Here is a 228,520-nt window from a genome sequence, read left to right on the forward strand (position 1 = left end):
GGCCGTGGGCGACCGCGACCTTCATCTCCGGCACGTTCTTGTCGAGGAAATCCTTGACGCCGGCGAGGTCCTCGATCCGCGGCACGACATAGAACGCCTGGCCGCCACGATAGCGCTCGCGCAGCAGCGCCTCGCGGATCATCAGGGGATCGTGCGGCGCGACGAAGGTGCGCACAGCGAGGCGATCGACCGGCGGCGAGGCAATGATCGAGAGCTCGCGGACGCCGGTCAGCGCCAGTTGCAGCGTGCGCGGGATCGGGGTCGCCGACAGCGTCAGGACGTGGACCTGGGCGCGCAGCTGCTTCAGCCGCTCCTTGTGGCTGACGCCGAAATGCTGCTCCTCGTCGACGATCAGAAGGCCGAGGTCCTTGAACTTGATCGCCTTGCCGAGCAGCGCATGGGTGCCGACGACGATGTCGACACTGCCGTCGGCGAGCCCCTTCTTGGTCTGGCTCAGCTCCTTGGTCGAGACCAGCCGCGAAGCCTGCGCGACATTGACCGGGAAGCCTTTGAAGCGCTCGGTGAAGGTGCGCGAATGCTGCCGCGCCAGCAGCGTGGTCGGCACCACGACCGCGACCTGCCGGCCTTCGAGCGCCACGGCGAACGCCGCGCGCAATGCCACCTCGGTCTTGCCGAAGCCGACGTCGCCGCATATCAGCCGGTCCATCGGGCGGCCGATCTCGAGGTCCTTCAGGGTCGAATTGATCGCCCCCAGCTGGTCCTCGGTCTCGTCATAGGGGAAGCGTGCGCAGAACTCGTCATAGACATGCGGCTGCAGCGGGAATTTCGGCGCCTCGTGCAGCTGCCGCTCGGCGGCGATCTTGATCAGCTCGCCCGCGATCTCGCGGATGCGGTTCTTGAGCTTGGCCTTGCGGGCCTGCCAGCCGCCGCCACCCAGACGGTCGAGCTCGACATTGGCGCTGTCGGAGCCATAGCGCGACAGCAGCTCGATGTTCTCGACCGGCAGGAACAGCTTTGTCTCGGCCGCGTAGTGCAGCTCGAGACAGTCATGCGGCGCGCCGGACACTTCCAGCGTTTGCAGGCCGACGAAACGGCCAATGCCGTGCTCGACGTGGACCACGAGATCGCCGGTCGCAAGGCTCGTCACCTCCGAGATGAAATTGTCGAGCTTGCGGCTCGCCTTGCGCGGCCGCACCAGACGGTCGCCGAGGATATCCTGCTCGCTGATGACGGCGAATTCGCTGGTCTCGAAGCCGGACTCCATGCCGAGCACGGCCAGCATGGTCTCGTTGCGCGGCGTCGCCTGCACGATCCGCCAGGTGTTGACGCTGGTGGTGTTCAAGAGCTTGTGGTCGCGCAGCATCGCGCCCATGCGATCGCGCGAGCCTTCGCTCCACAGCGCGACGATGACCTTCTTGCGCTGCGACTGCAGCGCGCCGATATGGCCGACCACGGCCTCGAACACATTGACGTTGCTGTCGGCGCGCTCCGGCGCGAAATTGCGGCCCTGCCGCGCGCCGGCGTCGAACACATCTGCCGTGCCTTCGGGGACCGCGAACGGCGTCAGCCGCGCCAGCGGCAGGTCGCCGAGCAGTTTGGTCCATTCGGACTCGGTCAGATACAGCTTGTCCGGCGGCAGCGGCTTGTAGATCGCGCCGCTGCCCGGATGCTCCAACGCTTCGCGCCGCGCGTCGTAATAGTCCGAAATCTGCGAGAAGCGTTCTCGCGCGGCATCCTCGCCCTGCGGCTCGATCGCAATGGTCGCGCCGTCGAGATAGTCGAACAGCGTGTCCATCCGCTCCTGGAACAGCGGCAGCCAGTGCTCCATGCCGGGATGGCGCCGTCCCTCGGAGACCGCTTCATAGAGCTGGTCGTCGCGTCCCGGCGCGCCGAACGCCGCGACATAGCCCATGCGGAAACGGCGGATGGTCTCAGTTGTGAGCTGGAATTCCGAGACCGGCACCAGATCGAGGCCGCGCATGTCGAGATGCGTGCGCTGGGTCTCGGCATCGAAGGTGCGGATCGATTCCAGGCTGTCGCCGAAGAAGTCGAAGCGCACCGGCTGGTCGAGGCCGGCCGGAAAGAGATCGAGGATGCCGCCGCGCACGGCATATTCGCCGGGCTCTCGCACCGTGGACGAGCGGGTATAGCCATTGTGTTCGAGCCAGGCCACGACCGAGTCCATCGGCACGACGTTGCCGGGCGCGACCGACAGCGCTTGGGCCGCGACCTGGTCGCGCGCCGGCACCCGCTGCACGGCGGCGTTCACCGTGGTCAGCACGATCAGCGGCTTGTCGGAGCCCGCCAGCCGCGACAGTTTGGCCAGCGCGGTCAAGCGCTGCGCCAGGATGCCGGAATGCGGCGAGACGCGGTCATAGGGCTGGCAGTCCCAGGCCGGAACCTGCATCACGGCGATGTCGGGTGCGAAGAATTCCAGCGCGCGGGCGAGCTGCTGCATCCGCGCACCGTCGCGGCACACCACGGCAAGGCTGACCGCGGGCCGCTTCGGCTGCGCGGCGATGGCACGCGCCAGATCGGAGATGACGAGCCCTTCGGCGCCCTCGGCGACGTTGGCGATGGTCAGCACCCGGCCCGGCGCGAGCATCGCGGCCGGAGATTTCATCGGCTGCTTCATGCGCTGGGATCCGCGACCCGGAACGCCTTGATGCGGGCAAACAGCGCGGTCTGATGCTCGGCAGCCAAAACCTTGTCGCCGGTCAGCGCGGCGTAGAGGTCGGGATCCGGCACTTCGATCAAATGCTCGAGCTCGCCGAGCTCCTGATCGGTGAGGTCAGCGATTTCGGCATCGGCAAAGCGGCCGAGGATCAGGTCCATCTCCCGGGTGCCGCGATGCCAGCAGCGAAACAGAAGCCGCTTGCGGCGGTCATCGAGCCCGCTGCTCGATCGTGTCGATCCCGTCATGTCCCAAAATCCATCGAACGCCAAAAGCCCGGACGTGCCGGGCGGGCTTGATATAGCGATGGCGGAAGCCGATGTCAGCCCTCATTCGCTGCCTTTTGGGGTTTCCTTGCGCGCATGACGTGAGTCGTGTGTAAAGGGCACCGATGCGCCCCGCTTTGCTCAATCCGCTGTTTGCCCAGGTCACGACGCTTTCGGGGGTCGGCCCGAAGCAGGACAAGCTGCTGCGCTATCTGCTCGACCGCAGCGAGACGCCGCGGCTGGTTGACCTGCTGCTGCATCTGCCGGCGAGCGTGATCGACCGCCGCGCGCGGCCGAAGATCCGCGACGCCGCGGTCGGAACCATGGTGACGCTGGAGGTCACCGTCGACCGTCATCGCCCGCCGCCGCCGCGCAATTCGCGTGCGCCCTACCTCGTCTATGCCAGCGACGACACCGGCGATGTGGTGCTGACCTTCTTCCGCGCCCAGCCCGGCTATGTCGAGAAGCTGCTGCCGGTCGGCGAGAAGCGCTACGTCTCCGGCACGCTGGCGATGTATGACGGCATTCCGCAGATCGTGCATCCCGATCGCGTCGTCGACGAGGCCGGCTTTGCAAAGCTCTCCGGCATCGATCCGGTCTATCCGCTGACCGAGGGGCTGGCGATCGGCTCGCTCCGCCGCGCCATCGCGCAGGCGCTGACCAAGCTGCCGGATCTGCCGGAATGGATCAGCCCCGAGGTGCTGCGCCGCTGCAACTTCCCGCCGATCCGAGAGGCGCTGACCCGCGTCCACGTTCCGGTCGAGCTGACCGACATTTTGCCCGATGGACCGTTCTGGTCGCGGCTTGCGTTCGACGAATTGCTCGCGGGTCAGCTCGCGCTCGCTTTGATCCGTGCCACGCTGCGCCGCCCGGCCGGCGTGCGCAATGCCGGCGACGGCCATCTGCGCCAGAAGATCATCGACGCGCTACCCTATGCGCTGACCAAGTCGCAGCGCGAGGCGGTCGCGGCAATCACGGAGGATCTGCGCCAGCCGGTGCGGATGCTGCGCCTCGTGCAGGGCGATGTCGGTTCCGGCAAGACCGTGGTGGCGCTGCTGGCGGCCGCTGCCGTCGCCGAGGCCGGCAAGCAGGCCGCGCTGATGGCGCCGACCGAAATCCTGGCGCGCCAGCACATCAAGACCATCGCGCCGCTCGCCGAGAGCGCAGGGATGCGTGTTGCGATCCTGACCGGCCGCGAGAAGGGCAAGGAGCGCCGCGAACTGCTGGCGCAGCTCGAGGCCGGCGAGATCGACCTCTTGGTCGGCACCCACGCGCTGATCCAGGACGACGTGATCTACAAGGCGCTGGCGCTTGCCGTGGTCGACGAGCAGCATCGCTTCGGCGTGCGCGAGCGTCTCGCGCTCACATCCAAGGGCGAGGCCGTCGACGTGCTGGTGCTGAGCGCAACCCCGATCCCGCGCACGCTGGTGCTGACTTATTTCGGCGACATGGACGTCTCCGAGTTGCGTGAAAAACCCGCGGGCCGCCAGCCGATCGACACCCGCGCGGTGCCGATGAGCCGCATCGAGGACGTGATGGACGGCGTCGGCCGCGCGCTCGGTGCCGGCAAGCTGGTGTACTGGATCTGTCCGTTGGTCGATGAATCCGAGGCTGAGGGCACCGAGCACCTCACCAACGCCACCGAGCGTTTCGAGAGCTTGCAGCAGCGGTTCGGCGATCGCGTCGGCCTGGTGCACGGCCAGATGAAGGGCACCGAGAAGGATCGCGTGATGGCGCAATTCGCCGCGCACGAGATCGGGCTCCTGGTCGCAACGACCGTCGTCGAGGTCGGCGTCGACGTGCCGGCGGCGACCATCATGGTGATCGAGAACGCCGAGCGCTTCGGCCTCGCGCAGCTGCATCAGCTGCGCGGCCGCATCGGCCGCGGCTCGGAAGCCTCGACCTGCCTGTTGCTCTACAAGGAGCCGCTCGGCGAGATGTCGAAGGCACGGCTCAAGGTGATCCGCGAGACCACGGATGGATTCCGGATCGCCGAGGAAGATCTGAAGCTGCGCGGCGAAGGCGACGTGCTCGGCATCCGCCAGAGCGGCCTGCCCGGCTATCGCATCGCGCGCTCCGAGGTGCACGGCCAGCTCATCACCCAGGCCCGTGACGAGGCGCTGCGGATCATGAAGGACAATCCGAAGCTGAACGGCGAGCGCGGCGAAGCCCTGCGCGTCCTGCTCTACCTCTACGAACGCGACGAAGCCGTGCCGCTGATCGGCGCGGGGTAGCTGGTTTCGCCCCCTCGATGCAGCGGCGATCTGCTTCCCCATCGTCATTGCGAGCGCAGCGAAGCAATCCATCGCTCCGCATACGCTGAACCATGGATTGCTTCGTCGCTTCGCTCCTCGCAATGACGGGGAGAAAACTCGGCTTTGCTGTTAAAGCCCCGCTGAGGCGCAATGGTGGCGCTATTTGTTGTGAGGCTCGTCAGACCCCGCATAAGGCACCAGCTCATGTCCCGCAGCCTGCCAGCCGCGGCAGCCGCCCTGGATCACGGAGACATTCTCGAAGCCGATCTCGCGCAACGCCTGCGCAGCGCGCGAGGCCTTGCCGCCACCGCCGCAGGTCAGGATCACCGGACGCTCGCGGTCGACGAGCGCCGGATCGATAGCCGCGACGGCCGCGATCTCTGCGTGGCTGATATTTCGCGCACCCGCGATGGTGCCGCGCTCGAGCAGCTGCCAGGGCTCGCCGACATCGATCAGGGTGACGCCGCCCTGCTCCAGCGTGTGCTTGGCCTCGTCGGGCGATAGCATGCGAACGGCCGCGTCGCGCGTCTCGGAACTCATCAGCCCTCGACCTTGGCCGGCGCCGCCGGCTGCAACGAGGCCTGGTTGGCGATCCGCGCGGCATTGGCCATGCCGGCGAGCGCCGCGGCGCGCTTCTGATCGCTGGTGCCGGGCTGCACCACACCGGCCGACATGATCAGCGTCGCGGCATCCTCGGTGCTCATCTCGATCTCGATGATCTTGCTCTTCGGCACGTAGAAGAAGAATCCGGTGGTCGGGTTCGGCGCGCACGGCAGGAACACCGAGATGTGCTCCTCGTCGCCGGGGAAGCTGGCGGCGAGCTCGGCGCTCGGCGCCTGCGAGATCAGCACGATCGACCACATCCCGGGCGAGGGAAACTCGACCAGGCCGACGCGGCGGAAGCTCGAGCCGTTGCCGGAGAACAATGTTTCGAACACCTGCTTCAGGCCGCGATAGATCGCGCGCACCGCAGGGATTCGCCCGAGCAGCCGCTCGCCGAGATCGACCAGCGTACGCCCGATCAGGTTGGCGGTGAGGAAGCCGAGCAGCGTCAGCGCGATGACCGCGACGATCAGGCCGGAACCGGGCAGCCCGAACGGCAGATAGGTCTCCGGCCGGTAGGCGGTGGGCACGAACGGCCGGACCAGATTGTCGACCCAGTTCACGAACCACCAGGTCAGGTACAGGGTGATCGCAACCGGCCCGGCGACCACCAGGCCGGTCAGGAAATAGTTCCGGAATCGCGCCATCAGCCCGCGTGGGGCATCCGGGGGCAAATCACCCGTGACGGGAGGCACTTGGTTGGAAGTCATTGCGGTTCCAAGGTCGTCGAAGCGGCCGTAGTCCACCACCCAGCTAAGCCATTCTGCCGCATTTTTGAAGAGCCGCGTGACGGCCAGCCTTGCGACTATTCGACCGTGACCGATTTGGCCAGATTCCGGGGCTGATCGACGTCGGTGCCCATCACCACGGCGGTATGATAGGCGAGCAGCTGGACCGGAACGGCATAGACCATCGGCGCGAAGGTCGCCCCCATGTCCGGCATCACGATCGTCACCAGCGACTGGATGGTCGCCTCCGCGGCGCCCTTGGCGTCGGTCATCAGGATGATCTTGCCGCCGCGGGCCGCGACCTCCTGCATGTTGGAGACGGTCTTCTCGAACACCTTGTCGAACGGCGCGATCACCACGACCGGCATGTGCTCGTCGATCAGCGCGATCGGGCCGTGCTTGAGCTCGCCGGCGGCGTAGCCCTCGGCATGGATGTAGGAGATTTCCTTCAGCTTCAGCGCGCCTTCCAGCGCCAGCGGATAGCTGGTGCCGCGGCCGAGATAGAGCACGTCGCGCGACTTCGAGATCTCGCGCGCCAGCTTCTCGATCTGCGGTTCGGTGGTCAGCGCTTGCGACATCAGCCGCGGAATCTCGACCAGGCTGTGCACCAGCTTGGCCTCGTCGGCATCGGACAGTTCGCCGCGCGCCTTGCCGGCGGCAACTGCGAGCGAGGCCAGCACCATCAGCTGGCAAGTGAACGCCTTGGTCGAAGCGACGCCGATCTCGGGACCGGCCAGCGTCGGCAACACCGTCTCGCTCTCGCGCGCGATCGTCGAGGTCGGCACGTTGACGACCGACAGCGTGTGCGCGCCCTGCGCCTTGGCGTAGCGCAGCGCCGCCAGCGTGTCGGCGGTCTCGCCCGACTGCGAGATGAAGATCGCAAGGTCGCCCTTGCGCAGCGGGGCCTCGCGGTAACGAAATTCCGAGGCGACATCGAGCTCGACCGGCAGCCGTGCCAGCCGCTCGAGCCAGTATTTGGCGACGAAGCCGGCATAACTCGCGGTGCCGCAGGCGGTGATCGAAACGCGCTGGATGGCGTTGAAGTCGAACGGCAGCTTGACCGGCATGGTGACGCGCTCGGCCGCCAGGTCGACGTAGCGGGCGAGCGTGTGCCCGACCACTTCCGGCTGCTCGTGGATCTCCTTGGCCATGAAGTGGCGATAGTTCGCCTTGTCGACCAGCGCGGTCGCCGTCGTGTGCTTGATCGCCTCGCGATGGACGATGGCGTTGTCCTTGTCGAAGATGGTGGCGCCCTTGCGGTTCAGCACCACCCAGTCGCCGTCCTCGAGATAGCTGATCGTGTCGGTGAACGGCCCGAGCGCGATCGCGTCCGAGCCGAGATACATCTCGCCGTCGCCATGGCCGACCGCAAGCGGGGGGCCATTGCGGGCGCCGATCATCAGATCGTCCTCGCCGGCGAAGATGAAGCCGAGTGCGAAGGCGCCGCGCAGTTCCGACAGCACCGCCCTCACCGCCTCGACCGGCTTGACGCCGCCCTTGAGCAGATTGTCGACCAGATGCACCACGACCTCGGTGTCGGTCTCGGTCGAGAACACCGCACCCTTGGCTTCGAGATGCTCGCGCAGCTCGCGGAAATTCTCGATGATGCCGTTATGCACCACGGCGACGCGTTCGGTTGAGTGCGGATGCGCGTTGTTCTCGGTCGGCCGGCCATGCGTGGCCCAGCGGGTGTGGCCGATGCCGGTATGGCCGCCGAGCGGCTTGGCCCCCAGCCGGGCCTCCAGATTCTTCAGCTTGCCCTCGGCGCGCCGCCGCGCCACGACGCCGTTCTCGAGCGTTGCGACCCCCGCGGAATCATAGCCGCGATATTCGAGCCGCTTGAGCGAATCCACCAGTTGCTCCGCGACCGGAGCGCGTCCAAGAATGCCGACGATGCCGCACATGCGGTTCAATGTCCCCAAAAATCGCCGAAAATTTGCCAAAGCGGCGACACGGTCCCTTAACGGGAATCGCCAGTCGCAAGATACTCAATAATTATTGCCGATTGCGACAGTCTTAAACGGCAAGGTTGATGCGAAAGGCTGGTTAATCGGGGCTAACTAATTTGGCAAGAGTGCGTAGCGGGCACTGCCGTCGGCAGCCCAACTTGGGCTTTACCCATGCATCTTGGCGTGAGCGAATATGCCCACGAGGCCCCAAAACATCATTCCGCTGATCATCGCCACGATGTCGTACGGCCGAAGGCCGACGAGGCCGCAGACCCCGCGACCGGTCTTTGTGAAGAACGTTTCGACCAGAGCTTGGAGCAAATAAAGGTTCCCAGCCCCGACCACGCAGCCAGACGTCGCGGCACGTCACCAGTATGCCCTGCAGTCCGTTCTTGAGCAAAGCAGATAGAGCGCGAAGTACGTCACCAGACTGCAAAAGAGTCCAGTCAGAACCGTCGCGGCATGTTTGCGCATGATGTGCTTTGCACCACCGCCGACTAAGAGCGATGAAACCGCCAACGACAAACGCCGCCAAGTGCGGCGCGTGTTCAAGGCCGGCCAGATCACCTTCAACGCCGGCCATTCCACGATCGACTGCACGGTGCGCGGACTGTCGCGCGACACCGCGACGATCGAGGTGCTGTCCACCTCGGGGATTCCCAATCAGTTCAAGCTCGCGATCGCCGCCGACGCGCTGTCGCGGGCCTGCCGCATCACCGCAAAGGCCGACAACCGGATCGAGGTCGCCTTCACCTGATGCTCCCCTCCGATCGTCATTCCGGGGCTCGCGAAGCGAGAGCCCGGAATCCATTTCACCGCTTGTCCTGAGGCCCGATGGATTTCCGGGCTCGACGCTAACGTGTCGCCCCGGAATGACAAGTGGATGGGTCGCACAGTCCGGACGAGCTAACGGGTCCGACATATCGCTTTGCCCGTACGGGCAAGCGCTGCGGCAGGGCATCGCCGCCGTCGCACGAGCGCCCTAATGCTCGACCCGGTACAGCCGCCAGCGCTCCGGCACGCCCTTGAGCTGATGTGCGCCGCGATCCTTGAAACGGACTTCGGACTCCAGCATCAGGTCCTTGACCGCGCTCGAGACCAGGACCTCGCCGGCACCCGCTTTGGCAGCGACGCGCGCGCCGATGTGAAACGCAAGACCGATGACCTCCGCTCCGCTCACCTTGTACTCGCCCGCGTGCAGCCCAATCCTGATCTCAAGCCCCAGCGTGCGCACGGCTTCGCGGATCGCGGTCGCGCAGCGGATCCCGGCCGCCGGCTTGCCGAACGTCGCCAGCACGCCGTCCCCGGTCGTCACGACTTCCTTGCCGCGCAGAGCCTTCAGCTCCCTGCGGACGGCGGCATAATAGTGGTTCATCACCGTCGCCCAACGCGAATCGCCGAGCCGTGCGGCCTTTTCGGTGGACCGAACGATATCGACGAACAGGATCGTGGCGAGCGCCTGCTTGAGCTCCGAGCCTCGCTCGGCGGTCCGGCGCCGGTTCGCGATATTTCCTGTCAGCGGTTCATAGCGATGGCTGCGCCGCCGCGCGATGGCAGCCTTGGTGTAGTCCTGGGCACGCTGCACCGTACGGCAGCGAATGGTCTTTTCCTGCGGAGGGAACGTCCAGTAGACCTTTCGCCCGCTTCCGGCGCCCTGAACCTCCACGGCGCCCCACTTCAGGAAAACCGTCGAGCCAGTCCGCCGAATGCACCATGCCTTGGATGTGTATCCGGAGACGTTCGATTGATGGACTCCGATGCGAAGGAATTTGGGCATGAGCGTCCGGCCGAGAGCGCTTGGGGTCCTACCTCCGGTAAAGCGTAGTCAGACATTCCCGCATTGGCAACAGGACGCGCGATCGGCACCTGGCTTTCCGCCTCTGCAAGGGAGAGGGCGGAACGAAGAGCAAAGCTCGGTAAATCATGTCGCGAGAACGCGAAGCTGCGTTCCCACCCGGAGCTGTCATCGCCCGGCTCGACCGGGCGATCCAGTACGCCGCGGCCTCTCGGCTCGATAGCAACTGCCTCTGGAATACTGGATCACCCGCTTTCGCTTTTCGCGGGTGATGACATCCCACGTTGGGATACGCAGGAATGGCAACGTCACGCGCAGACAAACTCGCGATCACGCCGGCAGAAGTTCACTTCCCCTTCGCGGCCTTCTCTTTCAGCTTCGCCGCGCGGTAGCGCGTCGCGCCGCCTTCGCGGATCGACTGTTCGCTGCGCTCCAGCGCCATCGCGTCGTCGGGGACGTCCTTGGTGATGACGGAGCCCGAGCCGATATAGGCGCCCTTGCCGATCGTGACCGGCGCGACCAGCGACGAATTGGTGCCAACGAAGGCGCCCTCGCCGATCAGCGTCTTGTGCTTGAGGAAGCCGTCATAGTTGCAGGTGATGGTGCCGGCGCCGAGGTTGGAATTGGCGCCGACATGGGCGTCGCCGACATAGGAGAGATGGTTGACCTTGACGCCGGCCTCGAGCACGGCAGCCTTGGTCTCGACGAAATTGCCGATCCGCGCGCCGTCGCCGAGCGAGGTGCCCGGCCGCAGCCGCGCATAGGGACCGACCGACACCTTCTTGCCGACCTTCGCCTCGACGATGTGCGAGAACGAATGGATCACGGCGCCGTCGTCGATCGAGACGCCCGGTCCGATCACCACGAACGGCTCGATCACGACGTCCTTGCCGAACTTCGTGTCGGCGGCGAGATAGACGGTGTCGGGCGCGATCAGGGTCACGCCGGCCTCGAGCGCCTGCTTGCGTAGCCGCGCCTGCATCACGGCCTCGGCCTCGGCGAGCTGCGCCTTGGTGTTGATGCCGCGCACTTCGTCTTCGCTGGTTTCGATCACGACGGCCTCCAGTCCCAATTCCCTGACGATGCCGACGGCATCGGTCAGATAATATTCGCCCTTGCTGTTGGCATTGCCGATCTTCTCGATGATCGCGAGCGCCTTCCTGCCGTCGAACGCCATCACGCCGGCATTGCACAGCGTGATCTTGCGCTCCTCGGGGCTGGCGTCGGCCTGCTCGCGGATCGCGACAAGCTTGCCGTTCTCGACCACCAGCCGGCCGTAGCCGGTCGGGTCGGCGGCCTGGAAACCGAGCACCGCAAGCGCCGCGCCGTCGCGCAGCGGCGCGCGCAGGCGCGCAAAGGTCTCGGCCGAGATCAGCGGCGTGTCGCCGAACGCGACCAGCAGGTCGGCGGCGCCGCGGGCGATCGCCTCGCGCGCGGCCAGCACCGCATGTGCCGTGCCGAGCCGCTCGCGCTGCACGAAGGTCTGCGCATCGGGCCGCACCCGGCGGGCCTCGGCGGCGACCGCCTCATGGTCGGGACCGATCACGACCGCGAGCTGCGAGCCTTCGCCTGAGGCGGCGGCATTGAGCACGTGCGCCAGCAGCGCCTGCCCGGCCACGGGGTGCAGCACTTTCGGCAGCGACGAGCGCATCCGCGTGCCCTCGCCGGCCGCAAGCACCACTGTCAGGCTCGTTCGCGCAGTCATTCACAATCCTCGATATCTCGCGCAGCTCGCTGCGCCAAGCTTGGTTCGAGGCCGTCTTTAATTGTTTTCCCCGGCAGAAGAAACCGTTTCGCCCTCACGGTCCTCCGGATTCAAGTTCCCGGTCCATTTCCTGTTAATCTTTGCCTCGTGATTCGGCGGGCCTTGAGGAGGGCCAAGCGGGCTTTGGCCAAAGATCGCGACAATCTGGCGGCGGATTTCGACACCGAGAGCACCTCCGGCTTTTTGGCCGAGGAGGATGCTTTCGATCGCCGCATGCTGTGGCGGCTCGGCTCGTGGGGCGTGGCCGCAGTCGGCGCCGTCACCATCGCCGTGATGGCCAACCAGTCGGCGCTGACGATGCGGCGCGACCTCGTCGCTGCGTCAGACATCGCACGCCAGGCCCAGCAGCTGCAGACGCTGGCGAAGGAAAGCCACACCGAAACGCGCCGGCTCGCATCCGCGATCGATACGCTCAACGGCGACCGCGACCGGCTCTATTCGCGCGTAACCACGCTGGAACAGGGGCTCGACTCGGTGACCGGCACGATCGCCAAGCAACCGTCAGCACTTGTGCCGGCGCCAGCAACATCGGCAGCCGCGCCCGGCACGCCGCCGGGCTCCGCCAATTCGGCGCCAACCGTTGCCGCGGTCGCAACCGCACCGCCGGCCGCATCGGACAAACCGGTCGTGGCCGAGAAGGTGCCGGCATCCGCCGACAGTAAGGTCTCGGCACCGATCGAGAAGCCGGTAGCGGCGGCCGAAAAGCCCGCAGTGGCCGACAAGAAGCCGGCACCCGCCACGACCAGGCAACAGGCTGCCGTCGAGAAGCCGTCGGCATCCGACAATCCGCCGCCGGCTTCACCCAACACCCCATCCGTTGCCAGTCCGATGAGCGCCGCGGCCGCCGCAGCCAGTGCCGAGGATGCGAAAACGGCCGCGCCGGCTTCCGCAACGGTTGCCGACAAGCCACCTGCCGAGAAGCCGCTGCTGGCATCGTTCGAGCCCGCGGCGAGCAAGGGAAGCGAAGCGGTCAAGCCGCCGACCGCCAACGACGTCAGCGCCGCGCCGATCCCTCCGCTGGTGATCACGCCGGATCCGGACTCCGATGTTGAAGACGATGCGCCGAAGGCGCAGATCCACCGCACCGAGTTCGGCGTCGATCTCGGCACCGCAAATTCGGTCAATGGACTGCGCGCGCTGTGGCGCGGCTTGTTGAAATCGAAGGCCAACGCGCCGCTGGTCGCGCTGCGGCCGATCATCGTCATCAAGGAAAACAGCAACGGGCTCGGCATGCAGTTGCGTCTGGTCGCTGGACCGCTGAACGACGCCGGGACCGCCGCCAAGATCTGCGCCGGCCTCAGCCTGGTGCAGCGGACCTGCGAGACGGCGATCTATGACGGCCAGCGGCTGGCCCTTAACGAGCCGCCCGCCGCAGCCAGGCCGGCGCAGCCGCACCGGCGGCTGGCGCCGAAGCGCACCACCATCGCTCCGCCGCAGCCGGTCGCCGAGGAAAAGAAGCCTGAGCCTGCGACGATCTCCTCGATGTTCCGGCGGAACAGCCAATAATCATGCCTGGCGAAGCGATTGCGGCCAAATTCTCAACCGATTTCGCTGCTCCAACCGAGCCTTGTCCCAGCCCCCGTTCCCGACCATAGTGCCGCGATGACAAAACCTCCGTTCCGCCTCTCTCCCTATCAGGTCCAGTTCCTGATGGTCGTCGGCTTCGTCACCGTCGGCTACGCGCTGTACGTGCGCTATCTGGCCATCGAGTTCTCGCCCGTCGCGCTGGCCTGCGACGCCGGCACGCAGACCATGCTCTGCAAGGCGCGCGCGCTCTCGACCGTGCTTTTCAAGAACTCGGTGTTCGGCATCACCGCGCTGGTGATTGCGCTGTTGAACCTAATGCGGCCCTCGATCGTGCTGCTCACCGGCGGGCTGATCGCCGCCGGGCTCGGGATCGTGCTCTACAACGTCGTGTTGTCCGGGCTTGCGATCGGGCTGTTCATCCTGGGTTTTGCGCGGCCCGCGCCCGCCACAGCGTAGCTGATAGCAAGAGGTACATCACGCAGGTCCAGTCCGACTGCCAGTTGATCGTGCCCTCGTTGTAGATCGTGTAGAGGGCGGCGATCGCAAGCAAGCCGGCGAACACGGATTCCGCGATCGGCCGGACGCCTTCCTTCGGGCGGTTGAGCATGGTCAGCAGCGCGAACGGCACCACGGCCATGGTCAGTGAGGCATACGGGAAGTCGCGGTAACGCGGATCGAAGGCGAAGCCGAGCGCGGTCTCGGCGGCGATGACGGTAGTGATGGCCAGCACGATCGCCAGCAGCGCACCGATCGCGCCCTTGCCGCGATAGTCGCGCGGCCCGATCAGTTCCAGGAAAGTCGGCAGCGAGCGTCCGGCGATCAGCGCATGCGCGGTCAGCAAGGGTGCGATGATCGCGGCCGCGAGCAGCACGCCCCAATGCAGAAAGCCGCTGGTGCCGTAGCTCTCGTAGTAAATCTTGTCGCCGGCGATCCCGAGCAGCGTCCCCGCCGTGGTCGCCGAAATGCCGACCGCGATCCAGGCCGATGGCCGCGGCGTCCAGGGCCGGCGGCGCAGCGTCAGCCAGGCCACCAGGAAGGTGGCAACCGACAGCGCCATGCCGCCCGCCATCTGCAGCTTCCAGGCCGGATAGTTGGTGATCGCAACGCCGGGCGGGTACTTGACCTGCCGCTTGACCGAATCGAACAGGCCCCAATTGCCGCCGACGGTACCCTCGAGCATGCGCTTCCAGGGCTGGTCATAGGCTTCGATCAGGTTGACGCGAAAACCCTCGCGCTTGGCGAGGTCGAGGATCTCCGACACCACCCGCGCCTGGTTGGTGCGCGACGGCAATGCGCCCTCCCGCATCCGTCCCTGGCTCGGCCAGCCGGTCTCGCCGATCAGGATCTCCTTGCCCGGGAACGTCACCGCCATCCGCTTGCGGATCTCGTCGACATGCGCGGCGGCGTACTTCGCCTTGACCGGGATGTCCTCCCAATACGGCAGGATGTGAATGGTGATGAAATCGACCGCGTCATAGATCTCGCGATTCTTCACCCAGTATTCCCAGACGTCGGCATAGGTGACCGGGAGGTTGCCTGCCGAAGCCTTCACCGCGCGGATGTTGCCGGCAAGATCGGCAGCCGTCATCTCACCGCGCAGCAGCACCTCGTTGCCGACGATCAGCGAGGTCACCACGCCGGGATATTCCTTGGCGAGCCGCACCGCGATCGCGATCTGCTGCAGGTTCTTGAAACGGTTGCTGCTGAGCCAGATACCCTGCATCACCTTCAACCCGACCTTGGCTGCGACGCCCGGGACCTGGTCGAGGCCGTTCTCGATCGAATAGGTGCGCACGCAGTCGGTGACCTTGGCGAGATCGGCAAGGTCCTGTTCGATCTGCTCGACCGGAATCTGCGTGGTGGGGTCCAGCGGCGTCTGGGCGCCGCGGAACGGCGTGTAGGACACGCATTGCAACTTTGCGGCAGGATCGATCGGCGCACGCGCGAGCGTAATCGGCGTGGCGAGCCACCACCACACAGATGCAATCACGGCGAGCGAGATCAGGAGAAGCGCCAGCGGCGTACGAAGCGAAATCGGTTCCATCCTCCGGGGGACCGTCGAATTAGCCGGTCACAGCCCGTCTGCCAAGTGTAGGATTAGGTCAATACCATGGTTGTCCTGCGACAGTTTTGCGCTGGATCGATAAAGTTGTGAGTTTGCTGGACAAAATACCAAATTCCAGTCATCTGACTCCGCCAGAGTCTCCGCCGCACTGGAGACCTATTTGGACGGCATCACGCGAGCCGTTAGGATGATCCCGCGGGGGCAGGAACATATCGGGGAATGCATGCGTCGACGGCTGCTTGAGTTGAAGAACACTGCTTTGCGCCACCTTGCCGTAACGGGCCTTGTCACAGGTCTTGCGCTCCTGACCGGGGCCGGCGGCGCTTTGGCCCAGAGCGGCACACCGAATCCGCCGGACCAGGCCAAACAGCAGCCCGGACAGGCCGACGCCAACGCCAATGCCGCGCGGGAAGCCAACCAGCGCAAGGTCGAGGAATTCGTCGAGGCCCAGCAGGCCATCAACGGCCCGGCGGGCAATCCGGAATGCGTCTGGCTCGGCCGTCGCGTGGTCCGCCTGATGTGGAACGACGACCTCGACACCGCCTTCCGCCATCTCGACCTTTATGACCGGTTCGGCTGCCCCGGCGGCCACGTCCAGGCCGCGTTCCGCTGCCTGACCCGGTTCGGCGCCCAGATCGACGACAAGGTGCGCGGCAGCCTCGACGGCCGCATCCACGCCTGCTGGATCAATCCGGGCGCCCAGCCGCAGGCCGCGGCCGCCGCCGCACCCAGCCCGGCGCCGTCGACGGCCGGCAATGCCGCGCCCGCGCCGGCCGCGTCGCCCTCGCCTGCGCCGACCCCGTCGGCATCACCGGCGCCGGCGTCGAAATAAGCGCCTCGCCCGATCGGGTCCGGCCGCGATTTTTTTCGCGGCTGGAACGGCTTGCGCCCTTAAAACGCCATCGCGGCACACCAGTTGTTAAATCGGATGGCGGAGATATCTTTCGCTCCGCCACGTTGGTCGAACCCAGGGGACGGGTTCGCTTAGTCCTCAATCTCAGGCCCCGTATGGTTTAACCGCGATGCGCGCCGTCGTCGCCGTCCTGTTGCTTGTCACCGCCGCTCACGCCGCCCTGTGGGGTCTCTTCCAGGAGAAACAGGCCGCGCCCGATTTCCGTGGCACGCTGCCGAGCCTGTCCTACGCCCCGTTCGAGTCGGGCCACACCGTTGCTGATGTTGCCGCCGACTCCGAGAAGGTGCGCACCGACCTCAGAAAGCTCTCCACGCTGACAAAGGCGGTCCGTCTCTATTCGTCGACGGAAGGCAATGAGCTGGTGCCGCCGGTCGCCGCCGAGTTCGGCATGAAGGTTACGGTTGGCGCCTGGATCGACAAGGACGCCAACCGCAACAACCGCGAGATCGAAGCCGCGATCAACCTTGCCAAGCGCAACAGCAATGTTATCGGCATCGTGGTCGGCAACGAGACCGTGTTCCGCGGCGAGCAGGTCCCGCTCGAAAACCTCGGCTCGGTTCCGGAGGTCGGGGTGCCGCCTGAGGAATCCGAACGAATCCTTCGCGAGGAAGCGCAGCGCCTGCACGATGCGGAAACGCAGCCCGAGGACAAGCGCGCCGAGGCGATCAAATGGGCGATTGCCGAAAGCAACGTGCACCGGCTGATCAAGGTGATCCAGCGCGTCAAGAAGTCGGTCAACGTTCCCGTCACGACCGGTGAAATCTGGAACATCTGGCGCGACCATCCGCAGCTCGCCAATTCGGCCGACTTCATCGCCGCGCACGTGCTGCCGTACTGGGAAAACTTCACCGACAAGCAGGCGGTGGACCAGGCGGTCGACCGCTACAATTTGTTGCGCGACTCCTTCCCCGGCAAGCGCATCCTGATCGCCGAATTCGGCTGGCCGAGCCAGGGCTACAATCTGCGCAGCGCCGTGCCCGGTCCGTTTCAGCAGGCCACGGTGCTGCGTAACTTCGTCACCCGCGCCGAAGCCATCGGCATGGACTACAACATCGTCGAAGCCATCGATCAGCCGTGGAAGTTCTTCGAAGGCGGCGTCGGTCCCTATTGGGGCATCCTCAATGCCGACCGCGAGGCGAAGTTCGCCTGGACCGGCCCGGTCACCGATCTGAACTACTGGAAGCTTGCCACGGTCGCGGTCCTTGTCGGCCTCTTCATGTCGCTGCCGATTCTGCGGCTGGACCAGCCGACCGTGACGCAGGCGCTGCTGCTGTCGGCTGCGGCCAACGGCGTCGGCGCCTGGGTTGCGACCGTATTCTCATATTGGACCACGCATTATTTCGTCTGGGGCTCGGCCTTCGCGCTCAGCCTCGGCCTCGTGCTGCTGGTTCCGCTGGTCCTGATCGCGATGGCGCGGATCGAGGAGATCGCGGCGGTGGCGTTCGGCCGCGGGCCGCGCCGGCTGATCGGCAAGAGCGCGCCGCTGGCGCCCGCGACGATCGGCGAGAACGTGTCGTTCCCGAAGGTCTCGATCCACATCCCGGCCTATTTCGAGCCGGTCGAGATGCTGAAGCAGACGCTGGATGCCGTGTCGCGGCTCGACTATCCGAATTTCGAGTGCGTCTGCATCATCAACAACACGCCCGATCCCGAGTTCTGGCGGCCGATCCAGGATCACTGCCGGCTGCTCGGCGAGCGCTTCAAGTTCATCAATGCCGAGAAGGTGCAGGGCTTCAAGGCCGGCGCGCTGCGCATCGCGATGGAACGCACCGCAGCGGATGCCGAGATCATCGGCATCATCGACGCCGACTATGTCGTGCACCCGGACTGGCTGAAGGATCTCGTGCCGGCCTTCGCCGATCCCCGCGTCGGCCTGGTGCAGGCGCCGCAGGAGCATCGCGATGGCGACCGCTCGCTGATGCACTACATCATGAACGGCGAATATGCCGGGTTCTTCGACATCGGCATGGTCCAACGCAACGAGTTCAACGCCATCATCGTGCACGGCACGATGTGCCTGATCCGCCGCGCCGCGATGGACAAGGTTGGCGGCTGGTCCTCTGACACGATCTGCGAGGACACCGATCTCGGCCTGTCGATCCAGCAGCAGGGCTGGCTGACGCACTACACCAATGTGCGTTACGGCGAAGGCCTGCTGCCCGACACCTACGAGGCGTTCAAGAAGCAGCGCCACCGCTGGGCCTATGGCGGCTTCCAGATCGTCAAGAAGCACTGGCGGCGCTTCCTGCCCGGCGCCAGCCGCCTGACGCCCGACCAGCGCCGCGAATTCTCGCTCGGCTGGCTCAACTGGCTAGGCGCCGAAAGCCTCGGCGTCGTGGTCGCGATCCTGAATTTGATCTGGGTCCCGATCGTCGCCTTCGCCGATATCGCGATCCCCGACAAGATCCTGACGCTGCCGATCATCGCCTCCTTCGTCGTCTCGCTGGTGCATTTCGTCGCGCTCTACCGGCTGCGCGTGAACATCAAGGCCGGTCAGATGCTTGGCGCCATGATCGCGGCGATGAGCGTGCAGTGGACGGTGTCGCGCGCCGTGGCGCAGGGCCTGATCACCGAGCACCTCGCCTTCGCCCGCACCTCTAAGGGCGGCCTGTCGCGGATGTCGATCGAATTCCAGGCGTTCTGGGAAGCGGTAATCGGCGTGCTGCTGTTGATCGGCGCCATCGTGCTGGTCGTCACCAACGGCTACAAGCAGGTGCGCGAGATCTACATCTTCGCCGGCGTCCTGGTGTTGCAGAGCCTGCCATTCCTCGCGGCGGTCTCGATCGCGATCCTGGAGAATTCGCGGATCAACGAGTTCGCATTCTGGCGCAACAGCGCGATCCGCACTGCGGAACTGATCGGGCTGCGCCCGGTCAGCCTGCCCTCGGTCGCCGCCCCGCAGCAGCCGGTCGGCTCGGAAATCGGCCGCGACAACTGAGCTACTTCAAGAAACGGCCCTAAACACAGGCATCGGAACGGCAAATCCGCCCCAACGGTGCACAATTGACCGCCCCTCGGCTATTGACCCGATGGGCCCCGCCCCCTACACAGCGCGGGCTGGAGCATGATCCGGACGGTTTCACCGCTCGGTCCGGATGAGATGTTCAGGTGAGTGAGCGCGTAGCTCAGGCGGTAGAGCACGTGACTTTTAATCATGGGGTCGAGGGTTCGAGTCCCTCCGCGCTCACCAAACAAATTCCAACAGCTTCCGCCAAGTCATCCGGCCGCTGACCAGATCAACGAACCGGCGGGTTGTAGCGATCCCAGATGACGGTTCTCGAGCCACTCTGCGTCGATCGCGAGATGGCGTCGTCGAACTTGTGATAGTGGTCGAACTGCTGCTGCTCATCGCGCAGCTGCGGCGCTTGGGCAGGCGAGTAAGGACTATTCGTACCGTTCCACTGATCAGATCCCGACACGACACAACCCCATCCTGGTTCAGATACGGGCTGGTTAGCATCGTTGCGCTTGTAGCTCTGTATCGTCGCCGCAACAGCGCCGGCAATCCGCGCAAATATGCGCACACGGATTGTTTCGGTGGTTCTCCGTGCGTGAACGGTGCGCCGACCTTTGATTTCCGTGCCGATCCTGCAAAATGCGGCGCAAGGAGCCAGCACATGAAACTTGCCAGGGCGGTCGCAGCTTGGCTCGCGCCTTGCGTACTTGCCGCAACGGCCAATGCACAAAGCTGCCTCACGGGCCCGATCAAAACGAAGGACGGCACTTTGCAGACGTGGACTGTCGTCAATCGCTGCGGCGCGCCGGTGACACTGCGCTATTCGCTGACAGGTCCCCTGGGCAAGGAGCCAAAGAGCGCAATCGTCTCCGCCTGCAGCAGGCAGCGGATTGTGCAGACCTTCGCGACAGATCAGGTCGATTTTCTGGACACGGCCTATGGTCCCGGCTGGGAGAAGACTTGCCCGTCATTGGACGATGAGGTGCGTCCCAGGAAACGACCGGAAAAATCAACCAACGAAGCCGATCAGATCCCGTTTCCATCCATCAGCCCGCCGCCCTTGGCCGGTCCCAAGCCGATAGGTCCTGCGGGAGGGAAACCGATTCCCACCAAATGACGGTGTTGCGATGATCCGAAATATGCGTGCTTAGAATTTTCGCCCGGCGGATTCCATCTTCTTGCATTCCCCGCTGACGGTGAGGGATTTCCCTTCCGACGAAAGGGTCTTGGTCGCCTTGCCCGACTGTCGGGAAATGGAGATCGAAAGCGAAGCTGTGCGATCCTTTCCACCGATAGTGACATTTGCCGGGCCGTCGAAGGAGAAGGAATCCTCGCTTACTTTCCAACCTCCCGCTGTATCGATGTAGTATTGCAGCGTCGACGCGGCCATGTTCCAGTCATCAGTTGAAGCGGTTGGAAAATCGCACTCCAATGCTGCGACCGTCGTTTGCGCGCGACTTTCCGGAGCCAACGCTCCTAAGACCAGAAGCGATAAAAACCCATTTCGTATGACTCGCACCTATACACTCCTCAAAGCGTCCAATGGGTGACGCCGCAACGTAGCCCCTGAGCTTAGGCGAGGCGAGCGCCCACCAAAGACGGAATAGCTTCTGAGCGTGACGCCCTCCACCGTAAATCTCCGGACCGAAGCACGCAATGCCCCGCTCCCCGGCATGCCTCGGCCTCGGCGCGGCAGCGCGCGACGACCGCGCGAACCTGTCGTCAATCATTCAGGTGACCCCTGGCAAACGCCGGGTCGCGTCGCTGGGTTGTCGCGTCCCTGGATTCCTGGGCAAGGGTTCAGGCGTCAAGCCAGCGGCAGTTCGCCCTGCCCGCCCGTCCAGTCGATGATGTCGACCTGAAGCCCTCGCTTCAGCATCTCGGCCTCGAGACTGCCGGCGTGCCGCTTCCACTCAGGCGTGGCGCGGACGCGGAATTTTGGCTCTTCGCCATGGGCCTCGAATTCATCGTCGGCCTTGAGCGCGCCGCGGACCGCTTCGTACATCATCTTCAGGCTGGCGTCGGTGAAGGCGCCGTAGTCCATCGGTCGTCTCCCTTCAGCACTTGCGAAACGCAAAAGGCCGCCACGGAGCTAGTTGTGGCGGCCTTCTGCACAGCGGCCCATCCAGACGGCCCAACATCAGCGTTGCGTGAGTCGGGTTAATGAAACGTTGTTCGTGCGACGACGGCATTGCATCGCGGGGGCGCCAAACGATCCTGACAAAGAAAGGCCTCGCCGAAGCGAGGCCCCCTTTGATGAGCGAGATGCGTCCGGCACTCGCTAGTCGTCGTCCCAGTCACGACCACGGATGACGACGCCACGGTCGCGGTAGTAATCGCGATGATGGTACCAGCCGTGGTGCCAGCCGCGATCGTACCCCCGGTATACGCGCGGGCCGTCATCTCGATAGCCGTAATAGCCGGGGCTGCTGCCGATATAGACGCCCACGCCCTGCGCGCTGGCAATGGTGGGTGCCGCTATCGAGAGCGCCGCCGCTGCGGCAAGAGCGTAAGTAAGCTTCGTCATGACATCCTCCTTTCCAGTACCCGGTGCTAACGGCTGACGTCCGCGCATGTTGCAGGAACACGTTCGGAACTTTCGTGAACGCCTGTTCAACATCATGGCGAGTTCGATGTGCGGGCCGATTACCAGATAGCGACCGGTAGAACCTTCCGTGGTCGCGTGTTTCCCACTTCAATCGCAACCGCGCTACCAGCCGGGAACCGAGACTGGTTCCATCCAGTTCGCCGTTTTCAGATTTGACGGTCGGGACCGCGACGTGACGCGGCCCCTTTCATTTGGCCGCGTGTCGAGCGCGAGAGTTCTTCTCTTTAAGGCGCTGAGGTTATGTGAGATGTCGCTAACCGGACATGCCTTGAATCTACGTCAGCCGCAGGGGCGGTCGCGGCTCACAGCCGGAGGCATCGAAACAATTGGGCGAGCGCCGTGTTGGCGGATTGCGCGCGCCGTTCGAGCATTTCGGCCGCGGTGGCGTAGTTGCGGGCCAGGATCTGGAGCGCATGTCGAGCATCCGGCAGCGTCGACTGCTTGGCCATCTCCAGGCACTGGTGCTCGAAGTATCGAAGCTCCTCAAGTTCGGTCATTGCGTTTCGTCCGATTCCGTTCAGCATTTTCGAACTCACTGCGCCAACGGCCTAGTGAAAGTTTGGCAAGATTGTTGCGAACGCCGGACTATCTGGTCGGAGTGTTGCTGGACGCATGATTTGATAATCACCGCTCCGTGACCAGCGCGGGCACGGGCCGAGCGCGGCCCCGCGCGCCGGGCTGATCGACAAGCGCACCCGATCGCTTCAGTATGTGTGAGTCTTGGGTCGAACGCAGCAACTCTCGACCGGAGTGCAAGGGGCATCTTCGCGAGGATGGCGGTGGCGCGGCGCTGAGTTGGCTCTGTTGAACCAGATGAAGAAACGCGATTGGGTCTTCGTGGCGGCCTGCATGGCAGGCGCGCTGCTGTTCGGTATCTGGAGCGTCCAGATGGGCTTCGCGTTTCATCGCTCTCGGCAAGTCCCGACCGATCTGTCGAGCTCGCACCGGCGCAGCCAGGGCACCTCTTCCGCGCACAGCCCTGCCCGGCTCGATGCCGACGACGGCGATCAAGCGGACCACCAGTCCCGATAGGCCGCGCAATCGCGTTTCTCATCGCCATGCCGCCTAAGCCCAAGCCAGGCCTGCGACGACGGCGCCGTCATCGTCATCATTCCCGGCACGCGTGAGCCGCCTGCGGCGCGCGCTGTCCGTTGCGCGACGATGGCGCGTGTCAAGCCTGCGCAGCGCCATCGTCACGCGCCCCGCGGTGTCGCGAACGAACGCGATGGCCTGCCTGACGATGGCCATCACGGTCGCAACGCGCGTGAACAAGCCGATCAGGAAGATCATCGAGAAGACGTCGATATAGGCCAGCGCATCGCCGACCAGCATCAATTCGGGAGGAAGCGGAATCCGGTGCAGATAGGCGACGATCAGGATGACGACCGGGATCAGCGCAATCAGCTTGCGCATTGTCAGCCGGTCCAGCAAGGCGGCAAGCTCGACGACCAGGACCTGCCAGAGCCAGTCGCCAAGCGCGGCCGGCTTGTCGATGGTCCAGGTCTGCCACAACCGCTGCCACAACCCCTTCCACATCACGGCATCCGCCTTGTCCCCGCGGCAATAGCGGCTAGGGCTTTGCCGTCGCCTCGCTGCCGTCGCCCTCGACCGCGGCGCCTTGCGGATCAGCCGGATCGGCCGATGGAAAGATGCGGTCGTAATTGGCCCGGGCCTCGCGGATCAGACGCGCGCGCTCCAGTTCGGACTTCGAGATGAACTTGATGATCTCGCCCATGTGCTCTCCAACGAGGGGGAATTATCCAACCATCGGCGATGCAACCATCGTGCCTGATGGCTGCCCGGCCGACATGCGCGGCGCTTACCGGGGCGCCCGCGGCGCTATCCGCTGCTGGCTGAACGCCACGCGCGGATTGATGCCGCAATAGGCATCACGACCTGAGGCCGACGCCTGGCACTGCTCGTAGGTCTGATAGCCGCAATAGCCGGGATATCCCTCGTCCCTGCCCTGGATGCACCAGGGATAATCGTAGGGATCGGCCGCCGCCGGCTGCACCGAGCCGGCAATCCAGCTCATCCCGAGCGCCGTGAACGCGACAAAAGCCCAACTCGTCCTGCCCATGATCCTGCTTCCTTCGTCGATCGGCACCCAGCCGTCGATGTAGGTACGCCGGCGAGATCTGCGAGGTTTCTGCTTACGGCCTCAAGAAGCTGTGACCCGGGCGCGACCGCGCGCATCAGGGGACAAGGGCCCCCGGATGGGATCGGGACCATACAAAAAAACACGAGGCCCGGTGTGCCTAGGAGACCGGGCCTCGTGTCTGATGTCCCCCGCCTCGTGGCGGATCAGGTGTTGTGGTTACGCGAGCTTGCGCGCGCGATCCATCCCGGATGACTACGGGGATCAGCCGCGCACGGACGTCACTTGCTGTAGCTGTAGAACCCCTGCCCGGTCTTGCGGCCGAGATGGCCGGCATCGACCATCTCCTTCAGCAGCGGCGCCGGCCGATATTTGGGATCGTTGAATCCGGTGTAGAACACTTCCATCACCGACAGCATGGTGTCGAGCCCGATCAGATCGGCGAGCGCGAGCGGTCCGATCGGATGGTTGCAGCCGAGCTTCATGCCGGCATCGATCTCCTCCGCGGTCGCAATGCCTTCCTGCAGCGCGAAGATCGCCTCGTTGATCATCGGGCACAGGATGCGGTTGACCGCAAAGCCCGGGCTGTTCTTCGCGGTGATCGCGACCTTGCCGACGCGCTTGGCGAAGGCTTCGGCCTTGGCGACCGTATCGTCCGAGGTCTGCAAGCCCTTGATCAATTCGAGCAGTGCCATCACCGGGACCGGATTGAAGAAGTGCATCCCGATGAAACGGTCGGGACGATCGGTCGAGGCCGCCAGGCGGGTGATCGAGATCGACGAGGTATTGGTCGCGACCAGCGCGCTCGGCTTCAGCCCGGCGCAGAGATCCCTGAGGATCTTGACCTTGAGCTCCTCGTTCTCGGTCGCCGCCTCGATCACGAGATCGCAGGCGGCAAGCTTGGACTTGTCGGTGGTGGCAACGATCCGCGCGAGCGTCGCGTCGCGATCGGCGGCGGTCATCTTCTCCTTGGAGACCAGGCGATCGAGACTGCTCCCGACCGTCTTCAGGCCGCGCTGCACCGCCGCGTCCGAGATGTCCACCATGGTCACGTTCAGTCCTGCGGCCGCGCAGACCTGCGCGATGCCGTTGCCCATGGTTCCGGCGCCGATGATGCCAACCGTCTCGATCATTGCGTTCGTTCCTCGCAGCTAGCGCGGCCGCACGGCCGCATCCTCAGAAAACGGCGGACCGTGGGGTCCGCGGATGGCGCAGGAATAGCAGTCCGGTCGGGTGGCCGATACAGGAGAAGTCGGTACTCTGGTAACGTTTATTCAGGCCGCGGGGGCAGCGGTCGCCGTGGCGGCACGGTGGTGCGCGACGGCAGCTCGGTCCGCGGTGGATCGGCCATTCGCGACGGCTCAAACACGCGATTGAGCCGCACGATCCACCAGGCCAGTCGCCCGTAGTTGCGGCGAAGTGCCGATCCGAATCCGTCGTCGATGTCCTGGTCACGATCCATACCCCTATCGTTAACGTGCATCCTTGAAGGAACGGTGAGTGCCATCACGAGCTGTGCCGGCAATCGTTAGGAACTTGGCAACCATTTCGCGCAAGCCTCGGTGCGTTGACGGCGCCGGCACCGGCAATCTTGCGGATTGCATATTGAAGACCCTGCGCCGCAGCATCGCCATGGCGGTGCGACTCGCTTTTAGTTGATCGAATTATCCGCGGAGCGCCGCGACATAAGGACATTAGACGACGAGGGCTACGCCCATGCTTTCTGAAAAGTTCTTTTTGGTTCTCGAGACATTGCTCAACGGTCAGACCCATTCCGACGGAAGCCCGCGCGTGGTGAGCACTTCGCCCCACGTCCCGGTCAAGCTTCCGCGTGAAGGCAAGCCCGAAGGCAACCAGCCTCGCTAGGCCGCTTGCGGGCGGCAGGTGAATCCACCGCCCATCCGAATTCTCGATCGCCGCGGCCACCACCCGGCCGAAGCGGGATCGTTGCTCTCAGCTTCGCCGGCCGGATCGATCGCCGTGACGTGCGAAGCCGATCGACGGCCTCGCACCCGATCGCGCTGGATTGCTGTGCACCGACGCGTGCGACGCCCGCTGACGCAAGCGGTCGCATGCCTGCCGCACCCGATCTCCCCCGTCGTACACGCGCCTGAAGCAACATAGCGCTAGGTGAAGCGACGCGAATCAGCGTTACTTTGCAACTGATCACTTCGTGGGATTTGGCTGCATGACCCAGCCCGGCGTGGATCAGAAGGTTTTGGATCAGAACATTCGCGAGCTGCAGGAATGGCTCCGCAACGCCTGGCAGCAGCTTGCGGACCCCTCGCTCACCGCGTTCTCCCGCCGTGAACTGCGCAACCAGATGAAGCAGTGCAACGCCGATCTGCGCATGCAGCTGCAGGCCGCTTCCAAGCAAATGCTGAATCAGCCCGCGGCATCGGGCAAGATATTCGCCAAGCCTGAGCTGCGAATCCTCGCCTAGAAGCGCTTCTGCGCGAAGCCGGAGCTTGCCGGCATTTCGCGTCGGCCGCATGCCGCGTCACAAGCGCCTGCGCGCCAAAATGCCGCGATCTCCTGCTGCATGCGCGCCATACGCACCCTCTGCTTGTGCAGATACGCCCGACGGGGCACAGCAAAACCGCGCCGGTATGCCTATATTGGGCGTCGTCGAGCGGCCAACGCCGCCAAAGCTTAGGGACTCCCGTGTTATATCTGGAACTTGCGATCGTGGCGGTCTTGATCGTCGTCAACGGTCTGTTGTCGATGTCGGAGCTTGCGATCGTTTCCTCCCGTCCGGCGCGGCTCGCGGCGCTGGTCGAACGCGGCGTCAGCGGTTCGCGCCGCGCACTGGCGCTGGCCTCCGATCCCGGCAAATTCCTGTCCACGGTGCAGATCGGCATCACGCTGATCGGCGTGCTGTCGGGCGCGTTTTCGGGTGCCACGCTCGGCCAGCGGCTCTCGCAATGGCTGTTCGAGCTCGGGCTGTCGGCAAACGTCGCCGATGCGGCCGGTGTCGGCATCGTGGTCGGCGTGATCACCTATGCCTCGCTGATCGTCGGCGAGCTGGTGCCGAAGCAGATCGCCCTGCGCGACCCGGAGCAGGTCGCCGTGCGGGTCGCCCCTGCGATGACCATGATGGCGCGGATGTCGCTGCCGCTGGTGTGGCTGCTCGACCGGTCCGGCAAGCTCTTGCTGTGGGTCCTCGGTCATCGCGAGGATGCGCTGGACCGTGTCAGCGAGGACGAGATCAAGACGCTGGTGGTGGAGGCCGAGAACGCCGGCGTGCTCGAGCCCGGCGAGAAGGAGATGATCGCCGGCGTGATGCGGCTCGGCGATCTTCCGGTCGGCGCCGTGATGACGCCGCGCCACGAGGTCAGCCTGATCGATCTCGCCGCCCCTGCGCCGGAGATCCTGGCGACGCTGCAAAAGAGCAATCACTCGCGCTGCGTGGTGTTCGACGGCAACCGCGATCATGCGCTCGGCATCGTGCAGGCCAAGGACGTGCTCGACGTCTACCTCGCCGGCCAGACGCCCGACATCCGTGCGCTGACGCGTGACGCGCCGATCATTCCCGAGACCGTCGACGCCCGCGACGTGGTCGCGATCCTGCGCGACTCCGCGGTGCATATCGGCCTCGTGCACGACGAGTACGGCACCTTCCAGGGTGTCGTGACCAGCGCCGACATCCTGGAAGCCATCGTCGGCGCCTTCCATACCGAGGAAGGCCCGGCCGAGCCCGCCTATGTCAGGCGCGACGATGGCTCCTATCTGATCTCGGGCTGGATGCCGGCGCTCGAGTTCAGCGAACTGCTCGGCATCGTGCTGCCCTCGCCGCGGCCCTACCAGACCGCGGCCGGCTTCCTCTTGCATGCGTTCGGCGCTATTCCCGACACCGGCGCGAAGACCACCGCGCAGGGCTGGGAGTTCGAGATCGTCGACCTCGACGGCCGACGGATCGACAAGGTGCTGGCGAGCAAGCGGCCGGCGGTCTGACATTGCCAGCCGGCCGGCCTGTTGATAACGGGCAGGACAGCGAAACAGGCGGCCGCTGTGTGCTATCCGCATAACGGCCGCTGAAATCCCTCCGAGTAAACCCCACGGAATAGATCCCCATGCGCATTACCCTTGTCGGCTCCCGCCATTTCGGCGTGACGACCCTGAACATGCTGCGCGAGCACCACGTCACGCTGGTCAGGGTGGTCGTCCATGACGGCGAGGACCGGCTGGCGGCGGCAGCAAGGGCTGCCGGCATCGACGTCGTCGTCCAGGCCGATCCCAAGCTGGTGACCGCCGACGAGATCGCACCCGGCACCGACCTGATCGTGACCGCCCACAGCCATGCCCGCGTCAGCAAGGAGGCGCTTGCCGTGGCCAAGTTTGGCGGCATCGGCTACCACCCGTCGCTGCTGCCCCGCCATCGCGGCATCGCAGCGGTGGAATGGACCATCAAGGAAGGCGATCCGATCGCCGGCGGCAGCATCTATCACCTCGCCGACCGCATGGACGCCGGTGCCATCGCCGCGCAGGACTGGGTGTTCGTCAAGAAGGGCGAAACCGCACGCGAATTGTGGGAGCGCGCGCTGGCGCCGCTCGGCCTGCGCCTGCTCGGCGAGGTCATCGACTACGGCAAGGTCAACGGCGCGCTGCCGGCCAAGCCGCAGGACGAGCAGTTTGCGACCAAGGCGCCCAATCTGAGCCCGGGCAAGCACTAATCCGGACTTCGGTATCAAATTACCGCAATTCGACAGCCAGGGATCGGATTCTTCGTTCCCTACCCGGAACCGAATTCACCATGATGTGTTTGAGTTCACAGGAACATTCGAGGACTCTCGCGACGCAGCAAATTTTGAACACATTGTGACAGGATAAGCCGCGTCATCACACGAAATGACAGGGATTTGATTCATGCGTTCGATCCGCATTCGCGACCTGATTTTGGTCACTTCGGTCGCTTCGGCTGCCGCGCTCACCGCAGCTCCCGCCTCCGCCCAGCAGCCTTATGACGGCCTTTGGAACGTCACCGTGGTCACCAAGACCGGCAGCTGCGAGCCGTCGCAGAGCTCGACCGTGACCGTCGCAGAAGGAAAGATCTCGGCGCAGGGCGCGGCGATCTCCGGCACCGTCGGCAGCGGGGGTCTTGTGCGAGTCTCAATCAATGGTGCATATGCGAACGGACAACTCAGTGGCAACTCCGGATCGGGGAAGTGGAATGGGGCATCAGCTGGCGTACCGTGCAGCGGCCGATGGGAAGCGTCCCGTCAGTAAGATCACCAGCGTATCGCGTTTCTTCGCCATCGCGCGGCGGCCAGCATTTGCAGCCGCCGCGTTTTTCGTGACTGCACTCGCGAGCACCGCGGGCCATGCCCAGTCCGGCCCGTTCGCCGGCATGGCGGGCACCTGGTCGGGCGCCGGTTCGGTCATTCTTGACGACGGCTCCAGCGAGCGGATTCGCTGCCGTGCGACCTATCACGTCGGCGGGCCCAGGATGACCATGAACCTGACCTGCGCTAGCGACGCCTACAAGTTCAACCTGGCGGCCGACGTGCAGGCCGAAGGCAGCGCGGTCACCGGCAATTGGAGCGAGGCGAGCCGCAATGTCAGCGGCGACCTGCGAGGTCGCGGCGGCGGCGGCAACTTCCAGGTCGTTGCCAGCGCCCCCGGCTTCAACGCCGACATCGCGATGCGCACCGCCGGCAACAAGCAGTCCGTCACGATCAGGGCCGACAGCCAGTTCCGCGGCGCCAACATCACGCTGAGCAAGTAATCCATCGATACGCCGACGAAAAAGCCCTCGGGTCATCCCCGAGGGCTTTTTTGTCGGCTGCGTAGTCGCGATCGCTGACGCCTCAATGGCGCTATGCGGCAGGCACGAACGCCGTGACCTCGATCTCGACCTTGGCGCGCTGATCGACCAGGCCGTCGATATAGAGCAGCGTGGACGGCGGGAAATTACGCCCGAGCGTTTCCTTCCAGGCCGCACCGATACCGGCGCCCGCGGCCTCATACTCGCTGCGGCTGGTCAGGTACCAGGTCAGGCGGACGATATGCTCAGGACCGGCGCCGGCTTCGTTCAGGAGCTTGATGATGCGCTTGAGTGCGGTGCCGACCTGCGCGGCCATGTCGGGCGCATACTCGCCCTTCTCGTCGCCACCGGTCTGCCCCGCGAGCACGACCCATTTTCCCGGGGCGTCGAATGCGACACCGTGCGAGAAGCCGCGGGGTTTCGACCACTCGGCCGGTTGCAAGACACGCATGAGCTGATCCTCCTGATGATGATTGTCATTCCGGGGCGATGCGTCAGCATCGAACCCGGAATCTCGAGCTTCCGGGTTCGCTTCGCGCCCCGGAATGACCGTCGATGCTTAGCATCGATCGCATGTCCGGCGCATCACCGCGTCGGCAGAATTGCGCGTTGCAAATTCGTATCAGCTCGCTGATACCGGGCGTCCCTTCTCACCTTGTTCCCCGTCATGGATCGCACGCCCTCAAAGACTCGCGCAGCGCTATGGATGTCCGGTTGGCTCGCGCTGATGCTGATCGTGGCGGTGGCCGGCCGCGAGGCGACGCGCGAGGTCAACGTCTTCCAGCTGATGGCCGTCCGCGGCGTGCTCGGCTTCGTGATGCTGTATCCGCTGATCCACATCAATGGCGGGCTTGCGATCGTGAAGACCGCGCGCGTCCACGTCCACATCGCGCGCAACCTGATCCATTTCTGCGCGCAGCTCGGCTGGTTCTATGCGCTGACATTGATCCCGATCGGCCAGGTGGTCGCGATCGAATTCACGATGCCGATCTGGACCGCGATCCTTGCGGCGAGCTTCCTCGGCGAACGGATGACATCCTGGAAGATCGTCGCGATCGTGCTCGGCGTGATCGGCGTGGTCGTGATCGTCCGGCCGGCGACCGGCGCGATCAATCCAGGCCAGCTGATCGCGCTCGCCGCAGCCGTCGGCTTCGGCATCTCGGTCGCCGTGGTCAAGTCGCTGACGCGCACCGAGCAGACGCTGACGATCATGTTCTGGATGCTGGTGGTGCAGTCGCTCGCCAGCATCGGGCCGGCGCTCTATGTCTGGACCTGGCCGCCGCTTTCCACCTGGGGCTGGCTCGCCGTGATCGCATTCTGCGGCACGTTCTCGCATTACTGCATGGCGCGCGCTTTGCTCCACGCGGACGCGACCGTCGTGATCCCGATGGATTTCGTCCGGGTGCCGCTCACCGCGATCGCCGGGTGGCTGATTTATGCCGAGCGGCTCGACGCCTATACGGTCCTCGGCGCGGCCATGATCCTGGCCGGCAATCTCCTGAACCTGAAGCCGGGCGCGACAAGGCCGGCGCGCGCAAGATGACCGCCGCGTTACGCCACGTCCAACGCCGCCGCTCCACCACAGCAAGAAGTCCGGGGATCATTCCGGGCTCCTTTGCTTGCGACGCGCGTTACTTGCCGGCGGCCTTGCGCAGCGCCGCGTTGATGCGGTCCTGCCAGCCGGGACCGCCTTCCTGGAAGTACTGCAGCACGTCCTGATCGATCCGCAGCGTGACCTGCTCCCGGACACCGGGGACGGCCACGGTCTTTGGCACCGCGTCAGCGACCTTGGTGGTGGCGCGTTTGAACGCCGCCTCGGCTTCGCTACGGGCATCGTTCAGGGTTCGCGGGCGCCTCGGCTGATCGGCCATATCTTGGATCCTGTGTCTCAGATTCCTTCAAACAACACCGTGGAGAGATAGCGCTCCGAGAATGACGGCACAATCGCCAGGATGGTCTTGCCCGCAGCTTCCGGCCGCTTGCCGATCTGCAAGGCGGCCGCGATCGCGGCGCCCGACGAAATACCGCCGGGGATGCCTTCATTGCGCGCCAGCGCGCGCGCGGTCTCGATCGCCGTCGCGCTGTTGATCTTGACGATCTCGTCGATCACGGAGCGGTCGAGGATGTCGGGAATGAAGCCAGCTCCGATGCCCTGGATCTTGTGCGGTGTGTGCTGACCGCCCGACAGCACCGGGCTCTCCTCCGGCTCCACGGCGACGATCCGCAACGACGGCTTGCGCGGCTTCAGCACCTGCCCGACGCCGGTGATGGTGCCGCCGGTGCCGACGCCGGCGACGAAGTAATCGATGTTGCCGCCGGTGTCGTTCCAGATCTCCTCCGCGGTGGTGCGGCGATGGATTTCCGGATTGGCGAGGTTCTTGAACTGCTGCGGCATGACCGCGTTGGGTGTCGTGCGCACGAGTTCTTCGGCGGTCGCGATCGAGCCCTTCATGCCCTGCGCCGCCGGGGTCAGCACGATCTCCGCGCCGAGGAAGGCCAGCATCCGCCGCCGCTCGATCGACATCGACTCCGGCATCACGAGCTTCAACCGATAGCCGCGCGATGCCGCGACATAGGCCAGCGCAATTCCGGTGTTGCCTGAGGTCGGCTCGATCAGCACGGTGTCGGCGTTGATGATGCCGGCCTTCTCCATTGCCACGATCATCGCCGCCCCGATGCGGTCCTTCACGCTCGCCGCCGGATTGAAGTATTCCAGCTTGGCAAGGATCGTCGCGTTGACACCGTTCGCCTGCGGCAATCTCTGCAGCCGCACGATCGGCGTCGAGCCGATCGCATCGACGATCGAGTCAAAGACGCGGCCGCGTCCGGGTTGCACTGCACTCGTTGTCGACGGCGCGTCCATCAGGCGGCTCCTGTTGCGGGATGTGCTGGGAATAAGCGGTCTTCCCTCATTTGGAGCAGCGCGTCATGACGCGCAAGTGAGAAACCGCTGCGACGCACATTCGTTGCATCTTCGCTGCATCGCAAAAATCAGAACCCGCACAAATAACGTAAAAGCTACGCATTTGTGTTGCGACAAGGTCAAACAAATGGGCTTATATACTTTCGTCAGGTGCAGCTCAGAACGCAAAGGGAGGCGCACATGCCAGCACTTGCTGAAGTTCGGTCGACCGTCGCGTCCAGACCCGATCCGCGCGGCAGCGATTTGCCGACTTGTCCGGTATGTGCTGACTCAATGGTCGCGGCGGAAGCGTCCGCGTACCTGTTCGACAATCTGATCAGCTATCTCTGGACCTGCGACAATTGCGGTTACGGATTCGTGACCAAGCACTCGGTCAAACCAATCCCGATCGTGTGCAACTGATCATACAAGCTCATCTCGGAGCGATGTCACCGCGCGCCCAACCGGCGCGCGTTTTCGTTCTGAAATCCTCGAACGTGCCGTTGGCCACCGCGTCGCGGATGCCCTGCATCAGTTCCTGGTAATAGGCGACGTTGATTTCGGACAGCAGCATTGCCCCAAGGGTTTCGCCTGCCCGCACCAGATGGTGCAGATAGGCGCGCGAATAATCGCGTGCCGCCGGCCACGGGCTCTCCTCGTCGAGCGGACGCGGATCGTCGATGTGACGGGCGTTACGCAGATTGATCTGTCCGAACCGGGTGAACGCCATGCCGTGGCGCCCGTTCCGTGTCGGCATCACACAATCGAACATGTCGACCCCGCGTGCCACCGCCTCCAGAATGTCCTCCGGCGTGCCGACTCCCATCAGATAGCGTGGCCGATCGACCGGGAGCGCCGGTGCGGTCTCCTCGATCATCGCCAGCATCACCGCCTGCGGCTCGCCGACCGCCAGCCCGCCGATCGCGTAGCCGTGAAAGCCGATGTCCGTCAGGGAGCGCGCGCTGGTGTGACGGAGATCGGGGATATCGCCGCCCTGCACGATGCCGAACAGCATGTAGCCGTCGGGCGCGCGCTCGAAGGCGCGCTTGGAGCGTTCGGCCCAGCGCAGCGAGAGCTGCATCGCGCGCTCGACGTCGGTGCGCTCGGCCGGCAGCCGCACGCATTCATCCATCTGCATCGTGATGTCGGAGCCGAGCAGCCGCTGCACCTCGATCGAGCGTTCCGGCGAGAGCTCGACCTTGGCGCCGTCGATATGCGAGCGGAAGGTCACGGCCTTCTCGGTCACCTTGCGCAGCTCCGAGAGCGACATCACCTGGAAGCCGCCGGAATCCGTCAGCATCGGACCGCCCCAGCCGGTGAAGCGCTGCAGCCCGCCAAGCCCCGCGATCCGCTCGGCGCCCGGCCGCAGCATCAGGTGATAGGTGTTGCCGAGCACGATATCGGCGCCGGCATCGCGCACCTCGCGCCAATGCATGCCCTTCATCGCGCCCGCGGTGCCGACCGGCATGAATGCCGGCGTCCGGACGGGACCATGCGGCGTGGTCAGGCGTCCGGTGCGGGCGGCGCCGTCGGTTGCCAGCAGCTCGAAATGATTGGGAAGATTCATGCGGCTGCTTATTGCGTGTCACTGAAGCCCGATCAACCCGTCCGATAACGGCTTCCGCGCGACTTCGTGAACGCGAACCGGCGGACGGACGCTTGCCCCGGAACGGAACCTCCATTAAACAAAACGAAACCGTATCGTTTTATGTCAACAATAAGGCGACGGACCTCCCCGCCGCGACTGCAATCCGCGCGAAACCAGACCGAGATGTTCTCCCTCTTCAGCGCCCGGCCTGACGGCGTCCGCCAACGGACGACAGCCGCCCATGCGATGCGGCAAGCGGCCATGCTGTGCGGGCTCGCGTTGACGCTTACCGCCTGCAGCTCGCTGCCGCGGACGCCCTACACGGCTGCCGACGCCGTCAATTCGCGGGTGCTCGATCTCGACGGCCTGCGCCGTTATGCCGACGAGCCGGCATCGAAGTTCAAGCTCGAGAAGGACAAAATCGCTCCGATCAAGACCTATCTCGCGCTCTCCGGCGGCGGCGCCGACGGCGCCTATGGCGTGGGTGTGCTCAACGGCTGGACCGCAGCCGGCAACCGTCCGAGCTTCTCGGTCGTCTCCGGCGTCAGCACCGGCGGCCTGATTGCGCCGTTTGCGTTCCTCGGCTCGCGCTACGACGACACGCTGAAGGAGGTCTACACGTCAGGCATCGCCGAAAGCCTGCTGCAGGACCCGAGCCTGATGCGGGTGCTGTTCGGCTCCGGCCTGTTCGGCAACAAGCGGCTGCGCGAGCTGGTGGCACGCTACGTCGGCGAGGACCTCCTGAGCGAGGTGGCGCGCGAGAACGCCAAGGGCCGCAAGCTCCTGATCGTCACCACCGATCTCGACACCCAGCGCACGGTGATCTGGGACATGGGACGGATCGCCGCCGTCGGCACGCCCGAGGCGCTGCAGCTGTTTCGCGACGTGATGGCCGCCTCCGCCAGCATCCCGCTGGTGTTTCCGCCGATCATGATCGATGCCGAGGGCCAGGGCCGGCGCTTCCAGGAGATGCATGTCGACGGCGGCGTGACCGCGCCGGTGCTGACGCTGCCGGACGCATTGATGTTCCGCGAGCGTGCCTGGCCCGCCAATGGCCGCATGAACATCTACATCCTCGTCAACAAGAAGCTCGAGGGCAATTTCGAGCTGGTGTCGAACTCGACGATCGACGTCGCCTCGCGCAGCATTTCCGCGATCACGCAGGCGCAGACCCGCTCCGTCATTCTCTCGACCTATGATTTCGCCCGGCGCAACCGCCTCGGCTTCCATCTGTCCTATATCGAGCGCGACTACCCGGCCCCGGAAACCCAGGGCTTCGACACGGCCTATATGCGCGCGCTCTACCAGTACGGCTACGACAAGGCCGCCGCCGGGCAGGCCTGGACCGCGACGCCGCCCTGAGCGGCCTGCCCCCGGTACCGCCGAATGGACGAATCCGCACCGCGCGGGTTATAGACCGGACGAACCCGTCCGACGCACAACGAGATGAATGGGCAAATGGGATTGACGGCTACCAAGGCCAAGGCGGCCAACAAGGCGGCCAAACGCGGCGTGATCAAGTCACGCGGCGGCCGGCCGACCCGGGACGCTGCGATCGAGCGCGACCAGCGGCTGATCGAGGTCGCCACCCGCCTGTTCCTCGAGCGCGGCTTTGATGCGACGTCGATCGACGCGGTGGCCGAGGCCGCCCGCGTCAGCAAACCCACCGTGTACGGCCAGTATGGCGACAAGCGCGGCCTGTTCACGGCGGTGCTCCGGCGCGAAATTGCCCGCTGGCTCGCTCCGCTCGCCGCCGCAGCAGCCGAAGCGCAGGGCGACGGCAACTGCGACGGCTCGGCCGAGGAACGGCTGATCGAGCTCGGCCGCCAGCTCTTGGTGCTGAATTGCAGCGCGGACTCGATTGCCTTCAGCCGGATCCTGACCGCGCAGGCGATCAATTTCCCCGAGGTCGCCAAGCTCGCCGTCGACGAGGGCTGGTCGAAAGCCGTGTCCACGACCGCTGATTTCTTCGACCATCTGGCCGACAAGGGCGTGCTCGATCTCGAGGACACGACGATTGCGGCCGAGACCTTCCTCAACATGGTGGTCGGCCACACCCACCGGATGGCGACATTCGGCATTCCGATCGACATGAAGGCGGCCGAGACGCGGATGGAGGTCTCGATCCGGCTGTTCCTGTCCGGCGCCGTCGGGCCTCGGGACCGCCTGCGCGACACGGCCAAGGACGCCACCAAGGCGCGCCGCCGGCCGGCCCGCTGACGACTTCAGCAGGATCGTCCTATCGCCTCGCACGTTATCGTGAGCAGTCTTTGATGGCGGGTGGCCTTGAATAAACAGAACGAAACCGTATTGTTTAGTTGCAAAGAGACGCGGAACCAAGTTCAGCCCCCAACGGTTTTGTGTCGCCTTGTAAACTTCGACCGTCACGACGGAGCAGCCGCCATCGCTTCGTCTGAACGTTCGGCGGCCGACCTCTGACTAACGGAGGTCGGCCGCATCTTCTCTGCCTGGGCGGCGGTTCGACGCGACGGATGCGACCATGACGACGGGACGACTACAGGCACTGCGGCGTTGGGCATTCGGAACGGGGCTGCTTGCGACCGTGCTGCTGGCCCTGCCCTTGAGCCTGCCCTTGGCGTCGCCGGCCCATGCGGTCACCGGCTCGGCCGCCGCAGCTCTCACTCCGCCCGACAATGACAGCGCGTTCGACATGCACGCGGTACGCCGCGAGCTCGACAGCTTCCAGTCCGCCCAGATCACGCTGCGCAAGGCGATGGCGATCGCGGAGGCGCTGCACGCCGGCGCGATCACCGCCGATGTCAGCTTCGACGGCGCGACGGAGCCCGCGGTCTACCGGGTCAAGACCATGCAGCGGGACCGCATCTGGCAGCATTCGATTGACGCCTCGACCGGCGAAGTGATCGGTGGCGAGGCGCCTTCGTCACTGGCATCCCTTGGTGCCGAAGACCGTGACAACCTCGCCGTGCTCCGCGCGCTCCGCCATCGCCTCGCCGATGCGGTGCGGGTTGCCGAACACACCACCTCGGGCAAGGCGATCAGCGGCGGCCTGATGCGCGAACGCGGCAAGCTCAATTTCGTCATCGTGGTGCTCGCCGGCAGTGATCTGAAAGAGGTCATCCTCGAACCGCCGGGCGCACGGAGGCGCTGAGACCGGCGACGGCGCCAGGTTTTCCCTTGCGAGGTTTTCTCTTGCCAGGTTTTCTCTTGCCAGATTTTCGCCCAAAAGCCGTTGACGGACGCCGTTCCGTCCCGCATAAGTCGGCACCATGATCACCGCGACCAAACGCACCACCAAAACCACCAAGCCCTCCGGGGCCTCGGGAGGCGTGCGCGCGTAGTCGGTCGAACCGCATCATCTTCACCCGAAGCCCCGCCTGATAAAGGTCCGGGGCTTTTTTGTTGTCTGCAGCACATCTCAAACGGAGGACAAAGTGAGTAACGATCCCGTCGTCGCGATTGTCGGCGTCACCGGCGCAGTCGGCGCCGAATTCATCGCCACCATGGACAAGCGCGGCTTCCGCGTCGGCAAGCTGAAGGCGCTGGCGAGCGCCCGCTCGGCCGGCAAGACCGTCAGCTTCCGCGGCCAGCCGGTCGTGATCGAGGAGCTGACCGAGCGCGCCTTCGAGGGCGTCGACATCGCGCTGTTCTCGGCGGGCAGTGGCATCTCGAAGAAGTTCGCGCCGGTGGCGGTGAAGTCCGGTGCCGTCGTGGTCGACAACTCCTCGGCGTTCCGCATGGATCCGAACGTGCCGCTGGTGATCCCCGAGATCAACGCCAACCGCATCCGCGACCACAAGGGCATCATCGCCAACCCGAACTGCGCGGCCATCACCGCGCTGGTGCCGCTGTGGCCGATCCACCAGAAGAACCGCATCAAGCGCGTGATCATCTCCACCTACCAGGCCGCCAGCGGCGCGGGCGCCGCTGCGATGGAGGAGCTGGTCGAATCGACCCGCGCCAATCTCAACGGACAGGTCTACACCCCGAAGGTGATGCCGCACCCCTACGCCTTCAACCTGTTCAACCACAACACCGCGGTCGATCCGGAGACCGGCTACAACGACGAGGAGACCAAGGTCATCAAGGAGACCCGCAAGATCTTCGAGGACGAGAAGATCGCGATCGGCGTCACCTGCGTGCGGGTGCCGGTGCTGCGCGCGCATTGCGAGGCGATCACCTTCGAGTGCGAGAAGCCGATCACCGAGGACCAGGTCCGCGCCATCATGGCGCAAGCGCCGGGCGTCAAGATCGTCGACGATCGCGCCAAGAACTACTTCCCGATGCCGATCGACGCTTCCGGCCAGGACGACGTGCTGGTCGGCCGCATCCGCAAGGATCTCAGCGATCCCTCGGGGCACTCGATCTCGATGTTCGTGGCGGCCGACCAGCTGCTCAAGGGCGCCGCGCTGAACGCGGTGCAGATCGCCGAGTTGCTGCCCGAACGCGCGATGGCGTGAATGCAAAACCCGTCATCCTGAGGAGCGCGAAGCGCGTCTCGAAGGATGCACGGCCCCAGTCGGGCCGTCGCCCTTCGAGACGGCCGCTGCGCGGCCTCCTCAGGGTGACGGTGAAATGTCTGTGCTTGCAGGTCTAACTCTTTGCCCGAAACAACAAACACGCATCGCCATACGAATAGAACCGGTAGCCGTCCCGAATCGCGTGCGCATACGCGCCTTGCATGGTCTCGAGGCCGGAGAAGGCCGAGACCAGCATGAACAGCGTCGAGCGTGGCAGGTGGAAATTGGTCAGCAGGATATCGACCGCGCGGAAGCGGTAGCCCGGCGTGATGAAGATCGAGGTTTCCGCGGCGAACGGCTGGACCTCGCCGTCCGGTGTCGTGGCACTTTCCAGCAGGCGTAGTGACGTGGTGCCGATCGCGACGATCCGGCCGCCATTTGCCCGCGCGGCATTCAAGGCGGACGCAGTCTCGGCGGTGATGCAGCCCCATTCGGCATGCATCTTGTGCTCCGAGGTCTCCTCGGTCTTGACCGGCAGGAACGTCCCGGCCCCGACATGCAGCGTCAGGCGATGCAGCGCGACACCGCGGCTCTTCAGCGCGGCCTCCAGCGCCGGCGTGAAATGCAGTCCCGCGGTGGGTGCTGCGACTGCACCTTCATTGGCGGCGAACATGGTCTGGTAGTCGCTGACGTCCTGGTCGTCGGGCGTGCGCTTGGAGGCGATATAGGGCGGCAGCGGCGTGGCGCCGACATCGGCGATGGCCTGATCGAGCACCGGGCCATGGAACGAGAATGACAGCGTCACCTCGCCCTCCTGCCCCTTGGCCTCGACCTCTGCATCGAGATTGCCGAGCAGGCAGACCTTGCCCTCATTGCCGAAGCGGATGGTGTCGCCGGGGCTAAGCTTCTTCGCCGGCTTCACCAGCGCCTGCCAGCGCGAGCCGTCGAGCCGCTTGATCAAGGTCGCCTCGATCTTCGGCTCGGTCTCGCGCCCGATCCGGCGGCCCTTGAGCTGCGCCGCGATCACCTTGGTGTCGTTGACGACAATCTGATCGCCAGGCTCCAGCCAGTGCGGCAGGTCCGCAATGCTGGCGTCGCGCAGCACGCCGTCCGGATGCACCACCAGCATCCGCGCGGAATCGCGCGGGCTCGCGGGGCGAAGCGCGATGCTTTCGGGCGGCAGTTCGAAGTCGAAGAGTTCGGTGCGCATGGGGCTCGCTGCGCCTCACGGTACGTCATTCCGGGCACGCGAAGCGTGACCCGGAATCTCGAGATTCCGGGTTCGATGCTGCGCATCGCCCCGGAATGACGGAGTGCTCGGCTTACGCCGCGTCGGCGGCCATGCGCGCCTTGACGATCTTGTCCGGGTTCTGCACCGGCTCGCCGCGCTTGATCTTGTCGACGTTCTCCATGCCCTCGGTGACCTTGCCCCAGACCGTGTACTGGCCGTTGAGGAAGGAGGCGTCGTCGAAGCAGATGAAGAACTGGCTGTCGCCGGAATCCGGGTTGGCGGCGCGGGCCATGGAGGCGGTACCGCGGACATGCGGCTCCTTGTTGAACTCGGCCTTCAGCTTCTTGCCGGAGCCGCCCATGCCGGTGCCCTGCGGACAGCCGGTCTGCGCCATGAAGCCGTCGATCACGCGGTGGAACACGATGCCGTCGTAGAAGCCTTCGCGCACCAGCTCCTTGATCCGTGCGACGTGGCCGGGCGCGAGATCCGGACGCATCTCGATCGTGACCGGGCCCTGGGTGGTTTCGAGGATCAGAGTATTTTCGGTAGCAGCCATGCTCGCTTCTCCTGGCTTCGGGGTGGATATTTCTTATTCCTGAACGGGATCGCGAATGGGCGGCCAGCCACTGCGCCGCCCAGGCTCTCGGTAAATGGCATCGGCGTGCAGCGTTGCAACGCCTCCATCACCGCGACCCGGTATGCAATCCGGTCGTTGTCGGTCGCTTCCTGCGATTCATAGCTGATCCTGGGATGCCCGAGGATCGCGCCCTCACGGTTGAAGCTGACAATGACGGTAATGTCGATCGGGCCTGCCTTGTCCGGCGGCGGCGGCCGCCAGCAGCGATGGATGGCAAGAACAACGTCCCTGATCGTGTTGAGTTGCTCCGGCTCGGCTGCCGCCGGTCCGGACAGCGCGAGCCACACCGCCAGCGGCGCGGCGAACCAGGCAAGTGGTTTGCTGCGCGCCGCCATCGCGGATCACTTGATGTCGGATGCGACCTGCACCTTCACCATCTTGTCGGGATCGGTGACGGCGCCGCCGGGAGAGCCGGCCGAGGCCTTCTTCAGCTTGTCGACCACGTCCATGCCCGAAACCACCTCGCCGATCACGGTGTATTGCCCGTTCAGGCTCGAGCCATCGGCGAACATGATGAAGAACTGCGAATTGGCGCTGTCGACGCTGTCGCCGCGCCGGGCCATGCCGACGATGCCGCGCTTGAACGGCACCTGCGAGAATTCCTGCTTCAGGTTCGGATATTTCGAGCCGCCGGTGCCGTTGAAGTTCTGGCCGTCGCCGGTCTGCGCCATGAAGCCGTCCATCACGCGATGGAACGGCACGTTGTTGTAGAAGCCCTCGCGCGCCAGCTGCTTGATGCGCTCGGCGTGCTTCGGCGCGATGTCGGTGCGCAGCTTGATGACGATGCGGCCCTTGGTGGTGTCGATCACGATCGCATTGGCCTTGTCGAGATTGGCGGGCAGCGGCTGCGCGACCGCGGGCACGACGCAGAGCAGCGCGGCAACGAATGCAAGAATGCGGATCATGGAAACTCCGGATCTCTGTAACGTTCGGGGTGTGGCGGGCCGCCGGGATCAGCCGGCGAACTTGGCCTTCAGGCTAGCGGCGACTGATGACGGCACGAATGCAGAGTAGTCGCCGCCCATCTGGGCGATTTGGCGCACCAGTGTGGCGGTGATCGGGCGGACCGCGACCGACGCCGGAACGAACACGGTATGCACCTCGGGCGCCATGGCCTCGTTCATGCCGGCGAGCTGCATCTCGTAGTCGAGATCGGTGCCGTCGCGCAGGCCGCGAATCATGATGGTCGCGCCGAGCTTGCGCGCCGCCGTCACCGTCAGATTGTCGTAGGTGGTGCAATCGAAGGCGCAGCCCGCATTCTGGGCGATCGGGCCGCACACCTCGCGGAGCATGTCGAGCCGCTCTTCGGTCGAAAACAGCGGCTTTTTGCCGGCATGGATGGCGACGGCAACGACCAGGCGGTCGCACAGGCCGACGGCCTGCCGGACCACGTCGAGATGGCCGTTGGTGACGGGATCGAAGGAGCCGGGATAGAGCGCGATACGGGACATGGTCCCTCCTAACCCGCCCGGCTCGCCCCGGCAAGCCGCCCGGGTTCCGTCCATGGCGCGAAATAAATTTCCACTGGCCCACTGAACGAGTTCTGGGATGCCAGCGTCTACGAGGGTGAATGTTTCGTCGGCCGCTGGCGGACGAAACAAAACCGGCCCGCGATGAAACCATTTTCCATCCTGGCGAAGACGCCAGGAAACGTGCGGCCGGTAGACATTGGACAACGAAACGACGGGCCCGGGGGGCTCGTTCATATGGGGACCGTCATGATCAAGGCACTTTCCGCTATCACCGTTGCCGCGTTCATTGCCGCCGCGCTCACCGTTCTGCCGGGCTTTGCGCCGCAGGTCGAAGCCTCCACCCCGCAGCCGCTGGCCAAGAGCGACCGTCTCGACATCCACCCGGTCGGCAAGGACTGCTCGCAGCAGGCCTGGCCGAATTTCGAAGCCTCCTGCCTGCGCAGCGCCGGCAACAAGACGGTGGTCCGCGAGGCCCGGCTCGTCACTGCCGACCGCACCCCGTAGAAGAAACTTCCAGACGAGATGGATACCGGTTCGCGCACGGACAGCGCGCCCAAGCAATCGTTCAGCCTCGCGTAAGGTCAGGCTGTCACGCAAATCCCATGGTAATTTGCGACGTCCCGTCGCAGACTATCGTCTAACGCGCCCGTCCGGATGATCCGGCGGGCGCAAGCCATCGGGGGATTGCCGTGACCAGTACACCCACTATCGTTTCTTCTGGCCATCCTCCATCCAGCCCGATCCCGGTTGCCATCACATTGGGTGCCTTGGGCGTCGTCTACGGCGACATCGGCACCAGCCCCCTCTACGCCTTGAAGGAAGCCGCCAAGGCTGCCGCCCATGGCGGGCCGCTCACCCACAGCGCAGTGCTGGGCACGGTCTCGCTGATCCTGTGGGCGCTGATCCTGATCATATCGGTCAAATACGCGATGCTGATCCTGCGCGCTGACAACCGCGGCGAAGGCGGCATCGTCGCGCTGCTGGCGTTGCTCTCCGCACGCAACGCGGCGCCCGGCACCTGGCGCTCGCATCTGCTGGTCGTCGGCCTCATCGGCGCCGCCCTGCTCTATGGCGACGGCGCGATCACGCCGGCCATTTCGGTGCTGTCGGCGATCGAAGGCCTCAAGGTCGACGCGCCCTCGCTGACGCCGGCGGTGGTGCCGCTCACCGTCATCATCCTGATCGGTCTGTTCTTCATGCAGAAGCAGGGCACGGGCTTCATCGGCAAGATCTTCGGCCCTGTGATGCTGTTCTGGTTCGCCGTGCTCGCGGCGCTCGGCATTCACGGCATCGTCAAGGCGCCCGGCGTGCTGGTCGCGCTGAGCCCGTTCTATGCATTCGATTTCCTGATCCACCAGGATTTTCACGTCAGCTTCGCCATCCTCGGCGCGGCGTTCCTCGCCGTCACCGGCGGTGAAGCGATGTATGCCGACATGGGGCATTTCGGCCGCTTTCCGATCCGGCTCGCCTGGTTCGCGGTCTGCCTGCCCGCGCTGGTGCTGAATTATTTCGGCCAGGCCGGCGAACTGATCAACGACCCGAATTCGATCGACAATCCGTTCTTCCAGCTCGCCCCCGACTGGGCGCATTACCCGCTGGTGTTGCTCGCGACCATCGCCACCGTGATCGCCTCGCAGGCCATCATCTCCGGCGTGTTCTCGCTGACCCAGCAGTCGATCCAGCTCGGCTTCCTGCCGCGCATGCATATCGAGCACACCACGAGCGATGCGATCGGTCAGATCTACGTGCCGCTGGTGAACTGGCTGCTTGCCGCGGCAACGCTCGGCGCGGTGCTGGCCTTTGGCACCTCGGACGCCCTCGCCGGCGCCTACGGCATTGCGGTGTCGTTGCTGATGGCGATCACCACACTGCTCGCGGCGCTGGTCGCGATCCAGTGGGGCTATTCGCCAATCCTCGTGATCGCGGTGAACGGCTTCTTCTTCATCATCGACGCGATCTTCTTTGCGGCAAACACCGAGAAACTGTTCGAAGGCGGCTGGTTCCCGCTGCTGCTCGCAGCTGCCGTGGCGTTCCTGATGATGACCTGGCGCGGCGGCGTGAAGCTGGTCGAGAAGGCACGCGCCAAGCTGCGCCAGCCCGAAGAGGATCTAATCGAGACCGCGGTCAACAAATGCAGCGCCCGCCTGCCCGGCACCGCTGTGTTCCTGGCCTCGGCACCCAATGGCGTGCCGCTCGCGCTGACGCAATTCGTCAAGCACAACCACGTGCTGCACGAGCGCGTGCTGCTGGTCACCGTGCAGATCGAGGAGCGGCCGAGGATTCCCGACGAGGAACGCGCCGACGTGCACGAGATCAGCCCGGGCATCACAAGGATCCTCCTGCACTACGGCTTCATGCAGTACCCGACGATCTATGAGGGACTGCAGCTCGCCTGTCGGCAGGGCAAGCTGCCCGGCATCGACCTCTCCGACGTGACCTATTACATCGGCCGCGAGACCATCATCCCGCGCGAGGATGTTCCGGGCATGTGGGTGTGGCGGGAATCGCTGTTCGCCTTCCTGCAACGCAACGCCGAGCGCTCGGCGGCCTTCTTCGGCGTGCCGACCGGCCAGGTGGTGGAGTTCGGCACCGAGATCGAGATTTGATCTCACGAACGTCGTGGCCGGGATGTTGCTGCGCTACATCCCGGCTACGGCCTGCAAGGCGAGCCGGCGTTGATTGTAGCCGGCTGCCGGCAAGCGGTCATGCAAGATGCGGCGGAGCCGCGAGCACCATTGGGCTGACCGCGGGCTGACTCACCACGAGCGTACCGCCATGGCCGTCGCTGGAAGCGACGAAGGTTGACGCCATGTAGTTGCCCAGCAGCGCGATGTTCGCAGCATGGGTGCCGTCGGTCAGACTGAGCGTCCCGCCCGAGCTGTCGCCCGAATAGCCCGGCACGACCGCCTTCGAAAACGCGATGTCCGCGAAATCGATGGCGTCCTTGCCGGTCATTCCCGCAACCGTCCCGGTGAACGTCCGGGAACTGTCCAGCTTCAGTGTGCCGCTATCCGATGCAAAGGAAAGATCGGCAGAGCTTGCGGAGGGAAGATCGAGTGTCTGTCCGGTCGTGATGATCGGCGGATCCTGAACCGTGAACGCGCTCGACCAGTTTCCCCAGACCGTGCCATCGAACGCTCGAATCCAGAGCGTGTCGCTGCTCGAACCGACCCGGTAGGTCAGCTGCGAGAGCTGGGACGCCGACACATAGTTGTCCTGGTTCGGCGCCAATGCCAGCCCATTGAGGAGGAACGTGCCGCCGCCAGCTCCGGCGTTCCACACATCATACTGCGTAGCCGCGCTGCCGAACGGATCGGAATAGTTGAAGAGCACCGAGCCGGGATAGATCTGCCCCTGGATGGACGTCACCGTCAGGTTGACCGGCGTGACGACCGGTCCGGTATCGATCGGCGCGGTGACCGTGAACGCACTGGACCATGCGCCCCAAACCGTCCCGTCATTGGCGCGCACCCAAAGCGTGTCGGCTCCCGATCCCGATTGGTAGGTCAGGTACGGAAGCTGTGCAGCGGAGAAAATATTGTCGCCGTTGGGCTGGAGTGCCTGCCCATTGAAGACGAAATGCCCGCCACCGCCGCCGGTGTCCCACACGTCATACTGGGTCGCCGCGCTTCCGAACGGATCGCTGTAGGTGAACAGCGACGACGCGGCGTAGCTTTGCCCGTGTGTCGCGGTCTGATTCTGCACGATCTCGACGGGGCCGGGATCGACCGGGGCCGAGATTGTGAAGGCGTTCGACCAGGCGCCCCAGACGGTCCCATCATTTGCCCGGATCCAGAGCGTATCGGTACCCGATCCGGCCTGATAGGAGAGCGACGAGAGTTGGGCGGCCGAGATGTAGTTGTCCCGGCCAGCCTGAAGCGCGACGCCGTTGAGCGAGAAATGGCCGCCGGGAACGCCGCTATCCCAGACGTCGTATTGGACCGCGGCACTGCCGAGGGGATCGCTGTAGGTGAACAGCCACGACGCTGCATAGCTCTGGGCATGAGCAGCCGTATGGTTGGCGACGGTCTCGACCGGACCGCTGTCGAACGGAGCAGTCACCGTGAACGCGGACGACCAGCTCCCCCACACGGTCCCATCATTGGCACGGACCCATAGCGTATCCGCGCCGGAACCCGACTGATAGACCAGCTGCGAGAGCTGTGCGGCCGTGATGATGTTGTCCGTGTTGGCGTTGAGCGTCACGCCGTTCAGAACGAAATGTCCGCCACCGGTGCCGCTGTCCCAGAAGTCATACTGCGTGGCGGCGATCCCGAACGGATCGCTGTAGGTGAACAGCGCGCTGGCTGCGAAGCTCTGGCCGTGCGCGGCCTGTATGGACGCGACTGCCTCCACCGGTCCGGTATCGATCGGGCTGGCCACCGTGAAGGGATTTGACCACGCGCTCCACACATAGCCGTCGAACGCGCGGACCCAGAGCGTGTCGGAGCCGGAGCCGGCCTTGTACGTCAGGCTCGCGAGCTGGCTCGCATTGATGATGATGTCTTGGCCACCTGCATAGGGCGCAAGCGAGCCCAGCTGGAAATAGCCGCCGTTGGATCCGGTATTCCAGACATCATATTCGGTGGCGGCACTGCCCAGCGAGTCGCTATAGTTGAACAACGACTGCACGTTGAAGATTTGGTTGTGAGCAGCGGTCTGGCCGAGACCCACGACACTGGGCGTGTCGATCGGGGCGGTGGTCTGAATGGCCTGCCAGGAGCCCGTGACGCTTCCGTAGACATACTGGACCCAGAACGTATCGCTACCGGATCCCGCAAAGTAAGTGGCCTGCGCCAATTGTGCCGCCGTCAGGCCTACCGTTACGCCGTTCGGCTGGACTGCCCCGTTGACCGTGACTTTCGCTCCGCCGCTCCCGGTCTCCCAGATATTGTAGAGCGTGACCGTGCCGCTCGCGGACGCGGCTCCGCTGGACACCAGGGTCGCCAGCGGCATGCTGCCGGCGTGCGCGAAACCGAACGAGGAAACGCTCAGTGATCCGTAGGTGTCGGCGTCAAGGATGTTGTAGTACCCGTGTCCGCCTGTCGAGGGATCGCCCGACCAGCGGCTGACGGCAGTAAAGCCGCTGACCGTGACGCCCCCGGACGCTCCGTTGACGGCCCAGGTCGTGCTTGCGCCGTTGATGGCGAGTTGCACGATGCCAAAATCGATCGCGCCCGCAGAAACCGGCTGGCCGTTGAGGAAATAGACCGGCGTGTCCCATTCAGTGGCAATCTGCGACAACGCCTGAACTTCGGAGCCAAGCACCGAGAAACCTGCATTCGCCAACTCGGTTGCGTCGTTGGCGAGCTGCGAGCCGATCGCGAGCGGCGACTGCCCGTTGGGTTGTAGCAGCGCATTGACCAACGGCTCGATCGCATCGAAGGTGTTCTGAACGCTGTAGCCGTTCGCGATGTAGGCGTTCAACGTCGATACGAATTGGACGTTCTCGGCGATCAAGTTGTTGTAATAGGCAAATGCGCCGACTTCGAGCGTGACCGTGATAGGGCTGCCCTGGATCGAGCCGAACGGCGTGTATTTGAGGAGCGTAAAGACCCCGTTGGCCCCGGCCTCATTGAGGTGGTCGACATATTCCGGGTCGGGGATCAGAAGCACGCCGGCGATGGCGTTTGTCGAGACCGTGTAACTCTGCACCAGCGTGGGTGAAGCCGAGATCGTCGTCTGCCAGGCAGGGCCGCCATTGGCGGCGATCAGTGTCGGACTTCCCAGAATTGAATAAGTCTGTACCGCGTTAGATAATATTATGAGCGCCATGCACCTGTACCTGCCATCTAGACCGTAGAGGCAATGACAGTCAACTATCAGATGCCGCGGCAAATGGCGAGATGCCTGATCTCGGTTCGCGCCGTCGGGGTTACCGAGCGGCTCTCGGAAGACCGATGTCAGGCGACCCACCTCTTCAGCTAAGGCCGCGGCTGGCGATTTCGATCGACCAGGCGCCGGGGCTCGAAGAGCCGGGAAACACTGATCGGATCGTGCCGGCTTCGGACCAAGGTCAGAGCCTGACTCTTTTCGGTGGCCTCGATCGTCTTGGCTTCACACGGACATGGGAGCCAACAGATGAGCCTCGAGAAAAAAGTCGCCGTCGTCACCGGTGGGAGCCGCGGTCTCGGCCTCGGCCTGGTTGAAGCGCTTGTTGCCGAGGGCGCAAACGTCACGGTCGTTGCACGTGGAACGGACTCGCTCAAGGCCGTCCGCGACCGGCTCGGCGTCACGACGATCCCGGCTGACGTGACCGATCGCGCCGCCGCCAATCGCATCCTCTCCGAAATCAAGCCGGATATTCTCGCGCTCAACGCGGGCGTCACGCCGCGGATGGGCCGGCTGGATCGATTGAGCTGGGAGGATTTTTCCGCCGCCTGGGAAACCGACGTCAAGGCAGGCCTGTTCTGGCTTCAGGCAGCGCTCAATCTCCCCATGAAGCCGGGCAGCACGGTTCTCGTGGGATCAAGCGGTGCCGCGGTGACCGGATCGCAGATGTCGGGCGGTTACGGCGGCTCGAAGCGAATGCTATGGTTCATGGCCAAGTACGCCAACGGTGTTTCGCAGGAGTTGAATCTCGGTATCCGTTTTCGAGCCATTGTGCCGCGGCAGATGATCCTGGGGACCGGGATTGGCGATTCCGCGGCTGGTGCCTATGCGGGTTCGATGGGGATTACGCCCGAGCAGTTCGTCGCGCGCTTCGGCGCACCCATGCCTCCGCGGAAATTTGGTGATCTGGTGATCTCGATTCTGAAGGACCCGCAATACGCCGACGGCATCGTGTTCGGACTCAACGGCGATGCCGGCGTGACCGTCATGGAGGGAGCGGCAGCTTGACCAGCGGCGAAGACCATTCGAGCACCAATCGGTGGGCCGCGCTTCTCGCACTCGCCGAGGAATTGCGGCCCGAGCTTCACCGCTATTGTTCGCGCCTGATGGGCTCGGTGATCGAGGGCGAGGACGTCGTACAGGACACCTTCGCCAAGGCCTTCGTCGCCCTGGAAACAATGGCCGAATTGCCCCAACTTCGCGCGTGGCTGTTCCGTATCGCTCATAACCGGGCATTGGATGTCTTGCGCAGCAAGGCCATCCGCGCGGCCGAGCCGATCGAGGCGGCGTACAACGTTGTCGACGGAGCAAGCCCTGATCCCGTGGAGCAGTTGATGCATCAGGAAGCGGTGCGGACAGCGGTATCGCGCTTTGCGGAGCTGCCGATTCTGCAACGTAGCGTGATCATCCTGAAGGACGTCCTCGATGAGCCACTCGCCGACATCGCCGCACTGCTCGATCTCAGCGTCGATTCCGTGAAGGCGCATCTCGCGCGGGGGCGTGCGCGTCTTCGCGAGATCAACGCGGCCGCATCCCGGCCGCCGGACGTCAGATCGCCCTCCGCAGCGGTCATGCGGTATGTCACCCTGTTCAACCAGAAGGATTGGGACGGGCTGCGCGCGATGCTCGCGGATGATGTGAAGCTCAATCAATCGGCTCACGCCGTCCGGACAGGACGGACGGACGTTGGGATGTTCTTCAGCATCTACGGGAAAATGGACCGGGTACGGCTGGCGCCCGCCTGGTTGGAGGGCCGCGAGGTCATTGCGGTGTTCGAAGACAGCATCGATAGCAAGCCGAGCTACTTCATGTGGCTCGAATGGCGCGACGACGAAATTACGTTCATCCGCGACTACCGGTACGTCCGCTATATCATGGCGGACGCCGAGCTCATCTTCTCAACGAGCAATCGAACGCAATCGTAGAGAACGGCGCGTCCCGGCCGACTATCGTTCGCGGCGTGCCGCTACAGATAAACCGAGACGCAATGTAACCGGACCCAATTGCTCCGGGGCGGAGCCTTGCAGCACGCCCCGAAGCTCTCCCGACCAAATCCGCGTCGGCTAGCCGCCGTTGCCGTTCTCGCCGTTTTCCTCTTCCGGAATGTGCTCGACCGAGACCACGTGCTCGTCCTCGGCGGTGTCGAACACGATGACGCCCTGGGTCGAGCGGCCGGCGACGCGGATGTCGGCCACCGGGCAGCGGATCAGCTGGCCCTTGTCGGTGACCAGCATGATCTGGTCGGCGTCCTCGACCGGGAACGACGCCACCAGATTGCCATTGCGGTTGTTGACGCTCATCGCGACGATGCCCTTACCGCCGCGGCCGGTGGTGCGGTACTCGTAGGACGAGGTCCGCTTGCCGTAGCCGTTGACGGAGACGGTCAGCACCACCTGCTCGGCGGCCGACAGCTCGGCATAGCGCTCCTGCGACAGCTGGATCGCATCGTTCGCCGTCTCTTCGCCTTCGGTCTCGACCGGCTCTTCGGTCGTGGCTTCGCCGGCCACCGCGCGTCGCATCTTCAGATACGCCGAACGCTCGTCGGAGGTGGTCTCGACATGGCGCAGGATCGCCAGCGAGATCAGCCTGTCGGCCTCGGCCAGCGCGATGCCGCGTACGCCCATCGAGGTGCGGCCGGTGAAGACGCGCACATCGGGGACCGGGAAGCGGATGCACTGGCCGCCGGCGGCGGTCAGCAGCACGTCGTCGCGCTCGGTGCAGATCTGCACGTCGACGATCGCCTCGCCCTCGCCGAGCTTCATCGCGATGATGCCGGAACGGCGGACGTCGACGAAGTCGGACAGCTTGTTGCGCCGAACGGTGCCGCTGGTGGTCGCGAACATCACGTCGAGATTGGCCCAGGAGGATTCATCCTCCGGCAACGGCATGATCGTGGTGATGCGCTCGCCCTGCTCCAGCGGCAGGATGTTGATCAGCGCCTTGCCGCGCGCGTTGGGCGCCGCCATCGGCAGCCGCCAGACCTTCTCCTTGTAGACCTGGCCGCGGGACGAGAAGAACAGCACCGGCGTGTGCGTGGAGGCGACGAACAGCCGCGAGACGAAATCCTCGTCGCGGGTCTGCATTCCGGCGCGGCCCTTGCCGCCGCGGCGCTGCGCCCGGTAGGTCGACAGCGGCACGCGCTTGACGTAGCCGGCATGCGAGACGGTGACGACCATGTCCTCGCGTTGGATCAGGTCCTCGTCCTCGACCTCGCCTTCCTGCTCGATGATCTGGGTCTTGCGCGGCGTCGCGAACTGCTGCTTCACCTCGGCCAGTTCAGTCTTGACGATGCCCTGCACGCGCGCACGCGAGCGCAGGATGTCGAGGTAGTCGGCGATCTCAGCCGCGAGCTTGTCGAGCTCTTCGGAAATCTCGTCCCGCCCCAGCGCGGTCAAGCGCTGCAGCCGCAGATCGAGGATGGCCCGCGCCTGCTCGAGCGACAGGCGGATGGTGCCGTCGTCGTTGATCCGGTGCCTGGGATCGTCGATCAGCGTGATCATCGCCTCGACGTCGCGCGCCGGCCAGTCGCGCGACATCAGGGTGTCGCGCGCCGTATTCGGATCGGGCGAGGTCCGGATCACCCGGATCATCTCGTCGATATTGGCAACCGCGATGGCGAGGCCGACCAGGATATGGGCGCGGTCGCGCGCCTTGCGAAGCAGGAACTTGGTCCGGCGGGTCACCACCTGTTCGCGGAACGCGACGAAGATGGTGAGCAGATCCTTCAGCGTCATCGTCTGCGGACGACCGGAATCCAGCGCCAGCATGTTGGCCGGGAAGTTGGTTTGCAGCGGCGTGAACCGATAGAGCTGGTTCAACACGACGTCAGGCACCGCCTCGCGCTTCAGCTCGATGACGACGCGATAGCCGTCGCGGTCGGACTCGTCGCGGAGGTCACCGATGCCCTCGATCTTCTTCTCCTTCACGAGGTCGGCGATGCGCTCGACCATCGTGGCCTTGTTCACCTGATACGGAATCTCGGTGATGATGATCGCTTCGCGGTCCTTGCGGATGGTGTCGATCGTCACCTTGCCGCGCATCACGATCGAGCCGCGGCCGAGATGATAGGCGGAGCGGATGCCCTGGCGGCCGAGGATGATGCCGCCGGTCGGGAAATCCGGGCCCGGGATGATGTCGATCAGTTCGTCGATCGTGAGCGCCGGATTGTCGATCAGCGCCACGCAGGCGTCGACCACCTCGCCGAGATTATGCGGCGGGATGTTGGTCGCCATGCCGACGGCAATGCCGCCGGCGCCATTGACCAGCAGGTTCGGGAACCGGGCCGGCAGGACCGACGGCTCCTGCTCGGAATTGTCGTAGTTCGGCTGGAAATCGACCGTTTCCATGTCGATGTCGGCGAGAACGGCGAGCGCCGCCTTGGTCAGCCGCGCTTCGGTATATCGGTAGGCCGCCGGCGGATCGCCGTCGATCGAGCCGAAATTGCCCTGGCCGTCGATCAGCGGCACGCGCAGCGAGAAGTCCTGCGCCATGCGGACCATCGCGTCGTAAATCGACTGGTCGCCATGCGGATGGTATTTACCGATCACGTCACCGACGACGCGGGCGGATTTGACGTATTTCTTGTCCGGCGTGTGCCCCTGCTCATGCATCGAATACAGGATGCGCCGGTGCACCGGCTTGAGCCCGTCGCGCGCATCGGGCAGCGCTCGCGACACGATCACGCTCATCGCGTAATCGAGGTAGGACTTCTTCATCTCGTCGAGAATGGAAACGGGACGAATATCTGAGGGCGCCGGCGGCTCGCCGGGCTTGTCATCTTCGTTATCGGACAAAGGGGAAATCCGGTCAGTTTTACTGGGGAATCATATAGCCCATCGGGGGCCTGATAACCACCCCTGAGCGGCTCCGGCAAGCCGTTTTTCCCTTCGTTTTTTCATACACTTACCAGCCGCACTGCGGGCTTGCCGCGGGCCTGCTTTGCGCTGCGACCGCAAGCCGGCCGGGGCCCGACGGAACCGGCCCCGCGACGCCTCAATCGCCCAATTACTGGCCGAAAATCTCGGCGTGCATGATCCGCCCGGGCATCAAGGTGAACAGCCCGGCAATGACCAGCGCGCCGAAGAAAATGCCGATCATCGTGAACTTGTGGCTGCGGACATTGTGGCTCCGCGCCGCCATCACGCCGAGCACCAGCATCACCAGCGAGAAGATCGACAGCAGGTGGATCGGGCTCCAGGGGCCGACCAGGCGGATCTGATGGATCCAGAACGAGCTCCCGGCGACGACCAGCATCAGGATCACCCAGATCCAGCCCAGCGTCCGGTGCGGCAGCGTCCCCTTCGGTGCGGCGAGCTGGATGGAGCCGAGCACGAAGGCGGCCATCGCGGCGAAGGCATGGAGCGGGATCGCAGGCGCAGCGTCGAGCAATGGCGCGAGGCTCATGGTGGCGGCCCTCGGGTGAAGCGCGCGGCCAGATCTCACTCGCCGCAGGCCAATGTAAATATCATTCACATCGGCCTGTGTCAAAGTCAGGGGAACCCGCCCTCGCCGCCTGCAGAGATCCGTGATCCAGCAAGCAGCTATGGAGTTATCCTCATAATTCACACGAGGAAATTGCCGTCGTGCATCGCGACGCCGCTCCGGAAAATGATCTTCACGGAGCGACGGCGTGAGCGCCGGAAAGCAGCGTTCGATCAGAACGGGATATCGTCGTCCATGTCGCTGTTGCGGCTGCCGCCACCGGCGGCAACTGCACGGCGCGGTGCAGAACTGACCGGGCCGGACGAGCCGAAATCGCTGCCGCCGTCATCGGAGAAGCTGCTGCCTCCGCCGCCACGCCCGTCGAGCATGGTCAGGTTGGAGTTGAAGCCCTGCAGCACGACTTCGGTCGAGTACTTCTCGACGCCGGACTGGTCGGTCCATTTGCGGGTCTGCAACTGACCCTCGATGTACACCTTGGCGCCCTTCTTCAAATACTGCTCGGCGACCTTGCAGAGGCCCTCGTTGAAGATCACGACGCGGTGCCACTCGGTCTTTTCCTTGCGCTCTCCGGTGCCCTTGTCGCGCCAGGTCTCCGAGGTGGCGATGGAAAGGTTTGCGATCGGACGGCCGTCCTGCGTCCGCCGGATTTCCGGATCCTTGCCGAGGTTTCCAACCAGGATCACCTTGTTCACGCTTCCTGCCATCGCATCATCTCCACTCAAAAACCGGGCGTCCGGACATCGGCCGCCGCTCTCAACCTTCGCCACTTACTTTGCAGGCGTCGTGGATGACCCTATACGCCGGCGCCGGCTCGCCGCCTTCGCCCGCGCACGGTTATCCACGACTATCGAGATATAGCACCGCAGCCGACAATGTTCCAGTTTTGTTCGCAACAACCAGCCGTAGAAGCGGCATATGGCGATGGAACGGCAGCCGATTTCGGTTCCGGCCGCCTATCGGCTTGATGGGATCCGAAAACACAAACCAAATCAATCACTTGCATCAGCCTTACTTCTTCCGCAGGTGTGGCTTTTGGGAGACGGCGTCTCCGGTTGAATCAGCGTATAGCTATCAACCATGGCGCGGGCGCTCGCGTCTGAGATCGTGCTTCGGGACAATATTGGAAGCCGATCGGGGAGCTGGGAGATTGATGATGAAGAAGTTTTTGCTCGGTACGGTTGCCCTGATTGCGTTCGCCGCGCCTGCCGCGGCCGCCGACCTCGCGGCGCGCCCCTACACCAAGGCGCCGCCGATGATCGCTGCGGTCTATGACTGGAGCGGCTTCTACATCGGCGCCAACGGCGGCTGGGGCTCGAGCCACAATTGCTGGGACCAGGTCCCGGGCGGCGTGTTCATCGGATCGGATGGTTGCCATGACGCAACCGGCGGCGTCGCCGGCGGCCAGATCGGCTATCGCTGGCAGGCTGGCGCCTGGGTGTTCGGCCTCGAGGCGCAGGGCGACTGGGCTGACCTGAAGGGCAGCAACAACAGCGCGATCTTCCCGGGTCTCTTCACCAACCAGTCCAAGATCGACGCGTTCGGCCTGTTCACCGGCCAGGTCGGCTACGCCGTCAACAACGTGCTGCTCTACGCCAAGGGCGGTGCGGCGCTGACCGACAATCGGTTCAGGACCTTCTTCACGCCGACCGGCGTGCTCGCCGGCAGCGCCAGCGACACCCGCTGGGGCGGCACCATCGGCGCCGGCATCGAAGTCGGCTTCGCGCCGAACTGGACCGCCGGTATCGAATACGACCACCTGTTCATGCAGGACAAGACCTACAACCTCACCACCCCCACCGGCGCGCTGTTCAGCAGCATCCGCGATCGCCAGGACGTCGACCTCGTCACCGTCCGCGTGAACTACAAGTGGGGCGGCCCGGTGGTTGCGCGCTACTGATCGCGCGATCCGGTTTGATCCAGACCAAAGGCCGGCCTCGCGCCGGCCTTTTTGTTTGTGGGCTCGGCCGTGAGCGGTGGTGCCGCGGTTGGCGACATCCTGCGTCGCTACAATGCCGGGCTCGTACCTTCCCCTGCCTCGGCCAGCGACACGCGCTGGGACTGCACCGTCGGCGTCGAATACATATCCGTAGCGAAGTGCTGAGGCGGCCTCAGCTCACGCATCACTGCCTCGCATCGAAATATCGGAGCCGGCCTCGCGCCGGCTCTTACGCTGCGCAGGCACGCCAGCGCGGGCCATTTTCCGTGCATTGTGGTTTCACGGATACACAACTTCCAGCATTTCTATGTAGAAACACGCGAACGTCACGCGACACCGCGGTGACGCTTCCCTTCAATGTTTGAGGGGACAACAAGAAAATGGGACTGGGACTTTGAAAATCAGGAATGTTCTGCTGGCCTCGGCCGGCATGGTTGCCCTCAGCGCAATTGCACCGGCAATGGCCGCCGATCTCGCCGCACGCGGCCCCTACGTCAAGGCTCCGCCGCCGGCCGAGATCTACAACTGGACCGGCTTCTACATCGGTGGCTTCGGCGGCTACGCCAGCGAGGATTCCGGCAATCCGAAGATGGAAGGCGGCTTCGCCGGCGGCACCATCGGCTACAACTGGCAGGCCGGCAACATCGTGTACGGCATCGAGGCCGACGGCGGCTGGGCTGACGTCAACGCCTCCGCTTCCGCGTTCGGCATCACCGCGACGAGCAAGATCGACGCGCTCGGCACCGCGCGTGGCCGCATCGGCTTCGCGGTCGACAAGGTTTTGTTCTACGGCACCGGCGGCTACGCCTGGGTCGACAACAAGCTGACCCTCAGCGCGGGCGGCGTGAGCGCATCGCAGAGCAACTTCCACTCGGGCTGGACCGTCGGTGCCGGCATCGAAGCGTTCATCGCGCCGCAGTGGTCGATCAAGGGCGAATACCTGTATCGCAGCCTCGGCGGCGAGACCTACTTCGGCGTGCCGTCGGCCGACATCAACCTGCACAGCGTCCAGTTCGGCGTGAACTATCACTTCGGCGGCCCGATCGTCGCCAAGTACTGAGACACGTACTAAGTGTCGATCCACGTTCGGATCGCTCGGGAAGGCCGGCCTCGCGCCGGCCTTTTTTGCGTCCGGGAACCGGGCCCTGCTGACGGCTGCTGCCATCAGGCAAACTATCCGTTGATGGACGCCATTCAGCACTGGAAATTGTCGGCCGTTCTTCCTACGTTCCAGTCCTCACACCCCATCGGCGCAAGCTCCCGGCATCACCGGCGATGCGCGCCCAAAAGGCGCCCAAGCATGCGCCCGGAACTGTCGCAATGGATGAAGTGCTCAAGGCGAAGCGCCAACAGAACGCCGGCTCCTCATCGCGCGCCATCACGATCCGTGGCGCGCGCGAACATAATCTGAAGAACATCGACGTCGAGATTCCGCGCGACAAGCTCGTGGTGTTCACCGGCCTGTCCGGCTCCGGCAAGTCGTCGCTCGCGTTCGACACCATCTATGCCGAGGGCCAGCGCCGCTACGTCGAGTCGCTGTCGGCCTATGCGCGGCAATTTCTGGAGATGATGCAGAAGCCTGATGTCGACCAGATCGACGGCCTGTCGCCGGCGATCTCGATCGAGCAGAAGACCACCTCGAAGAATCCGCGCTCCACCGTCGGCACCGTCACTGAGATCTACGACTACATGCGCCTGCTCTGGGCCCGCGTCGGCGTGCCCTATTCGCCGGCCACGGGACTGCCGATCGAGAGCCAGATCGTCTCGCAGATGGTCGACCGCGTGCTGGCGCTGCCCGAAGGCACCCGCCTCTATCTGCTGGCGCCGGTCGTGCGCGGCCGCAAGGGCGAGTACAAGAAGGAGCTCGCCGAATACCTCAAGAAGGGCTTTCAGCGCGTCAAGATCGACGGCACCTTCTATGAGCTGTCCGAGGCACCCGCGCTCGACAAGAAATTCCCGCATGACATCGACGTCGTGGTCGATCGCATCGTGGTGCGCCCCGACCTCGCCCAGCGCCTCGCGGAAAGTTTCGAGACCGCGCTGAAGCTCGCCGAAGGGCTTGCGGTGATCGAGTATGCGGACGCGCCCGCTGCGGCCGCAAGCGAAGACAAGAAGAAAACGGCAAAAATCCACGACAAGAGCGGGCCCGAGCGCATCCTGTTCTCGGAAAAATTCGCCTGCCCGGTGTCCGGCTTCACCATCCCCGAGATCGAGCCGCGCCTGTTCTCGTTCAACAACCCCTATGGCGCCTGCCCGGCCTGCGGCGGCCTCGGCGTCGAGCAGCATATCGACGAGGACCTGGTCATCCCCGACAAGGAGCTGACCCTGCGCAAGGGCGCGATCGCGCCCTGGGCGAAATCATCCTCGCCCTATTACATCCAGACGCTCACCGCGCTCGGCAAGCACTACAAGTTCACGCTCGACACCAAGTGGAAGGACCTGACCAAGAAGGTCCAGAACGCGCTGCTGCACGGCTCCGGCGACGACGAGATCAAGTTCTCCTATGAGGACGGCGTCCGCTCCTACGACACCAAGAAGCCGTTCGAGGGCGTCATCACCAACATCAACCGCCGCTACCGCGAGACCGAGAGCGAGTGGGCGCGCGAGGAGCTCGGCAAGTATTTCTCCGACGTGCCCTGCGCGGGCTGCCACGGCTATCGGCTGAAGCCCGAGGCGCTGTGCGTCAAGATCGGCGGCAAGCATATCGGCGAGATCTCCGAGCTCTCGGTGAAGCGCGCCGGCGAATGGTTCGAGACGGTGCCGGAGGCGCTCAATGCGCAGCAGAACGAGATCGCGACGCGCATCCTGAAGGAGATCCGCGAGCGCCTGACCTTCCTGCTCGACGTCGGCCTGAATTACCTGACGCTGTCGCGCTCCTCCGGCACGCTGTCCGGCGGCGAGAGCCAGCGCATCCGCCTCGCCTCGCAGATCGGCTCGGGACTGACCGGCGTGCTCTACGTGCTGGACGAGCCGTCGATCGGCCTGCACCAGCGCGACAATGCCCGCCTGCTCGACACGCTGAAGCGGCTGCGCGACCTCGGCAATACCGTTGTCGTGGTCGAGCATGACGAGGACGCCATCCGCCTTGCCGACTACGTGCTCGATATCGGCCCCGGCGCCGGCATGCATGGCGGACACATCGTCGCCGAAGGCACGCCCGACCAGATCATGCGCAACCCGAAATCGCTGACCGGCAAGTACCTCACCGGCGAGCTTTCGGTCCCGATTCCCGACCGGCGGCCGCCGAACCATCGCCGCACCATCAAGGTGATCAATGCGCGCGGCAACAATCTGAAGAACGTCTCGGCCGAGATCCCGCTCGGCCTGTTCACCTGCGTGACCGGCGTCTCCGGCGGCGGCAAGTCGACGCTGCTGATCGACACACTCTACAAGTCGATCGCCCGCAAGCTGAATAATGCCAGCGAAGGCGCGGCGCCGCACGACCGCATCGAGGGTCTCGAGCACATCGACAAGATCATCGACATCGACCAGTCGCCGATCGGCCGCACCCCACGCTCCAACCCCGCGACCTATACCGGCGCCTTCACGCCGATCCGCGAATGGTTCGCCGGCCTGCCCGAGGCGAAGGCGCGCGGCTACGAGCCCGGGCGCTTCTCCTTCAACGTCAAGGGCGGCCGCTGCGAGGCCTGCCAGGGCGACGGCGTCATCAAGATCGAGATGCACTTCCTGCCCGACGTCTACGTCACCTGCGACACCTGCAAGGGCAAGCGCTACAACCGCGAGACGCTGGAGGTGCTGTTCAAGGGCAAGAGCATCGCCGACGTGCTCGACATGACCGTCGAGGAAGCCGCCGAGTTCTTCAAGGCGGTGCCGCGCGTGCGCGAGACCTTCCAGACCCTGCACCGCGTCGGCCTCGACTACATCCATGTCGGCCAGCAGGCCACCACCCTGTCCGGCGGCGAAGCCCAGCGCGTCAAGCTGGCAAAGGAATTGTCGAAGCGCGCCACCGGCCGCACGCTCTACATCCTGGACGAGCCGACCACCGGCCTGCACTTCCACGACGTCGCCAAGCTGCTCGAGGTGCTGCACGAGCTGGTCGCCCAGGGCAACACGGTCGTGGTGATCGAGCACAATCTCGAAGTCATCAAGACCGCCGACTGGGTGATCGACCTCGGCCCCGAAGGCGGCGACGGCGGCGGCGAGATCGTCGCCTGGGGCCCGCCGGAAGACATCGTCAAGGCGCCGCGCAGCTACACCGGCAAGTTCCTGGCGCCGGTGCTGAAGAAGGCGAACAGCAAGCCGAGGAAGAGCAGCAGCGCTAGCGAGGCCGCGGAATAGTCGTGGCAATTGAAATAACTTCGATCTCAACTGCACAGTTCGCTGATCTGTTGGATCGTGGTGAAGGGCATTTCCTTGACTTTAAGGCGAAAGAGGTCTCTCCGGCAAAACTGACGAAATCTCTCTCAGCTTTTGCGAATGCAGACGGTGGCGAACTCTTCATCGGGGTGCTGAATAGCGGGGCATTCGCGGCAAAGCGCTGGTCGGGATTTTCAGATGCAGAGGCCGCCAACGGGCACATCCAAGCCTTCGAACAGTTCTTCCCACTTGGGACTTACTTCAAGTACCAATTTCTGAAATGCGAAGGCCTACCCGGACTAGTACTCCACTGTGAAGTTCTGAAAACGCCCGACATTCGCGCCGCGAGTGACGGCGTCATGTATCTTCGGAGAGGCGCACAAAATCTGCCACAGACTACTGAGGGGCAGATATCGAGGCTCAAATTCAATAAGGGGATAACCTCTTTTGAAGATCACATCGTAAAGGTCGATGTGAGTGAAGTAACGAACTCGACTCCAATCATAGAATTCATGTTGGACAACATTCCCACAGCTGAGCCATTGCCTTGGCTCAGGAAGCAACAGCTCGTTGTGGATCAAGATCGACCGACGGTTGCTGCTGTGCTCCTCTACGCCGACGAGCCTCAAGCTGCACTGCCGAAATCCGGTATAAAGATCTACCGTTACCAGACCTCAGGAGACGGGACTCGCCAAACGCTCGTTGGAAACCCCATTAGTATCGAAGGCCATCTATATGCCCTCATACCGAAAGCTGTCGAATCGACCATAGCTATCGTCGAAAAGCTTTCGGTGATGGGGCCCGCGGGTCTTGAGAAGATTTCGTATCCACGTGAATCGATCCACGAAATTGTCACTAACGCTGTTCTGCATCGCGACTACAGTTTGAATGACGACATACACATCCGGGTTTTCGACAATCGCATCGAAGTACAGAGTCCAGGCGTATTACCGGCTCATATAACCGTAGAAAACATTCTGGAGGAGCGCTTTGCGCGAAATCAACGGATTGTACGGCTAATAAACAAGTACGAAGACCCACCAAATAAGGATGTTGGTGAGGGCCTAAACACTGCATTTGAAGCAATGAGACGATTGAAATTTCGCGATCCGGTTGTTGAGCAACTCGACGGGAGCGTGAGGGTCACCTTGCGTCACGAGAAGCTTGCTTCACCGGAGGAGATTATCTGCGAATTTCTGAGAAATCATCCCGAGATCAACAATTCGAAGGCACGAGAAATAACCTTTATTGGCTCGGAGAACTCAGTGAAGCGAATTTTCAATAAGATGATCAAGAATAAGATGATTGAACGGATACCCGACCGTCCTCAAGCGAAAACAGGCTATCAGAAAGGACCGAACTTTCCGAAAGCGCGATAGATCAATTTGAAGCCCGGATAAGCGAAGCGACATCCAGGACTGTCGGCGGGACACGTTGGCCGCTCCCGCATGGTGGGTGCTCAGCACGCCGCCGGTCTTGATGATGGCGTACGCCACCGTTCCACTTACCTTGTCGAGCATCAGCCGCTCGATCAGGCGAGCTTTGCGCCGTCGCGCCCAAAGACGCAGACGTATTCGATCCGATCCCTGGGTTCCAAGGTATGATGCATGGCATCCTCCCTGTTTCCTTGTGTTTGGCGGATAGTATACGCCGGTCTGGGGAGCAAAATGCGATGGACTGCAATCCTTGATTGCGCTCAATCTAAGGTTACTCTTCCTATAGTTTGGCGCCACCTAGAGCGTCGCTTTGAGACGAGATTTGAAGCAAGTAGCCCGCATGAGCGAAGCGATATGCGGGGTTTGTCGGCAAGACGCACCGCTCCCGCATGTCGCTTCGCTCATGCGGGCTACAACAGCCGCCCCTTACCTCTCACGGTACGTCGCAATCTGCCAGACGTTGGCCCAGGCATCCCGCACCATCGCGCGTCTGTCGCCATAGGGCGTATCCCCGGGGGTCTCAATCGCTTCAGCGCCCGCCGCGACCGCGTGCCGATAGGTCTCGTCGGCGTTCTCGACGTAGACGTAGAGAAAGGCCGGCATCGCATCGCGAACGCCTCCGCCGTCACTGATCAGGATGATCGAGTCTCCGATGCGAATTTCCGTGGGCGCGCCGGACCGAACTTCGCCTTCGGCACCGAATACATCTCGCAGGAATCCGGCGAGCCCGATGAGGTCGCGTGTGACAATTCTCGGGATGACGGAAGGCCAGCCGGCGGGTTTGTATTGGGTCATGTGCCTGCCACTGAATGAGTACGTAGCCCGGATGAGCGAAGCGATATCCGGGGCCGCTGGCCGGACAAGTCAACAGCCCCCGCATGTCGCTTCGCTCATGCGGGCTACGTCACCGCCCCCACCTCCGCGCTACACCGCCCAATAATTCGGGTGCGTGTACGACCGCGAGCGGTCGCCCCAGTCGAATTCGTCGCCGTCGAATTCGGACGGGCCGGCGCGCAGGTCCTCCAGCGTCACCTCGGCCTCGAAGGCCTGCCGTGTGGGATCGAAGTGCAGTGCGGTCCATCTGACGGGATAGTGGTGATGGGTGCTCAGCACGCCGCCGGTCTTGATGATGGCGTAGGCCACCGTGCCGCTCACCTTGTCGAGCATCAGCCGCTCGACCGACCCGAGCTTGGTGCCGTCGCGCCCGAAGACGCAGACATGCTCCACCCGGTCACTGGGCACCAAGGTATGATGCATGGCATCCTCCCTGTGTTTCCTCGTATTTGCCCAATAATATATGCCTGCCGCGCTGGTGAGCCAATGGGTCGCAGCTCGGCGACAAGCCAGAGGGAAGCACCCGACCAATGCTATCGCGCGGCGGCGGGCACCTGCCAAATTTCGGAATAATAGAAACATATCGCTGATTTGCCCGACGTGTCAAGTCGCGTTTCCGAGTGTGGCGGCAGCCTGCTCCTTTGCATGGGGTTGTTTTCGATATTTTGCGACACCCCAGCTTCTCACCTACTCCGTCCGCCTGAGGAACGTCCCGAATGCGCGCGGACCGTCGCCGACCTTGACCTCGCCGGTCACCTTCATCTCCACGGCATCGATCACGCTGAGCGTGTTGCTCTCCCAGTTCGCGACCAGGATGCGCTTGCCGTCAGCGGTGGCCTCGATGCCTTCGGGGTAATCGCCGACACTGATCCGCTTCACGGGTTCCAGCGTCGCGAGATCGAACACACTGACCTTGCCGTCATACTGATCGGTAACGAAGCCGCGGCCGTGCGCCAGCGCCACCGCGTAGGGGCGCAGACCGACATGGACGCGGCCGATCTCGCTGAAGGTTGCGATGTCGATCACGGAGACGTCGTTGGAGCCGACATTCGCGGTATAGGCGCGCTTGCCATCGGCATCGATGGTGACGCCGAACGGACGCGTCCCGACCTTCACGATCCCTCGCCGCTCATGCGCGGCAATGTCCGTGATCGAGACGCTGTCGTCGTCGCGGTCAGCCGAGAGCAGCAGCCGCCCGTCCGGCGTCACCGCAAGCCCTGATGGCGATGCGCCAACCGAAAGACTGGCGATGACCCGCAGCTCTTTCGCGTCGATCACCCGCACCGCGGCGGCGTACCAGTCGGCGACATAGACCGTCGCGCCATCGGGTGCCACCGCGATGCCGAGCGGCCCGCCGCCGACATCGACCCGGCCGACCACCTTGCGCGCCGACGCATCGACCACCGTGACCGCCTTCGCATCCGGGCTCGTCACATAGGCGAAGCGGCCGTCATGGCTGACGGCAACGCCCGCGGGCTTGCCGCCGATCGCGATCGTCGCGACCGGCTTGGCGGTCGCGAGATCGACCACCGTGAGGTCGTCGCTGAGCTGGTTGGTGACAAACGCCTCCTCGGCCCGCGCACCGCCGAGGCCGGCGAGCAGCGCCAGCAGCGCGATCGCGCGCCGCATGTTCAGCTTCCGCTCTCGATCTTCTTCTTCAGCGCTTCCAGGCCGGCCTTGTAGAGCCCGCTCACGGCCTTCATTGCGGCCTCGTCGTTCAGTTCCGGCGGCGGATCGTTGTTCGGGAAGCCGCGATAGAACGCGCCGGACCATTCCAGCTTCGCCTTGCCGCCGGGCGCCGGCGACACCTCCAGCGTCGAGGAATAATTGGTGACCGGCAGCACCTTCACGTCGACCGCGGTGATCCGGTACGAATAGCTCATCATCTCGGGCTCGTATTTGTAGAGCTCCTCGTCGATGGTGACGCCGGGCGCCAAGGTCAGCCGGCGCGTCGCGCCGATCTCGTTGCCCTTCTCGCCCTCGGTCTTGCTGACGCCGGCGAGCCAGCTCATGTCCTGGAAATTGCCGATCACCGCCCACACCTTGGCCTGCGGCGCGTCGATCTCGATGGATTCCCGCACCTTCTGCCGGGTCGGCCCATGCGCCCACGCGGCCCCCAACACAACCAGCGCCGCCACCACGACGCCAGCCCTCGCGATCATCAGCCTCATCCTTGTCTCCCAGTTTTTCGGTCACCACGCCAGGCGCGTGCCGAAGCTTATGTGTCGGTATTCTGGACCAGATGGAAAGCGGCTTCTTGCACCAGAGCGAAGTCAGAACTTCCCCGTGGGACAAGCCTCTCCTGCCGCCCTTACCCCTCGATCACCGCCTCGACGAACCCCTTCGGGTCGTCGCAGAACTCGCGCATGACCTTGAAGTGATCCGTGTCCTTCAAGCTCACCGGTTCGAGGCCGTACTTCGTCAGCCGCAGCAGTGTCGCGTCCGGATAGGCCATCAGGACCGGCGAATGCGTGGCCATGATGACCTGGCAGTGGCCGGTCCCGTTCATCCGGTGCAGCAGCTTGAGGAATTCGATCTGCCGCGAGGGCGACAGCGCGGATTCCGGCTCGTCGAAGATGAAGATGCCCTGCCGCTGGCAGCGCTCCTCGAAGAAGCGCAGGAAGCCCTCGCCGTGCGAATGCGACAGGAAGTCCGGCGGCGCGTCTCCGACGTCCAGCGCTGCCGCGTCGACATAGCGCGCCACCGAGAAGAAGCTCTCGGCGCGGAAGAACCAGCCGTTGGTGATTTTGGGCAGCCAGCTCGCACGAAGCGCCGCCGCGAGCGAGCCGCCCATCTTTTCCACCGCGCCGCCGTGGTCGACCGGTCGATATCCCTTGCCGCCGCCGGCATCGTCATAGCCGGCCATCACGGCGATGCCCTCCAGCAGCGTCGACTTGCCGGTGCCGTTCTCGCCGACGATGATGGTGATCGCCTTCTCGAAGCTCAGCTCAAAGTCGTCGCGCAGCAGCGGCAGCACGAACGGATAGGCTTTGCGGTTTGGAATCCGCGCCGGGTCGAGCCAGACCCGCCGAAGATACGGCGCGGGCATGTTGATCGGGCGGTTTCGTCTGGCCATGTGCGCGGATCCGGGGAAACAACGGCGGGTGGCTCAGTTTATGATAGATGCCCGCGACAATCCTAGATGGATCGATGTCCCAATGCCCAGCAAGGCCTACGCCCTCTTCCGCAAGGCAATCCTCACCGAGCAACAGGTCGCCTGCACCTATGACGGCCGGCCACGCGAGCTGTGCCCGCACATCATCGGCCACAACAAGAGCGGTGAAGAGGTCGTACTGGCCTGGCAGTTCGCCGGCGAGAGCTCCGGCAAGCTGCCGCAATGGCGCTGCCTACGGCTCGCTCATGTCAGCGACATCAGCCTGCGCAGGGGTCCCTGGTACGAGGGCGGCTCGCACAAGTCCGAGCAGCGCTGCGTCAGTGCGATCGACCTCGACATCAACATCCATGTGCGCAAGCGGCGCTGAGTGAGCCGCACCTCTGACTTGCCGACGGTGGTCCCCGCCCGCACCTGTCATCGCCCGGCTCGACCGGGCGATCCAGTACGCCGCGGTCTCTCTGCTCAAGCACTGCTGCCTCTGGAATACTGGATCACCCGCTTTCGCGAGGGCGCGTGATGACACCGGACAGGCTGTTTGCAGTTGAGGCGAGAACGAACCGCATCGTCGTCCCGGCGCAGGCCGGGACCCATAACCACAGGGTCGAGCCGTCGAAAACAGCTGGTGCTCCAGCGTCGCGCAACCACGACCATTTGGGGTAATGGGTCCCGGCCTTCGCCGGGACGACGATGGAGATAGGGCGCGCAGCACCCCTACGGCCGCTCCGCCTCCTCCAGCACCTCGAGCACCAGCTCCATCGTCATCAGGACCGGATTGTCGCCGCGCACCAGCCGTCCCTCGGCGATGCCGCCGAGATAGTCGACCAGCGCGATGTCGAGCTCGGCGTGCATCAGGCCGTCTTCGTCGGCCGCGATCTGCCCTGCGGTCACCGCAAGTTCGGTCGCGAACGGCACCACGCTGTGGCCGTCGGCGAAGACGGCGCCGATGGTCGAGCCGACCCCGCCGTGCAGTCGCGCGCGCAGGATGCCGTGGTGGCGGCAGAAACCTTCCAGCGCGCAGGCGAAATCCTGGTTCGGGCGCAGCCGCAATGCGAAGGCATGGCTGGTGGTCTTCGCACCAATAGGCGCGCGGGCGACCGGACCGAACAGCTTGAAATTGGTCTCGCTGTCGGGCTCGGCCAGGAACGTCGCACCGTCGATCCCGAATGCGCTGACCTCGAACGGCTCGGCGACGATGGTCTCATCGGGCAGCATGTGTCCGCCGTTGAAGCGGCCGTCGGCCTCGGTCCACAAGCCGTGGCAATGGAAGAACGGCGCACCATCGCGTTCACCGAAGGTCAGTGCCGCGAGCTTGAGCCGCGTCACGCCGTCGGGACGAAACGTGTCGCTGTAGAACGCCGCGTTGACGCCGTCCTTCGAGAGCGCCGGCATCACATAGGCGAATGGCCCGAGCGCGCCACCCGTCGCGCTCAGCACGCCGCCGGAAAAGCCTTCCGCCGCAAAGCCGCGGCGCACGGCTTCGAGCAAGGGAATGCCGGCCTCCAGCACGAATGAAAAGGCGCGGCCGCGCGCGGCGACCCACTGGATGCGCTCGGGAAGCGGAGCGCCAGGCTGGGCGATGCTGCGCATCGCCCTACGCGTCCGTCGATTTGGCGACCACCTCGAGCAGCCCGCGCGCCTCGAGTTCGTCGCGGATCAGGCGCTTCGGCACTTTGCCGTAGCCGGACTTCGGCAGCGCCTCCCAGAAGAAGAAGCGCTTCGGCATCTTGTAGCGCGGCACCTTTGGCGCGAGATACGCCGCAAGCTCCGCCTCGGCGACCGCCGCGGTGCCCTCGCGCGCGACGCAGACGGCGACACCCACCTCGCCCCAGAACGGATCGGGCACGCCGAGCACGGCGACCTCGCCGACCGCGGGATGGGTCAGGAGCTTCTCCTCGATCTCGCGCGGATAGATGTTGGAGCCGCCGGAGATGTACATGTCGGAGGCGCGGCCGGTGATGTAGACGAAGCCCTCCTCGTCCATATGGCCGAGATCGCCGGTGCGGAACCAGCCGTCGCGAAACGCCTTCGCATTGGCTTCGGGATTATCGTAGTAGCCGGCGAACACGCCGGGTCCGATCACGCAGATCTCGCCGGTCTCGTGCGCTTTCAGCTCGCTTCCGTCGTCGCTCTGGATCGAGACCTGCATGCCGGTGCGCTCGAAGCCGCAGGTGCCGATCCGCGCATGCGGGCCGTCCTCGGGATCGTGCAGGCCGGGCGGCAGCACGGTAATGTTGCCGGTGACCTCGCCGAGGCCGAAATACTGCACGAGCACACAGCCGAGCTTGTTCAGCGCTGCCTTCTGGTCCTCGCGATACATCGGGGCGCCGGCATAGATGATGTAGCGCAGCGAGGAATGATCGTGCTGGTCGGCCGCGGGATGCTCGACCATCATCTTCAGGATGGTCGGCACCGTGAACATGTTGCTGACGCGGTGCTTGGCGATCAGCCGGAACGCCTCCGCGATGTCGAACTTCTCCGACGGCAGCAGGATGGTCGGCACGCCGCGCGCGGTCTGCACCAATTGATGCACGCCGGCGCCATGCGACAGCGGCGCCACCACCAGCGAGGCGTCGTCCTCGGTCGTGCCGGGCATCAGGTCGGCGAGATGGTTGGTGATCACGAAGGCCATCTGGCCGTGGGTCAGCACCGCGGCCTTGGAGCGGCCTGTGGTGCCGGAGGTGAAGAAGAACCAGCAGGGATCGTCGTAGTCGACCGCAACGTTCTCGACCGCCGCGCCAGCGTGTTTGGCAATGCCATCACCGACCGTCGCCTCGCCGAACGTGCCTTGCTCGCCGAAGCTGTTTTGCTCGCCGATCCGCCAGACGAATTCCAGCGCCGGATTGGCGGCCGCCTTGGCGTGCTCGGGGAAATCGGCATGGCAGAGAAACGCCTTGGCGCCGGAGGCCGCCGCCAGATAGGCCACCTCGTCCGGCATCAGGCGGAAATTGGTCGGCACCCAGACCGCGCCGAGCCGGAAGGCCGCGAACATCGACCAGAACATCTCGTCGCAGTTCTTGGAATGCACCAGGATGCGGTCGCCCTTGCCGATGCCGCGCGCGGCCAGCGCCGCTGCCAGCGCCGAGACGTTCTGGTCGATATGGCGCCAGGACCAGGCCTTCTCGTTCCAGATGAAGCCCGGACGATCGCCGTGGCGGCGGGCGTTCTGGGTCAGGATGTAGGCGAGGTTCATTACCCGGCGCGACACCCGCGCGATCCCGCCGCGCGGCGCGGTCCCAGCCGTCCCGCTCATTGCCGCCCCGCCGATACGCACAACAGACAGGGCATGGTCAGGACGGTCATCGGGTGTTTCCTTGGTCAGAACCGGGCGTCTTCAAGCGCCGCAAGGGGTTGGTACCACCCGGTTTATCGCCAAGCAGCGCGCCTCGGCAAGGCCCGCCGGGGCGCAGCGCGATGATACCGCGCGCCAGCGGTCGCCAGCCCGATCTGCCCGGCTCCGACCGCTACTGCGGATACTTGGCGAGGTCCTGCTCGGTCAGGTTCCAATCCTGCCAGAGCTGCAGTGCCCCGATCAGCGCGACCAGCGCGCCGAGCAGGATGTGCCAGAGCTGCAGCGTCTGGTCTTCCGAATAGCCGAAGATGTTGGGCGACGCGATCAGCCAGAGGCCGAGCAGAATGCTCGCCACCTCCTCCCAGCGATGCAGCGCGACATATTCGAGCTGGGCGAGGCCCAGCACCAGCATGCCGACCACGAAACTGTTGAGCACCAGGTGGCTGCGCTCGACGTCGACGACGTCGCTGACCTGCATCGGAAACCAGGGCGAGACCATGATCAGCACGCCAAGCAGCATGCCGAGCCAGTCCTCCCAGGGGCGGTGTGGGCCGAAGAAACGATTGTCCGACATGACGAACCTCCTCGAAGGGGCATACGTCGGCGGCCGGCCTCACCACTCCGTACCAGACGACCATCGGGCCGCATCACGGGCGTATGTCTCGGCTCAAGCCTAATCGAATTGCGCCGGCCCGCAAGGCCCGATCGGCGTGTGTGCAACGCGGCAGGATCGACTACTGCGGGCGCCGTGCGTCACCGTGTCCCGTCGAGCCGCGCCAGCGCTTCCCTGGCGGTCTTCAGATCGGGCTGCAGCTCGAGCGCCTTGCGGAAATCGGCCGCCGCGCCCTTCTTGTCGCCGAGCCGCAGCTTGGCCTGGCCGCGGTTGTTCCAGGAATAGACGTCGGCGGGATCGTATTGCAGCGCCTTGTCGTAGTCGGCGAGCCCGCCCTTGTTGTCGCCCTGAAACAGCCGGATCATGCCGCGGTTGCGCCACCCGCGCGCGTCGGTCGGCGCGAGCTTCGTCGCCTCGCCGTAGTCGGCCGCGGCGCGGTCAAGCTGCTCGGCCTCGCGGTAGACATTGCCGCGGTTGATATAGGCGAGCACGTTGGGATCGAGCTTGATCTCGGTGGTGAAGTCGGCGATCGCATGCGCCGCGTCGTGCTTGCGGTAGTAGACGAAGCCGCGATTGCCATAGGCCGTGGAGAGCTGCGGACTGTACTTGATTGCGAGGTTGAGATCGTCCAGCGCGCGGTCGAGATCACCCTTGTTGAGCCAGGCATCGCCGCGGTTGTTGTAGGCCATCGCAAAGCCCGGATCGATCCGGATCGCCTCGTCGTAGTCGGCGATGGCATGGTCGAGATCCTGCTTGAAGGCGTAGACGCGGCCACGGTTGGTGTACGCGCAGGCAAATGCGGGATCGAGCTTGATCGCCTCGTTGAGGTCGGCGAGCGCGGCATCGAACTCGCGCTTCTCGGTCAATCCATGGCCGCGGTTGCAATAGGCCCCGGCCAGATGCCTGCCGGTCTGGGTCTTGCCGTCGATGACAGCCGTGCAGGCAGTCACGCGATCGCCCGGGGCCGTCGTGGAGCCGATGCAGGTCTGCCAACTCGGATCATCGGCGGCAGCCGCTTGCGGGGGCTTTGGCAGCGTCAGCGCGGCGCCGAGCAATGCGGCGGTCAGGCAGGCCGAAATGCGCATATCGTCAATCCACAAATGCCAATATGCGGGTTGGTCGCGGCTTTGCACCGGCGGGTTCACGCGCTTAGATCAAGGTCAGTGAATCAAGTCAGGATTTTGCGATGGCTGCCGTCCGCGACAACAGGGACCAAAACCGCTTCGAGCTCGACACCGAGGGCGGTCTCGCTTTTGCGAATTACCGGCGGACGCCGGCGGCCGTGATCATCACCCATACCGAGACACCGCGCGCCCTGCGCGGCCGCGGCATCGCGTCAGAGCTGGTCAAGGGCGCGCTGGAGCTGATCCGCTCCGACGGCCGCAAGGTCATCGCCGGCTGCGGCTTCGTGGTGGACTACCTCAACAAGCATCCGGAATATGCGGATCTTGCCGGCTAACGCCGTTTTGGTCAGACGATTTTGATCGACATGTCGGGCAAGCCCTCGAGCTTGCAGAGCAGCACGTCACCCTTGACGACCGGGCCGACATTCTCCGGCGTGCCGGAATAGATGATGTCGCCGGCCTTCAGCTCGAAGGCCTCGGAGAGCGTTGCGATCTGCTCGGCGACGCTCCAGATCATGTTCTTCAGATCCGAGCTCTGCCGCACCGTGCCGTTGACCGCGAGCGAGATCGCGCCTTGCGTGAAATGGCCGGTCTTGTCAGCCGGATGGATCGGCCCGAGCACCGCCGCGTGGTCGAAGCTCTTGCCGATCTCCCACGGCTTCTTCTCCGCGGCCATACCGTTCTGCAGGTCGCGCCGCGTCATGTCGAGGCCGAGCGCGTAGCCAAAGACGTGGTCGAGCGCCTTGTCGGCGGGAATGTTGCTGCCGCCCGACTTGAGCGCCGCGACCAGTTCGACCTCGTGGTGATAGTTCTTGGTCAGCGACGGATAAGGATGATCGGCGACGGTGCCGACCGCGACATTCTGAATCGCATCGGTCGGCTTCTGGAAGAAGAACGGTGGCTCGCGCGTCGGATCGGAGCCGCGCTCGATCGCGTGCGCAGCATAGTTGCGGCCGATGCAGTAGATGCGGCGGACCTGGAATACCTCGGTGGCGCCGACGATCGGGATCGTCACGGCCGGGACCGGAAATAGCGCCTTCGGCGCGGCCTCGGCATGGGCCGGCGCGGATTGCGCAGCGGCGCCGGCCAGTGCGAGGGCGCCGGTCGCAAGCATCGTCCGGCGATCGAGATCGGTCATGGATGTTCTCCTTCTTGTTGGCCGATCTATAGTGGCTCGCCGCTCCATAAAAAAGGGCCCGCGCTGGCGCGGGCCCTGGCCGTGTGCGGGACGATCGCCCCGTTAATGCTTGATGTCCGGGGGCAGCTTGCCGCCATTGGCCGCGAGCTTGGTCATCACCTGCTTGTGCAGCCAGATGTTCATGCTGGCGGAATCGTTGGTGTCGCCGCTGTAGCCGAGCTCCTTGGCGAGCTCCTTGCGGGCCGACAGGCTGGAGTCGATGTCGAGCGCCTTCATCAGGTCGACGATCGAGGTGCGCCACTCGAGCTTCTCGCCCTTCGCGGCAACCGCCTTGTCGAGGATGGGGGCGACGTCCACGGACTGAGCGGGCGCAGCACCGGCGGGCACTGCGGCAGGAGACGGCGACGCGCTGCCGGATCCACCGGCGGGAGCTGCGCTTGTGGCCGATCCGCCGGCCGGCGACGCGCTGGCGCTGCTGCCGAAGATCGCGCCCATGATTTTTCCAAAAATGCTCATCGTTCGCTCCCAAGAGAGTTGAGATGTGAAGGTCACACGGCGGTGCGCCGGCTGACCGCGGTCGCAGTTCAAGTGTATCGCCCCCTCAATACCTTGCCAATGCGACATTCACTTAAGCGTGAGTGCTTTTGACGCGGTTTGGGAGTACCCTCACTCAACAGTTCGCGACACGGCCAGTTCCCTGCTCTGTCTTTCGCGTCTGGCTTGCTCGTGATCGCTTCGAGAGGCGGTACGTTTGTGCCCGCGCGCCGGGCGCAGAATGCGCCCGCTCAGAGGGAGTCAACGACCATGGCCACACCATACCAAGGCAATGTCACATCGATGACGCAGAGCGGTGAAGGTGCCGCGTCTGCGCCCGTCATCCGCACCATCGGCCTGTCCGATCTGCACCAAGCGCTGCGTCTCGGCTGGGAAGACTTCAAGGCGGTGCCAAGCCACGCCATTATCCTGTGCCTGATCTATCCGGTGCTCGGCATCGTGCTTGCGCGCACCGTGCACGGCTATTCCGTGCTGCCCCTGCTGTTTCCGCTGGCCGCGGGCTTTGCCCTGCTCGGCCCGTTTGCCGCGATCGGCCTCTACGAGATGAGCCGCCGCCGCGAGGACGGCGGTGAAGCATCCGCGTGGGACGCCATTCAGGTATTCCGCTCGCCGTCATTCGGCGCAATGCTCGGGGTCGGAACGATCTTGTTCGCACTGTTCGTGACCTGGATTGCGACCGCGCAGGCGATCTACACGGCGGTGTTCGGCTATGCGATTGCGGCCGACATTCCCGATTTCGCCGGGCGCGTGCTCACCACCCCGCAAGGCTGGTGGCTGATCGTGGTCGGCTGCAGCGTCGGCTTCCTGTTCGCGCTCGTGGCGCTTTGCATCAGCGTCGTCGCTTTCCCCATGATGCTCGACCGCCAGGCCACCGCCGGCGAAGCCATGGTGACGTCGATGCGCGCCGTCGCGCAGAACCCGGTGCCGATGGCGGCCTGGGGCCTGATCGTCGCGGTGCTGCTGGTGCTCGGCACGATCCCGTTCTTCCTCGGGCTTGCCGTCGTGATCCCCCTGCTCGGCCACGCCACCTGGCATCTCTATCGCGAGGTCATCGTCAAGGATCCGAACGCACGGCCGGTGTTCCCCGAACCGCGCGAGCGCAAGCCGGCCGCCGACTTCCCCGCCAACCTGTTCCCGTGGCGGCGCAGCGATCGCGGATAGGCGCCAGGTCAACCTGAACTCGTAAACGTCACAGCAACCGCCGGTCGATATATTCGGCCGGCGGTTTGTCGTCCCGGACCGTCAAATGGATGTGAAGTTGGCGTGGCATTTGCAGCGCGACCTGAGAAAAACGGCCCTATCACGAGCCTTGTTTTGGCCGCTGTTGCCGCGAACATACCCGCCGCGTTGCGCGACCAATCGATGACATCGCAGACTTCGGAGTGAAATTGCCTATGACCTCTCGCTTGTCCCTTCACACGCTCGCCGTTGGGGCGTGGCTCTTGACCTCGACCGCATCTGCGCTCGCCGCCCAATGCGGCACGGGCACATTCGAGTCCTGGCTCGACGATTTCAAGAAAGAGGCCGTGGCAAAAGGTATTTCACAGAACGCGATCCAAGCCGGGCTGAATGGCGTCACGCAGGACAAGGCGATCCTGGCGCGCGATCATTCGCAGCAGGTGTTCAGCCAGACCTTCGAGCAGTTCTCGGGCCGCATGGTGCCGCCGCGGCTCAATCGCGGCTCCGACATGATGAAGCGCTACGGCTCGGTGCTGTCGCGTATCGAGGAAGCCTACGGCGTGCCCGGCGAAATCCTGGTCGCGATCTGGGGCCTGGAAACCGATTTCGGCGTCAACACCGGCAAGTTTCCGACCCTGCGTTCGCTGGCGACGCTGGCCTATGATTGCCGCCGCTCCGACATGTTCAAGGCCGAGTTGATGGATGCGTTGCGCATCGTCGAGCGCGGCGATCTCGCACCGCAGGAGATGCGAGGTGCCTGGGCCGGCGAGATCGGCCAGACCCAGTTCATGCCGTCGTCCTACATCAAGTTCGCGGTCGACTTTGACGGCAACGGCAAGCGCGACCTCTTGCACAACGTGCCGGACGTGCTGGCGTCGACGGCGAACTTCCTGAAGAGCTACGGCTGGAAGAAGGGCAAGGGATGGGAGCCCGGCAGCGAGAATTTCGCGGTCATCCAGCAGTGGAATAAGAGCGAGGTGTACGCCAAGACGATCGGCTACTTCGCCACCCAGCTGGCCAAAGCGCCATAAGGTCATTCGCCATAAGGTAGGTCAAAGGCCGACTGCCCCGGGCAATCGGCCTTTATCGCCTTGATCAAGATTCACTTCGCCATGCCAGGGCGCGCGGCCCCGGCAGGCGCCGATCTTGCCGTTCAGCATCGCCGACCAGCGACAATCGCGACGGTATGCCGTTGAAGCGTTTGCCGTCAGTGGCGTAGCGATGCGGCGCGGATGTCCGACGGCGTTGCGCCGTAATACCGGCGAAACGTCCGATTGAAGTAGGACAGGTCGCCAAATCCCGATTCAAACGCGATCGTGCCGATGGTGCTGTCGCTCCGGACCGGGTCCGTCAAGAGCCTATGCGCGTGCGCCAGGCGCTGAGCCAGCACGAATTCCGAGAACGTCGTGTCCACGCTTTCGAACAGTCTTTGGATATAACGCGGCGTGAGCCGCAGGCGCGCCGCCACGGCGAGCAAGGTCAGATCGCCGTAGCTGAGATTCTCGGAGATGTCGGCCTTGACCGCGGCGAACCGCGCGGCCGCGAGCCCTCGATCTTGCGCGACGGCCGTCCCGTCCGAATTCGCGCCGACGACCAGCGACCCGAGGTCGATCAAATGGGTGACCACGGCATCGAGCAGTCCGGGCGTCGAAAGACGATATCCGTCGTCCAGTTTCCGAAGGTAAAGCGTGAGCAACCGCAGCGCTTCCGTGTTCGATGGCAAACCACGCATCAGCACGTCGTCGAGATTGGAGACCAGCGGCGCCAACGCCTTGCGGGGCAGCCTGAGGCCGATGAAGCGGGTTGGCGATTGTGGGAGGACGGCCATGCGGCCGACTTCCGCGCTCGACATCAGCACAGCTTCGCCCGGGCCGAGCGTGACCTCCCGACCGCGTTGTGATGCGTTCATGCTGCCGCTTGTTGCGATCGTCAGGACGAGGTCATCAGTACCGTCGAGCAGTTCGCGCGGTCTTACGACCCGCAGGTTGGTGCACGCCCAGGATCCGGTGCCAAGGCTAGTGCCAAGGCCGGGCAACTCACACAACCTCGCTTCGGCATGGAATGCACCTTCGATCAGTGGCTCCGGGTCGAGCTTCATGACCAGCCGTCCGACCTGTTCCCGGAAAATCGCCAATCGGTCTCGTTCACCCCAATCAGCAGTCGAGAACCGAAACTCGATGATACTTTGCGGCTTCATTGTCATCGGCGCATCCTCATGGGTGGGGACCCAAGATTCTTGCCATCCGGCCAGCGGCTAACGTCGCGCGCGGCGGGGATGCCGGTTGCAGCAAGTGGTCAGAACGATGCGCAAGTGGTCGAGAGCGTGAGGCCAACCGACTGTTGATGAAAGCGCTGCCTGTACGCGGTGCCGATCTGCGTCAAGCGCGCCAAGGTCTCCGGGGTCTCGGCAGCGATGATGCGCACGACAAAGGACTGCTCGCGTGTGATCCGGCCCGTGTCCGGGTCGCGCCACTGGCCGGAAGCCCTGAGCAGGGTCAATCCATCGGGAAAGCGCGGCGTCACCTCCTTCAGAAGGAAGTCCGACCACTGGGCGTCCGATACGCGGCCGTGTCCGGCGATACGACGTCCAAACAACAGTTCGGCCTGCATCATCGACTTGCCGTTGATCAGCTGGCAGGAAGTTGCTGCGCCTTCGGCGGCGGATGCGTTGCTTCCCGCAACGAGGACAAGCCACGCCGCGGCGTGGATCAGTGCGCGCATGAAGTTCGAACTGTGAGCTTTGCCACTCCGGCCGCCGACGTCTTGGGTGTTGCGGTCCGGTACACGATCCGGGCAAACAGGAACATTCCGAGGAGCAGGCCCAGTACACCGATGATGCCCATGGCAAGCCTGACGTCGCCGGGCGCGCTATGGACACGCAAAAATAGTGCTAAAATCACCCGTTATCCTTCTGCGAGCAGGCCAATTTTGCGCTATGGGTTTTAATGACTTGTCCGCCCACCGGCTTGGACAGGCGCGACAACGCCTTGGATCAAAACGACTTGGCGGGTCGGTATTTCAATCTGGATACGTTCCGGCCAATGGGACGTGCGTTTCACCCCGGACTGCACCTGCCCCCCTGAGGGAACCGTGGATGGAGCATACGTAGGGCACTTTGACAGCGCCGGGTCATTGGCTAGAAGCCCTGCGTTGCGTTCGTTTGTTGCCGCCGAACCGGGTCGCCTTGGTGAACCAGACGCGGCAGTCCGGCGACATCTGTTGCGACAGCCTGAGTTTCCCGATGACCTCGACGGCCAACGACGTTGCACTTTCCCGGTTTTCCCTGGAAGATTTTGCCGAGAAGGACCGTATGGCCGCATGGCGCGATCTGTACGGCCGGCTGGTGCTGAAGGCCGACCTCGCGCCACTGCCGGATCATTCCTTGCATGCGGATGTAACCGTGCGGATGCTACCCGGGCTGTCCATCACGTCGGCCAGCATGTCGGCGTTTCGCTACGAGCGGGGTGCCGAACAGTTGGCGGATGGCAACGACGGGCTTGCCCTGGTGTTGGGTTCGCACGATGCCACGATGGTGCAGCGTGGACGCGAGGTCACGTGGAGCGCCGGTGACGGGCTGCTGGTCAGCTCGGCGGATCCGGTCGCGATGCTCTGCCCCGCCCCGGCGAAGATTCTGTGCCTTCACGTTCCGCGGCCGGCACTGGCGCCGCTGGTGAGCAGCGTCGATTCCTCCGTGATGCAGCCGATTGCACGCTCCACCGAAGCGCTGAAATTGTTGGTGAGCTATGTCGGAGCGCTGCAGGAGGATGATGCGCTTGCCACGCCTCAGCTACAGCACCACGTGGCCTCGCACGTACACGATCTGATCGCAGTAGCGCTCGGCGCAACGAGAGATGCCGCGGCTCTTGCCCATGGGCGGGGCGTCCACGCAGCGCGGCTGCGTGCCATCAAGGCCGATATCATCGACCATCTCAATCACGGCAATCTCACGGTTGCGGCTGTCGCGCGGCGGCACGGCGTCACCCCGCGCCAAGTGCAACGGATGTTTGAAGGCGACGGGACCACATTTTCGCAATTCGTGCTCGGGCGCCGTCTCGCGCGAGCGCATCGATTGCTGGTCAATCCGCGCTACGCCGATCGGCCTGTGAGCGCGGTCGCCTTTGAGGTTGGTTTCGGCGACGTGTCCTATTTCAACCGCACCTTCCGCCGGCAATACGGAGCGCCTCCCTCGGACGTGCGTGAAGCGGTGCGCAGAGGGCTGATCGCGAACAATGGCTCCTGATTCAGTCCAGGCCGATCGCGCTCCAGCCAAATAAAAAGGGCCGATTGCCCCAGGCAATCGGCCCTTATCGTCATGATCAAAGCTTACTTCGCCATGCTGGCTTCAGCAGCCTTGCCGAGGTGCGCGCCGCATTCGCCCCACTTGTTGTTCAGCATCGCGTCCTGGGCGAGCGAGACTTCCTTCTCCGCCGCGAATTTGACCTCATTGTCAGCCATAGCTTCGACCGCCGCTTCAGTCTTGCCGAAATTGGCGCCGCTGCAGCCGACGCCCATGTGATGGCGATGAGCGGCCTGAGCCGGGGCAACAGCGTAGACGACGACAGCCATGGTGGTCGCTGCGATCAATGTCTTGATCATGGGATGTTCCATCTTTTGTTCTTGAACAGAAACCTGCGTGATTGCGGAATCTGCGGGATGATTATTCGCTGTTCCCGGCGCCGCTCAGAATGAACTTCGCGCGATACGAATGTGATGAGCGCTGCACGCGGATCGCGCATGCGTTGCATAGTGTTTTGATTACAAGCCGGTAAGGAAGCGGCGCCGCATTAGCGCGGTTGGAGGCGTTCACTTCAATCAACCCATTTCCGATAAGCAGCAGGCGATCCCCCGCGACTTCCTGCACCCGGCCCAAATCCGCGCGGCGCGCAGTGCCGTATTACCTCAAGAGTCAATGCGGCTGATTGACGCTACGTCCGCTGAGCGTCGGCGCGACCATACAATGAACTAAAACTCATTTCTAATAGCAGGATGTTGCATGCGAATCACGCATGGAACACATCGACGTGATCATTCACTCACGACGCCATTTCAGCTTGATCACGCGGTCTGTAATTACCACATACTTAATGCGGTAAAGGCCAGCGGGATCCCTAGCAACTCACTGATCTATAGAAGATTTTATCGAGAGCGGCGATGCCGGCGGAACTTCCGCCCTCTGCCTCGTTCCTGATGCCGCAAACGGTTAACCGGAACTTACCTCCGCCATGCATTTTGAGCTTAGCTGCATCGCAACATTGGAACTACCGCACTGCACTATATCATCTATATTCACTTCAACGATGAGGCTTTGGAAAAGCTGAATCCGAACTACTAGGAGACTACCATGTTGCTCTCGCTCATCCGCATGATCCAGGCTTTCCGGGATTATCAGCGCAATGTCAGCGAACTGTCCCAGCTCAGCGATCGCGAACTGGCCGATATCGGCCTCGACCGCTCGGACATTCCGCGCGTTGCCGCCGGTACCTACAACGGCTAATCGGCCGCAAGCCATCTGATGAACGGATAACGCCCGCTTCCACAGCGGGCGTTGTCGTTTTCAGGGCCTATCCGTTCCGATGACATCGGAACGGATAGGCCCCGATCCCCTTGGTTTGACGCGTTTTCCTCACGCGAACCGGTATCCACTTCGCTTGAAACTGCGGCGCGGTTTCAGATGCATATGGTCACGAAACGCGCTAACGCTGCGCGATGACACCGCATCAATCCTCTTCCCAACCCGTGCACATCGTGGGCGCGGGGCTCGCCGGCTCGGAAGCCGCCTGGCAGGTCGCCAATTCCGGCGTCCGCGCCGTCCTGCACGAAATGCGCCCGCAACGGATGACCGAGGCGCACCGGACCGACGGCTGCGCCGAACTGGTCTGCTCGAACTCGTTCCGCTCCGACGACGCGGCCAACAACGCAGTCGGGCTGCTGCACGCCGAGATGCGGCGGCTGGGCTCCCTCATCATGCGCTCGGCCGATGCCAATCAGGTGCCGGCCGGCGGCGCGCTCGCCGTCGACCGCGACGGCTTTTCCGCCGCCGTCACCAAGGCGCTGAACGAACACCCGCTGATCGAGATCAGCCGCGAGGAGGTCGCGGGCCTGCCGCCGGCCGACTGGAGCAACGTCATCGTCGCGACCGGTCCCCTCACCTCGGCACCGCTCGCCGACGCGATCAGGCAGCTGACCGACGAGAACGCGCTGGCGTTCTTCGATGCGATCGCGCCGATCGTGCACAAGGACTCCATCGACATGTCGGTGGCCTGGTTTCAGTCGCGCTACGACAAGGTCGGTCCCGGCGGCACCGGCGCCGACTACATCAACTGCCCGATGACCAAAGAGCAATATGACGCCTTCGTCACGGCGCTGCTCGACGGCGAGAAGGTCGACTTCAAGGATTGGGAGACCAACACGCCATATTTCGACGGCTGCCTGCCGGTCGAGGTGATGGCCGAACGCGGTCACGAGACGCTGCGCCACGGGCCGATGAAGCCGGTCGGATTGACCAATCCGCACGATCCGACGGTGAAGCCATATGCGATCGTCCAGTTGCGGCAGGACAACAAGCTCGGCACGCTCTACAACATCGTCGGCTTCCAGACCAAGCTGAAGCACGGCGCGCAGCAGCGCGTGTTCCGCACCATCCCGGGCCTCGAGAACGCGGAGTTCGCCCGCCTCGGCGGCCTGCATCGCAATACCTTCCTGAATTCGCCGAAGCTGCTCGACGCGCAGTTGCGCCTGCGCGCACAGCCGCGGCTGCGCTTCGCCGGCCAGATGACCGGCTGCGAGGGCTACGTCGAGTCGGCCAGCGTCGGCCTGATTGCCGGCCTGTGCGCCGCCGCCGACATGCGCGGCGCCGCGCTGACGCCACCGCCTGCGACCACCGCGCTCGGCGCGCTGCTCGGCCACATTACCGGTGGCCATATCGAAACCATCGATGCCGGGTCGCGCTCGTTCCAGCCGATGAACATCAATTTCGGCCTATTCCCACCGCTGGCCAGTGCGCCGACCAAGAAGCCGGACGGCTCGCGGCTGCGCGGCAATGAGAAGACCGTCGCCAAGAAGCAGGCGATCAGCGCGCGGGCGCTCGCCGACCTCGATCACTGGATTGCAGAGCACCTGCGCGTTGCGGCAGCGGCCTGACAGACATGAGCTTGCCGAAAGACGACGACGCCACCCTGTCGGCGCGATGGAGCCAGGGCGTGCTGCTCAAGCGCGACGTGTTCTCGACCGTCGAGCGCGGCCGTTTCCGCGCCGATGACGGCGAGGTCGAGGGCGTGCTGCGCCGGCTCGATCAGGTGCCGTTCTGGTCGTTCGCCGTGGCGCTGCATCTGTTCTCGCGCGAACGCCGCGCGCTGACCCTGGCGCGCGACCTCGACGTCGGGCCCAAGCTGTTGTGGGCCGGCCGGCGCGCGCTGGTGCGCGGCTTCATCGACGGTGCGGCGCTGCATCTGGCGAAGCCGCATGGCGACGTCGCGTATTTCCGTTCCGCCAAGGCCGCATTGCGCAAGCTGCATCGCGCCGGCATCTGCCACAACGACCTCGCCAAGGAGCAGAACTGGCTGGTCGGCCGCGACGGCCGCGCCTATCTCACCGACTTCCAGCTCGCCGCCTGCTTCAAGAGTCGCAGCCGGCTGTTCCGCATCGCCGCCTATGAGGATCTGCGGCATCTCTTGAAGCACAAGCGCAGCTACGCGCCGGAGGCGCTGACGCCGATGGAGCGCAAGGTGCTTGCGAAGAAGTCCGCGGCCGCCAGCATCTGGCTGAAAACCGGCAAGAAGGTCTACCAGGCGATCACCCGCGGCATCTTCAATTTCACCGACCGCGAAGGCGGCGGCCGGCGGCTGGTCAACGACGCCCCGGTGCTGGTCGATTTGATCCGCAGGAATCCTGACGTGCGCGATGCCGCGATCGTCGCCTTTGCCGACCGGCGCGTCGGCGTCGGGCTCTACGCCTTCGTCGAGGCGGATCAGTCGGCGCTGGAAAAGACGCTGCGCAGCGAGCTCACCGCAGCCAAGGGCGTCAAGCCGCCCGAACACATCCAGATCGTGCACGCGCTGCCGCGCGATGCGGCCGGCAAGCCGCGCACCGAAATCCTGCAGCTTGTCGCGATGAATCAGATCGACCTGATCGAGCCGATGATGCGCAGCGACGCCGATCGCGAGTTCCTCAAGGACATCCTCGAGCAACGCAAGAATCTGCGCGACCGATTCAATTTCGAAGTCGCCGAGATGGATCGGCCCGTCGGCTAATTTGCGCGCATCTTGGTGTGCGCGTGGCCCTCGACAAACGCGGCGCGAAGCCCCACTCTTTGCGTGGGCTAGCGCGCTCAAGGGACAAGTTTAATGCCACTCACCCGTGGCCGTATCGGGGGATATGATTCCGAACGCTTGGCGTTCGGTTTCACCATGATGCACGGCGATCAGGAAGTTGAATGCCAGATCAGCGACGCCGCAATGGACGAGCTGGCCGGTACGCGTGGAACAGCCAGCATGGCGCGGCAGGCGCAATTCGTCGCGTTGCGCGACGCGGTCGAACAGATTGCATCCGACATTTATGACAGCGGCCCGATGGTCAAGGGCGTCACGGTCCGGATCTTCACCAAGCACATCGCCAAGGAACCGAGCTAGCGGCCGAACTCTTCGGTGCGCGCGGCTCGCCACAAGGTCCATAGCGTGCGAAGGCGCGAGACCGGTTTCGGTAGAAACGGATCGTTGTCGGCTGCCCTCGCCCGGCTCAGCTCGCGCCTGACGTGGGCGAGCGGCAGGAAGATCGGCCGCACGCCGGATGGTACGTCCGCAAGCAGCCCGAACGCGGTCTTGAGATGGCCTTGCGCTTCGTCCGCAAGCTGATCGATCGCAGCGCGGATGTTCGGCGTCGGCTTGCCGGCAAACACCTCCTCCTTGCTGCCGCCGTGCTGCTGCAGCAGCTGCAACGGCAGAAACAGCTGCTGCCGCGATGCGTCACGGCCCAGCGATGCAATGACCTGCGCCATGCCCTGGGCAAGGCCGGCATGGCGGGCCAGGTGATCGATCGCCTCCGATGGCCGCGCCACCACGCGCGTGGCCTGCGAGAACAGCGCCGACGCCGTGGCGTCGAGATAGCCCTCGAGCGCGGCCAGCGTCGGCATCGGGTCGTTGTAGAGATCGAACTGGTGCTCCTCGACCAGCTGTGAGAACGGCGAGACCGGCAGGCGGTGATTGCGGATCGCGTAGAGCAGCTCGGCCGCGACCGGATTGCCCTCGACGCCGCCGTGCCCGGCGCCTGCCAACATGTCGGTCCACCATTGCAGCCGCATCTCGCCGGGCAGCGGCTGGCTGACCTGCTCGTGCACGCGCGAGACCTCGATGTTGAAGGCATAGATCGCGAGCAGCGCCCGGCGCTCCGGACCCGGCAGGAACAAGGTCGACGCGTAGCGCACGAAGTCATGGGTCCGCACCAGATCGGCGCAGAAGGCTGCGCCGTCCCTCGGCGCCTCCACCGCGCTCATGGCACCGCAATCAGCGCAGCCGCGACCCGGCGCCGCTCACCCAGCATGATGTTGTAGGTGCGAATCGCAGGGCCCGTCTGCATCGGGTCGAGCACCACGCGGACCGCACGCAGGGCCTCGCGTAGGCCCTTTGGCGGCACCCAGACCTCGGTGCCGGTGCCGACGATCAGCGTGTCGATCGCATTCGCTGCCGCAAACACCTTTTGCAGCGAATATTCGTCGATGTCCTGCGGCCTCGTGACCGGCCAGGCCCAGATCGAGTCCGGCAGGCACAACAGCGAGCCGCGATGCGACATATCGGCAAACGCGAAGCCGCCCTTGCCGTAGGCCTCGATCGGCGCCGACCTCGGAAGATGGGGAGCGTCCGAGGGGTTGCTCATGACCGGCTACTTCTTGGCTGCCGCCGTGTCCGGCTTCTTGGCCGGCGCATCCTGCGCCTCACCCCGCGTGGTGTGAACGCCGAGATAGATCAGGATCGGCGCCGCGATGAAGATCGAGGTGTAGGTGCCGACCAGCACCACGCCGAACATCATCACGGCGGTGAAGCTGTGGATTGCCTGGCCGCCGAACAGCAGCAGTGCGAGCAGCGCCAGCGTCACCGTGACGTGGGTGATGATCGAACGCGACAGCGTCGAGTTGATCGATTCGTTCAGCAGCTGCGGCATCGGCATCTTCTTGTAGCGCCGCAGCATCTCGCGGATACGGTCGTAGATGACGACGGTGTCGTTGAGCGAGTAGCCGAGAATCGTCAGCAGCGCCGCGATACTGGTGAGGTCGAAGTCGACCTGGGTGATCGACATGAAGCCGATCGTGAGCACGATGTCGTGGACGTTGGCGATCATTGCGCCGAGCGCGAACTGCCATTCGAACCGGAACCAGAGATAGATCAGGATACCGACGATCGCGAGCATCAGGCCGAGCATGCCGTAGGCGAGCAACTCGCCGGAGACGCGCGGTCCCACCACTTCGACGCGGCGGTAGTCGACGTTATCGCCGAGCGCGCCGCGGATCTTGCCCACCGCGTCCTGCTGGGCCTTGTCGCCACCCGGTTGTTCGGCGACGCGAATCTGCACGTCTGCCTCGCCCGAACCGCCGAGTTGCTGCAACTGCACCTCGCCGAGACCAAGGCCGTTCAGGGTCGTGCGCATTGCGGCAATGTCGGCGGTGCCTGACTTGGCCCGTACTTCCAGCAGCGTGCCGCCCTTGAAGTCGATGCCGAAATTCAGGCCATGGGTGAAGAACAGCGTGATGGCGAGGATCGAGAGCAGCGCCGAGATCGGGAAGCTGATGCGGCGGAAGCGCGTGAAGTCGAAATGCGTATCGTCGGGCACGATGCGCAGCGACGGCAGCAGACCGAGCACTGCGACCACGGTCAGCACGGCAATCAGGATGCCAAGGCCAATGAGAACGGTATGGGTCACAATAGGCCTCTCAGATCGGCACGGTTTGCGGCCGCTTCCACCGCACCCATGCGGCGACGATCAAGCGCGTCAGGGTAAAGGCAGTGAACACCGTGGTGATGATGCCGATGCCGAGCGTCACGGCAAAGCCGCGAACCGGCCCGGTGCCGATATAGAACAGCACGGCGGCGGCGATGAAGGTGGTGATGTTGGAGTCGAGGATGGTCGCCAGCGCCCGCTTGAAGCCGGCGTCGATCGCCGAGATCGCGTTGCGGCCGCCGCGCAATTCCTCACGGATGCGCTCGTAGATCAGCACGTTGGAGTCGACCGCGATGCCGACAGTCAGCACGATGCCGGCGATGCCGGGCAAGGTCAGCGTGGCGTTGAGCAGCGACAGCAGCCCGAAGATCATGGCAACGTTGATGGCCACCGCGATGTTGGCGAACACGCCGAACAGCCGATAGGTCAGCAGCATGAACACGACGACCAGGATCGAGCCGACATAGGCCGCAAGCTCGCCCTTCTCGATCGAGTCCTGCCCGAGGCCGGGACCGACGGTGCGCTCCTCGACCACGGTCAGCGGCGCCGGCAGCGCGCCGGCGCGCATCAGGATCGCCAGATCGTTGGCCGACTGCACGGTGAAGCTGCCGGAGATCTGGCCCTGCCCGCCGGTGATCGGCTCGCGGATCACCGGCGCCGAGATCACCTTGTTGTCGAGCACGATCGCAAACGGCTGGCCGACATTGTCGGCGGTGGCCTGGGCGAATTTGCGCGCTCCCGACGTGTTGAACTTGAAGCTGACGATCGCCTCGCCGGTGCGCTGGTCAAAGCCGGGCTGGGCATCGGAGAGCTCGCCTCCGGACACCAGGACCTGCTTCTTGACGACATACGGAACCGGCGGCGGCGACGCGCTCATCAACAGTTCGGAGTCCGGCGGCACCCGGCCCTGCTGGGCCTGATCGGCCGACACCGAGGTGTCGACCATGCGGAATTCCATCTTCGCGGTTTTGCCGAGCAGCTCCTTCAGATGGGTCGGGTCCTGCAGGCCCGGGACCTGCACCAGGATGCGGTCAGTGCCCTGGCGCTGGATCACAGGCTCGACGGTGCCCAGCTCGTTGACGCGGCGCTCGACGATCTGGATCGACTGCTCGATGGTCTTGCGCATCCGCTCGATCATCGCGGGCTGCGACACAGTCAGACGGACCAACCCGCCCCCGGCATCGGTCACGTCGACATCGCGCTGGCCGCTGGACCCGAGCAAGCCACCGATCGGCTGCGCAACCTCGCGAAGCTTGGTGATCGCCGCCGGAACATCGGCCTCCTTCGTGATCCGGACCTCAACACCGTCGTTGCGGATCTGCACGCCGCCGTTGAAGAGGATCCTGGCGTCACGCAGCGCCTTCCTTGTGTCGTCGCGGACCTGCTCGAGCTTCTCCTTCTTCACGTAGTTGGAGTCGACCTCGAGCAGCAGATAGGAGCCGCCCTGCAAATCGAGGCCGAGGACGAGGCGCCGCTGCGCCCAGGTCGGCCAGGTCTTCACCTGCGCTTCGGGGAAGAAATTGGGCACGGCGCACAGGCAGACCACCAGCGCTGTCAGGATAATCCCCAGCGCTCGCCACCGCGTGAAATACAACATCGAATTGACCTGTCAGATTCGGCAAAAGGCTTCCGCGGCGATCAGCTCGCGGATGCCTCGTCCTTGGCGTCGCCCTTCGCCGGCTCACCCTTGGTCCGCACGCCCGAAATCATCTGCCGCATCTGCCGCACGCGGACGCCGTCCGAAATCTCGAACTCGATCTGGTCGTCGTCGACCACCTTGGTCACCTTGCCGACGAGGCCGCCCGAGGTCACCACGGTGTCGCCGCGGCGGATGTTCTTCACGAGGTCGGCATGGTCGCGCACCTTCTTCTGCTGCGGGCGCAGAATCAGGAAGTACATGATGACGAAGATCAGCGCGAATGGCAGCAGCGACATCAACATGCTGTTGGTGTCACCACTTGCTCCAGCCTGAGCAAACGCAGGAGTAATCAGCATTCGGACGATCCTCGGATAAGACGGGAAAGAACCGGCAGTGCCCTCGACCTTCGGGGCGGTATGGCGGTCCGGACAAATTCGCGCGGACTATAGCGGCCGCGGTCCCAATTGCAACGTTAACGGACCTTCATTTAGGGCGCTTGCGGGACTGCCGCCAGCCCGATAAGGCTGCGCCGACAGGAACTGGACAAATGCCGAAAAAAGCCAAAAAAACAACCAGCAAAACCGCCCCCAAAGCTGCCGCCAAGCGTACCGCAAACGCCGCGACAAAACGCCCGGCGACGGCGCTCGACGGCGCGGCCGCCGAGCGGATCGCGAGCGCCCTGGAAGCCATTGCGAGCCGCCTCGCAGCCGCCTCCCCGGCGTCCGATCCGGCTCGCTCGTTCGGCGCCGCGGACGCCTTTGTCTGGCATCCGGACGGCCGCCTTGCCCCGGTGCCGCGCGTCAGCCGCGTCGAGATCGGCCTGCTCAAGGGCGTCGACCGGATGCGCGACATCCTGATGGAGAATACCGAGCGCTTCACCAACGGACTGCCCGCCAACAATGCGCTGCTGTGGGGCGCCCGCGGCATGGGCAAGTCGTCGCTGGTCAAGGCCGTGCACGCCAGCATCAATGTCGACCGCAAGCCGGCCGACCGGCTGAAACTGATCGAGATCCATCGCGAGGACATCGAGAGCCTGCCCGGCCTGATGGAGCTGCTGCGCGGCTCCTCGTTCCGCTTCATCGTGTTCTGCGACGACCTCTCCTTCGACGGCAACGACGCCTCGTACAAGTCGCTGAAGGCGGTGCTGGAAGGCGGTATCGAGGGACGCCCCGACAACGTCATCCTCTATGCCACATCGAATCGGCGCCATCTGTTGGCGCGCGAGATGATCGAGAACGAACGCTCGACCGCGATCAATCCGGGCGAAGCGGTCGAGGAGAAGGTGTCGCTGTCGGATCGCTTCGGCCTCTGGCTCGGTTTCCACCGCTGCAGCCAGGACGAGTACCTCGCAATGGTGAAGGGCTATTGCAACCATTACGGCATCAAGATCGGCGAAGACGAGCTCGAGCGAGAGGCGCTCGAATGGTCGACCACCCGCGGCTCGCGCTCGGGCCGCGTCGCCTGGCAGTACACCCAGGAGCTTGCCGGCCGGCTCGGCGTGCGGCTGAGCGGGGCCTAGCGCAAGCGGCGCTTGCAGCGGACCGCGGGCCTTCTGAATTCGGCGCGGCATGGGTACACTCGGACCCATGCCGGCCAATCCAAACATGACTGCGAGACGCTGTGGCGAGTGCACCGCTTGCTGCGATGGCTGGCTGAAGATCCGGATTCGCGACCACGACGTCCATCCCGGGCAGCCGTGCCCGTTCAGCAGCGTGGGCAAATGCACGATCTACGCCGAGCGTCCGGTCGATCCCTGCCAGAATTTCGTCTGCGGATGGCTGGCACCGACGAGCCCGCTGCCCGACTGGATGCGTCCGGACCGATCCGATCTCATTTTCCTTCCCGCAAACTTCGTCTGGCGGACGATCCCGGTTGACGTCGCGGTCGCCGTCGGCGCCCGCCCGAAGGCAAAGGCGCGTGCCTGGCTCGAAGCCTTCAGCCGTGACATGCGACGGCCCCTGCTGCTGCAGTCGGACGGCGAATGGCACGCGTATGGGCCGCCGCAATTCCTGCGCGAGATGGTCGACCGGATATCAGGCGGGCTCGATCCACTGGGGTAATATAAAACCTCAAGCGAGTGCGCCCTCGCCCGGATTTGGCATTCATTATCCCAATTTCGCTGTCTGATGTTGCGTTGCGATTATAATCTGTCAGCAACACTGACGCAGTTCACAAAGAGCCATTACATCAACAACTTCAATCTGCAGCAAGTAAGTCAAATTTTATTCCGAATCTCACCATGCGACAAATTGATGCAGTGCAGAAGTACTATAGTACCCTTTATGTCACACAGCACGTTTATCGCCTTGCGCGCGTTCGGCACCGGTGTATCTGGCATTTCGTATACCTTAGAATTTCCGCCCGTTTGCAGCCCCTGCACCCCGCAGAGGCAACTGGCAAATGGGGGAATGAATGAAGAAAAGACTTCTCGCAGGAACGGCATCCGCTGCGGTGTGCCTGGCGCTCATGCAAGGCCCGATGCACGCGGCAACGCTCGACGACGTTATGGCGCGTCTGGATGCACTCGAACGAAACAATGCGAAGCTCGCCAAGGAGAACGCTCAACTCAGGGACCGCGTGAACCACATCGCGAGCCACCCGGCTCCGCCCCCAACCGCAGCCGCCACCCCACCAAAGGGCAATCCGGTCCAGCACGCGGGCGTTGCGCCCTCACCGACGCCACCACCGCCCGAACACGCCGTCGTCAGCATCGGTGGCGCGCCGCTCTACACCAAGGCGACCGGCAGCAACGCCTTCGTCGACAACACCACCGTCACGCTCTACGGTCACGTCGACCTCTCGGGCGACTTCTTCAACGCCGGTGTGTTCGATCAGGGCAACAAGTTCGGCGTTGCGAGCAACCTCACCTATTTCGGCGTTCGCGCCCGGCACAATCTCGAGCCGTATGGCTTCGCCGGATGGGCCGCGGTGGCGCAGTTCGAATCGCTGGTCGAGGTTGCCGCGACGCCAACCGAGCGCGCCGCGTTCGGCACGCGCGACAGCTATATCGGAATGGAAACGCCGTGGGGTGCGATCAAGGCCGGCAAGGCCGATACGCCGTACAAGAAATCCACCGCCAAGTTCGATCCTTTCTCGGCGACGCTCGGCGACTACAATTCGATCATGGGCAACACCGGCGGCGACCTGCGTGCCGAGTTCGATTGGCGCGCCGCGCACGCGGTCTGGTACGAGTCGCCGATCTGGAACGGCTTCCAGGCGACCTTGATGGCTTCGCCGGGACAGAACACGGCGCGCGACAACAGCGATTTCGCGCTCGGCGACTTCAACTGTCCGGGCACCTCGGCCCGCGGCAGCGGTAGCGGCTTCCCGCTGACCGCGGCGCCGGAGGGCTGCACCGACGGCTCATACGGCAACCTCTACAGCGCATCGCTGACGTACAATCAAGGACCGTTCACCGCTGTCGCAGCCTATGAGATGCATGAGGGCACCAACCGCACCGGCGACGAGGCGGTGACGCCGCTCAGCAATGGCGGCGTATTGATCGTGCCGCCAGGCGCCGTCGGCATCGCCAACGAATGGGCCGCGAAATTCGGCGCCGGCTACGGCTTCAACGACGGCATCGGCAAACTGCAACTCTACGGCATCTATGAGATCATGCGCCGCGAGAACACTGTTGCCGACTTCAACGAGCGGTCGCGTGACGGCTACTTCGTCAGCGCCACGCAATCGGTCGGCGCCTGGGACGTCAGCGCATCCTGGGCTCACGCCAACGCCTCGCCGGGTTCACCCGGGACCGGCGTGTTCAACAACTACACCGTCACTCCGGCGGCCGGCTCGGCTGACTTCGCGCTCAACAGCGTCGACAGCAGCGCCGATCAGTATGCGGCAGGCGTCAAGTATCACTTCAGCCCGTTCGCGACCTGGTATCTCGTCGGCAGCTATCTGCGCAACGGCCCAGGCGCGCATTACTGCCTCGGTGTGAGCGGTCACGGCTATGGCGTGTGCGGACGTGATGCCAACAACAACGTCGTTGCCGGCAACAAGGCCAAAGCAATCACGACCGGCATGACCTTCGACTTCTAGATTTTTGTTTGAGCATGATCCTTGCGGAAAACCGGCTTCCACTTTTCCGGGATCATGCTCCAAAACAAAACGGGGGAGGCTTGCACCTCCCCCGTTGTCTTTGTTGCGAGACTTGGAAGTCCCTTGGAAGTCCCGGCGCGTAGCTTATGCGCCGTTGAGGAACTGGAGCGGATCGACCGGAGACGATCCCTTGCGAATTTCGAAGTGGAGCTGCGGCGAGCCTGCCTCGCCGGTCTGACCCGACTTGGCGATCACCTGGCCGCGCTTGATCGTATCGCCGCGCTTCACCAGGATTTCGCTCGCATGGGCATAGGCCGTGACGTAGCCGTTGGAATGGCGAACCAGCACGAGATTGCCGTAACCCTTCAGCTCATTGCCCGAATAGGCGACGACGCCGTCTTCGGCAGCTTTCACCGGCGTGCCCTCGGGCACCGCGACGTTGATGCCGTCATTGACCTTGCCGTTGGTCTTCGAGCCGTAGGCGGTGATGACCTTGCCGCGCACCGGCCAGCGGAACGTCGGCAATGCGCCGGTGGCTTCGCTCGACTTGGTGACGACAGGCGTTTCTGCGGCGGCGACCGGCTGTTCGACCGTTGCGGTCGGCTGAACCAGCCGCGCGCTCTGCTGCGGCAGCGCCGTGGCGACGACCTTCGGGGCGGCCATGGCCGGCGCCGGAGCGACAGCGACCGGTGCGGCGGCAACAGGCTGCGCAACCGGCGCGGGAGCTGCCATCGCTGTCTTGGCGCCGGGCACCACGAGCTTCATGCCGAGGCTCAGCCGGGCCGACTGGTCGAGATTGTTGGCGCGCGCGAGCTCGGCCACCGGGATGTGATGCTGGCGCGCGATGCTGTGCAGCGTGTCGCCGCGATTGACATAGTGGACGCCGGCAGGCGCGGCCGCCATGGCAACGGGCCGCGTGGCCGGTGCGGCCATGGCGGGCGCTGCGGCGACGGCCCCCGGACGCGGAATGATCAGCTGCTGGCCGGGCGACAGCGCGCGCGGCCCCTTGTAGCCGTTGGCGTGCAGGATCTCGGCGGTCGACACATTGTAGCGGCGCGCCAGCACTTCCAGCGTGTCGCTGGTGCCGACGATGATGGTGGTGCCGCTATGCGAAGCATGCGCGGCGGCGACCGAATGCGGCACGCTGCCGGTGGCTTCGATCTGCGGGCGCGCCGGCGGCGGGGTGTAGGACGACATCCCGCGTCCGCCTCCGGAGACGCCGGCATTGGCGACCGGATAGGACTGCGGCGCGGCAACCGGCGGCGGCAATGGCTGCGACTGATACTGCGAATATTGCGGTTGGGTTCGCGGCCGCGCGTATTGCGGCAGCTCGCGCGGCGGCGGCGCCTGCACGGTGCCGGTCGGCTGCGGATCGAACGCAAACGGATTTTGCGAGTAGGAGTTTTGCGAGAAGCGCGACGACATGTCGGCACTGCAACCGGCAAAAGCCATGGACATCAGCGTCAGCACCGCAACCTGCGGCACGCGACGCGAGCGAAGCAACTCAACAACCCCAGACATGGTTACTCACTCGTACGCAACAAAAGACTGTTTTGAGTAAACACCTCGCGAGTAAATAACCGCTTAACCCTGCGAATAAGGCGTTGGTGCCAAGCAGCAAATCGCCAAAATTACAATTCGCGCGCGATTCCCGGCAGCGCCGGCACAAAGCGGACGTCGACGAGTTCCTTGCGGTCGAAGCCGCTCTCGGTCCGAACCACGCGGACCAGGGTCTGGGTGCCCTGGTGCGGTCCGACCGGGGCGATCAGGATGCCGTCCGGATCGAGCCGCTCCAGCAGCTTCTCCGGGATCTGCTCCATCGCCGCGGTGACGATGATGCGGTCGAAATCGCCCGCCCCCGCCGGAACGTCGAAGCCGTCGCCGAGCAGCACCTCGATGTTGTAATAGCCGAGCTTTTCAAGCCGTTTGCGCGCGCTGTCGGCCAGTGTCCGGTACCGCTCGATGGTCAGAACCTGCTTGCACAGCCGGGACAGGACGGCCGCCTGATAGCCCGATCCGGTGCCGATCTCGAGCACGCGGTGGTCCTTCTGCAGCTGCAGCTGCTCGGTCATGTAGGCCACGACGAAGGGCTGGCTGATGGTCTGCCCGCAGGCGATCGCAAGCGCGCTGTCGCGATAGGCCTCGTTGCGATCGCGCGGATCGACGAACATCTCGCGCGGCACCTCCTCCATCGTGCGCAGCACCGCCTGATCGCTGACCCCTCGCCGCCGCAGGGTGAGCTGAAACATCATCTTCTCGGTCGGATCGGGCTTCAGGGCCATGTTCATCAGCGTCTCTGGGCAGCAGCGCGGAATCTTGCTCCCGCTAGATGCCATTGAAATCCGAAATACCGCGTTAAGGAAAAATTTCCCGTCATCCTTTTGTTCCCGGCCAGGAACCAGCATGCTGATTTCGTGTTGGCGCCAATCCGCAAGCTTCCCATATAATCGACAGCGATGCGCTGATAATGCCGAGATGCGCGGGCGACGGTTGACCCATTGCCCCCCGTCAGAGTCTCGACGAATCTTGCGCAACGCGTCAGTCAGGACCATCCGGCGATGCAGCGGCGCGCGCTGGAAACCGACTAATTCCCAAACGTTTGCATTGCGCCTTGTAGTGTTATTTGCGAGCCTATTTCAGGGACGGGCAAGGATTCCATCATGACAGCGATACGGCCGGCGGGCTGTTCAGTTTTCCTCGTGGAGGACGAGGTCATGATCCGGATGATGGTCGCCGATATGCTGGAAGAGCTCGGCCATAGTGTCGCGGCCGAGGCCGGCGAAATCGGCGAAGCGGTCAAGCTCGCGCAATCGACCGAATTCGACCTCGCGATCCTCGACGTCAACGTCAACGGCAAGGTGATCACCCCGGTCGCCGAGCTGATCAACGCCCGCAATCGCCCCTTCATCTTCGCCACCGGCTATGGCTCGTCCGGCCTGCCTCCGGAATATCGCGACCGTCCGGCCCTGCAAAAGCCCTTCCAGCTGGAAACCCTCGCCCAGGTGATCTCCAGCGCGATGGGGAGCGCGCCGGTCTAGATCACCTGATCCGTAGCCCGGATGGAGCGAAGCGCAATCCGGGAAACCGTCCACACATTCCGAGCGGCCCCGGATTTCGCTTCGCTTCATCCGGGCTACAAGAGATCACTTCAGCGTTTCGACCAGCGTCTCCGAAAACACTTCATCGGTGCGATCGAGCCGCAGCGGCGTCACCGAGACGTAGCGCGCGGCAAGCGCAGCGAGATCGGTGCCCTCGGCCGGCGTATCCATCATCGCCGCGCGCTCGAAGCCGATCCAGAAATATGGATTGCCGCGCCCGTCGTGCCGGCGATCGATCTTCAGGAAGCCCTGATTGCGCTTGCCCTGCCGCGTGATGCGGATGCCCTTGACGTCATCGGGCATGCAGGACGGGAAGTTGACGTTGATAACGGTATTTCTCGGCACGCCGGCGTCGATCACCTTGCGGATGATGTCGGGTCCGAACTTCAGCGCGGTGTCCCACAGCGGCGCGTTGCGCGTCTCGATTGAGAATTCCTGCGAGAGTGCGAATGACGGAAAGCCCAGGATGGTGCCTTCGAGTGCGCCGGCGATGGTGCCCGAATAGACCACGTCCTCGGCGACGTTGCGGCCCTTGTTGACACCGCTGAGCACGAGATCCGGCAGTTTGTCACCGAGGATGTGGCGCGCGCCCATGATGACGCAATCGGTCGGCGTGCCGCGGACCGCGAAATGGCGCGGGCTGACTTCGCGCAGGCGCAGCGGATCGTTGAGCGAGAGCGAATGCGAGACACCGGACTGGTCGAGTTCGGGAGCAACAATCCAGACGTCGTCGGACAGGGCGCGCGCGATCTGCTCGACGACCTGCAGGCCGGGAGCGTGGATGCCGTCATCATTGGTGCAGAGAATTCGCATCCGTCAAAGTGCCTTTTGTTCCGATTCGACGCCGGTTTCTTGAATTACGGCTTCTTGAGTTGCGGGTTCTTGAGTTGATTGCCGTCTTAACCGGCTAGGGCCGCGGAGGCAAACCCGACGACGGCCCGCGCCAACGCGCCGACGTCACGCGCCAGGGCTGCAGAAACTTGCCGCTGCCGGCGATCTTGCGGGCGAAGACCGGCCAGGCCGGCCTCCGCACAACTTTGACGACGGGGACCAGCGGCGGCACTTCGAGTTTTTTGGCCGGCGCCGCCTGACGTCCATCGTCGAGGGCCTGGGACTTGAGAGCTTCTGATCTGACGGGCTCAGGCTTCCGAGGTTCGGGCTTGGGAGCCTCCCGTTGGGCAGGTTCAGCCTTGGTAGTTTCCTTGGCAGGTTCAGCTTTGGGAGATTCAACCGTACGCGCCTCAGGCCTGGGCGGCTCGGACGTGACCGGTGCGGATTGGCGAGGCTCGGGCTTTGCGGCCTTCGGGGGCTCCGATTTAGGCAGCTCCGGCCTGATAGATTCGACCTTGCGCGGCTCAAGCTTCGGCGTCTCAAGCTTGGGCAATTCGGGGCTGGGCGGCCGCGGTGTGGGCGCCTCCGCGGCCGGCGGTGGCGTTACCGATTTCGATTTCAGCCTCGCCAGCAGTTCCTCGATCGAGGGCACCGAAGCTGCGTCAAGCGGCGCACGTGGCGCGGCCGGCGGCGCCGCCCGGACCGGAGGTAGCGGTGCCACAATCGTCGTCGGCGGCGGCAGATCGTCCGGCGCCAATTGGGCGAACTTGCCGCGCGCGATCTCCAGCGCCTTGTCGAAGTCGGGCCGGTCGATCCACGCCTTCGACTGCACCTCGCTCACGCGGGCTTCCCACAAGCGCGCGGCCTCGATGTCGTAATAGCCCATCTGCTTCTGGTTGATCAGTTGCAGACCATGGCCGGTGACCGCCCATTGCTTGCCAAGCCAGTGGATGTCACGGTGGAGCGGCATCGCACTGGCCCTCGCCTTACATGCCGTGCTCGATGACCTTGAGCCCGCCCATATAGGGCTGCAGCACATCGGGCACCACGATCGAGCCATCCTGCTGCTGGTAGGTCTCCATCACAGCAATCAAGGCGCGGCCGACCGCCGTGCCGGAGCCGTTCAGCGTATGCACGAAGCGCGGCTTGCCGTCGGGGCCGCGGTAGCGCGCATCCATGCGGCGGGCCTGAAAGTCGCCGCACACCGAGCAGCTCGAGATCTCGCGATAGGCGCCGCCATCGCCCTGCCCCGGCATCCATACCTCGATGTCGTAGGTCTTCTGCGCGGAGAAGCCCATGTCACCGGCGCACAGCGTCATCACCCGGTAGTGCAAATCGAGCTTCTGCAGCACCTGCTCGGCGCAGGACAGCATGCGCTCGAGCTCGTCCTTGCTGGCTTCAGGCGTCGTGATCGACACCAGCTCGACCTTGGTGAACTGGTGCTGCCGGATCATGCCGCGCGTATCGCGTCCCGCAGCTCCTGCTTCGGCACGGAAGCACGGCGTCAGCGCGGTGAGCCGCATCGGCAGCTCTTTCTCGTCAAGGATGGATTCGCGCGCGAGGTTGGTCAGCGAGACTTCCGCGGTCGGAATGAGGCCGAGACGCTCGCTGCGCAGATCGGCGTTCGGCGCCGAGAGCAACTCACCCTTGATCGCCCAGAACTGATCGTCCTCGAACTTTGGCAACTGGCCGGTGCCGAACATCACGGCGTCGCGCACCAGCAGCGGCGGGTTGATCTCGGTGTAGCCGTGCTCGCCGGTGTGCAGGTCGAGCATGAACTGCCCGATCGCACGCTCCAGCCGCGCCAGCCCCTTCTTCAGCACGACGAAGCGCGCGCCCGACAATTTCGCCGCCGCCTCGAAATCCATGTAGCCGAGCGCGATGCCGAGATCGTCGTGCAGCTTCGGCGCAAAGCCGTAGTCGCGCGCCTTGCCGAACACATGGTGCTGGACATTGCCGTGCTCGTCGACACCGTCGGGCACCTCGTCAAGCGGCAGATTGGGAATCGAGGACAGCTGCTTCGTCAGCTCGTCATCGGCCGACTTCGCGGCCAGCTCGAGCTCGGGCATCGTGGTCTTGAGCTCGGCGACTTCGGCCATCAGCTTGGCCGCGCGCGCCTCGTCCTTGGCCTTCTTGGCGTCGCCGATTTCCTTCGACGCTGCATTGCGCCGCGCCTGGGCCTGCTCGGAGGCCAGGATCGCCGCGCGCCGCTTCTCGTCGATCGCCAGCAGCGACGGCGACAGGGCTTCAAGTCCGCGGCGTTTCAGGCCGGCGTCGAAGGCGGTCGGGTTGTCGCGGATCGCTTTGATGTCGTGCATGGCAGTCCTGATGGCGGGCTTGCAGATAACGTCGTACGTCAACGCTTGCGTTGTATGTTTCCACTACCACGACGGTCATCACCCGCGAAAGCGGGTGATCCAGTATTCCAGAGGCGTCAACGTGTGACGGAGGGGCCGCGACGGACTGGATACCCCGCTTTCGCGGGGTATGACGGCCGGGTATGTGATCAAATCACCCTACTCGGCCGGATTGGTCGCCGACGGCGCCCCGGACGAGGCGCTCGAGGTCGTGGCCTTCTTCTCCACCATGCGCACCGCGATGATGGCGCCCTCATAGAGCAGCAGCAAGGGGATCGCCAGCGAGGACTGGCTCAACACGTCCGGCGGCGTCAGCACTGCTGCGATGATGAAGGCGATCACGATGAAGTAGCGCCGCTTCTCTTTCAGCATCTTCGAGGTGACGATGCCGATGCGGCCGAGCAGCGTCAGGATCACCGGCAGCTGGAACGCGATGCCGAAGGCGAAGATCAGCGACATCATCAGCGAGAGATACTCACCGACCTTGGGCAGCAACTGGATCTGCGCCGTCTCCGCGCCGCCGGCCTGCTGCATGCCGAGCGAGAACCGTACCAGCATCGGCAGCACGACGAAATAGACCAGCGCCGCGCCCATCACGAAGAACACCGGGGTCGCGATCAGATACGGCAGGAAGGCGTTGCGCTCATGCCGGTAGAGACCGGGCGCGACGAATTTGTAGATCTGGGTGGCGACGATCGGAAACGAGATAAAGCCCGCGCCGAACAGGGCGAGCTTGAGCTGCGTGATGAAATATTCGAGCAGCGCGGTGTAGATGAACTTCGAATTCTCGGGGCCCGCGATCCAGACGAACGGCCAGACCAGCACGTTGTAGATCTGCTTGGCGAAGAAGAAGCAGATGATGAAGGCCACGGCGAAGCCGAGCAGCGCCTTGATCAGCCGCGAGCGCAGCTCGATCAGGTGATCCATCAAGGGGGCCTTGCTGGCCTCGATGTCTTCAGCGCTCATGACGCCCTCGCGTCCTTGAGCACGTCGGGCTGTGCCGGCGTGACGTCCTGCGGTGCCGGCTCGGGCTTCACCTCATTGGTGATCGCGAGCGGCTCGCCGGCGGCGGCATGCGTCTCGGCCTCGACGAAGGTTTCCGGCGTCGGCTCGGCAGGTGTCGTCGGCGTCACCGGTGCGTCGCTTGACGTCACCGGCGCGTCGATCGCCGAGGCGACCTGGGCATCGACCGGCTTGTCGATCTGCAGGGCGTCGCTGACGTCCTTCTGCAGCGAGGTCATGATGTTGCCGCTGGTGATGCCGGTTGCGGCTTCCCTGACCTCGTCAAAACTCTTCTTGAGGTCGGCCATCTCGGCCTCGCGCATGGCTTCCTGGAACTGGCCCTGGAATTCGGCGGCCATCTTGCGGGCCTTGCCCATCCATTGCCCGACCATGCGCAGCACGCCCGGAAGTTCTTTCGGGCCGATGGCGATCAGCGCGACGACCGCGATGACGACCAGTTCACTCCACCCGATATCGAACATGAATTGTTCCGCCTAAGCGCGCCATCGGCCCCATCGCTCCCAACAGGATGTGGGGCTGTCGGCGCCTTTTCTCAATCGGCGTCCATAGCGCGTCTCTGCGACGGCGTCACCGTTTCGCGCGAAGAAAAACGTCGAAATATACGTCAGTACAAGCGCGTTAGACGGCCTTGCTGCCGACGTCCTGGCGCGCGGCCGACGGCGTCGAATTGTGATCGATCGACTTGGTGGGCTCGGTCTTGTCCGCGACCTTGTCGTCGTCCTGCATGCCCTTCTTGAACGCCTTGATGCCCTGGGCGACGTCACCCATCAGGTCCGAAATCTTGCCGCGACCGAACAGCAGCAGGACCACTGCGATCACGACGATCCAGTGCCAAATGCTAAGCGAACCCATCCTGCAACCCTCCAGAAATGGCCGGCGGACCGGCCTGAACATGGCCGGAAGTTAGGCCCGCGGGGTGTCAAAAACAAGGACCTCTGCCGCGGCAAATCGCTGTCGCGGCTACGTAATATTGCTAGGCTTAACCGGGAATATTCCGCCCTATTCGCCCTTCTCGGCGCCGTCGTGATCGCCGGCGTCGTCGGCGCGCTCGTCCGGCTCGTCGGCGTCGGGTTCATCGGCGTCGGGCTCGGCCGCGTCAGGTTCGCCTGCCTCCACCTCACCGACCACTTCGGCTTCGGCCTCGGCGGTCGCTTCAACCTCGGCAGCGGCCTCGGGTTCGGTCTCGGTCTCGGTCTCAGCCTTCGGTTCCTCGGCCTCCGGCTCGACGGCCGGCGCCAGCAGCAGTTCCAGCGTATCGCCGGGCTCGAGCGGCTCCTCGTCCTCGCGCAGCGTCGCATCGTCAGATGGCGACGGAACGGAAAAGCCGGTCGGCAGACGCGAGTCGAGCAGACCCGTGCCCTTCAGCTCCTCGAGCCCCGGCAGGTCGCCGAGCGCTTCCAGGCTGAACTGAGACAGGAAGCCGTCGGTGGTTCCGAAGGTCAACGGACGGCCCGGCGTCTTGCGGCGGCCGCGCGGGCGGATCCAGCCGGTCTCCAGCAGCACGTCGATTGTTCCCTTTGACGTCACCACGCCGCGAATCTCTTCGATCTCGGCTCGGGTCACCGGCTGGTGATAGGCGACGATCGCCAGCACCTCGATCGCGGCACGCGACAGCTTCCGCGTCTCGGTGCTCTCGCGCGTCATCAGCCACGACAGATCGCCGGCGGTGCGGAACGTCCACTTGTTGGCGACCTTCACCAGGTTGACGCCACGCGGCGCATATTCCGCCTGCAACTGCGCGAGCGCCTGCTTGATGTCGACGCCGTCGGGCATCCGCTTTGCCAGCGTCGCCTGATCGATCGGCTCGGCCGATGCAAACAACAGGGCTTCAAGGAGCCGCAATTCCTCAGGACGCGCTACCGGATGATCCATAGGAGAAACCTCCTCCTCGGGCTCGTCTCTGCGCACTTCCGCCAAGCTTGCCATGGGCTTGCTCTCCTTCTTCCACTTACTCGACCGACTGGTCCGGCGCGGCCATTGCGGACTGCGCCTGACGCTTTCGGAAATAGATCGGCGCGAACGCCTGCTTCTGGTTGATTTCCATCTCGCCTTCGCGAACCAGCTCGAGGGCCGCGGCAAAGCTCGATGCGAACACAGTCGCCTTCTGGGTGGGATCGGCGACGTAGTTCATCAGGTATTCGTCGAGGCAGCTCCAGTCCTCGGCGATGCCGACCAGCCGCTCCAGCGAGGCGCGCGCTTCGGCGAGCGACCACACGGTGCGCTTCTGCAGATGAACCGTGGTCAGCACGCGCGACTGGCGCTGCGTGGCATAGGCCGACAGCAGGTCGTACAAGGTCGCGGTGAATTTCGGATGCTTGATCTCGGCGATCGATTCCGGATTGCCGCGCGGAAAGATATCGCGCTGGAACTGGGGCCGGTTCATCAGCCGGTTGGCCGCCTCGCGGATCGCCTCCAGACGGCGCAGCCGGTTGGCAAGCGCGGTCGCCATTTCCTCGGCGCTCGGCCCCTCCGCGCTCGGCGGCTCGGGCAGCAACAGCCGCGACTTCAGGAAGGCAAGCCAGGCTGCCATCACCAGATAGTCGGCGGCGAGTTCGAGGCGGATCTTGCGCGCCGCCTCGATGAACGAAAGATATTGGTCGGCGAGCGCCAGGATCGAGATCTTCGACAGGTCGACCTTCTGCTGCCGCGCCAGCGTCAGCAGCAGGTCGAGCGGGCCTTCATAGCCCTCGACGTCGACCACCAGCGCCGGTTCGCCCTCGGCGAGGTCGGCCGGCCGCCCGGTATCAAACGATAGAATTTCAGCGGTCATGCCGTCCCTACCCGATCCAACAACGCATCCAGTTCAGCCCGTGCCGCCTGCCGGTCGAGCGGCTGGGGCTGCTTCCGCGCGGCGAGCGCAGCCTTGGCGCGCTCAAGCGCCTTGCCGGTCAGTTCCGGCGTCTCCCGCGCGACCTCGCGCATTTCGTCGATATTGCCGTTGCAGTGCAGAATCACGTCGCAACCGGCGCTGACGATGGCGCGGGTCCGCTCGGCAATTGATCCGGCCAGCGCATTCATCGACACGTCATCACTCATCAACAAACCCTGAAACCCGATCAGGCCGCGAATCACCTCTTCGATGATTGTCGCAGAAGTCGTTGCCGGATGGACGGGGTCCAGCGCGCTAAACACAACATGTGCAGTCATCGCCATCGGCAGGTCCGACAAGGGCTGGAACGCGGCAAAATCGGTCCGTTCCAGCTCGGCTTTGGCGGTATCGACCGTCGGCAGGCGGAAATGACTGTCCGCTGTCGCCCGGCCATGGCCGGGAATGTGCTTGAGAACCGGCAGCACGCCGCCCTGTTCCAGCCCCTCCGTCACCGCACGCGCGATCGCCGCGACCTTCCCGGGTTCGGTTCCATAGGCCCGGTTGCCGATGACAGCGTCTGCCCCGGCCACTGGAACGTCAGCCAAAGGTAGGCAATCGACGGTGATACCGAGGTCGATCAGGTCGGCCGCAATCAGCCGCGAGCTGAGCCTAGCCGCGGCAAGGCCGAGCTTCGGGTCGATGTCGTAGAGCGCGCCAAAGCTCGCGCCGGGCGGATAGGCCGGCCAATGCGGCGGGCCGAGCCGCTGCACCCGGCCGCCCTCCTGGTCGATCAGGATCGGAGCATCGGCCATGCCGGCCGCAGACTTGAGTTCCCCAACAAGAGCCGCCACTTGGGCCGGACTCTCGATGTTGCGCTTGAACAGGATGAAGCCCCATGGCCGCTCGGCGCGAATGAATTCGCGTTCAGCGTCGTTGAGGGTCAGACCGGATATGCCCGTGATGAATGCGCGGTTCGTCATTCGGCCGATTAGGCCGTATGCAGCTCACGGGTCAAGGAAACGGCCTTTAATTTCTTTGGATGAGGCACTGCGGCCCACCGGCCGACATCAGGCTCCGGCACAGCTGGTTCGCCTCTTCCGACGACGCGAACGGGCCGGCGAAGGCGCGGTAGTAGACGCCCTTCTCGCCGAGATCGACGCGTTTCACCACCAAAGGCTGCGAACCGAGCACGTTGCGATACTTGCCCTGCAGCGTCCGGTACGACGCCTGCGCGTCCGCCTCGTTCTTCTGCGACGACACCTGGACCAGGTATCCGCCGCCGCCAACCGAAGCGGTCGAGGTCGACGCCACTCGGGTCGGGGGCGCGGCCGGAGCAGCCGCCCCGTCAGCCTGCCCGGGAACCAGCGACATTGGCGAGTTCACGCTGGCATTGGCTGCCGACGGATTGCCGCGTGACACCGGGGGCTTCGTCGTGGCGGGCTTGGCCGGCACGGCCGCGGTTGCCTGCGCGCCGTCAGGCGTGTCGCCGCCCTTGACCGAGAGGGTACGGATCTTGCGCGGCTCGTTGTTCGGCAGGGTCCCATTGGCGCTGAGCGGCGCCGGCGCGGGCTGCGCCGTCTGCACACTGGCGGCCGGCGGCGGGTTCGCATTGGCGTTCAGCGGCGGAAACACGACGCGCGGTCCGGCGGTCTTCGAATTGACGTCGACCGGGGTCTCTTCACGCGACACGATCTTTTCCGTGCCATCACCGGTCGCCATGCGATCCGGCGTCTTGGCCGGCGCATCGGCCTGGGCCGGAATCACCTTGGTCGGCGTGTTGTCAGCCTTGATGATCGGGGGCTCACCGGTTCGCGGCGAGCCGACATAGTTGCGATAGGCGAGCGCGCCACCGGTGCCGACCACCGCGAGCGCCACGACCGCGGCAACCGTCATCAGGCCACTGCTCCGCTTGCGCGGTTCGGGTTCTTCCTCGTACGCCTCATAGGCGTAGGGATCGTCCGGATAGGACGGATCGCGCTGCAGATCCTGCTCGCCGGCTTCCAGCTGGCCATAGAGCGCATCGTCATAGCGCGACGGATCCTGCCCCTGATCGCCGCCCTGATAATGCGGCTCCTCATCGAAGGCCTCAGGCTGCCGGGGGGGCTCGACCGGCCGATAGGCTGCGACCGGCGCGGGCGCAGGCGGCTGCGCCTGCTGGGCCGCATAACGGTGCAACGGATGCACCGGCTTCGGCTGATAGTCCTGCTCCGGCTCTTCGTATTCGGTGTGCTGCACGGGCGGCGGCGCGGCCGCTTCCTGCCGCGCGCGCCGCATCCACGGCGGCGGGCCTGCGGGCGGCGTGTCGTCCTCTTCCGCCTGCGGCTCATACTGTTGCGGTCGTGCATTGGCGCGCGACTGCAGCGGACGCGGCGGCGGCTTGTTGGCGGTACCGAATGGATCCGTCTGGCCGATCAGACGGGCCAGTTCAGCAAGCGGATCGCTCTCGGCCTTGGAGGCCGTGTCGGCGGAAAAATTTCGGTCCTGATATCGATCAGCCATTGTGATGATGCATCCCCTTCGGGACAGCGCCAAGATCGCCGGCACAGCCGGTCCGAACGAGTTGGCCCCTGCCAGATGCCCTCACAAATCCCCACTCGTGAGGGCCTAATGCCCCTGCCTACCGCATCTCGGTCGGAGCGTGGACGCCTAGAACAGCTAAGCCCGATGCCAGAACCGAGACGACGCCCTGAACCATTGCCAGACGCGCCCTCGTGATCTCTGCATCATTATTGATAATGAAGCGTAAATAGGGCAAATCGCGCCCCTTGGTCCAAAGCGCGTGAAATTCACTGGCCAAATCATATAGATAAAAAGCGATTCGGTGCGGCTCGTGTGCCACCGCCGCGGCCTCGATCATCCGGGGATAAAGCGCAAGCCGCTTGAGCAGGTCGAGCTCGGCCGGATCGGTCAGCCGCTCGACCGCGGCGCTCCGCAGATAGTCCAGCCGGGCCTCGTCGGTCTCCGGCAGGTCGGGAACCGCCTCCTCCCGCGCATTGCGGAAGATCGAATGGCCGCGGGCGTGGCCGTACTGGACGTAGAAGACCGCGTTGTCCTTGGACTGCTCGATCACCTTGGCGAGGTCGAAATCGAGCACCGCATCGTTCTTGCGGAACAGCATCATGAACCGCACGGCGTCGGAACCGACCTCGTCGACGACTTCGCGCAGCGTGACGAACTCGCCTGAGCGCTTCGACATCTTCACCGGCTCGCCGTCGCGCAGCAGCTTCACGAGCTGCACGATCTTGACGTCGAGCACGGCCTTGCCTGCGGTCACCGCTTTCACGGCCGCCTGCATCCGCTTGATGTAGCCGCCGTGATCGGCGCCGAACACGTCGATCAAATTGGTGAAGCCGCGCTCGAACTTGTTGCGGTGGTTGGCGATGTCGGACGCGAAATAGGTGTACGAGCCATCCGACTTGATAAGCGGCCGATCGACGTCGTCGCCGTAGGCGGTGGCGCGGAACAGCGACTGCTCGCGGTCCTCGTAATCCTCGACCGGCTTGCCCTTCGGCGGAGGCAGACGTCCTTCGTAGATGTCGCCCTTGGCGCGCAGGAAATCGATGGTCTCGGCGACCTTGTTGTTGCCTGAGGTGATCAGCGAGCGCTCGGAGAAGAACACGTCGTGATGGATGTTGAGCGCGGCGAGATCGCCCTTGATCATCTCCATCATCATGGCGATCGCCTTGTCGCGCACGATCGGCAGCCACGCGCCTTCCGTCATGTCGAGCAGCTTCTCGCCGTACTCCTTGGCAAGCGCTTCACCGACCGGCACGAGGTAATCGCCGGGATAGAGCCCTTCCGGGATCGCGCCGATGTCCTGCCCCAAAGCCTCGCGGTAACGCAGGAACGCCGAGCGCGCCAGCACGTCGACCTGGGCGCCGGCATCGTTGATGTAATATTCGCGGCAGACGTCGAAGCCCGCGAATTGCAGCAGGCTGCACAGCGCGTCGCCGAACACGGCGCCGCGGCAATGGCCGACATGCATCGGCCCGGTCGGATTGGCCGAGACGTATTCGACATTGACCTTCTCGGCCTTGCCGATGTCGCTGCGTCCGTAGGCGGAGCCGGCCGCCAGCACCGCGCGCAACGCATCCGCCCAGACCTGCGGCTTCAAGGTCAGGTTGATGAAGCCGGGACCTGCGACATCAACGGAGGCCACCAGCGCGTCGGCACGCAGCCGCTCGGCGATCTTGTCGGCGAGCTCGCGCGGCTTGGCCTTTGCGTCCTTGGCGAGCACCATCGCCGCATTGGTCGCCATGTCGCCATGGCTGGCATCGCGCGGCGGCTCCACCACGACGCGGGACAGGTCGATACCCGCGGGCCAGTTGTCCTCGGCTCCGACCGCGGCACAGATCGCGTGCACGCGCGTCAGCATGTCGGCAAAAAGGTGTGGTGAAGCAGTGGTGTCGGCCATGGCAGGGCGCTAACGCAAATCGGGGGTCGAGTCAAAAAGCCTTTGGTGCTCGATCAGGGCGAAGCGGTCGGTCATCCCGGCAATGAAATTGCCGATCCGCCTGTTCCGCGCGCTCGCCGTCTCCTGAACGCTGCCCTCGATCCATTCCGCCGGCAGGTCGCCCGGCGATTGCCGGTAGCGCTCAAACAGGTTGCGCACCACCTGCTCCGCCTCCCGCATGACAATCATCACCCGCCGGTGGCGATACATCCGCCGGAACAGGAACGCCTTGATCGCCGCCTCCTGCTCGGCCACCTCAGGCGGAAACGCGATCAGCGGCGCATTGTGGCGGCGCACGTCCTGGGCCGATTGCGGCTGCGCGATGGCGAGGCGCCGGGTCGCCTCGTTGAACACAGCGCTGATGAAATGTGAGATCAGCTCACGCACCAGCTCGGCGCCGCGCCGGACCTCGTCGAGCCCGGGGTAATGGCGGTCGATCTCGGCGATGATCTCTGATGTCAGCGGCATCTCGTTGAGGTCGTCGACCGCGAACAGGCCGGCGCGCAGGCCGTCGTCGATGTCGTGTGCGTCATAGGCGATATCGTCGGCGAAGGCCGCGATCTGCGCCTCGAGCGAGGCATAGCTCCAGAGCTCGAGGTCGTAGGTCTTGTTGTAGTCGGCGATCCCGACCGGAAGGCCGCCTTGCAAATAGCGGCCGGCCGGCGCGCCGTTGCGCTCGGTCAGCGGGCCGTTGTGCTTGACGATCCCCTCGAGCGATTCCCAGGTCAGGTTCAGGCCGCCGAATTCGGGGTAGCGGTGCTCCAGCGAGGTGACGACCCGCAGCGCCTGCGCATTGTGGTCGAAACCGCCATCCTCTTTCAGGCATTCGTCGAGCGCCCGCTCCCCGGCATGCCCGAACGGCGGATGGCCGAGATCGTGCGCCAGCGCCAGCGTCTCGGTCAGATCCTCGTCGACCCCGAGCTGGCGGGCCAGTGCGCGGGCGATCTGCGCCACCTCCAGCGAATGGGTCAGCCGGGTGCGGTAGTGATCGCCCTCATGGAAGACGAAGACCTGGGTCTTGTGCTTGAGGCGGCGGAACGCCGTGGAATGGATCACCCGGTCACAGTCGCGCCGGAACGGGCTGCGGGTCCGGCTCGGCGGCTCCGCGACAAGCCGGCCACGGCTGCGGTCGGGGTCGCAGGCATAAGGCGCGCGGGGGGCAGCCATTCCGACCGACACGGTATTTTAGTCCTTATCCATTTGATTCCATGGTCCGACGCACTTAACTATGACTGAGGCGGCTGACCAAATGAATTGGGCATGACGCCGGGCATGATCCGATCCGACCATGCCAAGAATTAAGGTTTCGGAGACCGATATGACTGCTGCCATCACCGTCAGCGAACGGGCCGCCCGCCGTATCGGGCAGATCCTCAGCAAGGAAGGCGAAGGCGCCAAGCTGCGCATTTCGGTCGAGGGCGGCGGCTGCTCCGGTTTCCAGTACAAGTTCGACGTCGAGCGCACCCAGGCCGATGACGACCTCGTGATCGAACGCGACAGCGCGGTGGTGCTGATCGATCCCGCCTCGGTCCCGTTCCTGGCAGGCTCGGAGGTCGACTTCGTCGACGACCTGATCGGTGCCTCGTTCCGCGTCGTCAATCCGAACGCCACTGCCTCCTGCGGCTGCGGCACCAGCTTCTCGATCTAACACATCTTCATCAGATCCGGCTTCCCGGCGCGAACCGCATTCCGGTTCGCGTGAGAGCACGCGCTATTCCGCTGCGACCACCTGCGGCCGCTCGACGTCGTCCGCCGCCTGGGGATCGAGCTTGCGCCGCAGCCTGCGGTCGATACGGTCAAGATAGATGTAGATCACGGGCGTGATGAACAGCGTCAGCAGCTGCGAGACGCAGAGGCCGCCGACCACCGCGACACCGAGCGGCTGACGCAGCTCGGCGCCGGCGCCCGCGCCGAGCGCGATCGGCAGCGTGCCGAAGATCGCAGCGAACGTCGTCATCATGATCGGGCGGAAGCGCAGCAGCGCCGCCTCGCGGATCGCGTGCTCGGCGCTGAGGCCGACGCGGCGGCGCTCCAGCGCGAAGTCGACCATCATGATCGCGTTCTTCTTGACGATGCCGACCAGCATCACGATGCCGATCATTGCGATGACTGACAGCTCCATCCCGAACAACATCAGCGTCAGGATCGCGCCGATGCCGGCCGACGGCAGGCCCGAGATGATGGTGATCGGGTGGATGAAGCTCTCGTAGAGAATGCCGAGGATCACGAAGGCTGCGAACACGGCGGCGAGGATCAGCACGCCCTGCCCGCGCAGCGAATCCTGGAACACCTGCGCGGTACCGGAGAAGCCGGTCGCAATCGTCGGCGGCAGGTTCGCGCTCTGCTCGAGCTCGGTGATCTTGTCGACGGCATAGCCAAGCGAATTGCCGGGCGCGAGATTGAACGAGATCGTCACCGCCGGTTGCTGGCCCTGGTGGTTGATCTGCAGCGGCCCGACCGTCGGCACCAGCCGCGCCACCGCATCCAGCGGAATGGTCTGGCCGTTCAAGGTCTTCATGTAGAGCTTCGACAGATCGGACGGATCGACCCTGAACTGCGGCTGCACCTCCAGGATGATCTGGTAGTCGTTCGACGGCATGTAGATGGTGCCGACCTGCCGCGCGCCGTAGGCATTGTAGAGCTGGTTGCGGACCTGATCGACGGTGACGCCGTAGACCGCCGCCTTCTCGCGGTCGATGTCGACCGTCATCTGCGGGTTCTTGATGTAGAGGTCGGTAGTGACGTCGAGCAGGCCCGGAATCTTCTCGATCTTGTCGCGCATGTCCGGCGCGAGGCGGTACAGCCCCTCGGTATCGCCGCTTTGCATCACGTACTGGTACTGGCTCTTGGAGATGCGGCCGCCGATGTTGAGGTTCTGGATGCTCTGGAAGAACGCCTGCATACCGGGGATTTCGCGGGCCTTTTGCCGGAGACGACCGACCACGACGGCAGCGCTGTCGCGTATCTTTTGCGGCTTCAGCGCGATGAACAGCCGGCCGTAATTCGCGGTCGGATTCGGACCGCCGGAGCCGACCGTGGAGTTGATGTACTCGATCGCCGGATCGGTCCGCAGCACCTCGACCAGTGCCTGCTGGCGCACCTTCATCGCCTCGAACGAAGTGTCGGTCGCGGCCTCCGTCACGCCGATCAGGAAGCCGGTATCCTCCTGCGGGAAGAACCCCTTCGGCACGATCATGTAGAGGTAAATGGTGCCGCCGAGCGTTGCCAGTGTCACCACCAGCATCAGCGCCTTCTTGGCCAACACCCAGTCCAGCGCCCATTCATAGGCGCGCAGCCAGGCCTCGAACATCGCCTCGAACGCGCGCAGCACGATGTTCGGCCGCTTGGCCGCATCATGCGCGCGCAGCACGCGGGCGCACAGCATTGGGGTCAGCGTCAGCGATACGAAGCCGGAGACGATGATCGCGACCGAGATCGTCACCGCGAATTCGCGGAACACGCGGCCGACGATGCCGCCCATCAGCAGCACCGGGATGAACACGGCGATCAGCGAGAAGGTGATCGAGATGATGGTGAAGCCGATCTCGCGGGCGCCCTTCAGCGCCGCCTCGAACGGCTTCATGCCGTGCTCGATGTGGCGGACGATGTTCTCCAGCATGACGATGGCGTCGTCGACCACGAAGCCCACCGAGAGCGTCAGCGCCAGCAGCGTCATGTTGTTGATCGAGTAGTCCAGCGCGTACATCACCGCGCAGGTGCCGAACAGCGAGATTGGCACCGCCAGCGCCGGAATGAAGGTCGCGGATGCCGAGCGCAGGAACAGGAAGATCACAAGGATCACCAGCGCGATCGCGATCAGCAGGGTCTCCTCGACGTCGCTGACCGCCTGCCGGATCGAGACCGAACGATCCATCATGACCTGCATGGTCACCGACGGTGGGATCGCGGCGCGCAGCGACGGCAGTTTTGCAAGGACGGCGTCGACGACGGCGACGGTGTTGGCGTCGGGCTGCTTCTGGATCGCGAGCACGATCGCCCGCTCGTCGTTCATCCAGGTCGCGATCTTGTCGTTCTCGACGCTGTCATAGACCTTGGCGATCTCGTCGAGCCGGACCGGCGAGCCGTTGCGCCAGGCGACGTAGATCTGGCGGTAGTCGGCCGCCTTGTCCATCTGCCCGGAGGCCTGCAGCGCGACGTCCTGCTTGGGGCCGTTCAGCGTGCCGACCGGGGTCGAGGAGTTGGCGCGCGACACGGCGGCGCGGATGTCCTCCATCGAGACGCCGCGGGCGGCCGCGGCCTCCGGGTCGGCCTGGACGCGGATCGCAAATTTCTGCGCGCCGTAGATCAGGACCTGCGCGACGCCCGGCAGCTGCGACAGCGCCTGCCCGATCGTGATGTCGCCATATTCATTGACCGCCGACAGCGGCAGCGTCGCCGATCCCAGCGAGACGAACAGCACCGGGAAATCCGCCGGGTTCACCTTCCGGAAGCTCGGCGGGATAGTCATCTCGATCGGCAGCCGACGCTGCGCGATCGTCAATGCCGTCTGCACGTCGAGCGCGGCGGCATCGATGCTGCGGTTGAGGTCGAACTGGATGGTGATGACGCTCGTGCCCTGCGAGGAGTTCGAGTTCATCGATGAGATGCCGGCGATGGTCGAGAGCTGGCGCTCGATGATGCCGGCGACCGAGGCGGCCATGGTGTCGGCGCTGGCGCCGGGAAGCGTCGCGGTGACCGCGATGGTCGGAAAGTCCACCTTCGGCAGCGCCGAGACCGGCAGCAGGCGGAAGCCGAACACGCCGAATGCGATGATCGACGCCGTGATCAGCGTCGTCATGACCGGGCGGCGGATGCAGAGCTCGGAGAGCGTCATCGGTCAGGCTCCGGCCTTGCGCGCCCGCAGCTCGACCCGCGATCCCTCCGACAGCAGCAGCTGTCCGTCGACGACGACACTTTCATCGCCCGCCAGACCGTCCGCGATCACCGATGAACCCTGGAAGGTGCGATCGACCTTGACCGGCCGAACCTTGGCGACGCCGTCCTGGACGACGAAGACGAAATTGCCGTTCTGGCTGCGCTGGACCGCGACCGTCGGCACCACGACGGCGTCCTCACTGCGGATGATCAGCTTGGTCTGCACGATGGTGCCGGGCCACAGCGTCTCGCTTGCGTTGTTCATGATGCCGCGCACGGTGACCATGCCGGTGGTCGCGTCGACGGCGTTCTCGACCATCGCGACCTTGCCGCTCTCCGAGCGCTGGTGCCCGGGAATGGTCGCGATCACCTTGGAATCGCCCTTCCCCATGGCATCGCGCAAATCGACCAGCGCCCGCTGCGGGATTGCGAAGGTGACGTAGACCGGCGCCATCTGGTTGATGACCGCGAGCGGCTGGGTGTCGGCGGGACGGACGAAGTTGCCGACCTTGACGTTGGCGGCGCTGATCCGCCCGGCGAACGGCGCCCGGATGACGGTGTAGCTTTTCTGGACGCGGAGATTTTCCAGCGCGAACTGGTCGGCCTTGATGGTGCCGATCAGGACGTCGGACTGGGTCTTGGCGTTGTCGAGATTGACCTGGGTGGTCGCGCCCTTGCCGACGAGTTCGGTGTAGCGGCGGAGGTCGCGCTGCGCGCCCTCGAGCTGGGCCTGGTCGCGGGCCAGCACACCCTCAGCCTGCTCGATCTGGGCGTCGATCTGCCGCGCGTCGAGCATGAACAGCAGGTCGCCTTCATTGACCCTGGCGCCGTCCTCGAAATGCACCGAGACGATGGTGGTCTCCAGCCGCGACTTCAGCGCGACGCTGGAGATCGGCGTGACCTGCCCGATCGCGTCGACATCGACCGGCACCGATTTGCGTTCCGCCTTGGCGAGGTCCACCGAGACAACGCGCGGCCGCGGCGTCCCCTGCGCGGTGGCGGCACCCCCACCCATCCATGAAGCGCGGGTCATGTAAGCCGCCCCGGCCGCAATGCCGAGAACAGCGACAGTCAGAACCAAACTGCGTTTTTTCATAAGTTTTGCACATGCGCCGTCCGCTTCCCTTGAGGGCCGGGACGCTTCGCAACTCCCCCGTCGGCAATTGTTACGCCTTGTTTCTGGGGAGGGTTAGCACAGCAGGACTGCGCATGGTATGCCACCAAAGTGAAAGAGTGCGCCGCGTCGGGCGCTGCGAATCGCTGCCTTATGTCCACCTCCGTCCTGATCTGCAGCTGGGAAGACGCCCGCGAACGCGCCGGCGCCATCCGCTACAATGTCTTTGTCGAAGAACAGGGTGTGCCGGTCGGACTGGAGTGGGACGACATGGACCCGTCGAGCTGGCACGCGCTGGCATTTGTCGCGGATGGCACCGCCGTGGCGACGGGCCGGCTGCTCCCCGATGGCCACATCGGCCGCATGGCCGTGCTCAAAACGGCACGCGGCACGGGTGTTGGCGCCCGGGTGCTGGAGGCGCTGATGGCCAAGGCGGCCGAACTCGGCTATCCCGAACTGATCCTCAACGCGCAGACGCACGCGGAGCCGTTCTATGCGCGCGCCGGGTTCGCACGGTGCGGCGACGAGTTCGAGGAAGCCGGCATCCCACACATCGAGATGCGGAAACGCTTGGGCCAGGCGGAGCGCTTGCCAACGCGCCGCATCAAATAGAGGACTTCCGATGACTGTTCGCATCGCCACCTGGAACGTCAACTCGGTCCGGCAACGGATCGAACTGCTGGTCGCTTGGCTGAAGGAGTGCTCCCCCGACATCGTCTGCCTGCAGGAGATCAAATGCGTCGACGACGCGTTTCCCCGGCTCGAGGTCGAGGCGCTCGGATATAATGTCGTCACCCACGGGCAGAAGACCTTCAACGGCGTCGCGCTGCTCTCCAAGTTGCCATTCGACGAGACCAAATCGGGCCTTGCCGGCGACGACGAGGATGCCCATGCGCGTTTCCTCGAAGGCGTGGTCACGCTGAAACAGGGCGTGGTGCGGGTGGCGTGCCTTTACCTGCCCAACGGCAACCCTGCCAACACCGACAAATATCCCTACAAGCTCAAATGGATGTCGCGGCTTCTTGAGTACGCGAAGGAACGGCTTAAGGCCGAGGAGCCACTGATCCTAGCCGGCGACTACAATGTCATCCCGGCGGCGCGCGACGTCTACAATCCGGCCGCATGGACCGACGACGCCCTGTTCCGGCCTCAGACCCGGGAGGCCTTCCAGTCGCTGCTCGGCCTGGGCCTGACCGATGCGCTGCGGGCGGTCAATGACGAGCCCGGCCAGTACACCTTCTGGGACTACCAGGCCGGCGCCTGGCAGAAGAACTGGGGCCTACGGATCGACCATCTGCTGATGTCGCCGCAAGCCAGCGACCGGTTGATCGATGTCGGCATCGACAGCTATGTCCGCGCCTGGGAGAAGCCGTCCGACCACGTGCCGGTGTGGGCGGATCTCGATTTCGAGACCGCCTGACCCCCAAGCAGGCTGCGAAGGCCGCCCGCGATATCAGTCGCGGCGGCCTCTAATCGCGACGACCCTGCACCCAGTGCTCGAGCATCTGCAGCGCCATCGCACGGTCGTCTTCGGAGGCCTTGGCGATCGCCCGGTTGTAGCTTTCCTTGATCCAGGCCTCGTCGGGCGTGGCGCTGTCACGCGCCAGGGTCAGCCACATCAGGCCGCGTGCCCGCTGCGGCGGCAGCCGGTCGCCGTTGAACAGCATCTGGCCAAGCAGCGCCTGCGCCTGATGCTGGCCCTTCTGGGCGGCAAGGCCCAGCCAGCGCGCGCCATAGCGGAAATCATCCCGCGAGGCGTCCGGCGTCTTCAGGTACAGCCGGGCAAGGTCGTACTGGGCGTCGGCGTTGCCGAAATAGGACGCCGCATAGGAGAACATCTCCCGCGCGCGCTCGGTGTCCGCCTTCACCTTGGAATTGGGGATGCCGCTCAGATAGTAGCGGCCGAGCGCCACGAAGGCGTTGGCCACGATCGAGGCCTGCGGCGCCGACGGGGAATCCTCGGCATGCGCATTGGCGATCCGGCTGAAATACTCGAAGGCGCGCATGTCGTCCTGGATGACGCCGTCGCCCTCGGCGTACATCTTGCCGAGCTTCCACTGCGCCACGGGATGGCCGCCCTCGGCCTGGTACTGCAGCGTGCTGAACGAGGAGGTCGGTGAGGTCGCGGTCGGAGCGACCGGGCTCGCGGCCCGCTTCAGCGCGGCGGCCGTCCCCGGCTGCGGGGAAACCACTGGAAGAACGGTATCCTGGGGGCTGACCGGGGCGCCGTCGAATCCGAATCCAGGGCCCGCCACCGGAATGGCCCCTAACGCAAACGCAAGAATCGTACGCTTAAACGTCCGCATAACACTGTTTCTCGTGCGCGCCACCCGGATGGGTGACTGCGCCATCCACCGCCGGCCCCACTTGCTCGGCGTACTTCCACAGCGCACCAGATGTGTGGTTAGTCGCGCGAGGGGCCCATTTGGTCTTACGATTTGCGAGCTCGGCGTCGCTCAATTTTACGTCAAGTGTGCCGGCGACCGCATCGATCTCGATGATGTCGCCGTCCTGCAATAACCCGATCGGCCCGCCGACGGCCGCTTCAGGTCCAATATGCCCGATGCAGAAGCCACGAGTGGCGCCGGAGAACCGGCCATCGGTGATCAGGGCAACCTTGCCCCCCATCCCCTGCCCGGTCAGCGCCGCCGTGGTCGCCAGCATCTCCCGCATCCCGGGACCGCCCTTCGGCCCCTCGTAGCGGATCACAATCACTTCGCCTTCCTTGTAGGTGCGCTTCTGCACCGCCTCGAAGGCGTCCTCCTCGCGGTCGAAGCACCGGGCCGGACCGGTAAACCTCAGGTTGGACATTCCCGCGACCTTCACGATCGCACCCTCCGGAGCGAGATTACCCTTCAGACCGACAACGCCACCTGTCACGGTGATAGGTTTGTCGGCCGGCCGCACCACGTCCTGGTGCGGATTCCATTTCACGCTTTTGAGGTTTTCGGCGATCGTTCGGCCAGTGACGGTCAGGCAATTCCCGTGCAGGTGGCCATTATCGAGCAGCGTCTTCATCAGCAGCGGAATGCCACCTACTTCAAACATGTCTTTGGCAACATAACGGCCGCCCGGCTTCAAATCCGCGACGTAAGGAGTCTTTTTGAAGATTTCGGCAACGTCGAACAAATTGAATTTAATGCCGCACTCATGGGCGATCGCCGGCAGGTGCAGCGCAGCATTGGTCGAACCGCCCGAGGCTGCAACCACAGCCGCAGCATTCTCAAGGGCTTCGCGGGTAACGATGTCGCGGGGCCGGATGTTTTTCTCGATCAGCTCCATCACCTTCTCGCCGGCGGCGGCGCAGAAGGAGTCGCGGATCTCGTAGGGCGCCGGGGCCCCTGCCGAGTACGGGAGCGCGAGGCCAATCGCCTCGGAGACCGTCGCCATGGTGTTGGCGGTGAACTGGGCGCCGCAGGCGCCGGCCGACGGGCAGGCTACCCGCTCGATCTCGTCGAGGTCCTCGTCCGACATGGCGCCGACCGAATGCTTGCCGACCGCCTCGAACATGTCCTGCACGGTAACCGGTTGCCCGCGGAAGTTGCCGGGCAGGATCGAGCCGCCATAGATGAAGATCGAAGGCACGTTGAGCCGGACCATCGCCATCATCATGCCCGGCAGCGACTTGTCGCAGCCTGCGAGCCCGACCAGCGCGTCATAGGCGTGGCCGCGGACGGTGAGCTCGACCGAATCGGCGATGCATTCGCGCGACGGCAGCGACGAGCGCATGCCGTCATGGCCCATCGCGATGCCGTCGGTCACGGTGATGGTGCAGAATTCGCGCGGCGTGCCGCCCGCGGAAGCCACGCCCTTCTTCACCGCCTGCGCCTGGCGCATCAGCGAAATGTTGCAGGGGGCCGCTTCATTCCAACATGAAGCAACGCCGACAAAGGGTTGATGAATCTGGGCTGTCGTCAGCCCCATCGCGTAGAGATAGGAACGATGCGGCGCGCGCTGGGGGCCCTCCGTCACGTGACGGCTCGGCAGCCTGCTCTTGATGTTCGTCTTGACGTCCATCGCGACCCTGTTCCGACGCTCTTTTGCTGCGCTCTTTCCTCCATCAACGCCGGAACCCGAAAAAATGTCCCGTCGTCGGAGCGCTGGCTATTCAGCTAGGTGAATATCCTTTCATGTGAGGGTGTGGCTAAAAAGCGGCGCGACTACGGATGGGCTGCTTTTAGGGTTAAATGTTCAGGTGTCGTTGCAACAGCGCAACAATCGTGGCCGCCGCGCAACCATGTATTACCAGTCCTTATGGGAACCTGACACGTGGCTGACGGGTGGTCGTAAAGTAGAGGCCTTGGGACTAAGTTCGCTCTGGTTGTGATCCGACGGATGTGAACGGAAAACAGCTTCGCAGCCCTCTCCCTGCATCATTCCGGGGCGCGCCGCTTGGCGCGAGCCCGGAATCCATTGGGCGGCGCCCCATGGATGAATGGATTCCAGATTCTCGCTTCGCGAGCCCCGGAATGACGGGTCTGTGGGACGCGTGGCGCTTCGCTCGATCCACCCTGCAACCTACTCCGCCGCCAACTTCGGTGGCACCGGAGGCGCCCAGCACTCGACACGATTTCGGCCGCGCTCCTTGGCCTGGTACAGCGCCGCATCGGCGGCCCTCATCAGGGCGTCGATCCCGGGCATGCTGGTGAAGGCCTCGGCAACGCCGATGCTCACCGTGAGCCGCACCGGACGATCATCCGCGCCCAAGGTCAACGCTTCCGCCCGCTTGCGAATACGCTCGGCGACGGTGCGAGCGCGCGACAACGTCGTTTCCGGCAACAGGACGGCGAACTCCTCGCCTCCGACGCGGCCCACAACGTCAGACTTGCGTTTGCCGCGAATGCAAATCTCGGCGACGGCCTTGATTGCCTCATCGCCGACCGCATGGCCGAACCGGTCGTTGATGCTCTTGAAGTGATCGATATCGACCATCAGCACGGATACGGAACGATAATAGCGCTGGAACCGGCTCCACTCTGCATCCAACGTCGTCAGGAAGTGCCTGCGGTTGAACAGGCCGGTGAGCGGATCGGTGGTCGCGAGCACCTCAAGCTGCTGCGCGTTGCGCACGAGATCGGTGACGTCGACAAAGGTCAGCATCCGGCCGCCGTTTGCCATGCTCGAGCAATGGACCCTGATGCTGCGGCCGTCCGGCGTCTGCACGTCGCGCTTGTGATCGCCCGCCTTGATCTCCGCGATCCGCTTCGCCGGAAAGGCTTTGATCTGCTCCGGCGTCGCGCCGGTCGGGACCGCGCGGCGATTGCGCGTGATAAGCGTGACGTAGGCCGGATGCCGCGCGACCTCCTCCTCGCTCACCTCCCAGAATTCCCGCATTCTCCGGTTGAGGAAGATCGCATTGAGATCGCGATCGAGCAGCACGACGCCGTCCTCAACATTCTCGAGCGCACCGGTCAGCACCTTCAGCTTGTCGGACGCGCGCACGATGTCGGTCACGGGCGTGTAGCTCACCATCCGTCCGCCGTCGGGCAGCGGCGTGCACTGACACCGAACCACATCGCCGTTGCTGCGCCTGAGATCGATCGGGTTTGCGTCCCCGACGCTCACGAGACGGACGCGCTCGGCAACATAGGCCTGGAGCTGCTCGGCCGGCAGCTCATAGGCCATGATCTTGCAGCCGTGATGCATCAGATCGGTGAAGCTGGGGTTGCGGTCGGCAACCAGATCCGGAAGCGACCACATGGTCCGGAACGCGCGGTTGATGAACTGGGCTTTCAGCTCCGCGTCCAGCAGCAGGATGCCGACCGGGATCTGATCGAGCGCCGCCCTCAGCGCCAGCATGTGCCCACGCAGGATATCGCCACTGCGCCGCTCGGGAATTGCGGCCGGTGCGGGAGCGGCAGGGACTGCGGGCGCGGGCGTCGCCGCACTTGCCCGCTGATCTTCAAAGGCAAGGCCGAGCTGCCGGTCCGACTGCCACAGCCGTTTGCACGGCCTCACCTGGTTGGTGCCGACGAGCAGCAGCTGGACGTGGTCGGGAATGCCGATCGTGGCTTCGAGCTCCACCGTCGCGCCCGCATCGGTGAGCTGCCGGACCGTGCAGTCGAACGCGGACCGACCGAAATTGAAGACGATCTTCCCGGCCAGGAAAGTTCGGCCGCGAGAAGCTGACACCTGTCCGGACATGGCAAAACCACCTGGAGCAATTGCGAGCCTCCTCACGTCAGCACCTTTGAGTCACCAAGCCATGAACGCTTTCAGGGGATTTTGAATCGGGAACCGGCGACGAGGACTGCGTGCGCTGCACTGCAAAACGAATTCCATTCGGCGGCCCCACGCAGCGATATCGGTCAAGGTCGCTGTCGGGAAGAATTTGGTTCGACCCTATAATTTTGGTGGCGCTAGACGCAGTCGGAGTAGTAGCGTCGCAACTCCCTCAGTAACAGTCAGGGAAACGCCCGCCATGTCTGCTCTCCAAGCGAAGCTGGAACGTTTTGAGACCCTCGCCAACGAATGCGAGCTGATCGCGAGCAGGACGCTGGATGGGAGCAACCGCGAACTATACCAGCGGCTGGGCGGGCGTTATCGCGAGCTGGCGACCGACATGAGGACCATGATCGCGACCATCGACGCAGCGGCGGCGTAAGAAAAAGGGCCGCTCGAAACAACAAGCGGCCCAAGTCTAGGGAGGAAACGCCCTCAAGGAGGGCGGCGATAGCGCGAGGCGCTACCGCACGGTACCCATATGGGGTGAGAATTCGGCTTCGGGAGCCCGGACTACGCAAGCCAGAGGCGCGACTTGTGCGCCTTGAATCTGCGCGTCGCAGCGCATACCTCCGAACGCGACCGCCGCAGACAACGAGCACTTCGCGGATAGCTCGCAGCGATACCCACCCTACAATTTACGACGCGCCGAGCCGCTTCCGCTTCGCGTTCAGCGCCGAGGCGACGCGGCTCACCGGCGGGCGGCCGAGCAAGCCGGCGACCTCGTTCGTCGTGGTCAGCAGCCTGTCCATGTCCACGCCGGTTTTCACGCCCATGCCCTCGAGCATGTAGACGACATCTTCGGTCGCGACATTGCCGGTGGCGCCGGGCGCGTAGGGGCAGCCGCCGAGGCCGCCGGCGGCGGCATCGATGACGCGGACGCCCTCTTCCATGCCGGCATAGAGGTTGGCCAGCGCCTGGCCGTAGGTGTCGTGGAAATGCATCGCAAGATTAGCCACCGGAAGCTCGGCGCCGACCGCACGCAGCATCTCCCTGGCCTTGAGCGGCGTGCCGACACCGATAGTGTCGCCGAGCGAGATTTCGTAGCAGCCGAGATCCCACAGGGTCATCGCGAGATCGGCAACCGCCTTCGGCTTGATCTCGCCGTCGAACGGGCAGCCGAGCACACAGGAGATATAGCCGCGCACCTTGACGCCATCGGCCTTGGCGCGCGCCAGCACCGGCTTGAAACGCTCGATCGACTCCGCGATCGAGCAATTGATGTTGGCGCGCGAAAAACCTTCCGAAGCCGCCGCGAACACCGAGACCACCTTGGCGCCGGCTGCACGCGCGGCGTCATAGCCCTTCTCGTTCGGCACCAGCACGTGGAATTCGGCGTCCTTGATATGGCCGACGCCGCGCAGCACCTGGTCGGAGCTCGCCATCTGCGGAATCGCCTTCGGCGAGACGAAGGCGCCGACTTCGACGGTGTTGAGCCCTGCCGCCACCAGCGCCTCGACGAAGGCAATGCGCGCCTCGACGCTGACCGGTGTCTTCTCGTTCTGCAGGCCGTCGCGCGGCCCCATCTCGACGATACGGATCTGATCGCTCATGACGCGGCCTGCGGCTCGACTTCGGCAAGCTCGACACCCTCGCCGACGATGTCGCCGACCTTGCATTTGAGCTTTTTCAGCACACCGGCATACGGCGCGCGCAGGGTCTGCTCCATCTTCATCACCTCGAGCGTCAGGATCGGCGCCCCCTTCTCCAAGGTCGCGCCCTCCTCGGCCAGCAGCGCGACCACGGTGCCCGGCAACGGCGCGACGATCTTGTCCTCGCCAACCTGCTCCTCGCTCTCGCCGCCGAACGGATCGACCCAGTGCAGGTCGAAGCGGCCGTTGCGGGTGCGCAGATAAAGCTCGTGGCCCTCGATCACAGATGCAACGCGCGACTTGAGGCCGTTGAGCGTCAGGTCGAAGCCATCCTCGCCGGCCGACGAGATCGCAAAGGCGAGCTCACGACCGCCGACCGATAGCGTCGACGGGCCGTTGCCATAGTGCAGCGTGATGGTTTGCGGCGGCTCATGGCCCTGTCGCAACGAGAACACCCGCTGCCGGCGGCCGACCGGCATCCAGCCGAAGGCCTGCCAGGGTGAATTCGCCTCGCGCCCCGCCGCCATCTGCTCGTCGTTGACGATCGCAGCCACCGCCGCGCAGAGCTCGAACTCGCCGGCCGCACCGGTGCCGGCCGTCAGGTTCTTCAGCTCGCGCTCGATGAAGCCGGTATCGATCGCATTGGCGCGGGTCGCCGGATGCGTCACCAGCGCCGACAGGAACGGGATGTTGGTGACGATGCCGCGGACGTCGGTCTGCTCCAGCCCGCGATTGAGCTTCTCGATCGCGCCTTCGCGCGTCGGCGCCCAGGCGATCACCTTGGCGAGCATCGCGTCGTAGTAAGGCGAGACGTTATCGCCGCTGCGATAGCCGGCATCGATCCGCAAGCCGTCGCCGTCCGGCGGCGTCCGCCAGGTCTTGATGCGGCCCACTGAAGGCATGAAGTTCTTCTGCGGATTCTCCGCATAGACGCGCGCCTCGATGGCATGCCCGTCCAACTTGATCTCATTCTGCTTCAGCGGCAACGCTTCGCCGAACGCGACGCGCAGCTGCCATTCGACGAGATCGACGCCGGTAATCAACTCGGTGACGGGATGCTCGACCTGCAGGCGCGTATTCATCTCGATGAAGAACACGTCCTTGCCGTCGGAGACGAACTCGATGGTGCCGGCGCCGACATAGTTCACCGCACCGGCCGCCTTGCGGGCGGCCTCGCAGACCGTCTCGCGCTGCGCGGCATTCAGGGTCGGCGACGGCGCCTCCTCGATCACCTTCTGGTGCCGCCGTTGCAGCGTGCATTCGCGCTCCCACAGCGAGAGCAGATTGCCATGGCTGTCGCCGATGATCTGCACCTCGATGTGGCGCGGGTTCTGGACGTATTTCTCAATCAGCATCCGGTCGTCGCCGAACGCCGCCTTGGCCTCGCGCTTGGCGCTGGTGATCGCGGCCGCGAGCTCGGCCGCCGAATTAACCACGCGCATGCCGCGGCCGCCGCCGCCGGCCGACGCTTTCACCAGCACCGGGAAGCCGATACGGTTGGCAGCCTCGGCCAAAATCGTCTCGTCCTGGGCCTCGCCATGATAGCCGGGCACCAGCGGCACACCGGCCTTCTCCATCAGCGCCTTGGAACCGGACTTCGAGCCCATCGCCGTCATCATCCCGGCGGTCGGGCCAACGAACACCAAACCAGCGTCGAGGCAGGCCTGCGCGAACTCGGCATTCTCGGACAGGAAGCCGTAGCCGGGATGCACCGCCTCCGCCCCAGTCTCCTTCGCCGCGGCGATGACCCGCTCGATGTTGAGATAGCTGTCGCGGGCCCGCGCAGGCCCGAGCAGCACGGCCTCGTCGGCGAGCGCGACGTGCATCGCGTCGCGGTCGGCCTCGGAATAAACCGCGACCGTGCGCAGCCCCATGGCGCGCGCCGAGCGGATGACGCGGCAGGCGATCTCGCCGCGGTTGGCGATCAGAAGCGTGCGGAAACGCCGGTAGAGTTTTGAGCGGTCCATGATCACATCCTGAACAGGCCAAACTTGGTAGGCTCGATCGGCGCGTTGGCGGCGGCCGACAGGCCGAGCCCGAGCACCAAACGCGTGTCGGCGGGATCGATCACGCCATCGTCCCACAGCCGCGCGGTCGCGTAATAGGGATTGCCCTGCTTCTCGTATTGCGCACGGATCGGCTCGCGGAACTTGTCCTCCTCTTCCGCCGACCAGCTCTCGCCCTTGGCCTCGATGCCGTCGCGCCGCACCTGGCTCAGCACCATCGAGGCCTGCTCGCCACCCATCACGGAGATGCGGGCGTTCGGCCACAGCCAGAGGAAGCGCGGGCTGTAGGCGCGGCCGCACATGCCGTAATTGCCGGCGCCGTAGGAGCCGCCGATCACGACGGTGAATTTCGGCACACCGGCGGTCGCAACCGCCGTCACCAGCTTGGCGCCGTCACGCGCGATGCCGCCCGCCTCGTATTTCTTGCCGACCATGAAGCCGGTGATGTTCTGCAGGAACACCAAGGGAATGCCGCGCTGGCAGCACAGCTCGATGAAATGCGCGCCCTTCAGCGAGCTCTCGCTGAACAGGATGCCGTTGTTGGCGATGATGCCGACCGGATAGCCCCAGATGTGGGCGAAGCCGCAAATCAGTGTAGTGCCGTAGAGTTTCTTGAACTCGTCGAACTCGGAGCCGTCGACGATCCGCGCGACGATGTCGTGCACGTCGAACGGCTTGCGGCCGTCGGCGGAGACCACGCCGTAGATCTCCTCGGCCGGAAACAGCGGCTCCTGCGGCAGGCGCATGTTGAGCGGTGCCTTCGCCGGCTGCTTCAGCGTGCCGACGATGCGGCGCGCGATGCCGATCGCATGGGCGTCGTTCTGCGCGTAGTGATCGGTCACGCCCGACTGCCGGGAATGCACATCGGCGCCACCGAGCTCTTCGGCGGTGACGACCTCGCCGGTCGCAGCCTTCACCAGCGGCGGGCCGCCGAGGAAGATCGTGCCCTGGTTGCGCACGATGATGCTCTCGTCCGACATCGCCGGCACATAGGCGCCGCCGGCGGTGCAGGAGCCCATCACGATCGCGATCTGCGGGATGCCTTGCGACGACATCTGGGCCTGGTTGTAGAAAATGCGGCCGAAATGCCGCTCGTCGGGAAAGATCTCGTCCTGCAACGGCAGGAAGGCGCCGCCGGAATCCACCATGTAGACGCAGGGCAGATTGTTCTGCCGCGCGATATCCTGGGCGCGCAGATGCTTCTTCACCGTCATCGGATAATAGGTGCCGCCCTTGATGGTGGCATCATTGGCGACGATGATGCATTCGCGCCCGGAGATGCGCCCGACGCCGGTGATGACGCTCGCCGAATGCACGTCGCCGCCGTACAGGCCATTGGCGGCGAGCGGCGACAGCTCGAGGAACGCAGTGCCGGGATCGACCAGGAGATCGACGCGGTCGCGCGCCAGCATCTTGCCGCGCGAGGTGTGGCGCTTGCGCGAGGTCTCGCCGCCGCCGCCGGCGACATGCTTGAGCTTGTCGCGGAGCTCCGCGACCAGGCCCCGCATCACGTCGGCGTTGCGGGCGAATTCGGAAGATGTGGGATCGATCGTCGAATGAAGCGGCATCGGTGTTGCACGTTTCGTTGGAGGAGCCGACAGGATTTTGGGGAAGCGGACCGCCGCGCCGGAGGCGCGACGGTCGGCGCGAGGCTTAGGCCGTCTTGGCGAACAGTTCGCGGCCGATCAGCATGCGGCGGATCTCGCTGGTGCCGGCGCCGATCTCGTAGAGCTTGGCGTCGCGCAGCAGGCGGCCGGTCGGGTAGTCGTTGATATAGCCGTTGCCGCCGAGCAGCTGGATCGCATCCAGCGCGCATTGGGTGGCCTTCTCGGCGGCATAGAGGATGGCGCCGGCGGCGTCCTCGCGCGTGGTCTCGCCGCGGTCGCATGCCTTCGCGACGGCGTAAACGTAAGCGCGCGAGGCGTTCATCGTGGTGTACATGTCGGCGATCTTGCCCTGCACCAGTTGGAACGACCCGATCGGCTCGCCGAACTGCTTGCGCTCGTGGACATAGGGCAGCACCACGTCCATGCAGGCCTGCATGATGCCGATCGGACCCGCCGCCAGCACCGCACGCTCATAGTCGAGGCCCGACATCAGGACGTTGACGCCGCGGCCGACCTCGGAGAGCACGTTCTCCTCCGGCACTTCGCAATCCTCGAACACCAGCTCGCAAGTGTCGGAGCCGCGCATACCGAGCTTGTCGAGCTTCTGCGCGGTGGAAAATCCCTTCATGCCCTTCTCGATGATGAAGGCGGTCATGCCGCGTGGCCCGGCATTGGCGTCGGTCTTGGCATAGACCACGAGCGTCTCGGCGTGCGGACCGTTGGTGATCCACATCTTGTTTCCGTTGAGGACGTAGCGGTCGCCCTTCTTGTCAGCCCGCGTCTTCATCGAGACCACATCCGAGCCGGCGCCGGGCTCGGACATCGCCAGCGAGCCGACATGCTCGCCGGAGATCAGCTTCGGCAGATATTTGCGCTTCTGCGCCTCGTTGCCGTTGCGGCGGATCTGGTTGACGCAGAGGTTGGAATGCGCGCCGTAGGCCAGTCCGACCGAGGCGGACGCCCGCGAGATCTCTTCGACCGCGACGCAGTGCTCGAGATAGCCGAGGCCCGAGCCGCCATACTCCTCCTCGACCGTGATGCCGTGCAGGCCGAGCGCGCCGATCTTCGGCCAGAGGTCGCGCGGAAAGCTGTTGGAGCGATCGATCTCGGCGGCGCGCGGCGCGATCTCGTTGGTCGAGAAATCATGCACCGTCTCGCGGATCGCGTCCGCGGTCTCGCCAAGGTCGAAATTGAAGATTGCCGCCTGGTTCGAGGCCATGATCCCTCCCGTGAGATTCATTCTGCAATTAAACGATCATACGTTTTTTTCTTGGCTTCGCAAGCGACTGTGCTAAGGTTGCTTCATGAAATCCGCAGTTCATTGAATTCACTGGGGTTTCATGCGATAAACATACGGTCGTTCGCTTGTTTCCGGCACTCCCTGACAAGCCAACATCCCTCCGAGGCCCCGATGGCACGCACGATCGGCTCACATGGCCCCACGACGCTGGAGGCGATCCGCAAGGCCGGCGTACGCCTGATCTTCGAGCACGGCTACGAGGCGATGAGCCTGCGCCAGCTTGCCGCCGAGGTCGGCATCCAGGCCGGCTCACTCTACAATCATATCTCAACCAAGCAGGACCTGCTGTTCGATCTGGTGCAGGACCATATCAACGATTTGCTGCGCGAGCTTGATCTGGCGCTGGAGGGCAAGGCCGATCCGGTCGAAAGGCTGCGCGCCTTCGTGGCCTTTCATGTCACCTATCACATGACCCGCAAGCGCGAGGTCTTCATCGCCAATTCCGAGCTGCGCAGCCTCGATGCCAAGAACTACGACGCCGTGGTGGCGCTGCGCGGCGCCTATGAGCAGCGGCTGGCGCAGATCCTCACCGACGGGCTGTCGGAGGGCGTGTTCGAGGTCGTCGACATCCAGGTCGCGACTTTCGCGATCCTGGCGCTGCTGACCGGGCTGTGCACCTGGTACCGCCCCGGCGGCCGCCTGACCCGCGACGCCATCATCGCAGCGCACGAGAAGCTGGTGCTGTCGGGCGTTGCGCCGCAGGCCGCGACCGGCCGGGCGAGCCACGGCAGCAAGGGCCCGCGGACCGCGGTGGCAGGCTTGTGACCGCGACAGAGCGCCCGCAGCTCGATGACATCGATCTGCGGATCCTGTCCGAGCTGCAACGCGACGGCCGGATCAGGATCAACGAGCTCGCCGAGCGGGTCGGCATCACGGCCCCGCCCTGTTTGCGCAGGGTCCGCGCCCTGCGCAGCCGCGGCGTGGTGCAGGCGATCCGCGCCACGCTCGACGAACGGCTGCTCGGCTATGAGGTGACGACCTTCGTGCTGATCCAGCTCGACAGCCAGAACCTGGTTGCGATCGAGGCGTTCGAGGCCGCGGTGGCGGCCGTGCCGCGCTTCCTGCAATGCTGGCGGATCTCGGGCGATGCCGATTTCATGCTGAGATGCGTCGCGCCCAGTGTCGACGACATGCGTCAGCAGCTGCTGCAGTTCGCCGGCCTGCCGAACGTGCGTAAAATTCGAAGCTTTCCGGTGCTCGGCGTCTCCAAGGACGCGCCGCTGCCGATCCCGGGAGCCCTCGCCGCGGAAAGCCCTGCGGGCTGATCTACCGCCGGCCCGGGTTGGTCGAACCAGGGGTTCGGTCGGTGGGACCCGACTAGTGGGTCCACGGCTCCCAGCGGCGGAACGCAAAATTGTCCGCATAGGCGATCTGGCGGTGCGCCGAATCCTTCGGCTCGATCACCTGGTAGGCGATGCCCTTGCGCTCGCAATAGGCCACCGCCTCCTCCTTGGTATCGAAGTGCAGCGTGAGCTGCTGCTTCATGTCGGTCGACGAGGTCCAGCCCATCAAGGGCTCCACGGTGCGCGGCTGCTCCGGCTCGTAATCCAGCTGCCACGCCTTGGTCTTGGCACGTCCCGATTGCATCGCGTTTTTGGCGGGCTTAAAAATGCGTGCGGTCATGGATGGTCGGCCCCGTGGGATGTGCAACATGGAAGCGATTTGAAGGAAACCGTCGGGATAGTATAGAGACACCGTTCAACGAACTGATCGGTGATTCCTCGATCTCGGAGGTCGCCTTTGCCGGACCGGTATAGTCATTCTGCCGCGCTGTGACAATCTGGCCCGGGGCGCGCTCCGGAGGCTCTCCTCCGGGCCCGCGGGGCCAGATTGTCATAGTGCGGTCTTCTCGACAGCATCACCTCGAGGAAGCGGCGCCCCATGGAAATCCACGCTCATTTGCCCGAAAAAGGACGTGACCTCAGGCTCGACCTGTTCCGCGGGATCGCGAACTGGGCGATCTACCTCGATCACATCCCCGACAACATCGTGAACTGGATCACGACGCGCAATTACGGCTTCAGCGACGCCGCGGACCTGTTCGTCTTCATCTCCGGCTACACTGCGTCCTTCGTCTATGCCCGCATGATGCTGGAGCGCGGCTTCATCGTCGGCGCCACGAGGCTGACCAAGCGGGTCTGGCAGCTCTACGTCGCCCACATCATCCTGTTCGTGATCTACATCGCCTCGATCAGCTATCTGGCGCTGCGCTTCGGCGATTCCGAGATCATCAACGAGTTCAACGTCGCCGGCCTCGTCGACAACGCCACCGAGACGCTGCGCCAGGGCCTGTTCCTGAAGTTCAAGCCGGTCAATCTCGACGTGCTGCCGCTCTACATCGTGCTGATGGGCCTGTTTCCGCCGGTGCTGTGGTTCATGCTGCGGCAGCCGAACTGGACCATGCTGGCCTCGGTCGCGCTGTGGCTGGTCTCGCGCCATTTCGGCTGGAACCTGCCCGCCTACCCGGCCGGCACCTGGTACTTCAATCCGTTCGCATGGCAGGTGCTCTTCGTGTTCGGCTCGTGGTGCGCGATGGGCGGCGCACGCGCCAACATGCACATCATCAACTCGCGCTACACGCTGTGGTTCTGCGTCGCCTATCTGATCTTCGGGCTGATCATGACGATGGCCGGCCGCTTCCCGGACTTCGGCGCGATGTTCCCGGACTGGCTGTATTCGGCCTTCAACCCGAACGACAAGACCAACCTTGCGCCCTACCGCTTCCTGCACTTCGTGGTGATCACGGTGCTGGTGATCCGCTTCGTCCCGAAGGACTGGTCGGCGCTGGAGTGGAAGGTGTTCGATCCCCTGATCGTCTGTGGCCAGCAGTCGCTCGCGGTGTTCTGCGTCGGCGTGTTCCTGTCCTTTGTCGGACATTTCGAGCTCTCGATGAGCTCGGGCTCGCTGTTCGCGCAGATCTTCGTCAGCATCTCCGGCATCGCGATCATGACGATCGTGGCCTATTACATCTCGTGGTCGAAGCGGCAGGACAAGCCGGTCAAGCCGCCGGCGCAGAAACCCGCGGCACCGGCGAAAGCGGCATAACCCTTGTTATGTGAGCATGGCCTTGTCGGAAAACCGCTTCGCAGTTTTCCGGGCCATGCTCTAGCTTCCGCCGCGGCTGGGGTCCTGCGTCGTCGAGGAGACGATGGTGGCGACGTCGCCGAACGTCGTCATCACGGGTGCAACGACCTTGTGCATGGCGGTCTTTGATACCAGCGTGTCGTGCATCACGAGGTTGTCGATGCCGGTGGTGAGGAAGCAGCTCACCGCATCCTGCGGCGTCTCGATGATCGGCTCGCCCTTGACGTTGAACGAGGTGTTGATCAGCACCGGCACGCCGGTCAGCGCCTCGAACTCCTTCAGCAGGCGATAGAGCATCGGGTTGGTCTCCTCCCGCACGCTCTGCACCCGCGCCGAGCCGTCGACATGCACGATCGCCGGGATCTTGTCGCGCCATACCGGCCGCACCGGCTTTGCGATCAGCATGTAGGGCGAGTCCTCCTCGCCCTCGAAGATCTCCTTCATGCGCTCGGCCAGCACGATCGGCGCGAACGGGCGGAACGCCTGGCGGTGCTTGACGCGGCTATTGAGGATGTCCTTCATCTCGGCCTTGCGCGGATCGGCGATCAGGCTGCGGTTGCCGAGCGCGCGCGGCCCGAATTCGGACGGTCCCTGAAACCAGCCGATCACGCGCTCGTCGGCAAGCAGCCTGGCGGTGTCGCGGCAGATGTTGTCGCTGCGCTTCGCATCGATCTGGATGCGCACCAGGAAGCTTTGCAGCGCGGCCGCCACTTCGGCGTCGCTGTAGCGCCGGCCGACATAGGCGTGGTCCATCACGAACGAGCGGCGCTGTTTCAAAATTTCCAGCCAGCCGTAATAGGCGCAGCCGATGGCGATGCCGTCGTCACCGGCGGCGGGCTGGATCCAGATGTTCTCGAAGCCGGCCTCGCGCGCGATCCGCCCGTTGGCCACGCAATTCAGCGCGACGCCGCCGGCGATGCAGAGGTTCTTCGCACCGGTGCTCTCGCGCAGCCAGCGCGCCCGCTCCAGCAGCACGTTCTCGGTGTCGTCCTGCACCCGCCAGGCGATGTCCTCCCAGTGCCGCATCGTCGGGCTCTTGTCCCAGCTGCCGCTGTCGAGCACGAAGGGCTGCTGGTTCTCGGCGCCCCAGAACGGCACGTGCAATTTGCCGTCCTTCATCTCGAGCAGATGGCCGACCTGCTCGCGCCGGCCATAGGGCGCAAGCCCCATCAGCTCGCCGCACTTGTTCCAGTCGCCGAACACATAGGTCGAGACCCGGCTGTACAGCGCGCCGAGACCCGGCATGTTGTAGAATTCGTCCGACAACAGACCGCGCGCCGGCTCCATGAAGACTTTCTTCAGGCATTCGAGCCTGGTGTCGTCGAACCTGTAATAGCTCTCGGACTCGCGGGCGAGCGGCGAGGCCCCATCCTGCGGATAGGACTCCATCGCGTCGGCCTGGTAGTTGCCGACGCCGTCGACGATCATCACGACGCCATCCTTGAACGGCGACACCGCGAACGCGCTGTAGGCATGCGCGAGGTGATGCGAGATCGACACCACCTTGTCGGATTTGGAACGAAACAGCGGATGCTTGATTGCCTCGTTGCGTTCGGCGATCGGCAGGAAGCCCGGCATGTCCTGGTGGAGCATGCGCTCCTCCATCTCGGGCACCGGCAGGATGTAGCTGTTGCGCACCACGAGATCGACGTCGTCGAGCGTGATGCCCTCGGCGGACACGCAGTAGTCGATGACTTCCTTGTAGAAGCCGGAGGCGTGCTTCTCGCGGGTGATGCGCTCCTTGGAGATCGCGTAGGCGATCGCACCGTCACGCAGCAGGCAGGCGCTCACATCATGGTCGTAGACGTTGAGACCAAGGACGTAGGTGTGTTGTTTCGGCATGGGCACTCTTCAGGGAGGATTCTCAACGCTCAGAGAACATGATCGTGTCGACTTCAAGTTCGCGACGGCACTTTCCGCACATCGCAAATCTCTGCTTCTGCGACGCACAAATCAAATCGGCGCCAAGTCGATGCAAAGTCGATGCAATGCAAGATGAACAGAATGAACGGCGGATGAACGACAAGATGAGCGCAGCAACCACGTCGTCCTTTGCAGGCGGGAGTGTAACTTGACCTTACCTTTTGGTCTCAATAGAGTCGTTAAAGCTCGCAAGAACCTTAGTGAAAATACTGTCTTAGCATGCTCGAACCGGATGCCGGTCTCGCGCGTCTAAGCGAGACAGCCAGCATCAGTTCAGATGTTTGGAAGTGACTGGAGATCTTCAGAATGACTAAACGCTACAATATCCTGACTCGTTGCTTAGCAGCAGTCGCTTTGTTGTTCGTCTATGTCGCAAGCACCTCTGCCATCCTGGTCGGCGCCACCACGTCGTCAGCGCAAGCGCAATGGCGCGGACGCGGCTGGGGCTATCGCGGCGGCTGGGGCCGCGGCCGCGGTTGGGGCTATGGCCGAGGCTATGGCTATGGCTACTACGGCGGTTATGTTGGTCCTCGTTGCTGGTGGACCCCGCGTGGTGTTCGCGTTTGCCGGTGGTAACAACCACCCGGCCGACACAAGCGATATTGAAGACATAAATCAGGTGCGTCGATTTCGGCGCACCTGATTTTCTTTGGGGCGGTATCCTTTTTGGGACTTATCTTTTGGGACTTATCTTTTGAGACTTGGCTCGCCGGACACGCGCAACAATCTATGGCGCGCAAGAAAGAGCCCCGGGAGACGCCGGGGCTCTAGTCACGGGAGAGAACGCTTCGGAAATCGGGACGCGAGGAGGAGCCGGCGACCCGATCACCCAATGCATCTACTACGTGCATCAGAGCAGATTCGGCCCCCTCAGGCTGTAGCCGTGCCGCAACAACCTGCAGTAATGAACAGCCTGTCCACCGGTTCCCTCGCCGGCCGAAAACCGCCTCAGCCATGCGCTAACCGTCGAGGATGGCGACCGCCCTCGTCCACCCCGCCGACGCGCGCTCGATCTTCACCGGGAAGCACGACACCATGAATCCGGTCGACGGCAGCAGCTCGAGATTGTGCAGTTTCTCGATGTGGCAATAGCCGATGTGCCGCCCGGCCTTGTGGCCTTCCCAGATCAGGCTGGCGTTCTTGGTCTCGGCATATCTCCTCGCGGTGAAGACGAACGGCGCGTCCCAGCTCCAGCCGTCGATGCCGGTCAGCCGTACGCCGCGCTCGAGCAGATACATCGTCGCCTCATAGCCCATGCCGCAGCCCGAATTGACGTAGTCGGGCTGGCCGTATTTCGCACCGGCGCTGGTGTTGACGACGACGATCTCGAGCGGCGACAGCGTATGCCCGATACGCTTCAGTTCGGCTTCGACATCGCCGGCGGTTGCAACGTAGCCGTCAGGCAGATGCCGGAAGTCGAGCTTCACGCCCGGCTGGAAGCACCATTCCAGCGGCACCTCGTCGATAGTCCACGATCGCTCGCCGCGGTTCATGGTCGGATGGAAATGCCAGGGCGCATCGAGATGCGTGCCGTTATGCGTCGAGAGTGAGACCTGCTCGACGGCCCAGCCCTGCCCGTCAGGCAGATCCGCAGCCTTCAACCCATCGAAGAATTGCAGCATGCGCGGCAGCCCCTGCTGATGGTCGATGTACTGGATGGTCGGGTGGTTGCCGGGCGGATCGGCCGGAACGTCGTTCTGCAGGGGAACGGAGATATCGATCAGTCTGCGCGCCATGGTGCCTCCTCGCGGATTGGTCTTGTCAGGCTGGACTACCCTGCCAGCCCGCGCGCGTGATCGGCAAGCCACATCCGCTCGGGATCGCGGCTGGCGATCTCAGGGTTGGACTGCGGCAAGGCGGCGCAACGTTGAACCTATTTCCCGCCGGGGCGACCCATGGGCACTGGGGATTTCAGGGCCCAGTATTCGACGGCGCCGTCTGGACGAAGATATTCCGTCCGGGCGGCGTTGTTGCATCAGGCAAGACGATCTCGATCGAATTTTGTTCGCACGCAGTCCCGCGCGGCCAGGCCACGGCCGGCCCGGTCAGTTCTTTCGATCAAGCTTTGCGATGGGATGGTCGGGGCAGCTGGATTCGAACCAACGACCTGCAGTACCCAAAACTGCCGCGCTACCAGGCTGCGCTATACCCCGACATTTCCGAGAAGCCCCGTGGATACACGCTTCAGCCAGCGCCAGCAAGGCACCGGTGCGGGGCTTCCGGCCGCGAAATCGGCGGCGGTTTCCGTCCGGAAATCGTGTAAAAAACCTAGTGAGCGCCGAACAGCGGATGGCCGACCCGGTCGCCGGGCTGGATGCCGTATTTCTGCGCAGTCCCGGCAATCACCTCGAGGACGCCCTTGGCGAGCCCCCGCGACGGAATGATCTTGGTCGACATCGGTTCGGTGTTTTCGGCGATCCGCAGGATGCGCCCGTCGGCGCGGATGAAGATCATGTCGAGCGAGATGTAGGTGTTCTTCATCCACATCGACACTTCCTGTTCCGGCGTGAAGTCGAACAGCATGCCTTTGCCGTCCGCGAGCTCCTTCCGGTACATCAGGCCGGTCTCCTTCTCCTGCTCGGTGGTCGCCATTTCGACGGAGAAGACGTGCACGCCTGATTTGGTGACGATCTCGAGCGGCTGGACGCTGGCTGCCTGCGCGGCCGGGGCCAGCAACGCGCCGAACATCATGACGAGGGAGGCCACCAGCCACGGGCGAAGCCGCCCAACCATGCGATCGAAATTCATCGACAATACTCACACCGGGGAAGATTTTCCGGCGGACCCTAACCCGATGATTGCGGCAAATGCCAGAGCCCTGGAGGCTCGCCGACGGCTCACGTTTCCGTCAGGGCGGATGACCGGAGGGTCTTGTTTGAGCATGATCTATTCGGAAAACCGCTTCGCACTTTTCCGGATCATGCTTAGTGCGACGACAGCGCCGACGGACCGGTCTCCGGGTGGATCTCGGCGGCCATCATACCCTTGGAGCCGGGCCCGAACCGCACGAGCACATACTGGCCGGGGCGCAGCTCGGTCATGCCGAAGCGGCGCAGCGTCTCCATGTGCACGAAGATGTCCGGCGTGCCCTCGCCGCAGGTCACGAAGCCGAAACCGCGCAGCCGGTTGAACCACTTGACCTGTGCACGCTCGAGCCCGCTGGTCGCGGTCACCGTGACATGGGTTCGCGGCGGCAGCATCTGCGCCGGATGGATCGCGGTCGACTCGTCCATCGATACGATGCGGAAGGCCTGATAACCCTTCGCTCGCTGCACGCACTCGACGACGAGGCGCGCACCTTCATAGGCGGTCTGATAGCCGTCGCGCCGCAGCACCGTCACATGCAGCAGGATGTCGGGCCAGCCATTGTCGGGGACGATGAAGCCGTATCCCTTGGAGGCGTCGAACCATTTGATGACGCCGGAGACTTCGACGAGGTTGGCCGCGGCGTCGCCGAGACCGGAGAAGGCATCCATCGCTGGATCGCGCGGCGCGCTGCCGTACTCGCCTTGTCCAATCCGGCTTTGCCCAACTCCGCCTATCGGCGGTCCGCCGAGCTTCTTGGACTCAAATCCGTCCGACCCCATGACCCCGGACCCCACACATCAAATGCAGAGCGCCGACGTTGCGGCGCACCCTGTACACGCTGCTTTCCATGACCAACTCATTTGGACGCTGCGCGAATCTCTCAACCAAAAGATAACACTCCCGCTTCCCGGGCATAGCTAAAAAACGATTCTTGCGGGAACTATGAACAGGCTTGCACAGCCGCGAATCAATCGGGCGTCAGTTGCCTACGAAAGGACCAAGCGTGTCGCCGATGTCGTGACGGATCACCAGATCGGCGATGTCGTCCTGATCGGTCGGCTCGTTGTTGATGATCACGAGCCGCGCACCGCTCTCCTTGGCCATCATCGGAAAGCCCGCGGCGGGCCACACCACCAGCGAAGAGCCGATCGCCAGCAGCAGGTCGCAATGCCTTGCGAGTTCCGTCGCGCGGCGCATCGCATCCTCGGGCATCGACTGCCCGAACGAGATCGTCGCGGTCTTCACCGGATCACCGCACTCGGCGCAGTCGGGCGCACCACCGGTCCTGTCGAAGTGCAGCTTCACCCACGCGAGGTCGTAGGCCTTGCTGCAACCGATGCAGCGGGCGTAGGTGGTGTTGCCGTGCAGCTCGATGACGTCATCGGCCTTGAAGCCCGACGCCTGATGCAGATTGTCGATGTTCTGGGTGATGACGCCGGGAACCTTGCCTGCCCGGTACAGCGACGCGAGCGCGCGATGCCCGCGGCCCGGCTTGGCAGCCGCGAATGTCGGTTCCATCGCGAAGCGGCGCCGCCATGACTCGTCGCGCGCCTCCTGACTGGCGACGAACTCGTCGAACGGGATCGGCCGGTTGCGGGTCCACAGCCCGCCGGGCGAGCGGAAGTCGGGAATGCCGCACTCGGTGGAGATGCCCGCCCCGGTGAAGGGCACGATCGACGATGCCTCGGCAATCATGTTGCCGAGCCGCTCGACGCCGCTGCGCAGATCCTTTGCAATCGAGTCTTTTGCAATCGAGCTTTTTGCAATCACTGGAATTTTTCCGGTTGGCCACCGCGACTATAGCACGGCCCGACCGATTGCGAGATCGAGGGCGATGCGGGCGGCCGGCTGCGAGCCGCTTCGGCCCGGTCGCTGCCGCCCCAGCATCATCACATTCCTGCACGGCCTGCTCCGCATTGACGCCCAATTCACCGATGCCAATGCGCGCGGGATAGGACCACCATAACGAGGATGGGCAATGACGGATCTGGAAGAGCGCGTCGCGCGCGAGCGCGAGGAGATCGTCGCGCGCATCGCCAGCTTCAGGGCGACGCAGCAGAAATTCGAGCGTGATCGCCAGGAATATTACGACAACACGCTCGGCAATGTCTGGAGCGGATTTCAACGCAAGAGTGCCTGATGTCGTTCACGCGCACATTCCCGCGCTATCGCATCATGACGCACAGATGAGAAAGCCCGGAGCGGTGTGCTCCGGGCTCGTCGCCGTTACCAATAGTGGCGATAGTAGTGGTGCCGATAGTACGGACCGCGATAGTAGGCGTAACCGTCGTCGTAGTAGCCGTAGCGCGGGCCATAGTAACCGTAGTCGGGCCCGTAATAGCGTGGGCCGTAATACGCACCGGCTGCGCCAGCTGCGAGCGCGCCGGCAGCCAGACCGAATGCCAGGCCAGGTCCGATATGACGCGCCTGCGCCGGCGCGCTGACCATCGTCGCGCCAACCGTCGCAACCGTCGCCAAAACTGCCAATGTCTTTTTCATGGGCAACCTCCTCACGTTGTTATGTGCACCAACGCGGGCGGATTGGGATGGTTGCAGCAAAACACCTGTTCCGGTTCCCCAGCCATGCGATAGCGCAAAGCTACCATCGGTTAGCGCCGGAACAAAAACACAACCTCAGTGATTAGCTGTGATGTGAGCGAGGTTGGCATCGATGCCGGCGTGGATGGAACTGCTGCTGAACGTGTTGGGCTTTGCCGGCTTTATCGGCATCGCGATGTATCACAAGCATCCGAACAGGAAGCTGCCGGACTGAGCGCCGGCGTCGCCCCGCCGTGTGCTGCGCCTCAGTTTGCCTTGCGCGCCTCTCCCGCCGTGCGGACCAGCCGGTCCGCCTTCACGAGCACCTTGCCGCTCTCCGGCTGCGGCCGAAGCCAGAAGCTGATCACCACAAAGGCGGAACAGAACAGCAAGCCCACCACCATCACACGCCGGTGGGTCGGTCTGTCAGCGCTATGGAACGACGGCATCATGGCTGTCACCTGCAACCATCCCTAGCGCAATCGCAGGTGGTGGCAATGCAATGCCACTCTTAACCTAACCCGGTAGGGTTAGTGGTGGCGGGGCACGGCACGGACGCCGATCTCCTGATCGCCGGCCGCCGCGGAGTAAGTTGCCGTCTCAGTTTGGAATTTTGGGGAGGTTCTCGGACCAAAACATGGTCGAGAGCTTGTATTCGGAGCATCGGCTACAGATTGCCACCTCGCGCCGATTGCGAACCCCTTGCAAGTTCGCCCCCTCCCCGAGTTGATCGGTAAGCCTTGTGACGGGATTAGAAAGCCGCAGCTCCTGAACAATGCAATCATCGCAAAAGTAGTGCCCGGCCCGCTTGCGCAGGAAGTGAATCACTCGCTCCGCCGTATTCACGCGCTCTCTCCCTTGCCTAGGCTACGGCAGCGAACCGCAAATTTCCAAACTAAGGCCATCCGGAATCCACAACATATCCCGCACTTGTCCGCAGCAAATTCACAGGGGCCGTAAGCCCGTTTCCTCAACAGACTCCGGCGCTTGCCGCGCACTCGTCCACAGCCTCGCCCGATCAGGCGTCCGCCAGACGTTTCAGGGTCGCCTGGAAGCTCAGGCTGCGGGTTCCGACCAGCACGGTCCCGAACACCTCGGCGTGGTCGCCGCTGAAGGTGCCGGAGAAGCCGCTCGTCACCTCCTGCCCGGCGAACAGCGGCCGAGCGAACGGATCGGAAAACGGGGAATGCTGGTTGGTCCTCAGGTGCCCCTTCCAGGTGCCCTCGCCGGCCGTATAGGCCCCGATCGACCAGAAATACGGCCCGCCGCCGATCAGAAGACCATCCCGCAGGATCAGGATGCCGCTGTCGCGGCCGCGCACGCCGTCGGTCATATGGATATGGATCGAATAGAGCCCGTTCCGCATCGATCGCGCCGTCCGGTCCTGAACGGCCGCAGTATGACGCCAAGCCGGGCGGCGCGCGAGCACGCTGATACCGCCCGGCCGCCGATTCGGGCCGAAAGCGTCGGTCCAGGCGCTAACAAGTCGTTAAGAAAGCCCTGACAAGGTTCGGACCGCCGGAGGGAGGGAGCCATGCTCATTTACCCCGTACCTGTCGAAGTGACGCAAGCCAGGGTGCAACTCGTCGTCGATCAGACGGCGAAGGAGCAGCCGCGCATCATCAGCGCCGATGTTCTTGACGTCTTCGCGGCCAAGAACAAGGCCGACCGTGATGCCGTCGAGACCATGCTCGACATCAAGGTGTGAACGCAGCGCCAGCGGAATGCGGGCCAGCGCAGGTTCGCTCGCCAGAGGAACCACTCCAGGACCCGCGGGTCGTCTCCACTGAAACCAGGAGACAGCCATGAACAGGCTTATCGTCGTTGGTATTCTCGCTTTGATATGCGGCCCAGCGTTCGCCCAGAATGCGGGTCCCGCCCCGCAGAGCGGCATGGAGCGGCCTGAAAACACCAACGGGGCCACACCGAAAGGTGCGATGGACACCACGGGCATGGATGTGAAGCGAGCCAACGAGTCCGAGACAAAGGACACGACGCGTGGCACAGCCGGCGCTTCAAAGTCAGGAACCAATCCGCCGAAGCCACATTGACGAGCGGAACGGCGATCACACCGGTGGTGCCGGCAGATCACCGCCCTGTCGGCTTTGCAAGGCCCTGCGAATCCGCCTCGCGGGTCTTTCCTTTGAACCTTTTGCGCGCAGCGAAGACATACCGGCACTGGGGATTTCAGGGCCCAGCATCCGGCGCAGCGCTGTGGGACGAGCATATTCCGTCTACGCGGCGCTGTTGCATTTTATGAATTCAACCTTAAGTTTGATCCCCAACAGTTGACGGCTCACGCCCTGAGAGATCCCCAGTCCGTCAACTGGGAAAGCCCCGCATCCAGCCTGCGGGGCTTTCTATTTTCCGGCCCCGGGAACCTTCTGTCCGCCGCGACATTGTATGCTTGGTTGCCGGCACGATCTCCCCAAGGCCGGTCGGCATCAGACCTCGCGAGCCCGCTCGCGGGGTTTTGCTTTTTAGAGGATGTCCAACCTCGCGCGTCCTTGATTGGCGGTGATGGGCATTCGATGAGATAGAGGCACGTGCCTCCAAGGCTCGACCACGAAAGCCCTGTCCCGGAATTTTCCTGGGCGGGGCTTTCTCGTATCGCGTGCGGCGCATGCTTGCGGCGATGCGGCGCTCAGCGCAGAGAGGCGCGGCACGGCCCACCGGCCTGACGAGATTGCCTTAAGGGATCGAGTCTTCACGCAATCGCGATCATGAATGGCGGGAAGGCGCGAACGGCAGCGGGGCAGACCCGCACGTTAGCGCTGCCCCTTGATGCGATTTGCTGCTAGTTTTCGTCTGGACCATCCCACCCAAACAAGCATCTCTGCAAGAATCTGAATCTGCCAGGAGGACAACAATGCGCTATCTGCACACCATGCTGCGCGTCCGCAATCTCGATGTCGCGATGAAATTCTATCAGGATGCACTCGGGCTGAAGGAAGTGCGCCGCATCGACAATGACAAGGGCCGCTTCACGCTGGTGTTTCTCTGCGCGGAGGAAGACCTCCATCTGCTCAAGTCCCTGCCGCAGACCCGCGGCGCGCCGCTGGTCGAGCTGACCTACAATTGGGACGAGGAGAAGTACGGCGAAGACCGCCATTTCGGCCATCTCGCCTACGAGGTCGACGATATCTACGCGACCTGCGAGAAGCTGATGAAGATGGGCGTCACCATCAATCGTCCGCCGCGCGACGGCAACATGGCGTTCGTGCGTTCGCCCGATTTACACTCGATCGAGATCCTGCAGAAGGGCGATCCGAAGGCGCCGGCCGAACCGTGGGCCTCGATGCCCAACACCGGTCACTGGTAAGACGCGAAAGTAAACGCCGCACCCGAGCGCACGTTCCTGTCTGCACGTCTCCATCGGTGACGGGCGGGACAAGCGCCAGGCGGGACAATCGCTAGGAACGTGTCGCAACCGTTGAAGTTGCCTCCTCATACATTGAATGCGAGGAGGCAACGAGATGGGAAAAGGAATTTTGCTTTGGCTGTTGGGTGTGCCGATCCCGGTGATCATCGTGCTGTGGTTGTTGTTCGGTCGGTGACGGGGTTTTGATGCTGCGCATGAGTGAGGCTCTGCCGCGATGCGGTGGAGCCTCTTTTTTTTGCACTCGATACATTCGCCGCGCGCTTTTCCCCGACGTTTCAGCTAAGAACGCGCGCAAAGCACAGCAGCGGGAAGAATCGCGTGATGGACAGCAAGCCGCAACTGACGATCTGGGGCCGGGCCAATTCGGTCAATGTGCAGAAGGTGCTGTGGTGTCTCGCCGAGCTCGACCTCCCCTATCAGCGCATCGACGCCGGCATGCAGTTCGGCAAGAACGATCAGCCCGAATATCTCGGGATGAACCCGAACGGCCGCGTCCCAACGCTGGTCGACGGCGACTATGTGCTGTGGGAATCCAATTCGGTGATGCGCTATCTCTGCATGGCGTACGGTCAGGACTCACCGATCTATCCGCAAGCGCCGAAGGTGCGCGCCGGCGTCGACCGCTGGCTCGACTGGACGCTGTCGACGCTGCAGCCCGTCGACCGCCCCGTGTTCTGGGGGATCGTGCGCACGCCGCCGGAGCAGCGCGACATGGTCAAGATCCAGAACGACGCCGATGCCGAGGCCGTAGTGTGGCGCGTCGCCGAAGCGCAGCTTGCAACGCACCGCTTCATCGAGGGCGATCAGTTCACCATCGCCGACATCGCGATCGGCGCCTTTGCGCGGCGCTGGTTCGGCGTTGAGGGCCTCACCAAGCCGAAGCTGCCCAATCTCGAACGCTGGTTCGGCGAGATCGCACAGCGTCCCGCCTTCGTGCGCTTCGTCGCGCCGCCGATGTCGTGAGCGGCAAGGCGGTTAGAGCATAATCCTTTCGGAAAACCGCTTCGCACTTTTCCGGATCATGCTTCAACGTCCGCCGGACACCCCCGCACCGACACTGACGGCGCCACCGAGCTTCACGCAGGTGTCGGTGCCTTCGACCTTGACGAAGCCCGGTCCGTATGACGCGCAGGAATTGCTGCGCGTCGCGGATTTCGACGGCAACGTCCGGCCGGCATCGGGCGGCGTCTGGAAATTGCGGCGATCGCCGGCTTGCGCGAACGCAGTGGCGGGGAGCAGGACGGCGATGACGGCGAAGCAGGTCTTGCGCATCCGGCCTTTTATCGCGCGCGGCCGGATGAGGCTAGGTCATGATGCGAAGGGATCGCATCATGACCTAGCTTCTCCTTTTATTGCGTGATCTTTCCGGAAAACCGGCGTCCACTTTTCCGGATCACGCTTCAGCGCACGAATTTGACGCCGAACGTCCTGCCCTCGCGCCAGACCACCTCGCAGGCGCGCCCGGTGCGGGCGTCGCGCGAAAACGCCAGCCGCAGCTTGGCCGGCAGCGTGTTGTTGTCCTGCACCGTGATCTTTGCGCCGGTCGAAGACATGTCCTCGACCACGCACGGCCGCGCGGCGAATCCGCCATCGAGCGTGATCCAGCCGGACTGCCGCAGCGATTTGCGCGCTTCGCGCTTCTTGGACCCTAGAGCCATCACATCATCCCGGGGATCACGCCTATCGCCGCTGGCTTACCAAAGGGTTGCCAAAGCGCCTCGGATTGCAGCGATTGTGGGGTTGTTCACACACCTGCCGGCAGGCGCGAGGCCCTTCGCCCAGGGACGGTGAAAACGTCGCCCTACCAATTCAGGGCACTGCAATTTTCGAACTAGGCTAAGAGATCGCAAACAGGCCAGCGCCTCCACGAGAACAAATTACGAACGCGATATCCAGGGCAAATTGACGGAGCCGAGAGGGAGCCGAGAAAGGCGCCAACCGGGCCAGGAAAATCGAGCATCTCGTCACAACGCTGGGGTGGTCTTGCCTTGGCCCCGCCGAAGGGATCGGTATGCCCGATGCTGTCACGTCGACCGCGCGAGCGCTTCGCGATATGAGACTGCGCTCAGGCCAGATAATCGATTCGATTTTTTTGGCGATCCCTCTTGACGCTCTCGAATCCTAATCTAATTCGTTGGTCGTCGGTCCCCTGCGGGTCCGATGCCTGGATGCCAATCGGGTCCAGGTGTAACGGGCACCGGTCGTGTCCGGTGCTACTCATACCCATCTTGCTCTCTGGAGGATTTGGCTATGCGCACATACGACTTCTCCCCACTGTTCCGGTCGACGATCGGATTCGATCGCCTGTTCGACCTGGCCGAAACGGCCCAGCGGGCCACCGAAGACAACTACCCGCCCTACAATATCGAACGACTTTCCGAAGACCGTTACCAGATTGCGCTCGCGGTCGCAGGCTTCTCGCCTGACGAGATCTCGGTGACGGCCGAGCAGAACGTCCTGACGATCGAAGGCAACAAGGTCGAAAAAGCTGACCGTGATTACCTCTATCAAGGGATCTCGACCCGTCGATTCCGGCGGCAGTTCAGCTTGGCTGACCATGTTCTGGTGAAGAACGCTGCGTTCGACAACGGCCTGCTCAAGATTGAGCTGGCGCGCGAAATTCCGGAAGCGATGAAGCCGCGTCGGATCGCAATCAACTCGACGCAGCCGAGCCGGCCACACCAACTCGAATCCGCTGCGGCCTGATACGCGCGAAGCCGCGTCCGGATTTGCCGCTCGCGGCTTCAACCATAGCATCTCGTCTTGGAACGGAGGCAAACATGCGGCCGACGACCGCGAATGTCATTTCCTTGAATGTATCTCACCGCAAGGAGGCGCGATTCAATCATCCCTTGGACGTCTTGGCGGACTTGTCGCTGACCAAAGAAGAAAAACGCGCGCTCTTGGCGTCCTGGGCATCCGACGCTGCCGCGGTCCCATCCTGTCCGCGCTTACGGGCGCCCGCGGATTTAAGATCACCCGTAAAGATCGACGTTATTCTAGACGCCCTTTGCCGTGTTGACGACGGTCCTCACAATCCGCCGGGGGGCAAGCCTTATCGTCTTCGATCGACATTGCGTCCGCTGGCGGCCTAGGAGGGTGACATGGACGACATCAACCTTCCTAAACACATCGTGGACCGAATCGAGTCCCGCTGGTGTGCTCGGCGACTCTCGACAAAAGAAAAGCGCGAGATCGTCGATCGCCAACTCGAACAGGTTCGGGCACGTCGCAACAACATCAGGCGATATCGATGGCTACTCAACACAAAGCTGAGCGACCTTGAGCGCAACTTCATCGAACGACGTCTTTCCGAGGAAACCTCGGCGATGGAAACTCTAGGAGCCGACATTCCCCTTCTCGCTCGGGAACAGCTGCTGATCGATGCCGACATCGGACCAGCAGGTGCTTCACCATGAGCACGACGCAATTTCTGATACAGGGAAGCCAGAAGATAATCGGTCACTATCGGTTTTTGCTCGACACGGCAAAAACAGGGCAGGAGCGGAAGGAGTTCACGAAAAGGATCGACGAGGAGAAGCGCAACCCGGAACGGCTGCTTTCCGATCTCGCTCGGCCAGCGCAAGCGGCCTGATCGGTTATAAGTCCGACGGAAACATAGATGGCGAGGCTCAGACCATGAGAACGCCAATATCGGCAAGGGACCTGGAGTTGGTCGCTTTACGCGAGATTCGCAGCTTCCCCGGCGGCGAGTATGTTTGCCATGTGGAAGTCGTTCAGGCGAACCCGGATTGGAAACTTCATGCCACGGTCAGGGACGGCGCCGATCTCGACCGAATCCAGCACGCTACGGGAGCCACGGAGTTTAGGTTAAAGCATCGGTATCAACTGCGAACCGATTGGTGAACGAGCCACTAACCAGCCAAGCGCTCCGTGCAACAAAACGTCCGACAAGAAATCCGCCGGCGATCTAACCGCTTGATAAGACTGGAGTTAATCTGAGGATATTGCGGGCTGGCGCTCCCTAGCGGAATCGAACCGCTCTCTCCACCGTGAAAGGGTGGCGTCCTAACCGATAGACGAAGGGAGCAAAACTCCCGGCAAATCAATACGTTACACGTGAGATAGGCCGGACTGGCCGCAGCCGTCAACGGCCGCGACGGGCGAACGTATAGTTGCGATTGGCCGGACGGGCAAGCGTCGAGAAACGCTTTTCCAGTACTGGCCCTGAACAGCCTATCTGCAGGACAATCCGGCCTCGATCGAGGTCCAGAAGCCGCAATGCAGCGGCACATGGGCATGGGCCCGCGAGCCACCGACATGAATCAGAATGACGGCGGCAAGCGCGACAACGACGGCGGGAACGATGAGTCTTCGAAACGACATAAGGCTGCGCATCGAACGATATCGTGGCCTAACTAAGGCCGCGAGGCCGATGCAACAAGCGGCTTAATGATTGCTGGCGACGTCCTGACGATTGGTCGGCTGCGCCTCGGCCACTGCCGGCGTCTGCTTGATGCAGGTGCTGCAGATCACGAGCTTGCGCGCCAGCCGATCGTCCGCATCCGCTTCCGACAATTGCGTCTCCGCCACCGCCGGTGACGCATTGCGCGCATGGCGCCGCGGCTGCGGGGCATTTGGATCCTGCCCGGCACCGTCCCAGGCCAGCGGCCCGGTTCCGGACGGCGGGGTGGTCATGCTGTATTGCTGAGAATATTGCGCGCAGGCGCCGAGCGCGATCGGAAGAAACAGCACAGCGGCCTTGCGGGCCCAGTTCCGGAATGCAGACATGATCACACTCACACGCTATTCGTACCGCGACCTAAGAGCAGAACCGCTAAGAAATCGTTTGCCCTGATTGTTCCGTCGCATCCAACCGCGACGGCATCAAGACGGGATTGCGGCGCCAAGCTGCAAATCGAGACGCCAATCAGAGACGCTAATCCGGAGTCCAATCATGCCAGGCATCAACGGTCGCTTCGACGGCAAGCGCGTGCTCGCCGATCTCAATGCGCTGCGCGCGATCGGCGCCTACAAGACCGGCGTGCACAAGCCGACATTCTCGGAGCCGCATCTGCGCTCGCTCGACTGGCTCGCGGCGCGCCTGCCCGACGCCGATCTTGTCGCGACGATCGATGGCATCGGCAACGTGTTCGGCACCAGCGCGAAGGCCGGACCGAAGCTGCTCGCGGGCTCGCATCTCGAAAGCCAGAACCATGCGGGCTGGCTCGATGGGCCGCTCGGCGTGGTCTATGCGCTGGAAGCCGCGCGCGTCATCAACGGCGATCCCGGCATCAACGGCGCGGTCGAAGTCGCCGCATGGTGCGACGAGGAAGGCCATTTCGGCAGTTTCCTCGGCAGCCGCTCCTTTGCCGGCGCCGTGACCGAAGCCGACATCGATGCGGCGCGCGATCGCTCCAGCGATCGCACCATGCGACAAGCATTGCGCGATGCGGGCTTTGTCGGACGCCCGCGCCTCAAGGCCGAAGCCGGCCGCCACATCGGCTATCTGGAAGCGCATATCGAGCAGGGCGACACGCTGGAAAGCAGCGGGCTCAAGATCGGCGTCGTCACCTCGATCGTCGGCATCTGGCAGTATCGCATCAATTTCACCGGCGAGCAGAACCATGCCGGCACCACGCGGATGGCGGTGCGCCGCGATGCGGGCCTGGCGCTGGCGCGATTCTGCGTCGCGATCGACGACAGCTTCCCTGCCCTGTGCGGACCGCGCACGGTCTGGACCACCGGCCGCATCACGCTTGATCCTGGCGCGCCGAGCATCATCCCAGGCGGCGCCGAGATGCTGTTCCAGATCCGCGACGACAATCCCGAGGTGATCGCACGGCTCGAGGCGCAGTTGCATCGGATGGCCGACGAGGCCACGACACACGGCCGCTGCGGCGTCAAGGTCGAGCGGATCCGCACCGGCGTCCCCGCGATGATGACGCCCGCCTTCCAGGACGCGATCGAGGCCGCGAGCGCGGCCTTTGCCGGAGGCAAATCGATCCGCATGCCGAGCGGCGCCGGCCATGACGCCCAGGTCCTCGCCACCCTCATGCCGGCAGCGATGCTGTTCGTGCCGTCGATCGGCGGCATCAGCCATCACTGGAGTGAGAACACCGACGACGCCGACATCGTCACCGGCGCCGAGGTGTTCGTCGAAACCTGCCGTCGGCTGCTGGCAGGTTAGCCGCCTTATAGCGACGCTGCGATCAGGTCGGACCGCTCCGGTTGCCGGATCTCAGCGAAGCCAGCGCGTGCGAACTCTGTACCGTCCCTCTCCTCGCGGTGAAGAAGACGTACAGCAAGCAGACGTCGATCAGGATCGTGGCGGCCATGACGCCATAGGCCCACGGGCTTTCCATCAGCTTCACTTCGATCAGCACGCGTGACAGGCCAAATCCCACGACCCACGCATCAAAGCTCATGCAGATCCGGCGAAACGTCTCGGCATCCAGCCGCCGGATCAGCCAGGCACCAAGCGGTATGCCGACGACGACGCAAGGAACGAGCACGAACAAGAGGCTGCGGCTCTCTTCGATGAACAGACCGAGCTTGTAGTACGCGATCGCAGTCAGACTGGACTCCGTCACCCGGACCAGCGCGAGACCGGCCCGAAACTCATCTTTGACGAGGCCCTGGTTGTTGAAGAGGATCGCCAGCGGCGGTCCCGAAATGGTCGTGACCGAGTACAGGATCCCGAGCGTCGTGCCGAAGGGCAAACCGACCAGCCATTTCGACTGGATCGGCTTCCGCCAACCGGCCGCCTGCAGCAGGATCAGCGGCAGGATAATCGAGTAGGTGGCGAATTTGGTCCATCCGGGCTGAAGCGACGTCAGGGCAAAGGCTCCGACCGCGATGCCGGGCAGCATGCCGATGAGGATCGGCAATATGCGCCGCCACACCGCTGGGACGCCGCTCAGGTTGATGCAGAGAACGTAAAGGTTGACGAAGACTTCGACGATGACGATCGCGGGATTGAGAACGCGATTGGTGTAAAACACGAGTGCGACCGGCACGGTGAGCGACGAGAACCCGTACCCCAACGCACCGTTTACAAAGGCCGCAAACAGGGCGCTTACGGCAAGAACGATCACAGCAGAATCAATCGAAGGCATCTCTGGCTTTTACCGGATCAGTCACTGCCCGCAGCATTATAACCCAACGAAGGAGACGCGGTGCTCGAAACTTGCGATGGGCCTTGCGAGGCACCCCGTGCTCGCCGCGACAGCGCACACTTCATTCGCCCGTCGAAGAGGCAGGCGCCACGCCCACGCAAGTTCACCGCGATTTGTGGATCGGTGATGCCGTCATGGCGCAGGCGGCGGTGCCGGGGCGCCCGTCCGGCGTCAGGAACCGTCCGGCAGCCCCTTCTCCCCTGATCTGATCGAGGCCCATAACGGTACGTTCGGCCGCGCTTTCGCGGGCCCGTGGCATATTGGACACGAGAACAGCGCCAGCCGAACCGATTCCGCCAATCGTCCATTTGCAATCCGCTGAACTTGCTGCCATTTCTTCAAAGCGCATCGCTGTGGTGCCATTGAAGGGGCCCGTTCGGCTCATGTTGTTGCTTGAGTCGCTTCCGACTGTGATTGGCGCCGCCGCCATCGCACCCGCACTGCTGGTGCTGTGGCTGGTGATTGCCGCCGACGAGCGCCCCGGACCGCCGGTGCAGGTATGGCTCGCCTTCGTGCTCGGCGCGGCCAGCATCTCGCTGCTGGGCCTGGCCCGTATTCCCTTCAATGCGCTGCTGGCCATTCCCGACAATCCCTGGGCGACGCAGGCGGTGCGGGCGTTATTTGGCGTCGCGGCGCCGGAGGAGATCGTCAAGGTCCTCGTCATCGTCGCCATCTCGACCCGGCGCCGTGCCTTCGCCGATCCGATGGATACCGTGGTGTATGGCGCGGCGGCCGGCCTCGGCTTCGCCGCCTATGAGAACCTCGCCTATCTGGTCCAGCACAAGGACATGTGGCGCGCGCTTGCGGCGTTGCGCAGCGTGCTCACCGTGCCGTTCCACGGCGCGCTCGGCATCATCGCCGGCGCCTATCTTGCGATCGCGCGCTCGGGCGGCGCGCTCGGCGCCTACCGGGGTCATCGCGACTGGGCGCGCATCACCAACTGGGCGCTGGTGCTGGTCGCGCCGGTCCTGCTGCATGCGGCGTTTGATTTTCCGCTGCTCGCGCTCCAGCGCATTCCCGATCTCAGCTCGACCGCGCACCTACTGCTCGGTTCGGCCAGCGTGCTGATCGGCTTCTCCTCGATCGGGTTCGCAGTCCGCCTGGTGCACCGCCTCGGCAAGCATCATGCCCCGCGCACGGACGTCGCGCGCGAGCGGCTGAGCCAGTTGCGACGGATGTGGGCGCTGCTGCTGATTGGCGGCGGCACCGGCTTTGCCGGCGTCTCCTTCCTGCTCACTTCGCTGCACCACTGGTATGTCAATCCCGAGCGCAACGCCTCCTTCATCCTGATCCCGATCGGCTTCACCTCGATCCTGATCGGACTGGCGCTGCTGATCGCGACCACCGCCGTCTACTTCCTCGGCCGCAACCGAATGCGGACCGCCGCCGAGGGCTTTCCGTCCGCGCCAGGCCAGAGCTAGGATACGCCGCACGCGGGCAGATCTGGAGAACCGCGATGACCCTGTCCAACGACCTCGACAAGCTGCGATCGCAGATGCAGGCTGCCGTCAAGGCGCACTGGAAGGCGTTCCTGTTCGAAGGCATCCTGCTCGCGATCCTCGGCATTGCGGCGATGATCGTGCCGACATTCGCCAGCCTCGCCGTCACCATCTTCCTCGGCTGGATGTTCCTGATCTCGGGCATCGGCGGGCTGATCGTGACGTTCTGGGCGCGCAACATGCCGGGCTTCTGGTGGTCGCTGATCTCGGCGGCGCTCGCCGTGCTCGCCGGCATGGTGCTGCTGGCGCGCCCGATGCAGGGCGTGCTGACGCTGACCATCGTCATCGGCGCCTATTTCGTCGCCGAGGGCGTCGCCACCATCATGTACGCGCTGGAGCACCGCCGCGAATTGTCGGGACGCTGGTCCTGGCTGCTGATCGCCGGCCTGATGGATATCGTCGTCGCCTTCTTCATCATCGCGGGCCTGCCGGAATCGGCGGGATGGGCGATCGGCCTCCTGGTCGGTCTCAACCTGATGTTCGGCGGGGCGACCCTGATCGGGATGGCGTTGGCGGCGCGCAACACCTGACGGCGAACCGCAGCGGGCTTGTATTTGGGGGGTGACAGCCCCAAATCCCTGGGCTATAGAGCCGCCCGATGATCACATCAGCCACCAGCTATTTTTGGTACTTTAGCTACGACAGCTCGCTGGCGGCAGGAGGATCGCGCTCAATCTGAAGAATTGCAGCAAACGTCCAAAACAAGCCGCCAGACCTGGCGGCTTTTTTGTGCCGGCAGGTCCCGAAAAATCCAAAGGAGCCAGCCGTGTTGAGTACGACAGACGATCTTCGCATCAAGGAACTGAAGGAACTGAGTACGCCCGAAGAGGTGATGCGGGAGGTCCCGCGCACCCTGACGGCGACCCGCGTCGTGATGGGCGCCCGCAACGCCATCCACGCGATCCTCAATGGCACCGATGACCGCCTGCTGGTCGTCGTCGGCCCCTGCTCCATCCACGATCCCGCGGCGGCCGTCGATTATGCCGAGCGTCTCGCCGGCCTGCGCGAACAGCTCGCCGACCGCCTCGAGATCGTGATGCGGGTCTATTTCGAGAAGCCGCGCACCACCGTCGGTTGGAAGGGGCTGATCAACGATCCCGATCTCGATAACAGCTTCGACATCAACAAGGGCTTGCGGCTTGCCCGCAACGTGCTGTCGGCCGTGAACAATCTCGGCCTGCCGGCCGGCACCGAATTCCTCGACATGACGACGCCGCAATACATCGCCGATCTGGTCTCGTGGGCCGCGATCGGCGCCCGCACCACCGAGAGCCAGATCCATCGCGAGCTGGCGTCCGGCCTGTCCTGTCCGGTCGGCTTCAAGAACAGCACCGACGGTGGCGTGCGGATCGCGGCGGATGCGGTGAAGTCGGCGTCGCACCCGCATCATTTCATGGCGGTCACCAAGGGCGGCCGCTCGGCGATCGCCGCGACCAGCGGCAACGAGGACTGCCACGTCATCCTGCGCGGCGGCCGGGTGCCGAACTATGATGCAGCGAGTGTCGATGCCGCCGCCGTCGAGCTCGGCCGCGCCGGTGTCGCAGCGCGGCTGATGATCGACACCAGCCACGCCAACAGCAGCAAGAGGCCGGAGAACCAGCCGGCGGTTGCCACTGACATCGCGCAGCAGGTCGCGAGCGGCGAGCAGCGCGTCATCGGCGTGATGATCGAGAGCAACCTTGTCGCGGGACGTCAGGACGTCGTGCCGGGCAAGCCGCTGACCTACGGTCAGAGCATCACCGACGGCTGCATCGACCTCGACACGACGGCTGACGTGTTGAAGCAGCTGGCCGATGCCGTCGACGCAAGGCGCAACGTGCGGCGTGACGGCCTGCAAGAGCGCTCGGCCTGACGCGGCCGAACGGATTGAGCGTTGCCGGCGGGGCGAATATCGCGCTCCGCCGGTCTCCGTGGCCTAGCAGCCGCGGCAGATGCTCTTGATCTTCTTGTCGAGCGCCGCGTCTTCCTTGTTGGCCTGGCTGTTCGGATCGCTGATGTTCTTTTCGTTGCCAACGTCGCCGCGGCGCGGCTGACGATGTCCGACCGGTGCTTCCGGCACCCCGGTATTCTTCTGCATGGAGGACGATCCGCCCTGTTGCTGCGCCAAAGCCAGGGACGTTCCAAGCTGGGGCGCTCCGACCGCAACAACCATCAGAGCCGTCAACAAAACAGTCTTCCGCATCTCGCCTCTCCGCTTCTCAACCCTATTGCGCCCGTTCCGGCACCTCGACGCTAGCACAGTTGCGTCGTCCCTGCGCTGCGCAATCCTGGACTTTCCGTATATCGGCCATGGCGCCAAGGAGCCAGATTCCGGCGGCGACAGCACCACAAAGAAGCCCAACATCACAGCATTTTCGATGCTGCGGTTGCCCTCGTCCTCGGGCGGCTGCGCCGTCCGTTCCCGGCCCCGCCCATCGCCGACTCACGATTGCGGCGGATAAGTATGAACATCCCCGCAATAATCGACGACACGGTACCGCCGTTCCACGGGATCTTCACGATCTCGGGAAACCGGCTGCGACAAATAGGTCGGTCCGATCGGCGCCTTGCCGTAGCCGCCGGGGATGTCAAGCACATAGTCCGGCTGGCACAGTCCGGAGACGCGCCCGCGCAGCGCCCGCATCAAGTCCTGCCCGGCCTCGATCGTGGTGCGCAAATGCGCGGTGCCGGGCGCAAGGTCGCCGTGATGCAGGTAATAGGGCTTGATCCGGCACTCGACGAAGGCGCGCATCAGCGCCGTGAGCGTCGCGACATCGTCGTTGATGCCGCGCAGCAAGACCGACTGGCTCACCAAGGGAATGCCGGCGTCGGCAAGGCGAGCGCACGCCGCGCGGGCATTGGCGGCCAATTCACGCGGATGGTTGGCATGGATGGCGATCCAGGTCGCCGCCCCCTCGACCCGCAGCGCCGCGATCATCTCGGGACTGATGCGTCCGGGATCGGCGATCGGAACGCGGGTGTGGAGGCGGATGATCTTGACGTGATCGATCCCGGCGAGATCGGCCATGATCTCGGTCAGCCTGCGCGGCGACAGCATCAACGGATCGCCGCCGGTCAGAATGACCTCCCAGATCTCCGGATGGCTCCTGATGTAATCGAGCCCCGCGCGGTAGGCGTCGTCCGACAACGCCGAGGCCTTCCCCGGCCCAACCATTTCGCGCCGGAAACAGAACCGGCAATAGACCGCGCAGACATGGACCAGCTTGAACAACACCCGGTCCGGATAGCGATGCACGATGCCGGCGACCGGCGAATGCGCATCGTCGCCGATCGGATCGGCGTTCTCGCCGGGCTGCTCGACGAGCTCGTCAGCGCTCGGGACGAACTGCCGCGCAATCGGGTCGGCCGGATCGGCCGGGTCGATCAGCGCAACGAGCTCCGGCGTCACTGCAACGGCGTAGCGCGCCGCCACCTGTTCGAGCTCGGCAAGACCATCGACCGGCGCGAGGCCGGCATCGATCAGCTCGCGCGACTGGCGCAGCGTCGCCGCCAGTTTCGGATCGATCCTCTTCATGGCTCTCCTGCAGGCGGCATCCAGACCACCTGATCAATTCGTGGCGCGCCGCTCGCCAGCATCACCAGCCGGTCGAAGCCGAGCGCGACGCCGCTGGCTTCCGGCATTTGGCCGACCGCGGCAAGGAAATCGTCGTCGAGCGGATAGCGCTCGCCGTAACGGCGGGCCTTCTCGTCCATCGCTGCGGTAAAACGATGGCGCTGCTCGGCCGCATCGGTCAACTCGCCAAAGCCGTTGGCGAGCTCGACCCCGCAGGCGTAGACCTCGAAACGCTCGGCGACGCGTGGCTCGCCCGCCTTGGTGCGCGCCAGCGCGGCCTCCGGTGACGGGTATTCGAACAGCACCGTCAGCCGGCCTTGTCCCAGGTTTGGCTCGACATGCTCGACCAGCACCTTGCTGAAAATGTCGGACCAGGTGTCGTCATCGGCGATCCGCACCCACTCTCGCGCGGCCGACGCCAGCGCCTCGCGGTCGCCTTCGCCGCCCGAGATCGTCGCCAGCAGGTCGATGCCGGCGAAGCGCTCGAAGCCTGCCGCAACCGTCAGCAGCTCCGGCTCGGCAAACGGATCGGCCACCTTGCCGCGGAATGAAAACCGCCCGATCCCGGTCGCCTGCGCCGCATGGGCGATCACGACGATGGTGTCGGCCATGATGGCGTCATAGCCGGCATTGGCGCGGTACCATTCCAGCATGGTGAATTCGGGCAGATGCAGATCGCCGCGCTCGCGATCGCGGAACACCCGCGCGAACTCGTAGATCTTCGGCTCGCCGGCGGCGAGCAGCTTCTTGCAGGCGAATTCCGGAGACGTGCGCAGAAAGCGCGTCGCCTGCGAGCCATCGGCCTGCCTGAGCTCGGTCCGCGGAGCGTGCAGATGCGTCTCGTTGCCGGGCGATATCTGCAGGACGGCAGTCTCGACCTCGGTAAAGCCCTGCTCCTCGAACCACGCCCGGAGCGCCCGCGTGATTGCGGTCCGCGCCTGCAGGAACGGCCTGCGGTCGGCGTAGCGCCGCGGCGTCCACCACGGCGAGGTCTGGTCCGGTCCGGTCATGTCAGCCCAACCTCCGGCAGCGCGAAGCGGCATGAAGCACCCTGCTTACCCGCTCAAGAAACGGGCGCAAGCTATTGATATTCAAAGCATTGACGGCCAGCATGAATGCTCGATCCCGGACAGGCGCAGCGACGCGTGCTCCTTCATGTCGAAAGACACCGGCGTTGTCCATCTGGCGTGACCCGCCAGCCCCGGCGATCCCGCCGCTAAACCGTCCCGATTGCCTCTGAATAGGCGTTCGCAACCGGCCGAAAACAGCCGTAAAAAGCTGGCATCTCAGGGACAAATCAGTATGTTGCAGCCCGAAATCGCCGCCACGGCCGAGGGGCTGCCGGTCCGGTTTGCGCCCCCGCTTCTCAAATTCAGGAAAACACCTTTGAAAGTCATCGCCAGTTCCATCCGCAAGGGCAACGTCATCGAGCAGGACGGCAAGCTCTATGTGGTCCTGTCCGCCGAAAACATTCATCCCGGCAAGGGCACCCCGGTCAGCCAGATCGAAATGCGCCGCATCGGCGACGGCGTGAAGGTCTCGGAGCGCTACAAGACCACCGACCAGGTCGAGAAGGCCACCGTTGAGGACCACAACTACAACTACCTCTATGAGGACGGCGACGGCTTCCACTTCATGAACAACGACAACTACGACCAGGTCCAGGTCTCCAAGGAGATCGTCGGTTCGTCTGCGCCGTATCTGCAGGAGAACATGACCGTGAAGCTGTCGATGCACGATGGCAATCCGGTCGCGATCCAGCTGCCGCAGCGCGTGACGCTGGAGGTCGTAGAGACCGAGCCCGTGACCAAGGGCCAGACCGCCTCGTCGTCGTACAAGCCGGCCGTGCTGTCGAACGGCATCCGCACCGGCGTGCCGCCGCATGTTTCCACCGGCACCCGCATCGTTGTCATGACCGAGGACGGTTCCTACGTCGAACGCGCCAAGGACTGAGCGGAAGCACTGAGCGGCAACGCGCGGTGACGTTCGTCATGAACCATCGCTGCGCATCAGGTTGTTGTTTAGGCTCAAACTTTCCGGAAAACTGCTACACACTTTTCCGGAACTTGCTCTAATCTCTCGCGATCAGACATGGGCCGGGGGGTGCAGTGAACAGGAAGATTGTCAGCTTCATCAGTTGCTGGCTCGCAGTCCTGCTGTTGCCTCTCCCCGGCGCTCATGCCGACGAATTCCGAACACCTTCGATCTCGGCCATGCGGGTCGAATGGCGCGCCGTGCTCGACCAGCTCCGGCAAGAGATCGCCACCCGCCCGGCCATCGTCACCAGCTTCACATTCGCCGGACAGCGCCGCGTCCCGGCCACCGATCCGCGCGCGATGCCCGCGCTGGTGCAGCTGAACGCGGTGACATCGCCGCTCTTCCCCGGCATTGCGCAGAGCCCGATCCCGGTGTTGCTGCCGTTCGACCCCGCAAGCTATCTCGATGCACGGCAAGGCGACACAGCGGACGGCCTGCCGGTCGCACGCTACCAGGCCGACTTCCGCGCGGCCGACGTCTTCCATGCCGGCGCCTCCGGCTATGACGCGGTGTTCTCGCTCGACCCCGGCGCCGGCGACGGCATGCCGCCGCGGACGTTTGCAAGACCGGTCGAGGTGCAGATCTCGGGCTCGATCCTGGTCTACGACCTGGCCGATCGGCTCGGCGGCAAGGGCGAACCGGTCAAGACGCTGGCCACGCAGTTTCCGGACCTGCGCCGCTTCATCCGCGAGGGCTATGTCCGCTACGCCTTCACCCGCTTCGGAATCCCCTATGTCGTCTCGATCCAGTGTCTCGATAGTGCGCCGCGGCCGAAGCGGCTGGCGTGCCGAGAGGCCTACCCGGTCGCCGAGCGCTTCCTGAAGGCGTTGCGCATCGCCGGTGGCCAGCCGTCACGGCCGCGCAGCGACACCGCCTCCGACATCTCGGAGCGGCCGATCGCGCAGTCGGCCGATTTCACCTACCGCCCGAGCGGCGACATCATCGCGGGCAGCGGCGGCCGCAGGCAGCAGGGCGGCCACGCCGACATCACCGTCTATTCGCAAATCCGCTTTCCGCTCGCGAAGGCGCCGGCCTTCGCCCATTCTCAGTCCTTTCCGAAGCGCGCGCGGGTCGACGAGTATCCCTGGCAGGACAATTTCTGCGAGGCGCGCAGTTTCGAGGTCGGCCAATGCGCCAGCGGCTTCGGCCATCAGGGCCAGGACATCAGACCGGGCGCGTGTCCGGTCGACGGCAAGGACGGTTGCGACCCGAGGCAGCAGGCGGTCGTCGCGGTGCGCGACAGCATCGTGATCCGCTCCGCGCAGCAGCAGGCCGTGACGTTGCAGGTCAACACCCCCACCGAGCACGTTCGCTTCCGCTACATGCACATGAACCCGTCGGTGATGGATACCGACGGCCTGCTCAACGGACGCCGCCTCGGCGAGGGCGAGAAGATCGGTGTGGTGTCGAACTATCTCGACCATCCGAACGGCACGTCACGTCACCTGCATTTCGACGTGCAGGTGTTCACGCGCGACGGCTGGCTGTGGGTCAATCCCTACACCACGCTGGTGTCGGCCTATGAACGGCTGATCCGCGGCCGCGGCCGCGAGATCGGACCGGAGCCCGGACCCGCAGCCGCCGTGGCGCACGCCCTGCCCGACGACGTCGTGCATCGCATCGACACCCAGGAAGGCGGCGGCAATTAGCCGGGCGGCGTCTGCTCTCACCTATGCAGGATACGCGGCTTATGTCAGCTCGCCGGTGATGAACTACGCGCGTCCCATGCCGAACGACCAGTCCTCATCGTCATCGATCACGAAGTTGATGACGAGGTCGCTCGGCGCGATCGCGCAGGCCGCCGACAGCCGCTCGGCGAGCACGCGATAGAAATCCAGCTTCAACGCCTTGTCGCGCGGACGGCTGGTCAGCTGCAGCATCACCAGTTGATCGGTCCGGCCAATGGCCAATCCGGTGTCGAGAGCGACGACGCGAGATCGCGGATGAACATGCACGACCTGATAGCGATCGCGCTGCGGCACATGGAGGGTTTCGACCAGTACTTCGTGGGTGACATCGAGTAGCCGCTGGATCTCTGCATCGCTTCGTCCCTCGATCAAATCAAACCGCAGAAACGGCATGTTGATGGCTGCTTGCTCGATCTGCCGAGGACTAAGGCTTCGGAGCAACTGCCGGCGATCAGTTGCCCCCGCATAGCGAACCGGATCCAATCCGCGTCCGTTTCAGTGTTTCGAAATGTCATGTGTGATCGCGGCTCTCGGCTCGGCCCATCAGACGAACCGGACCGCTCTCTTCCGACTTGCCGCATTGAAGCATGCCGCCGGATGGAGGGATAATGATTATCTGAGATGGCAGTGATCTGAATCCCAGATCACGTCTCGTCGATGCGCCGGAAGGAATCCCGGATCGCCGGCGCGTCCGCCTATTTCTTCCAGGGGGCATCGCCGCGTGCCGCAGCTGCTGCGAAGACGCCCTGCTCGTAATCGATGAAGGCGCGTATCATCGCGCGGTACGCAGCTTCCGCAACTTTGGGTGACAGCCCGTCCGCTTCCGCAAGCGCCATCGCCTTCTTCACAACGGCCTCGGCGCGCTCGGGCGCCTCGACCTGCGCCGGGTTGGCCTTGAAGCGGGCGGCCTCATGGACGTAGCGGCCGCGCTCGGCCATCAGGCGCACGATCTCGCGGTCGAGCCGATCGATGTTGCTGCGCACCTCGCCAAGCGTCTTGCAGCAGGCGCCGTTGTCGACGGTGGGACTGCCCCACAGCGCCGGCGCATTGGTTGCGGGCTCCTCGGCCCACGCCACCGCGGGAATCAGAATCGTCAACAGAACCACCGCTAATCGCATCGAACGCCTCCCAGTCAGCGCGCACACCGGCAATTGTTATGTCGATTTTGTGCGCCGATGGAAGCCACGATGGCCGGATCCATCTCGCGCGGCCTTGGAGCGATCAGCCGATGTCCATTGCGGACAACACCTCACCCACCTTCTTCTGGGCGTCCGGGGGCAACGGCAGGATCGGACGCGGCGGCTCGGCCGCGCAGATCCCCCTGAGATTGGCGATCGCGTAGACGACGCGCAGGCTCGAGAATGTCTTGAGCAGCTGCCAGACCGGCTGCAGACGCGCATCCAGCTGCCGTGCCCTGGCGGCATCTCCACTTGCCACGGCGCGGACGATATCGAGGCAGACCTTGGGGAAGACCCCTGCGAGAACGCTGTACCAGGTCTCGCCACCCGCCAGCAGCGCCTCGGTGCAATTCCAGTCGGCGCTGTAACCCAGCGAGAAGCCACCCGGCACGACAGCTCGCAATTCGGCGACATGGCCCGCCAAGGCAGACGCGTCCAGCGCAGGACTCTTCACCGCAATAATCCCGTCCACATGACTCAAGCGGCCGATCAAGGCCGGTGTGAATCGGAAATGCGTGGTGCCCGGATTGTCGTAGATGCAGATCGGCAATTTGCTCTCACGCGCCACCGTTTGAAAATGCTCGAAGACCTCGTCATCCGTCAGGGGCGTATAGGAGACCGGCGCCAGCAGGCCGGCTGCCGCGCCGGCATCACGCGCATCCACCGCCAGCTTCACCGCATCGTCGGTGCGCAGCGCGCCGACGCCGACCAGGATCGGCGTTCTGCCATCCGCGAGGGCGGCAGCCGCCTGCACCGCGCGGCGACGCTCATCGCGGCTGAAATACGGATATGAACCGGTGCTTCCGAGCAGCCCGATCGAATCCACCTTTGCGGCGATCAAGGGCTCCAGCAATGCGCGGAGAGCGCCCGCATCGACCTGCCCATCTCGAGACGAAGGCGTGATCGGAAAGGCGGAAAGCCCCTTGAGATTGACCATCGATTGCTCCTGTTCAGTAGCCGCCGCGCGAACGGCGAAATCGCATTCCGGCCGTTGCCGCCGCGCCATCAATCGCTGCGCGCAATGCCGCTTGCAAGGTCCAGTTTGCTGCGGACTTCACGGCAAACTGGTCCAGTGCTCGGCGGATCCCGCGATCGGCGGAATGGCGCGGGCTGCGGCTATTCCAGCATCGTGGTCAGCTGCGCGCCCTCGTCCGCCACGAACACTGCGATCAGCTCCGCCGGCTCGGTGGTGCTCGCATTGGCCGAGACCATGTGGGTCGACCCCGGCGGCTCGAAGAAGGACTGGCCGACATGGAAGGTCTCGACAGGTCCGCCGCCGAGCTGGGAGCGGATCTCGCCCTTGGTGATATAGGCCGTCACCGAGCCGGAATGACGATGCGGCGGTGTGAAGCCACCGGGACCGTAGAACACGCGCACCACGGTGACGCGCTTGCCCGGCACGTTCGGCAACGCATGCGAGGTGATGACCTCGACCTTGTCGAGCGGCGACGCCGCATTCGCGCTGGCGCATAGCGGCGCGATCACCGAGGAAATCGCGTCCATTGGGGTCGGCAGCGCCTTGCCGATCACGAAGGCCGAAGCCAGTCCCGCAATTGCGGCCAGCAAAACCGGCCGCGGCGGCCGCACGAATGCAAGAGATGGTGTCATCGCCATCGAGGTCATCGGTTGTTCTCCCTGTCGATTGTTTTTGAAATCGTCTCACGACGCCGCAGCGGCGACCCGTTGCCGGCGCGACGGCGGCGTCCAGCGATAGGCGGCGCCGAACCGGTTCCAGACATTGATCGAAGCGATCGCCGAGGTCAGATAGGTCAACTCCTTTTCGGAGAATTCGGCGGTGGCCTCGGCATAGACCTCGTCGCCGACGCCGTTCGGCATGGTCGTCAGCGCCTCGGTCCAGGCCAGCGCGGCGCGCTCGCGCGCCGAGAACTGCGGCACCTCGCGCCACACCACGACGAGGTTGAGCTTGTCGACCGGCACGCCGAGGCTCTCGCCCTGCAGGATGTGATACTGCACGCAGAAGGCGCAGCCATTGATCTGCGAGGCGCGCAGCTTGACCAGTTCGAGCAACTGCTTGTCGAGACCGGCCTTCGCCGCGAACTGGCCGAGGTCACGCACGACGGCGAAGACGTCGGGGGCGAGCTTCTCGAAGTCGGTATATTCCTTGCGGGCATGTGACATTGGCTTGGCCTCATGTTATCAGTGTACTGACATATTATCAGAGCTCTGATATTGAACAAGACGCAGACATTCGCGAAGGCAACATGGCGGCAATGCAGAAACGAGGGAAATCCGGCTCGGCCGAGCGGCGGCCGGCGGGGAAAGCGGCGCCGGGCAAGGTCGCGATCGGGGCGGAAGCAGACGCCCTGCCCGCCCCCGCCGTCCCGCCGCCTGGCGAAGGCAAGCGCGGCGAACAGGGCTATCTCGCCTATCTGCTGCGCCAGGCGCAGGCGGCCTCACGGCTGTCGATGGAGCGTCAGCTGGGGAGCCTCGGCGTCACCTCGCCGCAATTCGTGGTGCTGACCATGCTGAAGGCCTATCCGGGCCTTTCAGGCGCCGATCTGGCCCGAGTGGCGCTGCTGACGCCGCAGACGGTCAGCGTGATCATCCGCAACCTCGAGCGCGACGGCGCGATCCGCAAGACGCAGCATCCGGTCCACGGCCGGGTGCTGCAATGGACCCTGACCAGCCATGGAACCGCGCTGCTGGAGAAATGCCGCCACATCGCCCAGGCTCAGGAGCGCCGGCTCGCCGCCGGCCTCGATGCCAAGTCGGAACAGGTGGTCCGGCAGTGGCTGTCAAAAATCGCCACAGATCTGCAGGATAGCTAGAGCATGACCCGGAAAAGTGGGAGCCGGTTTTCCGACAAGGTCATGCTCAAATAATAGTTCCTGCGGCGGCGTGGCTTTTGGCTCACCCGATCGGCGCCGCTAGACTGGCCCGATGAAACAGCTTGATTCTCCAAGATCCCGCCGCACCGTCTTGAAGGCCGGCCTCACCGCGGGCCTGCTGCTCACCAATCCGCTCGGCGCACTGGCGGCAGCCCCTCCCGGCTTCGACCAGTGGCGCGACAATTTCCGCGCCCGCGCACTGGCGAAAGGCATTTCGGAAGCGACCTGGAATCGCTGCATGGCGCGGGTCGAGCCCGACATGAGCGTGTTCAAGCAGATGCGCAACCAGCCGGAATTCCACGAGCAGATCTGGCAGTACATCAACCGCCGCGTCTCCGACTGGCGCATCATCCACGGCCGCGAGGCGCTGAAGAAGAACGAGGCGCTGTTCGCCAGGATCGAGCGCGACTTCGGCGTCGAGCGCGGCACGCTGCTCGCACTGTGGGGCGTTGAGTCAGCCTATGGCGATCCGCTGGTGCAGCAGAACCACATGACGCCGGTGTTTCCCTCGCTCGCGGCGCTCGCCTGGAACGAGCCGCGCCGCAAAGCCTATTGGGAAACCGAGCTGATCAACGCGATGAAGATCGTGCAGCGCGGCTGGAGCACGCCCGAGGAGATGAACGGCTCCTGGGCCGGCGCGATGGGCCATTCGCAGTGGATGCCGGAGGTTTGGCTGAATGTCGGCTTCGACTATGACGGCGACGGCAAGGTCTCGCCGTTCGGCCGGCCCGACGATGCGCTCGGCTCGACTGCGAAATACCTGGTCAATCGCGGCAGGTGGCACCGTGGCGAGCACTGGGGCTACGAGGTCCGCGCGGCTGGTGGCCGCGCCAGCGGCAGCCGCACCTATGCGGCCTGGGCCAGCGCCGGCGTCGTCAGGGCCGACGGCCAGCCGTTTCCGCAGCCGAACGCGTCGGCGCAGCTCTGGATCCCGGTCGCCGGCGGCCCCGCTTTCCTGCTCGGCCCGAACTTCAATTCGGTGAAGAGCTACAATCCCTCGATGAACTATGCGCTCGCGATCTGCCATCTCGGCGACCGCTGTCTCGGCGGCCCACCCTTCATCCAGCCCTTCCCGGGCTCGGAGCGCGCGCTGACGCTGGCCGAGGTGCAGGAGATGCAGACACGGCTGACCAAGGCCGGCTTCGACACCGGCGGCACCGACGGCCGCGTCGGCAACGACACCATGAAGGCGATCAAGGATTATCAGGTCAAGATGGGCCTGCTGCCCGCCGATGGCTACGGCGGGCTCAAGGTGCTTGCGCGATTACGGCAAGGTGGTTAGCTCGCAGCACATACTCCGTGTCGTCCCTGCGAAAGCAGGGACCCATAACCACAGACGATGATTGTTGCACATCGCCGGAATGACAAGTCCCGCTCACAACGTCGGACGCGGAGTATGGGTCCCTGCTTTCGCAGGGACGACGACGGTTGGGATGCAAGCGCGCCGCTCAACTCTTCGCAATGACGGAGACCTACGTCGGCTGCCGCACCACGCCGCCGGCATTCATGCCGCCGTCGATCACGAGCTCGCTGCCGGTGACGTAACGCGACGCGTCCGAGGCGAGATAGAGCACGCCCTGCGCGATCTCGACGGCCTGGCCGGCGCGGCCGAGCGGCGTCGCGAACCTGGCCCGCTCCTCGGGATCGATCGGCGCGTTCTGGCCGGCGCCGGTGGCACCGGTCGGGATCTTGCCCCAGATCGGCGTGTCGATGATGCCGGGATGCACGGAGTTGACGCGGATGCCGTCGCCGATCTGCGCGCATTCCATCGCGATCGACTTGGCAAACAGCCGTACTGCGCCCTTGGTCGCGCTATAGCCGGAAAGCGTCGCCGCGCCGCGCAGGCCGGCCAGCGACGACATCATGATGATCGAGCCGCCGCCGTGCTTGCGCATCAGCGGCAGCGAATGCTTCACCGACAGGAACACGCCATCGATATTGATGGCGGTCTGCCGGCGCCAATCCGCGAGCGACATCTCGACAATCGACGGCGCCCCGATGCCGATGCCGGCGTTGGAGACCATGATGTCCAGGCGGCCATGGCGCTTGCCGATCTCGGCGACGACCTCGATCCAGCGCTCCTCGCTGGTGACGTCCTGCGGCAGGAAGCTCACCTTGCGCCCGGCTTTGGTGAGCCGCGCTACGAGCTCGGGTCCCCTCAACTCGCCGATATCGGTCGCAATAACTGTCGCGCCTTCCTGCGCCAGCAATTCGACGATCGCCTCGCCGATACCAGACGCGCCGCCGGTCACCAGCGCGACCTTGCCTTCAACCTGTCCTGCCATGTCCTCTCCCAACGTTTCTTATCGGATCACCGTCGGGCCCTGATCGGGGACAGCGACGTCGAGGACACGGAATTGCACACGTTCGGTGCCTTGCCAACGGTCGACCGCAAGAGAGCCCGCCACGTGCAATTGCTGGCCCCGATTTTGCGTCAAGGCGCTGCCGAGCTTCTGTCCGACCGAGCGGAATGCGATACCGTTGACGATGGAACCATCGCCGGATTTGAAGCGCAGCCTCAAATGCGCCTGCCCGACCTCGTCGGCATAAACCAGCTGATGCGACGGCAGCGCGATCACCGGCTCGGGATTGGCGGCACCGAACGGGCCTGCGCGATTGAGCGTTGCGGCGAACTCCGGCGTCACCGCGCGCGCGGTCACGGCGCCGTCGATGAACAGCTCGTTCTCGTGACGCGAATTGGCAACGTCGGCCGCCAGCGCGCTCTCCATGAAGGCGCGGAATTCGGCGAGCTTCTCCTTGCGCAGCGTGACGCCGGCCGCCATCGCATGCCCGCCGCCCTTCATCAGCAAGCCGTCATGCACCGCCTGGCGCACCGCCTTGCCGAGATCGACGCCGCCGATCGAGCGGCCCGATCCGGTGCCGATGCCGCCCGGCTCGAGCGCGATCGCAAACGCCGGACGCGCGAACTTCTCCTTCAGCCGTGCCGCGACCAGCCCGACCACGCCGGGGTGCCAGCCTTCCGCGGCGGTGACGATGACCGCGCCCTTGTCCTCGAGCCCGAGCGAGGCCAGCGCCTCGGCCTCGGCCTGTGCTTCAGCCGCCTGCTCGATCACGCGACGTTCGTTGTTGAGGCGATCGAGCTCTGCCGCGATCCGCGCAGCCTCCGAGACGTCGCCTTCGAGCAGCAGCCGGACGCCGAGATCGGCGCGTCCGATGCGGCCGCCGGCATTGATGCGCGGCCCCAGCATGAAGCCGAGATGCCAGGCCTCGGGCGGGCCATTGAGCCGCGCCACATCCATCAGCGCGGTGTGGCCGACATGATCGCGGCGGCGCATCGCGATCAGGCCCTTTGCAACGAAGGCCCGGTTCAGCCCGATCAGCGGCGCGACGTCGGCGACGGTGCCGAGCGCAACGTGATGCAGCACGCTGAGCAGGTCCGGCTCCGGCATCTCGCGGGTCCAGAAGCCGCGCTGGCGCAGCTCGCGATTGACGGCGACCAGGGTAACGAACACCAGGCCGACGGCGGCGAGATGACCGAGCCCGGAGAGATCGTCGGGCCGGTTCGGATTCACCAGCGCGTCGACCTCGGGCAATTCGTCGCCGGTCTGGTGATGGTCGATCACCACCACCGACATGCCGAGCTTCCTGGCTTCCGCCAGCGGCTCGATGCTGGTGGTGCCGCAATCGACCGTGACCAGCAGCGTCGCGCCCTTGGCCGCCAGCGCGCGGACGGCATCGACGTTCGGCCCGTAGCCTTCGAAGATGCGGTCCGGAATGTGGATCAGCGGGTCCAGCCCGCAATGGCGCAAATGCCAGGTCAGCAGCGCCGCCGAGGTCGCGCCGTCGACATCATAGTCGCCGAAGATCGCGACCTGCTCGCCGCGCGCCGCGGCATCGGCAATGCGCTTGGCCGCGTGCTCCATCTCGGTGACCGTGTGCGGGTCCGGCATCAGCTTGCGGATGGTCGGGTCGAGGAAGTCGGCGACCTCGTCGATCGCGACGTCGCGCCCCGCCAGCACCCGCGCCAGCATTTCCGGCAATTGATAGCGCTGCACGATCGCGAGCGCCCGCGCCGCGCCGCGCGCATCCAGCCGGTCGCGCCAGAGCTTTCCGGTCAGCGACCGCGTCACACCGAGAAACGCCTGTGGCGCCTCGATGGGCAGTGCGGATGCGTGAAGTGTCATGATTCCTTCCGAATTAAGAAGGAACCGTAGCGCTTGAATGAATCGCAGGCCAGTTCTAGCAGCCCATCCGGCTGGCGATTTCCCCGAAATCCTTGGCCACGATATCCCAGGTCCCGGTGGCGTCGAAATCGACCTTCTGCAGCGGCCCGTATTCGGTCGGCCGCGCTACGAAGGCGGTCTTCAGGCCGTGCTTCTGCGCGTGCTTGAGATCGTAGTTGTGGGCGGCAACCATCATCACCTGCTCCGGCGGCAGGCAGAGCAGCTTCGCGGCGCCGAGATAGGTTTCCGGATCGGGCTTGTAATGCTCGAACAATTCGGCCGACATCACGAGGTCCCACGGCAGCCCTGCGAACTTCGCCATGTTGGTGAGCAGCGCGACGTTGCCGTTGGAGAGCGGCGAGATGATGTACTTGGTCTTCAGCCGGGTCAGGCCGGCGACGCTGTCGGGCCACCCATGCAGGCGATGCCAGCCCTTCGTCAGGTGCTGCAGGTCGGCCTCGGTCAGCCCCTTGATGTCGAACTGCGCGACCAGCTTCTCCAGCGAGCGGCGGTGCAAGACATCCAGGATCACGTAGCCGTTCTGCGGATTCTTGCGCACCTCGTCCATCGAGGCCGTATAGACTGCGCGCCAGCCATCGACCAGCGCAGTCCAGTCGGCCTTGATCCCGCGCGTCTCGCCCCATGTGGTGAAATCGTTGATCAGGCTGGTGCGCCAGTCGACCACGGTGCCAAACACGTCGAACACCAGCGCCTTGACCCCGGACAGATCGGACATGCGCGTCTCCCTTGTTTCTTGTTGTTATTTATCCCGTCGTTCCGGGGCGATGCGAAGCATCGAACCCGGAACCTCGAGATTCCCCGATGCGCAATTGCGCATCTGTGGTTCGGCCTTCGGACGCCCCGGAATGACGGAGTCTGCTTAGTCCAGGTGGAACTTCTCGAGCTGCCGATGCTCGGCCTTGATGTAGCGCACGGTGCCGGTGACCGAACGCATCACGACGGTCTCGGTCTCGATCACGTCCTTCTTGAACTTCACGCCGGTCAGCAGCGAGCCCGTCGTGACGCCGGTGGCGGCGAACAGGCAGTCGCCCTTCGCCATGTCCTCGATGCCGTAGATCATCTTCGGATCGGTGACGCCCATCTTGTGCGCACGCTCGCGCTTCTCCTCGGTGTCGAGGATGAGGCGGCACTGCATCTGGCCGCCGATGCAGCGCAGTGCGACCGCGGCCAGCACGCCCTCGGGCGCGCCGCCGGTGCCGATATACATGTCGACGCCGGTCTCATCGGGCTTGGCACAGTGGATGACGCCGGCGACGTCGCCGTCGGTGATCAGCTGCACGGCAGCGCCCGTCGAGCGCACGCTGTTGATGATGTCGGCATGGCGCGGACGGTCGAGCACCAAGACGTTGATCGCGGTCGGGTCGACGCCCTTGGCCTTGGCGAGCCGGCGCACGTTGTCGGCCGGCGGCGCGTCGAGCTCGATCACATTCTTGGCGTAGCCCGGGCCGATCGCGATCTTCTGCATGTAGACGTCGGGCGCGTGCAGCAGCGTGCCGCCGTCGGCCATCGCCATCGTGGCGATCGAGCCCGGCATGTTCTTGGCGCACAGCGTCGTGCCTTCGAGCGGGTCGACCGCGATGTCGACCTTGGGACCGGCATTGAGGCCGACCTTCTCGCCGATGAACAGCATCGGCGCCTCGTCGCGCTCGCCCTCGCCGATCACGACCGTCCCCTCGATCGGCAGCTTGTTGAGCTCGCGCCGCATCGCGTCGACCGCGGCCTTGTCGGCGGCCTTCTCCTGGCCGTGGCCGCGCAGCCGCGCGGCCGACACCGCCGCGCGCTCCGTCACGCGCACGATTTCGAGCGTCAGGATGCGCTCGAGCAGCATCTGCGGCGGAACGGAAATATGGGTCGACATCGGCGTACTCCTTAAGCCTCGGGGACAGGCCAGCCTGCCCGCATCAATCGTCTCACGCCCGACCCGTTCAGGCCATGCGTTAGTTTTTCTCGATCCGGATCACCTGCGGCCGGCCGCTGATGACCTTATCGCGCTGCACTGCGGCCAGCGCACGATGTACGGCATCCTCGCTGGTCGCATAGGTAATCAGAATGACCGGAACCGGTGAAGGTTTTTTGGCCGCACCGTTCACATCGACGCCATCCGGATGCCGCTGCACGATGGATTCCAGAGATATCTTCTGTTCCGCAAGGCGGGTGGCGATTGTTGCGGCAGTGCCTGCAAGATCGCGCGCCATCAGGCGGATATAATAGCCGCCCTCATGGCGTTCCATCGGCGCCTTGGTGGTGTCGCGCAACCGCTCCACCGGACGGCCGAACGGCTTGGCGCGGATGCCACGCGCGACGTCGGCGATGTCGGCGACCACGGCCGAGGCGGTCGCGCCGCCGCCGGCGCCAGGGCCTACCAGCGTGATCGGCGGAATGCCATCGCCGTCGATCGCGACCGCGTTGGTGACGCCCATCACCTGCGCGATCGAGGATGATTTCGGCACCATGGTCGGGTGCACGCGCTGCTCAATGCCCTTTGCCGTGCGCACGGCCACGCCGAGCAGCTTGACCCGGTAACCGAGTTCCGAAGCCGCCTTGAGGTCTTCCGGCGTGATCGAGGAGATGCCTTCGACATAAACCGCGCTTTCCGCAACCTTGGTTCCGAAGGCGAGGCTCGCCAGGATCGCAAGCTTCTGCGCGGTGTCGTGACCATCAACGTCGAACGACGGATTGGCTTCGGCATAGCCGAGACGCTGGGCGTCCTTCAGGCATTCCTCGAACGACAATCCCTCCTGCTCCATCCGGGTCAGGATGTAATTGCAGGTGCCGTTCAGGATTCCGTAGACGCGGTTGACGCTGGTGCCGGCGAGGCCCTCGCGCAGCGTCTTGATGACCGGGATCGCCGCACCGACCGCCGCCTCGAAGTTCAGCGCGCCGCCGTGCTTCTCGGCGGCTGCGGCGAGACGCAGTCCATGCTTGGCGATCAGCGCCTTGTTGGCGGTGACGACCGACTTGCCCGCCTTCAGCGCGGTCTCGATCGCGGACAGCGCGGGATCGCCGGCGCCGCCCATCAGCTCGACGAAGCAGTCGATGTTGGGATCTTCGGCCAGCGCCTCGGGGCTCTTCGCCCAGGCGATGTCGCGCAGGTCGAGGCCGCGCTTCTTGGCTTTCGAGCGCGCCGTGACGGCGACGACGCGAACGGACCGGCCGCTGCGCTCGGCCAGCGCCCGTCCTTGCGTTTCGATGAGGCGGACGACATCGGCACCGACGGTGCCGAGCCCCGCTATGCCCACGTTCAGGGGTGCGACCATGGATTTAAGGGACCTGGAGATTTAGCAACCTGGAAGGATTAGCGTCGGTTGGCGAGAGGAACGACGTTGTGCAACGTTTCGATGCCGCTTTCAAGGAAGCGGCGCACGCCGCGCGCGGCCTGCCGGATGCGCTGCTCGTTCTCCACCATCGCGATGCGGACATAGCCCTCGCCGTGCTCGCCGAACGCGACGCCCGGCGACACCACGACGCCGGATTTCTCCACCATCAGGGTTGCGAACTGCATGCTGCCGACCGCCTCGAACTCCTTGGGCAGCGGCGCCCAGGCGAACATCGAGGCCTGCGGCGGCGGAATGTCCCAGCCGGCGCGGCCAAATGACTCAACCAGCGCGTCGCGCCGCTTGCGATAGGTGTCGCGCATCTCGCGGATGCAGTCGTCGGGACCGTTCAGCGCCGCGGTCGCCGCCACCTGGACCGGCGTGAAGGCGCCGTAATCGAGGTAGGATTTGACCCGCGCCAGCGCTGCGATGATGCGCTCGTTGCCGACCGCAAAGCCCATGCGCCAGCCGGCCATCGAGAACGTCTTCGACATCGAGGTGAATTCGACGGTCACGTCGATCGCGCCGGGCACCTGCAGCACCGACGGCGGCGGCTTGTCCTCGTCGAAATAGACTTCGGCGTAGGCGAGATCGGACAGGATGAAGATGTCGTGCTTCTTCGCGAACGCGACCAGATCCTTGTAGAAGTCGAGGTCGGCGACATAGGCGGTCGGGTTCGACGGATAGCAGACGATCAGCGCGATCGGCTTCGGGATCGAATGGACGATCGCCCGCTCGACCGCCTCGAAGAATTGCGGCGTCGGCTCCGAGGGCACCGAGCGGATCACGCCGCCCGCCATCAGGAAGCCGAACGCATGGATCGGATAGCTCGGGTTCGGGCACAGCACGACGTCGCCGGGCGCGGTGATCGCCTGTGCAACGTTGGCAAACCCCTCCTTCGAGCCGAGTGTCGCAACGACCTGGGTATCGGGGTTCAGCTTGACGCCGAAGCGGCGCGCGTAATAGGCGGCCTGAGCCTTGCGCAGGCCATTGATGCCGCGGGAGGCCGAGTAGCGGTCAGTCCGCGGCTTGCCCAGCGTCTCCTTGAGCTTCTCGATGACATGCGGCGGGGTCGGCAGGTCCGGATTGCCCATGCCCATGTCGATGATGTCGGCCCCGGCGTTGCGCGCGGCCGCCTTGGCCTGGTTGACCTTTTCAAAGACGTAAGGCGGCAGACGGCGAATGCGGTAAAAATCTTCCATGGGACCCTTGCTCCGACAACCGCGACGCCAGAATCGCCTCCCTTTGCTGGCTTTTCGGAAGCCTGCACGGCCTCTTACAGAAATCGCCTCAAAATCAATGACTTAGAGCGAATTCAGGGGCGCGATCTGGGGACTGCGGCCGGATCTGCGGTTGAATTGGATTTCTTTTAGCACGGACGCCGGGCGGCGCCAGCGCTGATCGCCGGTTGGGGCGGGCTCACTTGCCGGCCTGGGCAGCCGTCGAGGCCTGGCGCTCGCGCACGGCAATCAGTTCCTGCTCGATCTTGGCCTGATCCGCCGGCTTGATCGTCGGATCGGCCCGGTCGGGCGGCAGGTCGTGGACCGGGAGGTAGCCGTTGGCATCCTTTTGACGCGCAGGCGCGTCGGCCGGCATTGCCATATCGGCGATCGTGCTCGCGCACCCGCCCAGCGCCACCAATGACGCGAGCAGCACTGCGACCGCGAGCCCCCTGTTCTTTTGATCGACCGGCATGCGCCGAATTGTCCCCAACAAGCTAGCGCGCACGTCGCACGGTTGCCGACACGGGTCGCACTGGTACGAGCCTTGCAGCGTCCCCGCTGCGTTAATCCCAGCTTTAGTCGTTTCAAACCATTGTCGCCCGAAACGCTTAAAGCGTGAACAACAAAAGCGACCCCTGAGGCTTCAATATGACGGAACAAAGATTTTTTGTCGCACCGCAACAGAGCGAAACATCGGATTTTCACTGATTTTCGTTGCCGCACCGCGCGATGACGCCCCCCAAACGACGCGATATTGTCCTTCAGATGAGCAACGTCAGCACCGACACCCAAGCCACCCCGAAATTCAACGCCGAAGCCTTCGCCATGAACATCGCGCGGGCGATGGAGAGCAGCGGCCAGGCGCTGGCAGCCTATCTCAAGCCGCGCCAGACCGGAGAAGTCCGCGACAATCCGCCGAACGAGCTTGGTGAGGTCATCAAGACCTTCAGCGTGATCGCCGAATACTGGCTGTCCGACAAGGAGCGCGCCTCCTCGCTGCAAATGCAGCTCGGCAAGGATTACCTCGATCTCTGGGGCTCGGCGGTGCGCCGCATGGCCGGCGAAGCCGATGCCAAGCCCGCGATCGCGCCGGCCCCGCGCGACAAGCGCTTCCAGGATCCGGAGTGGAAGTCGAATCAGTTCTTCGACTTCATCCTGCAACTTTACCTGCTGACCTCGAAATGGGCGCAGCAGCTGGTCAACGACGCCGACGGGATCGATCCGCACACCCGCAAGAAGGCCGAGTTCTATGTCCAGCAGATCACCAACGCGCTGGCGCCGTCGAACTTCGTCTTGACCAATCCGGAAGTGCTGCGCGCCACGGTCGAGACCAACGGCGACAATCTGGTGCGCGGCATGAAGATGCTCGCCGAGGATATCGAAGCCGGCCACGGCACGCTGAAGATCCGCCAGTCCGATTCGAGCAATCTCGAGGTCGGCGTCAACATGGCGACGACGCCGGGCAAGGTGATCTACCAGAACGAGCTGATGCAGCTGATCCAGTATTCGCCGGCAACGGAGAACGTGCTGCGCACGCCGCTGCTGATCGTGCCGCCATGGATCAACAAGTTCTACATCCTCGATCTGCGCCCCGAGAAATCCTACATCAAATGGTGCGTCGACCAGGGCATCACGGTGTTCGTGATCTCCTGGGTCAATCCGGACAAGGAACTCGGCAAGAAGACCTGGGCCGACTACATGACCGAAGGCCCGCTCACGGCGATGGACGTGATCGAGAAGGTCACCGGCGAGATGAAGGTGCACACCGCCGGCTATTGCGTCGGCGGCACCATGCTCGCCTCGACGCTCGCCTATCTCGCCGAGAAGCGCCGCCAGCGCGTGACGTCGGCGACGTTCTTTGCCGCGCAGGTCGACTTCACCCACGCCGGCGACCTCCTGGTGTTCGTCGACGAGGACCAGATCTCGGCGCTGGAACGCGACATGCAGGAATCCGGCGTGCTCGAAGGCAGCAAGATGGCGATGGCCTTCAACATGCTGCGCTCCAACGACCTGATCTGGTCGTATGTCGTGAACAACTACCTGAAGGGCCAGCCGCCCTCCTCGTTCGACCTGCTGCACTGGAATTCGGATGCGACGCGGATGCCGTCGTCGAACCACTCCTACTACTTGCGCAACTGCTATCTGGAGAACCGGCTGTCGACGGGCACCATGGTGCTCGACAACACCTTGCTCGATCTGTCGAAGGTGAAGGTTCCGGTCTACAACCTCGCCGCACGCGAGGATCACATCGCGCCGGCGGAATCGGTGCTGTACGGTTCGCAGTTCTTCGGCGGCCCGGTGAAATATGTGCTGTCCGGCTCCGGCCATATCGCCGGCGTGGTCAACCCGCCCGCCTCGAAGAAGTACCAGTACTGGACCAACGACAACATCAAAGACATGAAGCTCGCCGATTGGCTGAAGGGCGCCGAGGAGCACAAGGGTTCGTGGTGGCCCGACTGGCGCGGCTGGCTGGAGAGCCATGATCCGGAGACGGTGCCGGCGCGCATCGTCGGCTCGAACGGAACGCAGGTGCTCGAGGACGCTCCGGGCAGCTATGTCCGCGTCCGCGCGTAGCGCCGAGTCTTCGCGTACTGCAAGGCTTGGCGTAGCGCCAAGTCTCGTAGCGCCAAGTCTTCCGCTCAGCTATAAACAGACGATCCCGACGGTCGGGAATCGAATTCACGTGAGGGGGAGACGATGACGCGCGAACTGTTCTGGCTGTCGCTGACGGTGATCCTGACCGGGCTGTTGTGGATCCCCTACATCATCAACCGCTGCCAGGTCCGCGGCCTCTCCGGCGCGATGGGTAACCCCTCGCGCACCGACAAGCCGCATGCCGAATGGGCCAACCGGCTGATGTTTGCGCATGACAATGCAGTCGAGAACCTCGTGATTTTCGCGCCGCTGGTGCTGATCCTCAACGCGGCCGACTACTCCACCAAATGGACCGTGCTGGCCTGCGCCGTCTATTTCTGGGCCCGCGTCGCCCATCTGATCGTTTACACGCTCGGCCTGCCGGTGTTCCGCACCCTGGCCTTCACGGTCGGCTTCCTCGCCCAGGCGGTGCTGGCACTCGCGATCTTCAAGGCGCTTTGACGCAGCCAATTCCTCCCGATTGCCGCTACGGCCGCACCGCTGGCACGGGGCTATGAACTCCCGAGGAGGTGTGGCGCTGCCAGACAATGGCAGGTTGCTGGCGTAGCGGCCGGCGTTGGAATGGTCCGATGCTCCCCCTTGACGATCCTCGCTGGAGTGAGTTGCGGCACGCTTACGGTGATGCCGCCGATGTGCCGGGCCTGCTGCGGGCGCTGGCATCATTTACGGGGCCGAAGGCAAATCATCAGGACGAGCCGTGGTTCAGCCTATGGTCGAGTCTGTGCCATCAGGGCGACGCGTATACCGCCTCGTACGTAGCAGTTCCACATATCGTACAGATTGCGAGCGAGGCGGAGGGGCCGGTCGATTTCTCATTTTTTCAGCTGCCCGCCGCCATTGAAGTAGCGCGCCAGACTGGGCGCGGACCGGATATCCCAAAAGCTCATGCGGACGATTACCACCGGTCGATCGCGAGACTGATCGAAAACGTAAGCCTTCACCGGAACGAAGATTGGGACCAGTCTATGCTCCTGGCAGCGGCGGCGGCACAGGCTGTCGCAAAAGGGCATATCGACGTCGCTGAAGCGCTGCTGAACTTGGATGCCAACTGGATCGCCAAAATCAACAATTGCGAGTTCGACTAAGCTTTGCCGGCGTCAGAGCGGCCATGGCTGCGCGTCTGCATGTTTTCGGCTTAGCCCTCGCCCTTGCGCACCACGATATGCAGCATCGTCGCGGGCGCCTCGTCAAAACTCTTGATCTCGCTGGTGTCGGACGAGACCTGCGTCCACGCCCCTGACGCTGCGTAGGTCGCCGCCAGCCAATCGGCCTCCGGATAATTGTAATAGCGGCCGATGCTGTCACGACCATCGCCATGGCCGATCTTGTAGCTTGCGTAGAAGACGCCACCGGGTTTCAGCGCGCGATGGATGCGGCCGAGGATGCCGGCGAGTTCGTCGCGCGGCACGTGCAGCAGGCAGGCGCTCGCCCAGACGCCGTCATAGGCCTCGCGATCCCCGAGCTCGTCGAACCGCATCGCCTCGACGGGATGGTTGATGCGGCGCGTCGCGACCTCGGCCATCTCCGGCGAGCCATCGGTCGCGCGCAGCACGAAGCCTTCCGCGAGCATGACGGCGGCATGATTGCCGGCGCCGCAGCCGAGTTCGAGGATCGCCCCGCCCGGCGGCAACAGCTTGAGAAAGCCGATCAACCGGGTGGACGGTGCTTTCGCCCATCCGGCATAGGCCTCGGCATTGCGCCGGTAGAATTGCAGCGTGGCGTCGTCCACGATGCGTCCTCGCGTCAGCTGTCGGCCAGACCGAGCATCAATCGCATGTTCTGCACGGCGGCACCCGAGGCGCCCTTGCCCAGATTGTCGAGCCGGGCAACCAGCAGCGCCTGGCGATGCTTGTCGTTGGCGAACACATAAAGCTCGAGCTGGTTGGTCTCGTTGAGCGCTTCCGGCTCGATCTTGCCGCTCGCGGCGGCCTCGTTCTGGAGCGGCATCGCCGAGACGTATTTGCTGCCGGCATACCACTTCGCCAGTACCGCCTGCAGATCGGCTCCATCAGGCTTGCCCGGCAGCGCGTCGAGCTGCAGCGGCACCGACACCAGCATGCCCTGCCGGTAGTTGCCGACCGACGGGATGAACAGCGGCCGCCGCGTCAGATGCGAGTAGAGCTGCATCTCCGGCACGTGCTTGTGCTCGAAGCCGAGGCCGTAGAGATGGAAGGCCGGCGCCGAGCCGTCCTCGAAGCTCGCGATCATCGACTTGCCGCCGCCCGAATAGCCGCTCACCGCATTGATGGTGACGGGATAATCGGCGGGCAGCAGGCCGGCATCGACGATCGGCCGCAGCAGCGCGATCGCGCCGGTCGGATAGCAGCCGGGATTGGAGACCTTCTGCGCGTTGCGGATCTTGTCGGCCTGGCCGGGCGCGAGCTCGGCGAAGCCATAGGCCCAGTCCGGCGCGACCCGATAGGCGGTCGAGGCGTCGAGCACTTTCGGCGCAGCATTCCCCATGGTGTCGATCAGCGCGACGGTCTCCTTGGCGGCGTCGTCAGGCAGGCAGAGGATCACGAGATCCACCTCCTCCATCAGCGCGCGCTTGGCACCGGCATCCTTCCGCTTGTCCTCGGCGATATGCTTCACCGCGACATCGCCGATCGAATGCAGCCGCTCCTGGATGCCGAGGCCGGTGGTGCCGGACGCGCCATCGACGAACACGGCCTTGGTCGCACCGCCCTTGGTTTTCGGCTGATCAGTATCGGTGAGGGTCATGGCACGTTCCTTTCAAGCTCATTCGTTTCGTTTGCTAGCACATCTGGCCGCGCCTGCGCCGCCAATAGATTAAGCGCATCCTCGTGCGCGACAATAACTCCCGCTCACGGAAACAGCGCGATCTGCTCCAGCCCGGTGGTTTCGGGCAAGCCGAACATCAAGTTCATGTTCTGGATCGCCTGTCCGGCCGAGCCCTTCACAAGATTATCGAGCGTCGAGAGCACGATGGCGCGGTTCTTGATCCGGTCGGCAACGACGCCGATCTGAACGTAATTCGAACCGCGCACGTTCTGCGTCTGCGGCAGCACGCCCTTCTTCGTCACATATACGAACGGCTCATTGGCGTAGGCCTTTTCCAGCTCGGCGCGCAAATCGTCCGGCGTAGCCCCGTTGAGCTTGACATAGGATGTGCAGAACTCACCACGCGCCATCGGAATGAGATGCGGGGTGAAGTTCACGGTCACGGCCGAGCCCGCGGCTGCACCGATCTCCTGCTCGATCTCCGCCGAGTGTCGATGGCTTCCGATCGAATAGGGCGACAACCCTTCGCCGACCTCGCTGAACAGCGTGTTCTGTTTCAGTCCGCGTCCGGCGCCGGTGACGCCCGACTTTGCATCGATGATGATGTCGTCGACGTCGATCAGCTTTGCCTTCGCCAGCGGAACAAGCGCCAGCAGCACTGCGGTCGGATAGCAGCCGGGACAGGCCACCAGCCGCGCGGCCGTGATCTGCTCCCGGTAGAGTTCAGTCAGCCCATAGACGGCCTCGCCCTGCAATTCGAGCGCCCGGTGCTCATGGCCGTACCATTGCGCGTAGCTGTCCTGGTTGCGCAGCCGGAAATCCGCGGACATGTCGAGGATCTTGATTGCGGGATTGGCTTTGAGCACCGCAGCGATGATCTCCTGCGTCGTCCCGTGCGGCAGTCCGCAGAACACGGCATCCAGCCGTGTCCAGTCGACCTTTTCCCATTCCACGAGTTTCGGCAGGTCGAGCATGAAGAAGTGAGGAAACACCTCGCTCATCGTCTTGCCGGCATGGGTGTTGGCGGTAAGCGCGGTGATCTCGGCATTCGGGTGCCGCGCCAACAGGCGCACCGCATCGGAGCCGGTGTAGCCGGACGCGCCCAGGATGCCGACTTTCTTCTTCGTCATCACGCGCCCCCTTGAAGCGAAGTCATTTCGGTCTGTAGCGTCGCGAAAGCCTGCGGGCGCACCTCGCGCATCAAAGCCGCGATCTGCCGGGCACCGGCTTCCGCCTGCAAAGCGAGCGCGTTGCCGACCGCAGCAAAGTCGGGCTCGGATTTGTGTTGGTTCAGCTTGAAGCTGCCCTCCACCTCTTCCACCGTCATCTCCAGGCCCACGATCGCCTTCTTCATTGCTTCGAGCCGCGCCGCTGTCATCTTGGCTGACGTCCACGGTTTTTTCGGCAACAGCCAGTCCTCGAACTTGCCCGTCAGCACATCGATTTGAACCGCGAGTTCCTCACCCGACAGAGTCCGCACCGGCCCGGTCAGATGCACGGCTTGATACAGCCAGGTCGGCACCTGGTCGGGCGATACATACCAGTCCGGCGACACATAGGCATCGGCGCCGGTCACGGCCAGCAGCCAGGGGGCTCCGCCCGCCAGCTTTACCAGCGGATTGTGACGGGCAACATGAAACAACGCCCGCGGCGTGCCGTCGTCGGCATAGCTCAGATAGAACGGCAGCGCGGACGCGATCGGCTTGCCGCCGTCCCACGCGCAGGCAAGGCCGAAACCGCGCGCCTCCGCGAAGGCGAGACTTGCGGCACGGTCGGGCTTGAACGGCTGCGGCGTATACATGGTCGAACACTCCTGCTTGACGAAGGAGCCGCCAGATCGAACCGCGTGTCTTTTTGAGAAGAGCGCCGCGGGATCAGGTCCGGCGGCAGAGGCGATGGTCTTAAACGCGAGCGACCGCCCATACCGCGAGAATGCGGCGGCGGCGGGCGATGATGATGGTCGCGGCGTTGATCATGGGCGCGGCTATAAGGCCGCACCCTCTTTGCGTCAAGGTATCATAACTCGTCATTCCGGGGCGATGCGAAGCATCGAACCCGGAATCTCGCTCCGCGACCTCTGGATTCCCCGATGCGCGATTGCGCATCTGAGGTTCGCGCCCCCTGCGCGCGCACCGGAATGACGGGCTTAAATCACCGGATTCCACGGCGCCGGCACGACGCGGTAGCCGCTGCCGTCCTTCACCACATTGCCGAGGCCCGGGAACGGATAGTGGAAGCCTTGCACCTGCAGCCGCTCCGCGACGATCATGTCGTAGACGCGGCGGCGAGTTGTCTCGGCGACGTCAGCGTCCTGGTCGAAGAACGCGTGCCAGCCGGGATTGGTCGCGAACAGATGCGGATTGTTGGTGACGTCGGACTGGATGAAAACCTTCTCCGAGCCCGAGGCCAGCACGTAGGAAGTATGGCCCGGCGTATGGCCGACGGTCTCGACCGAGGTCAGGCCCGGCGCGATCTCCTTGCCCCATTCATAGGGCGTGACCTTCTTCTTGAGGGCAGCCTCGAAGATGTTGCGGTTGTTCTTGAACAGGCCCTGCATGCGGCCGGCCGGCGCACGGCTCATTTCGCCATCGTCCATCCAGAACTTCCACTCGGTCGCCGGCACCAGCACTTCGGCGTTCGGGAACGCCGGCGTGCCCTCGGCGGTGAGCAGGCCGTTCACGTGATCGCCGTGGAAATGCGAGATCACCACCATGTCGACATTCTTGGGATCGAATCCGGCTGCGACCAGATTGTCGGCGAACAGACCGTTGGCGCCCTTCGAGCTGGCCTTGGCCAGCGCGCCATTGCCGGTGTCGATCACGACCAGCTTGCCGCCGGTATTGAGCACCAGCGGCGCGTACCAGATCGTCACCATGTCGCGCGGCATGAACGCCTTATCCAGCGCCGCGTTGACATCGTCCCGCTTCGCATTCGGAATGAAGGAATCTTCCAGCTTGAAGACGGTCTTGCCGTCGGACACCGCGGTGACGAGGATGTCGCCGACCTTGTAGCGATAGAAGCTCGGCGCCTGCTTGTCGGCAACCGGCGTCGAGGCGGACGCAGGAACGGCTGATAACAGTGGTGCGGTTGCGATGCCGGCGGCGCCAGCGAGTGCGTGACGTCGTGTCAATTCCATGTGTTGTCCTTCCCAGTGAAGCGGCGCCCAATGAATTCGCAGTTGGCGGGCGAGGTTGTATCAACGTTTCGATGCTCGCGCGATGACCGACGGCGCGAGCCGTTTGTTCTCTCGCCTAACCCCCGCAGGTTGGCCTTATTCCGGGAACTCGCTACACCACGCGCCACATCCATTCGAGAGCCTGGGCGATGACGTCGCCGAACAGCAGCAACGCGGCCGACCAGACCAGCGCGGAGACAAAATTGGCGATCTGGAACTGCCAGTACGACATCTCGAAAATGCCGGCCGCAAGCGGCACCGAGGCGCGCAGCGGACCGAAGAAGCGGCCGATGAAGATGCTTGGCACGCCCCAGGTCTTCACGAAGGCTTCGCCACGCGGCAGGATCTCCGGATAACGCGACAGCGGCCACATCTGCGCGACCTGCTCCTTATAGCGATAGCCGAACCAGTACGAGACCCAGTCACCGAGCGCAGCGCCAATGCCGCCCGCGATCCAGATCGGCCAGAAATTGATCCCGCTGACGCCGATCAGGGCGCCGATCGCAACCAGCGCGCCCCAGGCGGGCACCAGCAACGAGATGAAGGCGAGCGATTCAGCAAACGCCAGCAACATGACGATCGGAGCGGCCCAGGCCTGGTGATGGCGGACGAATTCGGCCAAGGCCCGCGCAAAATCTTCCATATCGTCGTGTGCCTTCCGCTCCGTTGAACCTCGAATGAACCTTTCTAGCGGCACGCAGCCTAAGAACAGGTAAGCCAGCCCATTGCGTGACATCAAGTCACAAAGGCGGGGATCAAACGTGATTTCCGGTTAGGCCCCTGCGGTCCAGGCTGGCTGGCATCTCCCTTACAGGAAAAAGGAATCACTGGATGATCGGGTCACTGATGATGTGCGTGAGCGTTCTCATCTTGCTGGTCGGAGTGCTCGCGGGCATCGCCATGGGTATCCAGCACGACTTCACGTTGGGGCCGGCGCACGCGCATCTCAATCTCGTCGGCGGCGTGCTGCTGTTCCTGTTCGGCCTCTACTACCGGCTGGTGCCGGCGGCCGGCAGCATGCTGCTGGCCAGGATCCAGGGCTGGCTGCATATCGTCGGCGGCGTACTGTTTCCGGCCGGCGTGGCTGCCGTGCTGTTGAAGGGTCCCGCGTTCGTGGCCGCCCCGATCGTCGGATCGCTGATGGTGGCAGTCGCCATGGCCCTGTTCACGGTCATTGTATTCCGTACCTCGCGGGCGTAATCGCAGGCTCCTGTCTAGGGGGACGGCCGGGCCCGAGGTGCGGTCGTCCCCATTGGCAGCCCATCCGTGGCATAGTCAAAGCAACCGATTCGCCGCGCCATAACTGGCGCGCTACTTGAAGAAAAATGGCCAAATCATTGAAGTCGAACGCCAAAAGCAAATCTGCTGACGATCTGTTCGGAGCCTCGGAACCGAAGGGCCGCGCCGTCGCGAAGGCTGCGGCCAAGCCCGTGAAGGACGCCGAAGCCGGCTATACGGCGGCGAGCATCGAAGTTCTGGAGGGCCTGGAACCGGTGCGCAAGCGCCCCGGCATGTATATCGGCGGCACCGACGAGAAGGCGCTCCATCACCTGTTCGCCGAGGTGATCGACAACGCCATGGACGAGGCCCTGGCGGGCCACGCCACCTTCATCGAGGTCGAATTGACGGCCGACGGCTTCCTGTCGGTGAACGACAACGGCCGCGGCATTCCGGTCGACCCGCATCCGAAATTCCCGAAGAAGTCGGCGCTCGAAGTCATCATGTGCACGCTGCACTCGGGTGGCAAATTCAATTCCGATGTCTACGAGACCTCGGGCGGCCTGCACGGCGTCGGCGTCTCCGTGGTCAACGCCCTCTCCTCCCGGCTCGAGGTCGAAGTCGCGCGCAGCGGACAGTTGCATCGCATGACATTCGAGCGCGGCCATCCCAAGGGCAAGCTCGAGGACCTCGGCAAGGTCAGCAATCGCCGCGGCACCCGGGTCCGCTTCAAGCCTGACACCGAAATCTTCGGCGCCAAGGCCGCCTTCAGGCCGCAGCGCCTGTTCAAGATGACGCGCTCGAAGGCGTATCTGTTCGGCGGCGTCGAGATCCGCTGGCACTGCGATCAGGAGCTGCTGAAGGGCATCGAGGACGTCCCGGCCGAAGCCAAATTCCACTTCCCCGGCGGCCTGAAGGATTATCTCGCCGCGGCGATCCACGCCGACACGCTGGTGCATCAGGACATCTTCTCCGGCAAATCCGGCCGCAGCGGCGCGCATGGCGCCTGCGAATGGGCGGTCGCCTGGACCGCCGATGCCGACGGCTTCCTGTCGTCCTACACCAACACCGTGCCGACCCCCGACGGCGGCACGCATGAATCGGGACTGCGCAGCGCGCTGCTGCGCGGCCTGAAGGATCACGCCGAACGCGCGGGTCAAGGCAAGCGCGCAGCCTCCATCACCTCGGAAGACGTGATGGTTGGTGCGGCCGTCATGCTCTCGGTGTTCGTGCGCGAGCCTGAATTCCAGGGCCAGACGAAAGACCGCCTCGCCACCGCCGAAGCGCAGCGCATCGTCGAACAGGCGATGAAGGACCCGTTCGATCACTGGCTGTCCGGCAATCCGAACCAGGCCAACCGCCTGCTCGATTTCGTGATCGATCGCGCCGAGGAACGGCTGCGGCGCCGCCAGGAAAAGGAAACCGCGCGCAAGACCGCCGGCAAGAAACTGCGCCTGCCCGGCAAGCTCGCCGATTGCTCCGATGCCGGCACCGAAGGCTCTGAACTCTTCATCGTCGAAGGTGACTCGGCCGGCGGCAGCGCCAAGCAGGCGCGCGATCGCAAGACGCAGGCCGTGCTGCCGCTGCGCGGCAAGATCCTCAACGTCGCCTCCGCCGGCAAGGACAAGCTGACCGCGAATGCGCAGCTCTCCGATCTCGTGCAGGCGATCGGCTGCGGCACGCTCGCGCACTACCGCGAGGAAGATCTGCGCTATCAGCGCATCATCATCATGACCGACGCCGACGTCGACGGCGCGCACATCGCTTCGCTGTTGATCACCTTCTTCTACCGGCAAATGCCGCGGCTGATCGACGAAGGCCATCTCTATCTGGCGGTGCCGCCGCTCTACAAGCTCAAGCACGGCACCAAGTCGATCTACGCCCGCGACGACGCGCACAAGGAAGAGCTGCTCAAGAGCGAGTTCAACGCCAACGCCAAGGTCGAGGTGAATCGCTTCAAAGGCCTCGGCGAGATGATGCCGGCGCAGCTCAAGGAGACCACGATGGATCCGGCCAAGCGCACGCTGCTGCGCGTGGTGCTGCTGGCCGACGATCGCGAAGGCACCGCCGACTCGGTCGAGCGGCTGATGGGAACCAAGGCGGAAGCCCGCTTTGCCTTCATCTCCGACAAGGCCGAATTCGCCAGCGACGATCTGCTCGACGTTTAGGCCACAACCGACTGATTTGACACGATTTTCCGGCCGCCCCAGTTGGGGCGGCCGTTTTCATTCGCCTTTCCGGAGCGCACCGTCGGTTTCGTTTTCGGGCGGTTGTGTCTCACCCGCAACAGCATTTCCGGCGGAACTACGTATAGTCCCCAACATGAGTTTCGGGAATCGGTGCCAGCGCACCCCGGTCAGCGACCCGATCGAACGCTAGTCGAGGATTTGGATATGAAGAAGATTTTGCTCGCTCTGACCGCGGTTGCTGCGATGACGGGTTCCGCGTCGGCTGCCGATCTGGCCGCCCGCCCCTACACCAAGGCTCCGGCCCCGATCGCGGTGGCGCCGAGCTGGACCGGCTTCTACATCTTCGGCGGTGGCGGCGGCGGCGTCTGGGACGCTGACACCGGCGTCCAGTCGACCGTCACGGGCGCGCCGATCCTCGGCTTCAACCAGCGCCAGGGCGGCGACGGCTGGTTCGGCACCGTCGGTGCCGGTTACGACTGGCAGACCGCCAACAGCTGGGTCATCGGCGTGTTCGCCGACGGTCAGTTCGGCAGCCTGAAGGGCACCATCCAGGATCAGGGCCTCGGCATCGCCGGTAACATCAAGAACGACTACAGCTGGGCCGCCGGTGCGCGCCTCGGCTACCTGGTCGCTCCGAACGTTCTGTCCTACGTCAACGCCGGTTACTCCAGCTCGCACTGGAAGGGCACCACCCTGTTCAACACCGCGACCGCTCTTCCGGTCGGTGGCCACACCAACGGCTTCGATCGCAGCGGCTGGTTCGTCGGCGGCGGCGTCGAGAACAACCTGAACATCTTCGGCATCACCGCGCCGGGCTGGTTCATGAAGACCGAGTACCGCGCTGCTTACTACGACAACAAGAACATCTCGGAACTCGCCGACGTCACCAACATCTCGAACGGCCGCGACATCACCTTCAAGCCGTTCGTCCAGACCATCAGCACCTCGCTGGTCTACCGTTTCAACTGGACCGGCCCGGTTGTCGCCAAGTACTGAGCGACTTACTAATCCCTGCTGATCTAGCAGACGAAAAGCCCCGGCATTGTCCGGGGCTTTTTTGTTGCCTGATGTCTTCGGGAACAACCTCGCGCTCACCTTATCTCACACGTCCTTGGCGCAGGGCCGACCGGCTGCTCCCGATCTGGTCAGCGTTCCGACGATCGGGCACTCTCGCGACCGGATTCAAACCACAGCGGACAACAACAATGAGAAACGGACAGTTTGATCTCTCGGGCCGGGTCGCGATCGTCACCGGCGGCAATGGCGGCATCGGGCTCGGCATGGCGCGCGGCCTGGCGGATGCCGGCGCTGCGGTCGCCGTGGTCGGCCGCAACGAGACGAAATCGAAGGCCGCCGTCGAGGATCTGGGCAAGCGCGGCGTCAAGGCGATCGCGGTTGCCACCGACGTGACCGACAAGGCCGCCGTCGCGGCCATGGTCGAGCGGGTCAATGGTGAGCTCGGCCGGATCGACATCCTCGTCAACAACGCCGGCATGAGCATCCGCAAGCCACCGCACGAACTCGAGCTCGACGAGTGGAGCAAGGTGATCGATACCAACCTCACCAGCGCCTTCCTGTGCTCGAAGGCGGCCTATCCCGCGCTCAAGGCGTCGGGCCACGGCAAGATCATCAATATCGGCTCGATGATGTCGATCTTCGGCGCAAGCTTCGCTGCGGCCTATGCCGCGAGCAAGGGCGGCATCGTGCAATACACCCGCGCCTGCGCCAACGCCTGGGCGCCCGACAACATCCAGGTCAACGCCATTCTTCCCGGCTGGATCGACACCGATCTGACCAAGGGTGCGCGCCAGCAGGTTGCCGGGCTGCACGAACGTGTGCTCGCGCGCACGCCGGCAGCGCGCTGGGGAGCCATCGAAGACTTCGCCGGCATCGCCGTATTCCTGGCCTCGCCGGCGTCGGATTTCGTCACCGGCACTGCGATCCCGGTCGACGGCGGCTATTCGGTCATGGCCTGAGACACACACGAGCCCGAAACACGCTGGCCCGAAACACAAGAGCCCCGGCAACCGCCGGGGCTCCTGCATCCTGTTCGCCTCAGTCTTGGTTCAGTAGCGCGCGATGACCGGCGCGTCGAACTTGTAGTTCATGCGCACCACCGCCCACTGGATGTCGCGCGGCTTGGCGTCGAACGCATAGGTGCCCGCGGCCGTGCCGGCGAGCTGATAGGTCTGACGCTCGAACGCCGCGTAATTGTACTCGACGCCGATGGTCCAGTTGCGGGTGATGCCGTACTCCCAGCCGGCACCGATGGTCCAGCCGCTGGCCCAATGGGTCTGGCTGCCGGAGCCGGTCGACGGCGGAACGTTGTCGACGACGGACAGGCGGTTGTTCACGCCGGCATAGCCGCCCTTGAAATAGAGCAGATTGTTCTGGATCGCGTAGCCGGCACGGCCGACGATCGTCGCCATGACATTCGAGCGCCAGCTGAATTGATCGTCGCGGCCGATTCCGAACACCGTGTTGGTGACGCGGCCGGAATTGTCGAGCCCGGAGACCGTGCCCTCGACGCCGAACACGAAGTCGTTGGCCTGCCAGTTGTAGCCGATCTGACCGCCGCCCACGAAGCCCGAGCCGCGCTGCCGAAAGCCCTGGCCGGGCGCGAGATCGCCGAACACCGTCGTGTTCGCGCTGTTGACCCACTGCTCGTTGGTCCAGGCGCCGCCGAGATGGCCGCCGACATAGAAGCCGGACCAGTTGTAGAGCGTTTCGACATAGGCCGGCGCCTTGGTGTAGGGACGCGCCGCGAGATCGGCGGCCGCGGCGGCACTGAGGCCGAGCGCGCTGGTTGCAGTCAACACGGCAATGAATTTGGCACGAAACACGATGGCACCCCCAGGTTGTCCGATGGGCACCAGCTTTCCCAGAGAGACCCTTACCAAAAGAAAACCGCGGGAACCGGCAGTGCAGAATCCGTGACCGCCGGTTTCGAATCATGTCTCGCTGTTGCAACCGCGCAACTTCTAGCAGCCAGATTAAGCAGCTGTTATCCTTGATAAATTCCTTCCGCGCGCACGGCCACGCGTCAGCTCGCGGCCGGCGAGTGCACGTGCTCCGGCCGCACCCCGACCGCAACGAGACGGGCCGCCAGCCCCTGCAGCCAGGGCATCGCCGTGATCAACCGCAACGCGAACGGCACCGGTTGATCGCCCCCCTTCAGCGCCGCGCTGATGATGTTGTCCTGTGCGATCACCTGCATGCGCTGCGTCACGCGCACCGGGAATTCGCGGCGACGCCGCACCGCATCGAGCTCGTCCTCCGACGGGCGGCCTTGTGCGAGCTTCGCCGCCAGGATGTTGGCGGTCGCGACCGCGTCCTGTACCGCGAGGTTGACGCCGACGCCGCCGATCGGCGACATCGCGTGCGCAGCGTCGCCGATGCAGAGCAGGCCCGGCAGAGTCCAGCGTGTCAGCCGGTTGATCGCGACCGTGAGCAGCTTGACGTCGTCGAAGCTCTTCACGTCGGCGATGCCGGCCTTGAGGATCGGCGCCAGCCGCAGCACGTCGTCGAGCAGCGCCGGCAATCCCCTCGCCTTCACGGCCTCGTATTGTCCCTTGGCGATCACATAGGCGCATTGCCAATAGTCGCCGCGATCGAACGTCACCATCATCTTGCCGTTGTCGATGCGGGCGAACAAACTCTCGGTCTCGTCCGGACGCCGCCCGACGCGAAACCACAGCACATCCATCGGCGCGCCGATCTCCTCGACCTTGAGGCCGGCGCGCTCGCGCACGATCGAATGGCGGCCGTCGCAGCCAATCGTGAGATCCGCCTCGATCTCGATGGGACCATCAGGCGTGTTCACGCGGACACCCGAAACGGCGTCGCCGCGCCGGATCAGGTCGGTCGCCTCTGCATTCATCAGCACCTTCAGCGAGGGGAAACGCCTGCCGCTCTCGCGCAGGAAATTGAGAAAATCCCACTGCGGCATCATCGCGATGAAGGGATATTTGACGCTGAGGCGGCTGAGGTCGGCGATCCGCACCGAGGTGCGGCCGAACATGCCGTCGAGCTTCTGGATGTTCTGGTGCGGCAGCTTCAGGAAGCCGTCGATCAGGCCGAGTTCGTCCATCACCTGCAGGGTCGAGGGATGCACGGTATCGCCGCGAAAGTCGCGGAAGAAGTCGGCGTGCTTCTCCAGCACCACGACGTCGATCCCGGCGCGTCCGAGCAGATAGCCGAGCATCATGCCGGCCGGCCCGCCGCCGACCACACAGCAGCGCACCTTCATCTGACGTGTGTTCGATCCTGCCGGATTGCCCGCATCCATGACGCCGTCCTTACGGTTGTCTCGCCGCTCCCCTTGTAACGCGGGCCGGACGACAAGGATGCAAGCTATCGCCGGAAGGTCTTGATTTCCGACACGCTGCCGTCGCGATAGGTCAGCTCCACCGAGACCGATTTGGTCTGCGGCGAGAGCTTCAGATAAGGCTGCGCGTCGGACGGGATCGCGCTCGGATCGCGCGAATTGCAGGGTGGCATCTTCAGCACCTTGTCAGGCACCGCGCTGTCGATGCCGATCCGCACCTCGCGGATCGCGCAGCGATACGACATCAGGTGGGTGTAGTAGACCAGCAGTCCGTTGAACTCGCGGAACGACAGCCAGCTCGTCGCAGTCATGTCGAGGATCTTGCGCTGGTCGCGAATCAGCGCGGCGTCGGGATCGAACTTGATCGGGAATGGCCCCTGCATTTCGCCCTGGGTATCGACATAGCGCAGCTCGATCGTGGCCGCCGGCGCGTCGGCGGGCAGCTCGATCGATGGATTGGGCATCCGCTTGCGCGTGCGCGGGTCGAGCGTGTCCATGAAGCCGGTTTCGCGGAAGTCGCCGCTATCGCCGATCCGCCAGGAAATGCCGAGCGTCGGATCGGCGATCGAGAAAACTACAGTCCAGCCGCCATTGTGCCGCGAGAAGCTCGCGATCGGCGCGTTGATCGCATCCTCCTTCGGCAGTTTCGGCACCGAGACCGGCGGCAGCGCGGCGACCTGCTGCGGCGGAGCGGACGGCTTGGCCGCCTCGGCCTGCGCCTTCGCGATCCCGTTCAGGAAGACGTCGTCGACCATCTGGTCGAAATAGACCGGGATCTGCTTGTGCTTCACGGTCTCGGCCATCTCGCTGACCAGGCGCCGCGTGCGCTGCGCGACCTGCACGAGGTTCTCGCCGGGCTGCAGCAGCTCCTTGGCAAAGGTTCGCGTGAACACCGAATTGGGATTGGCATCGTCGTTCGACAGCCGGTCGAGCGCGGTCTGGCGTGGCCCCGCCGAAAACACCGAGAACACGCCCTCGGGCAGCTGCGTCATCGGCGCGAGGCCGCCGCCGCCGGCAACCGCGCGCGTGCCGGCCCGCTCGAACGGATTGTTGCGGCAGGCATCGAACACCAGGATCGAGGTGCGCGCCTTCTTGTTCTGCAACCGCTCGATGATGCGGTCGGCGAGAACCGAGGCGTCGCGCACCAGCTCCTCCTGCCCTTCGGTCGCCGCCGGTACGTCGGTCGGCAGCAGGAAATTCTGGCCCGCGATCTCGAAGCCGTGACCGGCGTAGAAGAAGAACGCGGTATCGCCGGGTTCGACAGCGCGGTCGAAGGCGAGCAGCGTCTCGGAGAACGCCTGCCGGTTCAGATTCTCGGCCACCATGACGTTGAAACCGAGCTGCTTCAGCGTGTCGCCCATGGTGCGGGCGTCGTTGACCGCCTTCTGCAGCTTGGGCACGTTCCTGTAGTCATTGTTGCCGATCACCAGCGCGACGCGCTTTTCGGCCTGGGCAGGCGCCGCCGATGTGACGAATGCGACCGCCAACAGGGTCGCCGAAAGTCTCGAAAGCCAGCTCTTCATCCCGATTCCCGCCTGCGCCGCGCATGCGACCGCCGCCTAATAGTCGGATCAGCCGTTTGGCCGGTTCAAGGCCCGCGGCGGATGGCCGTCATGGCCGCCCATCCCGTAGCGACCATGGGGCGTCCCGTCCGTCCCAGGTCAAGTTTCTTTTTACAGCCCGCGTGATAGATTCGGGGCTTCACTCTGCCGCGAGTTCTCCACAGGTCCCAGGCGCTTTTCCGTGTACACATGGTCCACTGAGCAGGTCGATCCCCGGGATCGCTTCGACTATTGGCGCGAGGTGCGCGCCAAGGGGTTGTTCGGCGTCACCGCCGAACTCGAACCCGAGCACCGCCGCAACTTCTTCGGCGAGTTCTCGCTGCGCAAGCTCGGTGATGCCGGCCTGGTCGAGCTGCGGGCCTCGCCCTACCGCGTCGAACGGGGCGCGGGCGACATCGCCGACGCACGCAGCGACAGCCTGTGCATCTACCAGCAGCTCGGCGGCGGCGGCTGGTTCGGCGGCGCGCGGCTCGATGAGTTCGCGGTGCGCGACGGCATGCTCGCGACCAGCTATTCGGACCTGCCCTATCGCACCGTCCCGCTGCACGACGACGGCTTCCACCTGCGCATCATCAAGATCCCGGTGACCGATATCGTTCCGCGGGGCGCCGAGCTCGGCGAGCTCGTCCCCAGCCCCGTGCAGGATGAGGCCGCGCTGCAGCCACTGCTGGAATCATGCTTCCGCGACCTCGTCGAGGACAACGGCGCCGCGGCGGCGGACCCGGCCCCGATGGTGCAGGCGCTGGCCCATATCGCGCTGATCGAGCGCGGTGTCATGCGGCCCAAGAGCCGGCTCGCGCAGCAGGCGCTGCGAACCGCCCATCTGTCGCTGGCGCGCCGCCTGATCCGGCGGCATCTGCCCAATGCGGCGCTGACGCCCACCCTGATTGCGGGCCTGCTCGGCATCTCGGTCCGTCACCTGCACATCCTGTTCGAGGAGACGGAGATGAGCTTCTCGGAGACCGTCACCGCGCTCCGCCTCGCGCAAAGCCGCCGCCTGCTCCGCGAGCAGCCCGGGCAGACCATCGCCGAAGTCGCCTTTGCCTGCGGCTTCGAGAGCCTTGCGACGTTCTACCGCCTCTTCAACGCCGCCGAATCGATGACGCCGGGCGATTACCGGGCCCGACCGGCCTGAGCGTCCCTCCGGACGCGCAGGCGCACCGGGCTCTTGCGGGTTGCTAAAGCGCCTTGATGCCCGTAATCGGGATTCCCGGCGTCACGCGCCGCCCCTCGTCGTCCCCGGACTCCTGATGTCGAAGAAGATGATCAAGCCTGGACCCGACCTGCTGATGCAGGTCAATCAGGCTTTTCTCGACTACGGCTATAGCGGGCTGTCGATGGTCGGGCTGGCCAAGGCCTGCGGTTTCACGCAGCGCGCGCTGTACTACTACTTCAGCAACAAGGAAGAGGCATTTCGCGCCGTCATCGCCTGGCGCCACGTCGAGGACGTCGCGCTCGCGCTGGAGGCCGGCCGGACCGTGCGGGCAAAGGGCGGCGGCGCGCTCGATATCTTCGCGACGATTCTCGACGCCCGCTACGGCGAGACGCGGCGCCGCCTCACCGCTTCGCCGCACACCGTCGAGCTCAATGCCGAGGCCTTCAAGCGCTGCCGCGATCTGATGATCAAATCCGCCGTCTCGTTTCAGGCTGATCTGGAAAGACTGGTCATCGAGTTGCAAGCGGCACGGCTGCTCAAGCTGAACGGCGAGTTCACGCCGGAGCAGATCGCACAGGCGTTGGCCGACGGCGCCCGCGCCGTCAACCAGGCGCTGCCGCCGATCGCCCGTGACGACTTCTCGGCCCGCTACCGCCAGATGTGCGCCATGGTGCTCTACGGCTGCGCCGTGATGCCGAAGCGGAAGTAATCCGCGCTAAAGCGCGATGAGATTGGGTTGAATCCGTTTAGCGCTGTCTTGGTTCACCTCTCCCCGCCGGGGAGAGGTCGGATTGCGAAGCAATCCGGGTGAGGGCTCTTGCTCTCTCGATAGACCGTCACCCCTCACCCGATTTGCTGCGCAAATCGACCTCTCCCAAGGGAGAGGTGAACCTTCGGGGCCGTTCCAGCGCAACGTAATCTCATCGAGCCTCTAGCGCCCGCGCGCGGCCTCCCGATCAGCAAATCCCTCCGACAATCGACCATCAGCCGCCGGCCAGACCGTTTCCCGGCGCGCCGACAAGTTTTGACACGTGTTATCTATTTCATATTTTACATGACTATGTGAAATATACGATATTACATCGCAAGACCTTTGGAGAGTCTCGAATGGCTGACATGGGGCAACCGGACGATCCGGCCGATCGTCGCGCGGCCCGGCATTCTCCGGACCGATGTGATCAGCCTGCGCGCATTGAGAAGATAATTTCCGTCGATTTCGCCAGAACCGCGCTGGTGCTTCGCCCGGACCCGGCACTGCCAATTTCGTTACCGGCGAGGCGCGCTCTGACGCAGAGCGAGGGATCATGCACCGCACAAAGCTTGAGGACAGCCCGCACACGCGTGCGCCCGATGCCGTGGACCAGGCCGCAGCGATCGAACTCGCCCGTCGGGGCTCTCTGACGACCAGCAATCGCGGCTGGGTGCCGCTGCTCGAAGCCTGCCTTGCCGACTTCAAGGACGCGATGGAGGCCGGTGATACCGCGGGCATTCCTGCGCTGGTCAAGATCATCGCCGACCTTGCGCTGATCGAGCGCGGCGCGATCAGGCCGGGCAGCCGCCGCGCCCAGCAGGCACTGCGCGTCGGCCGGCTCAGCCTCGCGCGCCGTCTGATCACGCGCCACCTCGCCAAGCCCGCGCTGTCGCCGGGCATGGTCGCCGAGATGCTCGGCGTCTCGATCCGTTACCTGCACGTGCTGTTCGAAGCAACCGGCGCGAGCTTCTCGCAGACCGTCACCGCGCAGCGCCTGAGCGAGAGCCGCAAGCTGCTGTGCGAAAAGCCGCCGCGGCCGATCGCCGATATCGCCTTCTCCTGCGGCTTCGGCAGCCTGGCCACCTTCTACCGGATCTTCAGCGCATCGGAAGGCCTGACGCCTGGCGAGTACCGGGCTGCGGGGCACTAGCCGCGGCGGCGACCCGATGAGGCCTTACGGCCACACTTGGCTGCATTTTTGCGGCAGGCGCGCTTTGGACCGACGGTATGCGCGCACTGAGAAGACGCCGCACGACCGTTACGCCAGAAACAACCAGTTACATTGGCATGCGGGGGCAAGGTCATGGCGAGCGGCGGCGGGTCGGGGATTTGGCGCGGCGCGCTGCTCGGCTCGGCGTCGTTGATCGCGCTGAGCTCCGCGGCCGAGGCTGCGGTCTACTGCACGGGCGTCGGCACCGCCAACGTGCTCTGCGACGCCGCCCACCCCTCGGACGGCGGGCTCAACACGAGTTTCGGCGGTGATCTCACGGTCAACATCAACGCCGGCGCCGGGATCACGACCCGCGGCGTGACCGCGAGCAGCAGCGGCAACCTCACTTTCAATCACAACGACCCCGCCGGCATCACGGCGCACCAGCCGTACAATGGCATCGGACTCTCCGCCCTCGGCACGATCACCTACACGGGATCGGCCGACGTCACCGCCGACGGGTACGCGATCACTGCCGGAATCGGCAACGGTCTGACCTCCATTACGCAGACCGCCGGCACGATCAGGGGCGGCACCGGCATCCAGGCCGTGGGCAGCGGAGCGAATGCCAGCGTCAACATCAACACGGTCGGCAGCCGGATCGTGGCCGGTCAGGCAATCTTCGTCGTGACCGACGGCAGCCAATCCGACGTCACGATCGCGACAGGCGCAGTCAACGGTATCACAACCCAAGCCGGCGGCGCGATCTACGTCCGGATGGGACAGAGCCTTCATACTGCACGCAACCTTTCCGTCACCACTAACGGCGCGATCGTCGGCGGCATCTATCTCCAGAACGGCGGCGTCGGGACCGTCGACCTCACCACCAATGCGAGCGTCTCGGGCAACATCACCGTCGAGGGCAACAATTCGGCCAATGCCAACGCGTTCACGGTGAAGCTCAACCAGGATGTCAGCGGCTCCGTGAGCTTGCAGAACTACGGCACTGGGACCACGACGGTCCGAACGCACGGCATCACGGGTGGGACGCTTTCGGTGTCCGCCGCCGGCGGCGCCAACAACAGCCTTGTCGTGGACGGCAATATTGCCAGGGGAAGCGGCCCCGATACGGCCTACTACGGCGCCCTGGCGTCCGTCGCTTTCTCTGCGGCCAGCGGCACCAACACCGCGACCTTCAATGGCGATATTTCCGGAACCTTCGACACCAGGACTTCGACCTCCAAATCGGCCGGTGGCAGCGTCGCCGGCCTATCGGCCGCGCTAGGCAGTACATCCAGCAATGGATCGGCGACACTGAACGCCAATGGATCGATTGCGATCACCGGCATGACAAGGTCCGGCTCCGTCGCAAATGTGACGGGGGCCGCCTTGTCGGCCTTCGGCGAGGTCCCGGTCGACTTCAACCTGCACGGCGCCGTGACGGCCACGTCGATCAGCGACACCGCGTCGAAAGTCGTCGGCGTCAGCGTGGGACAAAACAATCTGAGCACAGTCCGGTTGACCGCCGACGGCGCCGTGACGGCGACCGCGATCGGCGCTGGCAGCACCGCCACCGGCATCAGCGCCTCAGGCGGCAGCTTTGCTCCGAGCAACATCAACACCGGCATCCTCACCGTTCACGCCAATGGCGATGTGAGCGCGACCTCGGATGGCGCCGCGACCGGCATCGGGCTGAGCCGCGGCAGCACCAGATTCGCGGCCTTGACCGCGGGGCTCGGCGGCATCGATCTCGACACCAAGGGGACCGTGAGCGCCACCTCGGCAAGCGCGGCGGCGATCGGCATCAGCGGCGTCATGGTGAATGGCGCCGACAACGCCGCGACGCTGGCGCTGCGCGCTGAAGGCAACGTGATTGCGAGCGGCACGGCGGCCGGCAGCTACGGCATCTTCGCCCAGCGCGACGGTCTGGGCGATATCAGGATCGATGCGCTCGCCGGCGTGCAGAGCTCAGGCGTCGGCATTGCCGCATCGCGCTCGACACCGGGCAACATCTTCATCACGACCGGGACATCAGTCACCGGCACCACCGGCATCACGACGTCGGGCGGCACCACCACCTTGATCGCGAACGGCATCATCACCGGCACCGGCGGCACCGCCGTCCAGTTCGGCGGCACCAACGATGTGCTGCAAGTCCAGTCCGGCGCCGTGTTCAACGGCAACATCGTCGGCAGCGGCACCAGTATCGTACAGTTCGGCGGAACCACCGCGTCGAGTTTCGACCTGTCGAAACTTGGCAGCGGCTTCGCCAATTTCGGGGTTCTCGCCGGCTCGAACTGGAGCTTTACCGGCAACTCGAACTTTGCCGGGTCTGTCAACGTCGACAGCGTGTTCATCCTCAACGGCGCGATGCCGAATGCAAGCGTCACGGTCGGCCCGAACGGCACGCTCGGCGGCAACGGCACCATCGGCAACACTGTGATCAGCGGCACGCTGTCGCCCGGCAATTCGCCGGGGACCATCACGATGGCGAGCCTGACCATGACCGCGGCGGCGACTTATCTGGTGCAGGTCACCAACACGATCAGCGACAAGGCGATCGTGACGGGCACCGCTAACATCGCCGGCAACGTCATCGTGCAGCCGCTCGAACGGATCACCAGGAAGACCACCTACACCATCGTCAATGCGGGAACGCTGAGCGGCACGTTCGGCTCGGCAAGCCTGTTGCTCGCCAACAACCTCGCGCGCAATCCGGTGCTGAGCTACGTCGGCAACGACGTGCTGCTGTCGGTCGATCCCGGCCTGCTCTCCCCGATCCTGCCGGCCAATGCCGGCATCAATCACAGGAGCGTCGCGGGTGCGATCGACAACGGCCTGCTCGGCGGCGCCAATCTCTCCAACGCCTTCAGCGCGATCTTCAACCTGTCGGGAGACAATCTCCTGAACGGCCTGACCCAGCTCTCGGGCGAGAGCGCGGCCGGTTCGCAGCAGACCACGTTCAACGCCATGAACCAGTTCATGGGTACGATGCTCGATCCCTTCGTCGACGGCCGCGGTGCAACGACGATGCCGACCGTGTCGACGGCTTACACCGACGACAATTCCCTGGCCTTTGCGGCAAAGCATCCGACCAGCGACACTTATGCCGCGATTTATCGCAAGGCGCCGATTGCCCAGGGCTACGATCCGCGCTGGAGCATGTGGGCAGCGGCCTACGGCGGCTCACAGTCCACCGACGGCAACACGGCGCTCGGCTCGAACAACACCACCAGCCAGGTGTTCGGCACCGCGATTGGCGCCGACTACCGCTTCTCGCCGAACACGATCGCCGGCTTCGCGCTCGCTGGCGGCGGCACCAATTTCAGCGTCGCCAACAGCGGCGGCGGCCGCTCCGACCTGTTCCAGGCCGGCGCCTTCATCAGGCACACTATCGGCGCGGCGTACCTTGCCGGTGCGCTGGCCTATGGCTGGCAGGACATCACCACGGACCGCACCGTGATCGTCGGCAGCATCGATCGCCTGCGCGCCGAGTTCATGGCCAATGCCTGGTCGGGCCGCGCCGAGGGCGGCACCCGCTTCGTCGCACCATGGATCGGCGGCGTTGGTCTTACGCCCTACGCCGCCGGCCAGTTCACGACGTTCCAGCTTCCGGGTTACGCCGAGCAGGCGATCGTCGGCGCCAACACCTTTGCGCTCGCTTACAACGCGAAGAGCGTCACCGACAGCCGCAGCGAGCTCGGCCTGCGCGCCGACAAATCCTTCGCGCTGTCAGATGCGGTGCTGACGCTGCGCGGCCGCGCGGCCTGGGCGCATGATTTCAACCCCGACCACAGCATCGCCGCGACATTCCAGACCCTGCCCGGCGCGAGCTTCGTCGTGAGCGGCGCGGCGCAGGCCGCCGACTCCGCGCTCACCACCGCCTCCGCCGAGCTGAAATGGGCGAACGGCTGGTCGGCGCTTGCAAGCTTCGAGGGCGAGTTCTCCAACGTGACCCGCTCCTACGCCGGCAAGGGCGTGGTCCGCTATGCCTGGTAATGCCTTGCGGCGAGCATGCGTCTGCGTGATTTCGGAATATTAGAAAAGTATCCGTGAGTTGCCCGACGTGTCAACTGGCGTGGTCGAACGCCGGCCACCGCCGGCTGCTTTGCATGGGGTTGTTTTCGATATTTTGCCAACGCGCCTCCCCGCAAAGGCGGCGCAGGCCCTCGCCGGGGGCCTCGTCATCGGACTGGGGACTGGCGATTCATTTGACCGTCAAATGACGGAAATGACGGTTATTTTGGCGAAAACGTTAAGCTTTTTGGCCCATCCGGCCGGTTCCAAGATTGACTTTACCGGTTTCGCCCCTATGTTGCGGGGCAACGCGGCCCTCGGATCGAAACGCGATTCGTCAGGTTTGCCGTCCGTCAGCGTTAGTCAGAGCCCCCGAGCTTTATAGAAAAGCGAGCCGTTTCGGGGCCGAACGCGACAGCCTTTTACCTTCGATTCCGAACGGCGGTTTCGACCAGAGGCTCAATGTCTTTTTCCAATCTAGGCCTGTCCGATAAGGTCCAAGCCGCTGTTGCGGCCACCGGTTACACCACCCCCACCCCCATCCAGGAACAGGCAATCCCGCACGTCCTCGCCCGGCGCGACGTCCTCGGCATTGCCCAGACCGGCACCGGCAAGACCGCTGCCTTCGTTCTCCCGATGCTCACCATCCTCGAGAAGGGCCGCGCCCGGGCACGGATGCCGCGCACGCTGATCCTCGAGCCGACTCGTGAGCTTGCCGCGCAGGTGAAGGAGAACTTCGACAAATACGGCGCCGGGCAGAAGCTCAACGTCGCCCTGCTGATCGGCGGCGTCTCGTTCGGCGACCAGGACTCCAAGCTGATGCGCGGCGTCGACGTCTTGATCGCAACGCCCGGCCGCCTGCTCGACCATACCGAACGCGGCGGATTGCTGCTCACCGGCGTCGAGCTGCTGGTCATCGACGAAGCCGACCGCATGCTTGACATGGGCTTCATCCCCGACATCGAGCGCATCTGCAAGCTCGTTCCCTTCACGCGGCAGACCCTGTTCTTCACCGCAACGATGCCGCCGGAAATCAGCCGCATCACCGAGGCCTTCCTGCACAACCCGGCCCGGATCGAGGTGTCCAAGCCCGCGACGACTGCGGTGACCGTGACCCAATCGCAGGTGCCCGCCGGCCGCGAGCCGCACGAGAAGCGCGAGATCCTCCGCCGCCTGCTGCGCGATGCCAAGGACCTCAACAACGCGATTATCTTCTGCAATCGCAAGCGCGAAGTCGCCGTCCTTCACAAATCGCTGCAGAAGCACGGCTTCAGCGTCGGCGCCCTGCATGGCGACATGGACCAGAGCGCGCGCATGGCCGCGCTCGATCAGTTCCGCAAGGGCGAGCTGCCCCTGCTGGTCGCCTCCGACGTCGCCGCCCGCGGCCTCGATATCCCGGCCGTCAGCCACGTCTTCAATTTCGATGTGCCGCATCACCCCGATGACTACGTCCATCGCATCGGCCGCACCGGACGCGCCGGACGCACCGGCACCGCGATCTCCATCGTCACCCCGCTCGACAGCAAGTCGATGGCCGCAATCGAGAAGCTGATCGGTCAGCAGATTCCGCGCACCGAGGGCGACTACACCGTTCACAGCGACGCCTCCGACGAGGACGCCGCGCCGCGCCGCTCGCGCAGCCGCGAAGGTTCGCGCGATGGCGCCCGCGGCGGCCGCAAGCCGCGGCGTGAACGCGAAGCGCGCGAGCCGCGTCACGACCAGGAGCCCCGCCAGGAGCGTGCAGCCAAGCCGGAGCGCGAGCCGCGCCACGGCCGTGGCTCTTCGCCCCAGGCAGCTCCGTCGCATGTGCCGTCGATCGGACGTGCCGAACCGCGGCGGCCGCAGCGCGAGGTCGACCACGAGCCCGCCGATCATTCGCACCTGCCCGCCTTCCTGCTGCGACCCGTGCGCGCACGCGCCTAAGGGCTGCTGTGTTGCCGCCGCGCCAGCGGCGGTATTCCGGACAGTTGATGTTGCCGCCGGCCGTCGTCACACGCGCTGATCTCCCGCGTTTGAAACAAATGCGCCCTGTTTTCGCATCGCGTTGACACGCAAGCGAAAAGCTTCCGAAAGCCGCTCGCGAACGCGACGGCGTCAGGCGCATTGAACAATAGTCGCGGCCGGCTTCCCGTAGTTCTACTGTTTACCTTGCCTTCACTCTCGTCCCGTACCCTCGCCCCTATAATTTAGTCATTGCTGCCCGACACGACCGGCATTGGTGCATTGAGGACGTAACAGTGGTCAAACTGCTGGACGAACACGAACGTACGTTGGCCTTTGCCGAAGTCGCGCTTGGTCAGATCCGCTCGCTTCGCCAGACCGCCGTCCCCCGCAATTATGAGATCTGGTACGTCTACGCGACCGGATACAACGCACCGCTCAACAAGGTCATCAACGAGACGCTGGCGCGCAGCGGCAAGCTCTCTGAATCCGATCTCGAGCAGATCTACGAAACCTATCTTTCGCACATCAAGACCTCGGACCGCATCGACAAGGTCGGCGCGCGCGTCATCGGCGAGATCGATGCCGTCATGAAGCTGATCACCGATGCGCTCGGTGTGTCCGCGACCTATGACGCCAGCCTCGTCGGCGCCAGCGACCGCCTCTCGACCGCGACGACCCGCGACCAGATCAAGACCATCGTCGAGGGGCTCGCCAAATCGACCCGTGAGATGCGCGAGACCAATCAGGCGCTGGAGAACCGGCTCGCGCTGTCCAAGTCTGAGATCAACGAGCTGCAGCACAGCCTCGAGGCGATCCGCGCCGAGAGCCTGACCGATCCGCTCACCGGCCTCGGCAACCGGAAATATTTCGACCGCTCGATGGACATGGCGGTGCAGGCCGCGCTGGCCAGCGGCGAGCCGCTGTCGCTCCTGATGTTCGACATCGATCACTTCAAGTCGTTCAACGATTCCTACGGCCATCTCACCGGCGATCAGGTGCTGCGGCTGGTGGCGCAATCGCTGAAGCAGACCATCAAGGGCCAGGACATCACTGCCCGCTACGGCGGCGAGGAATTCGCTGTCGTGCTGCCCAACACCGCGCTGCGCCAGGCGCTGACGGTCGCCGATCACATCCGCCGTGCCGTGATGGCCAAGGAGCTGAAGAAGAAGTCGACCGGTGAAATCCTCGGCCGGGTCACGATCTCGGTCGGCGTCTCCATGTTGAAACCGGCCGACGACACGGATTCGCTGATCGAGCGCGCCGATGCCTGCCTCTATGCCGCCAAGCGCGCCGGCCGCAACCGCGTGATCTGCGAGGCCGATCCGGAATTCAGCGCCGAGACGCAATCGCGCGTGGCGTGATCTGATCGCTTAAATTCCGCCGTCGTCATTGCGAGCGAAGCGAAGCAATCCATCGTGCCGCATATGTGGAACGATGGATTGCTTCGTCGCTATCGCTCCTCGCAATGACGTGGAGGGGTTTCGCCCGTCAGAATCAGGATAGTTTTCTTTTCTGTGTCCGCTTCTTTGAAGGTCGCTTCGCCGCAGACTTCCTCACCGCCGCCTTCGCCTTGTTGCCTGCAACTTTCTTTGCAGCAGCCTTCTTCGTCGACGCCTTCGCCTTCCTTGGCCGCTTGCGCAGCGCGGCACGCTGGGCGGCGCCGAGTGCCGAGCGCGCCCAGACCGCGAGTTCCTCGGAATCATCGAACAGCCGGGCCGGCAGCTGCCAGTAGGAGTTCACCGTCACCGTCTTGGAACGCGTCTGGTACTGGAACGGCCCACAGCCCTCCGCCTCGAATTGCGGGATGGTTTCTTCGTCGGCGCGGAAGTAGAGCCCGGCACGCAGCGCGAGCGCGAAATTGGTGCCGTCAGCGGAAATGCCGTAGCCGGAGAACATCCGGCGCAGCGTGACCGGGCCGAAATCGGCGAACAGGTCGGTCAGGAATTCGCGGTCCATGTGCCCATCGCCCCGCTTTGCGCGCTCAGGGGAAGAGCGCGTCTCCATCCACGTCATTGCGAGCCAACGGGTCGCGCGAACGCGCGCCCGATAACAGGCTCCGCGAAGCAATCCATCCAACCGGGTATGCGGACCCATGGATTGCTTCGTCGCTATCGCTCCTCGCAATGACGCCGGATGGAATTGGTGGTTGCGCCGCAGAGACCGGCGTTCCCTTGATCTTCTAGACCGTGGCCGGCTTGAGCTGCACCGATTCGCCGCAGCCACAGGCGGAAACCTGGTTCGGGTTGTTGAACACGAACTGGGCCTGCATCTTGTCGGCCACGTAGTCCATCTCGGTGCCGAGCAGGAACAGCACGGCCTTCGGATCGACCAGGATCTTCACGCCCTTGTCCTCGACCACTTCGTCGGTCGGGCGGATCTCGTGGGCGTATTCGACGGTGTAGGACTGTCCGGCGCAGCCGCCATTCCTGATGCCGACGCGCAGGCCGACGATCTCCGAGTCAGCGCGCTTGGTCAGCTCGGAAATCCGTTCCGCCGCGGCATCGGTCAGCTTCATGACCTGCGGGCGCGGCCGCTTCGGCTTGGCTGGGGTTGGTGAAACTTGCGTCATGTCACTCATGTGGTCAGTCCCAGCGGCAAATCAATTGCCGGATATTCCAAGGTTAAGTTCAATCCCCTAACGCATCACCACATATTGAGGACGAGGCGCGCCTCATCCGACATCCGGTCCGGCGTCCAGGCCGGATCCCAGACCAGATTGACGTTGACGACACCGACGCCGGGAACGCTGGCGACCGCGTTCTCGACCATGGTCGGCAGCTCGCCGGCCGCCGGGCAGTTCGGCGTGGTCAGGGTCATCAGGATGTCGACCGAGCGATCATCCTTGAGATCGACCTTGTAGATCAGGCCGAGCTCGTAGATGTCGGCCGGGATTTCCGGGTCGAACACCGTCTTCAGCGCCGCGACGATTTCGCCGCTCATGCGCTCGGTCTCCTCCGCCGGCAGTGCCGAGGTGGTTTCCATGGTGGCCGTCTTGACTTCGGCTGTATCGGTCATGCGAACAATTCCCGCGCCTTGATCAGCGCCTGCGCCAGATGGTCGACTTCTTCCCTTGTATTATACATCCCGAAGGATGCCCGGCAGGTGGCCGTGACGTTGAACCGCTCTAAAAGCGGCATCACGCAATGGGTCCCGGCGCGCACGGCGATGCCCTGCCGATCGATCACGGTCGCGACATCGTGGGGATGCGCGCCCTTCATCTCGAACGAGATCACCGGGCCCTTGTTGCGGGCGATGCCGATCACGCGCAGCGAGTTGATCTCGCGCAGGCGCTCCTGCGCGTAGGTGAGCAGCTCGTGCTCATGCGCGGCGATGCGCTCCTTGCCGATCGAATTGACGTAGTCGATGGCGGCGCCGAGCCCGATCGCCTCGACGATCGGCGGCGTGCCGGCCTCGAACTTGTGCGGCGGATCGCCATAGGTGACCCAGTCCTTGGCCACTTCACGGATCATCTCGCCGCCGCCGTTGAACGGCCGCATCGCCACCAGATGCTCGTGCTTGGCATAGAGCGCGCCGATGCCGGTCGGCCCGTACACCTTGTGGCCGGTAAAGGCGTAGAAATCGCAGTCGAGGTCCTGCACGTCGATCGGCAGATGCACCGCGCCCTGCGCACCGTCGACCAGCACCGGAATGCCGCGGGCGTGGGCGAGCCGGATCACCTCCTTGACCGGGACCAGTGTGCCGAGCGCGTTCGACATCTGGGTGACGGCGACGATCTTAGTGCGCGGTGTGAGGAGCTTCTCGAACTCCTCGATCAGGAAGTTGCCTTCGTCGTCGACCGGCGCCCACTTGATCACGGCGCCCTGGCGTTCCCTGAGGAAGTGCCACGGCACGATGTTGGAGTGGTGCTCCATGATCGAGAGGACGATCTCGTCGCCCTCCTTGAGGTTCTCTCCGCCCCAGGACGACGCCACCAAATTGATCGCCTCGGTGACATTGCGGGTGAAGACGATCTCTTCGTTGCGGCGCGCGTTGATGAACTGCGCGACCTTGCCGCGGGCGCCCTCATAGGCCTCCGTCGCGGCATTGGCGAGGTAATGCAGGCCGCGATGCACGTTGGCGTATTCGCTCTTGTAGGCCTCAGTCATGCGGTCGAGCACCGCATTCGGCTTCTGCGCCGAAGCGGCGTTGTCGAGATAGACCAGCGGCTTGCCGTAGATCTGCATGGCGAGCGCCGGGAAATCCTGCCGCACCAGCGCGACGTCGTAAGAACCGTTGGCGACCGCCTTGTGCATGCTCACGCCCTCGCTTCCAGCCAGCGCTGCGCGGTGGCGATTGCCACCTCGCGCAATGCGTCGCTGGTGATGCTCTCGATCGCCTCGCCGACGAAGGCCTGGATCAGCAGCGCCTGGGCTTCCTTCTCGGGCAGGCCGCGGGCGCGCATGTAGAACAGCAGGCTCTCGTCGAGCGCACCGGTGGTCGCACCGTGACCGCAGGTGACGTCGTCGGCGAAGATCTCGAGTTCCGGCTTGTTGTCGGCTTCCGCATCGTCGGACAGTAGCAGCGCGCGGGTCATCATCTTGGCGTCGGTCTTCTGCGCGTCCGGACGCACGATGATGCGGCCCTGGAACACGCTATGGGCGCGGTCGTCGACGACCGCGCGGAAGATCTCGCGGCTCGCGCAGTGCGGCACCGCGTGATCCATGAACAGCGTGGTGTCGGCGTGCTGCGTGCCGTTGATCAGATTGACGCCGTTGGTCTCGACCTTCGAGCCCTCGCCGGCGCAGGTCACCGTCAGCTGATAGCGGCTGACATGACCGCCCGAGGTCAGGCCGAACGTGTTCAGGTGAGCGTGCGCGCCGAGCGAAATCGTCGCCGAGGAAATGTTGAACGCATCGACGCTGTCCTCGACCAGACGCACGTGGTCGAACCGTGCATTGTCGCCGATCGCGACGACCAGCCCGTCATGCGCCTGGTAGGCCTTGGCGCCCTCACCGGCGAGATAGCTCTCCACCAGCGTGACATTGGTATCGCGGCCGAGCCGCAGCAGCGAGCGCGTGAACATCGAGGCCGGCGCCGTGCCGGAGGCGACGTGCACGATGTGCAGCGGCTGTGCCAGCACCGTGCCGTCGGCGAGCTCGATGACGACGCCATCGGTCGCCATCGCGCCGTTCAGCGCGATCATCGGATTGGAGATGTCAGTGGCAAAGGCCTGCGCCGAGAGCGCGCCATCGCTGGCGTCGAGCACGTCGCGCAGCGGACGGATGCCGAGCCCCTTTTCGAGGCTGCCGAGATCGGACAGATCAGGCGCGAACGCGCCATCGACCAGCACCAGGCGGCGTACGCCGTCGATCGCCCGCAGCTTGACGGCGGCAGCAGCGCGAGCCAGCGCCGCTGCGTCCGGCGCAGGCGCCAGCGGCAGCACCTCGCGCATCAGCGCGCGCAAATCGGTGTACTTCCAATCCTCGATCCGGCGATGCGGCAGGCCCGAGCGCTCATAGGCCTCGAATGCTTCGCGGCGCTGATCGGCGATCTTGCCCTTGCCCGGCAGACGGTCGCGCGCGACGGCGAATGCATCGCCCAGCGCGCGCCCGGTCTCGGTCTTTGCGACAACGTTCATTTGAAAACCCGTATTTGTCAGGCAGCGTCTTCGAACTGCGCGTAACCGGACTCTTCCAGCTCCAGCGCCAGTTCCTTGCCGCCGCTCTTCACCACCCGGCCCTTCGACATCACGTGCACGAAGTCAGGCACGATGTAGTTGAGCAGCCGCTGGTAGTGGGTGATCACGACCATCGCGCGCTCCGGCGAGCGCAGCGCGTTGACGCCGTCGGCCGCGATCCGCAGCGCGTCGATGTCGAGGCCGGAATCCATTTCGTCGAGGATGCAGACGGCCGGCTCGAACAGCGCCATCTGCAGGATCTCGTTGCGCTTCTTCTCGCCGCCGGAGAAGCCGACATTGACGCCACGCTTCAGCATGTCCTGCGGAATGTTCAGCGACTTGGCGACTTCGCGGACCTTCTTGAGGAAGGCCGGTGACGAGATCTCGTCCTCGCCGCGCGCCTTGCGCTGGGCGTTGAGCGCCGCGTGCAGGAAGTTCCAGGTGGTCACGCCGGGGATCTCGACCGGATACTGGAACGCCAGGAACACGCCCTTGGCGGCGCGCTCGTTCGGCTCCATCTCCAGGAGGTCCTCGCCCCTGAACAGGATCTGGCCGCCGGTGACTTCATAGCCCGGCTTGCCGGCGATGACGTGCGACAGCGTCGACTTGCCGGAGCCGTTCGGCCCCATGATCGCGTGCACCTCGCCCGGGTTCACCGTGAGCGACAGCCCGTGGAGGATCTCACGTTCCTCGACACGAACCTGCAGATCTTTCACTTCCAGCAGAGACATCTGATTTTTTCCTGAGCATCATCCCGGGGCGCGTCGGCCGCGCCCTTAAGCGGGATGGATTAGCCAACCGAACCTTCAAGGCTGATCGAGATCAGCTTCTGCGCTTCCACCGCGAACTCCATCGGCAGTTGCTGCAGCACGTCCTTCACGAAACCGTTGACGACGAGGCCGACGGCTTCCTCCTGCGAGAGCCCGCGCTGGATGCAGTAGAACAGCACGTCCTCGGAAATCTTCGACGTCGTCGCTTCATGCTCGAACGTCGCCGAGGAATTCTTGGCCTCGACATAGGGCACGGTGTGCGCGCCGCATTTGTCGCCGATCAGAAGCGAGTCGCAGGCGGTGTAGTTGCGCGCGCCAGTGGCTTTACGATGCGCGCTGACGAGGCCGCGATAGGTGTTCTGCGACTTGCCGGCGGCGATGCCCTTGGAGATGATCCGGCTCGACGTGTTCTTGCCGAGATGAATCATCTTGGTGCCAGAGTCGACCTGCTGGAAACCGTTCGAGATCGCGATCGAGTAGAATTCGCCGCTCGAATTGTCGCCGCGCAGGATGCAGCTCGGATACTTCCAAGTGATCGCCGAACCAGTCTCGACCTGGGTCCAGGAGATCTTGGAATTCTTGCCGCGGCAGTCGCCACGCTTGGTGACGAAGTTGTAGATGCCGCCCTTGCCCTCGGAATTGCCGGGGTACCAGTTCTGCACCGTCGAATACTTGATCTCGGCATCGTCGAGCGTGATGAGCTCGACCACTGCGGCGTGCAGCTGGTTCTCGTCGCGCTGCGGCGCGGTGCAGCCTTCAAGATAGGAGACGTAGGAACCCTTGTCGGCGATGATCAGCGTGCGCTCGAACTGGCCGGTGTTGCGCTCGTTGATGCGGAAATAGGTCGACAGCTCCATCGGGCAGCGCACGCCCGGCGGCACGTAGACGAACGAGCCGTCCGAGAACACCGCCGAGTTCAGCGTCGCGAAATAGTTGTCCGAGGTCGGCACGACAGTGCCGAGATACTTTTGCACCAGCTCGGGATGCTCGCGGATCGCCTCCGAGATCGGCATGAAGATCACGCCGGCCGCCTTCAGCTCCTTCTGGAATGTGGTCGCAACCGAGACCGAATCGAACACGGCATCGACCGCGATCTTGCGGTTCGCAGACGGCGGACCGCCCGGCGGGGGCTCGACGCCCTCGAGGATCGCAACCTCGCGCAGCGGGATGCCGAGCTTCTCATAGGTCTTGAGAATTTCCGGATCGATCTCGTCGATCGAAGACAGCGTCTTCTTCGGCTTCGGCGCCGCGTAGTAGTAGATGTCCTGGTAGTCGATCTTCGGATAGTCGACGCGCGCCCAGGTCGGCTCGGTCATGGTCAGCCAGCGGCGATACGCCTCCAGGCGCCATTCCAGCATCCAGGCCGGTTCGTTCTTCTTTGCTGAGATGAAGCGGACGGTGTCTTCCGACAGTCCCTTCGGGGCCTTGTCGGACTCGATCTGCGTCTCAAACCCATATCGATACTGGTCGACGTCGATGCGCCGGACGCGCTCGACCGTCTCTTGTACAGCAGGCATTCATATCCTCCGCTCGCGGTTTCAAGGACCGCGGTGGATCTCAGTTCCGAAAATCTCTTACGATGCTTGAGGACGAAATCCGCTTAGAACAGTTCAAGCTGTGTTTCGTCGTTCCCCCTTAACTAAGGTATCGGCGAGCTTTCGCCAAGCCTTGAGGGTCAAATCCACGTCTGTCTCCGTGGTAGACCAGCCAAGACTGAGCCGCACCGCTCCCTGGGACACCTCCGAGCGGTATCCCATTGCCTCCAGGACATGGGACGGCTGGACCTTGCCCGACGAACAGGCGGAACCGGAGGACACCGCTACCCCACCGAGGTCGAATCCGATCACCGCCGTTTCAGCCTTCAATCCCGGCGCGGTGAATAGAACGGTATTCGGCAACCGTTTGACGTCATCAGAGAACACCAGCACGTCCGGCGTCTGCCGCAACCCGTGCTCGAGCCGGTCGCGTAGCCCCCGGACGCGGGCGGCGTCGGCCTTCAACGCCGCCATCGCGGCCTTCACGGCCGCACCAAAGCCTGCGATCCCCGCGACGTTCTCGGTCCCTGCCCGACGCCCGAGCTCCTGCCCGCCGCCGCGCAGTGACGCCTCCAGTCCTTCGACGCCTTCGGCAAGCACCAGTGCGCCGGTGCCCTTCGGTCCACCGATCTTGTGCGCCGACAGCGTCACGAGATCGGCCTGGGACGAAGTGAGGTCGAACGGGATCTTCCCGAACGCCTGGATCGCATCGACATGCAGCAGGCCGCCGGCCGCGTGGACGATCGCGGCGACGTCCGCCACCGGCTGGATGGCGCCCGTCTCGTTGTTCGCCAGCATCACCGAGACCAGCGCGGACGGACCATCCGCCAGCAGCGCGCGCAGATGGTCGAGATCGATCACCCCGGCGCGCGTGACATTGACGGTGCCGATCGCTCCACGCGAAAACCGCCCACCCGCGAGGACGGACGCATGCTCGATCGCGGACACCAAAAGCCGCTCGACCGGCGCGCCCGCACCGCGGCGCATTCCCGGTGTCAAGGCGAGCGCATTGGCTTCGGTCCCGCCGGAGACAAACACGACGTCCTGCGGCCGGCCGCCGACCGCCTTCGCCACCGCGTTGCGCGCATCCTCGACCATCCGGCGCGCGCGGCGTCCCTCGCTGTGCACCGAGGACGGGTTGCCGCTCAACTCCCACGCCGCGGCCATCGCCGCTTTCGCTTCCTGGCGAAGCGGCGTGGTGGCATTCCAGTCGAGATAGACGCGATCGGCCATCGAGCTTGTCCGCGGCAACCACCGTGGTTGCGGCCTTCCACTGCGACATAACGACAGTCGGGCAGCGAGACCAGATCAGAGTCAGCCGTGCCTGAGATTTTTCACGCGCACGGAAACCTCACCTGTGTTGCCAGGCAAGACATCCGTTTGCGGCGAGCGCGATAGCAATGCGACAAACCAAAACTTCAGGTAGCCAACGAACAATTCGGCGTGTTGAACCGCACCGCGCGGCGCAGCGCTGATTCACGCCGGCCAAGCGGCACAATTTCCTTGATTTTTGCCCCTTGCGTCATGCTAGAAGGCCCTCCAGCGTGCCGCCCGGCGGCGCCTGTGCCGATTTCATCATGAGCCGCCCTGTTCGCGCCCCGTCGCTGAAGATGGCTCCAACCGGTTGATTGATCGACGTCAATCAAGGGAACGCGTCAATCAAGGGAACACAATGCCTGAAGTCATTTTCACCGGCCCTGCTGGCCGTCTCGAGGGCCGCTATCATCCGGCCAAGCAGAAGAACGCGCCGATTGCGATGATCCTGCATCCGCATCCGCAGTTCCACGGCACGATGAATCACCAGATCGTCTACCAGTGCTATTACGCGTTTGCGCATCGCGGCTTCTCGGTGCTGCGCTTCAACTTCCGTGGCGTCGGCCGCAGCCAGGGCTCGTTCGACCACGGCACCGGCGAACTGTCCGACGCCGCGAGCGCGCTCGACTGGGCGCAGGCGATCAATCCCGAGGCGCGCGCCTGCTGGGTTGCGGGCTTCTCGTTCGGTGCATGGATCGGCATGCAGCTCCTGATGCGCCGGCCGGAGGTCGAGGGCTTCATCTCGATCGCGCCGCCCGCCAATCTCTACGACTTCTCGTTCCTCGCGCCCTGCCCGTCGTCGGGCCTGATCGTGCACGGCGACAAGGATGCCGTGGTGCCGCCCAAGGACGTCAACACGCTGGTCGAGAAGCTGAAGACGCAAAAGGGCATCGTGATCGACCAGCAGGTCATCCCCGGCGCCAACCACTTCTTCGACGGCAAGCTCGAGCCGCTCATGGAGACGGTGACCGGCTATCTCGACATGCGGCTGGCTAACGTGCGCTGACGCGGGGCGCTGACCTTGTAGCCCGGATGAAGCGTAGCGAAATCCGGGACCACTCTCGCCGCGGACAAGAACCCCGGATTGCGCTTCGCTGCATCCGGGCTACGCATCCCTCACTCCGGCGCCAGCTTCAGCGCGGCGATCCCGATCAGCACGAACACGATCCCGGCAACCTTCATCGGATTCAGCGCCTCGTTGAACAGCAGCACGCCCATGGTCAGCGTGCCGGCCGCGCCGATGCCGGTCCACACCGTGTAGGCGACGCCGACGCCGAGCACCTGCAGCGCGCGCCCGAGCAGGAACACGAACGCGGCGAGCAGCAGCAGCGAGACCAGCGTCCAGCCGAGCCGTGTATAGCCTTCGGCATACTTCATCGAGATCGCCCAGCCGACATCGAGAAGACCGGCGACGACGAGCGCGATCCAGGCAACCGAGTGCGACATGGCTTACGCGGCAAGCTTCAGCATGTGCGCGCGGTGGCCGACCAGGAACGCGTGCAGCAGCGCGGGATAATCCGGTGACACCGCGCTGCGAACGCTCGGCCGCTGCGCCAGCGCGCTACGCCAGGCACGGAGCTTCGGCGTGTGGGTGAAGACCGCAAGATCGGTGAGCTGATCGAACAGATCGAAATAGCGGAAGATCGGCGCGAACACCGCATCGACCAGGCTGAACCTCTCGCCTGCGAAGAACGGACCCGCGCCGAGCGCAGCCTCGACGCGCGCGAATTTCGCGGCGACCGCCTGCCGCTTGCCCTCGAAGGCCGCCGCATCGGTCGCGGTCTCGAGCCCCCAGAGATCGCCGAGAATCGCCGAGCCGAACTCCATCCAGGCGCGATGCTCGGCGCGGGTGAGCGGATCCTGCGGATGCAGCTTCGCGCCGCCTTGCGTCTCCTCGATGTACTCGCAAATCACGTTGCTCTCGAACAGCGCGACCTCCTTGCCGTCGCCACCGGTCACGACCAGCACCGGCACCTTGCCGAGCGGCGAGATCTTCAGGAACCAGTCGGGCTTGTTGGCGAGATCGATGTCGATCCGCTCGAACGGCACGCCCTTCTCTTGCAGCGCGATCACCGCGCGTTGCACATAGGGACAGAGCTTGTGGCTGATCAGCTTCAGGGCGGCCATGACGATCCTCGCGTTCAATGCATCTGCATCGAATTAAATGCAGCGGCATGGAACTGTCAAGGTAGATGCATTTGCATCTAAATCACGGTCGCGCGATGATGCCCCCGGTCATCGGGATCGGCACCCCAGTGGTGGCGGGGTAGCTCAGCGGCAGGCCCTTCATGCCCCGCGCGGCGAGGAAGCCGAACGCCTGCGCCTCGATCGCGTCCGCGGCCCAGCCTAGCGCCTCGGCGGGCTCGACGGTCGCCGGCGCCAGGCGCTCGCGCAGCATCCGCAGCATCGTGAGGTTGGAGGCGCCGCCGCCGCAGATGATCCAGCTCTTCGGCCGTTTCGGCAGCAGCGGCACGACGCGGGCGATCGCGGCCGCGGTGAACGCGGTCAGCGTCGCGGCGCCATCGGCCGGCGCCACGGCGCCGAGCTTCAGGCCGGCAAAGTCGTTGCGGTCGAGCGATTTCGGCGGCGGAACCGAGAAGAACGGCAGCCTGAGCGCCTGTGCGATCCAGGCTTCGTCCGGCTTGCCGAGCGCTGCGAACTTGCCGGCGGTGTCGAACGGCTGATGCATCTGGCGGAACATGAAGTCGTCGAGCAGCGCATTGCCCGGCCCGGTGTCGCAGGCGATCAGCGTGTCCAGGCCATCGATATATGTAATGTTGGAAACACCACCGATATTGACCACGACGATCGGGCCCTCGCGGTTCAGCGACTGCGCCAATGCGCGGTGGTAGACCGGCACGAACGGCGCGCCCTGCCCGCCGGCTTCGACGTCGGCGGCGCGGAAATCATGCATCACGGGAATGTGGATCGCCCTGGCGAGCGCAAGGGCATCGCCGATCTGCACCGTCAGCCTCCGCTCGGGGCGATGCAGCACGGTCTGACCATGGAACCCGACGATGTCGATCTCCTGGGCCAAGATCCGGTTCTGCGCCGTGAAGGCGGCGACCGCCTCGGCATGGGCTGTGGTGACGACCTGCTCGGCCTGCCGCAGGATCCCGGGCCGGGCGTCGCGCTGCGACAGATGAACGGCCTCGGTCAGCGCCTGGCGCAGCAGGCTGCGCTCGCCGTCCGTATAGCGGCGATAGCCCGACGGTCCGAAAGCCTTGATCTGGCGGCCATCGGTCTCGATCAGTGCCACGTCGACCCCGTCGAGCGAGGTCCCGCTCATCAGACCGAGTGCCGTTAACATCATTGTAGAAGCGCCCCAGCCGGGAACCCCCGGCTTGTCTCAAACAAGTACATCCTATAATGCCACTGCGCGTCCGCCTGCGGCAGCCTCAAGCTTCAGGGTTCCGCAAATAGATGCAAAAACCGTAAAACAAGAATGATCTGGCTCGCCGACAAATGACTGCATTTAAATCGGATTTCCTGAACACTCTACAGGAACGCGGCTTCGTTCACCAGTGCTCCGATTTCGAGGGCCTCGACGCGCTTGCCGCGAAGGGCGAGGCCACCGCCTATGTCGGCTACGACTGCACCGCGCCGTCGCTGCACATCGGCAACTTCCTCACCATGATGATGCTGTACTGGCTGCAGCAGAGCGGCAACAAGCCGATCACGCTGATGGGTGGCGGCACCACGATGGTCGGCGACCCCTCCGGCAAGGACGAGACGCGCGCGATGCGCACGGTCGCGGAGATCGAAGCCAACAAGGCCTCGATCCGCGGCGTGTTCGCCAAGGTGCTGCGCTATGGCGACGGGCATTCCGACGCCATCATGCTCGACAATGCCGAGTGGCTGACGAAATTGAACTGGATCGAGATGCTGCGCGACATCGGCCGGCACTTCTCGGTCAACCGCATGCTGACGATGGACTCGGTGCGGCTCCGGCTCGAGCGCGAGCAGGAAATGAGCTTCATCGAGTTCAACTACATGGTCTGCCAGGCCTACGATTTCGTCGAGCTCTCGCGCCGCGCCGGCTGCCGGTTGCAGATGGGCGGCTCCGACCAGTGGGGCAACATCGTCAACGGTGTCGATCTCGGCCGCCGCATGGGCACGCCGCAACTGTTCGCGCTGACCACGCCGCTGCTGACCACCGCCTCCGGCGACAAGATGGGCAAGACCGCCAAGGGCGCGGTGTGGCTCAACGCCGACCAGTTCTCGCCGTACGACTTCTGGCAGTACTGGCGCAACGTCGAGGACGCCGACGTCGTCAAGTTCCTCAAGCTGTTCACCATCCTGCCGATCAGCGAGATCAACAAGCTCGCGGCGCTGGCGGGCGGCGAGATCAACGAAGCCAAGAAGGTGCTGGCGACCGAGGCAACCGCCTTGCTTCACGGCCGCGATGCGGCCGTTGAGGCCGCCGAGACCGCGCGCCGCACCTTCGAGGAAGGTGCGCTGGCCGAAACCTTGCCGACGGTGGAAATTCCGCGCGGCGAATTTGAAGCCGGCGTCGGCGTGCTTGCCGCCTTCGTCAAGGCCGAGCTCGTCGCCTCGAACGGCGAAGCGCGGCGGCAGATCAAGGGCGGCGGACTGCGCGTCAACGACGCCGCCGTCACCGACGAGAAGATGCTGCTGACGCCAGCCAATCTCACGCCGGAAGGCGTGGTGAAACTGTCGCTCGGCAAGAAGCGCCACGTCCTGTTGAAGCCTGCATAGGCGCATTCGCTTTTGTCGGTTGTAGGGAGTGCCGAAAGCGCGCTCCCTGCTTTCCGATGGACCAGACCACGCCTCCGAACGACACGCTCGCAGCGCCAGCGAAACAATCGCGCGTCGCGCTGAACGTGCTCGCGCTGTGCTTCGTGCTCTCGGTGCTCGGGCGTGGCCTCAGCGACAGCTTCACGGTGTTCCTCAAACCGATCTCGGAAAATTTCGGCTGGGATCGCGCCTCTGTCGTGTCGGTCTATTCGCTGACCTGGCTCGCCAGCGGCTTGACCGCGCCGCTGGTCGGGCGGCTGTTCGACCGCTCCGGTCCGCGCGTGGTCTATGCGCTCGGTCTGTCGCTGCTCGGTTGCGCCTTCCTGATCGCCTCGCGCGCGCAGCAACTCTGGCAATTCCAGCTCAGCGTCGGCCTCTGCGTCGGCTTCGGGACCGCGCTGATCGGCAACGTCTCGAACTCGATCCTGCTCGGCCGCTGGTTCGGGCCGCGGCTGCCGACGGCAATGGCCGTGATGTATTCGGCGACCGGCGCCGGCCTCCTGGTGCTGCTGCCGCTGTCGCAGGTGCTGATCGACCGGATCGGCTGGCGCGAGGCCTACCAGGTGTTCGGCGTCAGTGCGCTCTGCCTGCTCGTTCCGCTGGTCATTCTGCCGTGGCGGCTGCTCGCCGGCGGATCGCCGCACATCGTCAAGAAGGTCGAGACCGGCCTGATCGACGAAGGCTGGACGCTGCTTGCCGCGATGCGCCACCACGCGTTCTGGGCGCTGTTCTCGACCTTCTTCTTCACCGCGATCGCGATGTACGCGCTGACGGCGCAGATCGTCGCCTATTTGATCGACGTCGGCTTTCCGCCGCTGCAGGCCGCCACCGCCTGGGGCTTCTCCGGCGTTGCGCTGTTCGTCGGCATGCTCGGCGTCTCCACCCTCGACGGCATCATCGGCCGCCGGCCCTCGGTGCTGTTCAGCTACGGCGTTTCGATAGCAGGCATCATCCTGCTCTGGCTGCTGCAATGGTATCCGAACTACTGGCTGCTGACCGGCTTCATCATCTGCTTCGGCAGCATGATCGGCTCACGCGGCCCGCTGATCACGGCGACCGCGCTGAAGATCTTCCGCGGCGAGCGCGTCGGCACGATCTATGGAACGATCATGATCGGCAGCGGCCTCGGCTCTGCGCTCGGCTCCTGGGGCGGCGGCCTGATCCATGACTGGACCCACAGCTACAATCCGCTGATCGCCTTCGCGCTCGTCAACGTGGTGCTCGGCCTGATCCCGTTCCTGGTGGTGCCGGCGCTGCGGCGCTGACTAGACCCACGGCAGGCAGCCCCAAGGAAGCTCAGGCTGACAGCGGGCTGTCAGCAGGCGCCGTCCATCAAGACGTTGCACGGCTTTCTCGACCGCCTCTCAACGTACTTGCTCTGGATATTGCCGGCGTTCTAAAACAAGCGAAGATTGCAATTGATTGTGTCGTGCATGCGCCCGGTTGCTTCTGTCATCCTCTTGATCTGTGCTTTTGTCTTTGCGTGTCCGAAGAACGCGAGCGCGCTCGACTGCGCCAAGGCGTTCTGGTGGAACTTCGATCGCACCGATGGCGATCAGCGAAAGCAGCGGCGGGACGCCGAGGCGCGAGCAACACTGGCGAATATGGGGCCGCTCGTGTTTCGCGGGCGCATCGCATGGACGCGCGATCTATCCGATGTAAGGAAAGATTCGACCCCCAGGTTTTTGATCGTCCTTAAGGACGTTGAAGTCTTGCGGGGAGAGATGCCGCGATCGGCTCGCGATCGAAAAGCTTTCGTCGTGCTCTCCCGATGGTGCGACACCAGATGTGAGTCCATATCGCGGTGGCGTCCCCAAGGGCTGACCACCTTTGCTGCGCACCCCTACACGGGTGGGCCGGTAAGGAGTTATGATGATCCAAACGGCGGAAAGGTCCTCTACAATGGACGTGTCGACGCTGTGATCGGCGTTTGCGACCCGATTCAGCTGACGCCTCTGCAGGAGCAACTGCTCAACGCACCAGCCGATGAAATTGCCCGCCTGGTTCGAGAATACCCGTTTCATCCTATTCGCGAAACCCAGCCAGCAATCCGCTGATCGCCTTCGCGCTGGTCAACGTGGTGCTCGGCCTGATCCCGTTCCTGGTGGTACCGGCGCTGCGGCGCTGAACTCGCACGAGTACGTCCGCTGACCAGAGGAAGGCGGCGCAGAAGCCGACATGAATGCATGTCGGCCTTCGGCCAACAGGCGACATTCGCGAAATGAAGAGGCCGCGAACTGAAGCGGCCTTGAGTGGATGGCTCCCGATTTCTTGGTTGCGAGAGCCGATCCTCTAGTCCGGTACTCTTCTAGTCCGGTACTACTAGTCGCAACGACGGATCCTGCGGACCGAACCGTCGTCACGCTCGACCGTGACGGTGCGGCATCCGCGATATCCGCGATCATAATCGTACGCGCGATAAGCGCGTCGATCATAGTCTCGATCGTAACGGTGCTCCGGACCCACTCTCACGCCGCCGAGCGGAGTGTCGACGGCAACCTGAGCTGACGCGGGTGCAGTGGAGATCGGCGTCGCCATAGCGAAACCAGCAACCGCCAGCACACCAGCCAATAACAGTGTCCTCATGAGGGCTCCTCCTGAGTTGTTGAATTGCTCTCCAACATCCCAGATTGAGCAAGGTTCCTGCGCGAACGTCATCCCGATGGCAGGCGGCTGGACCTGGCGCGTCCACCCCAGATGATTGCAGACAGGACCCCGCCGCGCATGTTCCCGAACCAAACAAATTTCAGCTGGAACCTCTATCGAGGGTCAAGACCGGACGTTGATCAGCGCTGATCTCAATTGCGCTTGTCTCAATTGTTCGTCGTCGGCAGGTCGTTCGGGCCGTATTGCTTGAACTCGAAGATCTTGCGCGTCAGGCCGGGCGCCAGCGCCGAGATCGGGTTGACGCGCAGCACCGGCGCGCTCGGTGTTCCCACCACTTCATAGGTCACACCGATCAGGCCTTCATTACTGCCGGCGCCGAGGAATATCCCGAAGAACGGGATCTGGCCGAACATGTTGTTCAAGCCGTACATCGGAATGAAGGTGCCGTTCATCCGCACCTGGTTGCCGATATAATCGATGCTGCCTTCGATGGTCGCGCCGATGCTCGGTCCCTTGACCACGCCGTTGCGGATCGACAGCTGGCCGCTTTGGCGGGTGAACTCGGCGCGCAGCGCGTCGAACCCGATGCCGTTCTGGGTGCTGACCGGGCCGCCGGCGACGGCGCGGTCGAGCTGGGTTTCGCCCTTCACCGAGAAGCCGGTGATGTTGATGAGACCTTCTCTCGGGCCCGGCTCGGGGATCGGCGGCTCCATCGCCAGCGTAAGCTGGCCGCCGACCACCTTCGAATAAGTGTCGATGAAACGCAGGAACGCGCCGGCGTCTCCGGTCTGCAGGTAGATCACCTCGCGGCCCTGCTGGCGTCCGCGCATATCGACCGCGACCGGCGTATCGCGGCCGACCTTGCCGCTCAGGGTGAACGCCTTGAAGAACCCGTTGCGGCGCGAGATCTTGGCATCGACGCTGCGCAGCGCCTCGCCGTTGAAGCCGGCCACCGCACCGAGCTTCAGATCGACATCGAAATCGGTGGTCTTGGTCTTGCTCTTGGGATCGCTGTCGCGGCCGGAGATCGCCGATTTCAGGAAGCCGCGGCCATCGAACACGTCGCCGCGCATCGTCACCTTGATGACGCCGTCGGGCCCGCGATCGGCACGCAGCGATGTCTTGTCACCTTCCGACGGCGCATAGGTCGGGAAGTTCGCATTCATGAGATCGCCGTTCTGGTCGACCTCGAGCGCGCCCTTGATCGAAACGCCGGCGCCTTCGATCGAGATGTCCTCGAACCGCGTCGATTGTCCCTTCGGCACCACGTTGAAGGTCGCCTTGCCGGCCCTGCCCTGCGTCTTGACCCAACCGGGCAGGATGTTGTCGAGCTTGAGCTGGGTCAGGTCGGCCTCGACGCCCATCTTGGTGGTCGGATTGTCGCCGCTGCCTATCTTGCCGTTCAGCTTGATCGGGATCGCACCCGACACGGCAGGACCGAGATCGAGTCCGAGGCGCGCGCGGCTCGCATCGTCAAGCGTTGCCTGCAGCTTGACGTCGGCATCGCCGTCGGTCGGCTTGCGATAGTCGAGCGAGGCCGCCTGCCCGTTGATCTTGACGTCACCCTTGACCTGGAAGCCGGCGTTGCTGGCCACCAGCTTCAGCGTGTTGGCCTCGAGCTTCTGGTTCATCACCAGCTTGTCGACGGCGACGCCGGTGATGTCGGCGGCGACCGAGTACATCGTATCGGCCTTGGTCAGCTCGCCCTTCACCGGCATGCCGAGATTGATTATCGCGGTGACGTTGCCCTTGCTGGCGTTGGGATCGATCGGCGGACCGGAGAGATCGCTGAGCCGGTCGGACGCGAGGATCTCGGCGGCGGCCGGCACCGGACAGTCGACCCGGAACTTGACCTTCGACGGCGACGGCTTCGGCGCCATGTCCGGCACCTCGAAGGTGAAATCCGACAGCGTGATCTTGCGGCCCGCCGGTGTGTCGGCGACGCCCTGGTTGATGGTCACGGTCGCGGTGCGGCCGGTCACCCTGGCCTTCAGGTCCGCATCATGCACGGCCGGCATCTGATCCACCGGGCGCACCGTGACGCCCGAGGCGACGATGTTGACCGAGAGACCGTCATCCGGGATCGGCGGGCCCTTGCGCGACAGATTATGCACCGGCGAATTGACGCCGACATCGATGCGCTGCAGCGTGCCGCGGTCGATCCGTTCGAGCACCCATTCGCGCACCTCGGGCACGATGATGATCGGCCACATCCGCTTCAGGGCGGAGGCCGACATCGGCGTGCCGGCGAATCCGAGCTGCAACCGCGGCTCGCCGGAATAGTCGACGCTGCCGGTGCCGGCGACGCCGATCTCGCCATTGGAGACGTCGGCCTGGGTCAGCAGCACGCGTTTCTTCTCGGTGTCGAACCGGAAGCCGATGTTGATGCGATTGAAGATCAGCGGCGGTTCGTTCTTGTCGGCGCCGGCCAGCACGATGGTGCCACCGGACAGTCCCGCCTGCCAGTCGGTGACATTGTCGTTGGGCGGCTCAAGATGCCCGAGCAGCGTGATGCGGTTGGCGCCCGAGACGATCTTGATCGGCGCCAGCAGCACGCGCCGCCCCGAATCCCATTCGACGCTCATCTCGGCCGAATCGATCGGCATCGGGTAGTCGGGCGTGTCGGTGTCGATGATGTTGCCGGCGCCGACATTGATCTTGCCGCGGAAATAGGTCGGCAGACCGTCGCGGCCGAGCTCGCCCTTCATCTCGCCCGACAGCGGCAGGTCGGCGGTGTAGGTGAGATCCTTGGTCCGCATCGCGAGCAGGATGTTCCGGGTGGAAACCTTGTCGGCCTTGACGTCGACCGAACGCACGCCGTTCTGCTGCGGTCCGACCAGGACGCGCACCGACCAGGGCTTTGCGCCCTCCTCGCCGAAGCTGAGCGCCACGCCGCCGCCGCTCGGGCGCCGCAGGCTCAGGCTGATATTCTCGAAGCTCCATTTGTTGCCGCGCTGCTGGTCGTCGACGACGAGATTGCCGTTCTTCAGGCCGATCTCGTTGAGGTTCTGACCGTCGAGGCCGGTCATGCTGAGGCTGTCGAGCCAGTCGAGCCCGGCAAGCAGCCCGCTCTGGGCCGAGTCAGGTGCGGCCGCCGAGGGCTCGGACGCAACCGGCGGCGAGGCCACCGGCGGCGGTGCTGCGGGCGCCGGACGCGGGAATGTCGGCGGCAGGCCTGCTTCACGCTTGGACGCAACGCCGGTGGCGAGCGGCTTTGCGGTGTCGCCAGCGGATACGGTCACATTGCCGTCGGGCGTGATGCGCACCGACAGTTCGGCATCGACCAGATTGAGGCTCTCCGCCCGCAGCTGTCCCATCAGCAGCGCCGTTCCGGACAACCGCACTTCGGCTTTCGGCGCGCTGGCAACCACCGCATGGTCGCGGTCGCGGACGATGATGTCGCGGATCCGCACCGCGATCCTGACCCGGCCGGCACGCTCGATCTGTGTTCCGCCGACCTCGACCGTGTTGCCGTGGCCGATATTCTCCTCGATCGCCGCGGCCAGCCACGGCGTCGCCAGATCGAGATTGATCGGGCCGGCACCGAGCCGCCACCACAATGCGCCGAAGCAGGTCGCGAACAGCGCGACCAGCACCACGAGCACCAATCCGATGCGACGGATCCAGCGCTCGCCATGCAGCCAGCGCTGCATGCCGGAACAGAAATCAGTGAAGCGATGCAGGTTGGTGTTGGAACGCGACAGCAATTGCCGCGCACGGTTGCCCGCCGCCTCATCCTGCTCGTCCCACGCGGCGTCGTCTTCCCATTGCGAGAAGTCAGCTCCGGCGCGCGGATTTGGACCCTGCGGCGACGTTTTCCTTGCCATTGCCTCTCGGTGCTGACGGCGAAGCTGCTCGCCGCCATCGGGGCGCCCGTCGATTCGTATCGAGCGCTCCCGTGCCGGCATCGCCGCCTATCCTCGCCTAATCATGTTACTCGCCGATGGCCCACGGAACGGACCAAACCAACCAATCAAAAACCAATTCAGCAAGCGAACGGGTTACGCGTCGAATTCCTTGTCACCATACTCCGTGGCCATCAAACTTGCCCAGCGGCCGATGCGAATCCGGCCACCGCGAAGAAGACCCGCAATACCCCAATGGTTGAGCTTCGGAAAGCGACGAAAGGAAGGCGTATGTCCAAGAAAACGCGCAAGAAATCCTCCAACACAACCGGAAAGCGGGTCGCAACGAAGGTTGCGCGCGCCGCAAGCGCAAGCACTGGGAAGTCCGCGGCGAAAACCCGCACAACGGTTGCGAAAAAGCCTGCGCCCAAAACAGCCAAGGCCAAGGCGTCTACGAAAAAGACCGCAGCGGATGTTCAAGGCAAAGCCTCGCACAAGGCTGCATCGAAACCGTTAAAGCGGGAGCCGGCCGCGACTGTGACCAAGACCGTGACCAAGTCGTCCGCCGTCACACTGGCCGAAGGCACGTCAGCACCTGGCTTCGACCTGCCGCGCGACGGCGGGGGCAGCCTTTCGCTGAAGGATTTCGCCGGCAAGAAGCTGGTGCTGTTCTTCTATCCCCGTGCCGACACCCCAGGCTGCACCAGGGAGGCGATCGACTTCACCCGGCTCAAGGGCGAGTTCACCGCTGCTGATACCGAGGTGGTCGGCATATCAGCCGATACGGTTAAGGCGCAGGAGTCATTTCGAAACAAACACCAGCTGTCCGTGCCGCTGGTCTCCGACGGCGCCCATCAGATGCTGGAGGCGTATGGCGCCTGGGGCGAAAAATCCATGTATGGCAGGACCTTCATGGGAATTATTCGCACCACGGTTCTGGTCGATTCCGGTGGAAAAGTCGCCCGGATCTGGCGCCATGTGAAGGTCGACGGCCATGCCGAAGCGGTATTGGAGGCCGCCCGTTCACTCTGACCGGAGCGGTTCCATTTCCTGAAAATTAACCATGGCGGGCTCAAATCGGCCCCGCAAATTAGCCGTACGGAGCTTGGTCCGACCGGCCGCGGGAGTACCGATGTCGAGCCGGTCCGGTCATCACCAGAAACACCATCATCACCAGGACCATGGCCGGGCACCGGCGCGCCGCCCGGGCGCCCATCACGCCGCACCGGCGGTGGCGGCCTCCGGCGAGGGCTATACGCTGGTCCATGCCGGCAAGCAGGTCCGGTTCGGGCCGGTCGTGTTCTGGATCGCGGTCGGCAGCGTAGTTCTGCTCGGCATGTGGTCGGCGGCGACCGCGACCTACTTCGCGTTCCGCGACGACGTCCTGACCCGGTTGATCGCGCGCCAGGCCGAGATGCAATACGCCTACGAGGATCGCATCTCCGAGCTGCGTGCCAAGGTGGACCGCACCACGAGCCGCCAGCTGCTCGACCAGGAGCAATTCGACCAGAAGCTCGACCAGATCATGAAGCGGCAGTCGACGCTGGAATCGCGCGCCACCGCGCTCGGCGCGATGCCCGATGCCACCTCAACCGGATCGATCAAGCCGCAGGGCCGCGCCGAGGCGGCGCCGTCCTCCGGCACGCCAAAGCCCTCCCCGATCAGCGACACCGTGATCTTCGTGGCGCCGCCGGACCGCGAGGCGCGGCTGGAATCCCGCGCACCGCTGATCGCCAAGGCGCAGCCGAACCAGTTCGCCAAGGCTCAGGGCGTCGACAATGTCCTGGTCCGTCTGCAGACCTCGCTCGATCAGGTCGAGCGCCGCCAGGTCGCGGCGCTCTCCTCGGTCGAGGACGGCATCGAATCGCGGGTGCGCCGGATGCGCGGCGTGATAAGCGATCTCGGCCTCAACATGTCGCAGCTCGAAGCAGCCGTGCCGCGCTCAGGCATGGGCGGCCCCTATGTGCCGGTGAAGCTCGCGCCCGACGCCGGCGCGTTCGAACGCCAGCTCTATCGCATCAACATCAACCGCGCGCAGATGCAGCGCTTGAACCAGACACTGGCGCTGGTGCCCTACCGCAAGCCCGTGGTTGGCGAGGTCGAATTCACCAGCGGCTTCGGCGTTCGCAGCGATCCCTTCCTCGGCCGGCCGGCGATGCACACCGGCCTCGACTTCCGCGCCGCGCAGGGCGATCCGGTGCGCGTCACCGCCAACGGCAAGGTAGTGTCGGCAGGCTGGGCCGGCGGCTATGGCCGCATGGTCGAGGTCGATCACGGCAACGGTCTGTCGACCCGCTACGGCCATCTCTCCGAGATCGGCGTCAAGGTCGGCGAATACGTCAAGATCGGCCAGGTGATCGGCGCGGTCGGCTCGACCGGCCGTTCCACCGGTCCGCATCTGCACTATGAAACCCGCATCGACGGCGAAGCGGTCGACCCGCAGAAATTCCTCCGCGCCGGCGTCCGCCTCAGCGCAGGATAGAGCTTCCAATCACATCTTATGTCTCTGAAACCGGCGCGGGCCAAACCTGCGCCGGTTTTGCGCGCGGCGCGAGATGATGGGATCGCTCATGACCCACCGCCCTCGCTTGAATCGTCGTCGACCGGACCGTCCGGGCCTTCGCGATAGATGTAGATGCCGAAATTCCAGCGGTAGTCGCCGCCCTTGTCCTTGGCGAGCGCGCGGTTGGCTTCGCGGTTGGCGACCTTCAGCGCCTCCATCGCAAGCTCGCGCGAACGCCCCTCGAGCCGCTTCGCCAGCTTTGCCGACAGCCCGTCGTAATGCACCGCGCGTTCGAGGAAGCGCGGCGTCGCCGGCGACACGTTCTGCTCGGCGGCCGCGACATGGTCGTGCAGATTGCGGCCGAGATAGTGCCATTTGCGGTCGTCGTCGCCATGCGGCACGAAGGCCTCCTCGACCAGCATGATCTGGTCGCGGTCATTGATGGTGACGAGCTTGCGGTCGAGCCATTCGTCCAGCACCGCGCGCGGCCGCACGTCCTTGGTAATCGATTCGACCAGCGTCTCGAACGAAGGTGCGCCTCCGTCGGCGGTGCGCGGCAGCGGCAGCGGATCGCCCTTGGCATCGGTGAACTCGGGCGCGGCCAGCCAGCGCGCGATGATCGCGCTGGTGCGCGACAGCGTCGCCGGCACCGCGTTGACCGGCGCGCCCGCGCCGCGCAGCCGCGCCACCTCCTTGCGGTGGATGCCGGTCAGCAGGCTGACGCGGCTGTCGGTCTGCTCCTTGCCTTCGAGTGCGAAGTCGTGTTCGGCGACGTTGACGAAGAGCTCGCGCAGCAGTTGAGTCAGCGCCGGAAAGGTCATGCCGCCGCGGATGCAAAGCCGCACCAGCGGGCGCAGCATCCGCGCCAGCGGCGCGTGCAGCGTCGCTGCGGCGATCGGCACAGGCGATCCCACCTTCGACTTCGGGGCCTTGGCATTCATGCCCAACTTTTAGCCATCCCCGGCGTGGGACACAATCCCACCTCACTTAGCGTGTGATATTTTCCCACTTATGGGAAACAAGGTTCACCCTTCGGACGGAACGCGCGCTTGCGGGCGCGATCTGTCACAAGTGACCCCGACACTGCCGCTAAGACGGACCGCTCCATGCCATCAACCCGATTCGACCTTGCGATCGCGGAAGCCTGCCGGACCGCCGGAGTCGCCGTCGCCAGCCTCGTGGTCTGGACCACCTCACCCTATCTGCGCCAGCGCATCGCCGACATCGGCATCGAGTATCACGCGCAGGACACCTCGGGCATCGCCTCCACCGCGCAGCGCCTGGCCTATGGGCGGAAGTCGATCAAATTCATCGCCGAAGCGCCAATGCAGGGGCGTGGCACCGGCTCCATCAACCACATGTTCACCATGGATGCCGTCGGGCGAACCGGCCTCGACGCCGAGGTGATCAACAACCCGCACAACCAGACCTTCAACGTCGCGATCCAATAGGGGCTCATCGGCATCCTGCTGCTTTACGCGATGTGGACCAGTCACATCAGGCTGTGCTCCGGCAGCGGCTTCGTGAGTTGGATCGGGCTCGCCTTGGTCGTGCAGAGCATCACGAGCTCGCTGCTCAATTCGCATCTGTCGGATTTTCACCAGGGCTGGATGTACGTGATCGGCGTCGCCGGCGGCATGGCGCTCCGCGTCCGCCAGCCGGAGAAGATTCCGGCGGCCGGTGCCGCGGCGCGCCCAAGATAGCTGCGACGGGTGCGAGGCGTGTGACTCGCAGCCGTGCAACGCATTCCGTGTCGTCCCTGCGAAAGCAGGGACCCATAACCACGACTGGTTATTGCTGCACGATAGCGGAACGACGAGTCCCGTTCACAACGCAGGCCGCGGAGTATGGGTCCCTGCTTTCGCAGGGACGACGGCGGATGTGTTGGCTTGAGTGCGGCCCTATCGCGTCGCGTCGTGCCCGACCTCACCTGTGATGACGTCGCCGAACAGCTCCCACGCTTCGCCGTTGAACCGCATCAATTGCATCTGCTCGATCGGGAAGTAATCGTCGGGCGAGGTATTGACCATGACGCCCGGCAGCATCAGGTCGGAATGGAAGTTCTTCAAATTGGCGGCCTGCTTCATCACGTTTTCGCGCGTGAGATTGTCGCCGCATTGCTTCAGCACCTGCACCATCGCCTCCGACTGCACGTAGCCGTAGACGTTGTTGAAGTTGGCCTTGTCGCCGTCCGGATAATATTTGTCCATGAACTCGCGCCATTTCACGACCGCGGGGTCCTTGTCCCAGGTTGGATCGGTCGGATCCTTCAGGTATTGGGTCGAGATGATGCCCTTGGCATATTCGAGCCCCGCCGGCTTCAACACCGAGGCGACCGTGGTCGCGGTATTGGCGAGGAAGAACTTTGGCTTCCAGCCGAGCTCGCCGACTTTCCGGATCGCCTGCGCCGAGCCCTTCGGCGCCGCCCAGGAGAAAAAGATATCGGCGCCGGAATCGTGCAGCGCGACGATCTGCGAATCGATCGAGGGATCGGAGACCTCGTAGGACTTGTCGGCGATGATCATGCCCGCCTTGTCGCCGAGCCCATCCTTTAGGCCCTTGAACTGATCCTTGCCCGCGTCGTCATTCTGCCAGAACACCGCGATCTTGCTGTTTGGAAACTTGTCGCGAACGTATTTCGCGTAGATGCGCCCCTCGCTCTGGTAGTTGGGCTGAAAGCCCATCGTCCAGGGGAAGTTCTTGGGGTCGCCGAACTTGGTGCCGCCGGACGCGACGAACAATTGCGGCACCTTCTTGGCATTCATGTATTTCATGATTGCCGAATTCGACGGCGTGCCGAGCGCCTGGAAGATCAACAGCACCTCGTCGCTCTCGACCAGCTTGCGCGCCTGCTCGATTGCCTTGGGCGGCGAATAGGCATCGTCGTAGCTGATGAAGTTGATCTTGCGGCCGTTGATGCCGCCCTGCTCGTTGATCATCTTGAAGAACGCGGCCTCGGTCTTGCCGATCACGCCGTAGGACGACGCCGGGCCGCTATACGGCATGATGTTGCCGATCTTGATTTCGGTATCGGTCGCGCCGGGATCGTATTTCTTCTGGGCGTGGGCCGAGGTCGCGAGCAGTGCCACACTTGCGAACGCCACGATTGCGCCAATATATCCAGAACGAGCCGGCATCGTTTTCTCCCGATTTTTGTCGTGGTTTTGACGGCAAGTCTCGCAAGAGACGCATGTGCTGGCAAGCGCCGGGTTTTTCCGTTGGGCGAAACGGCATTGTTGCCTCGCGCTATTTATGATTGAAGGTCGATCTGGGGATCACGAGTCGAGGCGTTCTGATTGCGTAAACCGGACATTCGTACCGGTCCGCGGCATCCGCGTATTGCGGCTGCGGGCTATGAAATCACGCGCCGCCTCAGCGAACGTGCGCTGGCTGGTCGTGGCCTGCACAAGGCCAATGGCGAGTTCGCGCAAGCCACGATCGCCTCGATCCGCGAAAGGCTGCAGCGCGGCGAGACCGTCTATATCGCGGGCCTCGCCTGCCCCGGCACGCACAACACCGGCGTCGCGCTGGTTGAGGTTACCCAGAAGGACGGCCCGCGCCTGATCGTCAACAACGAGGAAGAGCGCTTTTCCGGAAACAAACATACCAACGAGTTTCCGCAATACGCGCTCGACGACATGCGCAAGGTGTTGCAGCGGATGGGCCGCGACATCGGCGACATCGCCGCCTTCGTCACCACATGGGACTATCCGGCACTGCTGGCGATGCTGATCCGCACCTCGCTCGAGGAAGCGCCGACCAGCATCAAATTGCTGCGCGCGCCGATCGCGCCCGCGATCAACCTGCGACAGATGGACCAGGTGCGGCGCATCTCGCGCAGGCTCGGCAAGATGTACGGGCTCGGCGAGCAGCTGCCGCTGATATGCATGCCGCATCACGACAATCACGCCTGGTACTCGTTCACCGCCTCGCCGTTCGCCGATCTGCGCGAGCGCGTCGCGATCGCGGTGCTCGACGGCACCGGCGATGTCGGCTCGATCTCGCTCTATGTCGCCGACAACGGCGAGATGAAGCAGCTCTACTGCAATGAGAGCCTGTTCGATTCGCTCGGCGCTTTCTACACCGTGATCTCGTCGAGCCAGGGCGGCTGGACCTGGCTCTCCAGCGAGGGCCGCTACATGGGCGCCGCCGCCTGGGGCGACATGAACCGCGCCACCAATCCCTATTATCAGCGACTGAAGGCGGTGCTGCATCTCGGCCCCGATGGCAGCGTGCAGCTCAATCGCGCGATGGCCAACTGGTACGCCGATCCTGCCGACAATCCGTACAAGCAGCCGCTGATCGACATTCTCGGCCCGCCGCTGCGGCCCGACCAGCTCTGGAATCCCGACGCCATGCTGCGTGTCGAGGACATCAATCACCGCCCCGATACCAAGGATCGCGTCGACAAGGCCGCCGCGACGCAACTGGTGTTCGAGGACGCGATGATCCATGTCATCGATCACCTCCTGCGCATCACCGGCACCGATCGCCTGGTGCTGACCGGCGGCGTGGCGCTGAACGCGCTCGGCAACATGCGGCTGCTCGAGCATTTCGACGAAGCCTGGTTCGAACGCGCGCAGCAGCGCAAGACGCGGCTGCATATGTGGGTGCCGCCGGTGCCCGGCGATCCCGGTGTGCCGATCGGTGCGGCATGGCTGTTCGCGCACATGGCAGGCGCGCCGCGCGGTGCGCCGCTGTCGCACGCATTCTATTGCGGCCTGCCGCCCTCGAACGCCGACATCACCGCGGCGCTCGACGCCGACGACATCGCCTCTACCGAGATCGGCAATGTCGCAACGTCAGAGGGACGAGATGCGGTTGCCGATCTGATGGCCAGCATGGTGGCGCAAGGCGGCGTGATCGCGATCTACCAGGGCGCGGCCGAGACCGGCCCGCGCGCGCTCGGCCATCGCTCGATCCTCGCCAACCCCTGCGATCCCGCGGTACGCGAGCGGCTCAACGAGCGCGTCAAGTACCGCGAGGCGATCCGGCCGCTGGCGCCGATGGCGACGCTTGAGGCCGCGCGCGACTATTTCGAGCTGGAAGACGGCGCCTCCGACGGCGACTACAACGCCTATAATTACATGGTGCTGACCGCGCATTCGAAGCCGGAAGCCCGCGAGAAGATTCCGGCCGTGGTGCATGCCGACGGCACCGGTCGCATCCAGATTGTGCGCGAGGCCGACGATCCCCTCACCTATGCTTATCTGAAGGCGCTCGGCCGCCATATCGGCGTCGAGATGTCGGTCAACACATCGTTCAATGTCGCGGGCCCGATCGCGCAGACCCCCGTGCAGGCGATGGACACGCTGCGCCGCTCCAAGGGGCTCGATGCCGTGGTGCTGGTGGCCGATGACGGCACCGCCTATGCGGCCTGGCGCGGCGGCGAGCGCGACAGCGGGCGGTTCAGCGGATGGTACGCGGCATGGAAGCAGGGATATCCGAGCACCGCCGCAATCTAGAGACTGGAGGAGCCGATGTACGACCTTCTAAAGGATTGGGCTCAAATCTCTCCAGGATTTGTACCCGTTGTCGCGCTTCTCGCCGTACTGATAGCTGGGCGGCAACTCGCCCTTAATCGAATAAGTCATCGGGAGACGACCGCAAAAGCTACCCTCCGAGAGTATCTCAAGCTTGCAGTCCAATACCCAAAGCTTTCTCAGGGTGACTTCAGCCAACTGCAGGGTGAAGAATTGGAGCGCTACAAATGGTTGGTTGGCTATCTTCTTTGGTCAGCCGAGGAACTCCTTGAATTTGATCCGAAAGAAGATGCCTGGACGCGTAATCTGAAGATGTTAATGAAGCATCACGGCGACTACCTCAAGTCGCCGGAGTTCAACGCGCAAGAGCTCGGAACCTACTCCGCGAAAACGCAATCCTTCATCAAGAATGCCGTTGCGTCGAACTAAAAATCACACACGCCGGAACATAGATCTACAGCGCAGGATTTCGTCGTGGCTTGGAGCCGACCAGACGCTGTTTGCGCCGGCTGAACCAGCCCAGCACACGCCCGTCGATCAGCAGCAGCGCGCTTGATATCACGAGCGCGCCGATCACCTCGCGCAGCGCGATCGGCTCGCCGAGGACGAGGTAGCCGAGCAGCATCGCGGTGACCGGAATCAGCAGCGTCACCAGCATCACATTGGTCGCCCCGGAGCGCTGCAGGATCTGAAAGAACACGATGTAGGCCAGCGCCGTCGACAGCGCCGCGAGCCCGAGCACGGCGAGCCATGTCGTTGCGTGCGGCATCGGCAGCAGCCAGGGCTGATCGACCACAGCCGCGATCGGCGCCATCATCACGGCCGACGTCATCATCTGAAATGTCGCCGTGCCCAAGGGCGGCACACGCTGCGGCAGCCGCCGCCCGACCAGCGCCGCGATGCCGTAGCTGAAGGCGCCCGCGAGGCACAGCAGGATGCCGATGCCCTGCCGGCTCTCGAAGCCGAGCGCATCACCGTGCAGGATCGCAACCCCGATCAGCCCGACCACCACGCCCGCGACGCGGCGCGCCTGCAGCTTCTCCTCGCCGGCCGCCGCCATGATGATCACCGCGAACAGCGGCGTCGTTGCGTTGAGGATCGAAGCCAGCCCGCTCGGAATATAGGTCTGCCCGAACACGATCAGCGAGAACGGCAGCACGTTGTTGAACAGCCCCATCGCGAAGAACGGTGCCCAGGCGGAGGCGCCGCGCGGCCACTCGATCTTCGCGGCGCGCAGCAGCGGCAGCAGGATGATGGTGCCGAGCACCACGCGCAGCAGCACCAGGGTCAGCGGCGGCAGTTCGCGCAGGATCATGCCGTTGAAGAAGAACGAGCCGCCCCAGAGCACCGACAGCAGCCCAAGCAATCCCCAGTCACGGCTATCGATGCGGTTGTCGGCGGAAGGCATGGCGGGCACTCACCTGCAGTCGCAGGCACGACTAGCAAGTCGCCGCGAATATTCCCACCCGATTTCCGTGAATGGCTGGCCCGCCTATTTCGGCCGCGACACGATCTCGATCATCTGGCCTTCATCGCCATCAGGCGCATGGGCCCTGGCCTTGTCGTAGGCGGCGAGTGCGGCGCGGCTCACCGGCACGCCCGGCAGCAGCGTCTCGGCCAGCCGCACGGCATATTCCGCATCCTTGTGGCGCAGCGCCGCGGTGAATGACGCGCCCGAGAAATTGCGGTCGATCATTCGCTTGGAGTGGCGGATCACCTGCGGGCTGGCGATCGCGCCGGTTCCCAGCGCCTCGGCCACCAACTGCATGTCGAGACCGGCCTGCTCGGCGATCGCAACCCCCTCGGCGAGGCTTGCGATCTGCACCGCGCCGATCAGATTGTTGATCAGCTTGAACACGGTGCCGGTGCCGACCGCGCCGAAATGGCGGATCGTGCTGCTGATCGGCGCGAGGAACGGCCGCGCCTTGTCGAGGTCGGCGCTATCAGCCCCAACCAGCAGCGTCAACTTGCCGGCAGCGGCCGCCTCGGGAAGCCCGGTAACGGGACAATCGATGTAGATCAGGCCGCGACTCTGCAGCTCGCGCGCCATGTCGAGCGTGTGCTGGTAGGAGACCGTGGAGCACTCGATTGCGAGCGTGCCGGCCTTCATCGTGGCCGCAGCGCCGTCCTTGGTCAGCCAGACGTCGCGCGAGGCCGCATCGTCGGCGACCATGGTCACGACCGCATCGGCATCGATCGCGGCATCCTCCGGCGAGGTCGCCCAGTGCGCACCGCGGGCGATCAGGTCCGCGGCCTTGGCCTTGCTACGATTCCACACCGCGACCGTGAAGCCGGCGTCGAGGTAACGGCCGGCCATCCCGTGGCCCATGCGTCCCAATCCGATGAAAGCGACGCGCGGCATGGGCTAATCCACATCCTCGACGGAACCGGGCCCGGTGCCGAAGGCACGTTGCGCCAGCGTTGCCGCCATGAATTCATCGAGGTCACCGTCGAGCACCCCCGAGGTGTCGGAGGTCTGTACACCGGTGCGCAGATCCTTCACCATCTGATAGGGCTGCAAGACGTAGGAGCGGATCTGGTGACCCCAGCCGATATCGGTCTTGGCAGCCTGATCGGCGGCCGCCTGCTCCTCGCGCTTCTTCAGCTCGATCTCATAGAGCCGCGCGCGCAGCATGTCCCAGGCCTGCGCCCGATTCTTGTGCTGGGAGCGGCCGGCCTGGCAGACCACCGCGATGCCGGTCGGAATGTGCGTCAGGCGCACCGCCGATTCGGTCTTGTTGACGTGCTGACCACCGGCGCCGCCCGACCGCATCGTGTCGGTGCGGACGTCGGACTCCTTGATCTCGATCTTGATGGAGTCGTCGATCACGGGGAAAATCTGCACCGACGAAAACGAGGTGTGCCGCCGCGCATTGGAGTCGAACGGCGAGATGCGCACCAGGCGGTGCACGCCGGCCTCGGTCTTCAGCCAGCCATAGGCATTGTGGCCAGAGATCTGGATGGTGGCCGACTTGATGCCGGCCTCTTCACCCTGGGACTCTTCGAGAAACTCGATCTTGAAGCCGTGCTTCTCCGCCCAGCGCGTGTACATGCGGAGCAGCATCTGCGCCCAATCCTGGCTCTCGGTGCCGCCGGCCCCGGCATGGACCTCGAGATAGGAATCGAACTTGTCGGCCTCACCCGAGAGCAGCGCTTCCAGCTCGCGCCGGGCGACCTCCTTCTTGAGGTCCTTGAGCGCCTTCTCGGCCTCGGCGACCACGCCGGCATCGTTCTCGGCCTCGCCGAGCTCGATCATGCCGACCTGATCCTCGAGCTCACGCTCGACCTTGCCGATGCCCGAGAGTGCGTCCTCCAATGAGGTGCGCTCCTGCATCAGCCGCTGGGCCTTCTGGGGATCGTTCCAGAGATTGGAATCTTCTGCGAGCTTGTTCAGCTCAGCGAGGCGTGCCGTCGATTGTTCGACGTCAAAGATGCCTCCTCAGCAGCCCGACTGACTGCTTGATCTCTTCAACAAGGCGTTCGATTTCCGCGCGCATGATCTTTCAGGTGTTGGCAAAAAAGGTTCCGGGGGATGTAGCGACCGGCGCAGCAAAGCGCAATCGGCTTGGCTGCACTATCCCGGCGATTTGGACGTCCAGACGGCTAGGGCCATTTCCGTTCCGATTGGATCTGAACCGGGCTCTAGGTTTTTGTTTTGACGCGTTTTCTTCATGCGATCCGGCGTCCACTTCGCTCGAAAACGCTCTAGTAAAGCCCCCCGGTTCCCGGCCGCATGAAGAAGCCGCCATCGGGCTGCTGCCCGCCACCCTGCGAGGGCTGCGGTCCAGGCGCAGGACCGCGGCCGTCGGCATCGGCGACCCCGATCACCGAATAATTCTCCGGCGGCGCGGTGCCCGGCTTGAAGGCTTCGAGGATGGTGTTGCCGCCATCGCCCGGGCCGGCACGCATGCCGGTCTTGGCGTCGACGCGGATCAGCTTGATGCCGGCCGGGACCTTGAACGGCGTCGGCGGCTTGTCGGCGAGCGCAAGCTTGAGGAAGTCGCGGGCGATCGGCGCTGCCACGTGACCGCCGGTGGCGGTGCGGCCGAGATTGCGCGGCTTGTCGTAGCCCATGTAGACGCCGACCGCGAGATCCGGCGAGAAGCCGACGAACCAGACGTCCTTCTCGTCGTTGGTGGTGCCGGTCTTGCCGGCGATCGGCTTGCCGACCTCCTTCACCACGGTCGCGGTGCCGCGCTGGACGACGCCCTCCATCATCTCGGTGATCTGGTAGGCCGTCATCGGATCGAGCACCTGCTCGCGGCGGTCGACCAACTGCGGTTCCGGCTGGCTCTTCCAGCCCCCCGGCGCGTCGCAGCCGCGGCATTCGCGGGTGTCGTGCTTGAAGATGGTATGGCCGTAGCGGTCCTGGATGCGATCGATCAAGGTCGGCTTCACGCGGCGGCCGCCATTGGCGAACATCGAATAGGCCGTGACCATACGCATCACGGTCGTTTCACCGGCGCCCAGCGCATACGACAGATAGTTCGGCAATTCGTCATAGACGCCGAAGCGTTTGGCGTACTCGCCGACCAAGGGCATGCCGATGTCTTGCGCCAGCCGCACCGTCACGGTGTTGAGCGAGCGCTGCAGTGCGTTGCGCAGCGTGGTCGGACCATAATATTTGCCGGTCGAATAATTCTCCGGACGCCACACGCCGGCGCCCTGCCCCTGATCGATTTCGATCGGCGCATCGATCACCGTGGTCGACGGCGTATAGCCGTTGTCGAGCGCCGACGAATACACGATCGGCTTGAACGACGAGCCCGGCTGACGGTAGGCCTGCGTCGCGCGGTTGAACTGGCTCTGGTCGAACGAGAAGCCGCCGACCATCGCCAGCACGCGGCCGGTCCACGGGTCCATCGCCACCATCGCGCCGGACACCTCGGGCAATTGCCGCAGGCGATACTGGCCCTCGACCGCAGCGCCCTCCTTGGTCACCAGCGGGTCGGCATAGATCACGTCGCCGGGCTGCAGCACCTGCGACACTGCGGTCGGCGCCTTGCCCTTGGTCTTGGCCCAGCGCACGCCATCGATCGTGATGATGCCGGTCTGCCGTTCCTTGCTGACCGCGCCGCCGAGCTCGCGGCCCGGCTGGAAGCCGATCCGCGCCGACTGATCGCTGGTCTCCAGCACGACCGCCATCCGCCACGGCGAGATGTCGGAGAGCGATTTGACGTCGGCAAGCTTGACACCCCAGTCGCCGGAAATGTCGAGCTTGTGCAGCGCGCCGCGCCAGCCCTGCGCCTCATCGTAATTGACGAGACCTGCGACCATGGTCTTGCGCGCCATGACCTGGATCTTGGGATCCAGCGTGGTGCGGACCGAGAGGCCACCCTCATAGAGTTTCTTCTCGCCGTAGCGCTCGAAGATGTCACGGCGGACTTCCTCGGCAAAATATTCGCCGGCGAAGATGTGCGCGCCGTTGGAGCGGCTGGTGACGTTGAGCGGATCCTTGCGCGCCTTGTCGGCGTCGGCCTGCTTGATCCAGCCGTTCTCGAGCAGGCGGTCAATCACATAGTTGCGGCGCTCGATGGCGCGGTCGCGGTTGCGGACCGGATGTAGCGCGGCCGGCGCCTTCGGCAGCGAGGCGAGATAGGACGCTTCCGCGATCGTCAGCTCGTTGACCGATTTGTCGAAGTAGACCAGCGACGCCGCCGCGATGCCGTAGGCGCCGAGCCCGAGATAGATTTCGTTGAGATAGAGCTCGAGGATGCGGTCCTTGGAATAGGCGCGCTCGATGCGCATCGCCAGCAAGGCTTCCTTGATCTTGCGCGCGAACGAGACCTCGTTGGTCAGCAGGAAGTTCTTGGCGACCTGCTGGGTGATGGTCGAGGCGCCCTGCGGGCGGCGGTTGGAGCCGTAGTTCTGCGCGTAGAGGATCGCAGCGCGCGCCATGCCCTGATAGTCGATGCCGCCGTGCTCGTAGAAGTTCTTGTCTTCGGCGGCGAGGAACGCGTTGATCACGAGCTTCGGCACCGCCTGGATCGGCAGATAGAGCCGGCGCTCCTTGGAATATTCACCGAGCAGCGCGCCGTCGGCGGCGTGCACCCGGGTCATCACGGGCGGCTCGTAGTCCTGGAGCTGCGAGTAGTCGGGCAGATCCTTGGAGAAATGCCAGATGGCGCCGGCGACCGCGGCAACACCGACCAGGAACACGACGGTTCCAGCGGCGAACAGGAAACCCAAAAACCGCACGAGCAGGCGCATTATCGACGTTCCGTTCCTACCCTCCGGCGCTCAGTCGTCAGAAGCGCCTGGTCCAAATGTGCGAAGCCTCACACAACCAAGCCTCACACAACGAAGGCTCACAACAAGGCCTGGCCCAGCGAGCTGCCTTGCGCATGCGAATAAACAAGAGCCGCCGGACAATATGGTCGATCCTGCGAACCTGCGGTCCTTTGTCTATACCGTCGCCGCTGTGGCCAAACTAGGGCTGCCGCGCAACGGCCCGGGCTTTTCAAACGGCCGATTTCACTTTGCCGGTCCGGCAGTTGCCAACCGCTTGGCGAAGAACGTGTCGATAGCCTGGACCATCGATCCGACGGCCTTATTCCGCCAGTTCTCGGACACCAGATGCTCGAGGTCGCCCTTGTTGGAGACGTAGCCGATCTCGACCAGCACCGACGGCACGTCGGGCGCCTTCAGCACCCGGAAGCCGGCCGATTTGAGCGGATGCTTGTGCATCCGCACCGTGGTCTTCATCTCGTCCATCAGCAGACGGGCGAAGCGGTTGGAGAAGGTCTTGGTTTCGCGCTGCGCGAGGTCGATCAGGATGTCGGCGACCTCGGTCGGCTCGTCGGTCAGGTTCACGCCGGCGATGGCGTCGGCCTTGTTTTCCGCTTCCGCCAGCCGCTCGGCCTCGGCGTCGGAGGCCTTGTCCGATACCGTGTAGATCGTGGCGCCCTGGGCATCGCCCTCGCGGCGCGGCAAGGCATCGGCGTGGATCGAGACAAACAGCGCCGCGGATTGCGAGCGCGCGATCTTCACCCGGTCGTTGAGCGGAATGAAGGTGTCGTCGGACCGGGTCATGACCACCCGGTACTTGCCCGACTTCTCGATCCGATCGCGCAGCGCAAGGCCAAAGCCCAGCACCAGGTTCTTCTCGGTCTGATCGCCGGACTGGGTGCCGTTGTCGATGCCGCCGTGACCGGGATCGATCACGATCAGCGGGCGCGCGTCGGTGGTCGCAACCGGCGGCAACGCCGCGGTGTTGACGGCCGGGATGGTCGCTGTGGTCGATTCGGAGATCGCGGGCTTCAATTCCGGACGGCTCTCGGATGCGAGCGACTGCACGAAGCTGGTGCGATCGACCTGCTCGAAATCCAGCACCAGCCGCGGCGGCTGGCCGTTGGCGGCATCGAGCACGTAGGAATTGGCGATCTTCACTGGGCCGGTCATGTCGAACACGATCCGCGAGCCGCCGGGCATCACCAGGCCATAGCGGAACGCCTTCACCAATCCCCGCGCCGCCGAGCCGGTGCCGGCGGCGAGCTGGAAATTGACCTGCGGAATATCGACCACCACGCGGTAAGGGTCGGCCAGCGGGAAGGCGCGAAACTCGATCTTGCGGTCGAGATCGAGGATGAATCGGGTCTGCTTGTCGTCGCCGGCAAGCCTGGCGCCGGACGCGACCGGGAAATTCGGGGCGTCAGCCGCGGAGGAAGTGGCGGCCGGAGCACTTGTGTCCGGCGCAGGCTGATCTGCCTGCGGTCCTTCGGCCGCGCTCGGGCCGCTCGCCAGGGCAAACACTGATGCTGCAGCGCACAACAGCCCGCATCCCAGAAAAACAAGGTGTTTTGCGCGGTTCTCCACCCGATTCGGAGCCTCCCAGCTGCTTCTTACCGCATTAGAACCACACGGTTAATCGCACCCTAATG

214 protein-coding genes, 3 tRNA genes and 1 pseudogene (1 of these 218 only partly in view) are annotated in these 228,520 nt (G+C 64.4%); 87 read left to right on the forward strand and 131 right to left on the reverse strand.

What is annotated here, in order from left to right:
* Positions 1–2,596: the 5' portion of a transcription-repair coupling factor gene (mfd, locus tag QDT69_RS06685; RefSeq protein WP_279705826.1), read on the reverse strand. Its footprint begins 923 nt before the window's first position; 2,596 of the gene's 3,519 nt are visible here — the first part of the coding sequence; its start codon is at positions 2,594–2,596; its stop codon lies beyond the left edge, outside the window.
* Positions 2,593–2,883 (reverse strand): succinate dehydrogenase assembly factor 2, encoded by a 291-nt coding sequence (locus tag QDT69_RS06690; protein ID WP_050423658.1) that lies wholly within the window; start codon positions 2,881–2,883, stop codon positions 2,593–2,595. Before QDT69_RS06690 ends, mfd begins: the two co-directional genes overlap by 4 nt.
* Positions 2,884–3,026: 143 nt before the next feature.
* On the opposite strand from QDT69_RS06690, the gene recG reads away from it, so the two are divergent.
* The gene (gene recG, locus QDT69_RS06695; protein WP_279705828.1) at positions 3,027–5,135 is read left to right on the forward strand and encodes an ATP-dependent DNA helicase RecG; all 2,109 of its coding nucleotides are present in this window, start codon (positions 3,027–3,029) and stop codon (positions 5,133–5,135) included.
* A 180-nt stretch (positions 5,136–5,315) separates the two neighbouring features.
* Here recG and QDT69_RS06700 read toward each other — a convergent pair whose 3' ends face one another.
* The 3 genes from QDT69_RS06700 to glmS form a co-directional block, all read right to left on the reverse strand.
* A complete protein-coding gene (locus QDT69_RS06700) occupies positions 5,316–5,696 on the reverse strand; it encodes a rhodanese-like domain-containing protein (protein ID WP_279705829.1) in 381 nt (126 codons plus the stop codon).
* A complete protein-coding gene (locus QDT69_RS06705; RefSeq protein ID WP_279705830.1) occupies positions 5,696–6,469 on the reverse strand; it encodes a DUF502 domain-containing protein in 774 nt (257 codons plus the stop codon). The genes QDT69_RS06700 and QDT69_RS06705 overlap by 1 nt, the downstream gene beginning before the upstream one ends.
* A 95-nt stretch (positions 6,470–6,564) precedes the next feature.
* Entirely contained in the window at positions 6,565–8,391 is a 1,827-nt protein-coding gene (gene glmS, locus QDT69_RS06710; protein ID WP_279705831.1) for a glutamine--fructose-6-phosphate transaminase (isomerizing), read from the reverse strand.
* A 589-nt stretch (positions 8,392–8,980) separates the two neighbouring features.
* Between glmS and QDT69_RS06715 the strand changes: the two genes are divergently transcribed.
* Positions 8,981–9,193, forward strand: coding sequence for a PilZ domain-containing protein (locus QDT69_RS06715; protein ID WP_279705832.1), 213 nt, complete (start codon positions 8,981–8,983; stop codon positions 9,191–9,193).
* Positions 9,194–9,418: 225 nt separating this feature from the next.
* On the opposite strand, the gene QDT69_RS06720 is transcribed toward QDT69_RS06715, so the two are convergent.
* Together QDT69_RS06720 and glmU are read right to left on the reverse strand one after the other, a co-directional pair.
* The gene (locus tag QDT69_RS06720) at positions 9,419–10,213 is read right to left on the reverse strand and encodes an adenylate/guanylate cyclase domain-containing protein (RefSeq protein WP_279705833.1); all 795 of its coding nucleotides are present in this window, start codon (positions 10,211–10,213) and stop codon (positions 9,419–9,421) included.
* Between the two features lie 364 nt (positions 10,214–10,577).
* Positions 10,578–11,936: a bifunctional UDP-N-acetylglucosamine diphosphorylase/glucosamine-1-phosphate N-acetyltransferase GlmU gene (gene glmU, locus QDT69_RS06725; RefSeq protein ID WP_279705834.1), complete on the reverse strand. Its 1,359-nt coding sequence runs from the start codon at positions 11,934–11,936 to the stop codon at positions 10,578–10,580.
* A 183-nt stretch (positions 11,937–12,119) separates the two neighbouring features.
* Between glmU and QDT69_RS06730 the strand changes: the two genes are divergently transcribed.
* Entirely contained in the window at positions 12,120–13,502 is a 1,383-nt protein-coding gene (locus QDT69_RS06730) for a hypothetical protein (RefSeq protein WP_279705835.1), read from the forward strand.
* Between the two features lie 96 nt (positions 13,503–13,598).
* The gene (locus tag QDT69_RS06735) at positions 13,599–13,979 is read left to right on the forward strand and encodes a hypothetical protein (protein WP_021081300.1); all 381 of its coding nucleotides are present in this window, start codon (positions 13,599–13,601) and stop codon (positions 13,977–13,979) included.
* On the opposite strand, the gene QDT69_RS06740 is transcribed toward QDT69_RS06735, so the two are convergent.
* Positions 13,939–15,567: a beta-(1-6) glucans synthase gene (locus tag QDT69_RS06740; RefSeq protein ID WP_279705836.1), complete on the reverse strand. Its 1,629-nt coding sequence runs from the start codon at positions 15,565–15,567 to the stop codon at positions 13,939–13,941. The genes QDT69_RS06735 and QDT69_RS06740 overlap by 41 nt on opposite strands.
* 244 nt (positions 15,568–15,811) lie before the next feature.
* Between QDT69_RS06740 and QDT69_RS06745 the strand changes: the two genes are divergently transcribed.
* The 4 genes from QDT69_RS06745 (at position 15,812) to QDT69_RS06760 (ending at position 20,574) form a co-directional block, all read left to right on the forward strand.
* A complete protein-coding gene (locus QDT69_RS06745; protein ID WP_279705837.1) occupies positions 15,812–16,420 on the forward strand; it encodes a beta-1-3, beta-1-6-glucan biosynthesis protein in 609 nt (202 codons plus the stop codon).
* A 190-nt stretch (positions 16,421–16,610) separates the two neighbouring features.
* The gene (locus QDT69_RS06750; RefSeq protein WP_279705838.1) at positions 16,611–19,439 is read left to right on the forward strand and encodes a glycosyltransferase; all 2,829 of its coding nucleotides are present in this window, start codon (positions 16,611–16,613) and stop codon (positions 19,437–19,439) included.
* A 176-nt stretch (positions 19,440–19,615) separates the two neighbouring features.
* Positions 19,616–19,691: transfer RNA gene (locus QDT69_RS06755), tRNA-Lys, on the forward strand.
* Positions 19,692–19,827: 136 nt separating this feature from the next.
* Positions 19,828–20,574: a hypothetical protein gene (locus tag QDT69_RS06760; protein WP_279705839.1), complete on the forward strand. Its 747-nt coding sequence runs from the start codon at positions 19,828–19,830 to the stop codon at positions 20,572–20,574.
* Between the two features lie 30 nt (positions 20,575–20,604).
* Here QDT69_RS06760 and QDT69_RS06765 read toward each other — a convergent pair whose 3' ends face one another.
* The 4 genes from QDT69_RS06765 to QDT69_RS06780 form a co-directional block, all read right to left on the reverse strand.
* Entirely contained in the window at positions 20,605–20,976 is a 372-nt protein-coding gene (locus QDT69_RS06765; RefSeq protein WP_279705840.1) for a hypothetical protein, read from the reverse strand.
* Positions 20,977–21,264: 288 nt separating this feature from the next.
* Complete coding sequence (locus QDT69_RS06770) at positions 21,265–21,501, reverse strand: hypothetical protein (protein ID WP_279705841.1); 237 nt, start codon at positions 21,499–21,501, stop codon at positions 21,265–21,267.
* A gap of 237 nt (positions 21,502–21,738) precedes the next feature.
* Positions 21,739–21,984: a hypothetical protein gene (locus QDT69_RS06775; RefSeq protein WP_279705842.1), complete on the reverse strand. Its 246-nt coding sequence runs from the start codon at positions 21,982–21,984 to the stop codon at positions 21,739–21,741.
* A gap of 383 nt (positions 21,985–22,367) precedes the next feature.
* Positions 22,368–22,589 carry a hypothetical protein gene (locus tag QDT69_RS06780; RefSeq protein ID WP_279705843.1) on the reverse strand — a complete coding sequence of 74 codons (222 nt, stop codon included), beginning with the start codon at positions 22,587–22,589 and terminating at the stop codon, positions 22,368–22,370.
* A 280-nt stretch (positions 22,590–22,869) separates the two neighbouring features.
* On the opposite strand from QDT69_RS06780, the gene QDT69_RS06785 reads away from it, so the two are divergent.
* Positions 22,870–23,097 (forward strand): hypothetical protein, encoded by a 228-nt coding sequence (locus QDT69_RS06785; RefSeq protein ID WP_279705844.1) that lies wholly within the window; start codon positions 22,870–22,872, stop codon positions 23,095–23,097.
* A 33-nt stretch (positions 23,098–23,130) separates the two neighbouring features.
* Here the strand turns inward: QDT69_RS06785 and QDT69_RS06790 are convergent, their stop codons facing one another.
* From QDT69_RS06790 to QDT69_RS06810, 5 genes are all read right to left on the reverse strand, one after another.
* Complete coding sequence (locus tag QDT69_RS06790) at positions 23,131–23,601, reverse strand: hypothetical protein (protein ID WP_279705845.1); 471 nt, start codon at positions 23,599–23,601, stop codon at positions 23,131–23,133.
* Positions 23,602–23,635: 34 nt separating this feature from the next.
* Positions 23,636–23,800 carry a hypothetical protein gene (locus QDT69_RS06795; RefSeq protein ID WP_279705846.1) on the reverse strand — a complete coding sequence of 55 codons (165 nt, stop codon included), beginning with the start codon at positions 23,798–23,800 and terminating at the stop codon, positions 23,636–23,638.
* Positions 23,801–23,884: 84 nt separating this feature from the next.
* A complete protein-coding gene (locus QDT69_RS06800) occupies positions 23,885–24,145 on the reverse strand; it encodes a DUF3551 domain-containing protein (protein WP_279705847.1) in 261 nt (86 codons plus the stop codon).
* A 299-nt stretch (positions 24,146–24,444) separates the two neighbouring features.
* A complete protein-coding gene (locus QDT69_RS06805; RefSeq protein WP_279705848.1) occupies positions 24,445–25,296 on the reverse strand; it encodes a 3-hydroxybutyryl-CoA dehydrogenase in 852 nt (283 codons plus the stop codon).
* Positions 25,297–25,433: 137 nt separating this feature from the next.
* Positions 25,434–25,625, reverse strand: a complete 192-nt coding sequence (locus QDT69_RS06810; RefSeq protein WP_279705849.1) for a hypothetical protein — start codon at positions 25,623–25,625, stop codon at positions 25,434–25,436.
* Positions 25,626–26,351: 726 nt separating this feature from the next.
* Here QDT69_RS06810 and QDT69_RS06815 point away from each other — a divergent pair.
* From QDT69_RS06815 to QDT69_RS06835, 5 genes are all read left to right on the forward strand, one after another.
* A complete protein-coding gene (locus QDT69_RS06815; protein ID WP_279705850.1) occupies positions 26,352–26,606 on the forward strand; it encodes a hypothetical protein in 255 nt (84 codons plus the stop codon).
* A 221-nt stretch (positions 26,607–26,827) separates the two neighbouring features.
* Complete coding sequence (locus QDT69_RS06820) at positions 26,828–28,117, forward strand: hemolysin family protein (RefSeq protein WP_279705851.1); 1,290 nt, start codon at positions 26,828–26,830, stop codon at positions 28,115–28,117.
* Between the two features lie 119 nt (positions 28,118–28,236).
* Positions 28,237–28,836, forward strand: coding sequence for a formyltransferase family protein (locus QDT69_RS06825; protein WP_050424490.1), 600 nt, complete (start codon positions 28,237–28,239; stop codon positions 28,834–28,836).
* A gap of 193 nt (positions 28,837–29,029) precedes the next feature.
* The gene (locus QDT69_RS06830) at positions 29,030–29,389 is read left to right on the forward strand and encodes a hypothetical protein (protein ID WP_016846110.1); all 360 of its coding nucleotides are present in this window, start codon (positions 29,030–29,032) and stop codon (positions 29,387–29,389) included.
* A 67-nt stretch (positions 29,390–29,456) separates the two neighbouring features.
* Positions 29,457–29,888, forward strand: coding sequence for a hypothetical protein (locus tag QDT69_RS06835; protein ID WP_279705855.1), 432 nt, complete (start codon positions 29,457–29,459; stop codon positions 29,886–29,888).
* A gap of 91 nt (positions 29,889–29,979) precedes the next feature.
* Here QDT69_RS06835 and QDT69_RS06840 read toward each other — a convergent pair whose 3' ends face one another.
* Positions 29,980–30,378 (reverse strand): RidA family protein, encoded by a 399-nt coding sequence (locus tag QDT69_RS06840; RefSeq protein WP_279705856.1) that lies wholly within the window; start codon positions 30,376–30,378, stop codon positions 29,980–29,982.
* Between the two features lie 216 nt (positions 30,379–30,594).
* On the opposite strand from QDT69_RS06840, the gene QDT69_RS06845 reads away from it, so the two are divergent.
* Positions 30,595–31,470 (forward strand): DMT family transporter, encoded by an 876-nt coding sequence (locus tag QDT69_RS06845; RefSeq protein ID WP_050424494.1) that lies wholly within the window; start codon positions 30,595–30,597, stop codon positions 31,468–31,470.
* A gap of 88 nt (positions 31,471–31,558) precedes the next feature.
* On the opposite strand, the gene QDT69_RS06850 is transcribed toward QDT69_RS06845, so the two are convergent.
* Positions 31,559–31,798: a BrnA antitoxin family protein gene (locus QDT69_RS06850; RefSeq protein WP_029082626.1), complete on the reverse strand. Its 240-nt coding sequence runs from the start codon at positions 31,796–31,798 to the stop codon at positions 31,559–31,561.
* A gap of 17 nt (positions 31,799–31,815) precedes the next feature.
* Complete coding sequence (gene cysK, locus QDT69_RS06855; protein WP_050424496.1) at positions 31,816–32,790, reverse strand: cysteine synthase A; 975 nt, start codon at positions 32,788–32,790, stop codon at positions 31,816–31,818.
* A gap of 240 nt (positions 32,791–33,030) precedes the next feature.
* On the opposite strand from cysK, the gene QDT69_RS06860 reads away from it, so the two are divergent.
* Positions 33,031–33,252, forward strand: a complete 222-nt coding sequence (locus QDT69_RS06860; RefSeq protein WP_021081277.1) for an inorganic pyrophosphatase — start codon at positions 33,031–33,033, stop codon at positions 33,250–33,252.
* A 10-nt stretch (positions 33,253–33,262) separates the two neighbouring features.
* Here QDT69_RS06860 and tgt read toward each other — a convergent pair whose 3' ends face one another.
* Positions 33,263–34,396, reverse strand: a complete 1,134-nt coding sequence (gene tgt / locus QDT69_RS06865) for a tRNA guanosine(34) transglycosylase Tgt (protein ID WP_279705857.1) — start codon at positions 34,394–34,396, stop codon at positions 33,263–33,265.
* Between the two features lie 282 nt (positions 34,397–34,678).
* On the opposite strand from tgt, the gene QDT69_RS06870 reads away from it, so the two are divergent.
* From QDT69_RS06870 to QDT69_RS06885, 4 genes are all read left to right on the forward strand, one after another.
* Complete coding sequence (locus QDT69_RS06870) at positions 34,679–35,779, forward strand: patatin-like phospholipase family protein (RefSeq protein ID WP_279706186.1); 1,101 nt, start codon at positions 34,679–34,681, stop codon at positions 35,777–35,779.
* A 96-nt stretch (positions 35,780–35,875) separates the two neighbouring features.
* Positions 35,876–36,637 (forward strand): TetR/AcrR family transcriptional regulator, encoded by a 762-nt coding sequence (locus QDT69_RS06875; RefSeq protein WP_279705858.1) that lies wholly within the window; start codon positions 35,876–35,878, stop codon positions 36,635–36,637.
* A 280-nt stretch (positions 36,638–36,917) separates the two neighbouring features.
* The gene (locus QDT69_RS06880) at positions 36,918–37,547 is read left to right on the forward strand and encodes a PepSY domain-containing protein (protein WP_279705859.1); all 630 of its coding nucleotides are present in this window, start codon (positions 36,918–36,920) and stop codon (positions 37,545–37,547) included.
* Between the two features lie 283 nt (positions 37,548–37,830).
* A complete protein-coding gene (locus QDT69_RS06885) occupies positions 37,831–38,856 on the forward strand; it encodes an aspartate-semialdehyde dehydrogenase (RefSeq protein ID WP_279705860.1) in 1,026 nt (341 codons plus the stop codon).
* Between the two features lie 133 nt (positions 38,857–38,989).
* Here the strand turns inward: QDT69_RS06885 and queA are convergent, their stop codons facing one another.
* From queA to coaD, 5 genes are all read right to left on the reverse strand, one after another.
* A complete protein-coding gene (gene queA, locus QDT69_RS06890) occupies positions 38,990–40,066 on the reverse strand; it encodes a tRNA preQ1(34) S-adenosylmethionine ribosyltransferase-isomerase QueA (RefSeq protein WP_279705861.1) in 1,077 nt (358 codons plus the stop codon).
* Positions 40,067–40,178: 112 nt separating this feature from the next.
* The gene (locus QDT69_RS06895; protein ID WP_021081268.1) at positions 40,179–40,643 is read right to left on the reverse strand and encodes a peptidylprolyl isomerase; all 465 of its coding nucleotides are present in this window, start codon (positions 40,641–40,643) and stop codon (positions 40,179–40,181) included.
* Positions 40,619–41,059 carry a hypothetical protein gene (locus QDT69_RS06900; protein ID WP_279705862.1) on the reverse strand — a complete coding sequence of 147 codons (441 nt, stop codon included), beginning with the start codon at positions 41,057–41,059 and terminating at the stop codon, positions 40,619–40,621. The genes QDT69_RS06895 and QDT69_RS06900 overlap by 25 nt, the downstream gene beginning before the upstream one ends.
* Before the next feature lie 6 nt (positions 41,060–41,065).
* Entirely contained in the window at positions 41,066–41,629 is a 564-nt protein-coding gene (locus QDT69_RS06905) for a peptidylprolyl isomerase (RefSeq protein WP_279705863.1), read from the reverse strand.
* A gap of 48 nt (positions 41,630–41,677) precedes the next feature.
* A complete protein-coding gene (coaD, locus tag QDT69_RS06910) occupies positions 41,678–42,175 on the reverse strand; it encodes a pantetheine-phosphate adenylyltransferase (RefSeq protein ID WP_279705864.1) in 498 nt (165 codons plus the stop codon).
* A gap of 267 nt (positions 42,176–42,442) precedes the next feature.
* Here coaD and QDT69_RS06915 point away from each other — a divergent pair, with 267 nt between their 5' ends.
* Both QDT69_RS06915 and QDT69_RS06920 read left to right on the forward strand, forming a co-directional pair.
* The gene (locus QDT69_RS06915; protein ID WP_279705865.1) at positions 42,443–42,700 is read left to right on the forward strand and encodes a hypothetical protein; all 258 of its coding nucleotides are present in this window, start codon (positions 42,443–42,445) and stop codon (positions 42,698–42,700) included.
* 248 nt (positions 42,701–42,948) lie between these two features.
* Positions 42,949–44,802: a KUP/HAK/KT family potassium transporter gene (locus QDT69_RS06920; protein WP_279706187.1), complete on the forward strand. Its 1,854-nt coding sequence runs from the start codon at positions 42,949–42,951 to the stop codon at positions 44,800–44,802.
* Between the two features lie 97 nt (positions 44,803–44,899).
* Here the strand turns inward: QDT69_RS06920 and QDT69_RS06925 are convergent, their stop codons facing one another.
* The gene (locus tag QDT69_RS06925; RefSeq protein ID WP_279705866.1) at positions 44,900–48,112 is read right to left on the reverse strand and encodes a hypothetical protein; all 3,213 of its coding nucleotides are present in this window, start codon (positions 48,110–48,112) and stop codon (positions 44,900–44,902) included.
* Positions 48,113–48,277: 165 nt separating this feature from the next.
* On the opposite strand from QDT69_RS06925, the gene QDT69_RS06930 reads away from it, so the two are divergent.
* Positions 48,278–49,036, forward strand: a complete 759-nt coding sequence (locus QDT69_RS06930; protein WP_279705867.1) for an SDR family NAD(P)-dependent oxidoreductase — start codon at positions 48,278–48,280, stop codon at positions 49,034–49,036.
* Complete coding sequence (locus QDT69_RS06935; protein ID WP_279705868.1) at positions 49,033–49,953, forward strand: sigma-70 family RNA polymerase sigma factor; 921 nt, start codon at positions 49,033–49,035, stop codon at positions 49,951–49,953. Before QDT69_RS06930 ends, QDT69_RS06935 begins: the two co-directional genes overlap by 4 nt.
* A gap of 138 nt (positions 49,954–50,091) precedes the next feature.
* Here the strand turns inward: QDT69_RS06935 and gyrA are convergent, their stop codons facing one another.
* The 3 genes from gyrA to QDT69_RS06950 form a co-directional block, all read right to left on the reverse strand.
* A complete protein-coding gene (gyrA, locus tag QDT69_RS06940; protein WP_279705869.1) occupies positions 50,092–52,821 on the reverse strand; it encodes a DNA gyrase subunit A in 2,730 nt (909 codons plus the stop codon).
* A 211-nt stretch (positions 52,822–53,032) separates the two neighbouring features.
* Entirely contained in the window at positions 53,033–53,431 is a 399-nt protein-coding gene (locus QDT69_RS06945; RefSeq protein ID WP_279705870.1) for a DUF2306 domain-containing protein, read from the reverse strand.
* Between the two features lie 251 nt (positions 53,432–53,682).
* Positions 53,683–54,174, reverse strand: a complete 492-nt coding sequence (locus tag QDT69_RS06950) for a single-stranded DNA-binding protein (protein ID WP_028340751.1) — start codon at positions 54,172–54,174, stop codon at positions 53,683–53,685.
* Positions 54,175–54,623: 449 nt separating this feature from the next.
* On the opposite strand from QDT69_RS06950, the gene QDT69_RS06955 reads away from it, so the two are divergent.
* The 4 genes from QDT69_RS06955 to QDT69_RS06970 all read left to right on the forward strand — a co-directional run bounded on the left by QDT69_RS06955 (position 54,624) and on the right by QDT69_RS06970 (position 61,102).
* Positions 54,624–55,367 carry an outer membrane beta-barrel protein gene (locus QDT69_RS06955; RefSeq protein ID WP_279705872.1) on the forward strand — a complete coding sequence of 248 codons (744 nt, stop codon included), beginning with the start codon at positions 54,624–54,626 and terminating at the stop codon, positions 55,365–55,367.
* 439 nt (positions 55,368–55,806) lie between these two features.
* Positions 55,807–56,466 (forward strand): outer membrane beta-barrel protein, encoded by a 660-nt coding sequence (locus QDT69_RS06960; protein ID WP_279706188.1) that lies wholly within the window; start codon positions 55,807–55,809, stop codon positions 56,464–56,466.
* Between the two features lie 260 nt (positions 56,467–56,726).
* Entirely contained in the window at positions 56,727–59,705 is a 2,979-nt protein-coding gene (gene uvrA / locus QDT69_RS06965; protein WP_279705873.1) for an excinuclease ABC subunit UvrA, read from the forward strand.
* A 2-nt stretch (positions 59,706–59,707) separates the two neighbouring features.
* Positions 59,708–61,102 (forward strand): ATP-binding protein, encoded by a 1,395-nt coding sequence (locus tag QDT69_RS06970; protein WP_279705874.1) that lies wholly within the window; start codon positions 59,708–59,710, stop codon positions 61,100–61,102.
* 483 nt (positions 61,103–61,585) lie between these two features.
* Here QDT69_RS06970 and QDT69_RS06975 read toward each other — a convergent pair whose 3' ends face one another.
* The 5 genes from QDT69_RS06975 to QDT69_RS06995 form a co-directional block, all read right to left on the reverse strand.
* Entirely contained in the window at positions 61,586–61,954 is a 369-nt protein-coding gene (locus tag QDT69_RS06975; protein ID WP_279705875.1) for a VOC family protein, read from the reverse strand.
* A 129-nt stretch (positions 61,955–62,083) separates the two neighbouring features.
* Positions 62,084–62,416: a PRC-barrel domain-containing protein gene (locus tag QDT69_RS06980; RefSeq protein ID WP_279705876.1), complete on the reverse strand. Its 333-nt coding sequence runs from the start codon at positions 62,414–62,416 to the stop codon at positions 62,084–62,086.
* Between the two features lie 264 nt (positions 62,417–62,680).
* Positions 62,681–63,622 (reverse strand): cytochrome D1 domain-containing protein, encoded by a 942-nt coding sequence (locus QDT69_RS06985; RefSeq protein WP_279705877.1) that lies wholly within the window; start codon positions 63,620–63,622, stop codon positions 62,681–62,683.
* A gap of 2 nt (positions 63,623–63,624) precedes the next feature.
* Positions 63,625–64,164, reverse strand: coding sequence for an SRPBCC family protein (locus QDT69_RS06990; protein WP_279705878.1), 540 nt, complete (start codon positions 64,162–64,164; stop codon positions 63,625–63,627).
* Positions 64,165–64,304: 140 nt separating this feature from the next.
* A complete protein-coding gene (locus tag QDT69_RS06995; protein ID WP_279705879.1) occupies positions 64,305–65,069 on the reverse strand; it encodes an AAA family ATPase in 765 nt (254 codons plus the stop codon).
* Positions 65,070–65,151: 82 nt separating this feature from the next.
* Between QDT69_RS06995 and QDT69_RS07000 the strand changes: the two genes are divergently transcribed.
* Positions 65,152–65,475: a hypothetical protein gene (locus QDT69_RS07000; protein WP_279705880.1), complete on the forward strand. Its 324-nt coding sequence runs from the start codon at positions 65,152–65,154 to the stop codon at positions 65,473–65,475.
* Between the two features lie 344 nt (positions 65,476–65,819).
* Here the strand turns inward: QDT69_RS07000 and QDT69_RS07005 are convergent, their stop codons facing one another.
* The 4 genes from QDT69_RS07005 to QDT69_RS07020 form a co-directional block, all read right to left on the reverse strand.
* Positions 65,820–66,695: a DUF296 domain-containing protein gene (locus QDT69_RS07005; protein ID WP_279705881.1), complete on the reverse strand. Its 876-nt coding sequence runs from the start codon at positions 66,693–66,695 to the stop codon at positions 65,820–65,822.
* A 4-nt stretch (positions 66,696–66,699) separates the two neighbouring features.
* Entirely contained in the window at positions 66,700–68,358 is a 1,659-nt protein-coding gene (locus QDT69_RS07010) for an acyl-CoA synthetase (protein ID WP_279705882.1), read from the reverse strand.
* Between the two features lie 211 nt (positions 68,359–68,569).
* Positions 68,570–68,971, reverse strand: a complete 402-nt coding sequence (locus QDT69_RS07015; protein WP_279705883.1) for an SPW repeat protein — start codon at positions 68,969–68,971, stop codon at positions 68,570–68,572.
* A 179-nt stretch (positions 68,972–69,150) separates the two neighbouring features.
* Positions 69,151–70,095 (reverse strand): tetratricopeptide repeat protein, encoded by a 945-nt coding sequence (locus tag QDT69_RS07020; RefSeq protein ID WP_279705884.1) that lies wholly within the window; start codon positions 70,093–70,095, stop codon positions 69,151–69,153.
* Positions 70,096–70,196: 101 nt separating this feature from the next.
* Here QDT69_RS07020 and QDT69_RS07025 point away from each other — a divergent pair, with 101 nt between their 5' ends.
* Positions 70,197–70,469 carry a GNAT family N-acetyltransferase gene (locus QDT69_RS07025; protein WP_279705885.1) on the forward strand — a complete coding sequence of 91 codons (273 nt, stop codon included), beginning with the start codon at positions 70,197–70,199 and terminating at the stop codon, positions 70,467–70,469.
* A gap of 11 nt (positions 70,470–70,480) precedes the next feature.
* On the opposite strand, the gene QDT69_RS07030 is transcribed toward QDT69_RS07025, so the two are convergent.
* Together QDT69_RS07030 and QDT69_RS07035 are read right to left on the reverse strand one after the other, a co-directional pair.
* Positions 70,481–71,272: a fumarylacetoacetate hydrolase family protein gene (locus QDT69_RS07030; protein WP_279705886.1), complete on the reverse strand. Its 792-nt coding sequence runs from the start codon at positions 71,270–71,272 to the stop codon at positions 70,481–70,483.
* A 102-nt stretch (positions 71,273–71,374) separates the two neighbouring features.
* Positions 71,375–71,788 carry a DUF3597 domain-containing protein gene (locus tag QDT69_RS07035; protein ID WP_279705887.1) on the reverse strand — a complete coding sequence of 138 codons (414 nt, stop codon included), beginning with the start codon at positions 71,786–71,788 and terminating at the stop codon, positions 71,375–71,377.
* A gap of 288 nt (positions 71,789–72,076) precedes the next feature.
* Here QDT69_RS07035 and QDT69_RS07040 point away from each other — a divergent pair, with 288 nt between their 5' ends.
* Positions 72,077–72,988 (forward strand): DUF2189 domain-containing protein, encoded by a 912-nt coding sequence (locus tag QDT69_RS07040; RefSeq protein WP_279705888.1) that lies wholly within the window; start codon positions 72,077–72,079, stop codon positions 72,986–72,988.
* Between the two features lie 233 nt (positions 72,989–73,221).
* Positions 73,222–74,037: a lytic murein transglycosylase gene (locus QDT69_RS07045; protein WP_279705889.1), complete on the forward strand. Its 816-nt coding sequence runs from the start codon at positions 73,222–73,224 to the stop codon at positions 74,035–74,037.
* A gap of 176 nt (positions 74,038–74,213) precedes the next feature.
* Here the strand turns inward: QDT69_RS07045 and QDT69_RS07050 are convergent, their stop codons facing one another.
* Complete coding sequence (locus tag QDT69_RS07050; protein ID WP_279705890.1) at positions 74,214–75,209, reverse strand: AraC family transcriptional regulator; 996 nt, start codon at positions 75,207–75,209, stop codon at positions 74,214–74,216.
* A gap of 92 nt (positions 75,210–75,301) precedes the next feature.
* Complete coding sequence (locus QDT69_RS07055; protein WP_279705891.1) at positions 75,302–75,727, reverse strand: DUF3574 domain-containing protein; 426 nt, start codon at positions 75,725–75,727, stop codon at positions 75,302–75,304.
* A gap of 520 nt (positions 75,728–76,247) precedes the next feature.
* Between QDT69_RS07055 and QDT69_RS07060 the strand changes: the two genes are divergently transcribed.
* Complete coding sequence (locus tag QDT69_RS07060; protein ID WP_279705892.1) at positions 76,248–77,246, forward strand: AraC family transcriptional regulator; 999 nt, start codon at positions 76,248–76,250, stop codon at positions 77,244–77,246.
* An 83-nt stretch (positions 77,247–77,329) separates the two neighbouring features.
* On the opposite strand, the gene QDT69_RS07065 is transcribed toward QDT69_RS07060, so the two are convergent.
* Complete coding sequence (locus QDT69_RS07065; RefSeq protein WP_279705893.1) at positions 77,330–77,614, reverse strand: hypothetical protein; 285 nt, start codon at positions 77,612–77,614, stop codon at positions 77,330–77,332.
* Between the two features lie 733 nt (positions 77,615–78,347).
* On the opposite strand from QDT69_RS07065, the gene QDT69_RS07070 reads away from it, so the two are divergent.
* From QDT69_RS07070 to QDT69_RS07085, 4 genes are all read left to right on the forward strand, one after another.
* Positions 78,348–78,500, forward strand: coding sequence for a DUF1127 domain-containing protein (locus QDT69_RS07070; RefSeq protein ID WP_016846063.1), 153 nt, complete (start codon positions 78,348–78,350; stop codon positions 78,498–78,500).
* A gap of 212 nt (positions 78,501–78,712) precedes the next feature.
* Positions 78,713–80,146 (forward strand): methylenetetrahydrofolate--tRNA-(uracil(54)-C(5))-methyltransferase (FADH(2)-oxidizing) TrmFO, encoded by a 1,434-nt coding sequence (gene trmFO / locus QDT69_RS07075; RefSeq protein ID WP_279705895.1) that lies wholly within the window; start codon positions 78,713–78,715, stop codon positions 80,144–80,146.
* A gap of 5 nt (positions 80,147–80,151) precedes the next feature.
* Positions 80,152–81,255 (forward strand): serine/threonine protein kinase, encoded by a 1,104-nt coding sequence (locus QDT69_RS07080; RefSeq protein WP_279705896.1) that lies wholly within the window; start codon positions 80,152–80,154, stop codon positions 81,253–81,255.
* Positions 81,256–81,348: 93 nt separating this feature from the next.
* A complete protein-coding gene (locus tag QDT69_RS07085) occupies positions 81,349–81,633 on the forward strand; it encodes a DUF1488 family protein (RefSeq protein WP_279705897.1) in 285 nt (94 codons plus the stop codon).
* On the opposite strand, the gene QDT69_RS07090 is transcribed toward QDT69_RS07085, so the two are convergent.
* From QDT69_RS07090 to yajC, 5 genes are read right to left on the reverse strand one after another with little or no spacing between them, the layout of a single operon-like run.
* Positions 81,630–82,493 (reverse strand): phytoene/squalene synthase family protein, encoded by an 864-nt coding sequence (locus tag QDT69_RS07090; RefSeq protein ID WP_279705898.1) that lies wholly within the window; start codon positions 82,491–82,493, stop codon positions 81,630–81,632. The genes QDT69_RS07085 and QDT69_RS07090 overlap by 4 nt on opposite strands.
* A complete protein-coding gene (locus QDT69_RS07095) occupies positions 82,490–82,873 on the reverse strand; it encodes an Mth938-like domain-containing protein (protein ID WP_021081228.1) in 384 nt (127 codons plus the stop codon). Before QDT69_RS07095 ends, QDT69_RS07090 begins: the two co-directional genes overlap by 4 nt.
* A 6-nt stretch (positions 82,874–82,879) precedes the next feature.
* Entirely contained in the window at positions 82,880–83,914 is a 1,035-nt protein-coding gene (secF, locus tag QDT69_RS07100) for a protein translocase subunit SecF (RefSeq protein WP_279705899.1), read from the reverse strand.
* A gap of 10 nt (positions 83,915–83,924) precedes the next feature.
* Complete coding sequence (gene secD / locus QDT69_RS07105; protein ID WP_279705900.1) at positions 83,925–85,529, reverse strand: protein translocase subunit SecD; 1,605 nt, start codon at positions 85,527–85,529, stop codon at positions 83,925–83,927.
* Positions 85,530–85,570: 41 nt separating this feature from the next.
* Positions 85,571–85,927, reverse strand: a complete 357-nt coding sequence (gene yajC / locus QDT69_RS07110; RefSeq protein WP_021081225.1) for a preprotein translocase subunit YajC — start codon at positions 85,925–85,927, stop codon at positions 85,571–85,573.
* A 191-nt stretch (positions 85,928–86,118) separates the two neighbouring features.
* Here yajC and QDT69_RS07115 point away from each other — a divergent pair, with 191 nt between their 5' ends.
* The 3 genes from QDT69_RS07115 (at position 86,119) to QDT69_RS07125 (ending at position 89,615) form a co-directional block, all read left to right on the forward strand.
* Positions 86,119–87,090, forward strand: a complete 972-nt coding sequence (locus QDT69_RS07115; protein WP_279705901.1) for an ATP-binding protein — start codon at positions 86,119–86,121, stop codon at positions 87,088–87,090.
* 85 nt (positions 87,091–87,175) lie between these two features.
* Positions 87,176–87,631 (forward strand): hypothetical protein, encoded by a 456-nt coding sequence (locus tag QDT69_RS07120; RefSeq protein ID WP_279705902.1) that lies wholly within the window; start codon positions 87,176–87,178, stop codon positions 87,629–87,631.
* Positions 87,632–87,983: 352 nt separating this feature from the next.
* Positions 87,984–89,615, forward strand: a complete 1,632-nt coding sequence (locus QDT69_RS07125) for a porin (RefSeq protein WP_279705903.1) — start codon at positions 87,984–87,986, stop codon at positions 89,613–89,615.
* A 144-nt stretch (positions 89,616–89,759) separates the two neighbouring features.
* On the opposite strand, the gene QDT69_RS07130 is transcribed toward QDT69_RS07125, so the two are convergent.
* Both QDT69_RS07130 and QDT69_RS07135 read right to left on the reverse strand, forming a co-directional pair.
* Complete coding sequence (locus tag QDT69_RS07130) at positions 89,760–91,136, reverse strand: LysM peptidoglycan-binding domain-containing M23 family metallopeptidase (protein WP_279705904.1); 1,377 nt, start codon at positions 91,134–91,136, stop codon at positions 89,760–89,762.
* Between the two features lie 110 nt (positions 91,137–91,246).
* Positions 91,247–91,903, reverse strand: coding sequence for a protein-L-isoaspartate(D-aspartate) O-methyltransferase (locus tag QDT69_RS07135; protein ID WP_279705905.1), 657 nt, complete (start codon positions 91,901–91,903; stop codon positions 91,247–91,249).
* Between the two features lie 372 nt (positions 91,904–92,275).
* Between QDT69_RS07135 and QDT69_RS07140 the strand changes: the two genes are divergently transcribed.
* Positions 92,276–92,653: a response regulator gene (locus QDT69_RS07140; RefSeq protein ID WP_279705906.1), complete on the forward strand. Its 378-nt coding sequence runs from the start codon at positions 92,276–92,278 to the stop codon at positions 92,651–92,653.
* A 105-nt stretch (positions 92,654–92,758) separates the two neighbouring features.
* Here the strand turns inward: QDT69_RS07140 and surE are convergent, their stop codons facing one another.
* The 12 genes and pseudogenes from surE to QDT69_RS07200 form a co-directional block, all read right to left on the reverse strand.
* Positions 92,759–93,526 carry a 5'/3'-nucleotidase SurE gene (gene surE / locus QDT69_RS07145; RefSeq protein ID WP_279705907.1) on the reverse strand — a complete coding sequence of 256 codons (768 nt, stop codon included), beginning with the start codon at positions 93,524–93,526 and terminating at the stop codon, positions 92,759–92,761.
* Positions 93,527–93,620: 94 nt separating this feature from the next.
* Positions 93,621–94,514 carry a hypothetical protein gene (locus tag QDT69_RS07150; RefSeq protein WP_279705908.1) on the reverse strand — a complete coding sequence of 298 codons (894 nt, stop codon included), beginning with the start codon at positions 94,512–94,514 and terminating at the stop codon, positions 93,621–93,623.
* A 16-nt stretch (positions 94,515–94,530) separates the two neighbouring features.
* Positions 94,531–95,862, reverse strand: a complete 1,332-nt coding sequence (gene serS / locus QDT69_RS07155) for a serine--tRNA ligase (RefSeq protein WP_279705909.1) — start codon at positions 95,860–95,862, stop codon at positions 94,531–94,533.
* Positions 95,863–96,060: 198 nt separating this feature from the next.
* On the reverse strand, positions 96,061–96,867 hold the full coding sequence (tatC, locus tag QDT69_RS07160) for a twin-arginine translocase subunit TatC (protein ID WP_279705910.1): 807 nt from the start codon (positions 96,865–96,867) through the stop codon (positions 96,061–96,063).
* Entirely contained in the window at positions 96,864–97,385 is a 522-nt protein-coding gene (gene tatB / locus QDT69_RS07165) for a Sec-independent protein translocase protein TatB (RefSeq protein ID WP_279705911.1), read from the reverse strand. Before tatB ends, tatC begins: the two co-directional genes overlap by 4 nt.
* Before the next feature lie 157 nt (positions 97,386–97,542).
* Entirely contained in the window at positions 97,543–97,776 is a 234-nt protein-coding gene (locus QDT69_RS07170; protein ID WP_074126115.1) for a twin-arginine translocase TatA/TatE family subunit, read from the reverse strand.
* A gap of 369 nt (positions 97,777–98,145) precedes the next feature.
* Positions 98,146–98,850: pseudogene (scpB, locus tag QDT69_RS07175) on the reverse strand (SMC-Scp complex subunit ScpB); the annotation flags it as partial.
* A 22-nt stretch (positions 98,851–98,872) separates the two neighbouring features.
* Positions 98,873–99,694, reverse strand: a complete 822-nt coding sequence (locus QDT69_RS07180; protein ID WP_279705912.1) for a ScpA family protein — start codon at positions 99,692–99,694, stop codon at positions 98,873–98,875.
* On the reverse strand, positions 99,691–100,713 hold the full coding sequence (nagZ, locus tag QDT69_RS07185) for a beta-N-acetylhexosaminidase (protein ID WP_279705913.1): 1,023 nt from the start codon (positions 100,711–100,713) through the stop codon (positions 99,691–99,693). The genes QDT69_RS07180 and nagZ overlap by 4 nt, the downstream gene beginning before the upstream one ends.
* Positions 100,714–100,759: 46 nt before the next feature.
* The gene (locus QDT69_RS07190) at positions 100,760–102,232 is read right to left on the reverse strand and encodes an SPOR domain-containing protein (RefSeq protein ID WP_279705914.1); all 1,473 of its coding nucleotides are present in this window, start codon (positions 102,230–102,232) and stop codon (positions 100,760–100,762) included.
* A gap of 118 nt (positions 102,233–102,350) precedes the next feature.
* On the reverse strand, positions 102,351–104,147 hold the full coding sequence (gene argS / locus QDT69_RS07195; RefSeq protein ID WP_279705915.1) for an arginine--tRNA ligase: 1,797 nt from the start codon (positions 104,145–104,147) through the stop codon (positions 102,351–102,353).
* A 9-nt stretch (positions 104,148–104,156) separates the two neighbouring features.
* On the reverse strand, positions 104,157–105,365 hold the full coding sequence (locus QDT69_RS07200; protein ID WP_279705916.1) for a deoxyguanosinetriphosphate triphosphohydrolase: 1,209 nt from the start codon (positions 105,363–105,365) through the stop codon (positions 104,157–104,159).
* Between the two features lie 139 nt (positions 105,366–105,504).
* On the opposite strand from QDT69_RS07200, the gene erpA reads away from it, so the two are divergent.
* Entirely contained in the window at positions 105,505–105,834 is a 330-nt protein-coding gene (gene erpA, locus QDT69_RS07205; RefSeq protein WP_016846874.1) for an iron-sulfur cluster insertion protein ErpA, read from the forward strand.
* A gap of 63 nt (positions 105,835–105,897) precedes the next feature.
* Here erpA and QDT69_RS07210 read toward each other — a convergent pair whose 3' ends face one another.
* Positions 105,898–109,020 carry an efflux RND transporter permease subunit gene (locus QDT69_RS07210; protein ID WP_279705917.1) on the reverse strand — a complete coding sequence of 1,041 codons (3,123 nt, stop codon included), beginning with the start codon at positions 109,018–109,020 and terminating at the stop codon, positions 105,898–105,900.
* Positions 109,021–109,023: 3 nt separating this feature from the next.
* Positions 109,024–110,157, reverse strand: a complete 1,134-nt coding sequence (locus QDT69_RS07215; protein WP_279705918.1) for an efflux RND transporter periplasmic adaptor subunit — start codon at positions 110,155–110,157, stop codon at positions 109,024–109,026.
* Positions 110,158–110,328: 171 nt separating this feature from the next.
* On the opposite strand from QDT69_RS07215, the gene QDT69_RS07220 reads away from it, so the two are divergent.
* Both QDT69_RS07220 and xth read left to right on the forward strand, forming a co-directional pair.
* Positions 110,329–110,787, forward strand: coding sequence for a GNAT family N-acetyltransferase (locus tag QDT69_RS07220; protein ID WP_279705919.1), 459 nt, complete (start codon positions 110,329–110,331; stop codon positions 110,785–110,787).
* 10 nt (positions 110,788–110,797) lie between these two features.
* On the forward strand, positions 110,798–111,595 hold the full coding sequence (xth, locus tag QDT69_RS07225; RefSeq protein WP_279705920.1) for an exodeoxyribonuclease III: 798 nt from the start codon (positions 110,798–110,800) through the stop codon (positions 111,593–111,595).
* Positions 111,596–111,644: 49 nt separating this feature from the next.
* Here xth and QDT69_RS07230 read toward each other — a convergent pair whose 3' ends face one another.
* The 3 genes from QDT69_RS07230 to QDT69_RS07240 all read right to left on the reverse strand — a co-directional run bounded on the left by QDT69_RS07230 (position 111,645) and on the right by QDT69_RS07240 (position 116,319).
* Entirely contained in the window at positions 111,645–112,481 is an 837-nt protein-coding gene (locus QDT69_RS07230; RefSeq protein ID WP_279705921.1) for a tetratricopeptide repeat protein, read from the reverse strand.
* A complete protein-coding gene (ilvD, locus tag QDT69_RS07235) occupies positions 112,468–114,192 on the reverse strand; it encodes a dihydroxy-acid dehydratase (protein ID WP_279705922.1) in 1,725 nt (574 codons plus the stop codon). The genes QDT69_RS07230 and ilvD overlap by 14 nt, the downstream gene beginning before the upstream one ends.
* A gap of 501 nt (positions 114,193–114,693) precedes the next feature.
* Positions 114,694–116,319: a diguanylate cyclase gene (locus tag QDT69_RS07240; RefSeq protein WP_279705923.1), complete on the reverse strand. Its 1,626-nt coding sequence runs from the start codon at positions 116,317–116,319 to the stop codon at positions 114,694–114,696.
* A gap of 277 nt (positions 116,320–116,596) precedes the next feature.
* Between QDT69_RS07240 and QDT69_RS07245 the strand changes: the two genes are divergently transcribed.
* Positions 116,597–116,779 carry a hypothetical protein gene (locus tag QDT69_RS07245; RefSeq protein ID WP_279705924.1) on the forward strand — a complete coding sequence of 61 codons (183 nt, stop codon included), beginning with the start codon at positions 116,597–116,599 and terminating at the stop codon, positions 116,777–116,779.
* A gap of 256 nt (positions 116,780–117,035) precedes the next feature.
* Here QDT69_RS07245 and QDT69_RS07250 read toward each other — a convergent pair whose 3' ends face one another.
* The 4 genes from QDT69_RS07250 to QDT69_RS07265 form a co-directional block, all read right to left on the reverse strand.
* Positions 117,036–117,950: a hydroxymethylglutaryl-CoA lyase gene (locus QDT69_RS07250; protein ID WP_279705925.1), complete on the reverse strand. Its 915-nt coding sequence runs from the start codon at positions 117,948–117,950 to the stop codon at positions 117,036–117,038.
* Entirely contained in the window at positions 117,947–119,956 is a 2,010-nt protein-coding gene (locus QDT69_RS07255; protein ID WP_279705926.1) for an acetyl/propionyl/methylcrotonyl-CoA carboxylase subunit alpha, read from the reverse strand. Before QDT69_RS07255 ends, QDT69_RS07250 begins: the two co-directional genes overlap by 4 nt.
* A 2-nt stretch (positions 119,957–119,958) precedes the next feature.
* Complete coding sequence (locus QDT69_RS07260; protein ID WP_279705927.1) at positions 119,959–121,563, reverse strand: carboxyl transferase domain-containing protein; 1,605 nt, start codon at positions 121,561–121,563, stop codon at positions 119,959–119,961.
* Between the two features lie 85 nt (positions 121,564–121,648).
* A complete protein-coding gene (locus QDT69_RS07265; protein ID WP_050420342.1) occupies positions 121,649–122,821 on the reverse strand; it encodes an isovaleryl-CoA dehydrogenase in 1,173 nt (390 codons plus the stop codon).
* Positions 122,822–123,013: 192 nt separating this feature from the next.
* Here QDT69_RS07265 and QDT69_RS07270 point away from each other — a divergent pair, with 192 nt between their 5' ends.
* Both QDT69_RS07270 and QDT69_RS07275 read left to right on the forward strand, forming a co-directional pair.
* Positions 123,014–123,667, forward strand: a complete 654-nt coding sequence (locus QDT69_RS07270) for a TetR/AcrR family transcriptional regulator (RefSeq protein ID WP_279705928.1) — start codon at positions 123,014–123,016, stop codon at positions 123,665–123,667.
* A complete protein-coding gene (locus QDT69_RS07275; protein ID WP_279705929.1) occupies positions 123,664–124,167 on the forward strand; it encodes an Lrp/AsnC family transcriptional regulator in 504 nt (167 codons plus the stop codon). The genes QDT69_RS07270 and QDT69_RS07275 overlap by 4 nt, the downstream gene beginning before the upstream one ends.
* Positions 124,168–124,219: 52 nt before the next feature.
* Here QDT69_RS07275 and QDT69_RS07280 read toward each other — a convergent pair whose 3' ends face one another.
* On the reverse strand, positions 124,220–124,525 hold the full coding sequence (locus QDT69_RS07280) for an ETC complex I subunit (RefSeq protein ID WP_074126096.1): 306 nt from the start codon (positions 124,523–124,525) through the stop codon (positions 124,220–124,222).
* Between the two features lie 258 nt (positions 124,526–124,783).
* Here QDT69_RS07280 and QDT69_RS07285 point away from each other — a divergent pair, with 258 nt between their 5' ends.
* A complete protein-coding gene (locus tag QDT69_RS07285) occupies positions 124,784–125,947 on the forward strand; it encodes an OpgC domain-containing protein (protein WP_279705930.1) in 1,164 nt (387 codons plus the stop codon).
* 60 nt (positions 125,948–126,007) lie between these two features.
* On the opposite strand, the gene QDT69_RS07290 is transcribed toward QDT69_RS07285, so the two are convergent.
* The 6 genes from QDT69_RS07290 to QDT69_RS07315 all read right to left on the reverse strand — a co-directional run bounded on the left by QDT69_RS07290 (position 126,008) and on the right by QDT69_RS07315 (position 132,412).
* Positions 126,008–127,828 (reverse strand): carbamoyltransferase C-terminal domain-containing protein, encoded by a 1,821-nt coding sequence (locus QDT69_RS07290; RefSeq protein ID WP_279705931.1) that lies wholly within the window; start codon positions 127,826–127,828, stop codon positions 126,008–126,010.
* A 1,040-nt stretch (positions 127,829–128,868) separates the two neighbouring features.
* Positions 128,869–129,645 (reverse strand): cyclase family protein, encoded by a 777-nt coding sequence (locus QDT69_RS07295; protein WP_279705932.1) that lies wholly within the window; start codon positions 129,643–129,645, stop codon positions 128,869–128,871.
* 340 nt (positions 129,646–129,985) lie between these two features.
* Positions 129,986–130,062 (reverse strand) — tRNA-Pro (locus tag QDT69_RS07300).
* A gap of 115 nt (positions 130,063–130,177) precedes the next feature.
* Positions 130,178–130,657 (reverse strand): DUF192 domain-containing protein, encoded by a 480-nt coding sequence (locus tag QDT69_RS07305; protein WP_279705933.1) that lies wholly within the window; start codon positions 130,655–130,657, stop codon positions 130,178–130,180.
* Positions 130,658–130,833: 176 nt separating this feature from the next.
* Complete coding sequence (locus tag QDT69_RS07310) at positions 130,834–131,496, reverse strand: cold-shock protein (RefSeq protein WP_279705934.1); 663 nt, start codon at positions 131,494–131,496, stop codon at positions 130,834–130,836.
* 199 nt (positions 131,497–131,695) lie between these two features.
* Entirely contained in the window at positions 131,696–132,412 is a 717-nt protein-coding gene (locus QDT69_RS07315; RefSeq protein WP_279706189.1) for a Sir2 family NAD-dependent protein deacetylase, read from the reverse strand.
* Between the two features lie 283 nt (positions 132,413–132,695).
* Here QDT69_RS07315 and QDT69_RS07320 point away from each other — a divergent pair, with 283 nt between their 5' ends.
* A complete protein-coding gene (locus QDT69_RS07320) occupies positions 132,696–132,857 on the forward strand; it encodes a hypothetical protein (protein ID WP_279705935.1) in 162 nt (53 codons plus the stop codon).
* Between the two features lie 86 nt (positions 132,858–132,943).
* Here QDT69_RS07320 and QDT69_RS07325 read toward each other — a convergent pair whose 3' ends face one another.
* The 3 genes from QDT69_RS07325 to QDT69_RS07335 form a co-directional block, all read right to left on the reverse strand.
* A complete protein-coding gene (locus QDT69_RS07325) occupies positions 132,944–133,216 on the reverse strand; it encodes a hypothetical protein (protein ID WP_279705936.1) in 273 nt (90 codons plus the stop codon).
* Positions 133,217–133,521: 305 nt separating this feature from the next.
* Positions 133,522–133,707, reverse strand: a complete 186-nt coding sequence (locus QDT69_RS07330) for a hypothetical protein (RefSeq protein WP_050420329.1) — start codon at positions 133,705–133,707, stop codon at positions 133,522–133,524.
* A 566-nt stretch (positions 133,708–134,273) separates the two neighbouring features.
* Complete coding sequence (locus QDT69_RS07335; protein ID WP_279705937.1) at positions 134,274–134,621, reverse strand: GrlR family regulatory protein; 348 nt, start codon at positions 134,619–134,621, stop codon at positions 134,274–134,276.
* A gap of 168 nt (positions 134,622–134,789) precedes the next feature.
* On the opposite strand from QDT69_RS07335, the gene QDT69_RS07340 reads away from it, so the two are divergent.
* The 4 genes from QDT69_RS07340 to QDT69_RS07355 all read left to right on the forward strand — a co-directional run bounded on the left by QDT69_RS07340 (position 134,790) and on the right by QDT69_RS07355 (position 137,600).
* On the forward strand, positions 134,790–134,963 hold the full coding sequence (locus QDT69_RS07340) for a hypothetical protein (RefSeq protein ID WP_157863264.1): 174 nt from the start codon (positions 134,790–134,792) through the stop codon (positions 134,961–134,963).
* Positions 134,964–135,060: 97 nt separating this feature from the next.
* On the forward strand, positions 135,061–135,306 hold the full coding sequence (locus QDT69_RS07345; protein ID WP_279705938.1) for a hypothetical protein: 246 nt from the start codon (positions 135,061–135,063) through the stop codon (positions 135,304–135,306).
* Positions 135,307–136,124: 818 nt separating this feature from the next.
* Positions 136,125–136,577, forward strand: coding sequence for a VOC family protein (locus tag QDT69_RS07350; protein WP_050420326.1), 453 nt, complete (start codon positions 136,125–136,127; stop codon positions 136,575–136,577).
* Between the two features lie 381 nt (positions 136,578–136,958).
* The gene (locus QDT69_RS07355; RefSeq protein WP_279706190.1) at positions 136,959–137,600 is read left to right on the forward strand and encodes a glutathione S-transferase; all 642 of its coding nucleotides are present in this window, start codon (positions 136,959–136,961) and stop codon (positions 137,598–137,600) included.
* A gap of 63 nt (positions 137,601–137,663) precedes the next feature.
* On the opposite strand, the gene QDT69_RS07360 is transcribed toward QDT69_RS07355, so the two are convergent.
* Entirely contained in the window at positions 137,664–137,909 is a 246-nt protein-coding gene (locus QDT69_RS07360) for a hypothetical protein (RefSeq protein WP_279705939.1), read from the reverse strand.
* Between the two features lie 128 nt (positions 137,910–138,037).
* Positions 138,038–138,295 (reverse strand): PilZ domain-containing protein, encoded by a 258-nt coding sequence (locus tag QDT69_RS07365; RefSeq protein WP_279705940.1) that lies wholly within the window; start codon positions 138,293–138,295, stop codon positions 138,038–138,040.
* A 592-nt stretch (positions 138,296–138,887) separates the two neighbouring features.
* Between QDT69_RS07365 and QDT69_RS07370 the strand changes: the two genes are divergently transcribed.
* The 3 genes from QDT69_RS07370 (at position 138,888) to QDT69_RS07385 (ending at position 140,232) form a co-directional block, all read left to right on the forward strand.
* Entirely contained in the window at positions 138,888–139,343 is a 456-nt protein-coding gene (locus tag QDT69_RS07370; RefSeq protein WP_279705941.1) for an Hsp20 family protein, read from the forward strand.
* Between the two features lie 398 nt (positions 139,344–139,741).
* Positions 139,742–140,056: a hypothetical protein gene (locus QDT69_RS07380; RefSeq protein ID WP_279705943.1), complete on the forward strand. Its 315-nt coding sequence runs from the start codon at positions 139,742–139,744 to the stop codon at positions 140,054–140,056.
* Positions 140,053–140,232 (forward strand): hypothetical protein, encoded by a 180-nt coding sequence (locus QDT69_RS07385; RefSeq protein WP_279705944.1) that lies wholly within the window; start codon positions 140,053–140,055, stop codon positions 140,230–140,232. Before QDT69_RS07380 ends, QDT69_RS07385 begins: the two co-directional genes overlap by 4 nt.
* A gap of 381 nt (positions 140,233–140,613) precedes the next feature.
* On the opposite strand, the gene QDT69_RS07390 is transcribed toward QDT69_RS07385, so the two are convergent.
* From QDT69_RS07390 to QDT69_RS07400, 3 genes are all read right to left on the reverse strand, one after another.
* Positions 140,614–140,688 (reverse strand) — tRNA-Glu (locus tag QDT69_RS07390).
* Between the two features lie 146 nt (positions 140,689–140,834).
* Positions 140,835–140,996, reverse strand: coding sequence for a hypothetical protein (locus tag QDT69_RS07395; protein WP_279705945.1), 162 nt, complete (start codon positions 140,994–140,996; stop codon positions 140,835–140,837).
* Between the two features lie 51 nt (positions 140,997–141,047).
* Positions 141,048–141,389: a hypothetical protein gene (locus QDT69_RS07400; RefSeq protein WP_279705946.1), complete on the reverse strand. Its 342-nt coding sequence runs from the start codon at positions 141,387–141,389 to the stop codon at positions 141,048–141,050.
* Positions 141,390–141,555: 166 nt separating this feature from the next.
* On the opposite strand from QDT69_RS07400, the gene QDT69_RS07405 reads away from it, so the two are divergent.
* A complete protein-coding gene (locus QDT69_RS07405; protein WP_279705947.1) occupies positions 141,556–142,788 on the forward strand; it encodes a Zn-dependent hydrolase in 1,233 nt (410 codons plus the stop codon).
* Between the two features lie 22 nt (positions 142,789–142,810).
* Here the strand turns inward: QDT69_RS07405 and QDT69_RS07410 are convergent, their stop codons facing one another.
* On the reverse strand, positions 142,811–143,716 hold the full coding sequence (locus tag QDT69_RS07410; RefSeq protein ID WP_279705948.1) for a sulfite exporter TauE/SafE family protein: 906 nt from the start codon (positions 143,714–143,716) through the stop codon (positions 142,811–142,813).
* A gap of 443 nt (positions 143,717–144,159) precedes the next feature.
* On the opposite strand from QDT69_RS07410, the gene QDT69_RS07415 reads away from it, so the two are divergent.
* The 3 genes from QDT69_RS07415 to QDT69_RS07425 all read left to right on the forward strand — a co-directional run bounded on the left by QDT69_RS07415 (position 144,160) and on the right by QDT69_RS07425 (position 147,127).
* The gene (locus tag QDT69_RS07415) at positions 144,160–145,197 is read left to right on the forward strand and encodes a PrsW family glutamic-type intramembrane protease (RefSeq protein WP_279705949.1); all 1,038 of its coding nucleotides are present in this window, start codon (positions 144,160–144,162) and stop codon (positions 145,195–145,197) included.
* Between the two features lie 35 nt (positions 145,198–145,232).
* Positions 145,233–145,805, forward strand: a complete 573-nt coding sequence (locus tag QDT69_RS07420; protein WP_279705950.1) for an HdeD family acid-resistance protein — start codon at positions 145,233–145,235, stop codon at positions 145,803–145,805.
* A 236-nt stretch (positions 145,806–146,041) separates the two neighbouring features.
* A complete protein-coding gene (locus QDT69_RS07425; RefSeq protein WP_279705951.1) occupies positions 146,042–147,127 on the forward strand; it encodes a 3-deoxy-7-phosphoheptulonate synthase in 1,086 nt (361 codons plus the stop codon).
* A gap of 63 nt (positions 147,128–147,190) precedes the next feature.
* On the opposite strand, the gene QDT69_RS37195 is transcribed toward QDT69_RS07425, so the two are convergent.
* The 3 genes from QDT69_RS37195 to epmA form a co-directional block, all read right to left on the reverse strand.
* A complete protein-coding gene (locus tag QDT69_RS37195) occupies positions 147,191–147,352 on the reverse strand; it encodes a hypothetical protein (RefSeq protein ID WP_347952027.1) in 162 nt (53 codons plus the stop codon).
* Positions 147,353–147,697: 345 nt separating this feature from the next.
* Complete coding sequence (locus QDT69_RS07435; RefSeq protein WP_279705953.1) at positions 147,698–148,789, reverse strand: lysine-2,3-aminomutase-like protein; 1,092 nt, start codon at positions 148,787–148,789, stop codon at positions 147,698–147,700.
* Positions 148,786–149,838, reverse strand: coding sequence for an EF-P lysine aminoacylase EpmA (epmA, locus tag QDT69_RS07440; RefSeq protein ID WP_279705954.1), 1,053 nt, complete (start codon positions 149,836–149,838; stop codon positions 148,786–148,788). Before epmA ends, QDT69_RS07435 begins: the two co-directional genes overlap by 4 nt.
* 376 nt (positions 149,839–150,214) lie before the next feature.
* Between epmA and efp the strand changes: the two genes are divergently transcribed.
* A complete protein-coding gene (gene efp / locus QDT69_RS07445) occupies positions 150,215–150,781 on the forward strand; it encodes an elongation factor P (RefSeq protein WP_106326324.1) in 567 nt (188 codons plus the stop codon).
* A gap of 155 nt (positions 150,782–150,936) precedes the next feature.
* On the forward strand, positions 150,937–152,514 hold the full coding sequence (locus QDT69_RS07450; RefSeq protein WP_279705955.1) for a M23 family peptidase: 1,578 nt from the start codon (positions 150,937–150,939) through the stop codon (positions 152,512–152,514).
* A gap of 63 nt (positions 152,515–152,577) precedes the next feature.
* On the opposite strand, the gene QDT69_RS07455 is transcribed toward QDT69_RS07450, so the two are convergent.
* The 5 genes from QDT69_RS07455 to QDT69_RS07475 form a co-directional block, all read right to left on the reverse strand.
* Positions 152,578–152,946: a tautomerase family protein gene (locus QDT69_RS07455; protein WP_279706191.1), complete on the reverse strand. Its 369-nt coding sequence runs from the start codon at positions 152,944–152,946 to the stop codon at positions 152,578–152,580.
* Positions 152,947–153,248: 302 nt separating this feature from the next.
* Positions 153,249–153,671: a chorismate mutase gene (locus QDT69_RS07460; RefSeq protein WP_279705956.1), complete on the reverse strand. Its 423-nt coding sequence runs from the start codon at positions 153,669–153,671 to the stop codon at positions 153,249–153,251.
* A gap of 103 nt (positions 153,672–153,774) precedes the next feature.
* A complete protein-coding gene (locus QDT69_RS07465) occupies positions 153,775–154,668 on the reverse strand; it encodes a dihydrodipicolinate synthase family protein (RefSeq protein WP_279705957.1) in 894 nt (297 codons plus the stop codon).
* Positions 154,669–154,847: 179 nt separating this feature from the next.
* Positions 154,848–155,354 carry a cupin domain-containing protein gene (locus tag QDT69_RS07470; protein ID WP_279705958.1) on the reverse strand — a complete coding sequence of 169 codons (507 nt, stop codon included), beginning with the start codon at positions 155,352–155,354 and terminating at the stop codon, positions 154,848–154,850.
* Positions 155,355–155,390: 36 nt separating this feature from the next.
* Entirely contained in the window at positions 155,391–155,870 is a 480-nt protein-coding gene (locus QDT69_RS07475) for a carboxymuconolactone decarboxylase family protein (protein ID WP_279705959.1), read from the reverse strand.
* A gap of 83 nt (positions 155,871–155,953) precedes the next feature.
* On the opposite strand from QDT69_RS07475, the gene QDT69_RS07480 reads away from it, so the two are divergent.
* Entirely contained in the window at positions 155,954–156,520 is a 567-nt protein-coding gene (locus QDT69_RS07480) for a MarR family transcriptional regulator (protein WP_279705960.1), read from the forward strand.
* Positions 156,521–156,632: 112 nt separating this feature from the next.
* On the forward strand, positions 156,633–157,862 hold the full coding sequence (locus QDT69_RS07485) for a lytic murein transglycosylase (RefSeq protein WP_279705961.1): 1,230 nt from the start codon (positions 156,633–156,635) through the stop codon (positions 157,860–157,862).
* A 190-nt stretch (positions 157,863–158,052) separates the two neighbouring features.
* Here QDT69_RS07485 and QDT69_RS07490 read toward each other — a convergent pair whose 3' ends face one another.
* The 7 genes from QDT69_RS07490 to QDT69_RS07520 all read right to left on the reverse strand — a co-directional run bounded on the left by QDT69_RS07490 (position 158,053) and on the right by QDT69_RS07520 (position 165,794).
* A complete protein-coding gene (locus tag QDT69_RS07490; protein WP_279705962.1) occupies positions 158,053–158,865 on the reverse strand; it encodes a glucose 1-dehydrogenase in 813 nt (270 codons plus the stop codon).
* An 18-nt stretch (positions 158,866–158,883) separates the two neighbouring features.
* Positions 158,884–160,725 (reverse strand): single-stranded-DNA-specific exonuclease RecJ, encoded by a 1,842-nt coding sequence (gene recJ, locus QDT69_RS07495; RefSeq protein WP_279705963.1) that lies wholly within the window; start codon positions 160,723–160,725, stop codon positions 158,884–158,886.
* Positions 160,726–160,780: 55 nt separating this feature from the next.
* Positions 160,781–161,500, reverse strand: coding sequence for a haloacid dehalogenase type II (locus tag QDT69_RS07500; protein WP_279705964.1), 720 nt, complete (start codon positions 161,498–161,500; stop codon positions 160,781–160,783).
* Positions 161,501–161,644: 144 nt separating this feature from the next.
* The gene (glpX, locus tag QDT69_RS07505; RefSeq protein ID WP_050420275.1) at positions 161,645–162,643 is read right to left on the reverse strand and encodes a class II fructose-bisphosphatase; all 999 of its coding nucleotides are present in this window, start codon (positions 162,641–162,643) and stop codon (positions 161,645–161,647) included.
* A 79-nt stretch (positions 162,644–162,722) separates the two neighbouring features.
* Positions 162,723–164,042: a homoserine dehydrogenase gene (locus tag QDT69_RS07510; RefSeq protein ID WP_279705965.1), complete on the reverse strand. Its 1,320-nt coding sequence runs from the start codon at positions 164,040–164,042 to the stop codon at positions 162,723–162,725.
* Positions 164,043–164,080: 38 nt separating this feature from the next.
* Entirely contained in the window at positions 164,081–165,301 is a 1,221-nt protein-coding gene (locus tag QDT69_RS07515) for an LL-diaminopimelate aminotransferase (RefSeq protein ID WP_074129372.1), read from the reverse strand.
* 217 nt (positions 165,302–165,518) lie between these two features.
* Positions 165,519–165,794 (reverse strand): hypothetical protein, encoded by a 276-nt coding sequence (locus tag QDT69_RS07520; protein WP_279705966.1) that lies wholly within the window; start codon positions 165,792–165,794, stop codon positions 165,519–165,521.
* A 293-nt stretch (positions 165,795–166,087) separates the two neighbouring features.
* On the opposite strand from QDT69_RS07520, the gene phaC reads away from it, so the two are divergent.
* The 3 genes from phaC to QDT69_RS07535 all read left to right on the forward strand — a co-directional run bounded on the left by phaC (position 166,088) and on the right by QDT69_RS07535 (position 169,062).
* A complete protein-coding gene (gene phaC, locus QDT69_RS07525; RefSeq protein ID WP_279705967.1) occupies positions 166,088–167,896 on the forward strand; it encodes a class I poly(R)-hydroxyalkanoic acid synthase in 1,809 nt (602 codons plus the stop codon).
* 123 nt (positions 167,897–168,019) lie between these two features.
* Positions 168,020–168,418, forward strand: a complete 399-nt coding sequence (locus tag QDT69_RS07530; protein ID WP_279705968.1) for an MAPEG family protein — start codon at positions 168,020–168,022, stop codon at positions 168,416–168,418.
* Between the two features lie 128 nt (positions 168,419–168,546).
* Positions 168,547–169,062, forward strand: a complete 516-nt coding sequence (locus QDT69_RS07535) for a hypothetical protein (RefSeq protein WP_279705969.1) — start codon at positions 168,547–168,549, stop codon at positions 169,060–169,062.
* Positions 169,063–169,112: 50 nt separating this feature from the next.
* On the opposite strand, the gene QDT69_RS07540 is transcribed toward QDT69_RS07535, so the two are convergent.
* The 6 genes from QDT69_RS07540 to QDT69_RS07565 all read right to left on the reverse strand — a co-directional run bounded on the left by QDT69_RS07540 (position 169,113) and on the right by QDT69_RS07565 (position 174,537).
* Positions 169,113–169,706, reverse strand: coding sequence for a class I SAM-dependent methyltransferase (locus QDT69_RS07540; protein WP_279705970.1), 594 nt, complete (start codon positions 169,704–169,706; stop codon positions 169,113–169,115).
* Between the two features lie 14 nt (positions 169,707–169,720).
* Complete coding sequence (argC, locus tag QDT69_RS07545) at positions 169,721–170,698, reverse strand: N-acetyl-gamma-glutamyl-phosphate reductase (RefSeq protein WP_279705971.1); 978 nt, start codon at positions 170,696–170,698, stop codon at positions 169,721–169,723.
* Between the two features lie 104 nt (positions 170,699–170,802).
* On the reverse strand, positions 170,803–171,849 hold the full coding sequence (gene argC / locus QDT69_RS07550) for an N-acetyl-gamma-glutamyl-phosphate reductase (RefSeq protein ID WP_279705972.1): 1,047 nt from the start codon (positions 171,847–171,849) through the stop codon (positions 170,803–170,805).
* Positions 171,849–172,520, reverse strand: a complete 672-nt coding sequence (locus QDT69_RS07555) for an FMN-binding negative transcriptional regulator (protein WP_279705973.1) — start codon at positions 172,518–172,520, stop codon at positions 171,849–171,851. The genes argC (QDT69_RS07550) and QDT69_RS07555 overlap by 1 nt, the downstream gene beginning before the upstream one ends.
* 345 nt (positions 172,521–172,865) lie before the next feature.
* Complete coding sequence (locus tag QDT69_RS07560; RefSeq protein WP_279705974.1) at positions 172,866–173,855, reverse strand: MBL fold metallo-hydrolase; 990 nt, start codon at positions 173,853–173,855, stop codon at positions 172,866–172,868.
* 151 nt (positions 173,856–174,006) lie between these two features.
* On the reverse strand, positions 174,007–174,537 hold the full coding sequence (locus tag QDT69_RS07565) for a DedA family protein (protein WP_279705975.1): 531 nt from the start codon (positions 174,535–174,537) through the stop codon (positions 174,007–174,009).
* A gap of 206 nt (positions 174,538–174,743) precedes the next feature.
* Here QDT69_RS07565 and QDT69_RS07570 point away from each other — a divergent pair, with 206 nt between their 5' ends.
* The 4 genes from QDT69_RS07570 to QDT69_RS07585 all read left to right on the forward strand — a co-directional run bounded on the left by QDT69_RS07570 (position 174,744) and on the right by QDT69_RS07585 (position 179,277).
* Complete coding sequence (locus tag QDT69_RS07570; RefSeq protein WP_279706192.1) at positions 174,744–175,094, forward strand: hypothetical protein; 351 nt, start codon at positions 174,744–174,746, stop codon at positions 175,092–175,094.
* A 125-nt stretch (positions 175,095–175,219) separates the two neighbouring features.
* On the forward strand, positions 175,220–177,280 hold the full coding sequence (gene parE / locus QDT69_RS07575; RefSeq protein WP_279705976.1) for a DNA topoisomerase IV subunit B: 2,061 nt from the start codon (positions 175,220–175,222) through the stop codon (positions 177,278–177,280).
* Positions 177,281–177,505: 225 nt separating this feature from the next.
* Entirely contained in the window at positions 177,506–178,297 is a 792-nt protein-coding gene (locus QDT69_RS07580; protein ID WP_050420262.1) for a porin family protein, read from the forward strand.
* 209 nt (positions 178,298–178,506) lie between these two features.
* Entirely contained in the window at positions 178,507–179,277 is a 771-nt protein-coding gene (locus QDT69_RS07585; protein ID WP_279705977.1) for a glucose 1-dehydrogenase, read from the forward strand.
* A 90-nt stretch (positions 179,278–179,367) separates the two neighbouring features.
* Here the strand turns inward: QDT69_RS07585 and QDT69_RS07590 are convergent, their stop codons facing one another.
* From QDT69_RS07590 to QDT69_RS07600, 3 genes are all read right to left on the reverse strand, one after another.
* Positions 179,368–180,144 (reverse strand): outer membrane beta-barrel protein, encoded by a 777-nt coding sequence (locus QDT69_RS07590; protein WP_279705978.1) that lies wholly within the window; start codon positions 180,142–180,144, stop codon positions 179,368–179,370.
* Between the two features lie 200 nt (positions 180,145–180,344).
* Positions 180,345–181,589: an FAD-dependent oxidoreductase gene (locus tag QDT69_RS07595; RefSeq protein WP_279705979.1), complete on the reverse strand. Its 1,245-nt coding sequence runs from the start codon at positions 181,587–181,589 to the stop codon at positions 180,345–180,347.
* Between the two features lie 65 nt (positions 181,590–181,654).
* Entirely contained in the window at positions 181,655–183,151 is a 1,497-nt protein-coding gene (locus tag QDT69_RS07600; RefSeq protein WP_279705980.1) for a caspase family protein, read from the reverse strand.
* Positions 183,152–183,371: 220 nt separating this feature from the next.
* Here QDT69_RS07600 and QDT69_RS07605 point away from each other — a divergent pair, with 220 nt between their 5' ends.
* From QDT69_RS07605 to QDT69_RS07630, 6 genes are all read left to right on the forward strand, one after another.
* Positions 183,372–184,325: a helix-turn-helix transcriptional regulator gene (locus QDT69_RS07605; RefSeq protein WP_279705981.1), complete on the forward strand. Its 954-nt coding sequence runs from the start codon at positions 183,372–183,374 to the stop codon at positions 184,323–184,325.
* A 115-nt stretch (positions 184,326–184,440) separates the two neighbouring features.
* Positions 184,441–185,055, forward strand: coding sequence for a helix-turn-helix domain containing protein (locus tag QDT69_RS07610; RefSeq protein WP_279705982.1), 615 nt, complete (start codon positions 184,441–184,443; stop codon positions 185,053–185,055).
* 595 nt (positions 185,056–185,650) lie between these two features.
* On the forward strand, positions 185,651–186,247 hold the full coding sequence (locus tag QDT69_RS07615; protein WP_347952028.1) for a helix-turn-helix transcriptional regulator: 597 nt from the start codon (positions 185,651–185,653) through the stop codon (positions 186,245–186,247).
* A 153-nt stretch (positions 186,248–186,400) separates the two neighbouring features.
* Complete coding sequence (locus tag QDT69_RS07620; RefSeq protein ID WP_279705983.1) at positions 186,401–190,246, forward strand: autotransporter domain-containing protein; 3,846 nt, start codon at positions 186,401–186,403, stop codon at positions 190,244–190,246.
* A gap of 480 nt (positions 190,247–190,726) precedes the next feature.
* Positions 190,727–192,187 carry a DEAD/DEAH box helicase gene (locus QDT69_RS07625; RefSeq protein ID WP_279705984.1) on the forward strand — a complete coding sequence of 487 codons (1,461 nt, stop codon included), beginning with the start codon at positions 190,727–190,729 and terminating at the stop codon, positions 192,185–192,187.
* A 314-nt stretch (positions 192,188–192,501) separates the two neighbouring features.
* Positions 192,502–193,569, forward strand: coding sequence for a GGDEF domain-containing protein (locus QDT69_RS07630; RefSeq protein ID WP_279705985.1), 1,068 nt, complete (start codon positions 192,502–192,504; stop codon positions 193,567–193,569).
* A gap of 133 nt (positions 193,570–193,702) precedes the next feature.
* Here QDT69_RS07630 and QDT69_RS07635 read toward each other — a convergent pair whose 3' ends face one another.
* From QDT69_RS07635 to QDT69_RS07670, 8 genes are all read right to left on the reverse strand, one after another.
* Positions 193,703–194,164: a TfoX/Sxy family protein gene (locus QDT69_RS07635; protein ID WP_279705986.1), complete on the reverse strand. Its 462-nt coding sequence runs from the start codon at positions 194,162–194,164 to the stop codon at positions 193,703–193,705.
* A gap of 223 nt (positions 194,165–194,387) precedes the next feature.
* Positions 194,388–194,777: an iron-sulfur cluster assembly accessory protein gene (locus tag QDT69_RS07640; protein ID WP_279706193.1), complete on the reverse strand. Its 390-nt coding sequence runs from the start codon at positions 194,775–194,777 to the stop codon at positions 194,388–194,390.
* A 74-nt stretch (positions 194,778–194,851) separates the two neighbouring features.
* A complete protein-coding gene (locus tag QDT69_RS07645) occupies positions 194,852–195,223 on the reverse strand; it encodes an SUF system Fe-S cluster assembly protein (RefSeq protein WP_021081118.1) in 372 nt (123 codons plus the stop codon).
* A complete protein-coding gene (locus QDT69_RS07650; RefSeq protein WP_279705987.1) occupies positions 195,220–196,467 on the reverse strand; it encodes a cysteine desulfurase in 1,248 nt (415 codons plus the stop codon). The genes QDT69_RS07645 and QDT69_RS07650 overlap by 4 nt, the downstream gene beginning before the upstream one ends.
* Positions 196,464–197,786, reverse strand: coding sequence for a Fe-S cluster assembly protein SufD (sufD, locus tag QDT69_RS07655; RefSeq protein ID WP_279705988.1), 1,323 nt, complete (start codon positions 197,784–197,786; stop codon positions 196,464–196,466). The genes QDT69_RS07650 and sufD overlap by 4 nt, the downstream gene beginning before the upstream one ends.
* Before the next feature lie 17 nt (positions 197,787–197,803).
* Positions 197,804–198,556: a Fe-S cluster assembly ATPase SufC gene (sufC, locus tag QDT69_RS07660; RefSeq protein WP_028332213.1), complete on the reverse strand. Its 753-nt coding sequence runs from the start codon at positions 198,554–198,556 to the stop codon at positions 197,804–197,806.
* A 59-nt stretch (positions 198,557–198,615) separates the two neighbouring features.
* A complete protein-coding gene (sufB, locus tag QDT69_RS07665) occupies positions 198,616–200,112 on the reverse strand; it encodes a Fe-S cluster assembly protein SufB (RefSeq protein ID WP_279705989.1) in 1,497 nt (498 codons plus the stop codon).
* Between the two features lie 93 nt (positions 200,113–200,205).
* Positions 200,206–201,363 (reverse strand): cysteine desulfurase family protein, encoded by a 1,158-nt coding sequence (locus QDT69_RS07670; RefSeq protein WP_279705990.1) that lies wholly within the window; start codon positions 201,361–201,363, stop codon positions 200,206–200,208.
* Positions 201,364–201,802: 439 nt separating this feature from the next.
* Here QDT69_RS07670 and QDT69_RS07675 point away from each other — a divergent pair, with 439 nt between their 5' ends.
* Positions 201,803–202,450 carry an alpha/beta hydrolase gene (locus QDT69_RS07675; RefSeq protein ID WP_016843213.1) on the forward strand — a complete coding sequence of 216 codons (648 nt, stop codon included), beginning with the start codon at positions 201,803–201,805 and terminating at the stop codon, positions 202,448–202,450.
* 110 nt (positions 202,451–202,560) lie between these two features.
* Here QDT69_RS07675 and QDT69_RS07680 read toward each other — a convergent pair whose 3' ends face one another.
* From QDT69_RS07680 to QDT69_RS07690, 3 genes are all read right to left on the reverse strand, one after another.
* Entirely contained in the window at positions 202,561–202,890 is a 330-nt protein-coding gene (locus tag QDT69_RS07680) for a multidrug efflux SMR transporter (protein WP_279705991.1), read from the reverse strand.
* A 3-nt stretch (positions 202,891–202,893) separates the two neighbouring features.
* A complete protein-coding gene (locus QDT69_RS07685) occupies positions 202,894–203,571 on the reverse strand; it encodes a glutathione S-transferase family protein (RefSeq protein WP_279705992.1) in 678 nt (225 codons plus the stop codon).
* An 82-nt stretch (positions 203,572–203,653) separates the two neighbouring features.
* Entirely contained in the window at positions 203,654–204,757 is a 1,104-nt protein-coding gene (locus QDT69_RS07690) for an anhydro-N-acetylmuramic acid kinase (RefSeq protein WP_279705993.1), read from the reverse strand.
* A 152-nt stretch (positions 204,758–204,909) separates the two neighbouring features.
* Here QDT69_RS07690 and tyrS point away from each other — a divergent pair, with 152 nt between their 5' ends.
* From tyrS to QDT69_RS07705, 3 genes are all read left to right on the forward strand, one after another.
* A complete protein-coding gene (gene tyrS, locus QDT69_RS07695) occupies positions 204,910–206,163 on the forward strand; it encodes a tyrosine--tRNA ligase (RefSeq protein WP_279705994.1) in 1,254 nt (417 codons plus the stop codon).
* Between the two features lie 56 nt (positions 206,164–206,219).
* A complete protein-coding gene (locus QDT69_RS07700) occupies positions 206,220–207,467 on the forward strand; it encodes an MFS transporter (protein WP_279705995.1) in 1,248 nt (415 codons plus the stop codon).
* A 147-nt stretch (positions 207,468–207,614) separates the two neighbouring features.
* Positions 207,615–208,259 carry a hypothetical protein gene (locus QDT69_RS07705; protein ID WP_279705996.1) on the forward strand — a complete coding sequence of 215 codons (645 nt, stop codon included), beginning with the start codon at positions 207,615–207,617 and terminating at the stop codon, positions 208,257–208,259.
* 756 nt (positions 208,260–209,015) lie between these two features.
* Here the strand turns inward: QDT69_RS07705 and QDT69_RS07710 are convergent.
* A complete protein-coding gene (locus tag QDT69_RS07710; protein WP_279705997.1) occupies positions 209,016–212,717 on the reverse strand; it encodes a DUF3971 domain-containing protein in 3,702 nt (1,233 codons plus the stop codon).
* Between the two features lie 228 nt (positions 212,718–212,945).
* Between QDT69_RS07710 and QDT69_RS07715 the strand changes: the two genes are divergently transcribed.
* Together QDT69_RS07715 and QDT69_RS07720 are read left to right on the forward strand one after the other, a co-directional pair.
* Positions 212,946–213,686 (forward strand): redoxin domain-containing protein, encoded by a 741-nt coding sequence (locus QDT69_RS07715; protein ID WP_279705998.1) that lies wholly within the window; start codon positions 212,946–212,948, stop codon positions 213,684–213,686.
* 100 nt (positions 213,687–213,786) lie between these two features.
* Positions 213,787–215,136, forward strand: coding sequence for a M23 family metallopeptidase (locus QDT69_RS07720; protein ID WP_279705999.1), 1,350 nt, complete (start codon positions 213,787–213,789; stop codon positions 215,134–215,136).
* Positions 215,137–215,222: 86 nt separating this feature from the next.
* Here QDT69_RS07720 and QDT69_RS07725 read toward each other — a convergent pair whose 3' ends face one another.
* Complete coding sequence (locus tag QDT69_RS07725) at positions 215,223–216,098, reverse strand: DUF6502 family protein (protein ID WP_279706000.1); 876 nt, start codon at positions 216,096–216,098, stop codon at positions 215,223–215,225.
* 165 nt (positions 216,099–216,263) lie between these two features.
* On the opposite strand from QDT69_RS07725, the gene QDT69_RS07730 reads away from it, so the two are divergent.
* Both QDT69_RS07730 and QDT69_RS07735 read left to right on the forward strand, forming a co-directional pair.
* Positions 216,264–216,608, forward strand: a complete 345-nt coding sequence (locus QDT69_RS07730) for a hypothetical protein (RefSeq protein ID WP_279706001.1) — start codon at positions 216,264–216,266, stop codon at positions 216,606–216,608.
* A 30-nt stretch (positions 216,609–216,638) separates the two neighbouring features.
* Complete coding sequence (locus QDT69_RS07735; protein ID WP_279706002.1) at positions 216,639–216,860, forward strand: hypothetical protein; 222 nt, start codon at positions 216,639–216,641, stop codon at positions 216,858–216,860.
* Positions 216,861–217,058: 198 nt separating this feature from the next.
* On the opposite strand, the gene QDT69_RS07740 is transcribed toward QDT69_RS07735, so the two are convergent.
* Positions 217,059–218,294 (reverse strand): ABC transporter substrate-binding protein, encoded by a 1,236-nt coding sequence (locus tag QDT69_RS07740; RefSeq protein ID WP_279706003.1) that lies wholly within the window; start codon positions 218,292–218,294, stop codon positions 217,059–217,061.
* 159 nt (positions 218,295–218,453) lie between these two features.
* On the opposite strand from QDT69_RS07740, the gene QDT69_RS07745 reads away from it, so the two are divergent.
* Together QDT69_RS07745 and QDT69_RS07750 are read left to right on the forward strand one after the other, a co-directional pair.
* A complete protein-coding gene (locus QDT69_RS07745) occupies positions 218,454–220,622 on the forward strand; it encodes a carbamoyltransferase C-terminal domain-containing protein (protein WP_279706004.1) in 2,169 nt (722 codons plus the stop codon).
* A gap of 15 nt (positions 220,623–220,637) precedes the next feature.
* Positions 220,638–221,069, forward strand: coding sequence for a hypothetical protein (locus tag QDT69_RS07750; protein ID WP_279706005.1), 432 nt, complete (start codon positions 220,638–220,640; stop codon positions 221,067–221,069).
* 25 nt (positions 221,070–221,094) lie between these two features.
* Here the strand turns inward: QDT69_RS07750 and QDT69_RS07755 are convergent, their stop codons facing one another.
* The 5 genes from QDT69_RS07755 to QDT69_RS07775 form a co-directional block, all read right to left on the reverse strand.
* Positions 221,095–222,048, reverse strand: coding sequence for a DMT family transporter (locus tag QDT69_RS07755; RefSeq protein WP_279706006.1), 954 nt, complete (start codon positions 222,046–222,048; stop codon positions 221,095–221,097).
* An 84-nt stretch (positions 222,049–222,132) separates the two neighbouring features.
* Complete coding sequence (locus tag QDT69_RS07760) at positions 222,133–223,002, reverse strand: NAD(P)-dependent oxidoreductase (protein ID WP_279706007.1); 870 nt, start codon at positions 223,000–223,002, stop codon at positions 222,133–222,135.
* Positions 223,003–223,005: 3 nt separating this feature from the next.
* A protein-coding gene (gene prfB / locus QDT69_RS07765; protein WP_106939930.1) for a peptide chain release factor 2 occupies positions 223,006–224,137 on the reverse strand; the annotation gives its coding sequence in 2 pieces (ribosomal slippage) (positions 223,006–224,067 and positions 224,069–224,137; 1,131 coding nt in all).
* Between the two features lie 208 nt (positions 224,138–224,345).
* A complete protein-coding gene (locus QDT69_RS07770; protein WP_279706010.1) occupies positions 224,346–226,850 on the reverse strand; it encodes a penicillin-binding protein 1A in 2,505 nt (834 codons plus the stop codon).
* A gap of 264 nt (positions 226,851–227,114) precedes the next feature.
* The gene (locus QDT69_RS07775; protein WP_279706011.1) at positions 227,115–228,455 is read right to left on the reverse strand and encodes an N-acetylmuramoyl-L-alanine amidase; all 1,341 of its coding nucleotides are present in this window, start codon (positions 228,453–228,455) and stop codon (positions 227,115–227,117) included.
* Positions 228,456–228,520: the final 65 nt, after the last annotated feature.

This window comes from Bradyrhizobium sp. CER78 (assembly GCF_029846235.1).
Lineage (GTDB): Bacteria > Pseudomonadota > Alphaproteobacteria > Rhizobiales > Xanthobacteraceae > Bradyrhizobium.

Coding starts and splice junctions, on each gene's coding strand:
- recJ (WP_279705963.1), bottom strand. CDS start 160,725: ATGACACTTCACGCATCCGCACTGCCCATCGAGGCGCCACAGGCGTTT.
- QDT69_RS06990 (WP_279705878.1), bottom strand. CDS start 64,164: ATGAGGCTGATGATCGCGAGGGCTGGCGTCGTGGTGGCGGCGCTGGTT.
- QDT69_RS07435 (WP_279705953.1), bottom strand. CDS start 148,789: ATGAAGAGGATCGATCCGAAACTGGCGGCGACGCTGCGCCAGTCGCGC.
- QDT69_RS06800 (WP_279705847.1), bottom strand. CDS start 24,145: ATGGGCAGGACGAGTTGGGCTTTTGTCGCGTTCACGGCGCTCGGGATG.
- QDT69_RS07750 (WP_279706005.1), top strand. CDS start 220,638: ATGTACGACCTTCTAAAGGATTGGGCTCAAATCTCTCCAGGATTTGTA.
- QDT69_RS06750 (WP_279705838.1), top strand. CDS start 16,611: ATGCGCGCCGTCGTCGCCGTCCTGTTGCTTGTCACCGCCGCTCACGCC.
- QDT69_RS06830 (WP_016846110.1), top strand. CDS start 29,030: ATGCGTTCGATCCGCATTCGCGACCTGATTTTGGTCACTTCGGTCGCT.
- QDT69_RS06880 (WP_279705859.1), top strand. CDS start 36,918: ATGACGACGGGACGACTACAGGCACTGCGGCGTTGGGCATTCGGAACG.
- QDT69_RS06790 (WP_279705845.1), bottom strand. CDS start 23,601: ATGTGGAAGGGGTTGTGGCAGCGGTTGTGGCAGACCTGGACCATCGAC.
- QDT69_RS06850 (WP_029082626.1), bottom strand. CDS start 31,798: ATGGCCGATCAGCCGAGGCGCCCGCGAACCCTGAACGATGCCCGTAGC.
- QDT69_RS07645 (WP_021081118.1), bottom strand. CDS start 195,223: ATGACCGATACAGCCGAAGTCAAGACGGCCACCATGGAAACCACCTCG.
- QDT69_RS07030 (WP_279705886.1), bottom strand. CDS start 71,272: ATGACCGATCTCGATCGCCGGACGATGCTTGCGACCGGCGCCCTCGCA.
- QDT69_RS07135 (WP_279705905.1), bottom strand. CDS start 91,903: ATGAACATGGCCCTGAAGCCCGATCCGACCGAGAAGATGATGTTTCAG.
- QDT69_RS07295 (WP_279705932.1), bottom strand. CDS start 129,645: ATGGCGCGCAGACTGATCGATATCTCCGTTCCCCTGCAGAACGACGTT.
- QDT69_RS07400 (WP_279705946.1), bottom strand. CDS start 141,389: ATGTCTGCATTCCGGAACTGGGCCCGCAAGGCCGCTGTGCTGTTTCTT.
- QDT69_RS07330 (WP_050420329.1), bottom strand. CDS start 133,707: ATGATGCCGTCGTTCCATAGCGCTGACAGACCGACCCACCGGCGTGTG.
- QDT69_RS07770 (WP_279706010.1), bottom strand. CDS start 226,850: ATGCGCCTGCTCGTGCGGTTTTTGGGTTTCCTGTTCGCCGCTGGAACC.
- xth (WP_279705920.1), top strand. CDS start 110,798: ATGACTGTTCGCATCGCCACCTGGAACGTCAACTCGGTCCGGCAACGG.
- QDT69_RS07025 (WP_279705885.1), top strand. CDS start 70,197: ATGGCTGCCGTCCGCGACAACAGGGACCAAAACCGCTTCGAGCTCGAC.
- QDT69_RS07320 (WP_279705935.1), top strand. CDS start 132,696: ATGACGGATCTGGAAGAGCGCGTCGCGCGCGAGCGCGAGGAGATCGTC.
- QDT69_RS07085 (WP_279705897.1), top strand. CDS start 81,349: ATGCCACTCACCCGTGGCCGTATCGGGGGATATGATTCCGAACGCTTG.
- QDT69_RS06900 (WP_279705862.1), bottom strand. CDS start 41,059: ATGGCGGCGCGCAGCAAACCACTTGCCTGGTTCGCCGCGCCGCTGGCG.
- glmU (WP_279705834.1), bottom strand. CDS start 11,936: ATGACTGCGCGAACGAGCCTGACAGTGGTGCTTGCGGCCGGCGAGGGC.
- QDT69_RS07395 (WP_279705945.1), bottom strand. CDS start 140,996: ATGCGCAGCCTTATGTCGTTTCGAAGACTCATCGTTCCCGCCGTCGTT.
- QDT69_RS07255 (WP_279705926.1), bottom strand. CDS start 119,956: ATGGACCGCTCAAAACTCTACCGGCGTTTCCGCACGCTTCTGATCGCC.
- QDT69_RS07090 (WP_279705898.1), bottom strand. CDS start 82,493: ATGAGCGCGGTGGAGGCGCCGAGGGACGGCGCAGCCTTCTGCGCCGAT.
- QDT69_RS07595 (WP_279705979.1), bottom strand. CDS start 181,589: ATGGATGCGGGCAATCCGGCAGGATCGAACACACGTCAGATGAAGGTG.
- QDT69_RS06740 (WP_279705836.1), bottom strand. CDS start 15,567: ATGGAACCGATTTCGCTTCGTACGCCGCTGGCGCTTCTCCTGATCTCG.
- sufB (WP_279705989.1), bottom strand. CDS start 200,112: ATGCCTGCTGTACAAGAGACGGTCGAGCGCGTCCGGCGCATCGACGTC.
- QDT69_RS07460 (WP_279705956.1), bottom strand. CDS start 153,671: ATGCGATTAGCGGTGGTTCTGTTGACGATTCTGATTCCCGCGGTGGCG.
- QDT69_RS07045 (WP_279705889.1), top strand. CDS start 73,222: ATGACCTCTCGCTTGTCCCTTCACACGCTCGCCGTTGGGGCGTGGCTC.
- QDT69_RS07325 (WP_279705936.1), bottom strand. CDS start 133,216: ATGAAAAAGACATTGGCAGTTTTGGCGACGGTTGCGACGGTTGGCGCG.
- QDT69_RS07535 (WP_279705969.1), top strand. CDS start 168,547: ATGCTCCCCCTTGACGATCCTCGCTGGAGTGAGTTGCGGCACGCTTAC.
- QDT69_RS06735 (WP_021081300.1), top strand. CDS start 13,599: ATGACAAAACCTCCGTTCCGCCTCTCTCCCTATCAGGTCCAGTTCCTG.
- QDT69_RS07365 (WP_279705940.1), bottom strand. CDS start 138,295: ATGGCTCTAGGGTCCAAGAAGCGCGAAGCGCGCAAATCGCTGCGGCAG.
- QDT69_RS06915 (WP_279705865.1), top strand. CDS start 42,443: ATGATCAAGGCACTTTCCGCTATCACCGTTGCCGCGTTCATTGCCGCC.
- trmFO (WP_279705895.1), top strand. CDS start 78,713: ATGACACCGCATCAATCCTCTTCCCAACCCGTGCACATCGTGGGCGCG.
- glmS (WP_279705831.1), bottom strand. CDS start 8,391: ATGTGCGGCATCGTCGGCATTCTTGGACGCGCTCCGGTCGCGGAGCAA.
- uvrA (WP_279705873.1), top strand. CDS start 56,727: ATGGATGAAGTGCTCAAGGCGAAGCGCCAACAGAACGCCGGCTCCTCA.
- QDT69_RS07675 (WP_016843213.1), top strand. CDS start 201,803: ATGCCTGAAGTCATTTTCACCGGCCCTGCTGGCCGTCTCGAGGGCCGC.
- QDT69_RS07095 (WP_021081228.1), bottom strand. CDS start 82,873: ATGAGCAACCCCTCGGACGCTCCCCATCTTCCGAGGTCGGCGCCGATC.
- QDT69_RS07570 (WP_279706192.1), top strand. CDS start 174,744: ATGTGCGTGAGCGTTCTCATCTTGCTGGTCGGAGTGCTCGCGGGCATC.
- QDT69_RS06845 (WP_050424494.1), top strand. CDS start 30,595: ATGGATCGCACGCCCTCAAAGACTCGCGCAGCGCTATGGATGTCCGGT.
- QDT69_RS07670 (WP_279705990.1), bottom strand. CDS start 201,363: ATGGCCGATCGCGTCTATCTCGACTGGAATGCCACCACGCCGCTTCGC.
- QDT69_RS07140 (WP_279705906.1), top strand. CDS start 92,276: ATGACAGCGATACGGCCGGCGGGCTGTTCAGTTTTCCTCGTGGAGGAC.
- QDT69_RS07510 (WP_279705965.1), bottom strand. CDS start 164,042: ATGGTCGCACCCCTGAACGTGGGCATAGCGGGGCTCGGCACCGTCGGT.
- QDT69_RS07710 (WP_279705997.1), bottom strand. CDS start 212,717: ATGCCGGCACGGGAGCGCTCGATACGAATCGACGGGCGCCCCGATGGC.
- QDT69_RS07220 (WP_279705919.1), top strand. CDS start 110,329: ATGTCCACCTCCGTCCTGATCTGCAGCTGGGAAGACGCCCGCGAACGC.
- QDT69_RS07000 (WP_279705880.1), top strand. CDS start 65,152: ATGCCCAGCAAGGCCTACGCCCTCTTCCGCAAGGCAATCCTCACCGAG.
- QDT69_RS06870 (WP_279706186.1), top strand. CDS start 34,679: ATGCTGTGCGGGCTCGCGTTGACGCTTACCGCCTGCAGCTCGCTGCCG.
- QDT69_RS07070 (WP_016846063.1), top strand. CDS start 78,348: ATGTTGCTCTCGCTCATCCGCATGATCCAGGCTTTCCGGGATTATCAG.
- QDT69_RS07565 (WP_279705975.1), bottom strand. CDS start 174,537: ATGGAAGATTTTGCGCGGGCCTTGGCCGAATTCGTCCGCCATCACCAG.
- cysK (WP_050424496.1), bottom strand. CDS start 32,790: ATGGACGCGCCGTCGACAACGAGTGCAGTGCAACCCGGACGCGGCCGC.
- QDT69_RS06975 (WP_279705875.1), bottom strand. CDS start 61,954: ATGACCCAATACAAACCCGCCGGCTGGCCTTCCGTCATCCCGAGAATT.
- QDT69_RS07065 (WP_279705893.1), bottom strand. CDS start 77,614: ATGGAACATCCCATGATCAAGACATTGATCGCAGCGACCACCATGGCT.
- QDT69_RS07020 (WP_279705884.1), bottom strand. CDS start 70,095: ATGCGCATTTCGGCCTGCCTGACCGCCGCATTGCTCGGCGCCGCGCTG.
- QDT69_RS07310 (WP_279705934.1), bottom strand. CDS start 131,496: ATGGGGTCGGACGGATTTGAGTCCAAGAAGCTCGGCGGACCGCCGATA.
- QDT69_RS07285 (WP_279705930.1), top strand. CDS start 124,784: ATGGAAATCCACGCTCATTTGCCCGAAAAAGGACGTGACCTCAGGCTC.
- QDT69_RS06700 (WP_279705829.1), bottom strand. CDS start 5,696: ATGAGTTCCGAGACGCGCGACGCGGCCGTTCGCATGCTATCGCCCGAC.
- QDT69_RS07685 (WP_279705992.1), bottom strand. CDS start 203,571: ATGGCCGCCCTGAAGCTGATCAGCCACAAGCTCTGTCCCTATGTGCAA.
- QDT69_RS06720 (WP_279705833.1), bottom strand. CDS start 10,213: ATGCCCAAATTCCTTCGCATCGGAGTCCATCAATCGAACGTCTCCGGA.
- QDT69_RS07715 (WP_279705998.1), top strand. CDS start 212,946: ATGTCCAAGAAAACGCGCAAGAAATCCTCCAACACAACCGGAAAGCGG.
- tatC (WP_279705910.1), bottom strand. CDS start 96,867: ATGAGCGCTGAAGACATCGAGGCCAGCAAGGCCCCCTTGATGGATCAC.
- QDT69_RS07500 (WP_279705964.1), bottom strand. CDS start 161,500: ATGTCCGATCTGTCCGGGGTCAAGGCGCTGGTGTTCGACGTGTTTGGC.
- QDT69_RS07615 (WP_347952028.1), top strand. CDS start 185,651: ATGCACCGCACAAAGCTTGAGGACAGCCCGCACACGCGTGCGCCCGAT.
- QDT69_RS07520 (WP_279705966.1), bottom strand. CDS start 165,794: ATGCCGGTCGATCAAAAGAACAGGGGGCTCGCGGTCGCAGTGCTGCTC.
- QDT69_RS07690 (WP_279705993.1), bottom strand. CDS start 204,757: ATGATGTTAACGGCACTCGGTCTGATGAGCGGGACCTCGCTCGACGGG.
- QDT69_RS06930 (WP_279705867.1), top strand. CDS start 48,278: ATGAGCCTCGAGAAAAAAGTCGCCGTCGTCACCGGTGGGAGCCGCGGT.
- QDT69_RS07240 (WP_279705923.1), bottom strand. CDS start 116,319: ATGTCCGGACAGGTGTCAGCTTCTCGCGGCCGAACTTTCCTGGCCGGG.
- QDT69_RS07620 (WP_279705983.1), top strand. CDS start 186,401: ATGGCGAGCGGCGGCGGGTCGGGGATTTGGCGCGGCGCGCTGCTCGGC.
- QDT69_RS07465 (WP_279705957.1), bottom strand. CDS start 154,668: ATGGTCAATCTCAAGGGGCTTTCCGCCTTTCCGATCACGCCTTCGTCT.
- QDT69_RS07700 (WP_279705995.1), top strand. CDS start 206,220: ATGGACCAGACCACGCCTCCGAACGACACGCTCGCAGCGCCAGCGAAA.
- QDT69_RS07050 (WP_279705890.1), bottom strand. CDS start 75,209: ATGACAATGAAGCCGCAAAGTATCATCGAGTTTCGGTTCTCGACTGCT.
- serS (WP_279705909.1), bottom strand. CDS start 95,862: ATGCACGACATCAAAGCGATCCGCGACAACCCGACCGCCTTCGACGCC.
- QDT69_RS06815 (WP_279705850.1), top strand. CDS start 26,352: ATGACCCAGCCCGGCGTGGATCAGAAGGTTTTGGATCAGAACATTCGC.
- QDT69_RS37195 (WP_347952027.1), bottom strand. CDS start 147,352: ATGCAGAAGAATACCGGGGTGCCGGAAGCACCGGTCGGACATCGTCAG.
- QDT69_RS07250 (WP_279705925.1), bottom strand. CDS start 117,950: ATGAGCGATCAGATCCGTATCGTCGAGATGGGGCCGCGCGACGGCCTG.
- QDT69_RS06995 (WP_279705879.1), bottom strand. CDS start 65,069: ATGGCCAGACGAAACCGCCCGATCAACATGCCCGCGCCGTATCTTCGG.
- QDT69_RS07125 (WP_279705903.1), top strand. CDS start 87,984: ATGAAGAAAAGACTTCTCGCAGGAACGGCATCCGCTGCGGTGTGCCTG.
- QDT69_RS07490 (WP_279705962.1), bottom strand. CDS start 158,865: ATGGCAGGACAGGTTGAAGGCAAGGTCGCGCTGGTGACCGGCGGCGCG.
- QDT69_RS06825 (WP_050424490.1), top strand. CDS start 28,237: ATGCGCATTACCCTTGTCGGCTCCCGCCATTTCGGCGTGACGACCCTG.
- QDT69_RS06860 (WP_021081277.1), top strand. CDS start 33,031: ATGCCAGCACTTGCTGAAGTTCGGTCGACCGTCGCGTCCAGACCCGAT.
- ilvD (WP_279705922.1), bottom strand. CDS start 114,192: ATGGACGTCAAGACGAACATCAAGAGCAGGCTGCCGAGCCGTCACGTG.
- surE (WP_279705907.1), bottom strand. CDS start 93,526: ATGCGAATTCTCTGCACCAATGATGACGGCATCCACGCTCCCGGCCTG.
- argC (WP_279705972.1), bottom strand. CDS start 171,849: ATGACGAAGAAGAAAGTCGGCATCCTGGGCGCGTCCGGCTACACCGGC.
- QDT69_RS07270 (WP_279705928.1), top strand. CDS start 123,014: ATGGCACGCACGATCGGCTCACATGGCCCCACGACGCTGGAGGCGATC.
- QDT69_RS07215 (WP_279705918.1), bottom strand. CDS start 110,157: ATGAAAAAACGCAGTTTGGTTCTGACTGTCGCTGTTCTCGGCATTGCG.
- QDT69_RS07640 (WP_279706193.1), bottom strand. CDS start 194,777: ATGACGCAAGTTTCACCAACCCCAGCCAAGCCGAAGCGGCCGCGCCCG.
- QDT69_RS07680 (WP_279705991.1), bottom strand. CDS start 202,890: ATGTCGCACTCGGTTGCCTGGATCGCGCTCGTCGTCGCCGGTCTTCTC.
- phaC (WP_279705967.1), top strand. CDS start 166,088: ATGAGCAACGTCAGCACCGACACCCAAGCCACCCCGAAATTCAACGCC.
- QDT69_RS07150 (WP_279705908.1), bottom strand. CDS start 94,514: ATGCCGCTCCACCGTGACATCCACTGGCTTGGCAAGCAATGGGCGGTC.
- erpA (WP_016846874.1), top strand. CDS start 105,505: ATGACTGCTGCCATCACCGTCAGCGAACGGGCCGCCCGCCGTATCGGG.
- QDT69_RS07345 (WP_279705938.1), top strand. CDS start 135,061: ATGAACAGGCTTATCGTCGTTGGTATTCTCGCTTTGATATGCGGCCCA.
- sufC (WP_028332213.1), bottom strand. CDS start 198,556: ATGTCTCTGCTGGAAGTGAAAGATCTGCAGGTTCGTGTCGAGGAACGT.
- QDT69_RS07230 (WP_279705921.1), bottom strand. CDS start 112,481: ATGCGGACGTTTAAGCGTACGATTCTTGCGTTTGCGTTAGGGGCCATT.
- QDT69_RS06770 (WP_279705841.1), bottom strand. CDS start 21,501: ATGGACTACGGCGCCTTCACCGACGCCAGCCTGAAGATGATGTACGAA.
- QDT69_RS07555 (WP_279705973.1), bottom strand. CDS start 172,520: ATGTATACGCCGCAGCCGTTCAAGCCCGACCGTGCCGCAAGTCTCGCC.
- QDT69_RS07060 (WP_279705892.1), top strand. CDS start 76,248: ATGACCTCGACGGCCAACGACGTTGCACTTTCCCGGTTTTCCCTGGAA.
- tyrS (WP_279705994.1), top strand. CDS start 204,910: ATGACTGCATTTAAATCGGATTTCCTGAACACTCTACAGGAACGCGGC.
- QDT69_RS07480 (WP_279705960.1), top strand. CDS start 155,954: ATGGCGGCAATGCAGAAACGAGGGAAATCCGGCTCGGCCGAGCGGCGG.
- QDT69_RS06875 (WP_279705858.1), top strand. CDS start 35,876: ATGGGATTGACGGCTACCAAGGCCAAGGCGGCCAACAAGGCGGCCAAA.
- QDT69_RS06895 (WP_021081268.1), bottom strand. CDS start 40,643: ATGGCTGCTACCGAAAATACTCTGATCCTCGAAACCACCCAGGGCCCG.
- queA (WP_279705861.1), bottom strand. CDS start 40,066: ATGCGCACCGAACTCTTCGACTTCGAACTGCCGCCCGAAAGCATCGCG.
- QDT69_RS07355 (WP_279706190.1), top strand. CDS start 136,959: ATGGACAGCAAGCCGCAACTGACGATCTGGGGCCGGGCCAATTCGGTC.
- QDT69_RS07280 (WP_074126096.1), bottom strand. CDS start 124,525: ATGACCGCACGCATTTTTAAGCCCGCCAAAAACGCGATGCAATCGGGA.
- QDT69_RS07405 (WP_279705947.1), top strand. CDS start 141,556: ATGCCAGGCATCAACGGTCGCTTCGACGGCAAGCGCGTGCTCGCCGAT.
- QDT69_RS06690 (WP_050423658.1), bottom strand. CDS start 2,883: ATGACGGGATCGACACGATCGAGCAGCGGGCTCGATGACCGCCGCAAG.
- glpX (WP_050420275.1), bottom strand. CDS start 162,643: ATGTCGACCCATATTTCCGTTCCGCCGCAGATGCTGCTCGAGCGCATC.
- QDT69_RS07170 (WP_074126115.1), bottom strand. CDS start 97,776: ATGGGTTCGCTTAGCATTTGGCACTGGATCGTCGTGATCGCAGTGGTC.
- QDT69_RS06780 (WP_279705843.1), bottom strand. CDS start 22,589: ATGCTGAACGGAATCGGACGAAACGCAATGACCGAACTTGAGGAGCTT.
- QDT69_RS06810 (WP_279705849.1), bottom strand. CDS start 25,625: ATGGATCGTGACCAGGACATCGACGACGGATTCGGATCGGCACTTCGC.
- QDT69_RS07245 (WP_279705924.1), top strand. CDS start 116,597: ATGTCTGCTCTCCAAGCGAAGCTGGAACGTTTTGAGACCCTCGCCAAC.
- QDT69_RS07515 (WP_074129372.1), bottom strand. CDS start 165,301: ATGGAAGATTTTTACCGCATTCGCCGTCTGCCGCCTTACGTCTTTGAA.
- QDT69_RS07385 (WP_279705944.1), top strand. CDS start 140,053: ATGAGCACGACGCAATTTCTGATACAGGGAAGCCAGAAGATAATCGGT.
- QDT69_RS07455 (WP_279706191.1), bottom strand. CDS start 152,946: ATGCCGTTTCTGCGGTTTGATTTGATCGAGGGACGAAGCGATGCAGAG.
- QDT69_RS06775 (WP_279705842.1), bottom strand. CDS start 21,984: ATGACGAAGCTTACTTACGCTCTTGCCGCAGCGGCGGCGCTCTCGATA.
- sufD (WP_279705988.1), bottom strand. CDS start 197,786: ATGAACGTTGTCGCAAAGACCGAGACCGGGCGCGCGCTGGGCGATGCA.
- QDT69_RS07360 (WP_279705939.1), bottom strand. CDS start 137,909: ATGCGCAAGACCTGCTTCGCCGTCATCGCCGTCCTGCTCCCCGCCACT.
- recG (WP_279705828.1), top strand. CDS start 3,027: ATGCGCCCCGCTTTGCTCAATCCGCTGTTTGCCCAGGTCACGACGCTT.
- QDT69_RS07305 (WP_279705933.1), bottom strand. CDS start 130,657: ATGAATTTCGATCGCATGGTTGGGCGGCTTCGCCCGTGGCTGGTGGCC.
- QDT69_RS07420 (WP_279705950.1), top strand. CDS start 145,233: ATGACCCTGTCCAACGACCTCGACAAGCTGCGATCGCAGATGCAGGCT.
- QDT69_RS07190 (WP_279705914.1), bottom strand. CDS start 102,232: ATGGCTGATCGATATCAGGACCGAAATTTTTCCGCCGACACGGCCTCC.
- QDT69_RS06705 (WP_279705830.1), bottom strand. CDS start 6,469: ATGACTTCCAACCAAGTGCCTCCCGTCACGGGTGATTTGCCCCCGGAT.
- tatB (WP_279705911.1), bottom strand. CDS start 97,385: ATGTTCGATATCGGGTGGAGTGAACTGGTCGTCATCGCGGTCGTCGCG.
- QDT69_RS07635 (WP_279705986.1), bottom strand. CDS start 194,164: ATGGACCGCGAATTCCTGACCGACCTGTTCGCCGATTTCGGCCCGGTC.
- QDT69_RS07725 (WP_279706000.1), bottom strand. CDS start 216,098: ATGAATGCCAAGGCCCCGAAGTCGAAGGTGGGATCGCCTGTGCCGATC.
- QDT69_RS07350 (WP_050420326.1), top strand. CDS start 136,125: ATGCGCTATCTGCACACCATGCTGCGCGTCCGCAATCTCGATGTCGCG.
- QDT69_RS06805 (WP_279705848.1), bottom strand. CDS start 25,296: ATGATCGAGACGGTTGGCATCATCGGCGCCGGAACCATGGGCAACGGC.
- parE (WP_279705976.1), top strand. CDS start 175,220: ATGGCCAAATCATTGAAGTCGAACGCCAAAAGCAAATCTGCTGACGAT.
- QDT69_RS07410 (WP_279705948.1), bottom strand. CDS start 143,716: ATGCCTTCGATTGATTCTGCTGTGATCGTTCTTGCCGTAAGCGCCCTG.
- QDT69_RS07040 (WP_279705888.1), top strand. CDS start 72,077: ATGGCCACACCATACCAAGGCAATGTCACATCGATGACGCAGAGCGGT.
- QDT69_RS07130 (WP_279705904.1), bottom strand. CDS start 91,136: ATGTCTGGGGTTGTTGAGTTGCTTCGCTCGCGTCGCGTGCCGCAGGTT.
- QDT69_RS07560 (WP_279705974.1), bottom strand. CDS start 173,855: ATGGAATTGACACGACGTCACGCACTCGCTGGCGCCGCCGGCATCGCA.
- QDT69_RS07340 (WP_157863264.1), top strand. CDS start 134,790: ATGCTCATTTACCCCGTACCTGTCGAAGTGACGCAAGCCAGGGTGCAA.
- QDT69_RS06745 (WP_279705837.1), top strand. CDS start 15,812: ATGCGTCGACGGCTGCTTGAGTTGAAGAACACTGCTTTGCGCCACCTT.
- secD (WP_279705900.1), bottom strand. CDS start 85,529: ATGTTGTATTTCACGCGGTGGCGAGCGCTGGGGATTATCCTGACAGCG.
- QDT69_RS07120 (WP_279705902.1), top strand. CDS start 87,176: ATGACTGCGAGACGCTGTGGCGAGTGCACCGCTTGCTGCGATGGCTGG.
- QDT69_RS07015 (WP_279705883.1), bottom strand. CDS start 68,971: ATGTCGGACAATCGTTTCTTCGGCCCACACCGCCCCTGGGAGGACTGG.
- QDT69_RS07080 (WP_279705896.1), top strand. CDS start 80,152: ATGAGCTTGCCGAAAGACGACGACGCCACCCTGTCGGCGCGATGGAGC.
- QDT69_RS07315 (WP_279706189.1), bottom strand. CDS start 132,412: ATGATTGCCGAGGCATCGTCGATCGTGCCCTTCACCGGGGCGGGCATC.
- QDT69_RS06950 (WP_028340751.1), bottom strand. CDS start 54,174: ATGGCAGGAAGCGTGAACAAGGTGATCCTGGTTGGAAACCTCGGCAAG.
- QDT69_RS07475 (WP_279705959.1), bottom strand. CDS start 155,870: ATGTCACATGCCCGCAAGGAATATACCGACTTCGAGAAGCTCGCCCCC.
- QDT69_RS07290 (WP_279705931.1), bottom strand. CDS start 127,828: ATGCCGAAACAACACACCTACGTCCTTGGTCTCAACGTCTACGACCAT.
- argC (WP_279705971.1), bottom strand. CDS start 170,698: ATGACCCTCACCGATACTGATCAGCCGAAAACCAAGGGCGGTGCGACC.
- QDT69_RS06795 (WP_279705846.1), bottom strand. CDS start 23,800: ATGGGCGAGATCATCAAGTTCATCTCGAAGTCCGAACTGGAGCGCGCG.
- QDT69_RS07730 (WP_279706001.1), top strand. CDS start 216,264: ATGCCATCAACCCGATTCGACCTTGCGATCGCGGAAGCCTGCCGGACC.
- QDT69_RS07755 (WP_279706006.1), bottom strand. CDS start 222,048: ATGCCTTCCGCCGACAACCGCATCGATAGCCGTGACTGGGGATTGCTT.
- nagZ (WP_279705913.1), bottom strand. CDS start 100,713: ATGACGAACCGCGCATTCATCACGGGCATATCCGGTCTGACCCTCAAC.
- coaD (WP_279705864.1), bottom strand. CDS start 42,175: ATGTCCCGTATCGCGCTCTATCCCGGCTCCTTCGATCCCGTCACCAAC.
- QDT69_RS07005 (WP_279705881.1), bottom strand. CDS start 66,695: ATGCGCAGCATCGCCCAGCCTGGCGCTCCGCTTCCCGAGCGCATCCAG.
- QDT69_RS07735 (WP_279706002.1), top strand. CDS start 216,639: ATGTGGACCAGTCACATCAGGCTGTGCTCCGGCAGCGGCTTCGTGAGT.
- QDT69_RS06945 (WP_279705870.1), bottom strand. CDS start 53,431: ATGAGCCTCGCGCCATTGCTCGACGCTGCGCCTGCGATCCCGCTCCAT.
- QDT69_RS07740 (WP_279706003.1), bottom strand. CDS start 218,294: ATGCCGGCTCGTTCTGGATATATTGGCGCAATCGTGGCGTTCGCAAGT.
- QDT69_RS07585 (WP_279705977.1), top strand. CDS start 178,507: ATGAGAAACGGACAGTTTGATCTCTCGGGCCGGGTCGCGATCGTCACC.
- QDT69_RS06985 (WP_279705877.1), bottom strand. CDS start 63,622: ATGCGGCGCGCGATCGCGCTGCTGGCGCTGCTCGCCGGCCTCGGCGGT.
- QDT69_RS07055 (WP_279705891.1), bottom strand. CDS start 75,727: ATGCGCGCACTGATCCACGCCGCGGCGTGGCTTGTCCTCGTTGCGGGA.
- QDT69_RS07580 (WP_050420262.1), top strand. CDS start 177,506: ATGAAGAAGATTTTGCTCGCTCTGACCGCGGTTGCTGCGATGACGGGT.
- QDT69_RS07485 (WP_279705961.1), top strand. CDS start 156,633: ATGAAACAGCTTGATTCTCCAAGATCCCGCCGCACCGTCTTGAAGGCC.
- QDT69_RS07380 (WP_279705943.1), top strand. CDS start 139,742: ATGGACGACATCAACCTTCCTAAACACATCGTGGACCGAATCGAGTCC.
- QDT69_RS07415 (WP_279705949.1), top strand. CDS start 144,160: ATGTTGTTGCTTGAGTCGCTTCCGACTGTGATTGGCGCCGCCGCCATC.
- epmA (WP_279705954.1), bottom strand. CDS start 149,838: ATGACCGGACCGGACCAGACCTCGCCGTGGTGGACGCCGCGGCGCTAC.
- QDT69_RS07370 (WP_279705941.1), top strand. CDS start 138,888: ATGCGCACATACGACTTCTCCCCACTGTTCCGGTCGACGATCGGATTC.
- argS (WP_279705915.1), bottom strand. CDS start 104,147: ATGGCCGACACCACTGCTTCACCACACCTTTTTGCCGACATGCTGACG.
- QDT69_RS06955 (WP_279705872.1), top strand. CDS start 54,624: ATGAAGAAGTTTTTGCTCGGTACGGTTGCCCTGATTGCGTTCGCCGCG.
- QDT69_RS06980 (WP_279705876.1), bottom strand. CDS start 62,416: ATGCATCATACCTTGGTGCCCAGTGACCGGGTGGAGCATGTCTGCGTC.
- yajC (WP_021081225.1), bottom strand. CDS start 85,927: ATGCTGATTACTCCTGCGTTTGCTCAGGCTGGAGCAAGTGGTGACACC.
- QDT69_RS07010 (WP_279705882.1), bottom strand. CDS start 68,358: ATGAGCGGGACGGCTGGGACCGCGCCGCGCGGCGGGATCGCGCGGGTG.
- QDT69_RS07180 (WP_279705912.1), bottom strand. CDS start 99,694: ATGACCGCTGAAATTCTATCGTTTGATACCGGGCGGCCGGCCGACCTC.
- QDT69_RS07720 (WP_279705999.1), top strand. CDS start 213,787: ATGTCGAGCCGGTCCGGTCATCACCAGAAACACCATCATCACCAGGAC.
- QDT69_RS07115 (WP_279705901.1), top strand. CDS start 86,119: ATGCCGAAAAAAGCCAAAAAAACAACCAGCAAAACCGCCCCCAAAGCT.
- QDT69_RS07600 (WP_279705980.1), bottom strand. CDS start 183,151: ATGAAGAGCTGGCTTTCGAGACTTTCGGCGACCCTGTTGGCGGTCGCA.
- QDT69_RS07035 (WP_279705887.1), bottom strand. CDS start 71,788: ATGAGCATTTTTGGAAAAATCATGGGCGCGATCTTCGGCAGCAGCGCC.
- QDT69_RS07470 (WP_279705958.1), bottom strand. CDS start 155,354: ATGACCTCGATGGCGATGACACCATCTCTTGCATTCGTGCGGCCGCCG.
- QDT69_RS06905 (WP_279705863.1), bottom strand. CDS start 41,629: ATGATCCGCATTCTTGCATTCGTTGCCGCGCTGCTCTGCGTCGTGCCC.
- QDT69_RS07760 (WP_279706007.1), bottom strand. CDS start 223,002: ATGCCGCGCGTCGCTTTCATCGGATTGGGACGCATGGGCCACGGGATG.
- QDT69_RS07260 (WP_279705927.1), bottom strand. CDS start 121,563: ATGCCGCTTCATTCGACGATCGATCCCACATCTTCCGAATTCGCCCGC.
- QDT69_RS07530 (WP_279705968.1), top strand. CDS start 168,020: ATGACGCGCGAACTGTTCTGGCTGTCGCTGACGGTGATCCTGACCGGG.
- QDT69_RS07265 (WP_050420342.1), bottom strand. CDS start 122,821: ATGGCCTCGAACCAGGCGGCAATCTTCAATTTCGACCTTGGCGAGACC.
- tgt (WP_279705857.1), bottom strand. CDS start 34,396: ATGAATCTTCCCAATCATTTCGAGCTGCTGGCAACCGACGGCGCCGCC.
- QDT69_RS07610 (WP_279705982.1), top strand. CDS start 184,441: ATGTCGAAGAAGATGATCAAGCCTGGACCCGACCTGCTGATGCAGGTC.
- QDT69_RS07335 (WP_279705937.1), bottom strand. CDS start 134,621: ATGCGGAACGGGCTCTATTCGATCCATATCCATATGACCGACGGCGTG.
- QDT69_RS07210 (WP_279705917.1), bottom strand. CDS start 109,020: ATGACGCTCTCCGAGCTCTGCATCCGCCGCCCGGTCATGACGACGCTG.
- QDT69_RS07625 (WP_279705984.1), top strand. CDS start 190,727: ATGTCTTTTTCCAATCTAGGCCTGTCCGATAAGGTCCAAGCCGCTGTT.
- QDT69_RS06840 (WP_279705856.1), bottom strand. CDS start 30,378: ATGCGTGTCTTGCAACCGGCCGAGTGGTCGAAACCCCGCGGCTTCTCG.